This is a genomic window from Sphingomonas sp., from assembly GCF_030145815.1.
Lineage (GTDB): Bacteria > Pseudomonadota > Alphaproteobacteria > Sphingomonadales > Sphingomonadaceae > Sphingomonas.
This window is the reverse complement of sequence record NZ_JAIXHL010000005.1, coordinates 1-197790: the sequence shown is the minus strand read 5'-3', so window position 1 is coordinate 197790 and position 197790 is coordinate 1. Positions and strand designations below refer to the sequence as shown.

206 protein-coding genes, 2 pseudogenes and 1 riboswitch are annotated in these 197790 nt (G+C 66.1%); of the genes and pseudogenes, 96 read left to right on the top strand and 112 right to left on the bottom strand.

Annotated elements, in window-relative coordinates; genetic code table 11:
• Window positions 1-74: 74 nt before the first annotated feature.
• The 6 genes from KYX69_RS06565 to KYX69_RS06540 all read right to left on the bottom strand — a co-directional run bounded on the left by KYX69_RS06565 (window position 75) and on the right by KYX69_RS06540 (window position 7470).
• On the bottom strand, window positions 75-1283 hold the full coding sequence (locus tag KYX69_RS06565) for an ABC transporter permease (protein WP_300495208.1): 1209 nt from the start codon (window positions 1281-1283) through the stop codon (window positions 75-77).
• Window positions 1283-1993: an ABC transporter ATP-binding protein gene (locus tag KYX69_RS06560; RefSeq protein WP_300495206.1), complete on the bottom strand. Its 711-nt coding sequence runs from the start codon at window positions 1991-1993 to the stop codon at window positions 1283-1285. Before KYX69_RS06560 ends, KYX69_RS06565 begins: the two co-directional genes overlap by 1 nt.
• Entirely contained in the window at window positions 1986-3374 is a 1389-nt protein-coding gene (locus KYX69_RS06555) for an efflux RND transporter periplasmic adaptor subunit (RefSeq protein ID WP_300495203.1), read from the bottom strand. Before KYX69_RS06555 ends, KYX69_RS06560 begins: the two co-directional genes overlap by 8 nt.
• Window positions 3374-4864, bottom strand: a complete 1491-nt coding sequence (locus KYX69_RS06550; protein WP_300495201.1) for an efflux transporter outer membrane subunit — start codon at window positions 4862-4864, stop codon at window positions 3374-3376. Before KYX69_RS06550 ends, KYX69_RS06555 begins: the two co-directional genes overlap by 1 nt.
• A gap of 113 nt (window positions 4865-4977) precedes the next feature.
• Window positions 4978-5673, bottom strand: coding sequence for an NnrU family protein (locus KYX69_RS06545; protein ID WP_300495198.1), 696 nt, complete (start codon window positions 5671-5673; stop codon window positions 4978-4980).
• Between the two features lie 24 nt (window positions 5674-5697).
• Window positions 5698-7470: a peptide MFS transporter gene (locus KYX69_RS06540; protein WP_300495196.1), complete on the bottom strand. Its 1773-nt coding sequence runs from the start codon at window positions 7468-7470 to the stop codon at window positions 5698-5700.
• Between the two features lie 179 nt (window positions 7471-7649).
• Between KYX69_RS06540 and KYX69_RS06535 the strand changes: the two genes are divergently transcribed.
• From KYX69_RS06535 to KYX69_RS06520, 4 genes are all read left to right on the top strand, one after another.
• Window positions 7650-8231, top strand: a complete 582-nt coding sequence (locus KYX69_RS06535; protein ID WP_300495193.1) for a nitroreductase — start codon at window positions 7650-7652, stop codon at window positions 8229-8231.
• Between the two features lie 70 nt (window positions 8232-8301).
• Complete coding sequence (locus KYX69_RS06530; protein WP_300495190.1) at window positions 8302-8658, top strand: GntR family transcriptional regulator; 357 nt, start codon at window positions 8302-8304, stop codon at window positions 8656-8658.
• Between the two features lie 19 nt (window positions 8659-8677).
• On the top strand, window positions 8678-9703 hold the full coding sequence (locus tag KYX69_RS06525) for a hypothetical protein (protein ID WP_300495189.1): 1026 nt from the start codon (window positions 8678-8680) through the stop codon (window positions 9701-9703).
• Window positions 9700-10443: an ATP-binding cassette domain-containing protein gene (locus KYX69_RS06520; protein WP_300495188.1), complete on the top strand. Its 744-nt coding sequence runs from the start codon at window positions 9700-9702 to the stop codon at window positions 10441-10443. Before KYX69_RS06525 ends, KYX69_RS06520 begins: the two co-directional genes overlap by 4 nt.
• 11 nt (window positions 10444-10454) lie before the next feature.
• Here the strand turns inward: KYX69_RS06520 and KYX69_RS06515 are convergent, their stop codons facing one another.
• Together KYX69_RS06515 and KYX69_RS06510 are read right to left on the bottom strand one after the other, a co-directional pair.
• The gene (locus KYX69_RS06515) at window positions 10455-10928 is read right to left on the bottom strand and encodes an SMI1/KNR4 family protein (RefSeq protein WP_300495187.1); all 474 of its coding nucleotides are present in this window, start codon (window positions 10926-10928) and stop codon (window positions 10455-10457) included.
• Complete coding sequence (locus tag KYX69_RS06510; protein WP_300495186.1) at window positions 10897-12588, bottom strand: acyl-CoA dehydrogenase; 1692 nt, start codon at window positions 12586-12588, stop codon at window positions 10897-10899. The genes KYX69_RS06515 and KYX69_RS06510 overlap by 32 nt, the downstream gene beginning before the upstream one ends.
• 48 nt (window positions 12589-12636) lie before the next feature.
• Here KYX69_RS06510 and KYX69_RS06505 point away from each other — a divergent pair, with 48 nt between their 5' ends.
• Window positions 12637-13575: an L-threonylcarbamoyladenylate synthase gene (locus KYX69_RS06505; protein WP_300495184.1), complete on the top strand. Its 939-nt coding sequence runs from the start codon at window positions 12637-12639 to the stop codon at window positions 13573-13575.
• A gap of 143 nt (window positions 13576-13718) precedes the next feature.
• Here KYX69_RS06505 and msrA read toward each other — a convergent pair whose 3' ends face one another.
• A complete protein-coding gene (msrA, locus tag KYX69_RS06500; RefSeq protein WP_300495183.1) occupies window positions 13719-14264 on the bottom strand; it encodes a peptide-methionine (S)-S-oxide reductase MsrA in 546 nt (181 codons plus the stop codon).
• Window positions 14265-14335: 71 nt separating this feature from the next.
• On the opposite strand from msrA, the gene galE reads away from it, so the two are divergent.
• Both galE and KYX69_RS06490 read left to right on the top strand, forming a co-directional pair.
• Window positions 14336-15337, top strand: coding sequence for a UDP-glucose 4-epimerase GalE (galE, locus tag KYX69_RS06495; RefSeq protein WP_300495182.1), 1002 nt, complete (start codon window positions 14336-14338; stop codon window positions 15335-15337).
• Complete coding sequence (locus tag KYX69_RS06490; protein WP_300495180.1) at window positions 15334-15957, top strand: MarC family protein; 624 nt, start codon at window positions 15334-15336, stop codon at window positions 15955-15957. The genes galE and KYX69_RS06490 overlap by 4 nt, the downstream gene beginning before the upstream one ends.
• Here KYX69_RS06490 and KYX69_RS06485 read toward each other — a convergent pair.
• Window positions 15954-17750 (bottom strand): AcrB/AcrD/AcrF family protein, encoded by a 1797-nt coding sequence (locus tag KYX69_RS06485; protein ID WP_300495229.1) that lies wholly within the window; start codon window positions 17748-17750, stop codon window positions 15954-15956. The two genes, KYX69_RS06490 and KYX69_RS06485, sit on opposite strands and share 4 nt — an antisense overlap.
• A gap of 166 nt (window positions 17751-17916) precedes the next feature.
• Here KYX69_RS06485 and KYX69_RS06480 point away from each other — a divergent pair, with 166 nt between their 5' ends.
• Complete coding sequence (locus KYX69_RS06480; RefSeq protein WP_300495178.1) at window positions 17917-18345, top strand: GtrA family protein; 429 nt, start codon at window positions 17917-17919, stop codon at window positions 18343-18345.
• Window position 18346: 1 nt separating this feature from the next.
• Complete coding sequence (locus tag KYX69_RS06475; protein WP_300495176.1) at window positions 18347-19075, top strand: class I SAM-dependent methyltransferase; 729 nt, start codon at window positions 18347-18349, stop codon at window positions 19073-19075.
• Here the strand turns inward: KYX69_RS06475 and KYX69_RS06470 are convergent.
• From KYX69_RS06470 to KYX69_RS06460, 3 genes are read right to left on the bottom strand one after another with little or no spacing between them, the layout of a single operon-like run.
• Complete coding sequence (locus KYX69_RS06470; RefSeq protein ID WP_300495174.1) at window positions 19050-20150, bottom strand: tetratricopeptide repeat protein; 1101 nt, start codon at window positions 20148-20150, stop codon at window positions 19050-19052. The genes KYX69_RS06475 and KYX69_RS06470 overlap by 26 nt on opposite strands.
• A 30-nt stretch (window positions 20151-20180) precedes the next feature.
• Window positions 20181-21623, bottom strand: coding sequence for a D-alanyl-D-alanine carboxypeptidase/D-alanyl-D-alanine-endopeptidase (gene dacB / locus KYX69_RS06465; protein ID WP_300495172.1), 1443 nt, complete (start codon window positions 21621-21623; stop codon window positions 20181-20183).
• A complete protein-coding gene (locus tag KYX69_RS06460) occupies window positions 21620-22699 on the bottom strand; it encodes a glycosyltransferase family 2 protein (protein ID WP_300495170.1) in 1080 nt (359 codons plus the stop codon). The genes dacB and KYX69_RS06460 overlap by 4 nt, the downstream gene beginning before the upstream one ends.
• Before the next feature lie 132 nt (window positions 22700-22831).
• Between KYX69_RS06460 and KYX69_RS06455 the strand changes: the two genes are divergently transcribed.
• Together KYX69_RS06455 and KYX69_RS06450 are read left to right on the top strand one after the other, a co-directional pair.
• Complete coding sequence (locus KYX69_RS06455) at window positions 22832-24988, top strand: TonB-dependent hemoglobin/transferrin/lactoferrin family receptor (RefSeq protein ID WP_300495168.1); 2157 nt, start codon at window positions 22832-22834, stop codon at window positions 24986-24988.
• A gap of 24 nt (window positions 24989-25012) precedes the next feature.
• Entirely contained in the window at window positions 25013-25996 is a 984-nt protein-coding gene (locus KYX69_RS06450) for a DUF6607 family protein (protein ID WP_300495166.1), read from the top strand.
• Between the two features lie 87 nt (window positions 25997-26083).
• On the opposite strand, the gene KYX69_RS06445 is transcribed toward KYX69_RS06450, so the two are convergent.
• The 3 genes from KYX69_RS06445 to KYX69_RS06435 all read right to left on the bottom strand — a co-directional run bounded on the left by KYX69_RS06445 (window position 26084) and on the right by KYX69_RS06435 (window position 29067).
• Complete coding sequence (locus KYX69_RS06445) at window positions 26084-26506, bottom strand: DUF6334 family protein (protein ID WP_300495164.1); 423 nt, start codon at window positions 26504-26506, stop codon at window positions 26084-26086.
• A gap of 59 nt (window positions 26507-26565) precedes the next feature.
• Window positions 26566-28653, bottom strand: a complete 2088-nt coding sequence (locus tag KYX69_RS06440) for a bifunctional (p)ppGpp synthetase/guanosine-3',5'-bis(diphosphate) 3'-pyrophosphohydrolase (RefSeq protein ID WP_300495162.1) — start codon at window positions 28651-28653, stop codon at window positions 26566-26568.
• Window positions 28654-28764: 111 nt separating this feature from the next.
• Window positions 28765-29067 carry a hypothetical protein gene (locus KYX69_RS06435; protein WP_300495160.1) on the bottom strand — a complete coding sequence of 101 codons (303 nt, stop codon included), beginning with the start codon at window positions 29065-29067 and terminating at the stop codon, window positions 28765-28767.
• A gap of 145 nt (window positions 29068-29212) precedes the next feature.
• On the opposite strand from KYX69_RS06435, the gene KYX69_RS06430 reads away from it, so the two are divergent.
• A complete protein-coding gene (locus KYX69_RS06430; RefSeq protein WP_300495158.1) occupies window positions 29213-29707 on the top strand; it encodes a helix-turn-helix domain-containing protein in 495 nt (164 codons plus the stop codon).
• On the opposite strand, the gene KYX69_RS06425 is transcribed toward KYX69_RS06430, so the two are convergent.
• Together KYX69_RS06425 and KYX69_RS06420 are read right to left on the bottom strand one after the other, a co-directional pair.
• Window positions 29708-31483 (bottom strand): diguanylate cyclase, encoded by a 1776-nt coding sequence (locus KYX69_RS06425; protein ID WP_300495156.1) that lies wholly within the window; start codon window positions 31481-31483, stop codon window positions 29708-29710.
• 71 nt (window positions 31484-31554) lie between these two features.
• Window positions 31555-31971 carry a thioesterase family protein gene (locus tag KYX69_RS06420; protein ID WP_300495154.1) on the bottom strand — a complete coding sequence of 139 codons (417 nt, stop codon included), beginning with the start codon at window positions 31969-31971 and terminating at the stop codon, window positions 31555-31557.
• A gap of 167 nt (window positions 31972-32138) precedes the next feature.
• On the opposite strand from KYX69_RS06420, the gene KYX69_RS06415 reads away from it, so the two are divergent.
• Complete coding sequence (locus KYX69_RS06415; RefSeq protein WP_300495152.1) at window positions 32139-32723, top strand: porin family protein; 585 nt, start codon at window positions 32139-32141, stop codon at window positions 32721-32723.
• Window positions 32724-32779: 56 nt separating this feature from the next.
• Here KYX69_RS06415 and KYX69_RS06410 read toward each other — a convergent pair whose 3' ends face one another.
• Entirely contained in the window at window positions 32780-33985 is a 1206-nt protein-coding gene (locus tag KYX69_RS06410) for an LL-diaminopimelate aminotransferase (protein WP_300495228.1), read from the bottom strand.
• 232 nt (window positions 33986-34217) lie between these two features.
• Here KYX69_RS06410 and KYX69_RS06405 point away from each other — a divergent pair, with 232 nt between their 5' ends.
• From KYX69_RS06405 to clpS, 3 genes are all read left to right on the top strand, one after another.
• Window positions 34218-35933, top strand: coding sequence for a class I poly(R)-hydroxyalkanoic acid synthase (locus KYX69_RS06405; RefSeq protein ID WP_300495224.1), 1716 nt, complete (start codon window positions 34218-34220; stop codon window positions 35931-35933).
• Between the two features lie 54 nt (window positions 35934-35987).
• A complete protein-coding gene (locus KYX69_RS06400; protein ID WP_300495150.1) occupies window positions 35988-36758 on the top strand; it encodes a phasin family protein in 771 nt (256 codons plus the stop codon).
• 205 nt (window positions 36759-36963) lie between these two features.
• Complete coding sequence (clpS, locus tag KYX69_RS06395; RefSeq protein WP_300495222.1) at window positions 36964-37305, top strand: ATP-dependent Clp protease adapter ClpS; 342 nt, start codon at window positions 36964-36966, stop codon at window positions 37303-37305.
• A gap of 101 nt (window positions 37306-37406) precedes the next feature.
• On the opposite strand, the gene KYX69_RS06390 is transcribed toward clpS, so the two are convergent.
• A complete protein-coding gene (locus tag KYX69_RS06390; protein WP_300495148.1) occupies window positions 37407-38141 on the bottom strand; it encodes a Crp/Fnr family transcriptional regulator in 735 nt (244 codons plus the stop codon).
• Between the two features lie 123 nt (window positions 38142-38264).
• Here KYX69_RS06390 and murA point away from each other — a divergent pair, with 123 nt between their 5' ends.
• The gene (gene murA / locus KYX69_RS06385) at window positions 38265-39548 is read left to right on the top strand and encodes a UDP-N-acetylglucosamine 1-carboxyvinyltransferase (RefSeq protein ID WP_300495146.1); all 1284 of its coding nucleotides are present in this window, start codon (window positions 38265-38267) and stop codon (window positions 39546-39548) included.
• A gap of 47 nt (window positions 39549-39595) precedes the next feature.
• Window positions 39596-41329 (top strand): bifunctional metallophosphatase/5'-nucleotidase, encoded by a 1734-nt coding sequence (locus KYX69_RS06380; RefSeq protein WP_300495145.1) that lies wholly within the window; start codon window positions 39596-39598, stop codon window positions 41327-41329.
• A gap of 121 nt (window positions 41330-41450) precedes the next feature.
• Here KYX69_RS06380 and nusB read toward each other — a convergent pair whose 3' ends face one another.
• The 3 genes from nusB to hisG form a co-directional block, all read right to left on the bottom strand.
• Complete coding sequence (gene nusB / locus KYX69_RS06375) at window positions 41451-41912, bottom strand: transcription antitermination factor NusB (RefSeq protein ID WP_300495144.1); 462 nt, start codon at window positions 41910-41912, stop codon at window positions 41451-41453.
• Window positions 41913-42013: 101 nt separating this feature from the next.
• On the bottom strand, window positions 42014-43303 hold the full coding sequence (gene hisD, locus KYX69_RS06370) for a histidinol dehydrogenase (protein ID WP_300495141.1): 1290 nt from the start codon (window positions 43301-43303) through the stop codon (window positions 42014-42016).
• Window positions 43300-43974: an ATP phosphoribosyltransferase gene (hisG, locus tag KYX69_RS06365; protein ID WP_300495138.1), complete on the bottom strand. Its 675-nt coding sequence runs from the start codon at window positions 43972-43974 to the stop codon at window positions 43300-43302. The genes hisD and hisG overlap by 4 nt, the downstream gene beginning before the upstream one ends.
• Before the next feature lie 74 nt (window positions 43975-44048).
• Between hisG and KYX69_RS06360 the strand changes: the two genes are divergently transcribed.
• Together KYX69_RS06360 and KYX69_RS06355 are read left to right on the top strand one after the other, a co-directional pair.
• Window positions 44049-45098 carry a DUF2332 domain-containing protein gene (locus tag KYX69_RS06360; RefSeq protein ID WP_300495136.1) on the top strand — a complete coding sequence of 350 codons (1050 nt, stop codon included), beginning with the start codon at window positions 44049-44051 and terminating at the stop codon, window positions 45096-45098.
• A gap of 237 nt (window positions 45099-45335) precedes the next feature.
• Entirely contained in the window at window positions 45336-45653 is a 318-nt protein-coding gene (locus KYX69_RS06355) for a hypothetical protein (protein ID WP_300495133.1), read from the top strand.
• Between the two features lie 59 nt (window positions 45654-45712).
• On the opposite strand, the gene KYX69_RS06350 is transcribed toward KYX69_RS06355, so the two are convergent.
• On the bottom strand, window positions 45713-47020 hold the full coding sequence (locus KYX69_RS06350) for an isoprenylcysteine carboxylmethyltransferase family protein (RefSeq protein WP_300495131.1): 1308 nt from the start codon (window positions 47018-47020) through the stop codon (window positions 45713-45715).
• Window positions 47021-47144: 124 nt separating this feature from the next.
• Between KYX69_RS06350 and KYX69_RS06345 the strand changes: the two genes are divergently transcribed.
• Both KYX69_RS06345 and ppa read left to right on the top strand, forming a co-directional pair.
• On the top strand, window positions 47145-49049 hold the full coding sequence (locus KYX69_RS06345; protein WP_300495128.1) for a peptidase M61: 1905 nt from the start codon (window positions 47145-47147) through the stop codon (window positions 49047-49049).
• Window positions 49050-49090: 41 nt separating this feature from the next.
• Complete coding sequence (gene ppa / locus KYX69_RS06340; protein WP_300495125.1) at window positions 49091-49642, top strand: inorganic diphosphatase; 552 nt, start codon at window positions 49091-49093, stop codon at window positions 49640-49642.
• Between the two features lie 62 nt (window positions 49643-49704).
• Here ppa and KYX69_RS06335 read toward each other — a convergent pair whose 3' ends face one another.
• Window positions 49705-50433, bottom strand: coding sequence for an SDR family oxidoreductase (locus KYX69_RS06335; RefSeq protein WP_300495122.1), 729 nt, complete (start codon window positions 50431-50433; stop codon window positions 49705-49707).
• A gap of 151 nt (window positions 50434-50584) precedes the next feature.
• Between KYX69_RS06335 and KYX69_RS06330 the strand changes: the two genes are divergently transcribed.
• Entirely contained in the window at window positions 50585-51460 is an 876-nt protein-coding gene (locus tag KYX69_RS06330) for an AraC family transcriptional regulator (protein WP_300495121.1), read from the top strand.
• A gap of 6 nt (window positions 51461-51466) precedes the next feature.
• Here the strand turns inward: KYX69_RS06330 and KYX69_RS06325 are convergent, their stop codons facing one another.
• The 7 genes from KYX69_RS06325 to KYX69_RS06295 are packed head-to-tail and all read right to left on the bottom strand — an operon-like array spanning window position 51467 to window position 56138.
• On the bottom strand, window positions 51467-51817 hold the full coding sequence (locus KYX69_RS06325; RefSeq protein WP_300495118.1) for a TfoX/Sxy family protein: 351 nt from the start codon (window positions 51815-51817) through the stop codon (window positions 51467-51469).
• Complete coding sequence (locus tag KYX69_RS06320; protein ID WP_300495115.1) at window positions 51807-52286, bottom strand: GNAT family N-acetyltransferase; 480 nt, start codon at window positions 52284-52286, stop codon at window positions 51807-51809. The genes KYX69_RS06325 and KYX69_RS06320 overlap by 11 nt, the downstream gene beginning before the upstream one ends.
• Window positions 52283-53182, bottom strand: a complete 900-nt coding sequence (locus tag KYX69_RS06315) for a DMT family transporter (protein ID WP_300495112.1) — start codon at window positions 53180-53182, stop codon at window positions 52283-52285. The genes KYX69_RS06320 and KYX69_RS06315 overlap by 4 nt, the downstream gene beginning before the upstream one ends.
• Before the next feature lie 38 nt (window positions 53183-53220).
• On the bottom strand, window positions 53221-53601 hold the full coding sequence (locus KYX69_RS06310) for a type II toxin-antitoxin system VapC family toxin (protein ID WP_300495110.1): 381 nt from the start codon (window positions 53599-53601) through the stop codon (window positions 53221-53223).
• A complete protein-coding gene (locus KYX69_RS06305) occupies window positions 53598-53894 on the bottom strand; it encodes an AbrB/MazE/SpoVT family DNA-binding domain-containing protein (protein ID WP_300495109.1) in 297 nt (98 codons plus the stop codon). Before KYX69_RS06305 ends, KYX69_RS06310 begins: the two co-directional genes overlap by 4 nt.
• A gap of 36 nt (window positions 53895-53930) precedes the next feature.
• On the bottom strand, window positions 53931-55055 hold the full coding sequence (gene ispG / locus KYX69_RS06300; protein ID WP_300495107.1) for a flavodoxin-dependent (E)-4-hydroxy-3-methylbut-2-enyl-diphosphate synthase: 1125 nt from the start codon (window positions 55053-55055) through the stop codon (window positions 53931-53933).
• A 33-nt stretch (window positions 55056-55088) separates the two neighbouring features.
• A complete protein-coding gene (locus KYX69_RS06295) occupies window positions 55089-56138 on the bottom strand; it encodes a DUF3089 domain-containing protein (protein ID WP_300495105.1) in 1050 nt (349 codons plus the stop codon).
• Window positions 56139-56189: 51 nt separating this feature from the next.
• Between KYX69_RS06295 and KYX69_RS06290 the strand changes: the two genes are divergently transcribed.
• Genes KYX69_RS06290 through KYX69_RS06275 form a run of 4 tightly spaced genes read left to right on the top strand, consistent with a single transcriptional unit; the run spans window position 56190 to window position 60441 of the window.
• Window positions 56190-57386: an acyltransferase family protein gene (locus KYX69_RS06290; RefSeq protein WP_300495103.1), complete on the top strand. Its 1197-nt coding sequence runs from the start codon at window positions 56190-56192 to the stop codon at window positions 57384-57386.
• Window positions 57387-57417: 31 nt separating this feature from the next.
• Complete coding sequence (locus KYX69_RS06285) at window positions 57418-58575, top strand: acyltransferase family protein (RefSeq protein ID WP_300495101.1); 1158 nt, start codon at window positions 57418-57420, stop codon at window positions 58573-58575.
• A gap of 32 nt (window positions 58576-58607) precedes the next feature.
• Window positions 58608-59558, top strand: coding sequence for an isoaspartyl peptidase/L-asparaginase family protein (locus KYX69_RS06280; protein ID WP_300495220.1), 951 nt, complete (start codon window positions 58608-58610; stop codon window positions 59556-59558).
• A gap of 10 nt (window positions 59559-59568) precedes the next feature.
• Window positions 59569-60441, top strand: coding sequence for a S1/P1 nuclease (locus tag KYX69_RS06275; protein WP_300495099.1), 873 nt, complete (start codon window positions 59569-59571; stop codon window positions 60439-60441).
• Between the two features lie 124 nt (window positions 60442-60565).
• Here the strand turns inward: KYX69_RS06275 and KYX69_RS06270 are convergent, their stop codons facing one another.
• The 12 genes from KYX69_RS06270 to KYX69_RS06215 form a co-directional block, all read right to left on the bottom strand.
• Window positions 60566-60775 carry a PF20097 family protein gene (locus KYX69_RS06270; protein WP_300495096.1) on the bottom strand — a complete coding sequence of 70 codons (210 nt, stop codon included), beginning with the start codon at window positions 60773-60775 and terminating at the stop codon, window positions 60566-60568.
• Between the two features lie 107 nt (window positions 60776-60882).
• Complete coding sequence (locus tag KYX69_RS06265) at window positions 60883-61092, bottom strand: toxin-antitoxin system HicB family antitoxin (RefSeq protein ID WP_300495094.1); 210 nt, start codon at window positions 61090-61092, stop codon at window positions 60883-60885.
• Between the two features lie 16 nt (window positions 61093-61108).
• Complete coding sequence (locus KYX69_RS06260) at window positions 61109-62002, bottom strand: SPFH domain-containing protein (RefSeq protein WP_300495091.1); 894 nt, start codon at window positions 62000-62002, stop codon at window positions 61109-61111.
• Window positions 62003-62104: 102 nt separating this feature from the next.
• Entirely contained in the window at window positions 62105-62404 is a 300-nt protein-coding gene (locus tag KYX69_RS06255) for a hypothetical protein (protein WP_300495089.1), read from the bottom strand.
• 80 nt (window positions 62405-62484) lie between these two features.
• Window positions 62485-62883, bottom strand: coding sequence for a hypothetical protein (locus KYX69_RS06250; protein ID WP_300495086.1), 399 nt, complete (start codon window positions 62881-62883; stop codon window positions 62485-62487).
• A gap of 96 nt (window positions 62884-62979) precedes the next feature.
• Window positions 62980-63492: a peptidoglycan-associated lipoprotein Pal gene (pal, locus tag KYX69_RS06245; RefSeq protein ID WP_300495085.1), complete on the bottom strand. Its 513-nt coding sequence runs from the start codon at window positions 63490-63492 to the stop codon at window positions 62980-62982.
• 87 nt (window positions 63493-63579) lie between these two features.
• Window positions 63580-64953 carry a Tol-Pal system beta propeller repeat protein TolB gene (gene tolB, locus KYX69_RS06240; RefSeq protein ID WP_300495084.1) on the bottom strand — a complete coding sequence of 458 codons (1374 nt, stop codon included), beginning with the start codon at window positions 64951-64953 and terminating at the stop codon, window positions 63580-63582.
• On the bottom strand, window positions 64954-65769 hold the full coding sequence (locus KYX69_RS06235; RefSeq protein WP_300495081.1) for a cell envelope biogenesis protein TolA: 816 nt from the start codon (window positions 65767-65769) through the stop codon (window positions 64954-64956).
• Window positions 65769-66203 (bottom strand): protein TolR, encoded by a 435-nt coding sequence (gene tolR, locus KYX69_RS06230; protein WP_300495078.1) that lies wholly within the window; start codon window positions 66201-66203, stop codon window positions 65769-65771. Before tolR ends, KYX69_RS06235 begins: the two co-directional genes overlap by 1 nt.
• Window positions 66203-66916 carry a protein TolQ gene (gene tolQ / locus KYX69_RS06225; RefSeq protein ID WP_300495075.1) on the bottom strand — a complete coding sequence of 238 codons (714 nt, stop codon included), beginning with the start codon at window positions 66914-66916 and terminating at the stop codon, window positions 66203-66205. The genes tolR and tolQ overlap by 1 nt, the downstream gene beginning before the upstream one ends.
• A 7-nt stretch (window positions 66917-66923) precedes the next feature.
• Window positions 66924-67391 carry a tol-pal system-associated acyl-CoA thioesterase gene (gene ybgC, locus KYX69_RS06220; RefSeq protein WP_300495073.1) on the bottom strand — a complete coding sequence of 156 codons (468 nt, stop codon included), beginning with the start codon at window positions 67389-67391 and terminating at the stop codon, window positions 66924-66926.
• A 206-nt stretch (window positions 67392-67597) separates the two neighbouring features.
• On the bottom strand, window positions 67598-67999 hold the full coding sequence (locus KYX69_RS06215) for an EVE domain-containing protein (RefSeq protein WP_300495070.1): 402 nt from the start codon (window positions 67997-67999) through the stop codon (window positions 67598-67600).
• Between the two features lie 164 nt (window positions 68000-68163).
• Between KYX69_RS06215 and KYX69_RS06210 the strand changes: the two genes are divergently transcribed.
• Window positions 68164-68547: a hypothetical protein gene (locus KYX69_RS06210; protein WP_300495067.1), complete on the top strand. Its 384-nt coding sequence runs from the start codon at window positions 68164-68166 to the stop codon at window positions 68545-68547.
• An 81-nt stretch (window positions 68548-68628) separates the two neighbouring features.
• The gene (locus KYX69_RS06205; protein WP_300495065.1) at window positions 68629-68901 is read left to right on the top strand and encodes a DUF3297 family protein; all 273 of its coding nucleotides are present in this window, start codon (window positions 68629-68631) and stop codon (window positions 68899-68901) included.
• Window positions 68902-68933: 32 nt separating this feature from the next.
• Here KYX69_RS06205 and KYX69_RS06200 read toward each other — a convergent pair whose 3' ends face one another.
• From KYX69_RS06200 to KYX69_RS06190, 3 genes are all read right to left on the bottom strand, one after another.
• Window positions 68934-69680, bottom strand: coding sequence for an isocitrate lyase/phosphoenolpyruvate mutase family protein (locus KYX69_RS06200; protein WP_300495064.1), 747 nt, complete (start codon window positions 69678-69680; stop codon window positions 68934-68936).
• 75 nt (window positions 69681-69755) lie between these two features.
• Window positions 69756-70556, bottom strand: coding sequence for a LytTR family DNA-binding domain-containing protein (locus tag KYX69_RS06195; RefSeq protein WP_300495061.1), 801 nt, complete (start codon window positions 70554-70556; stop codon window positions 69756-69758).
• Between the two features lie 102 nt (window positions 70557-70658).
• Window positions 70659-71756, bottom strand: a complete 1098-nt coding sequence (locus KYX69_RS06190) for a sensor histidine kinase (protein ID WP_300495059.1) — start codon at window positions 71754-71756, stop codon at window positions 70659-70661.
• A gap of 116 nt (window positions 71757-71872) precedes the next feature.
• Here KYX69_RS06190 and KYX69_RS06185 point away from each other — a divergent pair, with 116 nt between their 5' ends.
• Window positions 71873-72298 carry an OsmC family protein gene (locus tag KYX69_RS06185; RefSeq protein ID WP_300495056.1) on the top strand — a complete coding sequence of 142 codons (426 nt, stop codon included), beginning with the start codon at window positions 71873-71875 and terminating at the stop codon, window positions 72296-72298.
• Window positions 72299-72438: 140 nt separating this feature from the next.
• Here the strand turns inward: KYX69_RS06185 and gpmA are convergent, their stop codons facing one another.
• The gene (gene gpmA / locus KYX69_RS06180) at window positions 72439-73125 is read right to left on the bottom strand and encodes a 2,3-diphosphoglycerate-dependent phosphoglycerate mutase (RefSeq protein ID WP_300495054.1); all 687 of its coding nucleotides are present in this window, start codon (window positions 73123-73125) and stop codon (window positions 72439-72441) included.
• A 113-nt stretch (window positions 73126-73238) separates the two neighbouring features.
• Between gpmA and KYX69_RS06175 the strand changes: the two genes are divergently transcribed.
• Complete coding sequence (locus KYX69_RS06175) at window positions 73239-73961, top strand: dienelactone hydrolase family protein (RefSeq protein WP_300495051.1); 723 nt, start codon at window positions 73239-73241, stop codon at window positions 73959-73961.
• Between the two features lie 282 nt (window positions 73962-74243).
• Here the strand turns inward: KYX69_RS06175 and KYX69_RS06170 are convergent, their stop codons facing one another.
• The 3 genes from KYX69_RS06170 to purB are packed head-to-tail and all read right to left on the bottom strand — an operon-like array spanning window position 74244 to window position 76675.
• Window positions 74244-74696: an SMI1/KNR4 family protein gene (locus KYX69_RS06170; protein ID WP_300495048.1), complete on the bottom strand. Its 453-nt coding sequence runs from the start codon at window positions 74694-74696 to the stop codon at window positions 74244-74246.
• A gap of 8 nt (window positions 74697-74704) precedes the next feature.
• Window positions 74705-75310 (bottom strand): hypothetical protein, encoded by a 606-nt coding sequence (locus tag KYX69_RS06165; protein ID WP_300495046.1) that lies wholly within the window; start codon window positions 75308-75310, stop codon window positions 74705-74707.
• A 51-nt stretch (window positions 75311-75361) separates the two neighbouring features.
• The gene (gene purB, locus KYX69_RS06160; RefSeq protein ID WP_300495044.1) at window positions 75362-76675 is read right to left on the bottom strand and encodes an adenylosuccinate lyase; all 1314 of its coding nucleotides are present in this window, start codon (window positions 76673-76675) and stop codon (window positions 75362-75364) included.
• Window positions 76676-76935: 260 nt separating this feature from the next.
• Here purB and KYX69_RS06155 point away from each other — a divergent pair, with 260 nt between their 5' ends.
• Window positions 76936-77472 (top strand): calcium-binding protein, encoded by a 537-nt coding sequence (locus KYX69_RS06155; RefSeq protein ID WP_300495041.1) that lies wholly within the window; start codon window positions 76936-76938, stop codon window positions 77470-77472.
• Window positions 77473-77555: 83 nt separating this feature from the next.
• Here KYX69_RS06155 and KYX69_RS06150 read toward each other — a convergent pair.
• A pseudogene (locus KYX69_RS06150) lies at window positions 77556-77843 on the bottom strand (RadC family protein); the annotation flags it as partial.
• A 316-nt stretch (window positions 77844-78159) separates the two neighbouring features.
• On the opposite strand from KYX69_RS06150, the gene KYX69_RS06145 reads away from it, so the two are divergent.
• The gene (locus tag KYX69_RS06145) at window positions 78160-78330 is read left to right on the top strand and encodes a hypothetical protein (protein ID WP_300495039.1); all 171 of its coding nucleotides are present in this window, start codon (window positions 78160-78162) and stop codon (window positions 78328-78330) included.
• A gap of 80 nt (window positions 78331-78410) precedes the next feature.
• Here the strand turns inward: KYX69_RS06145 and KYX69_RS06140 are convergent.
• A pseudogene (locus KYX69_RS06140) lies at window positions 78411-78836 on the bottom strand (hypothetical protein); the annotation flags it as partial.
• A gap of 342 nt (window positions 78837-79178) precedes the next feature.
• On the opposite strand from KYX69_RS06140, the gene KYX69_RS06135 reads away from it, so the two are divergent.
• From KYX69_RS06135 to KYX69_RS06110, 6 genes are all read left to right on the top strand, one after another.
• Window positions 79179-79496, top strand: a complete 318-nt coding sequence (locus KYX69_RS06135; RefSeq protein ID WP_300495037.1) for an AtpZ/AtpI family protein — start codon at window positions 79179-79181, stop codon at window positions 79494-79496.
• Window positions 79497-79559: 63 nt separating this feature from the next.
• The gene (locus KYX69_RS06130; RefSeq protein ID WP_300495217.1) at window positions 79560-80324 is read left to right on the top strand and encodes a F0F1 ATP synthase subunit A; all 765 of its coding nucleotides are present in this window, start codon (window positions 79560-79562) and stop codon (window positions 80322-80324) included.
• 42 nt (window positions 80325-80366) lie between these two features.
• Complete coding sequence (locus KYX69_RS06125; protein ID WP_066658331.1) at window positions 80367-80594, top strand: F0F1 ATP synthase subunit C; 228 nt, start codon at window positions 80367-80369, stop codon at window positions 80592-80594.
• 67 nt (window positions 80595-80661) lie between these two features.
• Window positions 80662-81153: an ATPase gene (locus KYX69_RS06120; RefSeq protein ID WP_300495031.1), complete on the top strand. Its 492-nt coding sequence runs from the start codon at window positions 80662-80664 to the stop codon at window positions 81151-81153.
• Entirely contained in the window at window positions 81146-81778 is a 633-nt protein-coding gene (locus KYX69_RS06115) for a F0F1 ATP synthase subunit B (protein ID WP_300495029.1), read from the top strand. The genes KYX69_RS06120 and KYX69_RS06115 overlap by 8 nt, the downstream gene beginning before the upstream one ends.
• 226 nt (window positions 81779-82004) lie before the next feature.
• Window positions 82005-82397, top strand: a complete 393-nt coding sequence (locus KYX69_RS06110) for a DUF202 domain-containing protein (protein ID WP_300495027.1) — start codon at window positions 82005-82007, stop codon at window positions 82395-82397.
• On the opposite strand, the gene KYX69_RS06105 is transcribed toward KYX69_RS06110, so the two are convergent.
• Window positions 82387-83706, bottom strand: a complete 1320-nt coding sequence (locus tag KYX69_RS06105; protein WP_300495025.1) for an amidohydrolase — start codon at window positions 83704-83706, stop codon at window positions 82387-82389. The genes KYX69_RS06110 and KYX69_RS06105 overlap by 11 nt on opposite strands.
• A 66-nt stretch (window positions 83707-83772) precedes the next feature.
• The gene (locus tag KYX69_RS06100; RefSeq protein ID WP_300495023.1) at window positions 83773-84945 is read right to left on the bottom strand and encodes a rhomboid family intramembrane serine protease; all 1173 of its coding nucleotides are present in this window, start codon (window positions 84943-84945) and stop codon (window positions 83773-83775) included.
• 95 nt (window positions 84946-85040) lie between these two features.
• Here KYX69_RS06100 and KYX69_RS06095 point away from each other — a divergent pair, with 95 nt between their 5' ends.
• Both KYX69_RS06095 and uvrC read left to right on the top strand, forming a co-directional pair.
• The gene (locus KYX69_RS06095; RefSeq protein WP_300495021.1) at window positions 85041-86528 is read left to right on the top strand and encodes a hypothetical protein; all 1488 of its coding nucleotides are present in this window, start codon (window positions 85041-85043) and stop codon (window positions 86526-86528) included.
• A gap of 28 nt (window positions 86529-86556) precedes the next feature.
• Window positions 86557-88476, top strand: coding sequence for an excinuclease ABC subunit UvrC (gene uvrC, locus KYX69_RS06090; RefSeq protein WP_300495215.1), 1920 nt, complete (start codon window positions 86557-86559; stop codon window positions 88474-88476).
• Between the two features lie 75 nt (window positions 88477-88551).
• On the opposite strand, the gene KYX69_RS06085 is transcribed toward uvrC, so the two are convergent.
• Window positions 88552-88827 carry a hypothetical protein gene (locus tag KYX69_RS06085; RefSeq protein WP_300495018.1) on the bottom strand — a complete coding sequence of 92 codons (276 nt, stop codon included), beginning with the start codon at window positions 88825-88827 and terminating at the stop codon, window positions 88552-88554.
• 364 nt (window positions 88828-89191) lie between these two features.
• Between KYX69_RS06085 and KYX69_RS06080 the strand changes: the two genes are divergently transcribed.
• A complete protein-coding gene (locus KYX69_RS06080) occupies window positions 89192-89506 on the top strand; it encodes a hypothetical protein (protein WP_300495015.1) in 315 nt (104 codons plus the stop codon).
• 28 nt (window positions 89507-89534) lie between these two features.
• On the opposite strand, the gene KYX69_RS06075 is transcribed toward KYX69_RS06080, so the two are convergent.
• Entirely contained in the window at window positions 89535-90764 is a 1230-nt protein-coding gene (locus KYX69_RS06075) for a DUF2254 domain-containing protein (RefSeq protein ID WP_300495012.1), read from the bottom strand.
• A gap of 213 nt (window positions 90765-90977) precedes the next feature.
• On the opposite strand from KYX69_RS06075, the gene KYX69_RS06070 reads away from it, so the two are divergent.
• From KYX69_RS06070 to KYX69_RS06040, 7 genes are all read left to right on the top strand, one after another.
• Window positions 90978-93776, top strand: a complete 2799-nt coding sequence (locus KYX69_RS06070) for a DUF3857 domain-containing protein (protein ID WP_300495010.1) — start codon at window positions 90978-90980, stop codon at window positions 93774-93776.
• Window positions 93777-94059: 283 nt separating this feature from the next.
• A complete protein-coding gene (locus tag KYX69_RS06065) occupies window positions 94060-95013 on the top strand; it encodes a polysaccharide deacetylase (protein ID WP_300495008.1) in 954 nt (317 codons plus the stop codon).
• A complete protein-coding gene (locus KYX69_RS06060; RefSeq protein WP_300495005.1) occupies window positions 95010-95930 on the top strand; it encodes a GNAT family N-acetyltransferase in 921 nt (306 codons plus the stop codon). The genes KYX69_RS06065 and KYX69_RS06060 overlap by 4 nt, the downstream gene beginning before the upstream one ends.
• A gap of 9 nt (window positions 95931-95939) precedes the next feature.
• Window positions 95940-96671, top strand: a complete 732-nt coding sequence (gene recO / locus KYX69_RS06055; RefSeq protein ID WP_300495003.1) for a DNA repair protein RecO — start codon at window positions 95940-95942, stop codon at window positions 96669-96671.
• Between the two features lie 49 nt (window positions 96672-96720).
• Window positions 96721-97767: a 3-isopropylmalate dehydrogenase gene (gene leuB / locus KYX69_RS06050; RefSeq protein WP_300495001.1), complete on the top strand. Its 1047-nt coding sequence runs from the start codon at window positions 96721-96723 to the stop codon at window positions 97765-97767.
• Window positions 97764-98867, top strand: a complete 1104-nt coding sequence (locus KYX69_RS06045) for a glycosyltransferase family 2 protein (RefSeq protein WP_300494998.1) — start codon at window positions 97764-97766, stop codon at window positions 98865-98867. The genes leuB and KYX69_RS06045 overlap by 4 nt, the downstream gene beginning before the upstream one ends.
• A 116-nt stretch (window positions 98868-98983) precedes the next feature.
• A complete protein-coding gene (locus tag KYX69_RS06040) occupies window positions 98984-99919 on the top strand; it encodes a TraB/GumN family protein (RefSeq protein ID WP_300494995.1) in 936 nt (311 codons plus the stop codon).
• On the opposite strand, the gene KYX69_RS06035 is transcribed toward KYX69_RS06040, so the two are convergent.
• Window positions 99916-101154: a glycosyltransferase family 39 protein gene (locus KYX69_RS06035; protein WP_300494992.1), complete on the bottom strand. Its 1239-nt coding sequence runs from the start codon at window positions 101152-101154 to the stop codon at window positions 99916-99918. The two genes, KYX69_RS06040 and KYX69_RS06035, sit on opposite strands and share 4 nt — an antisense overlap.
• An 82-nt stretch (window positions 101155-101236) precedes the next feature.
• On the opposite strand from KYX69_RS06035, the gene KYX69_RS06030 reads away from it, so the two are divergent.
• Genes KYX69_RS06030 through KYX69_RS06010 form a run of 5 tightly spaced genes read left to right on the top strand, consistent with a single transcriptional unit; the run spans window position 101237 to window position 105061 of the window.
• Window positions 101237-102445, top strand: a complete 1209-nt coding sequence (locus KYX69_RS06030; protein WP_300494989.1) for an aminotransferase class I/II-fold pyridoxal phosphate-dependent enzyme — start codon at window positions 101237-101239, stop codon at window positions 102443-102445.
• The gene (apaG, locus tag KYX69_RS06025) at window positions 102442-102840 is read left to right on the top strand and encodes a Co2+/Mg2+ efflux protein ApaG (protein ID WP_300494986.1); all 399 of its coding nucleotides are present in this window, start codon (window positions 102442-102444) and stop codon (window positions 102838-102840) included. Before KYX69_RS06030 ends, apaG begins: the two co-directional genes overlap by 4 nt.
• A 3-nt stretch (window positions 102841-102843) precedes the next feature.
• Window positions 102844-103638, top strand: coding sequence for a LysR family transcriptional regulator (locus KYX69_RS06020; protein WP_300494983.1), 795 nt, complete (start codon window positions 102844-102846; stop codon window positions 103636-103638).
• On the top strand, window positions 103635-104519 hold the full coding sequence (locus KYX69_RS06015; RefSeq protein WP_300494980.1) for a hypothetical protein: 885 nt from the start codon (window positions 103635-103637) through the stop codon (window positions 104517-104519). Before KYX69_RS06020 ends, KYX69_RS06015 begins: the two co-directional genes overlap by 4 nt.
• Window positions 104516-105061: a GNAT family protein gene (locus KYX69_RS06010; RefSeq protein WP_300494978.1), complete on the top strand. Its 546-nt coding sequence runs from the start codon at window positions 104516-104518 to the stop codon at window positions 105059-105061. Before KYX69_RS06015 ends, KYX69_RS06010 begins: the two co-directional genes overlap by 4 nt.
• Here KYX69_RS06010 and KYX69_RS06005 read toward each other — a convergent pair.
• Genes KYX69_RS06005 through parE form a run of 4 tightly spaced genes read right to left on the bottom strand, consistent with a single transcriptional unit; the run spans window position 105046 to window position 109545 of the window.
• A complete protein-coding gene (locus KYX69_RS06005) occupies window positions 105046-106350 on the bottom strand; it encodes a serine hydrolase (RefSeq protein ID WP_300494976.1) in 1305 nt (434 codons plus the stop codon). The genes KYX69_RS06010 and KYX69_RS06005 overlap by 16 nt on opposite strands.
• Window positions 106351-106361: 11 nt before the next feature.
• Window positions 106362-106955, bottom strand: a complete 594-nt coding sequence (locus KYX69_RS06000) for a hypothetical protein (protein WP_300494975.1) — start codon at window positions 106953-106955, stop codon at window positions 106362-106364.
• The gene (locus tag KYX69_RS05995) at window positions 106952-107524 is read right to left on the bottom strand and encodes a sigma-70 family RNA polymerase sigma factor (protein WP_300494973.1); all 573 of its coding nucleotides are present in this window, start codon (window positions 107522-107524) and stop codon (window positions 106952-106954) included. The genes KYX69_RS06000 and KYX69_RS05995 overlap by 4 nt, the downstream gene beginning before the upstream one ends.
• Window positions 107525-107562: 38 nt before the next feature.
• The gene (gene parE, locus KYX69_RS05990) at window positions 107563-109545 is read right to left on the bottom strand and encodes a DNA topoisomerase IV subunit B (RefSeq protein WP_300494970.1); all 1983 of its coding nucleotides are present in this window, start codon (window positions 109543-109545) and stop codon (window positions 107563-107565) included.
• Between the two features lie 145 nt (window positions 109546-109690).
• Between parE and KYX69_RS05985 the strand changes: the two genes are divergently transcribed.
• Entirely contained in the window at window positions 109691-110515 is an 825-nt protein-coding gene (locus tag KYX69_RS05985) for an outer membrane protein (protein ID WP_300494968.1), read from the top strand.
• A 63-nt stretch (window positions 110516-110578) separates the two neighbouring features.
• Here the strand turns inward: KYX69_RS05985 and KYX69_RS05980 are convergent, their stop codons facing one another.
• The 3 genes from KYX69_RS05980 to KYX69_RS05970 all read right to left on the bottom strand — a co-directional run bounded on the left by KYX69_RS05980 (window position 110579) and on the right by KYX69_RS05970 (window position 113201).
• Entirely contained in the window at window positions 110579-112129 is a 1551-nt protein-coding gene (locus KYX69_RS05980; RefSeq protein WP_300494967.1) for a methyl-accepting chemotaxis protein, read from the bottom strand.
• Entirely contained in the window at window positions 112126-112437 is a 312-nt protein-coding gene (locus KYX69_RS05975; RefSeq protein WP_300494964.1) for a hypothetical protein, read from the bottom strand. Before KYX69_RS05975 ends, KYX69_RS05980 begins: the two co-directional genes overlap by 4 nt.
• Before the next feature lie 83 nt (window positions 112438-112520).
• Window positions 112521-113201: a GcrA family cell cycle regulator gene (locus tag KYX69_RS05970; RefSeq protein ID WP_300494961.1), complete on the bottom strand. Its 681-nt coding sequence runs from the start codon at window positions 113199-113201 to the stop codon at window positions 112521-112523.
• A 63-nt stretch (window positions 113202-113264) separates the two neighbouring features.
• Here KYX69_RS05970 and KYX69_RS05965 point away from each other — a divergent pair, with 63 nt between their 5' ends.
• Window positions 113265-114110: an ABC transporter permease gene (locus tag KYX69_RS05965; RefSeq protein WP_300494959.1), complete on the top strand. Its 846-nt coding sequence runs from the start codon at window positions 113265-113267 to the stop codon at window positions 114108-114110.
• On the opposite strand, the gene KYX69_RS05960 is transcribed toward KYX69_RS05965, so the two are convergent.
• Window positions 114107-115972, bottom strand: coding sequence for an ATP-binding protein (locus KYX69_RS05960; protein WP_300494956.1), 1866 nt, complete (start codon window positions 115970-115972; stop codon window positions 114107-114109). The genes KYX69_RS05965 and KYX69_RS05960 overlap by 4 nt on opposite strands.
• A 273-nt stretch (window positions 115973-116245) precedes the next feature.
• Here KYX69_RS05960 and KYX69_RS05955 point away from each other — a divergent pair, with 273 nt between their 5' ends.
• The 6 genes from KYX69_RS05955 (at window position 116246) to queE (ending at window position 121305) form a co-directional block, all read left to right on the top strand.
• The gene (locus KYX69_RS05955; RefSeq protein WP_300494954.1) at window positions 116246-117442 is read left to right on the top strand and encodes an aspartate aminotransferase family protein; all 1197 of its coding nucleotides are present in this window, start codon (window positions 116246-116248) and stop codon (window positions 117440-117442) included.
• A 57-nt stretch (window positions 117443-117499) separates the two neighbouring features.
• Complete coding sequence (argF, locus tag KYX69_RS05950) at window positions 117500-118423, top strand: ornithine carbamoyltransferase (protein ID WP_300494952.1); 924 nt, start codon at window positions 117500-117502, stop codon at window positions 118421-118423.
• A gap of 155 nt (window positions 118424-118578) precedes the next feature.
• The gene (locus KYX69_RS05945; protein ID WP_300494949.1) at window positions 118579-119469 is read left to right on the top strand and encodes an Hsp33 family molecular chaperone HslO; all 891 of its coding nucleotides are present in this window, start codon (window positions 118579-118581) and stop codon (window positions 119467-119469) included.
• A gap of 50 nt (window positions 119470-119519) precedes the next feature.
• Window positions 119520-119921 (top strand): hypothetical protein, encoded by a 402-nt coding sequence (locus KYX69_RS05940; RefSeq protein ID WP_300494947.1) that lies wholly within the window; start codon window positions 119520-119522, stop codon window positions 119919-119921.
• Between the two features lie 54 nt (window positions 119922-119975).
• On the top strand, window positions 119976-120662 hold the full coding sequence (gene queC / locus KYX69_RS05935; protein WP_300494945.1) for a 7-cyano-7-deazaguanine synthase QueC: 687 nt from the start codon (window positions 119976-119978) through the stop codon (window positions 120660-120662).
• 10 nt (window positions 120663-120672) lie between these two features.
• Window positions 120673-121305 (top strand): 7-carboxy-7-deazaguanine synthase, encoded by a 633-nt coding sequence (gene queE / locus KYX69_RS05930; protein WP_300494942.1) that lies wholly within the window; start codon window positions 120673-120675, stop codon window positions 121303-121305.
• Between the two features lie 9 nt (window positions 121306-121314).
• Here the strand turns inward: queE and KYX69_RS05925 are convergent, their stop codons facing one another.
• The 3 genes from KYX69_RS05925 to lipB all read right to left on the bottom strand — a co-directional run bounded on the left by KYX69_RS05925 (window position 121315) and on the right by lipB (window position 123224).
• Window positions 121315-122001 (bottom strand): hypothetical protein, encoded by a 687-nt coding sequence (locus KYX69_RS05925; protein WP_300494940.1) that lies wholly within the window; start codon window positions 121999-122001, stop codon window positions 121315-121317.
• Between the two features lie 207 nt (window positions 122002-122208).
• A complete protein-coding gene (locus tag KYX69_RS05920) occupies window positions 122209-122463 on the bottom strand; it encodes a hypothetical protein (protein WP_300494937.1) in 255 nt (84 codons plus the stop codon).
• 101 nt (window positions 122464-122564) lie between these two features.
• Window positions 122565-123224 carry a lipoyl(octanoyl) transferase LipB gene (lipB, locus tag KYX69_RS05915; RefSeq protein WP_300494934.1) on the bottom strand — a complete coding sequence of 220 codons (660 nt, stop codon included), beginning with the start codon at window positions 123222-123224 and terminating at the stop codon, window positions 122565-122567.
• 92 nt (window positions 123225-123316) lie between these two features.
• On the opposite strand from lipB, the gene KYX69_RS05910 reads away from it, so the two are divergent.
• On the top strand, window positions 123317-124141 hold the full coding sequence (locus KYX69_RS05910; protein WP_300494932.1) for a hypothetical protein: 825 nt from the start codon (window positions 123317-123319) through the stop codon (window positions 124139-124141).
• Window positions 124138-124881 (top strand): hypothetical protein, encoded by a 744-nt coding sequence (locus tag KYX69_RS05905; protein ID WP_300494930.1) that lies wholly within the window; start codon window positions 124138-124140, stop codon window positions 124879-124881. Before KYX69_RS05910 ends, KYX69_RS05905 begins: the two co-directional genes overlap by 4 nt.
• Here the strand turns inward: KYX69_RS05905 and KYX69_RS05900 are convergent.
• From KYX69_RS05900 to KYX69_RS05890, 3 genes are read right to left on the bottom strand one after another with little or no spacing between them, the layout of a single operon-like run.
• Complete coding sequence (locus KYX69_RS05900) at window positions 124845-125444, bottom strand: GNAT family N-acetyltransferase (RefSeq protein WP_300494926.1); 600 nt, start codon at window positions 125442-125444, stop codon at window positions 124845-124847. The genes KYX69_RS05905 and KYX69_RS05900 overlap by 37 nt on opposite strands.
• 1 nt (window position 125445) lies before the next feature.
• Window positions 125446-126300: an oxygen-dependent coproporphyrinogen oxidase gene (gene hemF / locus KYX69_RS05895; RefSeq protein ID WP_300494923.1), complete on the bottom strand. Its 855-nt coding sequence runs from the start codon at window positions 126298-126300 to the stop codon at window positions 125446-125448.
• Window positions 126297-126746 (bottom strand): tRNA (cytidine(34)-2'-O)-methyltransferase, encoded by a 450-nt coding sequence (locus KYX69_RS05890; RefSeq protein WP_300494921.1) that lies wholly within the window; start codon window positions 126744-126746, stop codon window positions 126297-126299. Before KYX69_RS05890 ends, hemF begins: the two co-directional genes overlap by 4 nt.
• Window positions 126747-126939: 193 nt before the next feature.
• Here KYX69_RS05890 and petA point away from each other — a divergent pair, with 193 nt between their 5' ends.
• The 5 genes from petA to KYX69_RS05865 all read left to right on the top strand — a co-directional run bounded on the left by petA (window position 126940) and on the right by KYX69_RS05865 (window position 130868).
• Complete coding sequence (gene petA, locus KYX69_RS05885) at window positions 126940-127524, top strand: ubiquinol-cytochrome c reductase iron-sulfur subunit (protein ID WP_300494918.1); 585 nt, start codon at window positions 126940-126942, stop codon at window positions 127522-127524.
• Window positions 127525-127538: 14 nt separating this feature from the next.
• Window positions 127539-128825, top strand: coding sequence for a cytochrome b/b6 (locus tag KYX69_RS05880; RefSeq protein WP_066662950.1), 1287 nt, complete (start codon window positions 127539-127541; stop codon window positions 128823-128825).
• 14 nt (window positions 128826-128839) lie between these two features.
• Window positions 128840-129673, top strand: coding sequence for a cytochrome c1 (locus KYX69_RS05875; protein ID WP_300494914.1), 834 nt, complete (start codon window positions 128840-128842; stop codon window positions 129671-129673).
• 68 nt (window positions 129674-129741) lie between these two features.
• The gene (locus KYX69_RS05870; RefSeq protein ID WP_300494912.1) at window positions 129742-130281 is read left to right on the top strand and encodes an adenine phosphoribosyltransferase; all 540 of its coding nucleotides are present in this window, start codon (window positions 129742-129744) and stop codon (window positions 130279-130281) included.
• 68 nt (window positions 130282-130349) lie between these two features.
• Window positions 130350-130868, top strand: coding sequence for a hypothetical protein (locus tag KYX69_RS05865; RefSeq protein ID WP_300494909.1), 519 nt, complete (start codon window positions 130350-130352; stop codon window positions 130866-130868).
• On the opposite strand, the gene KYX69_RS05860 is transcribed toward KYX69_RS05865, so the two are convergent.
• From KYX69_RS05860 to KYX69_RS05840, 5 genes are all read right to left on the bottom strand, one after another.
• Window positions 130865-131317, bottom strand: a complete 453-nt coding sequence (locus KYX69_RS05860; protein ID WP_300494906.1) for a MaoC family dehydratase — start codon at window positions 131315-131317, stop codon at window positions 130865-130867. The genes KYX69_RS05865 and KYX69_RS05860 overlap by 4 nt on opposite strands.
• A 41-nt stretch (window positions 131318-131358) precedes the next feature.
• Entirely contained in the window at window positions 131359-132597 is a 1239-nt protein-coding gene (locus KYX69_RS05855; RefSeq protein ID WP_300494904.1) for an ectonucleotide pyrophosphatase/phosphodiesterase, read from the bottom strand.
• A gap of 38 nt (window positions 132598-132635) precedes the next feature.
• Window positions 132636-133928, bottom strand: coding sequence for a hypothetical protein (locus tag KYX69_RS05850; RefSeq protein ID WP_300494902.1), 1293 nt, complete (start codon window positions 133926-133928; stop codon window positions 132636-132638).
• A gap of 82 nt (window positions 133929-134010) precedes the next feature.
• Window positions 134011-134301, bottom strand: a complete 291-nt coding sequence (locus KYX69_RS05845) for a hypothetical protein (RefSeq protein WP_300494899.1) — start codon at window positions 134299-134301, stop codon at window positions 134011-134013.
• Window positions 134302-134347: 46 nt separating this feature from the next.
• The gene (locus KYX69_RS05840) at window positions 134348-136069 is read right to left on the bottom strand and encodes an OmpA family protein (RefSeq protein WP_300494896.1); all 1722 of its coding nucleotides are present in this window, start codon (window positions 136067-136069) and stop codon (window positions 134348-134350) included.
• Window positions 136070-136162: 93 nt separating this feature from the next.
• On the opposite strand from KYX69_RS05840, the gene KYX69_RS05835 reads away from it, so the two are divergent.
• Window positions 136163-137002: an oxygenase MpaB family protein gene (locus KYX69_RS05835; protein WP_300494893.1), complete on the top strand. Its 840-nt coding sequence runs from the start codon at window positions 136163-136165 to the stop codon at window positions 137000-137002.
• A 34-nt stretch (window positions 137003-137036) separates the two neighbouring features.
• Window positions 137037-137822, top strand: a complete 786-nt coding sequence (locus KYX69_RS05830) for a hypothetical protein (protein WP_300494891.1) — start codon at window positions 137037-137039, stop codon at window positions 137820-137822.
• A gap of 9 nt (window positions 137823-137831) precedes the next feature.
• Here KYX69_RS05830 and ychF read toward each other — a convergent pair whose 3' ends face one another.
• Both ychF and KYX69_RS05820 read right to left on the bottom strand, forming a co-directional pair.
• Complete coding sequence (ychF, locus tag KYX69_RS05825; protein ID WP_300494889.1) at window positions 137832-138932, bottom strand: redox-regulated ATPase YchF; 1101 nt, start codon at window positions 138930-138932, stop codon at window positions 137832-137834.
• 68 nt (window positions 138933-139000) lie between these two features.
• Window positions 139001-139600, bottom strand: a complete 600-nt coding sequence (locus KYX69_RS05820; protein WP_300494886.1) for a TIGR02466 family protein — start codon at window positions 139598-139600, stop codon at window positions 139001-139003.
• A gap of 110 nt (window positions 139601-139710) precedes the next feature.
• Here KYX69_RS05820 and KYX69_RS05815 point away from each other — a divergent pair, with 110 nt between their 5' ends.
• Both KYX69_RS05815 and KYX69_RS05810 read left to right on the top strand, forming a co-directional pair.
• Complete coding sequence (locus KYX69_RS05815) at window positions 139711-140250, top strand: hypothetical protein (RefSeq protein ID WP_300494884.1); 540 nt, start codon at window positions 139711-139713, stop codon at window positions 140248-140250.
• A gap of 161 nt (window positions 140251-140411) precedes the next feature.
• Window positions 140412-141428, top strand: coding sequence for a hypothetical protein (locus KYX69_RS05810; RefSeq protein ID WP_300494881.1), 1017 nt, complete (start codon window positions 140412-140414; stop codon window positions 141426-141428).
• 57 nt (window positions 141429-141485) lie between these two features.
• Here KYX69_RS05810 and pth read toward each other — a convergent pair whose 3' ends face one another.
• The 3 genes from pth to KYX69_RS05795 all read right to left on the bottom strand — a co-directional run bounded on the left by pth (window position 141486) and on the right by KYX69_RS05795 (window position 143948).
• On the bottom strand, window positions 141486-142058 hold the full coding sequence (pth, locus tag KYX69_RS05805; protein WP_300494878.1) for an aminoacyl-tRNA hydrolase: 573 nt from the start codon (window positions 142056-142058) through the stop codon (window positions 141486-141488).
• An 85-nt stretch (window positions 142059-142143) separates the two neighbouring features.
• Window positions 142144-142824, bottom strand: coding sequence for a 50S ribosomal protein L25/general stress protein Ctc (locus KYX69_RS05800; RefSeq protein WP_300494875.1), 681 nt, complete (start codon window positions 142822-142824; stop codon window positions 142144-142146).
• Between the two features lie 278 nt (window positions 142825-143102).
• Entirely contained in the window at window positions 143103-143948 is an 846-nt protein-coding gene (locus KYX69_RS05795; protein WP_300494871.1) for a TraB/GumN family protein, read from the bottom strand.
• An 81-nt stretch (window positions 143949-144029) separates the two neighbouring features.
• Between KYX69_RS05795 and KYX69_RS05790 the strand changes: the two genes are divergently transcribed.
• Entirely contained in the window at window positions 144030-144923 is an 894-nt protein-coding gene (locus KYX69_RS05790) for a glycine--tRNA ligase subunit alpha (RefSeq protein ID WP_300494869.1), read from the top strand.
• Window positions 144920-147400, top strand: a complete 2481-nt coding sequence (glyS, locus tag KYX69_RS05785; protein ID WP_300494867.1) for a glycine--tRNA ligase subunit beta — start codon at window positions 144920-144922, stop codon at window positions 147398-147400. The genes KYX69_RS05790 and glyS overlap by 4 nt, the downstream gene beginning before the upstream one ends.
• Before the next feature lie 17 nt (window positions 147401-147417).
• Here the strand turns inward: glyS and KYX69_RS05780 are convergent, their stop codons facing one another.
• Complete coding sequence (locus KYX69_RS05780) at window positions 147418-148200, bottom strand: TonB family protein (RefSeq protein WP_300494865.1); 783 nt, start codon at window positions 148198-148200, stop codon at window positions 147418-147420.
• A 162-nt stretch (window positions 148201-148362) separates the two neighbouring features.
• On the opposite strand from KYX69_RS05780, the gene ppdK reads away from it, so the two are divergent.
• Both ppdK and KYX69_RS05770 read left to right on the top strand, forming a co-directional pair.
• A complete protein-coding gene (ppdK, locus tag KYX69_RS05775; protein WP_300494863.1) occupies window positions 148363-151026 on the top strand; it encodes a pyruvate, phosphate dikinase in 2664 nt (887 codons plus the stop codon).
• A 5-nt stretch (window positions 151027-151031) separates the two neighbouring features.
• Window positions 151032-151574, top strand: a complete 543-nt coding sequence (locus KYX69_RS05770; RefSeq protein ID WP_300494861.1) for a hypothetical protein — start codon at window positions 151032-151034, stop codon at window positions 151572-151574.
• 8 nt (window positions 151575-151582) lie between these two features.
• On the opposite strand, the gene KYX69_RS05765 is transcribed toward KYX69_RS05770, so the two are convergent.
• The 8 genes from KYX69_RS05765 to KYX69_RS05730 all read right to left on the bottom strand — a co-directional run bounded on the left by KYX69_RS05765 (window position 151583) and on the right by KYX69_RS05730 (window position 159503).
• Window positions 151583-152260 carry a hypothetical protein gene (locus tag KYX69_RS05765; protein ID WP_300494858.1) on the bottom strand — a complete coding sequence of 226 codons (678 nt, stop codon included), beginning with the start codon at window positions 152258-152260 and terminating at the stop codon, window positions 151583-151585.
• 86 nt (window positions 152261-152346) lie between these two features.
• On the bottom strand, window positions 152347-153342 hold the full coding sequence (locus KYX69_RS05760) for a type II secretion system F family protein (protein WP_300494855.1): 996 nt from the start codon (window positions 153340-153342) through the stop codon (window positions 152347-152349).
• A gap of 7 nt (window positions 153343-153349) precedes the next feature.
• Entirely contained in the window at window positions 153350-154327 is a 978-nt protein-coding gene (locus KYX69_RS05755) for a type II secretion system F family protein (protein WP_300494853.1), read from the bottom strand.
• A 44-nt stretch (window positions 154328-154371) separates the two neighbouring features.
• Window positions 154372-155646 (bottom strand): pilus assembly protein CpaE, encoded by a 1275-nt coding sequence (locus KYX69_RS05750; RefSeq protein WP_300494850.1) that lies wholly within the window; start codon window positions 155644-155646, stop codon window positions 154372-154374.
• Window positions 155643-156281: a CpaD family pilus assembly lipoprotein gene (locus KYX69_RS05745; RefSeq protein WP_300494848.1), complete on the bottom strand. Its 639-nt coding sequence runs from the start codon at window positions 156279-156281 to the stop codon at window positions 155643-155645. Before KYX69_RS05745 ends, KYX69_RS05750 begins: the two co-directional genes overlap by 4 nt.
• A gap of 18 nt (window positions 156282-156299) precedes the next feature.
• Entirely contained in the window at window positions 156300-157937 is a 1638-nt protein-coding gene (locus KYX69_RS05740; RefSeq protein WP_300494846.1) for a type II and III secretion system protein family protein, read from the bottom strand.
• Between the two features lies 1 nt (window position 157938).
• Window positions 157939-158982 (bottom strand): Flp pilus assembly protein CpaB, encoded by a 1044-nt coding sequence (cpaB, locus tag KYX69_RS05735; RefSeq protein WP_300494843.1) that lies wholly within the window; start codon window positions 158980-158982, stop codon window positions 157939-157941.
• Window positions 158983-159032: 50 nt separating this feature from the next.
• The gene (locus KYX69_RS05730) at window positions 159033-159503 is read right to left on the bottom strand and encodes a prepilin peptidase (RefSeq protein ID WP_300494841.1); all 471 of its coding nucleotides are present in this window, start codon (window positions 159501-159503) and stop codon (window positions 159033-159035) included.
• A gap of 50 nt (window positions 159504-159553) precedes the next feature.
• On the opposite strand from KYX69_RS05730, the gene KYX69_RS05725 reads away from it, so the two are divergent.
• From KYX69_RS05725 to KYX69_RS05715, 3 genes are read left to right on the top strand one after another with little or no spacing between them, the layout of a single operon-like run.
• Window positions 159554-160498 (top strand): alpha/beta hydrolase, encoded by a 945-nt coding sequence (locus KYX69_RS05725; RefSeq protein ID WP_300494839.1) that lies wholly within the window; start codon window positions 159554-159556, stop codon window positions 160496-160498.
• A complete protein-coding gene (locus tag KYX69_RS05720; protein ID WP_300494837.1) occupies window positions 160495-161601 on the top strand; it encodes an FAD-binding oxidoreductase in 1107 nt (368 codons plus the stop codon). Before KYX69_RS05725 ends, KYX69_RS05720 begins: the two co-directional genes overlap by 4 nt.
• A gap of 60 nt (window positions 161602-161661) precedes the next feature.
• On the top strand, window positions 161662-161835 hold the full coding sequence (locus KYX69_RS05715; RefSeq protein ID WP_300494834.1) for a DUF1508 domain-containing protein: 174 nt from the start codon (window positions 161662-161664) through the stop codon (window positions 161833-161835).
• 409 nt (window positions 161836-162244) lie between these two features.
• Here KYX69_RS05715 and KYX69_RS05710 read toward each other — a convergent pair whose 3' ends face one another.
• The 4 genes from KYX69_RS05710 to ispH all read right to left on the bottom strand — a co-directional run bounded on the left by KYX69_RS05710 (window position 162245) and on the right by ispH (window position 165583).
• Window positions 162245-162724 carry a hypothetical protein gene (locus tag KYX69_RS05710; protein ID WP_300494832.1) on the bottom strand — a complete coding sequence of 160 codons (480 nt, stop codon included), beginning with the start codon at window positions 162722-162724 and terminating at the stop codon, window positions 162245-162247.
• 220 nt (window positions 162725-162944) lie between these two features.
• Entirely contained in the window at window positions 162945-163388 is a 444-nt protein-coding gene (gene rnhA, locus KYX69_RS05705; RefSeq protein WP_300494829.1) for a ribonuclease HI, read from the bottom strand.
• The gene (gene thrB / locus KYX69_RS05700) at window positions 163385-164338 is read right to left on the bottom strand and encodes a homoserine kinase (RefSeq protein ID WP_300494826.1); all 954 of its coding nucleotides are present in this window, start codon (window positions 164336-164338) and stop codon (window positions 163385-163387) included. The genes rnhA and thrB overlap by 4 nt, the downstream gene beginning before the upstream one ends.
• Window positions 164339-164629: 291 nt before the next feature.
• A complete protein-coding gene (gene ispH, locus KYX69_RS05695) occupies window positions 164630-165583 on the bottom strand; it encodes a 4-hydroxy-3-methylbut-2-enyl diphosphate reductase (RefSeq protein WP_300494823.1) in 954 nt (317 codons plus the stop codon).
• Window positions 165584-165733: 150 nt separating this feature from the next.
• Here ispH and KYX69_RS05690 point away from each other — a divergent pair, with 150 nt between their 5' ends.
• The 8 genes from KYX69_RS05690 (at window position 165734) to KYX69_RS05655 (ending at window position 172613) form a co-directional block, all read left to right on the top strand.
• Window positions 165734-166372: a hypothetical protein gene (locus KYX69_RS05690; protein WP_300494821.1), complete on the top strand. Its 639-nt coding sequence runs from the start codon at window positions 165734-165736 to the stop codon at window positions 166370-166372.
• A gap of 164 nt (window positions 166373-166536) precedes the next feature.
• A riboswitch (glycine riboswitch) is annotated at window positions 166537-166633 on the top strand.
• Between the two features lie 214 nt (window positions 166634-166847).
• A complete protein-coding gene (gene gcvT / locus KYX69_RS05685) occupies window positions 166848-167957 on the top strand; it encodes a glycine cleavage system aminomethyltransferase GcvT (protein WP_300495212.1) in 1110 nt (369 codons plus the stop codon).
• Window positions 167954-168325 (top strand): glycine cleavage system protein GcvH, encoded by a 372-nt coding sequence (gene gcvH, locus KYX69_RS05680; RefSeq protein ID WP_300494818.1) that lies wholly within the window; start codon window positions 167954-167956, stop codon window positions 168323-168325. Before gcvT ends, gcvH begins: the two co-directional genes overlap by 4 nt.
• 97 nt (window positions 168326-168422) lie before the next feature.
• On the top strand, window positions 168423-169781 hold the full coding sequence (gene gcvPA, locus KYX69_RS05675) for an aminomethyl-transferring glycine dehydrogenase subunit GcvPA (protein ID WP_300494815.1): 1359 nt from the start codon (window positions 168423-168425) through the stop codon (window positions 169779-169781).
• Window positions 169778-169942 carry a hypothetical protein gene (locus KYX69_RS05670; protein ID WP_300494813.1) on the top strand — a complete coding sequence of 55 codons (165 nt, stop codon included), beginning with the start codon at window positions 169778-169780 and terminating at the stop codon, window positions 169940-169942. The genes gcvPA and KYX69_RS05670 overlap by 4 nt, the downstream gene beginning before the upstream one ends.
• A gap of 4 nt (window positions 169943-169946) precedes the next feature.
• A complete protein-coding gene (gene gcvPB / locus KYX69_RS05665; RefSeq protein ID WP_300494810.1) occupies window positions 169947-171512 on the top strand; it encodes an aminomethyl-transferring glycine dehydrogenase subunit GcvPB in 1566 nt (521 codons plus the stop codon).
• 58 nt (window positions 171513-171570) lie between these two features.
• The gene (locus tag KYX69_RS05660; protein ID WP_300494807.1) at window positions 171571-171975 is read left to right on the top strand and encodes a hypothetical protein; all 405 of its coding nucleotides are present in this window, start codon (window positions 171571-171573) and stop codon (window positions 171973-171975) included.
• Entirely contained in the window at window positions 171972-172613 is a 642-nt protein-coding gene (locus KYX69_RS05655) for a DUF938 domain-containing protein (RefSeq protein ID WP_300494805.1), read from the top strand. The genes KYX69_RS05660 and KYX69_RS05655 overlap by 4 nt, the downstream gene beginning before the upstream one ends.
• Before the next feature lie 96 nt (window positions 172614-172709).
• Here KYX69_RS05655 and KYX69_RS05650 read toward each other — a convergent pair whose 3' ends face one another.
• Together KYX69_RS05650 and KYX69_RS05645 are read right to left on the bottom strand one after the other, a co-directional pair.
• The gene (locus KYX69_RS05650) at window positions 172710-173216 is read right to left on the bottom strand and encodes a hypothetical protein (RefSeq protein WP_300494802.1); all 507 of its coding nucleotides are present in this window, start codon (window positions 173214-173216) and stop codon (window positions 172710-172712) included.
• A gap of 103 nt (window positions 173217-173319) precedes the next feature.
• Complete coding sequence (locus KYX69_RS05645) at window positions 173320-174237, bottom strand: DMT family transporter (RefSeq protein ID WP_300494799.1); 918 nt, start codon at window positions 174235-174237, stop codon at window positions 173320-173322.
• A gap of 85 nt (window positions 174238-174322) precedes the next feature.
• On the opposite strand from KYX69_RS05645, the gene proS reads away from it, so the two are divergent.
• On the top strand, window positions 174323-175855 hold the full coding sequence (gene proS / locus KYX69_RS05640; protein ID WP_300494796.1) for a proline--tRNA ligase: 1533 nt from the start codon (window positions 174323-174325) through the stop codon (window positions 175853-175855).
• 42 nt (window positions 175856-175897) lie between these two features.
• Here proS and KYX69_RS05635 read toward each other — a convergent pair whose 3' ends face one another.
• Window positions 175898-176077, bottom strand: coding sequence for a hypothetical protein (locus tag KYX69_RS05635; RefSeq protein ID WP_300494793.1), 180 nt, complete (start codon window positions 176075-176077; stop codon window positions 175898-175900).
• Between the two features lie 62 nt (window positions 176078-176139).
• Entirely contained in the window at window positions 176140-177273 is a 1134-nt protein-coding gene (gene glpD, locus KYX69_RS05630; RefSeq protein WP_300494791.1) for a glycerol-3-phosphate dehydrogenase, read from the bottom strand.
• A gap of 83 nt (window positions 177274-177356) precedes the next feature.
• Here glpD and KYX69_RS05625 point away from each other — a divergent pair, with 83 nt between their 5' ends.
• Complete coding sequence (locus tag KYX69_RS05625) at window positions 177357-178376, top strand: hypothetical protein (RefSeq protein WP_300494788.1); 1020 nt, start codon at window positions 177357-177359, stop codon at window positions 178374-178376.
• Between the two features lie 2 nt (window positions 178377-178378).
• On the opposite strand, the gene KYX69_RS05620 is transcribed toward KYX69_RS05625, so the two are convergent.
• Window positions 178379-179083 (bottom strand): carbonic anhydrase, encoded by a 705-nt coding sequence (locus tag KYX69_RS05620; protein ID WP_300494785.1) that lies wholly within the window; start codon window positions 179081-179083, stop codon window positions 178379-178381.
• Between the two features lie 129 nt (window positions 179084-179212).
• Here KYX69_RS05620 and rnr point away from each other — a divergent pair, with 129 nt between their 5' ends.
• Window positions 179213-181528 carry a ribonuclease R gene (gene rnr / locus KYX69_RS05615; RefSeq protein WP_300494783.1) on the top strand — a complete coding sequence of 772 codons (2316 nt, stop codon included), beginning with the start codon at window positions 179213-179215 and terminating at the stop codon, window positions 181526-181528.
• Window positions 181528-181842: a hypothetical protein gene (locus KYX69_RS05610; protein WP_300494780.1), complete on the top strand. Its 315-nt coding sequence runs from the start codon at window positions 181528-181530 to the stop codon at window positions 181840-181842. The genes rnr and KYX69_RS05610 overlap by 1 nt, the downstream gene beginning before the upstream one ends.
• A gap of 152 nt (window positions 181843-181994) precedes the next feature.
• Here the strand turns inward: KYX69_RS05610 and KYX69_RS05605 are convergent, their stop codons facing one another.
• Window positions 181995-183161: a trans-acting enoyl reductase family protein gene (locus KYX69_RS05605; RefSeq protein WP_300494777.1), complete on the bottom strand. Its 1167-nt coding sequence runs from the start codon at window positions 183159-183161 to the stop codon at window positions 181995-181997.
• Window positions 183162-183220: 59 nt separating this feature from the next.
• On the bottom strand, window positions 183221-183895 hold the full coding sequence (locus KYX69_RS05600) for an HPP family protein (RefSeq protein ID WP_300494774.1): 675 nt from the start codon (window positions 183893-183895) through the stop codon (window positions 183221-183223).
• Between the two features lie 47 nt (window positions 183896-183942).
• Here KYX69_RS05600 and KYX69_RS05595 point away from each other — a divergent pair, with 47 nt between their 5' ends.
• Entirely contained in the window at window positions 183943-184326 is a 384-nt protein-coding gene (locus tag KYX69_RS05595; protein ID WP_300494771.1) for a hypothetical protein, read from the top strand.
• On the opposite strand, the gene KYX69_RS05590 is transcribed toward KYX69_RS05595, so the two are convergent.
• Window positions 184323-186122, bottom strand: a complete 1800-nt coding sequence (locus KYX69_RS05590; RefSeq protein ID WP_300494769.1) for an ABC transporter transmembrane domain-containing protein — start codon at window positions 186120-186122, stop codon at window positions 184323-184325. The two genes, KYX69_RS05595 and KYX69_RS05590, sit on opposite strands and share 4 nt — an antisense overlap.
• Window positions 186123-186271: 149 nt before the next feature.
• Between KYX69_RS05590 and KYX69_RS05585 the strand changes: the two genes are divergently transcribed.
• Window positions 186272-187501 (top strand): polyhydroxyalkanoate depolymerase, encoded by a 1230-nt coding sequence (locus KYX69_RS05585; protein WP_300494766.1) that lies wholly within the window; start codon window positions 186272-186274, stop codon window positions 187499-187501.
• Window positions 187502-187510: 9 nt separating this feature from the next.
• Here the strand turns inward: KYX69_RS05585 and KYX69_RS05580 are convergent, their stop codons facing one another.
• The 6 genes from KYX69_RS05580 to KYX69_RS05555 form a co-directional block, all read right to left on the bottom strand.
• Window positions 187511-188062, bottom strand: coding sequence for a demethoxyubiquinone hydroxylase family protein (locus KYX69_RS05580; RefSeq protein ID WP_300494763.1), 552 nt, complete (start codon window positions 188060-188062; stop codon window positions 187511-187513).
• Window positions 188055-188429, bottom strand: a complete 375-nt coding sequence (locus tag KYX69_RS05575) for a YkvA family protein (protein WP_300494760.1) — start codon at window positions 188427-188429, stop codon at window positions 188055-188057. The genes KYX69_RS05580 and KYX69_RS05575 overlap by 8 nt, the downstream gene beginning before the upstream one ends.
• A 124-nt stretch (window positions 188430-188553) precedes the next feature.
• The gene (locus KYX69_RS05570; protein ID WP_300494757.1) at window positions 188554-189729 is read right to left on the bottom strand and encodes an acetyl-CoA C-acyltransferase; all 1176 of its coding nucleotides are present in this window, start codon (window positions 189727-189729) and stop codon (window positions 188554-188556) included.
• A gap of 25 nt (window positions 189730-189754) precedes the next feature.
• Window positions 189755-190228 carry a MaoC family dehydratase gene (locus KYX69_RS05565; RefSeq protein ID WP_300494755.1) on the bottom strand — a complete coding sequence of 158 codons (474 nt, stop codon included), beginning with the start codon at window positions 190226-190228 and terminating at the stop codon, window positions 189755-189757.
• A 154-nt stretch (window positions 190229-190382) separates the two neighbouring features.
• Window positions 190383-191576 carry a mechanosensitive ion channel domain-containing protein gene (locus KYX69_RS05560; protein ID WP_300494752.1) on the bottom strand — a complete coding sequence of 398 codons (1194 nt, stop codon included), beginning with the start codon at window positions 191574-191576 and terminating at the stop codon, window positions 190383-190385.
• Window positions 191577-191585: 9 nt separating this feature from the next.
• Window positions 191586-192593 (bottom strand): DNA topoisomerase IB, encoded by a 1008-nt coding sequence (locus KYX69_RS05555; protein ID WP_300495210.1) that lies wholly within the window; start codon window positions 192591-192593, stop codon window positions 191586-191588.
• Between the two features lie 103 nt (window positions 192594-192696).
• Between KYX69_RS05555 and KYX69_RS05550 the strand changes: the two genes are divergently transcribed.
• Together KYX69_RS05550 and KYX69_RS05545 are read left to right on the top strand one after the other, a co-directional pair.
• Window positions 192697-193248, top strand: coding sequence for a type 1 glutamine amidotransferase domain-containing protein (locus KYX69_RS05550; RefSeq protein WP_300494749.1), 552 nt, complete (start codon window positions 192697-192699; stop codon window positions 193246-193248).
• Between the two features lie 82 nt (window positions 193249-193330).
• Window positions 193331-194263: a right-handed parallel beta-helix repeat-containing protein gene (locus tag KYX69_RS05545; protein WP_300494747.1), complete on the top strand. Its 933-nt coding sequence runs from the start codon at window positions 193331-193333 to the stop codon at window positions 194261-194263.
• Window positions 194264-194266: 3 nt separating this feature from the next.
• On the opposite strand, the gene KYX69_RS05540 is transcribed toward KYX69_RS05545, so the two are convergent.
• The 3 genes from KYX69_RS05540 to acnA are packed head-to-tail and all read right to left on the bottom strand — an operon-like array spanning window position 194267 to window position 197657.
• Window positions 194267-194626 (bottom strand): hypothetical protein, encoded by a 360-nt coding sequence (locus tag KYX69_RS05540; RefSeq protein WP_300494744.1) that lies wholly within the window; start codon window positions 194624-194626, stop codon window positions 194267-194269.
• On the bottom strand, window positions 194623-194982 hold the full coding sequence (locus tag KYX69_RS05535) for a hypothetical protein (RefSeq protein WP_300494741.1): 360 nt from the start codon (window positions 194980-194982) through the stop codon (window positions 194623-194625). The genes KYX69_RS05540 and KYX69_RS05535 overlap by 4 nt, the downstream gene beginning before the upstream one ends.
• A gap of 5 nt (window positions 194983-194987) precedes the next feature.
• Window positions 194988-197657 (bottom strand): aconitate hydratase AcnA, encoded by a 2670-nt coding sequence (gene acnA / locus KYX69_RS05530; protein ID WP_300494739.1) that lies wholly within the window; start codon window positions 197655-197657, stop codon window positions 194988-194990.
• Between the last annotated feature and the right edge of the window lie 133 nt (window positions 197658-197790).

Here is a 197790-nt window from a genome sequence, read left to right as displayed (position 1 = left end):
CGCTCCCCCACCCGGCCACCCACAAGGTATCTTCGATGGGTGGCCGGGTGGGGGAGCGGGCCGGTGCCGCGACGCTATTCATGCCGCAGCGCGTCGATCGGGTTCAGACTCGCCGCCCGCCGGGCCGGGAAGAAGCCGAAGATCACCCCGATCGCCGCCGCGATGGCAAAGGCGATGATGTTGATCTGAAGATCGAACGTCCACGGGACCTGCATCACCGGGGTCAGGATCGCGATCACGACCTGCGCCACCAACAGCCCGATGACGCCGCCCAGCATCGACAGCACGATCGCCTCGACCAGAAACTGCATCAGCACCTCGCGCGCGACCGCGCCGATCGCCAGGCGAATGCCGATCTCGCGCGTGCGTTCGGTCACGCTGACCAGCATGATGTTCATGATACCGATCCCGCCGACGATCAGGCTGATCGCCGCCACCGTCGCAACGATGCTCGTCAGCAGCTGGGTCGTCCCGGTCAGCGTCGCGCTGATTTGCGCGGTGTCGAAGATGTTGAAATTGTCCTGCTCGCCCGGCTCGATCCCGCGCCGCTCGCGCAGCAGGTCGCTCAGCGACGCTTGCACCGTGGCGGTGTCATAGGCGGAATCGACCCCGACCAGCATCAGCCGGATGTCGCGATTGCCGCTAAAACGGCGCTGCACCGTCTTGATCGGCATGAGGATCACATCGTCCTGATCGCCGCCAAACCCCGCCTGTCCGCGCGTCGACAGCGTGCCGATGACGTCGCACGACACGTCGTTGACGCGGATGCGCCGCCCGATCGCCTCGCCGCCGCGGAACAGGTTCTGCCGCACGGTATTGCCGATGATGCACACCGCCTTGCCCGCTGCCTCCTCCGCCGGAGAGAAGGTGCGCCCGCCGGTCAGCGGCCATGGCTGGACCTGGAAATAGGCATTGCCGGTGCCATTGATCGTGGTCGACCAGTTGGCGCCGTTATAGATCGCGGTGCCGGTGGCCTGCGCCTGTGGCGCGACCGCCGTCACTCCCGCGATCTGTTCGCGGATCGCCTCGACATCCTGCTCCTCGAAATCGGGCGGGCGTGGACCGCCGCCGCCGCGGCCGAAACCCTGGCCAGGGCGTACTTGCAGGATGTTGGTGCCAAGGCTGGCGATCTGCTTCTGCACGGCCGCTGTCGTCGCATTGCCGAGCGTGACCATCGCCACCACCGCCGCCACGCCGATGATGATGCCGAGCGTCGTCAGGAACGAGCGCAATTTGTGCCGCAGGATCGATCGGATCGCGAGGGTGAAGGTGGTGCCGAGCATCAGGCGTCAACTCCCGCCCGCGCACCGGACTCGATCCGCTCGACCAGCCCATCCTTGAAATGGACGATGGTGCGAGCAAAGGCGGCCATGTCCGGCTCGTGCGTCACCATCAGCACGGTGATTCCGCTTTCCTGATTGAGCTGGGTGAGCAGTTTCATGATCTCCACCGACCGCTCCGAATCGAGGTTGCCGGTCGGCTCGTCGGCGAGCAGTACCGCCGGGCTGGTGACGATCGCGCGGGCGATGGCGACGCGCTGCTGCTGGCCGCCCGAGAGCTCGGCGGGCGTGTGGTCCCACCACCGGTCAAGCCCGACCTTTTCCAGCGCCGCCATGCCCAGGCTGTGCCGCGTCTTCTTGTCCTCGCCGCGATAGAGCAGGGGCAGTTCGACATTCTCCAGCGCGCTGGTGCGGCTGAGCAGGTTGAAGCCCTGAAACACGAAGCCGAGATAGCGGCGCCGCAGCAATGCGCGCTGGTCGCGGTCGAGCGCCTCGACATGCACGCCCTTGAACAGGAATTGCCCGCGCGTCGGCACGTCGAGGCAACCCAGGATGTTCATCGTGGTCGACTTGCCCGATCCGGACGGTCCCATCACCGCGACGAAATCGCCCTGTTCGATGTCGAGATCGACGCCCTTCAGCGCCTGAAACGCGGTCGGCCCCTCGCCATAGGTTTTGGTGACGCCGCGCAGGCGGATGATCGGATCAGCCACCCGATGCCCCCGCCTTGCGCTGCCCGCCGCCCGAGCCGCCGCCGGAACGCTTGCTGCTGCTCCCCGAGCTTTCGCCAGCAAATTGGCCGGTGATCACCTCCATGCCCGGCTTCAGATCGCCCGACAGCACTTCGGTGACCTGGCCGTTGGTGTCGCCGGTGGTGACCTCGATCGCGCGCGGCTGGCCGTCCTCGCCCTTCACATACACCGTCTGCTTGGCGCCGCGGGAGATCGTCGCAGCCTTCTCATTGTCTCCGCCGCGGCGTCGACGACTGGGCACAAGGGCGCCCGAGATGCCGCCCTTCGCGGCCTCCTGCCCGCCCGCGCTGGGGGTAAAGCGCAGCGCGGCGTTGGGGACGAGCAGGACGTTGTTCTTCTGCAGCGTCACGATCTCCGCCGTCGCGGTCATGCCGGGACGCAGCTTCTGTTCGGGATTGGCGACCGACAGCGTCGCGCCATAGGACACGACCTGCGCCGTGGTGCTGGTGGTCGTGGTCGTGCTGGTCTGCGCCGACAGGTTCGATCCGACATCGACGCGCTGGATCACCGCCGGGAAGGTCTGGCCGGGGAAGGCGTCGACGGTGAAGCTGGCTTTCTGCCCCTGCTTGACCTGTCCGACATCGGCTTCGTCGATCGCGACCTCCAGCTCCATCGCGCTCAGATCTTCGGCGATCACGAACAGGGTGGGCGTATTGAACGATGCCGCGACCGTCTGGCCCGGCTCGACCTGGCGCGCCAGCACCACGCCGTTGACGGGCGAGCGGACGATCGCCTTGTTCCGCTGCGTCACGGCCGAGCGCAGCGCCGCCTGTTGCGAGGTGACCTGTGCCTGGCTGGCGCGCACCGTCGCGACCGCGCGCGCGACCGCCGCGCGGGCATTGTCGAGTTCAGTCTTGGCCGGAACGCGCCCGCCCGACAGGCGGCTGACTTCCTCGAACCGCGCGAGCTGGCTCTGCGCCTCGACCAATGTCGCCTGATTCTGTGCGACCGTCGCCTGTGCCGCGGCCACCGATGCGCGCGCCTGGGTGATCGAATCGTCGAGCCGTTCGGGGTCGATCAGCGCGAGCGGCTGGCCCGCCGTGACGCGGTCATTGACGTCGACCAGCACGCGCGTGATCAGGCCCGACAGTTCGGAACCGACCTGCACCTGATTGGTGGGGGTCAGCTTGCCCGTAGCCGACACGGTGACGGTCAGCGCGCCACGCTCTACGGCGCGCGTCGCATAGCCAGCCTCAGCGTCGCCGCCGAACAGCCGCGACAGGGCGAACACCGCGACGACCGCGATCACGCCAAGGACGATCCATTTCAGATAGCGCCGCCATGCGGGCACGGTCTTCGCACCCAGAAATTCGTCCAGCTTCGGAGTTGCAGCGTCGGCCATCAATCGGTTCCGGTTCCAGAAACAGGGGGAGGTGCGGTCACGGTGTCGGGGGTCGGCGCGGTCGCCGCATCCCAGCCGCCGCCGAGCGCCAGGTAGAGCTGGATCAGCGCATTCGCCTTGTCCGAGCGCGCCTGGTTGAGCCCGTTGCGCGCGGAAATTAGCGAGGCTTCGGCCTGGCTGAGCGTCAGGAAATCGGCAAGACCGGCGCGATAGGAACTGCGCGACAGGATCGCGCTGTTGTTCGCGGCATCCAGCGCTATCACGAATTCGCGTTCGCGGGCCTGCGCGGTCTGGAGCGCAACGACGGCGTTCTCGACCTCTTCGATCCCGACCAGCACGGTCTGCTTATAGGCGTAGAAGGCACCATCCGCCGCCGCCTGCGCCGAACGAACCTGCGCGCGGGTGCGGCCGGCGTCGAAGATCGTCTGCGCGATGCTGGCGAAGACGCGGCCGGTGATGACATCGAACAGGCTGGTGACGCTGCCTGCTCCTGCATCGATGCTGCCGCCGAGCGAGAGTTGCGGGTAGAGCTGCGCTTCCGACACGCCGATCTGCGCGACGGCGGCGGCGAGGTTGCGTTCTGCGAGCCGCACATCGGGCCGCTGGCGCAGCGTATCGGCGGGGATGCCGACCGTGATCCGCTCCGGCCCCTGCGGGATCGCGCGCACCGCCTCCATCTGTGCCTTGAGCGCGCCCGGAGCCTGTCCGGTCAGCACGCCGAGGCGCGAGACGGCGCTGTTATAGCTTGCCTCGATCGACGGGATCGACGCGGCGGTCTGTGCCCGGGTTGCGCGCGCCTGTTCCTGATCGAGCGAGGAGACGAGGCCCGCCTGCACGCGGAAGCCCGCAATTTCGAGGTTATCGTCCTGAATGGTCAGGCTCTCGCGCGCATTGGCGAGCTGTGCCTGCGCGGCGCGGGCGAGGATGTAATTGCGGGCGATCTCACCCTGGATCGACACCAATGTCGCGGCATAGCTGTAGCCAGATGCCTCGAGCTGCGCGCGGCTCGCCTCGACCCCGCGCCGCACGCCGCCGAACAGGTCGACCTGATAATTGACGTCGCCGCCGAGCGAGAAGCTGGTGCTGCCGCCCTGCGATACCGTCGTGACAGTGCCATCGGGCAGGGTGACCTGTGTGCTCGTCCCGCGGATCGGTTCGCTGCGCGACGCGCTGCCGCCTGCGCTGACCGAGGGGAGGAGCGATGCGCGCGACTGGACCAACGCCTCACGCGCCTGACGCAGCCGCGTCACCGCCTGCGCGACATCGAGACTCTGGCCCGCCGCCTGCTCGACCAGTCCGGTCAGCATCGGATCGTTGAACGCGGTCCACCAGCGTTGCAGGTCTGCCTGCGCCTGCTGGTCCGCCGCGACCGAGAAAGCGGGCGGAACGCCGAGTTGGGCAGCGGTGCTCGGCCGGTAATCGGGACCGGCGGCGCACCCGGCGAGCGGAAGCGCGGCGATGCCGAGCATCAGAAGGGGACGAACCATCATGCCCCGAAAATGGCTAGCGGGCCTCCGCACGTCCACCAAAAGAGTGTCGCAAATTGTAAGCATCGCGTTGGAACACGCGCGAAACGAATTGGTTGCGTGGGGAATCTAACCGATCAGCCGCCGACCCAGCGCCAGATACCGGCCGGCATATCCGCCAGCGGCAGATGCGCCCAGGTCGCGCCGAGCCACAGGAGCGTGCCCCCGACGGTGGCGATGGTGCCGGGCCATGCCGCAGCGCCCTGCGCACGGCCCTGTGCGATCGCGACGAACGGCCAGTAACTCGTCACCCCCTGCCAGCGCGGCCAGAAATCGGGCTGGAGCCGCCGTTTCTTTTCATCCTGTAACGCTGCGCCGCCCAGCGCGAGCAGGCCGATGCTGCTCGCCAGCACGATTTGCGCCGGCTGTGGAAAGACCAGGATGTGCGCCAGCGCCCATAGGCCGAAGCTCCACATCATCGGATGGCGGGTGATCGCGAACACCCCGCGCGGGCGTGGCACGGCCTTGGGTTTGCCGGTCGGGTCCGGAAGGGCGGGATTGCCGATCAGTGATCCGACGAAAAGGACCGAAGCGAGCAACATGATCGCGCTCGCTACGCCCCACAGGCCGTCACCGACCGCCCAGAGCGGGGTTGCGTCCGGCATCCGCCCATAAACATGCGCCATCCAGCCCAGCGTGGCGAACGCGACCAGCGAGTAAATCCCAAGAAAAAGCCGCTCGCCGACAGCGTCGACCAGCGGCTTTCGCAAGGGGTGGGAGAGGAGGAAATGGGTGCCCAGAAACGCCGCACAGGCCGCGATCAGTAACCCCATTTCCCCCTCCCGATGGTCAGACGATCAGCGCGTCTCGTCCTTGAGATGGATGCCCGGCGCCTGCGGCTCGGCGAGTTCCGCCTGACCGGCCAGATCGTCATCCTTCAGCGTGTCGAGATGCATCAGCTTCTTGATCAGCGGCGAGATGACAATGATCGCGATGCCGACGCCGATCGCGACCCAGCCGATTGTGCTATACACGTCGAGCACCGTGGATTTGCCCGCAGCTTCGCCGCTCGCGCTTTCCGATCCGGTCGCCGCAGCGATCAAGCCGGCCGCGAAGTTGCCGGTGGCCGATGCGAAGAACCAAGTGCCCATGATCAGGCTTGCCATGTGCGCAGGCGCCAGCCGGTTCATCGCGCTAAGGCCGACCGGCGACAGGCACAGTTCCCCGGTCGTGTGCAGCAGGTAAATCAGGAAAATGAAGACCAGCGGGATCATAGTCCCTTCGCTGCCGCCGCCCGCTACAAGGACGAGAAAGCCTGCACCGAGCTGGATCACCGCGAGGCCGAACTTTGCCGGTGTGGAGGGCTCGATGCCCTTGCGGCCGAGCGAAGTCCACAGCCACGCAAACAGGGGAGCCAGAAGCACGATGTAAATTGCATTGAGCGACTGGAACATCGATGCCGGGATGTTCCACCCCAGGACGGTGCGATCCACGTGCTCCTTGGTAAGCAGATTTAGCGACGAGCCCGCCTGTTCGAAGAGCGCCCAGAACAGGATCGAGCCGATGATCAGGAACATCGCTGCAAAAATGCGGTCGCGATCATGATTGGTGCGACCGATCGATTGCCAGATCACAACGATGAGAGAGAGCGCAAAGCCGGCCAGTGCGGTGTTTTGCGCCTGGCCGTCCGAAAGGCTTCCCAGGAACATTCCGAGGAACGCGACGATCGCGATTGCACCACCCAGGGTGAAAAGCGCCAGAGGGAGTTTCGGCGCAGCGGCATAGGAGCCATGTACGAACACGAAGGTCGCTACGCCGAGCACGTAGAGGATCAGAATGGTGCCGCCGATACCGAGCAGAGTGCCGACGACAGCCTGATTTTGGACCAGCCACCAGCAGGCCACAACCGCGACGAGGCCGAGGATGTACAGCAGCCACTCCAGTTTGATCCCGGCAACGGCACGCGACAATCTGGCTGGGTCCGGTGCCTCGCCCTTGCCGTTGAGCAGCGGCTTCCCGAGCACGAAGACGATCAGCCCGAGCAGCATGCCCACGCCCGCCGCGCCGAAGCCGTAGCTCCAGCCATAGGTTTCGCCGAGATAGCCGCACAGCAGCGCGCCGAGCGCCGCGCCAAGGTTAATCCCCATGTAGAAGATCGTGTAGGCGCCGTCGCGGCGTACGTCAGTGCGCGGATAGAGCTGGCCCACGATCACCGAGATGTTTGCCTTCAGGAAGCCCGAGCCGACGATGATGAAGGCGAGCGCGAGCCAAAAGATGTTGAGCGACGCCGGATCATTGCCGCCGTCACCCTCGAATCCCATCAGGAAGTGGCCGAACGTAAGCAGCACTGCGCCGTACAACACCGCCTTGCGCTGTCCGAGGTATCGATCGGCGAGATAGCCGCCGAGCACCGGGGTGATGTACACCAATGCGGTGTAGGCGCCGTAGATGACGCCGGATTCCGACTTCGAAAACAGCCAGTGCTGGGTCAGGTAGAAGATCAGCAGCGCGCGCATGCCGTAGTAGGAGAAGCGCTCCCACATTTCGGCGAAGAACAGGATGAACAGGCCGAGCGGGTGGCCCAAAAAGGTTCGCTCACCGCCCGGTGCGGCTGCTGGTGTGTGCGCCATCGGCACGAAACTCCCTGACATTTGCGGCCTCTGGGGGCCGGATCGCGCAAAGACTAGCGGCAAACACCCGCATGTGAAGCCTGATTGTCACACAGGTAACCAGACTTGTGCCCCACAGAGTTGCGAACCGTTCGCAAAAATGCTTGGCGCGCTCGGCTGGAGCGGCTAACGGGCGGGCCATGACCTTCAACGACACCAGCACCCCGCTGTCGCTGCTGCGCACCCGCCGTTCGGGCAAGGCGCGCGACCTGATCGCGCCCGGCCCGGATGCAGCGCAGCTGCGCGACATCCTCGCTATCGCAGCGCGCACGCCCGATCATGGCAAGCTCGCTCCGTGGCGCTTCGTGGTGGTGCCGACCGAGGCGCGCGATGCCTTTGCCGCGCGGCTGGTCAATGCCTATCGTGCCGAGCGACCGACCGCCTCGGCGCTCGAAATCCAGACAATGGAACAGTTCGCGCGGCAATCCCCGACGTTGGTGGTCGTCCTCTTTTCGCCCAAGGTCGGTAGCCATATCCCGCTATGGGAACAGGAACTGTCGGTCGGCGCGGCGACGATGAACCTGCTCCACGCCGCGCATGCGCATGGGTTCGCGGCGAATTGGCTGACCGGCTGGCCCACGTTCAGCGATGCGGTGCGCGACCTGTTCGGCGCGGAGCCCGAGCGGATCGCGGGATTTGTCTATATCGGTACCCAATCCAAGCCGCTGGAAGAACGCCCTCGTCCCGAACTCGATGCGATCGTGTCGAATTGGGTAGCTTGAGCGTCAGACGGTTTCAGTAGAAACCGCATTGGGGGTGGAACTTTAATCCCCCGTGCTGTATTAAGGCAGCATGACAGCACTCGAGCACGAAGACAGCCCGGTTTATCTGAAGCTGCGCGCCAGCATCGCGACCGCGATCCTGCGTGGCGAGTATCGGGCGGGGGACCAATTGCCATCGGTGCGCGCGCTTGCCGCCGAACATGGCGCCAACCCGCTGACGGTGGCGAAAGCGTATCAGAGCTTTCAGGACGACGGCTATGTCGAGGTGCGCCGCGGCGTCGGCATGTTCGTCCTGCCCGGCGCGGTCGAACGGCTGAAACTGGCCGAGCGTGAGCGTTTCCTGACCGGCTACTGGCCCAAGGTGCGCGACCATATCGCGCTGCTGGGCCTTAGCGCCCACGAACTGCTGGACCGCGAGATCGCCTGAACCTGCCGCGCGCCAGCTGATGCACCCGCTGCTGCGCTATGAATGGGCGGTATTGCGGGGCGAGGCCGCGTTGGCATTGCCCGGTTGGCAGGACTGGCTGATGCTGGCGGTGATGGTCGCGCTGGCACTGGCGCTGTTGATCGGCTCGGATGCTGCCATCACACTGCGCGACAGCCGCGTGGCAGTGGCGGTCGGCGCGCTTGCCGGATGGGCCAGCGTGCGCGCGGCCCAGCGGCGGCTCGACCATCTGGTCCGCGAATCGGTCATCGCGTCGGCCGCGCTCGATCCGGTCGGGCGGCGACATTATCGCGCCGCGGTCCTCACCAGTATTGCACTGCTGCTGGTCGCGATCGCTGCGTTCGCCGGTGGGGCGAGCATCCTCGTCATGGTTGCCGGAATGACGGCGGGGGCGCTCGCCGCAGCGCTGGCTCCGTTGCGCATCTTGCGACCGTTCGGGGCCGCACGGTCGTCGCACAGCGATGCCCGCCCCCTCACGGTGGCGGATGCGATCAGCGACGTTCAGCTACGTGCCAACCACCCGCGCTGGCGGATCATCGTGCCGCTGGTTGCCGCACTGGCGAGTGTCGCGCTCACCATGGCGCTGCCGATCAGCTGGAACCCCGCGCTGCGTCATGCCATTCCCGCAGCAACGACAGCACTGACGATGCTCGCGCTGAGCCGCGTCGATGCCGATATCGTGATGTTTCTGGCGCGGATGGGGCACGGGGCGTGGCACAGCGCCGGACTGCATCTGCGCGTGGCGGGGCTTTACGCCGTGATCCTGCTCCCGCTGATGCTGCTGGTTGCGCCGTCCGCCTTCTGGCCATGCGCTGCGGCGATCATCGTGGTCGCCCTGTTCACGCTGCTGCGCGTGTGGAGCTTTCGGGCCTATTCCAGGCGGTATGCCGACATGATCCTGCTGTTCGGCGCGGCCGGTGGCGCGGTGCTCGGCGCCAGCTTCCCGCCGCTGCTGATCCCCTATCTTGCGATAGCCGGGATCGCCCTGCTGCGCCGCGCCGCCCGCGCCACGTGGAGCATGGCATGACCGAGGCGCTGGGCACCACGAAGCTTTCGGTGATGCGGGATAGTGTGCAGGCCGTGCGCGATATCTCGCTCTCGATCGTATCGGGCAGTTGGTTCGGGCTGATCGGCGCCAATGGATCGGGCAAGACCAGCTATTTGCGCGCGGTCGCGGGGCGGTTGCCGGTGCAGGGCGGCGTCGTGCGGATCGACGGCGCGGACTGCACCGCCGACCGGGCGCGCCGGGCAGCGGCCATCGGCTACGCCCCCGATGCCGCGATGCTTCCGGGTGCCCTGACGGGCCGCGCGGTGCTGGGGATCGTCGCAGACGATTCGGACCGCGCGCTATCCGCCATCGGCGACATCGCTGCTGCGCTGGCGCTCGCCCCGCTGCTCGACCGCCGCATCGGCGCCTGTTCTGCCGGTCAGCGGCAGCGCATCGCCATCGCCTGTGCCTTCGCCGCCGGGCAAGGCATTGTGATCCTCGACGAGCCGTTCAACTGGCTCGATCCGGTCGCAGCCTATGACCTGCGCCACGCCCTTGCGGCGCGGGTGGCCGATGGCTTGACCTTGGTCACTGCACTCCACGACCTCGCGACGCTCAGCAGCGCATGTCACGCGGGCGCGCTGCTAACCGAGGGATGCGTCGCGCTTGAACTCGATGCCGCCGCCCTTGCCAGCGCACGCAGCGACCCCGCGGCATTTGAAGCGCGGACGATCGCGCATCTGCGCGGTCAGGCGGCAAAGGTCTCAGTATCGACCTGACGTCTGGTGGTTCAGCAGACCGAGATATTATCGGTCAGATATTTGTCGACGAATTCATCAAAGCTGTCGGCGACAAACTTCTCCCCCGCGCCCACGACGATGATGCGGCCGCGATTCGCATCCTCGGTGCATGCGATCGCCCAGGCCCAGCACCAGATGCTATAATCGGCGAATACCAGATATTGGGCGTGTACAGGCTCGCCCCAGTCAATCTCCTGAGGCACGGTCCGGATCCGTTCGATCGGCCACCAATTGCCCATCTCCGCGTCCCAGTTCTCCTCGGCGGGGGCGAGCGTACTGAGATACATGCGGAACGAGTCCGGCAGGGTGACGGCGCAGCGGCGCTCCAGTTCGGCCAACTGCGCAGCCGTTGCGGGTGCGACCGATATATCCTCCTGCTCGAACCAGCGCCGCAACCGCTCCAGCGGCGCGGCACCGATCGCGAACGCCGGGCTAGGCGGCGAAGGTGTCCGCTTGAACCACATACAGGACCTCCGCGCTCGCCATGGCCGCCGCCTTCAACCCCATCGCCTCGGGCACGATCTGCGTGACATAGAAGCGCGCCGCCGCTGCCTTCATGGCCAGGAACGCCGGGTCGCCTTCTGCCCCCGCCGCGATCCGGCCCTGCGCTTCCATCAGCCAGCCGCACACGGCGGTGGCGACCATGGTGAGGAACGGGTAGCTGCCCGCCAGCCGGTCATCCATCTCGCTCGCAAGCATATGCTGCGTCACTTCAGCGCAGGCGTCGATCAGCGCGATCAGCCCGGCATCCTGCGCGTCGGCCTTCATCCGCGCGAGCAGCGTCGTCAGCGTCGCGCCGCCATCCATGTTGAGCTTGCGCCCGACCAGATCGGCTGCCTGGATGCCGTTGGTTCCTTCATAGATCGGGGTGATGCGCGCGTCGCGGAAATGCTGGGCGGCACCGGTCTCTTCGATATAGCCCATGCCGCCATGCACCTGAATGCCGATGCTGGTGACTTCGCACCCGATATCGGTGCCATGTGCCTTGGCGAGCGGGGTGAGCAGGTCGAGCAGCGCGCGCGCCGCTGCGTCGCCGGCATTCGCGCGGTCGACCTGCGCCGCCGCCAGATAGACCAAGGCGCGCGCGGCCATCGTCTGCGCCTTCATTCGCATCAACATGCGGCGGACATCGGGGAATTCGACGATGGTGGCGGGCTTGCCTTCACGCACGCCCTGCACGCGGTCGCGGGCATAGGCGACGGCGCGCTGGGTCGCGCGCTCGGCGACCTGCACGCCCTGAAGCCCGACATTGAGCCGCGCATTGTTCATCATCGTGAACATCGCGCGCATGCCGCCCATTTCCGGGCCGATCAGCTCGCCGATGCAGTCGCCATTGTCGCCGAACGACAGAACACAGGTGGGGGAGGCGTGCAGGCCCATCTTGTGCTCGATCGACACCACGCGGACATCGTTGAAGTCGCCCGGCGTGCCATCGGCGTTGAGCCGATATTTCGGCACCAGGAACAGCGAAATACCCTTGGTCCCCGCCGGTGCCCCCGGCGTGCGCGCCAGCACCAGATGGACAATATTGTCGGCCAGATCATGGTCGCCAAAGCTGATATAGATCTTCGTCCCGCTGATCGACCATTTGCCGTCCGCACGCGGCTCGGCCTTGGTCTTGAGCGCGCCGACGTCCGATCCGGCCTGCGGCTCGGTCAGGTTCATCGTGCCGGTCCATTCGCCGGTCGCCAGCTTGGGCAGATACGCTGCCTGCTGCTCGGTCGTGCCGTGATGCATCAGCGACTCGATCGCGCCGACGGTCAGCGTCGGGCAGAGCGTAAAGCCCATATTCGCGCTGCCCAGCGTCTCCAGCACCGCGGTCGACAGCGCGAAGGGCAGGCCCTGTCCGCCAAACGCTTCCGGCGATCCGATCGTGCCCCAGCCGCCCTCGACATAGGCCTGATACGCCGCGCGATAGCCCTCGGGCATGGTCACGCCTTCGGGGCTCCATTGCGCGCCGACGGTATCGCCTGCGCGGTCGAGCGGTGCCCATTCGCCCGCGGCGAACGCACCCGCGCCCTCCAGCACCGCATCGAGAATGTCGGATTCGACGCCCAGATCGGCAATCTGCGCGACATGCTCCAGCACGAAACGCTGTTCGGCGATGGCGGGGGTGAAGCTCATGTCGTCCTCTCTCTTGCGGCGCTTTTGCCCGCGCTATAGCGATGGCAAATGACCGCGCCAAATCCCCGCATCTTACCCTACGGCGAGGCGGCCATTGCCGATGCCGCCGCGATCATTGCAGCGGGCGGATGCGTCGCGACTCCGACCGAGACGGTCTATGGCCTCGCCGCCGACGCCACCAATGCCGAAGCAGTGGCGGGCATCTATGCGGCCAAGGGGCGGCCGAGTTTCAACCCGCTGATCGTCCATGTCGCCGACCGCCGCGCGGCCGAAGCGATCGCGATGTTCGACCGCGACGCGCGCGCGCTTGCCGATGCCTTCTGGCCGGGTCCGCTGACTCTGGTGCTGCCGTTGCGCCCCGATGCGCCGATTGCGGGTCTGGTGACCGCCGGGCTGTCCACCGTCGCGATCCGGGTGCCACAGCATCGCGCGATGCAGGCTTTGTTGGCGGCGACCGGAAAGCCGCTCGCTGCGCCGTCCGCCAATGCCAGCGGAAGCATCAGCCCGACCCGCGCCGCCCATGTCGCGGCGTCGCTCGCAGGCCGCATCCCGCTGATCATCGACGATGGGGCAACCAGCGGCGGGATCGAATCGACCATCGTCGCGGTCGGTCCGCAACCGCGCCTGCTGCGCCCTGGTCCCGTATCGGCGGCGGAGATCGAGCGGGAGATCGGGCGCTGGCTGGGTGGGGAAGGGGACACGATCGAAGCGCCGGGCCAGCTCGCCAGCCATTACGCCCCGTGCAAGCCATTGCGGCTGAACGCGACCGAGGCGCAGGACGGTGAGTGGCTGATCGGCTTCGGCGCTGTCACCGGGGACGACACATTGTCCGCGACCGGCGACCTCACACAAGCCGCCGCGCGCCTGTTCGACGCCCTCCACCGCGCGGATGCGAGCGACCGGCCGGCGATTGCCGTGGCACCGGTGCCGGCGGACGGCATCGGCCTCGCCATCAACGACCGGCTGAAGCGGGCGGCAACGCGCTAGGCTCTCAATCCTCCCCGGCACGGGGAGGGGGACCATGCGCAGCATGGTGGAGGGGGCCCGAGGCAATCGAATCCGGTGCCTTGGCCCCCCTCCGTCAGCGCGACGCGCTGCCACCTCCCCGTTCCGGGGAGGATTTGCTCAGCTCACGCCCCCGCCTTCGCCTTCAACCGCTCGGCAAAGCTCTTGCGCAGCTTGTTGAGCTTGGGCGGGATCACGCCCAGGCAGTAGGGGTTTCGCTGGCCTTCGCCTTCCCAGTAATTCTGGTGATAATCTTCGGCCGGCCACCAGGTGTCGGCATGTTCGATGGTGGTGACGATCGGGGCGGGCCATTCGCTGGCGTTGCGCGCGATCCCGGCGCGCGCCGCCGCCTCCTGCTCGGGCGACTGCGGGAAGATCGCCGAGCGATATTGCGTTCCGACATCGCCGCCCTGACGGTTCAGCGTCGTCGGATCATGCGTCGCAAAGAAGATGTCGAGCAGGTCGTCATAGCGGATCTGGGCCGGATCGAACGTCACCTTCAGCGCCTCGGCATGGCCGGTATCGCCGCCGCACACCGCCTTGTAGGTCGGGTTATCGACATGCCCGCCGATATAGCCGCTTTCGACCGTCTCGACCCCGATCAGGTCCTTGAACACCGCTTCCACACACCAGAAGCACCCACCCGCGAGGATTGCGGTTTCGGTAGTCATGCGCTTCAACTCCTTGCTACGGACGGCAAGATAGGGTTGAGCGACACGGCTAACTAGGGGGATCGACGGGAATGCGCGACGGCACGGTGATGGTGACGGGCGGGGCGGGCTATATCGGCAGTCACGCAGTGCTCGCACTGCTCGATGCGGGCTGGCGCGTCGTCGTTCTGGACAACCTGGTCACGGGTTTCGACTGGGCGGTCGATCCGCGTGCAGCGCTAATCGTCGCCAATATCGCCGATGAGGACAAGGTCCGCGCCGCGCTCCGCGAGCATCAGGTGACCGCGATCATGCACTTCGCCGGGTCGGTGGTAGTGCCGGAATCGGTCAGCGACCCCCTCAAATATTACCGCAACAACACCGCCGCCAGCCGCAGCCTGATCGAAAGCGCGGTTGCGGAAGGCGTGAAGCACTTCATCTTCTCCTCCACCGCCGCAACCTACGGAATTCCTGAGGTTGTTCCGGTGCGCGAGGACGCGCCCAAGCAGCCGATCAACCCCTATGGCATGTCCAAGCTGATGACCGAGATCATGCTGAAGGACGTCGCCGCCGCCCACCCGATCAACTATTGCGCGCTGCGCTATTTCAACGTCGCCGGCGCCGATCCGCAGGGCCGCAGCGGCCAGAGCACGGCGGGCGCGACCCACCTCATCAAGGTCGCGGTCGAGGCGGCGACCGGCAAGCGTGACGGGGTCTCGGTGTTCGGGACCGACTTTGCGACGCCCGACGGCACCGGGGTGCGCGACTATATCCATGTCAGCGATCTGGCGGCGGCGCATGTCCATGCGCTCGAGTTGCTGATCGCCGATCCGGGCGCGAGCCACACGCTCAACGCCGGTTATGGCCGCGGCTATTCGGTGCTCGAAGTGCTCGACGCGGTCGATCGCGTCACCAATGTGACGATCGAGCGCCGGCTGGAAGGCCGCCGCGCAGGCGATCCCGACGAACTGGTGTCGGACAATCGCGCGATCCTCGCCGCGCTACCGTGGCGACCGCAATATGACGATCTGGAGCGCATCGTCCGTGATGCCCTCGCCTGGGAGCGCACACTGGCAGAGAGGCAAACGCAATGATCGAGCTGTTCCTGTCCGCCTTCGCGATGCTGTTCGTCGTCATCGACCCGCCTGGCTGCGCGCCGATCTATGCCGGGCTGACCAAGGGCGCGCGCCCGGGGCAGCAGCGCGCGATGGCGATGCGCGCGGTGATGATCGCGACCGCGATCCTGCTGGTGTTCGCGCTGGTCGGCGAAGCGCTGCTGCGAACGCTCGGCATCAGCCTCAGCGCGTTTCGCATCGCGGGCGGGATCATGCTGTTCATCATCGCGCTCGAAATGGTGTTCGAAAAGCGCCAGGAACGCCGCGAGGATCGCGCCGAAAAGGTCATGCAGACCCCGACGGTCGAGGACGTTTCGGTCTTTCCGATGGCGATGCCGATGATTGCCGGGCCGGGATCGATCGCGACGATCATGCTACTCGTCTCACGCGCCGAGGGGCCGGGCGAGACGGCGGCGGTGTTCGGTGCGCTGGCGCTGGTACTGGTCCTGACGCTCGTCGCGTTGCTCGCCGCCGGTCCGCTGATGCGGGTGCTGGGGGCGAAGATCGAATCCGTGATCACCCGGCTGCTCGGCGTGCTGCTTGCCGCGCTGGCGATCCAGTTCGTGATCGACGGCGTGAAGCAGAGTTTCGGGATCTAGCGCGGGTCGTACCGGATGCGCCACAGCCGATAGGGCGCCCCCTTCGGCAGCGGGACCGGCTCCAGCCAGTCGGGGACCGTGCCTTTTGCGAGCTGCCCGTAGAAGCCGTCCTTTTCCCGCGCGCGATAGACCGTGGTCTCGGCCATGTTGGGGCAGACCAGCAGATACTGCGCGCCATAGCGCCGTGCGATTCCACGGAACGCCTCGGGCTTGCCGGTAAAGGCGTGATGCACGTCCAGGATCGCGCGCTCATTACGGTGATACGGCCCGGCAATCCCCTTGTGCCGCGTCATCACGATCAGGCGCGGGCCCAGATCGACATGGGTGAAGAGCGTCGAGGGGGGCAGGGTGCGGTCGAGCATGCGCATTGCCGCCGAACTGGCGCAGCGATTGTTGGCGCGGTTCACGGTGCTGCGATATTTCGACGGCGGGTCGCTGACCGGCAGATATTTGACCACGAACCCGGCGAACAGGCCTGACACCAGCAGGAACGCCGCCACCGACCCCAGCACCCGCACCGCCATCCAGCGCTGCCGCAGGAACCACGGCACGATCGTCCAGGCGAGCCATGCCGCGCCCGGCACCGCCAGCAGCTGCGCCGCCGGACCCGCGCGGACCTGCCACAACAGCATCGCGCCGGCGAAGGCGGTGAACAGTCCGATCGCGACCCATGCGACCAGCTGATCGGCGGTCTTGGCGCGCCATGCCGCAAAGCCAGCGCCGACGATCCCGATCACCGGCAGCACCGCCATGGGGAAGGCCATGCCAAAGCTGTGCTTGTAGATCGGCCGCGCCTCGCGGACATTGTTGAGCCAGGTCTTGGCGAGTTCGTCCGACACGCCCTCGGGCCGCTGCAGGCATTGCGGGAAGAGTCCGGCGAAACCGCCGACGACGATCCCGCCTGCCGCCGCGGCGATTCCCAGCCGAACCAGACGGCTGGCGGGGTTGAGCAAGCTCAGCACCACCACCAGCGCACCAGCCGCGACCATCACCGACAGCCACACCGGGGTGAGTGCATCGCAGCGCATCGCGTAATTGGCGTTGGACGCGAACAGCACGAACCCGGCGCTGCTCCCGCCCGCGAGGGTCAGACCATAGGCCCGCATCCGCGGCATTTCGTCGCGGTCCCAGATCCAACGTAGCGTGACGATCGCCCCGGCCATCGCGCAAAAGGGCAGCAGCTCCAGCCCAATGGTCAGCGATCCGGCGCTGGCCAGGCCAACGGTGAGGCCGCCGCGCGTGCGCTGCGGATCGGCGATGCCCATCACGGCGAGCGCGAGGAAGGCAAGCTGCCAGCCATGATGGTCGATCCGCAGCGGCACATATTGCGCCATCGTCGCGGTGCAGCCCAGCAAGATCAGGATCGCGAGTGGCCAGGCGGCGGGCGCAATCAGGCGGCGAACCGCTGCGCCCATCGCCAACATGGTGACGGCAAGCGGAAACAGCGGCGCGATCCCCGCCGCCAGCCGCTCGGCCATCGCGGTGCCGACGAACGGCTGGAACAACAGGATCAGGCCTGCGATCGGCAGGTCGACCAGCCGCGACCAGTGGATGTCGAGGCCTTGCGGCGGGCTCAACCGATATTGGCGCAGGTCGTACCAATCCTGCCCGGCGAGCAGGCCACGCACCTGCATCATCCGCATATTGTCGTCGGTGTCGCTGAGCGACAGCGCGTTGATCGGGGCCCAGCGGTACCAGAGATACCAGAGGGCGATCGCCGCCCAGATGAGCAGCGTCCAGCGCACCCAGCGCGTCCGCAGTTCCCGTTCGAGGTCGAACCCCGCGAATCGCATCGAACTCAAAACCGCTTTCCCCGTTCAAAATGGCGCTCTAAGGCCCCACCCGTTCGCCCTGAGCTTGTCGAAGGGCAGTCCTTCTTCCTTCGCCTTAGCAGAAGCAAGAGCGGCACTTCGACAAGCTCAGTGCGAACGGAGATTTTTCGGGACCAGCAGACGCGTTGTGACGGCACTTATCCAGCGAATTGACGATTTGCGGCGGAGCGGGGTGCTCGGTCAGCTCGTGCGCTTCGGCGTTGCGGGGGGCATTTCCACGCTGATCTATTCGGCCGTCTATCTGCCGCTGACCTTCTGGGTCTTCGCGCGGAAGGATGCCGTGTACGCCGTTCCGTTCGCCTTTGCCGTCGCGGTCACGGCGGGCTATTTCCTGCACAGCCGCTGGAGTTTCAAAGGGCATGGCACCCGCGATCCCGGCCCGCGGCAGAAGGTGCAGTTCGTGGCGGTGCAGGGCTCGGGCGTTGCGCTGAATGCGGTCGTCACCTGGCTCGGCACGGCCGTGCTCGGCTATCCCGGCTGGGTGCCGCTGCTTCCCGCAGTTGGCCTCGCCACCATTTTTACCTTCATCCTCAACCGCTGGCTGGTATTCCGCTGATATGGACCGCATCGTTTACGACCGCATGGCCGAGCATGATTCCACCCATTGGTGGTATGTGGCGCGCCGCGACATCCTCGCCGATTACATCGCACGCTATGTTCAGCCGCCAAAAGATGCGCGGATCCTGGAGATCGGCTGCGGCACCGGCCACAACCTGCCGATGCTGGGCGCATTCGGGCAGGTCGACGCGATCGAGATCGATGAGGCTGCCCGCACTGTCGCCAGCGCGCGGCTGGGCAAGGAGGTCGGCACCGCGCCGCTGCCCGAGCTGAGCGGCGTTGCCGAGGGGCAATATGACCTGATCGCGGTGCTCGATGTGGTCGAGCATGTCGAGGATGACGTCGCGGCGCTCGCGGGAATGGCGAAGCGCCTCAAGCCCGGCGGGACGATCCTGATCACCGTCCCCGCGCATCAATGGATGTGGAGCGCGCACGACGTGGTGAACCACCACAAGCGCCGTTACTCCAAGGCCACGCTGACCGCGGCTCTGGACAAGGCTGGGCTCAAATGGCGCAAGCTGCGCTGGTTCAACTCGCTGCTGTTCCCCGCTGCAGTCGCCGCGCGTCTCGCGGGCAAGCTGACCGGCAAGGACGACAGCGACGATTCGCCGCCGCCCGGGCCGCTCAACTGGGCGTTCGAGAAGATTTTCGGGCTGGAACGCCATTTGCTCGGCCGCGTGCCGCTGCCGCCCGGCCTTTCGATCATCGTGCTGGCGCAGCCGAAGTAGCCGACAAACGCCACGCGACGCGGATGCTGGTCGCGAACACCGGAGCATAGCTGCGCAGTTCACTGCTCGCCGCCGCGTCGAAGGTGCGGAAACGCGTCTGTGACGCCATCGCGCCACCCATTGCCGCGCGTAGCCGGGTCCGCGCCTCCGCCTCGCGTCCCGCTCGGGTGGCGAGCAGGTCGCCGAGACTCCACTCGCCGACGATCCGATCGCGATTGTCGGGCGGCAGGAAGCGTGCCTTGATCGCCAGCGCCTCACGGTAGCGCGCTTCGGCCTCGATCGGCTTCCCGTCGGCGCGGTAATTGGCGGCGAGGCCGTTGAGCAGATTGGCGACATCGGGATGGTCGGCCCCTGACGCGGCAACGAACATCCGCATCGCCTCATTCAACAGGTCGCGACCTTGGGCGAGGAAGGCGCGCTTGCGCAGCGGGTCGAGCCCGCTGCTTGCGTCCTGATCGGTCGGCGCAACCACCGAACGCGTCGCGCCCGCGCGCCGCCGGAACATCGGCGGGATCACCGTGGCGGTGGCCATGCGGTAAAAATTATTGCCGCGATTGTTGAGCAGGATGGCGAGGTCGGCATCGCCCTGCGCGCGTGCGATCGTCACCGCCTCAGCGAACAGCGGATCGGCGTCGAACGCCTTGCCCTGTGCCGCGAGAACTTCGGCGAGCGTGTTGAGCGCCCAGGCCAGTTCCATCCCGCCCGCCGGGGCCAGCCCGCGCTGGATGTCGAGCGACCGTCGCGCGAGCGCCTCAGCCTCGCCCAATGCACCCCGCGCCATCGCCAGCGAGGCGAGTTGTCGCAGGCTGCGCGCGGTGTCGCCATGTTTCTCGCCGCGCTTTGCCAGCCGGATCTCGAAGGCGCGGCGATATAAGGGTTCGGCATCGGCAAGGCGCAACTGCATCGCCAGATTGTCCGCCAGCTTCTCCGCCGCGTCCGCCGTCGCCACAGTGCCAGCGCCGCGCCGCTGCGCCTGTTCGTAGCTGGATCGCCGCGCGCGTTCGGCGTCGGCGTAGCGTCCGGCGGCCTCAAGCGAAGCCGCATCCTGAACCAGCATCATTGCGGCGAGCAGCATGGCCTATCCCCCGGTCGGGGCGGCGTGGCCTCAGTTCGCCTCGGCGACCGCCACCAGCGCCGCGTCGATCATCGGTGTGCCCGACGCATCCCCCGGCACATCATTGGCATAGGCGGCGAAGCTGAGCAATTTACCGCTCTTGGCCAACATATAGCCGGCCAGCGCGTTGGTCGCATTGATCGATCCGGTCTTGGCGAAGATGCGGCCTTCGAGCGCGGTGCCCTTGAACCGCCGCGCCAGCGTGCCGTCGACACCGCCAACCGGCAACGTCTCGCGCCACGCCGTGCCCCACGGCTGGCGCGCGATCCAGTCGAGCAGGGTCACCATGCCGCGCGGGGCGATGCGGTTATAGGTCGACATGCCCGACCCGTCGGAAAAGTCGAACGCGGTGCGCGGCACTCCGGCGGCGGCGAACATCGTGGCGACGTGTTGCTGGCCGTCAGCGACCGATCCGGTGCCCTCGATCAGCCCGGTGCGGCGCAGCAGCAGTTCGGCGTGCAGATTCTGGCTGACCTTGTTGATCGTGCGCACATCGTCCGCCAGCGGGGGCGGGGTGAGCGCGGCGAGCCATGTAGGTTCCGGTGGGCGGGGCGGTGGGGCGGTGCGCTTGACCGGATCGTCGGTTGCGGAATCGAGCGCGCGGTAGCGCGACGTCACCGTCCCGCTGACCTTCACCCCGCGCTCGCGCAGCAATGCCGCGAGCCGCCACGCCGCGTAATGCGCCGGATCATCGATGGCGAAGCGGAGCGTGCGCGGCGGTGCGTCAGCGGCGATGGTGCCGGTGACGCGGATCGTGCGGTCGAAGGGCAGGCGGTCGAACGCGATGTCGGTCTTGCCGCCCGCTGCGACGGTCACGACGCGATTGTCGATCGTCGCATAGCCCAGATGATCGACCTTTGGCGCCGCGCCCGGTGTACCCGGCGTCAGCGTCGCGACCAGCTCATTGTCATCGAGGCTCAGGGCTGAATTGGCGGTGCCGGAGCGCGACGGGATATTGTTCCAGCTCATCCCCGAACTCCAGCGCTCGTCGGGGAACAGGGTTGCGTCGCCGGTGATGTTGCGCACGCGGCGGATGCCGGCGGCAATCGCGTTGGCGAGTTGGCTGAGGCAGTTGGTGACGCAATCCGCCGCGCTCGACAGCCGCGCGTCGCCGCGTCCGGTGAGGATCACATCCTTGCCCTCGACCCGCACCGCCGCGCCGCCGGTCGTGTCGGGCGCGGTCATCGCATCGGGCATAGCCCACCAGGCGGCAGCGGTGGTCACAATCTTGGTGTTGGATGCCGGGATGAAGCGCTCTTCGGGGCGGATCGACATGATCTCACGCCCATTGCCGTCGCTAACCACCAGACCGAACCGCGCGCCAACGGGTGCCTTGGCGAACTCCGCCACGACCCGATCGCGCAATGGCGGCGCATCCTGCGCCCGAACCGGCGCGGCGAGCGCAAGCGCGATGAGGGCGAACGCGGCCCTCACAGCAAGGTGGGCGGCTCGGGCTTGCGCTTGGGGGCCTTGGCCTGGACGGGTTCGTCCGCATCGGCGCGGGGCGGCGCGAACGGGGACACGGTGACCTCACCCGAATCACGGAAGCGATAGCCGAGCGAGGCATGGCCCTTAACCGGCCCCGCCACATCGGCGACGAGGTAGAGCGGGCGCCGCTTCGATTCGACATAGAGCCGGCCAAGATACTCGCCGATCATGCCCAGCACGAACATCTGCACCGCGCCGAGGAACACGACGACCAGCATGGTCGAGGTCCAGCCCTGCACCGCATTGCCGAACAGCCAGCCGACGACGATGTAGAGGAACAGCAGCACCGACAGGCCGGTCAGCGCAAGCCCGACATGGCTGGCGAAGCGTAGCGGCGCGGTCGAGAAGCCGGTGACGGCGTCGAGCGCGAAGCGGACCATCTTGGCCAGCGGATACTTCGTCTCGCCCGCGTGGCGCTCATGCCGGTCATAGACGAACGGCACCTGACGGAAGCCGACCCAGGCGACCATGCCACGAATGAAGCGCGCCTGTTCGGGCAGCGACAGGAAGGCGTCGAGTGCGCGGCGGCTCATCAGGCGGAAATCGCCGGTGTCGAGCGGGATCGGCGTGTCGGTGATCCGGTCGAGCATGCGGTAGAAGAGCGCGGCGGTCGCCTTTTTGAAGAACGTCTCGCCATCGCGCTTGCGGCGCACGGCATAGACCACGTCCGCGCCCTGTTCGCGCATCGTCGCGCGCATGTCGGTGAGCAGCTCGGGCGGGTCCTGCAAATCGGCATCGATCACCAGAATCTCGTCGCCCGCACACAGGTCGAGCCCTGCGGTCAGCGCGAGCTGGTGCCCGTGATTGCGTGACAGATTGACCGCGACGAGATGCGGGTCGGCGGCAGACAGCCGCTGCATGACGGACCAGCTGCCATCGCGCGATCCGTCATTGACCAGGACGATCTCATAATCGTCGCCAACCGCGGCACGCGCCGCCGCCGACACGCGGGCGTGCAGCAGCTCGAGACAGCCTTCCTCATTGTAGCACGGCACGACGACCGAGAGCTTTGGACGTTGCATGCCGCGGTCTTAGCGCGCCGCGCGGCCCTCGTCATGCGCGATTTATGCCGACGCGGTTGACACCCGAAACGACGCCGCCTAACCGACTCGCAAATGAGAATCACTCGCATTCGCATGTAAAAGGGGTTTGGTATGAAGTCGCAGCGTATCGTTCTTGGTTCTGGAGTCGCGCTCGCCGCGCTGCTCGCAACGCCCGCCTGGGCCAGCGATGCGGATGCCGATCCGAAGGATATAGTGACCATCACCGCCACCCGCACGCCGATCGCGACGCAGGATGCGCCGGCCACCGTCAGCGTGATCGACGAAGAACAGATCGCCGACGACCTGGTCACCGACATCAAGGAACTGGTGCGGTTCGAGCCGGGTGTCAGCGTCACGCGCCAGCCGACACGTTTCGGTGCGGCGCTCGGCACGACCGGCCGCGCGGGCAATGAAGGCTTCACCATCCGCGGACTTGGCGGCAACCGCGTGCTGATTCAGGTCGATGGCGTTCGCGTGCCCGACGGGTTCAGCTTCGGCGCGCAGGGTGTGGGTCGCGGCGACTATGTCGATCTGGGCCTGATCAAGTCGGTCGAGATTCTGCGCGGTGCATCCTCGGCGCTGTATGGTAGCGACGGTCTCGCCGGTGCGGTCAGCTTCATCACCAGCGATCCCAAAGATCTGCTGCGCGAGGGCCAGAATGTCGGCGGCCTGTTGCGCGCCGCCTATTCCTCGGCCGATGACGAGTTCAGCGAGACCGCGATCGTCGCGGGCCGGTCGGGCGACTGGTCGACGATGGCGGCCTATACCCGTCGCGACTTCCACGAATATGAGAATCAGGGGTTGGTCGGGGGTACCGGTGCGACACGGACGCAGGCCAATCCGCAGGATGGCCGCTCAAATGCGGCACTGGGGCGGCTGGTCTGGGAGCGCGGCGGGCACCGCATCCGCCTGACCGGCGAGTATCTCGACACGCACCTCTTCACCGATGTGCTAACCGGACACAGCGCGACCGTGGTCAACCTCGACGCGACCGACACCGGCCACCGCTGGCGCACTGCGCTCGACTGGACGCTGACCGGGGAGGGGCTGGTCGAGTCTGCGCGCCTCGCAGTGTATCTGCAGGATTCGGAGGACAGCCAGTTCACTTTCGAGGACCGCAACCCGGCGGTCGACCGCACCCGGCTCAACATCTTCAAGAACCGCGTCTATGGCACGGCCGGCGAGGCGAGGTTCAACTTCGGGTCGGCCGAGCTGCCCCTGCGGCTGATCGTCGGCGGCGATATCAGCCAGACCGAGCAACAGGGGCTGCGCGACGGCACCGTGCCGCCCGCAGGCGAGACCTTTCCGACCCGCGCTTTCCCCGACACCGATTACACATTGGTCGGCCTGTTCGCGGCGGGTGAGGTGACGCTCGGCCCGGTGACGTTCCATCCGGCGCTGCGCTTCGACCATTTCGAGCTGTCGCCGGACATGAGCCAGACCTTCCCCGGCATCACTGCGGTCGCCCAGTCGGGATCGCGCGTTTCGCCCAAGCTCGGCGCGGTCGTGAAGCTCGGCAACCGCGTCCGGCTGTTCGCCAACTATGCGCAGGGGTTCAAGGCGCCCGAACCGAGCCAGGTCAACGCCTTCTTCGGCAACCTTGCCTTCGGCTATATCGCCGCGCCTAGCCCCGACCTGCGCCCCGAAACCAGCGCGAGTTTCGAGGCGGGCGTGCGCTTCCTGGGCGACAATGTCCGGCTCGACGTCACTGCCTTCCACGCCGATTATGACGACTTCATTTCGCAGGAAGTGGTGGGCGGCAGCTTCACCCCCGCCGATCCGGCAATCTATCAGTTCATCAACATCGACAAGGCCGAGGTCGAAGGGATCGAGGCGAAGTTCGAGGCGTGGAGCGACACCGGCTTCACCGGGCGGCTGTCGATCGCCTACGCAACCGGCGACGAGATCGCGCCGAGCGGCACCCGCTCGCCCTTGCTGACCGTCGATCCGCTCAAGGTCGTGATCGGCGCGGGCTGGCGCGATCCGGGCGGACGCTTCGGTGGACAGCTCATCGCCACGCACAGCGCGAAGAAGGAAACCGACCGAGCGGGCGGCGGCTACACCCCGCCCGCGTTCACCACGCTCGACCTGACGGCATTCGCGAAGGTCACCGAGAGCATCACGCTGCGCGGCGGCGTCTTCAACCTGACCGACGAAACCTATGCCTGGTGGAGCGATGTGCGCGGCCTCTCGCCGACTTCCACCATCAAGGACGCCTACACCCAGCCGGGCCGCAACGGCAGCGTGTCGGTGAGCTTCCGCTTCTGAACAACGACATCAACGGAGGGTAAGATGAAACACTGGATTCGATTGAGCATCGCCGCCGCGCTCCTGACCGCAACCGCCGCCCCGGCACTGGCCGATGGCCCCGTGCGGGTGCGCACGCCCGACGAGGAGAAGGCATCGTTCGAAGCCGATCGCCGCGACATTCTGGCGATGGCGGGCAACTACAAGGTTCGCTTCGACATGCGCGAATCGACCCCCTGGCGCGAAAGCTATGTGCCGATCGAGGCGAAGATTTCGGGTGGGCATGAATCGGTGCGCGTGATCGAGGACACCGGCCGCGTGATCCGGCTCCAGCACCTGCTGGTCGTGAGCCATGAGGGCAAGGACCATGTCATCAAGCATTGGCGGCAGGACTGGGAGTATGAGCCCGAAAAGGTGCTGGTCTATTCCGGCCCCGACAGCTGGACCTGGGAGGAAGTGCCCGAACGCATGCGTGCGGGCCGCTGGTCGCAGACGGTGTATCAGGTCGATGACAGCCCGCGCTATGGCGGCTGGGGGCAGTGGACGACCGAAGCGGGGGTGCGGCGCTGGCGCTCCAACTGGACCTGGCGCCCGCTCGCCCGCCGCGATGCGGTGCGCGGCCCGGTCTATGACCGCTATCTCGGCATCAACCGCCACCAGAGCTTCCCCGGCGGCTGGGTCCATTGGCAGGACAATACCAAGATGGGCCAGTTCGACGGCAAGCTAGAGCCGGTGGTGCAGGAATATGTGCTCAACACCTACACCAAGTTCGACGGCTACAGCGTCAAGGCGGCGGACGAGTATTGGGCCGCGACCAAGGGCTATTGGGCCGCAGTGCGCGCCGAATGGGACCGCATCGCCGCCGCCAAGAATGGCATCCGCATCACCGAGGCGGCGGAATCCGGCACGGTGATCGCCAGCCGCCTGCTGGAGATCGCGGGCGACGTGCAGAGCGGCAAGACCAAGGAGGCCGACGCGATCAAGACCGCCAAGGCGCTGATGGATCAGGCAACCCGCGCCGCCAACTGACCCGACCCTCCGGCCCGCGCGAACGTGCCGGTTCCTGCCCGCCCCGGATCAGCCCCCGGGGCGGGCGTTTTCTTGGCCGGGGAGCGGTCAGCCGATTGCGCGGTGAGGTATGAGGTCGAGGCCAGTCAGTGACGAGGCCGCGGCGATGAACATGAACCGCGGCTGCAGTGCATCCGGAACTACGTCACCCAACGCGATCGTAAAGCTGTCCTTGTAACCTTGGGAATTGATGCCAAGCCAAGACCAACCCAATGGCTTGGAAACGGCGAAATCAAAGGAGGAAATCGGCGCCCATCCATCGCCTGAAGGCAGATCTGTGAGCGACAGGATGATCTGGTCTGTGTCTGGCTCCACCGTCACCATGATCGCTCTGCGGTCGAGGCAGATGGCCACGGCCTCCCACCGAGCAGAACCGTCGTCCATAATGTCCGCGTTTAAGCCCTGCACATTGGAGATAATGGCGTCCAGGACATCGTGCCAATCAAAGCGGAACGCCATGTGGTTCGCCATTCGATGATAACCCCCTCTTACGCTAACGCCTTCGACAACGAGGCCGATCTTCCGCGCCCCTAAACCCGCTCCGCCGAACTCACCGCGTCCGCCGCACGCAGCGCCGCGATCAGCTTCATCAGATGCGCGGCGTCGCGCACTTCGACGTCGATCATGTTGGTGTGGAAGGTCGTGTCGCGCGTGTCGAAGCGGATGTTGAGGATGTTCGCCTTGTGCTGACCCAGCAGCGTCGCGACCGCGCCGAGCGCGCCGGGTTCGTTCTTCAGCGTGACGGCAATGCGCGCCGTCCCGCCCTCGGCCTTGTCGCCCCAGCCGATATCGACCCAGTCCTGATCCTCGACCGCGTCGAGTTTGGCGCAACTGATCTGGTGAATCTCGATCGGCGCGTCGGGGTGGCGCACGCCGACGATGCGGTCGCCGGGGACCGGGTGGCAGCAGGCGGCGAGGGTGAAGGCGACGCCGGGGGTGAGGCCTTTGATCGAGATCGGCACGCGCTGGACGGGCATCAGCGCGGCCTCATCCTCGGTCGATCCGGGCATCAGCGCTTCCATCACCTGCGCATCGGTGACCTTTTGCCGCGCAATCGCCTCCATCAGCGCATCGGCGTCCTCCAGCTTGAGCCGGGTCAGCGCCGCGCCCAAAGCTTCCTCGCCGATCGGGACCGGTAGGCGGCCGACGATCTCGTCATAGAGCTTGCGCCCGAGCGCGATCGTCTCGTCGCGTTCCTTGTGGCGCAAATGGCGGCGGATCGCGGCACGTGCCTTGCCCGTGATCGCAAAGTTCAGCCAATTGTCCTGCGGCCGCTGCGCCTTGGAGCGCAGGATTGCGACCTGATCGCCCTGCGCGATTTCGGTGCGCAGCGGGACGACGCGGCCATTGATCTTCGCGCCCACCGCCTGATCGCCCAGAACGGTATGCACCGCATAGGCGAAGTCGATCGGGGTTGCGCCCTTGGGCAGCTGGATCAGCTCACCCTTGGGCGTGAAGGCGAAGATGCGATCCTGATACATCGCCATCTTGGTGTGTTCGAGCAGCTCCTCGGGGCTTTCGGCCTGTTCGAGGATGTCGACCAGGTCGCGGATCCAGCTGACTTGGGTGTCGGGGCGCACCGCATTCTGTTTGTAGGACCAGTGCGCGGCGAGGCCGTGTTCGGCCTGGCTGTGCATTTCGTGCGTGCGGATCTGGATTTCGACGCGGGTGTCGCCGGCATGGATGATGCTGGTGTGCAGCGAGCGATAGCCGTTGCGCTTGGGCGTCGAGATATAATCCTTGAACCGCCCCGGCACCATCGGCCAGCGCCGGTGGATGATGCCGAGCGCGCGATAGCATTCTTCTTCGGTGCCGACGATCGCGCGGAACGCCATGATGTCGGACAGCTGCTCGAAGCTGACATGCCGCTCCGACATCTTTTTCCAGATCGAATAGGGGTGTTTCTCGCGCCCCGAAATCTCCGCCTCGACCCCGCCGCGCGACAGCAGCAATTTGAGGCCCGATCCGATCTTGGCGATGCGGTCCTCACCCTCGACGGTCAGCGCCGCGAGCCGCTTGGTGATCGATTCATGCGCTTCCGGTTCGAGCTGCTGGAAGGCGAGCGTCTGCATCTCCTTCATGAACTCGTACATGCCGATCCGCTCGGCCAGCGGCGCATAGATGTCCATCGTCTCGCGCGCGATCCGCCGCCGCTTTTCCGGCTTCGGAATATGGTGCAGCGTGCGCATATTGTGCAGCCGGTCGGCGAGTTTGACCAGCAGCACGCGGATGTCGTCGGACATGGCGAGCAGGAATTTGCGGAGGTTCTCCGCTGCGCGCTCGCTCTCGGTCTGCGCTTCGATCTTGGACAGCTTGGTCACGCCATCGACCAGCCGCGCGACGCTCGGCCCGAATTTGGCGAGGATCTCTTCGGGTGTGGCGACCGTATCCTCGATCGTGTCGTGCAGGATCGCGGTCGCGATCGTTTCGTCGTCGAGGTGCAGGTCGGTCAGGATGCCCGCCACCTCGATCGGGTGGCTGAAATAGGGGTCGCCATTGGCGCGCTTCTGACTGCCATGCGCGTGCATCGAAAATACATAGGCGCGATTGAGGAGCGCCTCATTGGCTTCGGGGTCGTAGGACAGGACCCGGTCGACAAGTTCATATTGACGCAGCACCCGCCGAATGTGGGGGGTGATGCTGCTGCTTTGCAACAGGTTTCACGCAAAACGGGCACCGGCGCTGGCCGATGCCCGTTTGGTGTTGCGTTGAAGTGACGGCTGTGTGGCTTACTTGGCGCGCGCGTTACAGGCGGCGAGCGCCTCTGCGTCAAATGCGGTACCACCGACCGAGAAGGTGCTGAGAGCGCCGACGCGCTGCACGACCCGCTCGCACATCACCTTGTCGCTCATCGTCGACTTGGGCGCAGCGCAGGTGCCGTCCTTGCACTTCCAGACAGTCGTCTGGGTGATGAAGCTGGCCTTCTTCGGCGCCTCCGCCGGAGTGGCGGTGTAGTGGCCCGACTGGGCCAGAGCGGGGGTCGCGGCGCTGAGGCAGAGCGCGACAGCGGCGATCGGGGCGAAGCGGATCATGATACTCTCCCTGGGGTGCACTGCAACAAAGGTTGCGAATCGCTACCTACTCCGATAGGTATTCAGTTGCAATGAAAAACTGTTGCTGCACCGCAAGGAACTTATCGCGTTGTGCGGCGGTGAAATTAGGGTAGATTTGCCGGTTATGGGTCACACTGGACTGCGAGAACCCCTGCGACAGCTCGCCACCAATTGCAGCCTGCCGGCGGCGTTGGAGGCGATGGGTGAGCGCTGGTCCTTCCTGATATTGCGCGCCGCATTCAACGGCCTCTATCATTTCGAGGAGTTCCAGTCGGAGCTCGGCATCGCGCGCAACATTCTCGCCAACCGGCTCGCGCGGCTGGTCGATCATGGTATTTTGGCGCGACAGACCTGCGACGACGATCGCCGCAAGGTCGAATATCGCCTGACCGAAAAGGGTTTTGCGCTCCTCCCGACCATGGTTGCACTGCGGCAATGGGGCGAGCGGTGGGAGACGGGCATGCCCGCGACGCCGGTGCTGGTCGATGCGCGCGACCATCGCCGGATCGCGCCGGTGCAAGTGCGGAGCCATGACGGGCGCGTGCTGGGCAAGCACGATCTGCTCTGGTCCTTGCCCGAGGATGTCGTCGGTGAAAGCCCGGCGGAGGCCGCCGAGTAATCAGGCCGCCGCGAGTTCGCTGCGGTTGCGGCCGCGCGACTTGGCGCGATAGAGCGCGGCGTCGGCGATGCGGAACACTTCGTCCGACGACAGGTCGGGGCGGATCGGCGCGACCCCGGCGCTGACCGTAATCGTGAAGGTTGTGTCGCCGGCATGGATGCGCGCATCCTGCAGCGAGCGACGCACCCGCTCGCACGCGGCCATCGCGGCGGCGGTCGACAGGCCGGGGAACAGCACCGCGAATTCCTCCCCGCCCAGGCGCCCGATCACATCCTCGACCCGCACGCTCGCGCGCAGAACATCGGCGAAGTGCAGCAGCGCGGCGTCGCCCGCGTCATGGCCGTGGCCGTCATTGACCCGCTTGAAATGGTCGAGATCGAACAAGGCGAGCGCGCCCGGCCGGTCGGGCGTGTTGGCACGAAACTGGTCAATCCGATCCTGGAATGCGCGGCGGTTGAGCACGCCGGTCATCGGATCGGTATTTGCCTGGCGCAGAAGATCGGCTTCGCGCGCCTTGCGCTGGCTGACCTCGCGCACAACCGTGACGACGCTCAGCACCGCCTGGTCGGTGTCGCGGACGGCGCGGGCAGTCGTCTCGAACCAGCGGATGCCGCCGGTCGCGGTATGGCCGCGAAATTCGAACCGGTGCACCCGCTCGGGCTCGGCGATCACCTGGCGATAGGCTTCGCGTACCCGCTCGCGATCGACTTCATGGACCAGCTCCGCCGGGCTTTTGCCAATGATCGATTCCGGGGCGTGGCCGGTCACTTCCCGCATCGACGGCGAGGCGAACTGCACCGCGCCCCTGGGGTCGAGCGTCAGGACGACGTCGGACACATGTTCGGAAATAAGCCGGTAGCGTGCCTCGCTCAGCGCCACCGACGCGGCGAGGCGCTGATTCTGCGCGATCATTGTCGCGAACGGGACCGCGATCAGGAACAGTACGGCGAGGTAGAATTGGAAGAATTGCAGCTGGAACGCGTCGCTGCCGTCGATCAACTCCAGCGGTCCCATGCCCATGACGGTAAAGGCCGCCCCGATCAGCGCGATCAGGAACACGCCCAGCGTCGCTCCGGCCACGCGAAACGCCATGGTGGCAACGATCAGCGGCAGGATTGGCACGAACAGCAGCGGCAGGTGCGACTGGCTGAAGCACAGGCCGGTCACCCCGCTCACCAGCAGTGCCACGCCGACAAAACGGGGCAATGCGGCTGGGCCTATGAACCGGTCGCGATAGGTGGGCCATGCCAGCGCGAGCAAGACGATCGGGGTGCCGATGAGCGCGCCGAGGCCGTGGCCGATGGCCCAGCTCAGCCATACCGCCCACGGGTCAGCCCCCTGATAGAGCGGCAGGGTGATGGCCGGGATCACCCCGCTGGCGAGCGGCGCGACCACGCCTGCCGTCGCAACGAACACGGCGAGAGCCCGCAACGAGAGGAACATGCGCGCATCGACGCCGAGTCCGCGCAGCAGTGCCCAGGCGACCAGCGCTTCGACGATGTTCGCCACACCGAACACGGGTGCGAGCGGCGCATAGGGCGACACGGCAAGCGAGGCCGCGACCGACGCCGCAAAGCAACTCGCAATGTGCAGCGGACGCTCGGTCGCCGGGCGCGTCAACAGCGCCCCGACCAGCAGCGCGGTAGCGAGCCACAACAGTGCGACATGACCGCTCAGCCGGGTGAAGGCGATCGCACCGACTGCGCACAGGAAATAGGCCAGCGCGACTGCGGCAACGACCAGAAAATTGGATTGGAACAGGCGACCGCGGCGCATGGCGGGAGGTTAGTCCCGACCCGTTAACGGCGCGTTTCCCGCGGCTCCGGGCGAGCGCGTATCTCCCAAAATCAATCGCTTCCGAGCATGCGGTGGCGGATATCGAGCGAGATCGGCGCCGACCGTCCAGCCTCCAGATCGACATTGACGTGGACCAGCTCGATCACCGTGTGCAGCGCGCCGGTTTGCGCATGCACCAGCTCGATCAGGCTGGTCACGCTCGACGTGCCGATCCGCGCGGTGCGGGCAAAGGCGTCGAATTCGTCATCGTACCGGAACGGCGCCTTGTAATCGACCGTGGCGCGGGCGACGTGAAATTCCATATCGCGCCATTCGGGCAACTCGGCGAGCTTCAGCCAGCGCCAATATTCGCTGAGCGCGACATCGGCATATTCAAGGTAGCGGGAGTTAAACACGACCTTCTGCCCGTCAATTTCGGCATAGCGCACGCGCAGTCGGTGGGAAAAGGCAAAGCCGGGACGAGTCATGTCGTTGCACTGGCGCAACACTGTCCCGAATTCAATCACCCGTTCCCAGGTTCGCAAGAAATTCGGATGGACGGCGAAGTCACGCCGCAATATCGGCAGCGCGCCCGTCGAATCAAACACTTACGGCGGGTATTTCAGGCCGCTCCGGCCACCGATAAGGGGGAATTATGAAGAAGCTTCTGGTCGCTGCGGCGGCATTGTCGTGCCTGCCCGGCGTCGCGTTCGCGCAGGAAGAAGAGTCGGCCGGCAATCTGTTCGACGGCGCGCGCATCGAGGCACGTCTCGGCTACGAAACCCCGACCGTCAGCGGCGATGGCGACATCTACAAGATCGGCAGCGCGGTGTCCTATGGCGCCGAAATCGGTTTCGACCTCGCGGTCAGCAACAAGGTCACCGTCGGTCCGTTCGTGAACTATGAATTTTCGGGCGTCGAACTGTGCGACGGCCCCGATTGCCTCAAGGTCAAGGGCAACCTGGCTGCCGGCGGTCGCGTCGGCGTCGAACTGAGCCCGACCACTGCGCTCTACGGCAAGCTTGGCTATGCCTCGCTGACCATCGAAGCGACCAGCGGCGCGACCACCGCGTCCGACAGCAAGGGCGGCGTCTATGGCGCGCTTGGCGTCGAAATCGCGGTGTCGAAGAATGCGTATATCAATGTCGAAGGCGCTTACGCCGACTTCGGCGATTTCTATGGCACCGGCTTCAACCTGCAGCGCCGCCAGGCGTCGGTGGGCTTCGGCTTCCGCTTCTGATCCCTGCAGATCGGTAAAGGAAAGGGGCGCTCCGGCCGGGGCGCCCCTTTTTCGGTTCAGGCCGATTTCGCGCCGGTGTTGACGCCCATCGACTGGAGATACTTCTTCACGTTGCGCGCGGCCTGACGCAGCCGTTGCTCATTCTCGACCATCGCGATGCGCACGAACCCTTCGCCATTCTCGCCATAGCCGACGCCGGGTGCGACCGCGACCTTGGCATGGGTCAGCAGCTGCTTGGAAAATTCAAGGCTGCCGAGATGCGCCAGCGCGGGCGGGAGCGGGGCCCAGGCGAACATCGAGGCAGGCGGGGGCGGGATGTCCCATCCGGCACGCCCGAAGCTTTCGACCAGCACGTCGCGGCGCTTGTGATAGAGCTGGCGGTTCTTCTCGACGATATCCTGCGGGCCGTTGAGCGCGGCGCAGGCCGCCGCCTGGATCGGTGTGAAGGCGCCATAGTCGAGGTACGATTTCACCCGCGTCATTGCCGCGATCAGTTGCTTGTTGCCGACCGCAAAGCCCATGCGCCACCCGGCCATCGAATAGGTCTTGCTGAGCGAGGTGAATTCGATCGCGACGTCCTTCGCACCTGGCACCTGCAGGATCGAAACCGTCGGCTTGCCGTCGAAATACAGCTCCGAATAGGCAAGGTCGGACAGGATCCAGACCTTGTTCTCCTTCGCCCACGCTACCAGCCGCTCGTAGAAAGCGAGGTCGACCGTCTCCGCCGTCGGGTTGGACGGATAGTTGACCACCAGGATGCTGGGGCGCGGCACGGTAAAGGCGATCGCGCGCTCCAGGCTCTCGAAATAGGCCTCGTTCGGCGTCGTCGGCACCGCGCGGATCGTTGCGCCAGCCAAGATGAAGCCGAAGGTGTGGATCGGATAGCTTGGGTTCGGGGCGAGCACGACATCGCCCGGCGCGGTGATCGCGGTGGCGAGGCTGGCGAGCCCCTCCTTCGACCCCATCGTCACGACGACCTCGCTATCGGGATCGATATCGACGCCAAAACGGCGGCCATAATAGTTCGCCTGCGCGCGGCGCAGACCGGGAATGCCCTTGGACTGCGAATAGCCATGCGCGTCGGGCTTGCGCGCGACCTCGATCAGCTTTTCAATGACATGGTCGGGCGGCGGCAGGTCGGGATTGCCCATGCCCAGGTCGATAATGTCCTCTCCCGCCGCGCGCGCCGCTGCCCGCATCGCGTTGACTTCGGCGATGACATAGGGGGGCAGGCGCTTCATGCGGTAGAATTCTTCGGACATCGTCTTGGGTTCCGGCTCCTCGGGGTGGTGCGCTGCGCGCGATGCCTCGTTATACAGGGGGCGGGGCGGCAAGCCAGAGGAGAGGCGCGTGGCGACGGCAAAGAAAAAAACGACGACCGCAAAGACGAAGCCTGACACCGCCACCGCCGCAAAGCCCAGGGCGAAGCGCGCGGCAAAGCCGAAGCCCGATCCCAAGCCTGCCCCTGAGGCCGCAGCTGAAACCAAGCCTGCTCTGGAGGACCTCCAGCACTGGACCTGGGTGTTTGGGCGCGCGCAGCAGATGATGATGGAGCAGGGGCTGGATTTGGCCGGTCAGATGCCCGCGCACATGCCCGCGATGCCCCAGATGCCGACCGTGCCGCCAGTCGACCCCGCCGCAGCGATGCGCGCGGGCGCGGAGTTCTGGGCCGATACGATGACATTGTGGCAGCGCTTCCTCGATCCCGCCGCCGCACCCAAATTCGAGGAAACTCCCGAACAGGCGCGCGACAAGCGTTTCAAGGCGCCGCAATGGCGCGAGCAGCCGGTGTTCGACTTCATCCGCCAGAGCTACCTCACGCTATCGAACCACCTGCTCAAGGGCGTCGACCAGATCGAAGGTCTGGCCCCGAAGCAGAAGGAGCAACTGCGTTTCGCGACGCAGGGGTTCATCGACGCGATGAGCCCGAGCAACTTCCCCGCGACCAACCCGCTGGTGGTCGAGCGCACGATCGAGACCAAGGGCGAGAATCTGCTCAAGGGCCTCGCCCATATGCTCAATGACATGAGCAAGGGGCAGATGACCCAGACGGTCGAAGGCGCGTTCGCGGTGGGCGAGAATATCGCGACCACGCCGGGCCGCGTGGTCAAACGCACCCCGCTCTACGAACTGATCCAATATTCGCCGACGACCGAAACGGTGCTCGAAACGCCGCTGGTGATCTTTCCGCCCTGGATCAACCGCTTCTACATCCTCGATCTGACGCCGGAGAAGAGCTTCATCCGTTGGGCGGTGGAGCAGGGGCTGACCGTGTTCGTCGTGTCGTGGAAATCGGCCGATGCGACCATGGCTGATGTGGTCTGGGACGATTATGTCGAGCGCGGGCAGATCGACGCGATCGACACGATCCGCGACTTGCTGGGCGTCGAGAGCGTGCATACGATCGGCTATTGTGTCGCCGGCACGACGCTCGCCGCGACGCTGGCGGTGCTGGCCGCGCGCGGCGAGGCAGCGAAGGTCAAGAGCGCGACCTTTTTCACCGCGCAGGTCGATTTCAGCGAGGCGGGCGACCTCAACGTGTTCGTCGATGACGAGCAGCTTGCGTTGATCCAGTCGCTGACCAGCGACGGTTTCCTCGACGGACGCTATATGGCCGCGACGTTCAACCTGCTGCGCGGGCGCGACCTGATCTGGAACTATGTCACCAGCAATTACCTGCTGGGCGAGGATTACACGCCGTTCGACCTGCTCCATTGGAATTCGGACGTTACCAATCTGCCCGCGAAGTGGCATGTTAGCTATCTGTCCGACCTGTATCGCGACAATCTGTTGATCCAGCCGGGCGCGCTGGCGATCGGAGGGACGCCGATCGACCTGACCAAGGTGATGACGCCCGCTTATGTCCAGGCGGGGCGTGAGGACCATATCGCACCGCCGCGCAGCGTGTGGAAGCTGACCGAGCATCTGGCCGGGCCGATCCGCTTCGTCCTCGCCGGATCGGGGCATATTGCGGGCGTGGTCAACCCGCCGTTATCTGGCAAATATCAGTACTGGATCAACGCGGCGGGTGCAGCAAATCTGGACGATTTTGTTGCAGGCGCGGTCGAGACCAAGGGTAGCTGGTGGCCCGATTGGATCAAATGGATCGAGCAGCTGGATGCTGCACGGGTCTCGGCAGAAAAGGCGAGAATCCCTAGCGTCAACGAGGAACTTGGCGCCGCCCCGGGACGTTACGTTCGAACGCGTTAAATTTTTTGTGCACTGCACAATAAATCCCTTGAAACCCGCCGGGCGTCTGCGTATATGCTGCATTGCAATAATCGCAGCGAGGACGTCGATATGGCCAGCAAGGGTCCGCGTACCGGGGCGAAGAAGCCGGTAGCCAAGGCACCGGTCGCAAAGGCCGCAACCAAGGTCGCCGCGCCGGCGGTCGAGCCGAAGCCCGAACCCGTCGTGGAGCCGGTCGTCGAGGCCGTTGCCGCGCCGGTCGAACCGATCGCAGACGTGGCCGAACCGGTTATCGAAGAGATTGTCGAACCGGCCATCGAAACTGTCGCGGAAACCGTCGAGACGGTCGCCGCACCTGTAACCGAGATTATCGAAGAGACCGCCCCGCAGATGGCGGACACCGCAAGCAAGGGAATCTATACCATGGAAGCCATTGAAAAGAGCCAGGCGATGTTCGCCGAACTGAACGACAAGGCGAAGGCCGCTGTCGAAAAGAACACCAAGCTGGTCGGCGAAATGACCGAGCTGGCCAAGGGCAATGTCGAAGCGCTGGTCGAGAGCGGCAAGATCGCTGCCAAGGGCTTTGAGACCATGGGTCAGGACGCCGCCGAATATAGCCGCAAGCAGTTCGAGCAGGCGACCGCCACGATGAAGAGCCTGGCCGCGGTCAAGTCGCCGGCCGACTTCTTCAAGCTGCAGAGCAACTATGTCCGCAGCGCGTTCGATTCGATGGTCGCCGAAACCTCGAAGAACACCGAAGCGTTCATCAAGCTCGCCGGCGACGCCGCGCAGCCCGTCTCGAACCGCGTCGCGGTCGCGATGGAGAAGATCAAGACCGCGGCCTGATCAGGCGCCGGTCCGGATCGGACGAAAATTAGGGCGGTCGCCACGTGCGGCCGCCCTTTTTTCGGTTTGGGCCGGGTTGCGGCCGGTGCCGCAAGATTTGAGTGAAACTCAAATCCGTAAATCGGATGCTGCTCCCCCCTTGCCCTCGACTCACCGCTGCCATATTTTCGCAAGTCTCATGACAGCGCTGCGCACCACCAACTCGATGGCTCCGATCACGATGAGCGATTCCGATCGCGACGATGACGAAGGCACCGCCACCGGTGTCGTCACACGCACGCGCGCCAAGACCAAGAAACCCACGCCCTATCGCGTGCTGATGCTCAACGACGATTACACGCCGATGGAGTTCGTCGTGCTGGTGCTCCAGCGCTTCTTCAAAATGGACATGGAGGAGGCGACACGCGTGATGCTCGCAGTGCATCAGCGCGGCGTCGGGGTGTGCGGCGTATTCAGCTATGAGGTCGCGGAGACCAAGGTCGCGCAGGTGATGGATTTCGCGCGGCAGAACCAGCATCCGCTGCAGTGCACGCTGGAAAAGGCGTAGCTTCCCACCGTCGCCCCGGGCTCGACCCCCGGGCTGGGCTGTTTTTTGGCCCGTAGAAAGAAGGAGCCCGGTCCCGGGTCAAGCCCGGGACGACGATCCGCTCAGCGCGGTTCCGGCAGCCAGCTCAGATCCAGCCCTTCATATCGGTTCACATAATTCGCCGCGCGCGCGAGTGCCGCTTCGTCGATCAGCGTGACGCGACCCGATTCGCGGCCGATCATGCCTTCTTCCTCCAACTGGCGCAGCATGCGGTTGACATGGACCGAAGTGAGGCCGGTCGCGTCGCCGATCTCTTCCTGCGTCAGGCCCAGATTAAACGCCTTGTCGATCGTCTTGTCGGTGCCGCGCAGCCGGTTGCGCAACTCAAGCAGCAGCGCCGCGACGCGCGCCTTAGCCGAAGTGCGGCCGAGCGCGGCAAGCCGGTCGGTCAGCGCCACGCGCTCGATCTGGCACAGCACAAGGATCAGCGACGACAGGCGCGGATGCGCGACGCACAGCGCGCTGAACGCCTGGCGATCGAACGGGCACACCACGCAGTCGGACAGGGCGGACAAGGTTTCGGGCGCCTCGCGATAGACGATGCTGGAAATGCCCAGCACGTCACCGGGAAAGTGGAAGCGCAGGATCTGGCGGCTGCCATCGTCGAGCAGGACATAGCTCATCACCAGTCCCTTGCGCAGAATATACAGCTCATCCGCTGGCTCATTCTCGCGCAGCAGGATCGCGCCACGCCGGATATGGCGCTGACGTTCCTCCAGACGCTCGAGCGCGGCCCTCTCTCCCGGCACGAGCGTGACCAGCTCGTCCAGAATCTCCGCGAAACAACTCCCTGACACTCTGTCCCTTCCCCCAACTACCTCCTGCAAAGCAGCCCTGAAAAAACAGCGCATTAAAGTCGATCAAGCCGCGTAACGGTTGGCCGCACTTGCGCGCGCCCTTTCACGCGATAGAAGCCCCTGATGGACCGTATTCTCATCCGCGGCGGAAACCGCCTATCCGGTAATATTGCTATATCGGGCGCGAAGAACGCCGCGTTGACGCTCATGCCGTGCGCGCTGTTAACCGACGAGCCGCTGACGCTGCGCAATCTGCCGCGTCTCGCCGATGCCGACAGCTTCGGGCATCTGCTCAATGAGCTGGGCGCATCGACCGCGATCGAGGGGACGCGTCCCAATGATTTCGGTCGCGTGCTCACGGTGCGGGCGTCGCGCCTGACTTCGACCGTCGCGCCGTACGACATTGTGCGCAAGATGCGCGCGTCGATCCTGGTGCTCGGCCCGCTGCTCGGGCGTGAGGGTGTGGCGACGGTGTCGCTGCCCGGCGGCTGCGCGATCGGCAACCGGCCGATCGATCTGCACTTGAAGGCGCTCGAAGCGATGGGCGCGGAGATCGAGCTTGCGGCCGGCTATGTGAAGGCAACCGCGCCGGGCGGGCGCCTGCCCGGCGGCAGCTATCGCTTCCCGGTGGTGTCGGTTGGCGCGACCGAAAATGCGCTGATGGCCGCTGCCACCGCGCGCGGCACCACGGTGCTCGAAAATGCCGCGCGTGAGCCCGAGATCGTCGATCTGTGCAATCTGCTCGTCGCAATGGGTGCGTCGATCCACGGTATCGGCAGCGAGACGCTGACGATCGAGGGCCGCGACCGGCTACACGGTGCGACTTACAGCGTGATGCCCGACCGGATCGAGGCGGGCAGCTATGCCTGCGCCGCGGCGATTACCGGCGGCGACGTGGTGCTGGAAGGCGCCAAGGCCGACGATATGCGCGCGACGCTCGACGCACTGGTCGAGGCGGGGGTGACGATCGAGGAAAAGGCGAACGGCATCCGCGTCGCCGCCGATGGTCCGCTCAAACCGATCACTTTGTCGACCGCGCCCTATCCGGGCTTCGCCACCGACATGCAGGCACAGTTCATGGCGATGCTGTGCAAGGCGGACGGCGCCAGCGTGCTGACCGAGACGATCTTCGAAAACCGCTACATGCACGTGCCCGAACTGGCGCGCATGGGTGCAGACATCACCGTCAGCGGGCGCACCGCCGTGGTGCGCGGGGTGGATCGCATGGTTGGTGCGCCGGTGATGGCGACGGATCTGCGCGCATCGATGAGCCTGATCCTTGCCGGCCTGGTCGCCGAGGGCGAGACCCAGGTCAGCCGCATCTATCACCTCGATCGCGGTTATGAGCGGCTGGAGGAGAAACTGCAGGGCGTCGGCGCGGACATCGAACGCGTCGGTGACGGCTGACCCGCGCGCTGCTACCGGACCGGCGAACGACTCGCCGGGAGAATGACATGCGCCTGATCGTTGGATTGCTCGCCGGGCTTTCGCTTGCGGGTTGCGCGTCGCAGCGGGCGACGACGCCTGCCGCGCCAGTCAGCGTGCGGATCATCGCGTTCAACGATTTCCATGGCGCGCTCGAAACCCCGGCGCGGCCGATCGACGTGCAGGCGGCGGACGGCAAGACGGTCAAGGTGCCCGCCGGTGGTGCGGCGTATTTCGCTTCGGCGGTGAAGGCGCTGAAGGCGGGCAATCCCAACACTGTCGTCGTCGCGGCGGGCGACCTGACCAGTGCCAGCCCGCTCGTCTCCTCGCTGTTCCTCGACGAGCCGACCGTCAAGGCGCTGAGCATGGCGGGCCTTGAGTTCAATGCGGCGGGCAACCACGAATTTGATCGCGGGACGAAAGAGCTGCTGCGGCTGCAAAAGGGCGGCTGCGACAAGAATGCGGTCGCCGCGCCATGCCAGCTCGAACCGTTCAAGGGCGCGTCCTACACCTATCTCGCCGGAAACACGCTGGACGCGTCGGGTAACAGCCTGATGCCCGCGACCGGCCTCAAGACGTTCGGCAGCGGCAAGTCTAGGGTCACGATCGGCTTTATCGGCCTGACCACGCGGATGACCGGCACCTATGTCGATCCGGCGGGGATCGTCGGGTATCGCTTCGCTGATGAGGCGGAGACCGCCAACAAGCTGATCCCGCAGCTCAAGGCACAGGGTGCCGACGCGATCGTGCTGATGGTGCATGAGGGCGGCTACCCCGCCCGCTCGGACCAGCCCAACCAGTGCGACGGGCTGTCGGGGCCGATCCTCGACATCATGGAGCGGCTCGATCCCGGCGTCGACGTCATCGTCTCGGGCCACACCCACCGTGCCTATGTCTGCGATTATTCCGCGACGAACCCGGCCAAGCCGGTGCTGCTGACCAGCGCGGGCAATAATGGCGCGATGCTGACCGGCATCGACCTCACGTTCGACCCGGTCACGCGCAAAGTGTCGGCGCGGTCGGCGCGGCAGGTAATCGTGCAGGGCGACGGCACGGTCAGTGCGGGCGGGCCGGTCAAGGCGAACCCTGCATTCCCGACCTATCCCGCCGACCCGGCGGTTGCGGCGCACGTCGCGCGCTACGCCGCCGCCGCCGCCCCGCTCGCCCGTCGCCCGGTGGGCAAGGCGTCCGCGCCGATCCTGCGCGACGAGGATAGCGAGATCGTGGAATCGCCGCTCGGCCTGCTGATCGCCGATGCGCAATTGGCGGCCACGAAGAAGGACGGCGCACAGATCGCGCTGATGAACCCCGGTGGGGTGCGCGCGTCGATTACTCCGGCGGCGGACGGCACGGTGACGTTCGGCGACCTGTTCACCACCCAGCCGTTCGGCAACAACCTGCAGGTGCGCGAATATACGGGCGCGCAATTGCTGGCGGTGCTGGAGCAGCAATTCACCAATGCGGACGGGCCGAAGCTGCTGTTCCCGTCGGGCCTGACCTACAGCTATGACACGTCGCGACCAGAGGGGCAGCGGATCATCGCGCCACTGGTGCAAGGCAAGCCGCTCGACCCGGCGGGCAGCTATCGCGTGGCGATGAACGGGTTTCTTGCCGGGGGTGGCGATGCCTTCACCACGCTGAAGGTCGGGCGGATCGTCGCGGGTGGCATGCTCGACCTCGACGCGCTGGAGGCGTGGTTTGCCCGCGGGCAGATAGTGGAGCCACCCGCGCTGGGCCGGGTGAAGAATGTCGGGCCGAACTAGCCAAGTTCGTCACCCCCGCGAACGCGGGGGCCCATCTCCCGGACGCGCGGCAAACCGCACCGGCGTAGATGTGGATAGCGGAGGAGATGGGCCCCCGCTTTCGCGGGGGTGACGATAAGGGTTAAGCCCGCACCACCTTCGCAATTGCGTCGAGCAGGCCGTTGACGAACCCCTTCTCGCGCCGGTCGTAAAAGGCGTCGGTGACGTCGAGATACTCACTGATCGCCGCGCCGACCGGCACGTCCTTGCGCGCGAGCAGCTCATAGGTGCCGGCGCGCAGGATCTGGCGCATCGGACGGTCGAGCCGGTCGAAGCTCCAGTCGACCGCCAGCTTCGACGCGATCAGCGCGTCGATCTCGTCGCGCCGCGCGTCGACGCCCTTGACGATATCGTCGAAGAAATTCGGGTCGGCGTCGATATATTCCTCGTCCTCGATCGTCGCGCCCAGCCGGTGCTGGTGAAACTCGGTGAGCAGCTGGGGCAGGGGGGTCTTCTCCATCTCCTGCTGATAAAGCGCCTGCACGGCGGCAAGCCGCGCGGCGGCGCGGGCTTTGGAACGGGTCTTGGCAGATGGGCTAGGCATAAGTCTCTCTTAGTCCGTTCGCCCTGAGCTTGTCGAAGGGCAGTTCTTTTTTCGGCGTCGAAGGAAAGAACAGGCCTTCGACAAGCTCAGGCTGAACGATGTTACGGGTTCAATCTGAGCGCCACCGACGTGGCGTGCGCCGGCAGCCCTTCCGCCTCCGCCAGCGCCACCGCCGCCGGGCCGATCGCGGCCAACCCGGCCGCATCGAGCGCGAGGAAGCTGGTGCGCTTCATGAAATCGAGCACCGACAGACCGCTGGCAAACCGCGCACGGCGGCCGGTGGGCAGGACGTGGTTGGGGCCGGCGACATAATCCCCGATCGCTTCCGGCGTCATCCGTCCCAGGAACACCGAACCCGCATGACGCACCCGCGCAAACAGCGCGTCGGGATCGTCCACCGCCAGTTCCAGATGCTCGGGCGCGAGCTTGTTGACCAGCGGGATCGCCTCGTCGAGGTTCGCGGTCAGGATGATCGCGCCATTGGCGTCCCAGCTCTGCCGCGCGACCTTGCGCGTCGACAGTTCGCCGATCTGGCGGTCCACCGCCTCAGCCACCTTGCCCGCCAGCACCGCGTCGTCGGTCAGCAGGATCGACTGGCTGGTCGGATCATGTTCCGACTGGCTGAGCAGGTCGGCGGCGATCCATTCGGGGTCGTTCTTGCCGTCGGCGACGACGACGATCTCGCTCGGCCCCGCAACCATGTCGATGCCGACCACGCCGTAGAGCTGGCGCTTGGCCTCCGCGACCCAGGCATTGCCGGGGCCGGTGATGACGTCGACCGCGGCGATCCGCCCGGTGCCATAGGCGAGCGCGGCAATCGCCTGAGCTCCGCCGACGCGCCAGATTTCGTCCACCCCGGCGATGTGGGCGGCGGCGAGGACGAGCGGGTTGATCTCACCATCCGGGGTCGGCGTGACCATGACGAGGCGATCGACACCGGCGACCTTGGCCGGAATCGCGTTCATCAGCACCGAGCTGGGATAGGCCGCGCGCCCGCCGGGGACATAGACCCCCGCCGCCTCGACCGCGCCCCAGCGCGCGCCGGTGCGCACGCCAGCCGCGTCGGTGGTGTCGCTGTCCGCCGGCTTCTGCTTTTCGTGATAGGCGGTGATCCGTGCGGCGGCGAGTTCCAGCGCGGCGCGCAGATCGGGGGCGAGCGCCTCATAGGCGGCGATGCAGTCGCTCTTCTCGATCCGCCAACCGGTTTCGTTGAGGTCGTGGCGGTCGAACTTGCGGGTAAAGGCGTGCAGCGCCGCGTCGCCCTCGTCTCGGACGGATGCGACGATGGTGCGCACGTCGCGTGCGACATCGGCATCGGCCTCGCGCCGCGCATCGACCAGTTCGCGGAACGCCTGGGCAAAGCCCGGCTCGGACGTGGACAGGCGGATCATGCGGCAGCCTCGCTTTCCACTGCGCGCCGGAAGGCGTCGACCAGCGGCACGATCTCCGGCCGCGTCTTGAACGCGGCGCGGTTGGCGATCAGGCGGCTCGACACCTCCATGATCGTCTCGACCTCAACCAAGCCATTCTCCTTGAGCGTGCGGCCCGACGAGACCAGATCGACGATGCGCGGGGCGAGGTCGAGCAGCGGGGCCAGCTCCATCGCGCCGTTGAGCTTGATGCACTCGGCCTGCACGCCGCGCGCCTCGAAATGCTTGCGGGTCAGATGCGGATATTTGGTCGCGACGCGGACATGGCTCCACCCGCGCGGATCGTCGGTTGCGGCAAGCGCGGCCGGCTCGGCCACCGACAGGCGGCAATGCCCGATTCCCAGGTCCACCGGCGCATACAGCTCCGAATAGGCGAATTCGGCGAGCACGTCCGATCCGACGATGCCCAGTTGCGCCGCGCCATGCGCGACAAAGGTCGCGACGTCGAACGCGCGCACCCGGATCAGGTCGATATCGGGGCGATTGGTCTTGAAGCGCAACGCGCGGCTGCCTTCGTCCGAAAACGCCGCTTCGGGCACGATTCCGGCATGCGCCAGCAGTGGCAGCGCCTCTTCGAGGATGCGGCCCTTGGGTACGGCAAGGATGATCGGATCGGTGCTGGTGTCGGTCATGGGTTGCGCGCCTTTACTTGGGGGGGCGTTGCGGCGCAACAAGAGCACGGCTTTATCGGCGGAAAGGGCAGGGCATGGCCGACTGGATGGCGCTGGAGGATGTGCGGACGGCGTTCGCCAATCAGGTCGACTATTGCCGCGCGAACGATGCGGGCCTGACCGCCAGCGTGGTGCAGGCGATCCTCGACGGGATCGACGGGCCGGGGGCGTTCCGCGCAAGGCTGCGCGACTGGCCGGGCAAGCCGATGGCCGACGCACTCCCGCTGCGCGCGGCGGGCGGGCTGCATGCGCTGTATCTGACCGGTGCGGCGCCGTCGCTTGGTAGCCTTTACGCCGGGGAGGCGGTGGACGCCGGCCCGCTGGTCAACGCTGCGATCGACGCGAACGACGCGGCGCTGCTCCCCTGGCTCGACAGCCCGCCGCAGACCAATGAGGCGGCGCGGTCGAGCAACTATGCCGCCGCGATGCTGTGGCTGGCCGCGCGGGGCCTGCCCGCCCGGTTCGAGTGTATCGAAATCGGGTCGAGCGCGGGGATCAACCTGATGATGGACCGCTACCGCTACGACCTTGGCGGAATCGCGGTCGGGCCGGACGATGCGGCGATGCGGATCGCCCCAGAGTGGCGCGGCCCGCCACCGCCCGAGGGTTCGGTCGAGATCGTGTCGCTACGCGGCTGCGACGTCGCCCCGATCGACCTGACGGACCCCGCGGCATTGCTGCGCCTGCGCGCCTATGCCTGGCCCGAACATCGCGTGCGGGCAGAGCGGCTGGAAATCGCAGCGGCGGAAGCGGCCCGACGCGCGCCCGATCTGGTCGAGACTGACGCGGCGGCGTTCGTCGTCGAGGCGCTCGCCCGCCCACAGGCGGCGGGGACGACCCGCGTGCTGATGCACTCGATCGTCTGGCAATATCTCGGAGCCGAGCGACAGGCGGCGGTCACGTCTGCGATGGCGACGGCGGGGGCGAACGCGACACCCGAACGCCCGCTGGCCTGGATCGCGGTCGAGGCGAACCGGCAGACCTTCCGCCACGAACTGACGGTGCGGTACTGGCCGGGGGGCGGGGAACCGCAGCTGCTCGCGGCGGCCCATGCTCACGGCGCGTGGGTCGAGTGGATGGGCTAAACCCGAGCCCCAAACCCAACCGTCACCCCGGACTTGTTCCGGGGTCCACCGGGAGGCAAGCGCGAACCAAGAGGTGCTAGCGAAGCGCGGGAGGATGAGTGGACCCCGGCACAAGGCCGGGGTGACGAAGTTGGGTTACGCCACGAACCGACAAAAGCAGTCTGTCGGGGAACTACCCCATTGCGGTCGGTCACAGGCTATGATTTCAGGAGCCTGATCGTACCGGGGAGGATGTGCATGAGCAAAGTGAGCGGCATTATCCTAACCTACTCAGTAGCGGAACCAGTCATACATGGTCCCGATTTTCCTTCTTACCAAATCAACGACTGGCTGGGCGCGAAGGAGTTACAACCGCTGGTTTTGGTCGATGGAGCTGCGGCGGACTGGCATCCAGGCTGCTGCATCGCGATTGGCGGTTACAATCATTTCGATGAGGCGGGGTTCTCGACTTTTATCCGAAGTTTGCCTTGGGCCTATCCGGATGACGTCGTGCTGGTCATTCACCCCGATGACGGGGGCGCTCGGGTCATCCGGCCACTCCTGAATGATGACTAGCCGCTCCGAGTTGGACATTCCCGCCATCTGCCAAAAGCGGTCGCGTCCGGTATCACAACCTACCCCGCGGCCTCACCCTTCCCACTCTTCCCCATCACCCACGCAAAAAACCGCGGGATCGGCGCATTGCGCTCCATCCACTCGCTATACGCTCGGTAGTCAGGGTCTTCACCGAGGTGCTTTTCCTCGGTCTTCGCGCGGACATAATAGATCAGGCTGACCAGTCCGAGCAGAAGGCTAGCGCGCGCCGCGTCGGCCAGGCTCCCGGTGGTGACCAGCAGCGGGCAGGTCGCGATCCACCAGAACAGGTTCTTCGACAGATAGGCCGGGTGCCGCGTGAACGCGTACGGCCCATGCGTGATGATCCCGCGATGCGTCAGGTTCGAAAAGCGGAAGCCGAACGCCATCGTTGCCCAGGCATAGATGCCGGTCAGCGCCACCAGCACCGCGCCGACGATCCACAGCAGCACGTCATGCCCCGCCAGCCAATGCGTCCAGTCCGACGTGCCGGGATGATAGTCGAGCGGCCCGCCATTGCCCATCAGGATGAACGGCGGGTAGCAGATCAGCGCCACCGCCCACGCGCCCGCATAGGGGTTGGCGGTGCGGATATGGCTGTCGAGCGGGCGGAAGGTGAGGATGTAGCCCACGGTCGCAAACGCCACGTCGAGCATGAACATGCCCGTGATCAGCCAGTTGGCCAGCGCGATCGGGTTGGTCAGGATGCCGCTCGCGTCGGCACGCACGAACGCGCCGAATCCCGGCGGTACGATCGCGAGCATGAAGGCGAGGAAGAACGCCTTGACCGCCCAGCTGCGCAGATGATTGTGGATCGCGGCCTCATCCACCGGCTCTTTCGATCCGATCAGCCACGCGCCGAGCATGTACGCGCCGTCCTTGGGCTTCTCCAGATACCGGTCGATCCACAGCACATAGGGGATCGACAGGATGAACAATGCGGGCGCCGCCATCTGGAAACACCACATGGCGAACGCGAAATTGCCCTCCCAGTAGAAACGGCACACGGCATAGATGCCGGCGATCCCGCCCCAGGTCAGCCACAGCCCGGCCAGCTTGGTGATCGAAATGTCACGCGTTTCGCTGAACGGAAGCGGATCGCTCCACTTGACCCCGGTCGTCGGATTGCGATGCACCTTGTCGACAAACACCGCCCACAGCACCATCGGGATGCCACCGGCGGCGAGATTGACCAGCGCCGCGAAGGGACCGTCGAGGCCATAGGTGCGCGCGATGGTCAGCCAGATCGCCATGCCGACCAAGCCGGCAAGGCCGCACCCGGTGCTGACGGCGGATTTGGGCCGCGGATCGGCCTTGACGCTGCGGGCAAGGGCGGGGTCGTGATACATGGCGCATCGTCTAGCGTGAAAATGGTAAGCAAGCCGTGAAGCCTGTTTGCGCCAAGCCTTTACCTCCCCGCGTTGGACTGGTTAGGGTAACAAAATAACCCGGCCCCTCCCGAAAGGTTCGTTCATGCGTCGCGCCATCGCGCTCACCGCCCTGTTGCTCGCCACTTCCGCTGCCACCGCCCAGAACAGCACCCCTCAGCCGCTGCCGTTCGACAATCGTATCCCGGTCGCCAAGGACATTGCCTATCCCGGCACGATGACGGTCAAGGTCGATGCGACCGATGTGCAGCAGGCGATCTATCGCGTGAAGCAGGTGATCCCGGTTGCCGACGCCGGTTCCATGGTGCTCATGATGCCCGCCTGGCTTCCCGGCAAGCACGCCGCGCGCGGCGAGATCGAGAAGCTGGCGGGGCTGAAGATCAGCGCCAATGGCAAGCCGGTCGCCTGGACCCGCGACACGGTCGACGTCTGGGCCTTCCACCTCGACGTGCCGGCCGGCGCGAAGCAGCTGGATATCGAGTTCCAGTTCCTCGGCGCGACCGACAAGGATCAGGGCCGCGTGTCGATCGCATCGACCATGCTCAACCTGCAGTTCGAACAGGTCAGCCTCTATCCCGCCGGCTATTTCACGCGCCGTATCCCGGTATCGGCGACCGTGACCTATCCTCAGGGCTGGACCGCCGTGTCGGGCCTGCCCGCGACCAAGCAGGGCGAATCCTATATCTACGAAACCACCGACTATGAAACGCTGATCGACTCGCCGGTGTTCGCCGGGAAACATTATCGCGAGTTCAAGCTGTCGGATCGCGTCGACCTCAACGTCTTTGCCGACGAGCCGGAAGAGCTCGACGCCAAGCCCGAGCAGATCGAAGCGCATAAGAAGCTGGTCGAACAGTCGGTGAAGCTGTTCGGCGCGCAGCATTACGACCGCTACGAATTCCTGCTGTCGATCAGCGACGAGATGGGCGGCATCGGCCTGGAGCATCACCGCAGCTCCGAAAACGGCGTCGGCCCCGGCTATTTCACCAAGTGGAGCGAGGGGCCGGGCTCGCGCAACCTGCTCCCCCATGAATTCGTGCATAGCTGGAACGGCAAGTTCCGCCGCGGTGCCGACGCCTGGACCCCCGACTTCCGCACCCCGATGCGCGATTCGATGCTGTGGGTCTATGAAGGACAGACTCAATTCTGGGGCTATGTCCTTCAGGCGCGGTCGGGCATCGTGTCGAAACAGGATACGCTCGACATGCTGGCCAACATCGCCGCCAGCCTCGACAACCGCCCGGCGCGCGAATGGCGGCCGCTGGTCGATACCACCAACGATCCGATTATCTCCGCTCGCCGCCCCAAGGGCTGGGTCAGCTGGCAGCGGTCGGAGGATTATTACAATGAAGGCCTGCTGATCTGGCTCGAGGCCGACGCCAAGCTGCGCGAATTGTCGGGCGGCAAGAAGTCGATGGACGATTTCGCGCGCGCCTTTTTCGGGATGCGCGACGGCGACTGGGGCGTGCTGACCTATGACCTCGCCGAGGTCGTGGCGACGCTGAACACGATCCAGCCCTATGACTGGGCCGGGTTCCTCAAGGCGCGCGTCTATGATGTCGCGCCCAAGGCGCCGCTCGCGGGCTTTACGGCAAATGGCTACCGGCTGATCTACACCGACGAGCCCACCGCAGCGTTCAAGAACGCCGAGAAGCGTGCCAGCCGCGCCGACTTCAGCTATTCGCTGGGCCTTGCCGTGGGCAAGGGCGGGGCGATCGGCAGCGTCACCTGGGATTCGCCCGCGTTCAACGCTGGGCTCGACCTGGGCGATACGATCGTCGCTGTCGCCGGCCGGGAATATAGCGACGACCGGCTGAAGGCTGCGATCGTCGAGGCCAAGGCCAGCAAGGCCCCGATCAAGCTGATGATCAAAAGCGGCACGCGCTACCGCGAAACGACCATCGACTATACCGGCGGGCTGCGCTATCCGCGCCTCGAAAAAATCGGCACCGGAGAGGGTGGCCTGGATAGGTTGTTGCAGGCTCGCTGACGCGGGCAAGGCATCGGCCGACCAGATAACAAGGACTAACCATGCGTATCGACAAAATCCCTGTCGGCGACGACGCGCCGCACAGCCTCAACGTCATCATCGAAGTGCCGACCGGCGGTGAGCCGGTGAAGTATGAGTTCGACAAGGAATCGGGCGCGCTGTTCGTCGACCGCATCCTGCACACGCCGATGCGCTATCCCGCGAACTATGGCTTCGTGCCGCACACGCTGTCGCCCGATGGCGACCCGCTCGACGCGCTGGTGATCTCGCGCTCGCCCTTCATCCCGGGTTGCGTCGTGCGCGCGCGTCCGATCGGCGTGCTCAAGCTGGAAGACGAAGCCGGCGGCGACGAAAAGCTGATTTGCGTCCCCGTCGACACCACCTTTCCTTATTATTCGGACGTGGGTGAGCGGCAGGACCTGCCCTCGATCGTGCTTCAGCAGATCGAACATTTCTTCAAACACTATAAGGACCTGGAGTCCGAAAAGTGGGTCCGCATCGGCCAGTGGGGCGATGCCGAGGAAGCCAAGCGGATCGTGGTCGAGGCGATCGAAGCAGCGAAGCAGGCCAAGGCTGCGGCCGAAGCGGCCTAACCCGTTTCCCGTATCGAAGTGGGCAAGGCCCCGGATGCACATGCGTCCGGGGCCTTGTTCGTTCAGAATGCGCCGCCTGCCGGGCGGACGATGATCTCGCTCACATCGACGCCGTCGGGCTGGGCGATGGCATAGGCGATCGCACGAGCAATCGCGTCGGGCGTCAGCGACTTCTGCCGCCACTGCTTCAACCCATCCGCGATCTCGGGAACGGTGATGTCGTCGCCCAGCTCGGTCGCGACCACGCCGGGCGAGATGACCGTGGCGCGGATATCGTCATGCTCCATCCGCAGCCCTTCGGTGATCGCCCACACGGCGTGTTTGGTCGCGCAATAAACTGCACAGGTCGGCGCGACCATGTGCGCTGCGACCGACGCGACATTGATGACATGCCCGCCGCCCTGCGCGGTGAAGCGCGGCAGCACCGATGCGATGCCGTTGAGCACGCCATGCACGTTGACGTCGATCATCCGCTTCCACTCGTCGCGCTTCAGCGCATCGAGGCGGGAGAGCGGCATCACGCCGGCATTGTTGACCAGCACGTCGACCCGTCCGAAGCGCGCTTCCGCGGCTGCGACGAATGCTTCGAAACTGTCGCCATCGGCTACGTCGAGTTGCTGCCAGGCGACGTTATCGCCGAGTTCGTCGGCCAGCGCGGCGAGCCGGTCGGTACGGCGCGCGCCGATGAACAGGCGGGCTCCGGCAGCGGCGAGTTCGCGAACGGCAGCCTCGCCGATTCCGCTCGATGCGCCGGTGACGAGGATGGTCTTGTCGATGGTTCCGGTGGTCATGGGTCGGTTCCTTTCCGCTTGAGTTGGTGCAGCGGAAATGGCCTCGGAGCCGCCGAAAGCGGTAGAGCGATCGCCCGCAGAAATTGCATGATCCTCCAAATCAATCGTGCGCAGCTTGCGATGTTGCGGCCCGCGCGCGACAAGGATGCTCATGAAACGCATCGCAGAACTCGCGGCGGTCATCGCCCGACATACACAGGAACCCGGGATGTTCGGGTGCGCGGTGCCGCGTCTTGCGCTGATCCGCGGGCATGAGCCGACCCATCCGGTGCCGGCGGTCTATGAAGCATCGCTTTGCCTGATCGCCCAAGGATCGAAGCGGGTGTCGCTCGGTGAGCACAGCGTCGTCTATGACGCTGCGCATTATCTGGTGGTGTCGGTCGATTTGCCGCTGGTCGGCCATGTGCTTCAGGCCAGCTCGGACCAGCCCTATCTTTGCTGCAAGATCGACCTCGACATGGCCGCGCTCGCCGATCTGGTGATGGCTCAGGGCGGACCGGGCGCACCGGCGGGGCTTCCTGCGCTCGCGGTTTATCCCAGCGATCCGGGGCTGGTCGACGCCGCATGCCGACTCGTCGCGCTACTGGACACACCGGGCGATATCGCGATGCTCGCCCCGCTGATCGAACGCGAGATCCTCTACCGCCTGCTCGCTGGCCCGCACGGCCCGATGCTGCGGCACATCGCAGCGGGCGACAGCCATTTGCGGCAGGTCAGCCGCGCGATTCAGACGATCCGCAGCAGCTTCGACAAGCAATTGCGCATCCGCGACATCGCCGACGCGGCGGGCATGAGCGAATCCTCGCTCCATGCGCATTTCAAGGCGATGACCCGGATGACCCCGATCGAATATCAGAAACAGCTGCGCCTGCAGGAGGCGCGGCGCCTGATGCTGGCGGAGGGGGCGAGCGCGGGCAGCGCGGGTTTTGCGGTCGGTTATGACAGCCCGTCGCAGTTCAGCCGCGAATATCGCCGCCTGTTCGGTGCGCCGCCGCGGCGCGATATCGCGCAGATGCAGCGCGCGTGACCCGCGTCAGCCGCGCTTCTTCTTGACCGGCGCGCGGCGGCTCGCCTCGAGCGCCAGCCCCGCCCAGCGCTGCATCGCCTCAGCATCGTCATAGACGTCGTCCGGCGCGCGGCGATAGTTCATCGACACGGTCTCGCCATCCTTGCCGGTGAAGGTGAAGGGCGAACAGCCGGCCTCGTCCCATAGCGGCGCGCTCACCTTGTCGTTCTTGAAGTAGATCGACTCCTCATCGACCACCGCGAAGACGAGGCCGTCGCAATAGAGCACCGCCGCGCCCATCATCGGGCGGTGCGTGATCGTGCCGAGCGGCTCCAGCGCCTCTTTGGCCCAGTCGATCAGTCCCGCGTCAAACGCCATGGGCCAGCGCCGCCAGCGCCTCGTCCTGCATCCGCCACCGTTCCCAGCCATCGACATGCGCCGCGCCGATGGTCCGATAAAAGCCCTTGCCCAGCTCGTTCCAGTCGAGGACGTTCCACTCCAGCCGCGCCCCGCCGCGCTCGATGACCAGCGCCGCGAGCCGCGACAGCAGCGCCCGGCCCAGCCCCGCGCCGCGCGCATGCGGCTCGACGAACAGATCCTCCAGCCAGATGCCGGGCTTGCCCTCGAAGGTCGAAAAGGTCTGGAAGTACAGCGCAAACCCGGCGGGCTCGCCATCGACCTCGCCGATCAGCACCTCGGCTGCCGGGCGCGGCCCGAACAGATGGCGGTGCAGCGTCGCATCGTCGAAGCGCACTTCATGGGCCAGCTTCTCATAGTCGGCGAGCTTGCGGATGAAGTCGGCGACCAACTGGAAATCCGGCGCCTCGGCTTGACGGATCGTGATCAAATCTGTGCCTCCGTATCGGCGACGGGCGCATGGTCGCGCCGCCGCGCCGCGATGATGCAGCCCCCCACGATCAGTGCCGTCCCGGCCACGGTGAACAGCGAAACGCCTTCGTCGAACACCACCCATCCCCACAGCGTCGCCCACAGGAAGCCGGTATATTCGGTCGGTGCAAGATAATTGGCCTCGGCGCGGGCATAGGCCCAGCTCAGCAGGAACAGCGACATCGTCGCCAGCACCGCCGCCAAGACGATTGCCGGAACATGCTCCATTGACGGAACCGCGAGCAGCCACGGCGCGGCGAACATGAACACGATGAAGATGAACAGCGACTGGTAGAAGGCGACCTCGAGCGCCCCGGCGACGAGCGACTGTTGCCGCATCAGGATGATGTTCCAGGCATAGGCGACCGCGGACACGAGGATCGCAATCGCGCCCCAGAACGCCTCGCGCCCCAGTTGCGCCTGCGCCTGTCCGAACAGGATCAGCACGACGCCGGCAAAGGCCAGCGCGGTGGCGATGATCGTGACGCGCGTGATACGCTCCTTGAGCAGCCACGTGGCCAGGAACAGCGCGATGATTGGCGCAATGAAGGCCAGCGCGATCGCCTGCGCCATCGGCACCCGGCCCAGGCCCCAGAAGAACAGCAGCGTCATCACCGCCGACACCGCCGCGCGCAGCAGATGCAGCCGCATCGCGGCGCGACTGGGCCGCTTCGGGCGCGACAGCGCATAGGGCACCCCGCTCGCCACGATGCCCGCCATCATCCGCCACGTCAGCGCGTTATAGGCACCGAGCGCGAGCACCAGCCCCTTCATCACCGCGTCCATCGACGAGAAGATGGCGATGCCAAGCGACGCGACCGCAAAGGCGAAAAGGGGGGAGGCGGGGCGTGACATCGCAGCCGCCTAGCGTGCCGGTGCCGTTAAGGCGAGACTCAGCGGATCATGCGGATATCGATCTCGATTTCAGCCTGCGCCATCCTCTGGTCGGCGGTCAGGACGTGGCGACCGCGTGCAACGGCGAGCGACAGGCAGGCCCGGTCGCCCAACGACAGGCCGAGATGCTTCGTGGTGGACCTCAGCTTGGCGGCGAGCTGAGCTTGCTCCAGATCGAACGGCACGATGTCGATCTCGAACCGCGAGATTTGATACAGCGCCTGCTCTTCGGGAATGCCATAGTCGCGCAAGCGTTGCAGAAACTCGCTCACATTGACCGTAGAAATCAGAGTGTGTTGCGCGAACCTTGCGACCACACCTGAGCCCGGCTCCCCGAGCGCCAGGGCAATCAGCGCAGACGCATCAAGGACATAGCTCATGTCGACGGATGATAACGATCGAGCCATTCCTGCGTGCGGCGCTCTTCCTCCGCCGCTTCGCGCTCCCGCTCCACGACGAGCGTATCGACCATGCTGCCATCATACGGGCCGACCATGGATTTGAAGGCGGCCTGAACCTCCTTCACGACCTGCGCATAGGTTTTGAGGATGAACTGACCCCGCTCATCGCGCTCGATCACAATCGAATCGCCGTCCTTCACGCCAAGTGCGCGGCGCACCTCGGCAGGGACGACGATCTTGCCGCCCGCGATCATCTTGGCGTGATAGCTCATGTCCGATCCTTTCGGACCTGACACGTAGCACAGGACCTATTCGGCAGCTACTACCTGCGCTTCGCTCGCCGCCTCGATCTCCGCCGCCTTGGCCTCGACCAGCTTGACGATATGCTCCAGCATATCGGCATCCTCGACCGTGTGATCGGTCACGCCGGCCAGATAGACCATGTGCTTGCCATTGCCGCCGCCGGTCAGGCCGATATCGGTCTCGCGCGCTTCGCCGGGGCCGTTGACGACGCAGCCGAGCACGCTGAGCGACAGGGGTGTGCGGATATGCTGGAGCCGCTCCTCCAGCGTCTGCACCGTGCGGATGACGTCGAACCCCTGGCGCGCGCAGCTGGGGCAGCTGACTACGCGAACGCCGCGATTGCGGATGCCAAGCGCCTTCAGGATCTCGAACCCGACGCGCACTTCCTCTTCCGGCTCGGCCGACAGCGAGACGCGGATCGTGTCGCCGATCCCGAACCACAGCAAAGATCCGATGCCGATCGCGCTCTTCACCGTCCCGCCGACAAACCCGCCCGCCTCGGTGATGCCCAGATGCAGCGGGCAATCGACCGCTTCGGCGAGCTGCTGATAGGCGGCTGTGGCGAGGAACAGGTCGCTGGCCTTCACCGCAACCTTGAACTCGTGGAAATCGCGGTCCTGCAACAGCTTGATATGGTCGAGCGCGCTTTCGACCAGCGCCTCGGGGCAGGGTTCGCCATATTTCTCGAGCAGATCCTTTTCGAGCGAACCCGCGTTGACGCCGATGCGGATCGCGCAGCCATTGGCCTTGGCCGCGTTGACCACTTCGTTGACGCGATCGGCCGACCCGATGTTGCCGGGGTTGATGCGCAGGCACGCCGCACCCGCGTCGGCGGCTTCGAGCGCGCGCTTATAGTGGAAATGGATGTCGGCGACGATCGGCACCCGCGCGGCGCGCACGATCTGCTTCAGCGCGGCGGTGCTTTCGACATCGGGGCAGGAGACGCGGATGATGTCCGCACCGGCATCCTCGCAGCGGCGGATCTGGTTGAGCGTCGCGACCGGATCGGACGTCGGGGTGTTGGTCATCGTCTGCACGGTGACCGGGGCATCGCCGCCAACGGGGACGTTGCCGACCATGATCTGACGGCTGTGGCGGCGCGTGATATCGCGCCAGGGACGCACGGACATGGAAGTTCCTCTCGGGTTCGCCGCGCCTATAGCCTATCGCCGGGCAGCGAGAAAGGCGGCGACGCGGTCGATCGCATTTGCGCGCAGGTCCATCCAGAACAGCGGGATGTCGAGCGCGGCAAAGCTGCCATCCGGCCCGGCCAGTTCGGCATAGACCCCGCCCGGATCGGACACGCGCAGCACGCCATCGCGGTCGCATCGCGCGCTGACCAGCCCGGCATCGGGCGCGCGCAGCTTTTCGGGAAATTCGGCGCCGTTGCGCATCCACGCCCCGCGATGCTGAACGCGCGGTGCCAGCTCGGGCCCGGTGGTCCAGCTGATCGGATTGGAGCAGAGGATCGGCGGGTGCTTGTGCGGTCGCGCGCTGCCCTCGATCCGGCTGACCCAGCTGACGATACAGCCGGTGTCGGTGGCGCTGCTGCACGCCGCCATGCCGCGTCGCGCCGCCAGCCAGTCGCGCGTGACCGGGGTGCCGACCAGATAGGCGGCGACCATCCGCCCCGCGACCGGCTGGCCATCGATCACCCGCTCGATCAGCAACTGCGCGATCCGCGCGCCCTCGCCATGCCCGGCGAGGATGAAGGGCCGGTCGCCGACGCGGGTGCGGAAGGTGGCAAAGGCGCGCGCGACGTCGGAAAAGGCGAGCTCCCGCGCGGCGGGATCGTCTGCCGCCGGATTCGCCTGTCGATAGCGCGGGGCGTAGATCGCGCAGCATCCGTTGAACGCGCTGGCATGGTTGCGGATCGTCGTCTGCCCGACATCGCCGTTGAACCACACATCGCTCGGATCGGCATTCCACACCGGTTTGCGCAGCGGCACGGCCGAATGGATGAAGAAGACATCGACCGGAGCCTTCAGCTGCGGCGGCTCCGCCACGCCCTGCGGTGTCATATCGCCATCGTCGCGAATCCAAGGCAGCGATGCCCAGTTGGCGGGCCCCTCATAGTCGGGCGCGGATGGCACAGTGGCGGCATCGAAGCGCCCGGCGGGCGGCGTATCGGCGATAATCGCCCGCTGTGCGCTGGCGGGTGCGACCGCAGTGCTCAGCGCCAGCATCATGCCGAATAAACTCGTCCGCCGCATTGACGCTCCCGCTAACCAATTGGTGAGGCTCGATCCCCTATAGCGCCGCATGTGAGTGAAGCGAACCATGGACCGATGCGCGCCGGGCGACATTACGGCCTCGATTGGCTGCGCATTGCCGCGTTCGCGCTGCTGATCGTCTATCATATCGCGATGGTGTTCTCGCCCTGGCCGTGGGTGATCCATACCGATTACAATTTTTCGTGGTTGATCGCGCCGATGGCGTTGCTGACGCCGTGGCGGCTCCCCTTGCTGTTCGCGGTGTCGGGCTTTGCCTCATGGCATCTGTTCGCCAAGTCGCGCGATCCCCGCGCGTTTCTGCACGCGCGCAACCTGCGGCTGCTGGTGCCGCTCGCCTTTGGCATGGCGGTGCTGATCCCGGTCGAAATGTGGGTGCGCGTGGTCGAGGCGGGGTATCCGCACGGCTATCTGCGCTTCTGGACCAGTGATTACTGGCGCATCGGCGACTATTGGGGCCGCATCTTTCCGAGCTGGGAGCATCTGTGGTTCGTGGTCTATCTCTGGGCCTACACGGTCGTGCTCGCGCTGATCCTGTGGCGTGGTCGTCATCTGCTCGATCTGGTCACAGACCGCTTCGTGCCGTGGGTCGCGCAGGGATGGCGGCTGGTGTGGGTGCCCGCCGGGCTGCTGGTGATCGCACGGCTGGGCCTGCAGTTCGTCGTTGCGGACGAACAGGGGTTGCTGCGCGACTGGGCGGGTCATGCCAATTACTTCCCGTTGTTCCTGTTCGGCTTCGTGCTCGCCGGTTCGCCCGCGCTGTGGCCGGCATTGCGTCGGGTATGGCCCGGTGCGCTGGCGCTGGCCGCGATCAGCGGCGGCGCCGTTCTGTTGATCGAAGTGACCTATCCCGGCAATGCGGTGCCGCCACATTGGGTGATGGCGATCGCGCGGGCGGGGCAGGTGGCGATGGGCTGGGCGATGACATTGGTGCTGATCCAGCTCGCCGACCGCCTCTGGAACCGGGACCATCGCTGGCGCAAGACGATGGCAGAGGCGGTGTTCCCCTTCTACCTCGTCCATCAGCCCGCGATCGTGCTGATCGCCTGGCATACGCTGCCGCTGCACCTATCGGCGGGTGTCCAGTTCCTCGTCCTGTTCGCCGGGACCGCCGCAACCTGCACGTCATTCTATTTGCTCGGGCGAGAGATCGGCTGGTTGCGCCCGCTGATCGGCCTTGGCCCGCGGCAGCGCGCCGTGCCCGCCAAAATCTCACCGCAAGCCGCCTGACAAGCTGCCTTGCCCCCGCTATGGCGCGCGGGTGGAACGGCATTATGGCATGGACTGGCTGCGGATCGGGGCGTTCGGCCTGCTGATCTTCTACCATATCGGCATGGTCTTTGTGCCATGGGGCTATCATGTGAAGACCGCCGATCCCGCCGGATGGGTGACGGTCCCGATGCTGTTTACCAACCCGTGGCGGCTGACCCTGTTGTTCGTCGTGTCGGGCTATGCCAGCCGCGCCTTGTGGCTCAAGTCGCGCGGGGCGGGACGGTTCGTTGCGGATCGCACCTGGCGGCTGATCCTGCCGCTGTTGTTCGGCGTCGCGATCATCGTCCCCCCGCAGGCCTGGGTCGAGTTGCGCACGCAATGGCCCTATCCGTTCGACTACTGGACCTTCTGGACCCGGCACTATTGGTATTTCGGCGATTTCGGCCCGATCATCTTGCCGACCTGGAACCATCTGTGGTTCGTCGGCTATCTCTATCTCTACACGCTCGGCCTGGTGCTGATCGCCAGCCTGCCCGGCGGCGATGTGGCCCAGCGGATGTTCGACCGGCTATTCTCCGGCACCCGCGTCCTGTGGTTGCCCAGCGCCTGGCTGCTGATGACTCAGGTGGTGGTTTTTCAGCGCTGGAGCGACAGCCATGACGTGATCGGCGACGGTGTCGCGCACCTGGCTTACTTCCCCGCCTTTCTGTTCGGTTTCGCACTCGCCGGGTCAAAGCCCGTAATGGCCTGGATCGCGCGACTGTGGAAACCGGCATTGGCGATCGGACTGGCTGCTTACGCCGTCACCGCCGCGATCGACATTGCCTATACCGGCAAGACGCCGTGGCTGGCGGAGCGGACGATGCTCGCCGCCCGCTACATTCAGGCGTGGATGATGATCGCTGCGCTGATCGGGATTGCAGAGGTCTATCTCAACCGCGACCACCGGCTGCGCCCGATGCTGACCGAGGCGGTGTTTCCCTTCTATTTGATCCACCAGACGATCATCGTCGTCGCGATGTACTGGCTGCTCAAACTCTCATTGCCTGCCGCGGTCGAGTTCATTGTGCTCGTCCCGGTGACGATGCTGGGCTGTTGGGTCTTCTACCGTTATGGCCGCGAAGTGCCGTGGCTGCGGCCGTTGATCGGGTTGCGCTATACCCGCCGCGTCGCTGCGCCGCCCAAACTGACCCCGGAGGCCGTATGAACCGCCTTTCCCTGCTGATCGGAGCCCTGTTGATGTCCGCCCCTGCTGCCGCCCAATCAAAGCCCGACTGGACGCTCGTCATTCATGGCGGTGCTGGCGTGCTCGAACGCGACAAGATGACGCCGGAGCGGGAGGCGGCGGCGCGCAAGGGGCTGGACGCAGCGCTGGAGGCAGGGTCGAAGGTTCTCGCCAGCGGCGGCAGCGCGCTCGACGCGGTCGAGGCGGCGGTGAAGGTGCTGGAGGACGATCCCCACTTCAACGCCGGGCGGGGCGCCGTGTTCACCTATGAAGGGACCAACGAACTCGACGCCGCGATCATGGACGGCGCGGACCGCAAGGCAGGCGCGGTCGCAGGTGTCACGCGGACCAAGAACCCGATCACCCTCGCGCGCAAGGTGATGGAGGACAGCCCGCACGTCATGCTCGCGGGCAAGGGCGCAGACGTGTTCAGCGCCGAAAAGGGCCTGGAGCAGGTCGGCCCCGAATGGTTCGCGACCGATGAGCGCCGCCAGCAGCTCGACAAGATGAAGGCGCAGAAGACCAGCTGGTTCGACGTCGACATGAAATACGGCACGGTCGGCGCGGTGGCGCGGGACAAGGCGGGCAACGTCGCCGCCGCGACCTCGACCGGCGGTGTCACCGGCAAGCGCTGGGGCCGCGTCGGCGATTCGCCGCTGATCGGTGCCGGCACCTATGCCGACAACCGCGCCTGCGCCGTCTCGGCAACCGGGGCGGGCGAGTTCTTCATCCGCGAGGGCGTCGCCCATGAAATCTGCGCCCGCGTCCGCTTCAAGGGCGAAAGCCTCAAGGCCGCGGCCGACACCGTCATGGCCGAAACCCGCGCGCTCGGCGGCACTGGCGGCGTCATCGTCACCGGCCCAACTGGTGAGATGGCGTGGAGCTTCAACACCTCTGGCATGTATCGCGGCAAGGTTTCCGCTGGCGGTGCAAAGACCGTCGCGATCTATGGCGACGAACAGTAAGGACAGCGTCATGATTCGTCGTATCCTCGCGCTGGTCGCGCTCGCCGTCAGCTTCGCCGCCACCCCTGCGCTCGCCTATTGGGAGTTCGGGCATCAGACCGTGGCGACCATCGCCTACAAGAATGTGAAGCCCGAAACGCGTCGCGCGATCGATCGCCTGCTGCGCCAACAGGGCCTGCTCGAAACCCCGACCTGCCCGGCCAAGACGCTGGAGGAAGCGAGCGTGTGGGCCGATTGTATCAAGCCGCTCGGCGCGCGGTTCAGCTATGCCTACAACTGGCACTATCAGAATGTGAACATCTGCAAGCCGTTCACGCTCAAGGGCAATTGCCCTGATGGCAATTGCGTGTCCGCCCAGATCGAGCGCGGCGTGAAGCTGTTGCAGGACAAGGATGTCCCGGTCCGCGAAAAGGTGATGGCGCTCGCCTTCCTCACCCATTTCGTCGGCGACCTGCATCAGCCGCTGCACGCGGGTGACAAGGGCGATCTGGGCGGCAACCGCGCACGCACCGATTACGGCATCTATGGCCCAGAGCGGCTCAACCTGCACAGCATCACCGATGGCTGGCTGGCCGAGCGCGCGATCACCTCACCCCCGCCGGTGGTTCAGGTCTATTCGGCCGAGGAACGCGCCAAGGAAAGCGCCGGCACGGTCGAGGACTGGAGCCGCGAAAATTGGCAGGCGGCGCACATGGCCTATGAGGCCGCATTCGACGGCGATCCCTGCCGCGCCGATGTGCCCGCACGCGGAAAGCTCGACGATGCCGACATCGAAAAGCTGGTCCCGATGATGCAGGCCCAGATCAAGCGCGGCGGACTGCGCCTCGCCCGGCTGCTCGACGAAGCCTTCGGTCCGCCACCGCCGGTGCAGCCGAAGCGATAAAGCCAATATTTTTCCCCGGCGAAGGCCGGGGCCCAGTTGCGATCGGCATCGGCTGGCGGGATGATTTTCGCGGGTGTCGATACTGGGCCCCGGCCTTCGCCGGGGAACAGGTCGGTGCAGCACCTCACCCCTTCGCGTACTGCTCCAGAAACCCGCAGCGCTGACAGCGCCACGTGGTCATCTCGACATAAGATTTGGGCAGCTTCAGCCCGAACCAGCCCTTGACCGGCGCGCCGCGATACCAGCGGCCCAGACCCGGCATATTGCTGCGCTCATGCGGCACATAGCCTTCCGCCATCGAACCCTGGCACTTCGGGCAGCTGTTCGAACGCATTTCGCAGATCCTTTCTCAGAGCGCCACCAAGCCGATGACAAGCATCACCAGCGAAGCGGCGAGCAACCAGATCAAGTGACGACGCGGGGCGAACAGGACGATCAACATCAGCTTTCTCCTTCCTCCTTCGGCGGCCGCCCGCGCTTCGCGCGCACCGGATCGGCCAGCTTGACGCCGCGCTTGGCCAGCGCCTCGCGCAGCAGGCATTCGACCTGCGCGTTGACGCTGCGCAGGTCGGTCGCCGCGCTCCGCTCGATCGCCGCATAGAGCGCGGGGTCGAGGCGGAGCGGGAACGCTTTCTTGGGTGGGGCGGCCATGCGCCTTCCGCTCCCGTTACTGGTACAAGGACCCGGCGTTCACCACCGGCTGCGTGTCGCGTTCGGAGCAGAGCACGACCATCAGGTTCGACACCATCGCCGCGCGGCGCTCGTCATCCAACTCGACGACATTCTTCTCCGACAGCTGCTCGAGCGCCATTTCGACCATGCCGACCGCGCCCTCGACCAGCGTCTTGCGCGCGGCGACCACCGCCTCGGCCTGTTGCCGGCGCAGCATCGCCTGAGCGATCTCCTGCGCATAGGCGAGGTGAGTGAGGCGGCACTCGTCGATATGCACGCCCGCGGCCAGCACGCGCTCCTGCAGTTCGACGCGCAGTTCCTCGCTGACATGCTCGGCATTGCCGCGCAGCGTCATCTCCTCATGCGTAAAGTCGTCATAGGGGTAGCGCGACCCGATCGCGCGCACCGCGCTCTCGATCTGGATATGCACGAACTCGCGATAGTCATCGACGTCGAACAGCGCCTGCGCCGTGTCGGCGACGCGCCATACCACGTTCGACGCGATCTCGATCGGATTGCCGCGCAGGTCGTTCACCTTCAGCCGCTCCGAGGTGACATTGTGGATGCGCACCGACACCTTGGACTTGATCATCCACGGCCAGGTCCAGCGCAGGCCGGTGGTGCGATCGGTGCCCTTGTAATCGCCGAACAACAGGATCGCCGCCGCCTGATTGGGCTGCAGCAGGTAGAAACCCGGTGCGACGAAGGCGAGGATCAGCACGCCGAGCACGAGCGCAAATGGCGCCCACGCCGCCTCGCCGATCTGCGGCGCGGACGCGATGATCCCGATCAATGCGGCAAGCGCAACGAGCAGCATGGCATAGCCGCTGGCGGTGGATGCGGGCCGCTCTGCACTGGAGCGAAGCGCGCGCGAATCGAAGTCGGACATTTTTGCCTCCCTAAAAAGATGATATCATATTTATATCGAATCGCGTGGCGTGCAAGCGGAATCAGATGGCCCCCGTCAGTCGCACCGACGGGGGCCGTTTGGTCACTTCGCGCCGACCTCCCACGCCAGCCAGCAGATCGCGAGGAAGGGCAGGACGATCGCCGCCGCCACCAACAACTGCCGCGCGATGCCCAGCCGGAACTGCTCGGGATGGTCCGCCTCGACCCGGCGGATCGCAGCGGCATGGGTGGGATCGCCCTTCAGCATACCGCGGTCGATCGCGGGGCCGGATTTGATGAAGGTGATCAGCTCTTCGCGCTCGCTCGGTTCGAGCGCAGGATAGCGGGTGAGGAGCCCCGCGATATGATCGCGCAGGCTGGTGTCGGTCATGGTCTCGTTCATGCTGAATTCCCGTTGCGGCGCGCGCGCACGCGCGCCAGCCGCCACAGGGGCGGCGTGTTCAATCGATCAGGGTTCGGGGTTCAGGCGGAGAGTGGCGGCGCGCGGGCGCGATAGCGCGCAGCGGGTGGCGCAACCGGCGCTGACTCCGCACGCGGCGCGGCGCGGCCAACCTGCGGAGCAGGGTAGGGCGGCACTACTGCTGCATGGTGCAGCGGCAGTGGCGGATCGCCATCGGGGCGATCCTGAGCCTTCAGCGAGCGGTGCGTCGCCGTCTTGAGCAGCGACGCCGGATCACGAAACTGGGCATGGACCGGAACCGGCGCGGTGAGCACCGCGGCGCGTAGCCCGGCGCTGTCCAGCTGCGGCAGCGCCGGGGTCCCGGCGATCGCATTGAACGCCAGCAACAGCCCCGCCAGCCACAGCCACAGATGGCGCGGCGCGCGGGTCAGCGCGGGACTGGAGGAAGGCTCAGGCGTCATGTGTAGGGACGATATAGGGAGGACGGCGCGAATTGCCCGCGCAAACAAAACGGGGCGCGACCATCGCCGCGCCCCGTCTGTTCCAGGTCAAACCGGTCAGTTGATGACGATGGTCACCGCGCGACGGTTCTGCGCCCAGCTGGCTTCGTCCGAACCCAGCGCGATCGGGCGTTCCTTGCCATAGCTGATCGTGGTGATCCGCGCCGGCGACACGCCACGCGCGGCGAGGTAGTTCTTCGCCGCATTGGCGCGACGGTCGCCCAGCGCCAGATTATATTCGCGCGTGCCGCGCTCGTCGGCATGGCCCTCCAGCGTGATGCGCGTGTTCGGATATTGCGTCAGCCACTGCGCCTGGCTGTCCAGGATCTGCCGCGCGCGCGCATCGATGTCGTACTGGTCGAAATCGAAGTTGATCGTGTCGCTGACGACATTCTGCTTGAAATGTTCGGCGGTGCCGGGCTGCGCGCCGCCGCCGCCCGGTCCGGGCGCGGGGCCAGGATCGACCGGGCCACCCGGGCCCGGCGGCAGGGTTTCGGGCCGCTTTTTCTGGCAGCCGACAACGGCAACGGCCATCGTCGCAACGATCAGGGCGGTCTTGAGCTTCGCCATTGGCTTATTCTCCCTTTGGCTTTCGTGAATTTCGATACCCCTGCGTAACGGACAGGGTGCGGGTGAGTTCCCGCGACGTCAACCACTTTACGGCCGTAGCGGTCCCCATGACGGATCGGAACCGTCCAATTGGGTCGGAATCCGTCGCGACGTGCTGCCGGTCAAATCGACCGACCAGATGTCGGACTTGCCCGACGGCCCCTGTGCACCACGCGAAAACAGCAGCACGCGGCCATTGGGCGACCAGCTCGGCCCCTCATCGCCCCAGGCGTCGGTCAGCAGCTTTTCGCCCCCGCCCGACGGGTTCATCACGCCGATGCGAAAGCCCCCGCCCATGCGCGTGAACGCGATCAGGTCGCCGCGCGGGCTCCACGCCGGGGTTGCATAGCGCCCGCCGCCAAAGCTGATCCGCTGCTGGTTCGATCCGTCAGCATTCATCACATAGAGCTGCTGGCTGCCCGAACGGTCGCTCTCGAACACGATCTTGCTGCCGTCGGGGGAGTAGCTGCCGCCGGTGTCGATCCCCGGCGCGGTCGTCAGCCGCTGCGGCGTGCCCCCGGTCGCCGCGATGCGATAGACATCGGCATTGCCCGCGACCGACATGGTGAACAGGATCCAGCGGCCATCGGGCGAGAAGCGCGGCGCGAACGCCAGGCTGACATTGGTCACCAGCAGCCGCTGCGTGCCGTTCGACAGGTCATAGACATAGAGCGACGGCTTGTCGTTCTGATAGCTCATATAGGCGATGCGCCGCTCGTCCGGCGAGAAGCGCGGGGTCAGCACGATCGACTGGCCGTTGGTCAGGAAACGGTGGTTGGCGCCGTCCTGATCCATGATCGCCAGCCGCTTGATGCGACGGTTCTTCGGCCCGGTCTCGCTGACATAGATGACGCGGCTGTCGAAATACGGCCCCTCGCCCGTCAGGCGGGTGTAGATCGCGTCGGAGCATTTATGCGCCGCCCGCCGCCAGTCGGCCGGGCGAACCACGAAGCCCTCACGCGCCAGTTCGGTGCCCAGCGCCACGTCATAAAGGTAGCAGCCGACGGTCAGATTGCCGTCGCCATTCGCGCGCACGAATCCCTGCACCAGCGCCTGCGCAGTCGCGCCGCGCCAGTAACCGAAGTCCGGCGCGCTCACCTCGCTTACCGGAATCGCGCGGACCCCGGTCGGGCCGAGCGGCTTGAACAGGCCGGAGTTGCGCAGATTGTCGGTGATGATCTGCGCGACCTGCCGACCCAGCGCATCGGTGCTGCCCGCGGGCGTGCTCACCACCTGCTGCGTCGGCATTGGCGGGACGATGATGGTCAGGTCCTGCGCGCTCTCATCGGTCACGTCGATGGTCGGCAGTTCCTGGCTCTCGGCCGCGGGGGCGGTCGGCTGGGCCGCCGGCTGCTGCTGGGCCACGGCGGGGGCCGTGACGAACACCGCCGTGGTCGCGGCGAAAAGGATGCGCAACTTCATTCACAGTCTCCTGTCGAAGGACAGTCGGAAGGCTTTCCAGCCGTCATAATATTCCTCGGGCAAGCCCTTGAACGGCGCTGCAAGCCGGATCGCGGCCAGCGCACGCTCCTTGTGCAACTCCTGCTGCGGGCGGTTGCTTTCGGTTTCGCCGGTCTGATCGACGATCCGCGGTTGCCCGGCGAGCGAGCCATCCTTGTTCAACCGCACCTCGACGATGGTGGCGAGCAGATTGACGTCGGCTCCGGTCGGCGCGCGCCAATGCGGCTTCACCTGCCGCCGGATCAGGCCGAAGATCGATGAACGGACCTCGGGGCCCATCTGCGCGGCCTGCGGCGTCGTCGCCTTGCCCTTGCTCGCCTGATCGGTCAGTCCGTCGACGATGCCGGTCAGTCGGCCCGTTGGCGTCGCATTCCTACGCTCCGTCTTCGGCTGCGCCTTGGCCGGGGCGGGGTTCGACTTCTTCGCTTCCGCCTTGGGCTGCGGTTTGGGCGCAGGGGCGGGGGCAGCCTTGGGCGGCGTCGGGTCGGGCTTGGCGATCGGCTCGGGCTGCGTTTCCGGCACCGGCGGCGGCGAATCGGGTTCGGGCGGTGCAGGGACTTCGGCCAGCCGCTCGGCCGGCGCTTCCTTCTCGATCACCGGCGCTTCGCTGACCAGACCCGCTTCATCGGTCAGTGACACTTCGATCGGCACCGGCTTGATGTCGAGCGGATCGACCTTGGGCATGATCGCGAGCGACAGCAGGGCGAACAGCGCGGCATGGCCGATCACGGCCACCCCGATGCCGATGCCTTCCCTGCGGTCGATCGCCACCGCCATCAGTTCTTGCCTTCACCCGTGGTGACGAGCGACACCTTGTTCAGCCCGGCGCGGTTGAGCTCACCCATCACGCGCATGACCTTGCCGTAATCCAGCCGCGTGTCGGCGCGCAGGAACACCTGCGGCTTCTCTTCCCCGCGCGCGCTCGCAATCTCGGCGAGCAGCCCGGGCAGCTGGCCATCGGCGACCTCGCTATCGTCGAGGAACACGGTGCCGCGCTCGTCGATCGAAATCTGGATCGGCTTCTGGTCCTGCTCCAGCGGCTTGGCGCGGCTTTCGGGCAGGTTTACCGGCACGCCCGCGGTCAACAGGGGCGCAGTGACCATGAAGATGATCAGCAGCACCAGCATCACGTCGACCAGCGGCGTGACATTGATGTCCGCCATTGGCGCGCGCCGCCCCTTGCCGCGCGAGGAGGGGAGCTTCGCGCCCATCAGAGCAGCGGCTTGCCGCCCGCCGGCGCGCTGTCGAGCTGGCGGCTAAGGGTTGCGTGGAAGCCATCGGCAAAGCGGTTCAGCCGCGCCTCGACCTTTTCGATGCCATGGCTGAAGCGGTTATAGGCGATGACGGCGGGGATGGCCGCGAACAGGCCGATCGCGGTCGCGAACAGCGCCTCGGCAATGCCCGGCGCGACCACCGCGAGCGACGTGCTCTGCTGCCCCGCAATCGCGGTGAAGCTGCGCATGATGCCCAGCACCGTGCCGAGCAGCCCGACGAACGGCGCGGTCGCGCCGACCGTGGCGAGGATGTTGAGCCGGTCCGACAGCCGATCTACCTCCAGCGCGACCGCCGCGCCCATCGTCGTCGCCAGCCGCTCGCGCGTCCCGTCCTTGTCGAGTGCGCGCCCGCCGGTCGAACGCCGCCATTCGGTCACGCCCGCCGCGAACACCCGCGCAGTCGGATGATCCTCGTCCCCGTGCAGCTTGTAAAAGGCGTCGATATCGTCGGTCTTGCGATAATCGCCCTCGAACCGCTCGGCGGCCTTGCGCGCGGCGGCGATGCGCCCGCGCAGCGACAGGATGATCGCCCAGGTCCAGATGCTGGCAAGCACCAGGCCGACCATGATCGCCTTCACGTCCCATTCGGCCTGCAGGAACAGCCCGATATAGGACGCGCTGTCGAATTTCAGATTTGCGAACCAGTCCATGTGTCGCTCAGTTTCCCTTCCAGACCAGCGGCACGAACGCTTCGACCCACTCCGGCGGTTGCCGCCGCGCGCGCCCCGTCGGGGTCACGAACGCCGCTTCCACATCCGCCTGGGTCAGCAATTCCCCGTTCCGCATGACTCGTTGCTGAATATTCACCGCCGCCGCCCGCACGCGCAGGACCCTGCTGACAACAACCAGCGCATCGTCGAGCCGTGCAGGGGCAACATAGCGGATGCCGATGTCGCGCACGACGTAAACCCCTTCACCCGCCTCATGCGCCGCCCGCTGATCGATCCCGGCACAGCGCAGCATATCCGATCGCGCGCGTTCCATGAACCGCAGGTAATTGGCATGATACACCACCCCAGACAGGTCGGTGTCCTCAAAATAGACACGCACCGGGAAGAGATGCTCGACGCCGTCGAAACGGCCCGAGACGGGAGGCAGGTCAATCACGCTCACCCGTGCGCCCATAGCGGCGGGGGGAATCGAAGTTCAACTGTCACTGTCGGCCCGTTCCCCAAGCGCGATGAACGGAGGGGCGGGGCGGTGGTTCCGTACTAGGCCGTCACGCCCGCGAAAGCGGGGGCCATCTCCCGGACCATCCACTCACCGCACCGGCACAATATGCCGATCCTGTAGGAGATGGGCCCCCGCTTTCGCGGGGGTGACGGACCCGTTCAACGTCCCGCCATCTCCAGCACCACGTCCCATTCCCCGGGGCTCACCTTCCCCACCGACAGCCGCGAATATTTGACCAGCTCCATCGCGGCGAGCCGGGGCTCGGCCTTCACCATCTTCAGCGTCACCGGATTGGGCAGCGGTTCGACCGGTTTCATTTCGACCGACACCCAATGTTTCCCCTCGCCATCGGGCTTGGCCTCGCGGCTCACTTCCATGATGCCGACGATCTCCAGCCCGATATTGCTGTGGTAGAAAAACGCCCGGTCGCCGACCTTCATCGCGCGCAGGTTCCCCGCCGCGGTATGGTTGCGCACGCCGTCCCATTCGGTGCTGCCGTCGCGCACCAGATCGTCCCAGCTGAACACATCGGGTTCGGATTTCATCAGCCACAGATTCATTGGGTTCGGCACTCCTGGTTCGCCGCCTCCATCGCGTCCCTTGATCTAAACCGCAAGTGAACGCACGATTCCGCAGCCGTTCAGTTCGACTCGCACAAAAGGCTATTCAGACGGACCTCAGAGCGTTGAGACGTCGGAATGTGCAGATGCACGAGGAGGAAGACATGAAGACGATGATCACCAAGGCGGTGCTCGGTCTCACCCTCGGCGCCACCGCGCTCACCGCGGCCGCGCCGGCAGAGGCCCAGCGGTATCGCCATCGCGACCGTGACAACACTGGGACCGCCATCGCCGCCGGCATTGCCGGTGTCGTGATCGGCGCCGCAATCGCCAGCTCGAGCCGCGACCGCTATGATCGTTATGATCGCTACGACCGCGGCTATCACGGCTATGACCGGTATGACGGCTATTACCGCCAGCGCGGCTATTACCCGCCGCAAAGCCATTATTACCGCGATTACGAGCGCCGCAACTGGCGCGGCTGCACCGTCCGTCGCGTCTACGACCCCTATCTGGGTCGCCGCGTGAAGGTGCGCTACTGCCGCTAAGCGGCTGGATAACAAGGCGGCGCGAAGCTCCGGTTTCGCGCCGCTTTTGTTTGCGCGCATTTCGGGTTAGAGGCGCGCGCCATGAGCGACACTCCTCCCGACCGGCTCTCGGTCAACCCGAAGAGCCCCTATTTCGACCAGGCGCTGCTCCAGCGCGGCATCGGCATCCGTTTCAAGGGCGTCGAGCGCCGCGATGTCGAGGAATATTGCGTTTCGGAAAACTGGATCCGCGTCCAGGTCGGCAAGACCATGGACCGCAAGGGCAACCCGCTGACGATCAAGCTGTCCGGCCCGGTCGAGGCATGGTTCGAGAGCCCGGCTGTGGGTGAGGGCGAAGGCGAGGCCGAGGCGTAATCAAATCCTCCCCTTCCAGGGGAGGATTGACCCTAACCCAACACCGCCCGCGCCGCGTCCTCGACCGCACGCATCGCCGCGCGGAACGGGAACGGCCCGTGGCTGATCCGCGCTACCCCAGCCGCAGCCACCGCAGCGGCATCCGGCGCGCCCGGAAACGCCATGAAGTTCACCGGCAACGGCGATTCGCGGCACACCCGCGCCAACAGGTCGAGATCGGCCAGCCCCGGCACGAAGAACCCGCTCGCCCCCGCGGCCGCATAGGCATGCGCGCGGGCAATGGCGGCGTCGACCTTGGCCGCATCATGCGTTTCCGACGGCGCCTGCAGGAAGAGATCGGTGCGGGCGTTGATGAAGAAGTCCGGCCCGGTCGCGGCGCGAATCGCGGCGATGCGCGCGGCCTGTGCCTCAGGGGCATGCATCCCGGAGCCGCCGATTACCTGATCCTCGAAGTTACAGCCAATCGCCCCGGTCGCCGCGAGCAGCGTCACGTTCGACGCGAGCGCATCGGGCGCGACCGCATAGCCGCCCTCGAAATCGATCGACACCGGCAGGTCGACCGCCCCGACGATCCGCCGCGCATTGGCGATGGCGAGGTCGAGCGGGAGTGATTCGGCGTCGCTGAACCCGTTGGCGGCGGCAACCGACGCGCTGCCGGTCGCGATCGCCTTCACCCCTGCCGCCGCAACGGCCTTGGCGGACCCGGCATCCCACACATTGATCAGCACCAGCGGCGCGCCCGGCACATGCAGCGCGGCGAATTCAGCGAATCGGCTCATGGACATCCCCTCTCGTTCCGGCCTTGATAGGCCTGGAACGAAAGTGGAACAATCCCGATTATTGCGATCATATTGTTAGTGAACGAACCGCGCCACGACATCGCGGTAGCTGCGGCTGACCTTCACTTGCGACCCCGAATCGAGCACCAGGAAACACTCGCCATTGGTGTGCGGCTTGACCTGCTTGACCTGATCCAGGTTGACAATGGTCGAGCGATGGACGCGCTGGAACCGCCGCGGGTCGAGCCGCTTTTCCAGATCCTTCATCGTCTCGCGCAGCACCAGCGTGTTGTCCGCGGTCTTGATGCACATATAATCGCCAGCGGCCTCGACCACTTCGATCGTGTCGACATCGACGCGGAAAATCTGCCCGCGATCCTTGATGTTGATCAGCTTCTCGTAACGGCTGGACGAGACGTCGGCATCGCTCGATGCCAGCTCCTCGGCCGCTTCGGGTGCAACCTCGGCCAGCACTTCCTTGAGCTTTTCGACCTCTTCGACGCCGCGCTTTTCGGTCAGCCGCTGGCGCACGCGCTCCAGCGTGTCGGCCAGGCGCCCTTCGTCGACCGGCTTCATCAGATAATCCATCGCATTCGCCTCGAACGCGCGGATCGCATGATCGCTATAGGCGGTGACGAACACGAACAGCGGCGGTTCGACCTCCATCAGCCCCTGAACGACCGAAAAACCGTCAAATCCCGGCATCTGAATGTCGAGAAAGACCAGATCGGGCTTGTGCGTCTTGATCGACCGGATCGCTTCGCGGCCATTCTGGCATTTGTCGATGATCTCGACATCCTCATGCGCCTGCAGCCGCAGCTCAAGGCCCTGAATGGCCAGTGGTTCGTCATCGACCAGGATGGTGCGGATTGTCATATCTCTCTCTACTCAAAAACGCGTCGTTCCGATGCCCCCGGCCCGACGCCCCACAACCCCTGCCTTTGGTCCTTCAACAATATGGTTACGCTTCGGTTCCGATCAGGCCGCCTCGCGGGACTGATCCTCGACCTGAAACGGAATTTCGATCTCAACGCGAAACCCGCGGCCGGGGTCCGAATGCGTCGAAAAGCGATGCTCCGCGCCAAATGTCTGTGCCAGTCGTTCCCGGATATTGGTGAGCCCAACCCCGGTTGAAAGGCTTGGCCGGTTCTTGCCTTCGATCAATCCCGGTCCGCTGTCGGATACGGTGATCTGCACCCGTTCGCCGTTGAGCCGAGCGGATACGCGGATTTCGGCGCCTTCCTCCTGCGGGGTCACCGCATATTTGATCGCATTCTCGACCAAGGGCTGCAGCAGCAGTGAGGGCAGCCGCGCCTTGGCGGTGCGCGGGTCGATATCGAATTCCGGCTTCAACCGGGTGTCGAACCGCATCTTTTCGATCTCGAGATACAGTTTCAGCGTCTCGACCTCTTGCGCCAGCGTGACATGCGCGGTCGGTTCGTTGGCGAGCGTATAGCGCAGGAAATTGGCGAGCCGCGCCAGCATCGCGTTCGCCCGATCGGTCTGTTTGAGCAGCACCAGGGTCGAGATCGAATTGAGCGTATTGAACAGGAAATGCGGGTTGAGCTGATAGCGCAGCATCGCGAGCTGCGCCGTGCTCGCCTGGCTCTCCAGCACCTGCATCTTGTCGATCTGATCCTCGACGATCAGGTAGAAGTTGATCCCGAAATACAGCGCCGACCACCCCGCGAGCACGGTGAAATTGAGGAACAGGCTTCCTAGGATCAGCGGCAATTCGATCCCCGGATCGCCGCGCATCACCGACACGGTAAAGGCGTTGAGCACGGCATAGACCAGGGTCGCCGCCGCCAGCGTCGCGATCGACGCAAGGATACCGGTGATCCGCGGCAGCCGCCGATAATAGCCATAGAGCGCCGACAGCAGCAGCGTCAGGCAATATCCCACGATCGCCTCTATCGTGACGCGGATCAGATCCTCGAAGCTGAACGTCCGGTTCGAAAAGTTCGAAACCGCACGCAACAGCAGATAGCCGCCCCAGCCCGCGCCCTGCAGCATCCAGAAGGCGCGGCTTTTCTGTTCAAAGAACGGGCGGGAGAAGATCGTCGGGTTGGTCATTGCCTGGCGGCTTCTCTACATCGCGACCGGCCATGTGGGAAGAATGCTGCAACGACGCTGCAACGATATCGTTGCACCTCCGTTTGGATTTCGCGACCAACCAAGGAGATCGAGAGATGACCACCCGCACCGCGACCGCCCGCTATTCCGGCTTCGGCAAGGAAGGGAAGGGCGCGATCACCACCCAGTCCGGCGTGCTGACCGACCAGTTCTACGGCTTCAACACGCGGTTCGAGGAAGAGCCCGGCACCAATCCCGAAGAGCTGATCGCCGCCGCCCATGCTGGCTGCTTCACCATGGCATTGAGCTTCGCGCTCGCCCGCGCGGGGTTCAGCGAAGGGACGCTGGAGACCAAGGCGGCGGTCAAGCTGGAGCAGAAGGATGGCGGCTTCACCATCACCCGTTCCGACCTGACGCTCGAAGCGACCGTGCCCGGCATCGACGCGGACCAGTTCGCCGACCTCGCCGACGAGGCGAAGAAGAACTGCCCGGTATCGAAGCTGCTGAACGCCGAGGTCAGCCTGGCGCACAAGCTGAACTAAAAAATCCTCCCCGGAACGGGGAGGGGGACCGCGCCCGAAGGGCGTGGTGGAGGGGGCCCGAGGCAATCGTCTCGCTCAAAGGAGGGCCCCCTCCGTCATTGCTTCGCAATGCCACCGCCCCGTTCCGGGGAGGAATGGGCTTACCGCTCGTTCAAATAATACCGATCCGTCGCGGTCAGATCGTCGGCCAGCTCATATACGATCGGCTGCCCGGTCGGAATCTCCAGTGACGCGATGTCCGCGTCCGAAATCCCCGACAGATGCTTGACCAGCGCGCGCAGCGAATTGCCGTGCGCCGCGATCAACACCCGCTTGCCCGCGCGCAGGTCCGGTGCAATCCGCTCCTCCCAATAGGGCAGAACGCGCGCGATCGTGTCCTTCAGGCTCTCGGTCTGCGGGATCGGGATGCCCTTGTAGCGCGCATCCTTGGCCAGGTCCCACGGCGACCCTTCCTCGGGCAGCGGGGGCGGGATGTCGAAGCTGCGGCGCCAGATCTTGACCTGATCGTCGCCGTGCTTCGCCGCGGTCTCCGCCTTGTCGAGCCCGGTCAGCCCGCCATAATGCCGCTCATTCAGCTTCCAGCTCTTCTCGGTCGGCAGCCACAGCCGCCCCATCGCCTCCAGCGCCAGGTTCAGCGTCTTGATCGCCCGGCTCTGAAAGCTGGTGTAGGTCATGTCGAAGTCCAGACCCTTGTCGCGCATCAGCTCGCCCGCCGCCCAAGCCTCGCGCACGCCCTGTTCGGTCAGGTCGACGTCCCACCATCCGGTGAAGCGGTTTTCCAGATTCCAGGACGATTGGCCGTGGCGGATCAGGACGAGCGTGGGCATGGGACCTCCGTGAAGTTTCGCACGCCCCTTAACGCTCAGGCTGAGCTTGTCGAAGCCCTGTTCTTCTTCCTAGGTACAAAGCGACCTTTCATCCGGGCGAACGGCGGCGCGACATGATCCAGCGACAGACCATCCTCTATGGCGGTCCCGGCGGCCCGTTCGAAGGGGTAGCAGCGTTTGACACCGACTGGACCGATCTGCGTCCCGGCGTGCTGATCGTCCCCAATGTGCTGGGTGAAAAGGAACAGGATCGCGTCACCGCCGAGCGGATCGCGGCGCTCGGTTACGTCGCGTTGGTCGGCGACCTCTATGGGCAGGGCAAGCGCACTACCCGCGAATCGCCCGATCCGGCGGTGTATATGAACCCGCTCAACGCCGATCGCCCGCTGCTCCGCGACCGCCTGTTCGCCAGCCTCGCCGCGCTCCACGCATTGCCACAGGTGGACACCGCACGGACTGCCGCGATCGGCTTTTGCTTCGGCGGCAAGGCGGTGATCGATCTCGCCCGCGCGGGTGGCGATGTGCGCGGCGTAGTCGCCTTCCACGGCATCTTCGACCCGCCGGGCTATGATTACCCGACCCCGATCGCGCCAAAGCTGCTGATCTGCCACGGCTGGGACGACCCGCTCGCCCCGCCCGAGGCAGTGACGGGTCTTGCCGCCGAGCTGACCGCAGCCGAGGCGGATTGGCAGTTGCTCGGGTTTGGCGGGGCAGGGCACGCCTTCACCGATACCAGCCTCAAGACGTCGACCCGCCCCGGCTTCGGCTACGACGCCAACGCCGACCGCCGCAGCTGGGCCGCGATGACGGGGTTTCTGTCCGAGGTGTTTGCGTGATCGACAATCCTCCCCCGCAAGGGGGAGGTGTCAGCGTAGCTGACGGAGGGGGCGGAAGGGTATCGGCCTGAGCCGAGAGGACGCCGCCATCCTCCCCCTCCGTCGCCTTCGGCGCCACCTCCCCCTGGCGGGGGAGGATTGAACCTCAGTTCGACGCAGCGTGCCCCTTACGCCCGACCAGCCGCCGCAACACCCGTCGCAACATCACCAGCGCCGCCACCGCTGCCACCTCACCGAACGAGCCGAAGGAGGAACTCCCCCGATCGCGCGATCTGTACGGTGCTATTTCAGGCTCGCGATGAAAGCGGAAAAACTCGCCGAAAGTTCAATCACATTCTCCAGCGAGCCATCCTCTGTATCGTCGAAATCCATTCCTGGGTCCCAAAAATACACGCGACCCCGATAGGGCTCGGCGACGCCAAGGCAGATCTTGCCGCCGGTTCCCTCTCCGCCAATCTTGATAATCCCCGGCGGCAGGCGTCGAGGATGCAGGCTGCACATATAGTCGAGCGTCTCTGTCGAACGGCTGCTGTCATTCAGCCTGTAGAATAGGATAAGCCGTGCGCCCCCCTCCTCGCTGCTGATCTCGAACACGGGTTGACCGTCGAGGTAGCCGCCGTTGGTTTTCAGAAGGAAGGCGCGATAGTCTTCCGGCAAGGAAACGCTGCGTCGCGCCTCAAAAGCGGCAACATCGTCTTCGGTGACCGTCCAACTGGTCGGCTTCAGGTTCAGCATAGCCCCCTTCAGGCCGAAGGAGTCCGCGGTTTTGCCGTACGGGGTGCGCGCGGTTTGGCCGGAGCCTTTGCGGCGGGCTTGGCAGCGAGTTTCTTCGCCGCAGGCTTCGCCGCCGCCTGCTTCTTCGCCGCCGCAGCCTTGGGGGCAGGCTTTCTCGGTGCAGCCGGCTTCTTCGCCGGCGCTGGCGCAGCTTCCGCAGCAGGTGCCGCAGGCGCGTCCGGCGCCTTGGGTGCCTCAGGCGGCTTGTCGCCGGTCAGCCGGGCGGTGATCTTCTCCGCCGCGCGCGCCGCGATCAGCGTGGCGAGCGACGAGGCGGTCTTCGCCAGATCGTCCATGCCGGATGCCTTGGGCGCGTCGGCAGCCGCCGCAGGGGCCGGGGCAGGGGCGGGCGCAGCATCCGCCGCCTTCTTGCGGACATTCCCGGCCAGCGCGACCAGTCCCGCAGCAACGATGTCCGCGACCAGCGGATGCTTGGTCAGCTCCAGCAGCTTGGCGCCCTGCTCACGCAATTCCTTGGGCAGTTCGATCCCGGCGACGGTCTTGGGCAGCTTGGGTGCCTTTGCCGCCTTGTCCTTCTTGCCGCCGGCCTTCTTCGCCTTGTCTGCCTTGGCCATCGTCGCGCCTCCATGGTGTGTCAGTTGAGTGACACACCCGGAGGCGTGCCGTCAATCCGCGAATACCCGCTCGAAAATGGTATCGACCGACTTGAAATGATAGTCGAGGTCGAACTTCTCCTCGATCTGCTGCGGCGACAGCGCGGCGGTGACCTCTTCATCGGCCTTGAGCAGCTCGAGCAGCGACAGCTCCCCGTCGCTCTCCCACACCTTCATCGCGTTGCGCTGGACCAGCCGATAGCTGTCCTCGCGGCTCACCCCCGCCTGGGTCAGCGCCAGCAGCACGCGCTGCGAGTGAACCAGCCCGCCCATGCGATCCAGATTCTTCTGCATCCGCGCCGGGTACACCAGCAGCTTGTCGATCACCCCAGTCAACCGCGCCAGCGCGAAGTCGAGCGTGATCGTCGCGTCCGGCCCGATATAGCGTTCGACCGACGAGTGGCTGATGTCGCGCTCATGCCATAGCGCCACATTCTCCATCGCGGGGATGACGGCGGCGCGCACCATGCGGGCAAGGCCGGTGAGGTTCTCGGTGAGCACCGGGTTGCGCTTGTGCGGCATCGCCGAGCTGCCCTTCTGTCCCGGCGAGAAATACTCTTCCGCCTCCAGCACCTCGGTGCGCTGAAGATGCCGCACTTCGACCGCGAGCCGCTCGATCGAGCTGGCGATCACGCCCAACGTCGCGAAGAACATCGCATGGCGGTCGCGCGGGATCACCTGCGTCGACACCGGCTCGACCGCCAGGCCAAGCTTGTCGGCGACATGCTGCTCCACGCGTGGGTCGATATTGGCAAAGGTCCCCACCGCACCCGAAATCGCGCAGGTCGCAATGTCGGCGCGCGCCGCGATCAGGCGGGTCTTGCAGCGCTTGAACTCGGCATAGGCTTCGGCGAGCTTGAGGCCGAATGTCACCGGCTCGGCATGAATACCATGGCTGCGCCCGATCGTCGGGGTCAGCTTGTGCTCATAGGCGCGACGCTTGAGCACGGCGAGCAGCTGGTCGAGGTCGTCGAGCAGGATGTCCGCCGCGCGCGTCAGCTGCACCGCAAGGCAGGTGTCGAGCACGTCGCTCGACGTCATCCCCTGATGCATGAAGCGCGCTTCGTCGCCGACATTCTCCGCGACCCAGGTCAGGAACGCGATCACGTCATGCTTGGTCACCGCCTCGATCGCGTCGATCGCAGCGACGTCGATGGTCGGGTTGGTCGCCCACCAGTCCCACAGCGCCTTGGCCGCCGATTCGGGCACCACGCCCAGCTCGCCGAGCTTCTCGGTCGCGTGCGCCTCGATCTCGAACCAGATGCCGAAGCGCGTTTCGGGCGACCAGATCGCGGTCATGGCGGGGCGGGAATAGCGGGGGACCATGGGAAAGCCTTTCGTGAGACGCGGCGCCCCTAGCAAAGCCCCGGCGGCGCGGCAAACATGGCGAAACGCAAGTGTTCCACTCGGTTCATCGCAATATTCGCACATGTTCGGGATGAGTCGAGACGCATCGCAGGCTAGTCGTGCATTTTGAAATAATCTTGTGGAACGTGACAAATATGCAACGCGTTCTTCCGTCACATGAGCCGCAAATAATCACGCGGCGTCATCTGTTTTATTCGATGAAGTGACTGGAGAATGACATGTTGAAATCTATCCTTCTTGCCAGCGCGGTTGCCATCTCTGCGCCTGCTTTCGCTCAGGACATGCCGCAGCAGCAGACGCCGCCGCAGGAGCAGCCGGCTCCGCCCGAAACCACCGAACCGGTCCCGCAGGAGACTCCGGCGCCGGCGACTCAGCCTGAGGCCGAGGTGACGCCGGAAGCGGCGCCGACTCCGGCTCCGACCCCGACGCCGACGCCGACGCCCACCCCGGAACCGCAGGCCCAGGCACAGGCAAGCCAGTCCGCGCCGCAGCCCGCAACCGCGACTCAGATCGCGCAGATCGTCGATCAGGGCTTTCCGACCTATGACAAGGATGCAGATGGCAGCCTCAAGCCAGAGGAATTCAGTGCCTGGATGGTCGCGCTGCGCTCGGCGAGCGAGCCCGGCTTCACCGGGGAAGCCGCTGCGGAAAAGCAGTGGCTGACCAACGCCCACGCCACGGCCGACGCCGATAAATCGGGCGGCGTGACGGTTGCCGAGCTCAAGACCTTCCTCACCCCCGCAGGGGCGTCGTAACAAAGTCTCCCCGGACGGGCGTACCGCATCGCGCCCGTCCACCGGCCGCCGGAGCTCGCTCCGGCGGCCGTTTTCGTGCACGCTTACATCAACCCTTGCGCGCGCAGGCTGACATGCCCGCCGGTGCCGATGACGATATGGTCATGCACCGCAATCCCAAGTCTTTTGCCCGCTTCGACGATATTGCGGGTCAGTTCGATATCCGCCCGGCTCGGACTGGGATCTCCGCTCGGGTGATTGTGGACCAGGATGATTGCGGTCGACCCCAGGTCGATCGCGCGGCGGATCACTTCGCGGACATAGACCGGCGCCTCGTCCACCGATCCTTCCTGCATCAGTTCGTCGCGGATCAACATGTTGCGGCTGTTGACACGGCTCTACACCTGATGGATTTCAGGGATTTACAGTATTCTCAATAGCTTAAGCGGATTTACCTGAACTTGGAGGGTTTGGCGCAACATGCTGATTCGAGTTCGGGTGACAGAAACGGCAGCTTTTGGGTGGAGCCAGTGCTCGGCTGAATGGCTGAACGTCGGGGCAAGATCGCGGGCGCAAGCACCACTTTGCTGCGACAAATTTCAAACCGGCTCACCATGCACCAGCATCTAGCGGCTGATTGTTTCGGGGCCGGTTGACCTTTCGCTCATTTTTCAAATACCCCCCTCTCTCCACGAAAGGAGATACGTGATGTTTGATAGCGAAGATCGTGAGTACTTCGCGCGGCGCGCTTCAATTTGCAGGGAGAAGGAATCGCAGGCGACCGATCCAGCTATCAAAAAGGTGCACGGCGAAATGGCGTTAGAGTATGAACGTCGCGCGCGTGGGGAAGCGCCACAAACTATCGTTAATCGGCTCTAGCGAGTTCGCCTGCGTAGAAGGCGATCCTCGAATGGCCGTTTCGAGTCGATTTCCAGCCAGAGCAGCCATCGTCAGTTCAGCACAACCTGTTTTTGACTGTTGAGATGCAGGACCCGCACCCGCTCGATCACATGATGCGCCATGTCCGCGCGCAGATAATCGAGCAGCGCCTGCCAGTTGGACAGGATCGGTCGCGCCGCCACCTCGCTCTTCAACAGCCGTAACGCCGCAGCATGCGCGATCTTGATCGCGGCGGCGCTGGTCTCGCCCATTCCCGGCACGCGTTCGATCGCCGCTGAATCGGCGGTCAACAGCCCGGCAACCCCCCCGAACTGATGCAGCAACGCCTTGGCCAGCGGCTTGGTATCCCGCCGCGGAATCGCGAGCGTCAGCAGATATTCGACCAGTTCATGGTCCATCAGCCCGTCGGCATCGGCCAGCAACCGCGCCCGCAGCCGCGCGCGATGCCCGGTCCCATCCGTAATCGCCTCGCCGCCGTCCCCCATAAGAGGAGCCTAGCGGCAGAGGGGAGGGTGGGGAAGGGGCGCAAGGATCAATTCCTCCCCTGCGCAGCAGGGGAGGGGGACCGCCCGCGCAGCGGGTGGTGGAGGGGCGGCCGCGTAGACGGCCGAACACAGCTCGGCAAAATTCCGCCCTCTGCGGGGCGGCCCCTCCGTCAGCGCTACGCGCTGCCACCTCCCCCAGCGAGCTGGGGTAGGAATGGGTTGCAACAATGTTGCACCGCGGTTGACTCGGGATGCCCCCCTTTCTAAAGCGCGCGTGCCTTGGCGGGCTCGCCGCTCGGCCCATGCGTTTCGCCCTGGTATCTGACAGGTGGGAGAGACGAAATGACCGAGAACGAGCCCGGACTGGACCCCCTCAAGGAGGATGGCCGCATCACGTCGCTCAATGAGCGGCTGGCGCGGGCAAAATCCGAAGAGGCGGATCGGCGGGGCGAGGGGCAGCAGGCCGGCGATCGTGATTATCGCATGGGCAACCGCGTCCTCGCCGAGCTGATCGGAGGAATGGTCGGGGGGGCGCTGATCGGGTGGGTGCTCGATCGGTTCCTGGGAACCTCGCCATGGCTCCTGCTCACGCTGCTTGCCCTTGGCATTGTCAGTGCGTTCAGGAACATCATCAGGATTTCGAACCAGCGCTCGAAGTGACGTTCGGGCGCTTGCGTTACATGGGAAACGGGCGTGGCTGACGAAGCGGGCAAGATCGATCCGATGCACCAGTTCGAGGTGACGTCGATTGCCGACATGTTCACCATCGGCAATCAGACGATCGCCTTCACCAACAGCGCGCTGTGGATGGCGATCGCCGCCGTCGCGCTGTGGATTTTCATGCTGGGCGGCATGAAGCGCGAAGTGATTCCCGGTCGCTGGCAGATGGCGGTCGAAGGCTTCACCGGCTTCATCGACAATCTGCTGAAAGCGAATATCGGGCATGAGGGGCGCAAGTTCCTCCCCTATGTCTTCTCGCTGTTCATGTTCATCCTGTTCGCCAACGTCATCGGCCTGCTGCCGTTCGGCGCGATCCCGGGCGTGCATCCGTTCACCGCGACCAGCCACTTCACCGTGACCGGCGTGCTGGCGATTCTGTCCTTCTCGATCGTCCTCGTCGTCGGTTTCGCGAAGCACGGCCTGCGCTTCTTCTCGCTGTTCGTGCCCAAGGGGACGCCGATCCCCGTGCTGATCCTCGTGGCGCCGATCGAGTTCGTCTCGTTCATGGTCCGCCCGTTCAGCCTGGCGCTGCGACTGTTCGTCGCGATGACCGCGGGCCATATCCTGCTCAAGGTGCTGGCCGGCTTCATCATCAATTCGGCCAATGCCGGCGCGGGCTGGGGCTTGCTGGTCGGCGTGCCCAGCTTCGCGCTGATGCTCGGCGTCTCCGCGCTCGAGATTCTGGTCGCCGGCGTCCAGGCCTATGTGTTCGCGCTGCTCACGTCGCTGTACATCAACGACGCGGTGCATCTGCACGATCATCACTGAGTTTTTTCCCACCAAGACCTGATTTTCTAAGGAGTGATTTCAATGGAAGCAGAAGCATTCAAGCTGCTCGGCGCCGGTCTCGCGGCGATCGGTGCTGGCCTCGCGGCGCTGGGCGTGGGTAACGTCTTCGCGGCGTTCCTCCAGGGCGCACTGCGCAACCCGGGTGCGGCTGCCAGCCAGCAGGGCAACATGTTCATCGGCTTCGCGGCTGCCGAGCTTCTCGGCCTGCTCGCGTTCGTCGTGGCAGTCCTGCTGATCTTCGTCGCCTGAAGTCTCTCCCGCCCTGCGCGTTGGTGCGCGGGGCGGACTTGAGGACGGACCGCGAGAGGACGGACCAATGCCCCAGATCGAACAAGTCGCAGCGACCTATGCGTCGCAGATCTTCTGGCTGCTGCTGACCTTCGGGCTCACCTTCGTGATCGTCGGCCTGGGCATTCTGCCTAAGGTTTCCGGCACGATGGATGCGCGCGACAAGTCGGTTGCGGACGACCTTGCCGCTGCGGAAGCGGCACGCGCGGCGGCCGATCAGGCCGAAGAGACCTGGCGCGCTCAGGAAAATGCGGCGCGTGAAGCTGCCCGCAAGCGTCTGGCCGAGGCCCGCGCCGCCGGTCAGGCGGAAAGCGACGCCGCACTCGCGGCCGCCAATGCCGAGATCGAGGGCCGCGTCGCCGCAGCCGAAGCCCGCATCGCGGAGGCAAGCGCCGCCGCAGCGGGTGAAATCGAATCGGTCGCGACCGATGCCGCGCGTGACATCGTTGCGCGCCTGTCGGGCGTGACCGTCACCCCGGCCGAAGCGGCACAGGCAGTGAAGGCAGCACTCCATGGCTGAGGCAGCACAAGTGACCGCGAGCACGGCAACCGATCCGGTCGCGCAGAATCTGAGCGACGCGTCCAAGGGCGAAGGCATGGGCCTTCCGCATGCGGGCGGCACCGAGGCTGACGGAACCGTGCATCACGCGGCTCCGGCGGTGTTCGGCATCGACGCGACCATGTGGGTCGGTCTGGCGATGCTCGCGCTGATCCTCGTGGTGGTGTGGAAGAAGGTGCCGTCGGCAATCGGCGGCATGCTCGACAAGCAGATTGCGGCGATCCGCACGCGTCTCGACGAAGCCAACCAGCTTCGCGCCGAGGCCGAAGCGCTGCGCGACGAATATGCGCGCAAGCTCACCAATGTCGAGCAGGAGGCCGCCGCCATGGTCGCCCATGCCGATGAGGAGGCACAGGCGCTTCTGGTCAAGGCCAAGGCCGATGCGGAAGACCTGATCCGCCGCCGCACCAAGATGGCCGAGGACAAGATCGCCGCCGCCGAGCGCGTGGCACTCGACCAGGTCCGCGCCACGGCCGCCGAAGCTGCGACCAAGGCCGCCGGTGCGATCATCGCGCAAAAGCACGACGCCGGCGCCGACAAGGCACTGGTCGACCAGACGATCGCGGGCCTTTCGCGGCTCAACTGAGCGGCGAGTTCAAGGCACAAGAACAGGGGCGCCGGTCGCAAGACTGGCGCCCCTTTTCTTGTTCATCGTCACCCCGGCCCCCGTGCCGGGGTCCACGGTGCGGCAAGCGCGGCGCACGAGGCTCGCACGTCGCGGCTGCGTCGGAGTGGACCCCGAAACAAGTCCGGGGTGACGAGATTGGCTACCTCCACCCGAAGCCAATCGCCACCTCACGCGTTCCCTCGACATGACCGACGCTAGCCCGTCCCGCTCCGAACTCGCGGAAGACCGCACCGACCTCGCCGAAGACCGCACCCTGCTCGCCAACGAACGCACGTTCAGCGGTTGGGCGCGCACCGCGCTGGCGACGATCGGCATTGGCCTCGGCTTTCACGTCCTGTTCGGCGCGCTCGAACCGGCCTGGCTGCCAAAGGCGATCGCGACCGTGTTTATCGCGCTCGGTGTTGCGATCATCTGGATGGCCGAACGGCGCGCCTGCGCGATTCAGAGCCGACTGTCCGCGCATAACATCCGCACGTTGCGGTCGCTCAACCTCCGGCTGATCGCCTGGGTCTATACGCTTGGCGCACTCGCGCTCACCGTCGCGTTGTGGCTGGTCAACGCCGACGCTATTTCTTGAGCAGATCCAGCACCGCCACCGTCATCGCCGTCGTCCCCAGCGTCACCGATGGCTTGGCATCGACCTTGAAGAACGGCGAATGGTGCGCGGGCAGCGTCTTCTCGCCGCGCTTGGCCGCATCCAGCTCGGCCTGCGGCGTTCCGCCAACAACGAAATAGGCCCCCGGCACGCCCAGCTTTTGCTCGATGAAATAGGCGAAATCCTCCGCCCCCATGCTCTCGCGCGGTTCGGTCTTGAGGATGTCCGCACCGAACGCCTTGGTGAATGCCCCGCGCACCCGCGTCGTCAGCGCCGGATCGTTGAGCGTCACCGGGGTCGATTCAAACCCGACCCGAACCTGCGGCAATTTGTCCTCGGGTAGCCCGTTCATCCGCCCGACATTGGCCGCGATCCGCTTGATCCCGTCGAGCAGCTTCTTGCGCGTCTCCTCGTCATCCGATCGCACCGTCAGCTGCAGCTCGGCCTTGTCGCTGATGATGTTGTGCTTGAACCCCGAATGGAACGACCCAACCGTGACCACCCCGGGCTTGAGCGGCGCGATCTCGCGGCTGACCAAAGTCTGCAGCGCCATCACGATCTGCGACCCCATCACGATCGGGTCCTTGCCCATATGCGGTGCCGCGCCATGCGTGCCGATGCCAAAGATCGTGATGTCGACGCTGTCCGATGACGACGAGCTGATCCCCGGCTCCAGCCCGATCTTGCCGGTCGGAAAGCCCGATGTGACATGGAACGCCACCGCATAATCGGGCTTGGGGAAGCGGGTATAGAGCCCGTCCTCCATCATCTTGCGCGCCCCGCCGATCCGCTCCTCGGCCGGCTGCACGACGAACACCACCGTGCCCTTCCACCGGCTCTTCAGCTTAGCCAACTGCCGCGCGGTGCCGATCATCGACGTGATGTGCACGTCATGCCCGCACGCGTGCATCACCGGCTTCACCACGCCGTCGATATCCTCCTGCGTCACACTCGACGCATAGGGCAGGCCGCTATCCTCCTTCAGCGGCAACCCGTCCATATCGGCGCGCAGCAGGATGGTGGGCCCATCGCCATTCTTCATCACGCCCACCACGCCGGTCCCGCCAACCCCCTCGATCACCTCGATCCCGCCGACCGCACACAGCTCCTTCGCCATGATCGCAGCGGTGCGGCTCTCCTTGTAGGACAGCTCCGGGTTCTTGTGGAAATCGACGAACAGCGCCTCCAGATGCGCCGCATAATCCGCCTCCACCGCCGGCGCGAAATCCGGCTCGGCCAGCACGGGCGCGGCGATCAGCGACGAAGCAAGCAGGGCGGTGAGCAGGCGCATGGTGGTTCCCCCGAGGTCGTTTTGCGGGAGCGTAATCAGGCGCGCATGGGTTGGAAAGGGCTGTGCTTATCCCGAAGCAGGGAGCGACTGTGGCATTGGCTCCCTCGTCCCATCGTCCGTGGCGTTGGCGGCGCGTGGCAGGAACCACGGCCCGGCGAGCAGGCCGAACAGGAAGCCACCCAAATGCGCCTCCCACGCAAGACCGATCGCGACATCGCCGACCCAGGACATCACCGCCAGCAGCAGGAACAGGAACGCATTTTCCTTCACCAACGCCCAGCTGCTGCGCCGGATCGTCCGCGATCGGATTGCCAGCACCGGTCCGCCGTCGGCGCGGCTGCGCAGCAACAGTGCAACCAGGCCGTAGATCCCGCCCGACGCACCCACCATCGGCATGCTTCCCGTCGGATGAAGCGCTAGAAACAGCGCTGCCCCGGCCAGCGCGCTGAACATAAACAGCAGCAAAAAGCGCAGCCAGGCCAAAGGCGGCGGCCCAAGCCGTGCCGTCAGCACGCCGCCGATCGCCGCCAATACCGACAGGTTCATTACCAGATGCCACAGGCCGCCATGCGTGAACATGTGCAGGAAGATCGTTTCGAACCTGCCTTGTGCCAGGGCCTGAGCGGACAGGCCCCAATCGACAATTCCGTCCAATCCGCGCGTTGCGATCAGCCAAACCGCCGTGAACAGACTCGCCGCGCCGATCACGATGGCGGGAACATGATCAGTCTGGCGTAGCGGTGCGGTCTCGGGCGGCTGCAGCGCGAACGGGCGGTCGCCATCGAACCAGCTATCGCCCTGTTCCCCCATCTGCTCGAGCGCGGTGCGGATCGCTTCCAGCACGTCGCGCGGGGCGATCAGCGTCACTCGCTCACCGGGGATCAGTTCGACATACTGGTGCGGCCAGCGCTGCCACCAACCCTGTTCGGTGCGCCACCAGCGCCCGTCCGTGTCCGATCGATCGTAGAACGCCTGATCGTGAAGCGCCGCCTCGACCCATGCGGCTTCGGCCGGCGAAATGGTCATTGTGCTGGGCCGGGTCATGAATTGCGCCAGCCACCCGATCATCAGCGGCAGCGCGCTGTCTTTCGTCACCAGCGCCTGCCAGTCGTACAGCCACAATATCCCGATGATCACGGCAAGATTGGGGACCAGCTGATACAGGCTGTAGATTGGGATCAGATCGCGCCACCATCCGTGGCGCGACCGGATCGTCAGTTCGTTCATGGGCCCCGCCATGGACTCTGTGTGTCCAGCCACCGACCAGTTGGCAAGGGGCTGGAAGGTAGCAAAAGCCCTGATATGCTCACCGAGTCTTTCCGGGGAGGGATTGGATGAAGTCGGTGGCGTTCGGCCTTGTCGCAATGGGTCTCGCGGTGCCCGCGCTGGCACAGACCCCCGCACCCGCCACACAGGCGCGCGATTACGCCGCGCTGCTGCGGCAGGACGCGACCGCGTTTCGCGACGCCATTCTCGATTCGCATCCCGGCCCGATCGACCGCGAAAATCCCGGCTTCAACGCGCTGCTGGAACGCAGCTATCGGCTCGCCATCTCGCGCGCCAAGCCCGGCATCGGCTATCGCGACTATTATTGGGCGATGACCGAATTCGGCAATGCGTTCGATGACGGGCATCTCGGCGTGACGCCGATCGACCGCAGCTATCGCCACCCCTGGGACTATCGCTGGCCGGGCTTCGTCGTCGCGCTGCGCGACGGGGTGTGGCAGGTGGTGCAGAGCGAAGGGGAGGGCCGCCCCGCGGTCGGCGCGCGGCTGATCGGGTGCGATGGCAAGGGCGTGGAGGCGTTCGCCGCCGACCGGCTCGGTCCGCTCACCGGGCGCTGGTCGCTCACCGCGACGCGGGTGCGCAATGCGCCGCGCCTGTTCCTACGCTCCGACAATGTCTGGCGCGCGCCAGCCCGGCGCTGCACCTTCGCCGATGCGGGCAAGCGCTCCGCCTATCGCATCAACTGGACCCCGATCACCGCCGAACGCCGGGGCCAGCTGATCACGGAAGCTGTCGGCACCCGCTTCACCACCGGCATCGGCATGAGCAAATTGCCCGATGGCAGCGTGTGGATCGACATGGGCAGCTTCGAAAGCGACCCGCAGAGCGAGGATGGTATTCGCCTGACCGAGCTGGTCCGCGCGATCGAGGCGCAGTCGGCCGACCTCGCCGCCGCCCCGCGCCTCGTCTTCGACCTGCGCGGCAATAATGGCGGATCGTCCGAATGGATCGCCCGCAGCGCCCGCGCTTTGTGGGGCAAGCCGTGGTTCGACGCCAAGACCTGGAGCGAATCCGCCGCCGACTATCGCATTTCCGCTGGCAATCTCGCCAATTTTGCCGAGTTCGCGGCCAAGCTCGATCCCAAGGACAATCCCGAACTCTATCGCCTCGTCACCCTGCTGGTCGATGGGATGAAGGGCGCACAGGCCCGGGGCGAACCCTTCTGGCGCTTCACCGACCCCGCCGCGCCCCGCGCCGTGCGCCCGCCGCTCCCCGCCGGGCCGGACCCGGTCACGGCGCGCGTCTTCGTCCTCACCGATTTCGGCTGCGCCTCTGCCTGCCTCGACGCGGTCGATATCCTCACCGATCTCGGCGCGACGCATGTCGGGCAGGAGACCGACGCCGACACGCTCTACATGGAGATTCGCGGGTTCGAGCTGCCCGGCGGCGTCATGCGCGCGTGGCTGCCGACCAAAGTCTATCGCGGGCGTCAGCGCGGGTCGAACGTCCCCGCCACCCCGCGTTACCGCTGGACCGGCGCGCTGTCCGATACGCCCGGCATCCGTGCGTGGATCGCATCGCTTCCGGCTGGCTGAATCGGCGGCGAGTCCCTACATCACCCCGGTGACCGCCGACCCCAATTCCCCCAGCCGCTTCAACGAAGAAACCGCCACCTACGCCGTGCGCGGGTCGGAAACGCCCGACCTCGACGCCGGTGTCGCCGCGATCCGCAACGTGCTCGCCACGCTGCCCGTCCGCCCTGGCGTGTACCGGATGCAGGATGCGCGCGGCGACGTGCTCTATGTCGGCAAGGCCCGCGCGCTCAAGAACCGCGTCGCCAACTACACCCAGCCCGCCAAGCTCTCCAACCGCCTGCGCCGCATGATCGCGCAGACCCGGTCGATGACCGTGGTGACGACGAATAACGAGGCCGAGGCGCTTCTGCTCGAAGCCCAGCTGATCAAGCGCTTCCGCCCGCCCTACAACGTCCTGCTGCGCGACGATAAGTCGTTCCCCTACATCCTCCTGCGCAAGGACCACGACTTCCCCCGCGTCCAGATGCACCGCGGCGCCCGCCGCGCGCAGGGCGATTATTTCGGCCCGTTCGCCGGCGCCGGTCAGGTGCGCAAGACATTGAACGCGCTCCAGAAACTCTTCCTCCTGCGCAGCTGCACCGACAGCTTCTTCAACACCCGCGACCGTCCGTGCCTGCTCTACCAGATCCGCCGCTGCTCGGCCCCGTGCGTCGATCGCATCGACAAGGCGGGCTATGCCGAGCTCGTGTCCGATTCCCGCGACTTCCTGATGGGAAAATCGACCAAGGTTCAGACGAAGCTCGGCGAGCAGATGCAGGCCGCCGCCGAGAATCTCGACTTCGAACTCGCCGCGATCCTGCGCGACCGGCTGAAGGCGCTGACCTTCATCCAGGGCAGCCAGGCGATCAATGCCGAGGGGATCGGCGACGCCGACATCTTCGCCATGGCCGCCAAACAGGGCCAGATCGGCATTCAGGCCTTCTTCATCCGCGGCGGCCAGAATTGGGGCCACCGCGCCTTCTTCCCCGCGCACACCGCCGACGTGCCGGAGGATGAGGTGTTCACCCAATTCCTCATGCAATTCTATGAGGAGGTGCCCCCACCGCGCACCATCTTCGTCGATCGCAACCTCGACGATCTGAAGCTCCTGTCCGAAGCGCTCGCCGAACGCGCCGGGCGCAAGGTCGCGATCGGCATGCCGCAACGCGGCACCCGCCGCCGCCTGCTCGATCAGGCGAAGCGCAACGCGATCGAGGCGCTCGACCGCCGCATGGCCGAATCGACCACCCAGGCAAAGATCCTGCGCGACATTGCTGATCTATTTGGTCTTTCCGAACCGCCCGACCGCATCGAAGTCTATGACAACAGCCATATTCAGGGCGCCCATGCCGTCGGCGCGATGATCGTCGCTGGGCCAGAAGGCTTCCGCACCGGCCAGTATCGCAAGTTCAACATCAAGAGCGCCGCGACGAACGACGATTTCGCGATGATGCGCGAAGTCTTCACCCGCCGCTTCGCCCGCGCGCAGGAGGAAGACCCGGATCGCGACAAGGGCGTCTGGCCCGACCTCGTCCTGATCGACGGCGGCAAGGGCCAGCTCAGCGCCGCCCGCGCCGTGCTGGAGGAACTGGGGATCGAGGATGTCTGCATGGTCGGCGTCGCCAAGGGCCCGCACCACGGCCGCGAAGGCCGCGAAGTGTTTCACCTGATGGACGGCAGCGAACGCATGCTCCCGACCAACGCCCCCGCGCTGTTCCACATCCAGAAGCTCCGCGACGAAGTCCACCGCTTCGCCATCGGCGCACACCGCGCCAAGCGGGCCAAGGCCATCGGCGCCAGCCCGCTCGACGACGTCCCCGGCATCGGTCCGGCGCGCAAGAAAGCGCTGCTGATGCACTTCGGCACGGCAAAGGCGGTGCGCGGGGCGAGCCTGGAGGATCTACAGAAAGCGCCGGGTGTAAGCGCGGCGGTGGCGCAGCAGGTGTATGATTTTTATCATTCGCGGTGAGGGTTGGGATGTGAATGGATAAATGACCGCTGTCGGGACAGCGGGGTGGCGTCGGCTATTGGGTGGTTAGCGGACCTACGGCTCGCTTGCCCAAATCTCCGTCCCAATGGGGATGCCGGCCTTTGTCACGTCGCGCAGCAAGCAAACCCAGCGGTGTTCTTTCGGCGGCGGCGACTGAAACATGTGTTCGAGAGTGAGGGTAGCAGGATGCTCGATTCCCTCAGGTGTTCGAAGTGTGACCGGGAACTCGCGAGGGCCGGCATACTCGTCTTGCAGGGGGCCGGGCACAACGATCAGACCTCGCCCGGTAACGTCGAACACGTCTTCAACGACTAGGAAGGCTTTTGACATCCCGCCATCGTATCGCGGTTTGGGCATGACCGCTATTGGGTTGGCGCTGCGAGAGCCGGGGCGGCACAAACTGGGTGGAAATCTGTTATCCACGTAGCTTGCAAATCAAAGCTGCCGCGAAGTGCCAACCTAATTCTTTCGTGAGTTCGTGGTCTTGCTCCGCGATAGATGAATGCGGCCACGGGACTACGACCATCAGTGGCCGCTGAGCTAGGGTCGTCATCTCACTGAAGGGTGATTCTATGTTTGATACTTGAAACTGGTGGGTCGATCCCCGGATCGACTCAGCGAACATCGCAAGAACCTGCGTGTCCGTCGCTGGAACAACATCAGTCGCAATGGCAAACGACGATGCTGGCTGCCCATGGACATAGAGAACAACCATCGCTGCGCTTTCAGCGGCTGTGCACTTTATGCGAAGATGATTGAGCGGCCCTTGGAGAGGCTGATCGAATACAGGCCCAAAGTGATTGATCAGCGAGCTGCAGACGCCAAGCCAATGGTGGGACAACTCATCAAATCGACACGCCCCGACGCCAAGCAGTTCGCCGTCTATAGCGAATGGGGCTACCCAGAAGCGCTCAAATGTGCCGCGTTGTGTGCGGCCTTCGTAGGGCAAATCAAATGTCATCAAGCCATTGGTAAACCCTGCCACGAATGTCCGCTACGGGGTCGATAGCGGAAAGGCAGCTGTCCCAACCCACTCCCTAATCCATCCACTCCCCAAACGCCCGCACCACTGCCAGCCGTTCCTCCTCCGTCGTCAGCGCAACCCGCGCCCGCGCCTTGGCGTCCTCCGCCGCATGCCGCGCCGCCGCTGCCCAGTCGGGTGCAATCCCGCCCAGCGCCGCCAGCACCGACTGCAGCTTCACCGCCACCTCGACCATCGCCGCGCCGTCGCGTCCGATCGGGCGGAACGCATCGACCACCAGCTTCTCGATCTCCAGCGCCGGGAACACCACGCGCTCATCCGCCGGCTGCCCCGTCACCCGCGCCATCTGGTCGAACACCCGCAGCTGCGCGGCCAGCACCGCAATTGCCGTCCCCGGATCGTTGACCGCCGGCGACAGCGCCCGCGACGCAATCTCCGACAGCACGATCAGGCCAAAGCGCGGGTCATGGTCGTAGCTGCGGTCGCGCTGCACCGTGATCGCCTCGGCCACCCGCGCGCACACGTCGGCATCGCCGTCCACCACCCACGCCACCACGCGCCCCGGATCGACAAAGCTCCCCGGCAGCACCGCCAGATGCACCACGCCGCCGCACGCCGCCATCGCTTCGCCCAGCTCGGCGACGTCGATATTGGTGACATAGCCGATCCGCTCCCCACACTGCACCGGCGCCGCGCCCTTCGGCACCGGCGCCACCGCGAGTCCCGCGATGCGCGGGCGATGCTGCATCCGCTCCGCCGCCGCGATGGCTGCACGCTCGACCCGCGTGATCGTGTCATGCACCCGCCCGAGCAGCGCGATATGCTGGATCCAGCGCAGCAGCGTGACGACGATCACGACGATCAGCGCGATCGTCCCAGCGAACAGCAACACGCGCCCCTGCTGCCCGTAAAATCCCGTCGACAGCGCGATGATCCCGACAATCGCGAACAGGAACGCGCCCAGGAATGTCGACAGCGCGTTCTGCGACGTCGAATCCTCGACCAGCAACGCCACCGCGCGCGGCGTGACGTTCGACGTCGCCGCGCCATAGGCCGAAACCATCGCCGTCAGCGAAAAGGTGGTGACCGCCAGCATGCTCGACGCGATGATGCCCAGGATATTGTCGACCGCATCCGCCCCGATCTTCGCCCCCAGCGTATAGGGGACCAAAGGCGCCACCAGCGGTGCCAGCAACGCCAGCACCACCGCCGCCAGCGAAAACGCCGCCGCGCGAAACCACAGCCGCCGCGACACCACGCGCCACACCCACGCCCAGCGACTCATCGCGCGGACCGAACCGGATTCGTAACGATCATGGCCGTCCTAACCCGTCGCGGCGGGGGAGGTTCCGGGTAAAGGATGCGCAACTGCGACCCTGCGCCGGCTGCGATCCCTCACTTCAGCGCGGCAGCCGTGATCCTTCGACGATTTCTGGCAATCGCGCTTGCCCCCGGATCGCCAGCCGTTAGGTTTGCGTGGAAACACTGGGGGTTATCGATGTTCCATAAGTCAGCGTTCCTGGGCATCTTGCTCGCCAGCACCGCGCCCGCCTGGGCCGGTGACAAGCCGCTCTATGCCGCTGCGCCCGGCTGGGTGAAGCCGGCGCCGCCGATCGATATGGCGAAGCTGGCGGATGATGCACCGGTCTTCCTCGTCATCGATCACCAGCAGCGGCTCGCCGACGGTCAGGTGTGGCATTACCTCGAGACCGCGACGCGCATCGCCTCGGCCCAGATCCTCGCTCAGGCGGGAACGGTCCAGATGCCCTGGAACCCCGATCATGGCGATCTGATCGTCCACAGCGCCCAGATTTTGCGCGGCGGCGAGACGATCGACCTGCTCGCCGGCGGCAAGGAATTGTCGGTGCTGCGCCGCGAGCAGAAACTGGAGCAGCTGCAGCTCGACGGGATGCTCACCGCGACCATGCCGGTCGAAGGGTTGCGGGTGGGCGACGTGTTGCGGCTCCGCTATTCGACCACCCGCAAGGATCCCACGCTGGGCGGAGAGGTGCAGGGCAGCCTGCCGCTGTTCGCACAGCCGATGCAGGTGCGTTTCGGCCGCGCCCGGCTGGTCTGGCCGGAAGCGACCAAGGTCAACTGGCGCGCGTATCCCGACTGGGCAAAGTTCGGTCCCGTGGCGACTGCGGGCGGCGACCGCGAGCTGGAGATCGCACTGCCGATCGCCAAGCCGCCCGAAATTCCGCGCGACGCGCCGACGCGGTTTCAGCCGATCACCTTTCTCGACGCCACCACCTATGCCGACTGGGGCGCGGTCGCGAAGACCATGGCACCGCTCTATGCGACCAAGGGGCTGATCGCGCCCGACAGCGCGCTGGCAAAGGAAGTTGCGGCGATTGCGTCCGCCTCGACCGACCCCCGCGCGCGAACCGCCGCCGCGCTGCAACTGGTGCAGGACAAGGTCCGGTACCTGTTCAACGGCATGGCACAGGGCAATTACGTCCCGCAAACCCCCGCCGAAACCTGGTCGCTGCGCTATGGCGACTGCAAGGCCAAGACGCTGATCCTGCTCGCAATCCTGCATGAATTGGGGATCGAGGCAGAGGCGGTTCTGGTGCACAGCCGGATGGGCGATCTGGTCCCGAAGCGGCTGCCGATGCCGGCGGCGTTCGACCATGTCATCGTGCGTGCGCAGATTGGCGGTGAGAGCCTGTGGCTCGACGGCACGTCCGGCGGCGACCGGATCGACGATCTCGGCAACACCCCGCCGTTCCGCCATGCGCTGCCGCTGCGGGCAGAGGGGGCGGCGCTGATCACGCTTCCGCTGCGTCCCCGCGCGCGACCCGATGTCGATGCCGAACTGGATATTGACCAGACCGCCAGCATCCATCTGCCCGCACCGTTCACCCTGAAGGTAACGATGCGCGGACAGGTGGTGCAGATGGTCCGCGGCGCAGCAGCCGCGCTGGGCAAGGCCGAGACGGAGAAAATGATTGCGCGCATGGTCGGCGAATATGTGAACACCGGCACCTATACCCAGCGCAAGCTCAGCTTCGACGACGCGACCGGAACCATGGTGGTTACCGCATCCGGCGTGGCCTATCCGGACTGGGAGCGCGAAAGCGAGCGGTACAAGGCGGGGCTGGACAACGCCGTGGGGGCGATCGGGTTCGAGCCGGATCGCAGCCGTCCGGCATGGCGCGACCTGCCCGTCACGACCGGTGAAGCCATGCACGCGCGCATCCGCACGAGCTATCGTCTCCCGGCGGGCGGCGTGGGCTTTACCTTTGAAGGTGACGAGAAACTGCCGGAGAAGCTCGCGGGAAGGCTGGTCACGCGCCGCACGTCGCTGGCCGGGAACGTGGTGACGGTCGAGGATCGCACCATCGTCACCGGCGAAGAGGTCGCTCCCGCCGATATCGGTGCGGCCCGGCGCGAACTGGCCCAGGCCAAGACGCGGTTGCTGCGCGTTGCGGCTCCGGTGACCTATCCCCAGCGCTGGCAGGATGTGACAGCCGCGCGCAAATCGGGCGGCTTGAAGAAGATTCAGGCGGTGTATGATCAGGCGATCGTCGCCGACCCTTCCGAATCCGACGGCTATTTCAACCGCGCCTGGTATCACAACCGCGTTTTCGACAATGCCGCTGCGGTCCGTGACCTCGACAAGGCGATCACGCTGTCGCCGACGGTTCTGGCCTATCTTCGCCGTGCCAGCGCCCATCGGGCCATGGGACAGATCGACAAGGCCATTGCCGATGCCGATGCCGCGACCGAACTCGATCCGGGTTCGGGCGAAGCGATCCGCACCGCGATCGCGCTGCGCGGCGAGAAGGGTGAGCATGACAAGGCGCTGGAGATGGTCCAGCTCCACATCGACGCGGGCGGCAAGGACAAGCCGGGCTATCTGGCGATCAAGGCCGACCTGCTCGCGCAAAGCGGACAGGTGGATGAAGCGCTGGCGGTGTTGGACGCTGCGGTCGTGGCGCATCCCGGCAACGCGACGCTGCTGAACAACCGTTGCTGGCTCAAGGGCACGCAAAAGGTGGCGCTGGACACCGCACTGCGGGATTGCACCCGCGCAATCGAACTGATGGACAGCCCCGCTCCCGCGCTCGACAGCCGCGCGATGGTCTACTTCCGGCTCGGGCGCGCGGACGAGGCGTTGAGCGACCTCAACGCAGCACTGGATACTGAGCCGGAACTGACAGCCAGCCTCTTCATGCGCGGCGTGATCCGCAAGGCGCGGGGTGAGGCAGGTGCGGACTCCGACATCGTCGCGGCGCGGATGATGGACCCTCAGGTCGATACCCGGTTCGGCAAGTGGGGGATCAAGCCGTAATGCCTGTAGCCCCTCCTGCTTGCGGGAGGGGCTAAGGAGGGGTTCTTCTTCTCGAACCAACCCCGCATTCCTCCGGGGGGCTGTCCTACAAGCCCCCAACCCACTACACTCCCGCCATGCCCAGCACGCCGTCACCCCCGCACGCCTCCACAGAGCGGACGTGTCCGGCAACGCCCCTCACATACGGCAATCTTGTCCGGTTTGTCCTAATAGCGAACCCCGCCGTTCACCAACCCGGCCCACATTTTGCGATTTCTTCACCCACGTCCGCTAGGCCGCAGCCATGCCAACGCGCGTTTTCCTGACGGTCGATACCGAATTGATGTGGCGGCATCATGCCGCCGGGCTGCCGATTGGTGAGATCGCGGAGCGGTCGCTGGAGCCGGCCGGGGTCGGCATCGGCTATCAGCTGCGCCGCTTTGCGGAACATGGGCTCAAGGCGACCTTCTTCGTCGATCCGATGCCGGCGGTGGCTTATGGCCTCGATCCGATCCGCCGCGTGGTGGAGGCGATCCTGGCGGCGGGGCAGGAGGTTCAGCTGCACCTTCACCCCAATTGGGCCGCCGCGCGCGACGAGGATCGCAGCGCCGCCGCCTCGTTCGAACTGATCGACTTCACCTTCACCGAACAGCGCGACCTGATCGCCGCGGCGTCCGACCTGCTCGTCGCCGCCGGGGCGCCGCGCCCGATCGCCTTCCGCTCGGGCAGCTACAGCGCCAGCGACGATACGCTCGCTGCCCTGGCTGAGCTCGGCATCCGCTATGACAGCAGCCATAATGGTTCCGAACATCCCTGGCCCAGCGCCATCGGCCTCGCCCCGCGTCAGATCGCCCCGATCGAATATCGCGGCGTGATCGAAGTGCCGGTAACGCTGATCGAGGATGTCCGCGGTCATCTCCGCCACTTCCAGATTTGCGCACTGTCCACCGCGGAGATGCGCGACGCGCTCGACCATGCAGTGGCGGCGGGACACGCGGCCGTGACCATCGTCAGCCATGGCTTCGAACTCGCCAACCGTGCGGGAACCCGCCCCAATGCGGTACACGTCGCCCGCTTCGACGCGCTCTGTGCGATGCTGGCCGAGCGGCGCGGCGGGATGGAGACGGTGCATTTCGCCGACCTGTCGCATCTGCCGCTGGGTCAGGACGATCAGCCGCTCGGCCCCAGCCTGGTCCGCACCCGCATGCGTCAGGTGCAGCAGCTTTGGTCGAACCTGGTGTCGGAGCGCGCCGCATGACCGCGACCGCGCGACCGACCCCGCTCAATTTCCGCATCGGCGCGCGGACGTTGATGGCGGTGCAGCGCGACATGGTCCGCGTGCCGCTCAGCCTGGATGAAGCGCGCGAAGGCCGTCTGCCCGTGCTGCCCCCGCTGCCGCGCGACGCGCATGGCTATGTCGTAACCTCGCTGCCCGAGGATCGGCTGGAGGCGATGGTCTATGCCTCGGGCAGGATGATCGGCTTCGTTCGCCAGAAATATACGCGTTACTATGCCGATCTGACCGGCGGGTTCGATGCCTATATGGCGAGCCTGTCGGGCAATGCGCGACAGGGGGCCAAGCGCAAGGCAAAGAAGATCGCACAGGTTTCGGGCGGCGATCTCGACATTCGCGCCTATCGCACCCCGGCGGAGCTGGAGACGTTCCACGACATCGCCCGCCGCATCGCGCTGCGCACCTATCAGGAGAAATTGCTGGGGGAGGGGCTGCCCGCGACGCCGGAGTTTATCCGGGGGATGCTGACCGCCGCGGCGGCGGACCGCGTTCGCGCTTGGCTGCTGTTCATCGCCGGGGAGCCAGCGGCGTATCTCTACTGCCCCGCGCATGGTGACAATCTGGTCTATGAATATGTCGGCCACGATCCGGCGTTCAACGATTTGTCGCCCGGCGCGGTGTTGCAAGTGGAAGCGTTCAGGGACCTGTTCGACGAGGGCCGCTTCGCGCGGTTCGACTTCACCGAAGGCGATGGGCAGCATAAGCGCCAATATTCGACCGGCGGGGTGCCGTGCGTCGATCTGCTGCTGCTGCGCCCCAGCCTGACGAACCGCGTAACGACGGCGGCACTGGGCGGGTTCAACAAGACAGTGGCCGGCGGCAAGGCATTGGTGGACGCAGTCGGGCTGGAGAAGCTGTCCAAGAAGCTGCGCCGGGGATAAGGGCAGGGCATGCATCTGCGTGCTCCCGCCATCATCGTCGCGATCCGCCCGCATGGCGAAAGCGGGGCGATCGTCAGGGCGCTGACCGCCGAAGCGGGGTTGCTGGCCGGCTATGTCCGGGGTGGAAGGTCGCGGCAACACCGCCCGGTGCTCCAGCCGGGCAATGTGATCCTCGGCGACTGGCGCGCCCGGACCGAGGATCAGCTGCCGGCGCTGGTGGCCGAACTGGTCCACAGCCGCGCGCCCCTGTTCCGCGAACCTTTGTCCGCCGCCGCGATCGACTGGGCGACCGCGCTGACCGCCGCGGCCCTGCCCGAAGGCCAGCCCTATCCGCCGCTCCACTCGGCGTTGGAGGGGCTGCTCGACGCGATCGAAGCCGCCCCGGCGGCACGGGGCTGGGCGGTGGCGATGGTCCGCTACGAACTGTTGCTGCTGGCCCTGCTCGGGTTCGGCCTCGACCTCGACCAGTGCGCCGCCACCGGCGCGACCGAGGATCTGGCGTTCGTCAGCCCTAAAAGCGGCATGGCCGTCAGCGCCGCCGCCGCCACCGGCTATGAAGCAAGACTGTTTCGCTTGCCCCCCTTCCTCCGCCAGGGCGGGGCGGCGGAGTGGGACGATATCCGCGACGGCCTGCGCCTCACCGGCCATTTCCTCGACCGCGACCTGCTCCACGGCAAGGCGGCGGAGGTGCTGGCAGCTCGGGGGCGGTTGGTCGACCGCATCAACAGGGCGGTTGCGTGATGCGGCGCAGCACGGCAAGGGGCCTGCACCTTGAGCAGGTGGAGTTGTCATGCCGTTGATCGCAATCCTTCCCGGCGACGGGATCGGCCCCGAAGTTACCGCGCAGGCGCGCCGCGTCCTCGACGCCCTCGATCTCGGCCTGACGTTCGAGGAAGCGCCGGTCGGCGGTGCGGCCTATTTCAGCGACGGCCATCCGCTCCCGCCCGCGACGCTCGATCTGGCCAAGCGTGCCGATGCGATCCTGTTCGGCGCGGTCGGCGATCCGCGCTGCGACGCGCTGGAGCGGCATCTGCGCCCCGAACAGGCCATCCTGGGATTGCGCAAGGAACTCGGCCTGTTCGCCAATTTGCGTCCCGCCACGCTGTTCCCCGGCCTTGAGGATGCCTCCGCGCTGCGCCCCGAAGTCGCCGGCGCGATCGACATGGTGATCGTCCGTGAGCTCAACGGCGACGTCTATTTCGGCGAAAAGGGCATGCGCACCACCGCTGATGGCCGCCGCGAAGGCTATGACATCATGTCCTACAATGAGGACGAGGTCGCCCGCATCGCTAAGGTCGGGTTCGAAACCGCGCGCGCGCGGCGCGGCAAGCTGTGCTCGGTCGACAAGGCCAATGTTCTCGAAACCTCGCAGCTGTGGCGCGACGTCGTGATCGAGGTCGCGGCTGGCTATCCCGACATCGAGCTCAGCCACATGTATGTCGACAATGCCGCGATGCAGCTGGTGCGCAACCCCGGCCAGTTCGACGTGATCGTCACCGGCAATCTGTTCGGCGACATCCTGTCGGATCAGGCGAGCATGTGCGCCGGGTCGATCGGCATGCTCCCCTCCGCCGCACTCGATGGCAGCGGCAAGGGGCTGTACGAGCCGATCCACGGCAGCGCGCCCGACATTGCCGGGCAGGGCAAGGCCAATCCCTGCGCGACGATCCTGTCGGCGGCGATGCTGCTGCGCTATTCGCTTGGGCTGGCGGACGCGGCGGACCGGATCGAGGCGGCGGTGACGGCAGCGCTGACCGGCGGCGCGCGCACCGCGGATCTGGGCGGCACGCTGTCGACGCAGGCGATGGGCGACGCGGTGGTGCAGGCGCTGGCGTGAGCGACGCGGGCCTCGAACTGGCGGTCGTCGTCCCGACCTTCAATGAGGCACGCAACGTGCCGGTGATGGTCGCGGCGCTCGACACGGCGCTGGCCGGGCGGCGCTGGGAAGTGATCTTCGTCGACGACAACAGCCCCGATGGCACCGCCAACGTCGCCCGCACGATCGGCCGCAGCGATCCGCGCGTGCGGGTGGTGCAGCGGATCGGGCGGCGCGGCCTGTCATCGGCGACGATCGAGGGGATGTGCGCCACCGCCGCGCCGTTCGTTGCGGTGATCGACGGCGACATGCAGCATGACGAAACGCTGTTGCCCAAAATGCTCGACGCGCTGCTGGCCGATGAGGCCGTAGACGTCGCGATCGGATCGCGCTTCGTCGAGGGCGGCGGCACCGGCGAATGGGACCGCGACCGCGTCGCCAAGTCCGAACTGGCGACCCGCATCTCGCGCAAGGTGCTCAAGGCCGATCTCAGCGATCCGATGAGTGGGTTTTTCATGATCCGCAGCGACGTGGTGCGCGCGATCATCCCGCATCTGTCAGCGATCGGGTTCAAGATCCTGCTCGACATCCTGACCGCCAGCCCGCGCGCGCTCAAGTTTGTCGAGCTCCCCTATGTGTTCCGCACGCGCCAGATCGGGGAGAGCAAGCTCGACCATGTCGTCGCGATGGAGTTTCTGATCGCGCTGTACGACCGCATGTTCGGGCGGGTCGTGCCGGTGCGGTTCGTGATGTTCTCCGCCATCGGAGCGCTCGGCGCTGGGGTGCATTTCGCGGCTTTGTGGCTGTTCTTCCGCCTGTTCGAATACAGCTTCCTCACCGGCACGATCGTCGCGACGCTGATCGCGATGACGTTCAACTTCTTCCTCAACAATAGCCTCACCTATCGCGATGCGCGGTTGAAGGGTTGGAGGCCGTTGCTCGATGGCTGGATCGGCTTTTGCATTGTCTGCTCGGTCGGCGCAGTCGCGAATATCGGTGTCGCGGCGTTCCTGCACGATGTCCAGCAGGCGCAATGGGCGCCGTCTGCGCTGGCGGGGATCGCAGTGGCGGCGGTGTGGAACTTCGCGCTGTCGTCGCGTTTCGTGTGGGGGCGGTATTGATCCTTCTGCTCAAATCCTGCACAGCTGTGTGGAAATTCGCGTTGTCATCGCGCTTCGCGAGCGGATGCGATTGAAGCTGCCTTATTGGTGCTGCGATTTCCAGTGAAGCTGCGGGGATGATCCGTTCGTGCCCTTTGTTCCTCGCGCTCGCCATTGCGAGCGCCCCGTTGCCCGCCGCTGCGCAGGAGGCCGCTTCCGACGCGACCGAGGAGGTGGTGGTCACCGCCCGCACATCCGGCGCGCCGATGTGGACAGTGCGGACCGAGACCGGCGTCGTTCTGCTGGTCGGCGAAATCCGCAATGTGCCCAGGGCGACGCCCTGGTATCCCGACCGGCTTGAACGCGCCGCCGGTGGCGCGCAGCGGATCATCCTCGGCACCAAGGCGAAGGTGTCGCCGGGCGATATCCTGCGGCTGATCTTTGCGGGCGGGAAGCTCACCAAATTGCCCGATGGGCGGGTTGCGGCGGACTATCTCGACGCACCGCGACTGGCGCGGCTGCGCGCGATCGAAGCACGTTACGAGCAGGATTACAGCCGACGCAACTTCCTGATCACGTCGTTCGACCTGCTGTCGCGGCGGCTGGCGTTCAGCAAGGATACCGGCGATGACGCCACCGATGTCGTGCGCAAGGCGGCGCGGCGCGGCGACATCGCAACCCGCCCGGTCGGGGAGGTGCGCGGCGAGGATATGCTCGACAATCTCTTCGCCGCCGCGCCCGAGACGCATCTGCCGTGCCTCGACGCGGCGATGGCTGCGGCGGAGATCGGGCCGCAGATCGTAACGGCGCGGGGCAAGGCGTGGACCAGCTTCGATGTGCCGGGGTTGATGGCGAACCCGCTGGAGACGGCGCTGGGGCGGTGCTGGCCCTGGACCGACACGCAGCTCGGCGCCGAACTGCGCGGGCAATGGGTGGCTGCGCTCGACGAGGCGGTGAAACAGCCCGGCGTGACGCTGGCCGTCGTGCCGATCCGGGTGCTGGCGGAAGAGGGGGGCGTGCTCGACCAGCTCAAGGCGCGCGATCTGGACATCAGCGGTCCGCGCTGGCGCTAGGCCCAACCGGGCAGCCACATCCAGCGGGTGAACGCCCGCGTGCTCGTCAGATCCTGTGCGGCGATGATCGGGTAGAAATAGGCGAACAGCCCCACCGCGGGCACCAGCAGCCACTCGTCGCGCCGTTTGAGCCAGTCGCGCCAATGGTGCAGCGCGACGGCCAGCACGACGCACAAGATGATGCTGGGAAGATAGTAATAATAGAAGAATCCCAGCGACTTGGGGATCACCGCCCATACCCCGAGGGAAAAGGTCCACAGGATTGCGACGGCGAGCGGCACTCCGGCCTTTTGTTTCACCCCCGCCCACCAGCAGGCGGCGACCGCGACCAGCCCGCTCCACATGATCGCCGGATTGCCGATCAGCAACACGCCGCGCATCGCCCCCTGATCGGGCTCATAGAAATACCAGATCGGGCGCAGCATCAGCGGCCAGGTCCACCAGCTCGACTGATAGCCATGGGGGCTGAGCACCTGGGTCTGCAGCGCCAGCATCTCGAACTGGAACGGGATCAGCCGCGCCAGCGTCATCGGGTTGGTGGTGTAGAAAAAGGCGGGGGCGAACGTCGCGAAATAGGTGGCGATGCTGACCACGCCGAGCACGACCAGCGCGGGCAGCCAGTGCATCCCGCCGAACCGTTTGGCGTCACGGAGCCGCAGCCACAGGAACGCGATACCCGCCAGCGCGACGTAGGGGATCGCCGCCCATTTCACCCCGACCGCCGCGCCGAACAGCACCGCAGAGGCGAGCCAATAGCCCCATGCCCGCCGCGACTCGGCGCGCATCGCGGCGAGGAAGGCGACACCGGCCCAGACCAGAAACCCGCCCATGAATATGTCGAGCATCCCGATCCGCGCCTGCACGAACACCATCTGCCCCAGCATCGCGAAGATCGCGGCGAACAGCGCCGGGCGCGTGGCTCGGGTCAGCAACAGGGTGAAGGCATAGACCCCCGCAATCGTCGCGCTGCCGAACAGCGTCGAAAACAGCCGCCATCCCAGCGCATTGTCCCCAATCAGATGAATGCCCAATGCAATCAGCGACTTGCCCAGCATCGGATGCTCGGGATTGGTGATGTGCGAGAAGTCGAGCAGGATTCGCGCGGCGGGGACGTAATGCACCTCGTCGAACAGCAATATGCTGGGGCGCTCAACGCCGACGGTGAAGAGGCATTGGGCAACGACCGCGAGGAGCAGGCCGAGCAGGACGGGGCGCTGTTCGAGACGGTCGAGCATTGGGCGGGTCGATAGCTGAGCTTGAGGCGTGCGTCACCCGTTGCGCTTGCGCCCCTGCGCCATCCGCTTCTAGAGGGACATCATGAAGCGCCGCACCGGACAAGACCGCGAGATTACCCGCAACTGGAAGCCCGCAACGCTCGCGGTGCGCGGCGGAACCGCGCGCAGCGAATGGGGGGAGACGAGCGAAGCGCTCTTCCTCACCTCGGGCTATGCCTATGACTGTGCCGGGGACGCCGCCGCGCGCTTCGCCGGCGATCAGCAGGGCATGACCTATTCGCGGCTGCAGAACCCGACGGTCGAGATGCTCGAACAGCGCATCGCGTTGCTCGAAGGGGCCGAGGCGTGCCGCGCCACCGCGTCGGGCATGGCGGCGATGACGGCGGCTTTGCTGTGCCAGTTGTCGGCGGGCGACCATCTGGTCGGCGGGCGCGCCGCGTTCGGATCGTGCCGCTGGCTGACCGACACGCTGATGCCGCGCTTCGGGATCGAGACGACGGTGGTCGACGCGCGCGATCCGCAGCAATTCGTCGACGCAATCCGCCCGAATACCAAGGTGTTCTTCTTCGAAACCCCGGCCAATCCGACGATGGATATCGTCGACCTCAAAGCCGTGTGCGACATCGCCCGCGAACGCGGCATCACGACCGTGGTCGACAACGCCTTCGCCACCCCCGCTCTGCAACGTCCGATGGATTTTGGCGCGGATATCGTCGCGTATAGCGCGACCAAGATGATGGACGGGCAGGGCCGCGTCCTCGCCGGCGCGATCTGCGGGACCGAGGCGTTTATCACCAACACGCTGTTGCCCTTCCACCGCAACACCGGGCCGACGCTGAGCGCGTTCAACGCCTGGGTGGTGCTGAAAGGCTTAGAGACGCTCGACCTGCGCATCCGCCGCCAGAGCGAGAATGCGATGAAAGTCGCCCGCTTCCTCGAAGGGCGCGTTGCCGCAGTCAACTATCCCGGCCTGCCCAGCCACCCCCAGCACAATCTGGCGATGAGTCAGATGGCGGCGGTCGGCCCGATCTTCTCGTTCGAGGTCGATGGCGGCCGCACCCAGGCGCATGGCCTGCTCGACGCGCTCGGCCTCATCGACATTTCCAACAATATCGGCGATTCCCGGTCGCTGATGACGCATCCCGCCTCCACCACGCATAGCGGCGTCGCCGAAGACCAGCGGCTGCTGATGGGCGTGCGCGAAGGGATGCTGCGGCTCAATGTCGGCCTCGAAGACCCTGACGACCTGATCGCCGATCTCGATCAGGCCTTGAGGGCAGTCGGGCTGTGAAGGCGCTGTTCGGCCAGGAAGCGGTCACGCGCGACATCACGGTGCGCGTGTCGGTCAGCTACTTGCCCGAACAATCGGAGCCGGGCCGCGGCCGCTGGTTCTGGGCCTATCATATCCGCATCGAAAACGGGTCGCACCAGCCGGTGCAGCTGCTGTCGCGCCGCTGGACGATCACCGACGGACGCGGCGGCCAGCATATGGTCGAGGGAGAGGGCGTGGTCGGCGAACAGCCGATGATCGCGCCGGGCGCCAGCTATGATTATGTCTCCGGCTGTCCGCTCACCACGCCGACCGGCTGGATGGAAGGCAGCTATCTGATGGTTGGCGCCGACGGACACACGTTCGACGTCGCGATCCCCCGCTTTGCGCTGCGCGCACCGGCGGTGGCGGAGTAAGGCATGAAGCGTACACATCTTCCCCTCAACGGCCTGCGCGTGCTCGACGCGGCGGCGCGGCATCTGTCCTTCACCCGTGCGGCGGATGAGCTGGCGGTGACCCCGGCGGCGGTCGGGCAACAGATCCGCGCGCTGGAGGATACGCTGGGCGTCGTGCTGTTCCGCCGCACGACCAAGGGTCTGGAACTGACGCCGGAGGCAGAGGCCGGCCTTGCCGCACTGCGGGCCGGCTTCCTCCAGTTCGAGGAAGCGGTGCGCGCGATGCAGGCGGGGCAATCGTCCAAATCGCTGACCATCGCCGCGCCGCGCGACCTAACCGAAAAATGGCTGATGCCGCGCCTCGCCGAAATCGCGCGGGAGGATCCCGAACTGCGCTTCGTGCTGATCGCCGCGGACGAGGCGATCGACTTTACCGAAGCCAATCTCGACCTTGCCATCCGCTGGGGCGAAGGCCCGGGCGAGCATGAGGGCGAGGCGCTGGAGAGCGACGGCATGGTCACCGTCGCCAAGCCCGGCGGGCGCGGCGAGACCCCGATCGGCTGGCCCGGCTGCGTGGCTGAGGATGGCACCGCGCTGGTCAAGGTCGGCGACGCTGGCCTCGCGCTCGACGCCGCTGCAGAGGGGCTGGGCCGTGCAACCGTGCCCGAACTGCTCGCCCGCGCCGACATCGCCGCCGGCCGCGTCGCGGTGGTCGGCGACCCGAACCCCTCGCGCCTCGGCTATTGGCTGGTCGCACCGCTGCCGCAATGGCGGCAAAAGAAGGTGAAGGCGCTGGTCGAGGCGCTGGCGGAGGCGTGACGCGGGTTGCGGCCTGGCTCGCGGCGATCGCGACATTGATCGCCGTGCCGTCGGTTGCGAGCACCTACTTCACAGTCCGCAAGACCTGTCCGGTGGGTGGCCAGAAATTCAAGTTTCAGGAACTGGGCAGCATCTCGACCTGGGGGTCATTGCCCGACGGCATGCCTGTCGGATCGGGCGAATTTCCCATCCGACTCCCCCAATGCCCCGGCAACGGGCTCGTCATGTTTCGCGATTTCACCCGGCCCGAGATCGCCAAGCTGACGCCCTATGTTCAGGGTGAGGTCTATCGCGGGCAGCGCGCAGCGGGCGAAACTCCCTATTACCTCGCCTTTCACACAGCGCGGATGCTGGGTGACGCCGATGCTGAATGGTTGTTGTTGTCTGCGACCTGGGAGGCCAAAAACGCTGGCCCGGCCGCGGTATCGCGTGCCGCGCGCTACAATGCCGAGTTTGTCGATCTGGTCAAAGCGCGCGCGGCGCGTGCCACCGATTTCGAATCGATCGCGATGCGTGCCCGCGCGGCGAACGCATTGCGTGAGCTCGGTCGCTTTGACGAAGCTGAATCGTTGCGGGCAGCGATCGTGATCGCGCCGAACGCCGGTGACGGCACCGAGAATGCCGCCGAAAATCGCGAAGGCTGGGCGAAGTACCTGCGCAATCTCGCCGCGCCGATTGCGCGTCGCGATATGTCGCGTGTTCCGATCGATATGATGACGGAAGACTATGCCGTCTATCGTTGCCTTGAAAAGGAGCAGGCAGCGAAGCACGACCTGCCCGAGCCGCCTGCCCTGACCGAGTTCGAGGTTCGATACTGCGCGCGGCCTGAACTGGCGCAGGCGATCGAGCAGGCGCGGAAGCCATCGGCAGACGCGATGTGATCGCACCGCGCGAAACGATCGTTCTGGAAACGCCGCGCCTGATCCTGCGGCCGCGTCGCGTGGACGATGCCGACGCGCTGTTCCCCAGCTTCGCCGATCCCGATCTGATGCGCTACTGGTCCGGCCCGCCGCATGCCAGCGTTGACGAAACGCGCGCCGATTTCGAGCGGCACGCGGACGACTGGCGCGCCTGGGCGGTGACGGTGCGGGGCGACGATACCGCGATCGGCATGGTCGCGGCGGGGGAGAAGCGGCAGGGCAATGTCACCGAACTCGGTTACCTGTTCGCACGGACGCATTGGGGCGGCGGCTTCGCGCGCGAAGCGGTGAGTGCGGTGATTGGCCGCATCTTTGCCGAGGGGCAGCGCAAGGTGTTCGCCGACACCGACCCCGATAATGCCGCCTCACGCGGGCTGCTCGAACGGCTTGGCTTCAAGCTTGAAGGGCTTCTGCGCGCCGAGTGGGAAACCCATCTCGGTGTGCGCGACACGACGCTCTACGGCCTGCTTCGCGACGAGTGGCTGGCTCAATCCGCCACCTGACGCATCAGCCGCTGCATCAGCGTCATGAACGTTAGCGTTTCGACCCCGGCGTCCGGGCGCGTCCATCCGCCGGTGATCGCATACCATTGCCCCGCCCTGGTCCGGACCAGCCAGCTGCCATAGATCACGCCGGGCTCCGACCCGCCCTTGAAGCCGGCATAGGCGAAGCCGGTGTCGCCGGGCGTCTGCGGATTGACCGCCATGATCGCCAGCGCCTCGGCCCCGCCCCGGGTGCGCAGCCAGTCGAGCAGCGCCGCCTGGTCGCGTGGCGATGCGAACCATTCGACATCCAGCGCGAGCGGCTTCGCCCCGAACATCGCCGCGTCTGGCTTGCTCGCGGCAAGGCGCGCGGCATGGTCGCGGAGCAATTTGCGCCGACCGTCCGGTCCCGCAGCCCTCCACGCCGCGGCCAGATCGGCATTGGTCGGCGATTTCAGCTGGAACGCCTCGATCGTGGTCAGCACGGGCAGAGTCACGCCGGGATCGGACGCCCCGGCGCGCGCCACCATCGCATCAACGGCGTCGCGGCCCAGCGCGCGCAGCAGGGTATCGGTCGCCGTATTGTCGCTGATCGAGATCATCAGGGTCGCCAGGCTGTGCAGGGTGACCGGCGCGCCGCTCGGCCAGTTCTGCGTGATGCCGGAGGGAAGCGACCGCGTGTCGAGCTTCACCACATCGCTCCACTTGCGCGTGCCCGCCTGAACCTGGCGCGCGGCCTCGGCGAGCACCCATAGTTTGAAGGCGGAGCCCAGCGGCATCGCAGCCTCGCCGCGATACTCGGCGACCGGCGTCCGGCCGTCACCCAGCCGGTAGATGCCATAGGCAGCACTTCCGGGCAGCGCGCGGAAATCCGCTTCGATTTGAGCAAATCCGTCGCTGCGCGGCTCGACCTGACTGATCAGCAGGCCGGTGATGGGGTGCGGCGGGGCAGGGTCGACGACGATCTGGATCGTCGCCACCGATTTCTCGAACCCGACCCGCACTACGGCCTGATGGGGTGTGCGCGGGTTCACCTGTTCGATGCCGACGACCTTGCCATGTTGCGCGCGGAGTTGCGCGCCGAGCGCGTCGAACTGTGCTTTGGGAACCTGTGCCTTGAAGCTGGCATCGAACGCGCCCTCGAAATCGCCAGTGCCATTGATCAGCGCGGGCAGCGAATCGATCCGGCGGGTGAGCTCCGGCGCGGCCTGAACGGTCGTCGGTTGGGCGGGGGCGGGCGGGGCGGCGGTCTGCGCCTGCGCTGCAAATGGCATGGTCAACAGGGCGACGGCGAATATCAGAGTGCGCATCGGCGGTCCTTTCAGGCTTGCGATGGGTCGGTGTCGGCGGAGTCGGGGGCAAGTGCGGCGATCTGGTCATCGAGCGTGCGGGCGGCGTGGCGGTTGAGCCGCAGTACGCCATACAAGACGCCGCACACGATCGCCGCCGCCAGCGCCGCGACGATCAGCGCGGGTCCCCATCCGGTGTTGGTTGCGGTGACGCGGCTCACTGCACCCAGAAACAGGATCATGCCGGGCAGCATCGGGCCGATATACCAGCGTCCGACGCTGGCCAGCGCGTCGCGCTGTGCCGTCAGCAGCGCGCGCAAATGACTCAGAGCGTCCCGGTCCAGCGCCGCCGGATCATCGACCGGGCGACGCGTCCACAGGTTGCGCATCACCACCAGCAGCCCGGCGATTTGCACGAGGCAGGCAATGCGCACGCCCCAATCGGGGCTGGCCAGTCCCATCCAGCCAAAGACGCCGGCGGCCAGCGCGCCCGCGGCATATTCGGTCGCGTCGCGCCGCCACACCCGGCGGCGGAGCACGCGCGCGCGTTCGGTCAGCTCGGCAGGCGAGGGCGCGCGCGCATCGGTATGCTGGGCGGTCCACAGGGTGACGATGGGATCGCTCATCGCGGATCTCCCGATGCGAAATGACGGGCGAGCATGGTGCGGATGCGGTGCAGCTTGACCGCGACATGGTTGGCGGACAGGCCGGTAACCTCCCCGATCGCCGCCGCCTCCAGCCCTTCGAGGTGGAGCAGCATCACGCTGCGGTCTGGCTGGCGCAGCGCGGCGATCAGGGCGTGGATGCGCGCGAGCAGCTGTGCCGTTCCTGCTGCGCCCTCGGGATCCTCGGCGGCGGGCAGGTCGGCAATGTCTTCGAGCGCCACGCCCTTGGCGCCACGCGCGTCACGCGCCACATGGCTGGCCGCGACATTATGCGCGACCCGATAGACGAAGGTGGAGAGCGCGCTGCGTCCGGCAAAGCCCGACAGGCCGCGCCACAGCGCCAGGTGAATATCCTGTTCCAGGTCGCGCGCGCGGTCGGGGTTGCGTTCGACCGCATGGGCCAGCCGGGCGATGGCGGGGGCGTGCGCCGCGACCGCCTGCTGATACAGCCGCTCCTGCTCGGCGACCGGAGCGGCATCGGTATCGGCATCGATCGGGGCGGTCATCGCGTCCATGCCCCCTTTAGTCATCGGCGGCGCGACGATCTTACAGCGCCGCCGAAAATAAATCAGGCGTCGATCGCTTCCTCGTCCAGCCGCGCGGCGTTTTCCTGGATGAACGCGAAGCGATGCGCCGGGTTGGTGCCCATCAGCCGGTCGACCAGATCCTTGACCCCCGCGCGCTCCTCATATTCCTGCGGCAGCGTGATGCGGAGCATCGAGCGGGTGGCCGGGTCCATCGTCGTTTCGCGCAGCTGGCCGGGGTTCATTTCGCCAAGCCCCTTGAATCGCGACACTTCGACCTTGCGCCCCTTGAATGGCCCCGCCTCGATCTCCGCACGGTGGGCGTCGTCGCGGGCGTAGAGGCTCTTGGCGCCCGCAGTCAGGCGATAGAGCGGCGGCTGGGCGAGATAGAGGTGCCCGCGCCGGACGATATCGGGCATCTCCTGAAAGAAGAACGTCATCAGCAGCGTCGCGATATGCGCGCCGTCGACGTCCGCGTCGGTCATGATGACGATGCGTTCGTAGCGGAGGTTATCCGGCTGACAGTCCTTGCGCGTGCCACAGCCGAGCGCGAGGATCAGGTCGGCGATCTCGCTGTTGGCGCCGATCTTGGCGCTGGTCGCGGACGCGACGTTCAGGATCTTGCCGCGGATCGGCAGGATCGCCTGCGTCTTGCGGTCGCGCGCCTGTTTGGCGCTGCCGCCGGCCGAGTCCCCCTCGACGATGAACAGCTCGGTTCCGGCCGGGTCGTCTGCCGAACAGTCGGTCAGCTTGCCCGGAAGCCGCAGCTTGCGGCCCGAGGTCGCGGTCTTGCGCTTGACCTCGCGTTCCTGCTTGCGGCGCAGGCGGTCGTCCATCCGCTCCAGCACATAGTTCAGCAGCGCCTTGCCGCGCTCCATCTTGTCGGTGAGGAAGTGATCGAAATGGTCGCGGACCGCCTTTTCGACCATCCCGGTCGCTTCGGGTGAGGTCAGGCGATCCTTGGTCTGCGACTGGAATTGCGGGTCACGGATGAACACCGACAGCATCAGCTCCGACCCGACCATGATGTCGTCGGCGGTGATGTCCTTGGCCTTTTTCTGGCCGACCAGCTCGCCGAATGCACGGATGCCGCGCACCAGCGCCTGGCGCAGCCCCTGTTCATGGCTACCGCCGTCCGGCGTCGGGATGGTGTTGCAATACCAGCTGTACGACCCGTCACTCCACAGCGGCCAGGCGACCGCCCATTCGACGCTACCCTGCGCTTCGCCGGGAAAGTCCTGCCGTCCCGCGAAAAACTCCGCCGTCGCGCCCTCGCGCGTGCCGAGCTGTTCCTTGAGGTGGTCGGCGAGACCGCCGGGGAACTGGAACACGGCTTCGGCCGGGGTGTCGTCGGAGATCAGTTCGGGCGCGCATTTCCAGCGGATTTCGACGCCCGCGAACAGATATGCCTTGGACCGGGCGAGCTTGTAGAGCCGCGCCGGCTTGAACTGCATCTCCCCGAAAATCTCGGTGTCCGGCGTAAAGGCGACGCTGGTCCCGCGCCGGTTGGGGGTCGGGCCGACATGCTCGATCGGGCCGAGCGTCACGCCCTGATTGAAGCGCTGGCGATAGAGTTGGCGGTCGCGCGCGACCTCGACCACCATGTCGGTCGACAGCGCGTTGACTACGCTGCTGCCCACGCCGTGCAGGCCGCCCGAGGTCGCATAGGCCTTGCCCGAAAACTTGCCGCCCGCGTGGAGCGTGGAGAAGATCACCTCAAGCGCCGACTTGTCGGGGAATTTGGGGTGCGGATCGGTCGGTATGCCGCGGCCATTGTCGACGATGGTCAGCCGGTTGCCGACCTCCAGAGTCACCTCGATCCGGCTGGCATGGCCCGCGACCGCCTCGTCCATCGCATTGTCGAGGATCTCGGCAGCGAGATGGTGCAGCGCGCGCTCGTCGGTGCCGCCGATATACATGCCGGGGCGACGGCGGACGGGTTCCAGCCCCTCCAGCACCTCGATCGAGCTGGCGTCGTAGCTGTTGGTTGGGGAAGCGGAACCGGATTGAAAAAGATCGGACGACATTTGTTCTGGCTAATCCCCCGCGACGATCCCGGCAAGCACGGGTGTTGCTGCGGGGCAACATAGCCGGGAAAATTCGGAACGGGCTCGGAAAGAACCGCGCTGATCCACGTTAAGCCCCGGCAAGTTCAGTTGGAGTAACCTGTTTATGCGTATGCGTACCCTGATGGGGGCCGGTGTGGCCGCCCTGACCCTGATTGCCGCCCCGGCCATGGCCCAGGACGGCGAACCCGCATTCGACGGCGTCTATGTCGGTGGCTCATTCGGCTACACCGTTCAGAACAACGATGTCGGCGAGACGATCGAATTCGACGCGGGCCGCAATGGCAGCTTCGGTGACACGATCGCGACCTCGACCGGTGCCGACGCCTTCTCGCCCGGCTTCTGCAATGGCGCGGCGACGTCGAGCGCCAATGTCTCCTGTATCAACGACAAGGACGATATCGAATATTATGGCCGCATCGGCTTCGACAAGCAGATGGGCAAGTTTGTCCTGGGTGCCGTCGCCGAATTCGGCAAGAGCGAAGCACGCGACAGCGTGACCGCCTACAGCACCACCCCGGCTTTCTACACCATGACGCGCGAGCTCGACTGGAACGCGGCACTGCGCCTGCGCGCTGGTATGGTCGCGGGTGAGAGCACCTTGTTCTACGCCACCGGTGGCGGCGCCTATGCGAAGCTGAACAACAGCTTCAGCAGCAGCAACACCGCCAACAGCTTCGCCGTTATCGGCGACGACATGGCATGGGGCTGGCAGGCTGGTGGCGGTGTCGAGCAGAAGCTCGGCCGCAACTTCTCGATCGGCCTGGAATATCTCTACAGCCGCTATGACGATAGCGACTCGCGCGTTCAGGTCGGTAACGGCACCGCAGGTGCGACCAACCCGTTCGTCCTCGCGGGCGGCGCGGATTTCCGCCGCAGCTCGGACTTCGACTTCCATGCGCTGCGTGCGACGGCGGCGTTCCGCTTCTAAAGCGGCTTCCCGAGCGGGAGTCTGGGGCTGGCGGAGCGATCCGCCGGCCCCTTCTTTTTTGGACTATGCCGCGTCGAGCTGGGTCAGGAACCCGCGGGTAGACTCGTCCAACGCGCGTGCCGTGCGCGACAATGCGCCCGCCGCTGCAGCCACCCGATCCGACAGCTCTTCGGTTTCATTTGCCATCGCCGCAACGCCGCGCACCCGTTCGGCCATGAACGCCGCGCCGGTGGCGGTATCGCGCGCTGAGCGGTCTATTGCGGTCGCGGTCTCGCGTTGCGCGTCGACCGCTGCCCGGATCGCCTCTGCCGCAGTCGCCAGATCGCCGACCATCGCGGTGATTTCGGACAGCGCGTCCTGCGCAACCTCGGCCCCGCCGTGCATCGAATCGGCGAGGTGGCGGATTTCCCCTGTGGCGCGGGCAGCTTCGCCCGCAAGCTGCTTCACTTCATGCGCGACCACCGCAAAACCGCGCCCGGCCTCGCCCGCGCGCGATGCTTCGATCGTGGCGTTGAGCGCGAGCAAATTGGTGCGCGTCGCGATTTCGTGGATCGATTCGGCGAAGCTCGTGATCGTCTGCGACCGCTGGGTCAGCGCGACGACCGCGCCGCGCCCGCCGTCGGAAATGCTGCTGGCATCATCGCTGCGCTGCGCCTGCTGATCCGCGCTGGCGGCGATCGCGGTAATCGACCGCGACAACTCGTGCAGCCGGATCGCCAGCGTCTCTGCTGCACCCGAAGTCTGGCTGGCGCTGGCGGCGGTCTCACCCGATTCGCGACTAGCGCGGCGCGCGACGCCGTTGAGCGACGCGGCGAGCTGCTCGAGTTCGCTCGCGGCGGTGCCGACGGTAGCGATGATCCCGCTCATCGATTGCTGAAAGCTGTCGGCCAGACGGCGATGATCTTCGCGACGGGTGGCTTCGGCGTCGCGACGTTGTGCCTCAGCCTCGCGTGCAAGCCGTTCGCGCGCCGCGCGTTCCTCGCTCTCGCGGCGCGCCGCGTCGGCGGCCTTGCGCATCGCGGCCTCGGCCTCGACGCGACGCTCCTCCGCGGTGGCGGCGGCCTGCTCGCTTTGGGCACGCGCCTCGGCATTGCGGTTCAGCAGGGTGCGGATCGTTACCGTCAGATAGACCAGAACGGCGGCCTGCAGCACGACTGCAAGCGCATGGAACAGCACCCGGCCCAGATCACCCGCGCCGCTGAACACCCAGGCCGGCGCCGCAGATTGCAGGACGAGGTGATGGACCGCGATCAGTGCCGACGCGAACAGGATCGCGCGCACGTCGCACAGCACGGTCAGACCCGCGAGCGCGACGAAGAAATACATATGGCCGTCCATCTGCCAGCCATGGCCGCTCAGCGCATAGACGATCAGCGCCGGCTGGACCGCGGCGAGCGATGCCACCACCAGCCGTGCCTGCGCGTCGGCTCGACCCTGACGCACCATGACGGTCGGAAGAAGATTTGCGAGAATGCCGATCAGGGCGAGGGGGAGCAGTCGGTCGGTGCCGGCAATCAGGCTGATCAGCGTTACGGCAACCGTGTTGGCCCAGCTCGCGGCAACCAGCACGCGCACGCCGCGCCGACGCAGCAGATTGATGTCGTCGAGCATCATGCCGCCGTCTCCGCTCCGCACAAACCGCTCGGTGCCGCGATCAGGATCACTCCGTGCCGGGCCAGTGGCGTCAGACGGCTGCGCACGCCACGCACGACGATCATGTTGGACAGCGGTCCGCGCCCGGCCAGCGCCGCTCCGGCATCAAGTGCGGGAGCGACCAGCCTGGCTGCATCGCGCCCGTCGAGCGCGACCAGCATCATCGCCCCTTCGCGTGGAGGCCAGAAGGCGAGCGCCGCAACGCCGCCCAGTACGAGACTGGTTTGCAGAAGCGTCGCAATGGAGCGGGGTTGGGTTGGCGCATGCATGACATGCCTGCCCTAACCACCCGTGGTTAAACGACCGTTTACCCAGATCGCTCTTTATCTACGCGTGTTTAGCGCAAACCCGCTTAGCGAACGCGCGGGCCGCCATAGGGCAGCGGCGGCGGCGGACGGCGATCGCGGCGCGGCAGCTGCGCCTGATAGGCATGGCCGCAATGGTCGACGCAATAGGGGAAACCCGGGTTCACCTTTTCGCCGCAGAAATGGAAGTCCGGCTCACCCGGATGTCCCAGAGGCCATTTGCAGATGCGATCGTTGAGGTCGAGCAGCGTGGTCTTGCCCTCGATCTCCTTGCTCGGCTTGGCCGGGACCAGGCGGCGCGGCGGGGCCGGGGCGATCGGCGGGGCCTGCTCACCGGGGTTCTGGCGGATGAAGCCGCCGGGGCCGACCGAACGCAGCACCGGGCCTTCGCGCACTGCGGGTGCCGGCGCTTCGACCTCATCCTCGTCCTCATCCTCGATAACCGGGGCGGGGGCAGGGGTGGGGGCTGCGACTGGCGCAACGGCGCGCGGGGCGGGTGCCGCGGGCGCGGGCTTTGGCGCAGGCGGCGCGGCGGGTGCCGGGGCGGGCTTGGCCTCCGCCGCATTGGCCTTGACCGGCGAGGGGCGCGACGCCAGGCCCAGGCGGTGCGCCTTGCCGATCACGGCATTGCGGCTTACTCCGCCCAGCTCTTCAGCAATCTGCGTCGCGGTCAGGCCGCTGTCCCACATCTTGCGCAGCGTCTCGATCCGTTCGTCGGTCCAGCTCATTTGTCGTCCCTAAAGAATCAATCCCGTTGCCGGGTGTGGCGGCAGCGATTAACCGGCCTTTGCATGACCGACCAGTCCCCGACGCCCGAAAGCATGATCGCCGGCCCCGGCGTTCCGATCATCCGTAACGTGAATTGGGGCGGGCTGTGGACCCTCTATGTGAAGGAGGTACGCCGTTTCTTCAAGGTGCAGCTCCAGACGGTGTGGGCACCGGCGGTCACGACGTTGTTATTTCTGGTGGTTTTCACCGTCGCGTTGGGCGGCGGCGGGCGCACCGTAACGCTCAGCGGCGTTGCGATCCCGTTCGCAAACTTCATCGCGCCCGGCCTGATCGTGATGGGCATGCTCCAGAACGCGTTCGCCAATTCCAGCTTTTCGTTGCTGGTCGGCAAGATCCAAGGGACGATCGTCGATTATCTGATGCCGCCGCTTTCAACTGGTGAGTTACTCGCGGCGCTGTGCGGCGGCGCGGTCACGCGGGCGTTCTGTGTCGGCGCGGCGGTGTGGCTCGCAATGGCGCTGTGGCCGGGTGTCGACGTCACGCCCGCGCATGTCTGGGCGATCCTGTGGTTCGGCTTCCTTGGCTCGCTGTTCCTGGCGCTGATGGGGGTGATGACCTCGATCTGGGCGGAGAAGTTCGATCACGCTGCCGCAGTCACCAATTTCGTGGTCGCTCCGCTCGCGCTGTTGTCGGGCACCTTCTACTCGGTCGACCGCCTGTCGCCGCTGTTTCAGGCGATTAGCCACGCCAACCCGTTTTTCTACATCATCTCGGGCTTTCGCTACGGCTTCCTTGGTGTCGCGGATTCCCCAATCCTGGTGGGCAGCGCAGTCATCCTGGCGCTCGACGTCGTGCTGGCGCTGACCTGTTACGTGCTGCTGCGCTCGGGCTGGAAGATCAAAAGCTAAGCCAGCGCCCCGCTCAACTGAGTCGATTCAATCAGCGCCGGCACGGTAAACCGGAACACTGCACCATGGGGTTCGCGATGTTCGGCGACCAGTGTCCCGCCATGCGCCTCGACGATCCGTTTCGAGATATTGAGGCCGATGCCCAGGCCGCCTTCCCCCTTGGTCGATGAAAAGCGCTGGCCCATTTGCTCGGCGAACCCTTCGGGAAGGCCCGCGCCATTGTCGGCAACCGCGATCTCGACCAGATGCTCGCCGGCGGGGCGTGCCGTAATCGTGATCCGCGGCTCGCGCCCCGCTTCGTCGCACGCTTCGAACGAGTTGCGCAGCAGGTTGACCAGCACCTGTTGGATCTGGATGCGATCGACATAGACCGCCGGAATGTCGCGCGCGATGTCGACGGTGAGCCGACCGGCGACCCGGCGCGATCCGATCAGTACCAGATTGACGGCATCCTGCACCACCGCCTCCAGCGATTCGCGGCGCAGTTCGATCTCGCGATTGGCAAGGAATGCGCGCAAGCGGCTGATGATGCCCCCGGCACGTAGCAGCTGTGCGGTGATCTCGTTCAGAAAATCGCGGGCCTTGGCAATGTCCCCACCCTGCGCCAGCACATAGTCGGCGGTGGACGCGTAATTGGTCGCGGCGGTCAGCGGCTGGTTGATTTCATGCGCGATGTCGCCGGCGAGTTCGCCCATCGCGTTCTGCCGCGACAAATGCATCAATTGATAATGCAGACCATTGAGCTGGTCCTCCATCGCCATCCGCTCGCTCAGGTCGCGGACAAAGGCGACGCACACGCGCTCGCCCTCTTGCTCGGCGATGCCCAGGCGTAGTTCAGCCGGGAAGCGGACCCCGTTGGCGCGGGTTCCGGTGGTGAAATAGGATGTGGTCGCGCCCGTTTCCCCGCTTGCGATGTCGGGCAGGCTGATCCGTTCGTCGAACAGCGTCGGCAGCGATCGCCCACGCAGCTCGTCGGGGTTCAACCCCCACAGCAGCGGCGCGGACCGGCTGAACGTCCGGATCACAAGCGCGTCGCTAGTCACGATCAGCGCGTCCGGCGCGGTATCGAGGATCGAACCGAGGCGCGCCTCTCCGGCGGCCAGCGCGCGGTCCTGGCGGTCGGCGCGGTTGATCACATGCGCCACCAGCATGGCCATTGCCAGCAGGTTCGACATCGCCATCGCATAATGGAATTCCGCATCGGTCATGGCGACGGCGTTGCGAAATCCGACCAGCGCCAGCACCGGCAAGATCGCGCTGACGATGATGATCGGATGGATCCGCTGCAGGATTTTCCAGGGCGAGTTGGCAAAGCGATCCTGTGGCCCGCCCGGACTGGTGCTGAGCACGGTCGCGACCGCCAGCAGGAACACCGGGATGCCGGCCGTCGTCGACACGCCGACAAAGCGCGTATTTGCTTCCGTGTCGCTGACCGTGAAGGTCAATACCAGCAGCAATGCCGCCAGCGCGGCGCTTGCCAATGGTGCGGCCCAATCCCGCCAGCGTCCCGTCGATGCCTGAGCGCACAGCGCCAGGCTGAGCAGCAGCAGCACCGAGAGCGGTCCGAGTGGTGTCGCCCGGCGGCCATGCACCCACGACAGTCCACTCGATCCAACCAGGCTGTCCAGCGGTCCCGCGAGAATGCCGAGAATGTGATGCAGAACAAGCAGGGCGATGATCGCCATGACCCCGCGATACACGATCCGCGCCGGTCGCCGACGGCCCGCCATGAACAGCAGCGAACCGCCTGCCAGCGACAGGAATGTGGCAGCGGTCAAAGGATGAATTGCACTGCGTGTGTCGCCCAACCCACGCAGGATCGCGCTGTCGACGACCCATCCGATCAGCACCAGTCCCGCCATCGCTGCTGCAGCGACCGCAATCCAGCGCGCAAATCCGTGCGACCTGTTTCCAGGTGACGTCGTCGCTGGCGGATGTGCCAAAACCCTCTCCTAAACCCGAACCCCGGGAGCCCGAACCACCCGACACGCTAGAGGCGCGAATGGATAAAGTCATCCCGCGTTAAATACGGGTGCGTCGACCGCGATATTGACGTTGGCAGGGCCGCAATCGTAGGGTTCGCCGCCGGGCGGTCCGCAGTGGAACCGCCCTTTGCTTTTTGAAGGAGGCTGCCCGTGTCGATCACCCCGCTCATGCCCGTTTACCCACGGTGCGGTGTGCGTCCGGTGCGCGGCGAAGGCTGCTACCTGATCGGCGAGCGCGGCGAGCGCTATCTCGATTTCGCGGCGGGCATCGCGGTCAACGCGCTCGGTCACAGCCATCCGGACTTCATCAAGAAGGTGCAGGACCAGGTCGCGACGCTGATGCACGTGTCCAACCTCTACGGCTCGCCGCAGGGTGAGGCGCTCGCTGCACGCATCGTCGAAACCAGCTTCGCCGACACATTGTTCTTCACCAACTCGGGCGCCGAGGCGATCGAGTGCGCGATCAAGACCGCGCGCCGCTATCACTATGTCAACGGCAACCCGCAGCGGACCAAGATCATTACGTTCCACAACGCCTTTCACGGGCGGACAATGGGCGCGATCTCGGCGACCAATCAGGCCAAGATGCGCGACGGGTTCGAGCCTTTGCTGCCGGGCTTTGATTACGCCCCGTTCAACGACCTCGACGCGGCACTCGCCCTGATCGACGATCAGACCGCCGGCTTCATGGTCGAGACCGTGCAGGGTGAGGGCGGGATGACCGCGGGCAAGCCCGAATTCATCCAGGGCCTGCGCAAGGCGTGCGACGAGCATGGCCTGTTGCTGATCCTGGACGAAATCCAGTGTGGCTATGGTCGGACCGGCAAGATGTGGGCCTATGAGCATTACGGCATTACCCCCGACATCCTGACCTCGGCGAAGGGGATCGGAAACGGCTTCCCGCTCGGCGCGTGCCTCGCCACCGAAGAGGCGGCAAAGGGCATGGTGTTCGGCACGCATGGCTCGACCTATGGCGGCAACCCGCTGGCGATGGCGGCGGGCATGGCGGTGCTCGACGTGATGGAGGAGCCGGGCTTCCTCGACCATGTCACCGCGATGGGCGATCGGCTGCGCGCGGCGTTCGAGCAGATGATCCCCAATCACGACCATCTGTTCGACGAAATCCGCGGCAAGGGCTTGATGCTCGGCATCAAGTTGAAGGAGCCGGCGGTCGCACGCGATTTCGTGGCGCATCTGCGCGACCATCACGGGCTGCTGACCGTGGCAGCGGGCGAGAATGTGTTCCGCGTCCTGCCGCCGCTGATCATCGACGAAAGTCATGTCGCCGAAGCGGTCGAAAAGCTGAGCGCAGGTGCGCGCAGCTACACGATGCCGGAGGCGGCATAGCCAATTGCTCCCCCGGCGCGCTGGGGGAGGCAACCCTGGCCGTAGGGGGAAATATCAATGACCTACCGCAATTTCCTGTCGCTCAGTGACGCCGGCCCGGATGGGCTGGCAGCGATCCTGGCGGAAGCCATCGATCGCAAGGCGGCACGCGCCGGCCTGCCCAAAGGTGCGGTCGATTTCGACGCGCCGCTCGCGGGCCACACCCTCGCGATGGTGTTCGAGAAGAACTCGACCCGCACCCGCGTGAGCTTCGAAATGGCGATCCGCCAGCTCGGCGGTAGCGCGATTGTGCTCGACGCCGCGACCAGCCAGCTCGGGCGCGGCGAGACGGTTGCCGACACCGCGCGCGTCCTGTCGGGCTATTGCGACGCGATCATGGTGCGCACCGACGACCATGCCAAGCTGCTCGAAATGGCCGACTATGCCAGCGTGCCGGTGATCAACGGCCTGACCGACGACAGCCACCCGTGCCAGATCGTCGCAGACCTCCAGACGATCCTGGAAAGCGGCAAGGCGCTGCCCGGGCTCAAGGTCGCGTGGCTGGGCGATGGCAACAACGTCCTCGCCTCGATCGTCGAGGCGGCGGGGCTGATGCAGTTCGACGTCGTCGCCGCCTGTCCGCAAAGCTTCTCGCTCCCCGAGGCGGCGATGGCGCTGGGGAAGGGGCGCGCGATCTGCGTCAACGATCCGGCAGAAGCGGTGGCGGGGGCGGACATCATCGTCACCGACACCTGGATCTCGATGGGTCAGCTGCATGCCGAGGCAAAGCTCGCCGCGCTCACGCCCTATCAGGTTGATGCCGCGCTGATGGCCAAGGCCAAACCCGACGCGAAATTCCTCCACTGCCTCCCCGCGCATCGCGGCGAGGAGGTGACGCCCGAGGTGATCGACGGCCCGCAATCGCTGATCTGGCCCGAGGCGGAAAACCGCCTCCACGGGCAAAAGGCGGTGCTGCGCTGGTGCTTCGGGCAGATCGGGTGAGTTGACGGAACTTCGTCGCGACCCCACTTAGCCGTCACCCCGGCGAAAGCCGGGGCCCATCTCCTGCATTTTCAGCATGCCCGACAGCCGTGTTGCGCGTGGCTAGCGACACGAGATGGGTTCCCGCTTTCGCGGGAATGACGAAGGAAGATTTGATGACCACCGACCTCGACCGCACGCTCAACTTCACGATTCCCCAGCGCCATGCACGCGGGCGGATCGCGCGGCTCGGGCCGGTGCTGGGCGAGATTCTCGCCGCCCACGCCTATCCCGCGCCGATCGAGCGGCTGCTGGCGGAGGCGCTGACGCTGACCGCGTTGCTTGGCTCGACGCTCAAGGATGCCGGGGGCCAGCTGACGCTGCAGGCGCAGGCCCAGGGCGGCATCGTCAGCCTGATGGTGTGCGATTACAAGGCCGGCGAGCTGCGCGGTTATGTCCAATATGATGCCGACCGGCTGGCGGAGCTGGGCAGCAACCCGTCGCTCTACGCGCTGTTCAACCAGGGCTATCTGGCGATGACCTTCGACCAGGCGACCACCGGCGAGCGCTATCAGGGCATCGTCCCGCTCGACGGCGGATCGCTGGCCGAGGCGGCGGAGAACTACTTCGACCAGTCGGAGCAGATTCCGACTTTGGTGCGGCTCGGCGTTGGCCATGACGCGCAGGGCAATTGCATCGGCGGCGGCCTGTTCCTGCAGCATCTTCCCGAGGGTGAGGAAGGCGGCGAGCGGCTGCACGCGCGCGAAACCCACCCCGAATGGGAACATGTCGAAGCGCTTGGCGGCACGATCAGCACCGAAGAGCTGGCCGACGCGACCACGCCGCTCGAAACCCTGTTGTGGCGGTTGTTCAACGAGGATGAAGTGCGCGTTCAGTCCGGCGGCGATCTGGTGCGCGGCTGTCGCTGCGACCCCGACTATATCGGATCGGTCCTGGCGAAGTTCTCCGCCGAGGACCGCGTCGAAATGGCCGAAGACGGGTTCATCACCGTTGACTGCGCGTTTTGTGCGAAGAAATTCCCGATCGCGCTCGATAGCTTCGCCTGACTGATTTCGTCAGCGAATTGACAGGTGAAACGTGGTAAAGGAGCGATGAAATGAAGATGCTTCGCCCCCTGCTGATCGCCGCCGCCCTGCTGGCTCCTCTCGCTGCGGGCAGTGCCGCTGGCCGTCCCGACAACGGTCTCACCGCCCTCGCCGGGATTGAGCGGGGCGAGTGGACCTTGCGCGGCGCGGACGGATCGAGCCGCACGATGTGCATCACTGACCCCCAGGTTCTGCTTCAGCTCCAGCATCGCGGCGCGACGTGCTCTCGCTTCGTTGTCGAGGACGGGTCGCTGGGCGGGCGGGTCACCTATAGCTGCCCCGGGATCGGCAATGGCGCGACCCGCGTCGTGGTCGAGACCCCCCGGTTGGTGCGCATTGAGAGCCAGGGGATCAGCCGCGGTCTGCCGTTCTCGTTTGAATATGAAGGCCGGCGTACGGGCCCGTGCCGCTGACGTCCGTAGCGCGCTTTCTTGCCGCACCGCGGCAAAGGGGGTAGCGCAGCGCGGATGACCGACACCAGCTATGCCGTCGCCCTCGTCTCGGGCGGACTCGATTCCTATGTTTCCGCCGCATGCGCGCGCGCCGATGGCCACCGCTTGCTGGCGCTGTCGATCGACTACAACCAGCGCCACCATGTCGAACTGGCGGCCGCGCGCCGGATCGCAGCGGTTCTTGGGGCGGAGCGGCACATTGTCCTCCCGCTCGATCTGTCGCTGTTCGGTGGATCGGCGCTGACCGCCGATATCGATGTGCCCAAGGACGGAGTCGGCGACGACATCCCGGTCACCTATGTCCCGGCGCGTAATACCATCTTTCTCAGCCTCGCGCTCGGTTGGGCTGAGGCGATGGGCGCGCGTGACCTGTATCTCGGGGTCAACGCGCTCGATTATTCGGGCTATCCCGATTGTCGCCCGGAGTTCATTGAAGGGTTTGAGAAGCTGGCCGAACTCGCCACCAAGGCCGGGGTCGAGGGACATCCGTTCCGTATCCGCGCGCCATTGGTGTCGATGAGCAAGGCAGACATCGTGCGCAAGGGCACCGAACTCGGCCTCGATCTGGGGCTCAGCTGGTCCTGCTATGACCCCGCGCCGGGCGGCGTGCATTGCGGGCTGTGCGACAGCTGCCGTCTGCGCGCCAAGGGGTTCGAAGAAGCAGGCGTCCCCGATCCGACCCGCTACGCCGTTTCCGCTTGAGGCAGATGCGATGAGTTATGCGGTCAAGGAAATGTTCCTGACCCTGCAGGGTGAGGGGGTGAATGCCGGCGCATGCGCGGTGTTTGTCCGCTTCGCCGGGTGCAATCTCTGGTCGGGCCGCGAACAGGACCGCGCCACCGCGATCTGCAAATTCTGTGACACGCAGTTTGTGGGGACCGATGGACTTGGCGGGGGCAAATTCGCCGATGCCGATGCGTTGGGCGATGCGATTGCGGGCTTCTGGGGCGCGGGGCAGGAGCGCCGCTTCGTCGTGCTGACCGGGGGTGAGCCGATGCTTCAGGTCGATGACGCGCTGGTCGATGCGCTGCACGCGCGTGGCTTTCGTATCGCGATCGAGAGCAACGGGACGCTGCCCGTACATCCGGGCATCGACTGGATCTGCATCAGCCCCAAGGCGGGGAGCGCGGTCGTGCAGCGGCGCGGCGACGAGCTGAAGCTGGTCTGGCCGCAAGCCGGCACCGATGTCGCCGAGATCGAGCGCTGGGACTTCGACCATTTCCTGATCCAGCCGATGGACGATGCCCGTGCCGCCGCCAATGTGCAGGCGGCGGTGGACTTCGCCCTCGCCAATCCGCGCTGGCGCCTGACGCTTCAGGCGCATAAGACGCTCGGACTGCGCTGAACGCTGCGCTTAGCGCCGCTTGCGCTTCTTCGCCCCCGGCGCGCAACGGTCCGGGAAATAGCCGCCCTTGTCCCAGCAATCCTCGTTGCCGAATTGCGGATAGGTGATCTGCGCCTCGATCGGCATGCGCATCGGGAATTGCTGTTCGCCCCAGCGGCTGAGGCTGCTGCGGATCATCGGGATACTCTCGGCCGCCAGCTCGCCAAACTTGCCGCGCGGGGTAAACAGCGCGGCATTCGAAACGGCGTCCGCCGTCTGGCAGAAGGTCAGCTGCGCATGCACCGCCGAGTAGCTCGAATAGACGCGCGTGCCATATTGATCGAGCGCAGTCTGCCCGGCCTTGGGCGCCTTGTGGGTGCGCATGAAATACTTTGTGAGCACGGCGTAGGAATCGTTCAGCTCGACCTTATGGTCGCGCAGAATGGCGTTGTAGTTGGGCAGGGTCAGCAGGGTCGGCCCGAACTGGCACTGCAGCGCCGCGACGTTGAGCGCCGCGCGCAGATTCCACACCATCGCCGCACGCAGCTCGGCCGGGGTCGCGCCGGGCAGCGGCTGGGCTAGCATACCCGGCTCCGTCCCGGTGATCCGCGGCGCCGCGACGTCGGGGGACTTGAAATAGAATTGCGCAGAGGCCGGCGTCGCCGCCAACACCGCCACACCCAGGCCTGCCGAGAACATCAGACGCGAACCGAACATCAACCAACCCTCTCGAACCCTGATCCGCCGCTGGGTTACGGAGTTTTCGTGCCGCGCCCAAGTGGTTTTTGGCACAGCTTCGTTGCGGTTGTGCAAGGGGCCGCGCTCCACCGTGGGACAGCTGGCACGCCGCGCATGGATCTGCACGAAAAAGGGCCGCCCGGATTGCCGGACGGCCCGATTCATGCATTTGCCGCGCGCGGCAGATTACATGCCGTTACCCATGGTGTCGTTGGCCGCCATGGTGTCGCCAGCCATGCCGGTGTCGTTGCCGGTGGCGCCGTCGACCATGGTCATGTTGTCGCTGACGGTGCCGTCGATCATCCCGGCGTCGGTCGCGTTGACGTCCATGACCGTCGTGTTGTCGGCGGTGGTTTCAGTGGTGCCACCGCACGCCGACAGCAGCAGCGCAGCGCTGGCGATCATCGAACCGGCAACGGCCTTGGTGAAAACTGCACGCATAAATTTGGGCTCCCTAGATGATGGTGGGGGGCGGAACACCGCTTATTCCCCTGACCGAGATATACATTAAACGCTTCGCAACGCGCCCTCAAGCCCCGCCATCAGGCGCGCGCGCACGCCCCACCCACGGAATTGAGAAAGGCCGGAAATGCTAACGCAAGGGCGGCGTCGAAAGTTTCAGGCGAAATCGATTTTCCCAGCTGCGCCGCGCTCGTCACCGGAAATTCGGGCAGGCCGCACGGCACGATTCCGCCGAAATCCGACAGGTTGGGGTCAAGGTTCACGGCAAAGCCATGCATCGTCACCCAGCGCCGGACGCGCACGCCGATCGCGCCGATCTTCGCCTCGGTTCCGCCATCGCGGGTCCAGATGCCGATCCGCCCCTCCGCGCGAAACGCGTTGATGCCAAGTTCGGCGAGTGCCGCGATCACCCAGCCTTCGACCGCATGGACGTAGCAGCGCACATCCTTGTTGCGCCGCGACAGGTCCAGCATCGCATAACCGATCCGCTGTCCCGGGCCGTGATAGGTGTAGCGCCCGCCGCGCCCGGTGGCGAACACCGGGAAGCGCGGATCGATCAGCTCCGCCGGATCGGCGCTGGTGCCAGCGGTGTAGACCGGGGGATGCTCCAGTAGCCAGACCTGTTCGCGCGCTTCACCCGCCTGGATTGCGGCGACGCGCGCCTCCATGTCCGCGAGCGCTTCCGGATAGGGGACGCGCCCCTCGGACACGCGCCATTCGATACCTTCGACCAGTTCCATCGCCGCCAGATGCGACGCCCGACGCTCCAGCGCAAGCATGTGGCGTCACGCCGAAGGATCGGCTAACGCTGCGCATGAGGGGAGCAGTGCATATGGTCAGTATGGGTACCGTCTGGGATCGGACTGCGGAGTTTCTGAGCGACAATCTCGGCACATTGCTGCCGATCGCGCTGCTGGCAATCTTCGTTCCGACCACGATTTCGTCCAATCTCAGCGGGCTGCAACCCACCGCGACGCCGGGGACGGCCATGTTGCTCGGGTTGGGCGTGTTCGTCCTTGCTCTGGTCAGCTTCTGGGGACAGCTGGCGGTGACCGCGCTGGCGATCGACCCGGCGCTGGGGCGGCAGGCGAGCCAGGTCGCCACCCGGCGCTTCCCTGCGGCGCTGTTGCTGATGATCCTCCTCGTCGTGGTCATGCTCGCCTTGGCCATCCCGGTCGGCATCATGCTGGCGGTCGGCGGCCTCGATCTCGCCACGCTGCAGGGCAGCGCGATGCCGGATATTCCGCCCAGCGTCGCCATTTGGGTGTTTCTCTATTTCCTGGTCGTGCTGGTCCTCGCCTTCTGGGTCATGGCGCGGCTGGCGGTGGTCATCCCCGCAGTGGTCGGCGACCGGCTGGCGATCGGCGCAATCGCGCGATCGTGGCGGCTGACGCGTGGTGTCGCGCTCAAGATCGTAGGCGTGTTGATCCTCTACGCGATCGTCTCGATTGTCGCCAATCTTGCGGCCACCACTGCGTTCGGCGCGGTCATGTATCTGGTTGCCGGCAACGGGGAGGATGGCATTTCGCTCGCCTCGGTGTTGACCACCATCGTCGGCGGGGCGATCTCGACCGGCTTCACCGTGCTCGGCACGGCGTTTCTGGCGAAGCTCTACATCGCGCTGATCGCGCGGCATGAGGCGGCTGCGCGCGCATGACCTTCTCATTTCGCGGCGTTCTGGCGGATGCCGTGACGTTGTGGCGGACCGATCGCGACCTGATGTGGCCGATCGCAGGTGCGTTTCTATTCCTGCCGCTGCTGGGGCTGTTCCTGCTCGTCACCATGAGCGGGATACAGTTGCCTGAGGGCGGTGACCGCGAGCAGACGCGGGAGGTGATCAACACCTTCCTCCTGTCCAACCTGGGCTGGATGGGGCTGATCATCGCGCTGACCGAATTTGGCGGCTTGGCGCTGCTCAGCCTGTACCTGCGCCGGGGTGAAACGGTCGGGGCGGTGCTGCTGGCCAGCCTCCAGCGGTTGATCCCGTTCTTCCTGATCGGCATTGTCGTGAACACGCTGGTGCAGCTTGGAACCTATCTGCTGTTCGTCCCGGCGATTTATGTGTTTGGCCGCACCTGGATGATGGGCGTCGCCTTCGCCGCAGAGCCGACGCGCGGAGCGTGGCAGGCGATGGTGCGCGGGTTCCAGCTGAGTGAGAAAAATGGCTGGAAGATCGGCTTTTTCGCACTCGGCCTGGGGCTGTTTATCGTCGCGACCGCATTGTCGATCGGGATCGTTATCTTCGCGATCGCGGCGCCGCTGGTCGCGGGGTCACAGGCGGCGGCGTCGCTGGTGTTCGTCCCAATCGCACTGCTCGTGACGGTCAGCTGGGTGTTCTTCACCCTGGTGCGGATCGCGCTTTATCGCCGGCTAGGCGGGTCGATCAACGGGATGTGAGGCGCCGCGTCGCGGGGCAGGTGCCCGGTGATGCGCGGATCGGGAAAGGTCTCGATCGCGCGCAGGAACGGTACAAAGCCCGACGCGCGGTAGAATCCCAGAGCCTTGGGGTGGTCGAGGGTGCAGGTGTGGACCCACACCCGCGTCACGCCGGGCCGCCATGCCCGCATCAGCGCATGCGCCATCAGCCAGCGGCCATGCCCTGCGCCGGTCAGTTCGGGCACCAGCCCGACGAACGACAGCTCGCATGTTGCGGTCTCGCGATAATCGAGTTCGAGCATCCCGACCTCGATCCCCTGCCGATCGACGACCGCGAAAATCGCGATTCGCGGGTCATGGATGATCGCGCTCAGCCGCACATCGTCCATGATCAGGCGGGAGAACCACAGCCATGGCGAACCGACGCGCGCGAACAATTTCCGATACTTGTCCGGACTCGGCGCTTCCCAGCGCACCAGTTGCAGATGCGATTCGGGCATCGGGCGCGGCTTGGGCCGCTCGCGCATTTCCAGACTGGTGACGATCGTCGCCACCTCACCGGGCTTTACGGGAAGCAGGCCCATCTCAGCTCCAGGTGGCGAGCGGGGGGAGGCTCATCAGGATCGCGTCGATATTGCCGCCGGTCTTGAGGCCGAACAGCGTGCCGCGGTCATAGACGAGGTTGAACTCGGCATAGCGGCCGCGCCATTCCAGCTGCTGCGCCTTGTCGGCTTCGGTGAAGGGCGTTGCCATGCGGCGGCGGACGATTTTCGGATAGATTTCGAGGAAGGCGCGGCCGACATCCTGGGTGAAGGCGAAGTTCGCTTCCCAGGCCGAAATGTCCGCACTGTCGAGGTGATCGTAGAAGATGCCGCCGACGCCGCGGTGAACATTGCGGTGGGGAATGTAGAAATAGTCGTCGGCCCACGCCTTGAATCGGGGGTAATGCGCCGGGTCATGCGCGTCACATGCCGCCTGCAGATGTGCATGAAAGTCCACCGTGTCTTCATCATGGGGAATCGGCGGGTTCAAATCCGCGCCGCCGCCGAACCATCGCTTCGTCGTCACCAAAAAGCGCGTGTTCATGTGCACCGCAGGGACATGCGGATTGGCCATGTGCGCGACCAGGCTGATTCCGGAGGCAAAGAAGCGGGGGTCTTCCCCCGCGCCGTGGATCGACTTGGCGAAATCGCCCTCGAAGGTGCCGCCGACGGTCGAGACGTTGACCCCGACCTTTTCGAACACCTTCCCTTTCATCACCCCGCGCACGCCGCCACCGCCCGGCTCACCCGACGGATCGGCGCGGTCCCACGCGATGTATTCGAACGCCGCGTCCGACCCGGCCTCACGCTCGATCGCCTCGAACTCGGCGCAGATCGAATCGCGCAGTTCCTCGAACCACGCGCGGGCGCGCTGCTGCTGGGGGTCGAGTTCGATCATTGCGGATAGCCTTTGGTTTGCCGGAGCGCTTCGGACAGCGCGATGCCCGCCGAGACGGAGAGGTTCAAGGATCGCATCGCCGGCTTCATCGGAATGCGCACGCGCACGTCGGCGCGGTCATGGACAGGGTCGGGGACGCCCGCATCCTCCGATCCGAACAACAGGATGTCGTCGGGCTGATATGCGGCCTCATCGAAGCGTCCGGCGCCCTTGGTTGTGAACAGCACGATCCGGCTGGTGACGGTCGCCAAGAAGGCATCCCAGTCGCGATGCCGGGTGACGCGGACATGGTCGATATAGTCCATGCCGGCGCGCGCGACGCGCTTGTCGTCCCACGCGAATCCCATCGGTTCGATCAGGTCGATCTGCGTGTCGAAACACGCACCGATACGCAGGACCGCACCGACATTTCCGGCAATACAGGGCTGAAACAGGGCGATGCGCATGACGTCCCCGATAGTGCAGGGAATGTGCCTGTCACAAGCCGGTCAAAAAGGCGGTTGGCAAAGTCGCCCCGCGCCGTCTATCAGGCCCGCCAGCCACCGGGGGCAATCCGGGGGTGAAGCGTGGCGTTCGCGCGCCGCGCTGTCCGGGACAGGGGCGTGAAAACGCCGGAATTTGAAGTGCAAGGGCTGATGCATGGCAAGTGAGAACGGCGGCACGCCTCCGGGTGGGCCGATTGAGCCTTCCAACGGAGGTCCCGAGGATCCCCGTCGTCGCGACTATCTCGCAATTGGCGCGGTCGCGTTCGCGGGTGTCGGTGCAGGCGTGGTCGCGATCCCGCTCGTGGCTCAGATGAGCCCGTCGGCCGACGTGCTCGCGCTGTCGACCACCGAACTCGACATTTCGGCGATCCAGCCGGGCCAGTCGGTCAAGTCGACCTTCCGCAAGCAGCCGCTGTTCGTGCGTAACCTCACGCCGAAGGAAATCGAGGCGGCGAACGCGACCCCGGTCAGCGAGCTGCGCGATCCCCAGACGCTTGCCGAGCGCACCAAGGAAGGCAAGGCCAACTGGCTCGTCACCCTGGGCGTGTGCACCCATCTCGGCTGCGTGCCGCTGGGCGCTGGCGAGGGCGAGAACAAGGGTCCGTTCGGCGGCTATTTCTGCCCGTGCCACGGCTCGGCCTATGACACTGCCGGTCGCATCCGGTCCGGCCCGGCACCGACGAACCTCGTCGTTCCGGACTACGCATTCATTTCCGACACCGTCATTCGGGTCGGCTGAGGGGGCACCTAGAAATGAGCTTTCCCTGGGCAAAGCAGTATGAGCCGAAGAGCCCGCTGATGAAGTGGGTGGACGATCGTCTGCCGCTTCCGCGCTTCGTCTATGGTGCGATCGGTGGCGGGTATCCCGTCCCGCGCAACCTCAACTATTTCTGGAACTTCGGCGTCCTCGCCGGCATGTTCCTGGCCATCCAGATCGTCACCGGCATCGTGCTGGCGATGCATTATGCGGCGAATGCCGGCATCGCGTTCGACAGCGTTGAGCATATCATGCGCGACGTGAACGCCGGCTGGTTCATCCGCTACGCGCACGCCAATGGCGCGTCGCTGTTCCTGCTGGTGGTATATATCCATATCGCCCGCGGCCTGTGGTACGGGTCTTACAAAGCGCCGCGCGAGATGGTGTGGCTGCTCGGCGTGGTCATCTTCCTGCTGATGATGGCAACCGCGTTCATGGGCTATGTGCTTCCTTGGGGCCAGATGAGCTTCTGGGGCGCGCAGGTGATCACCGGCTTCTTCTCCGCGATCCCCGTGGTAGGTGAGCCGATCCGCGTGTGGCTGCTCGGCGGCTTTGCGCCGGATAACGCTGCGCTCAACCGCTTCTTCTCGCTCCACTATCTGCTGCCGTTCGTGATCGCCGGTGTGGTCGTCCTGCACATCTGGGCGCTGCACATTCCGGGTTCGAACAATCCGACCGGCGTCGAAGTCAAAGACGAGCAGGACACGGTCCCGTTCCACCCCTATTACACCGCCAAGGATGGCGTGGGCGTGGGCGTGGCGCTGCTGGTCTATTGCGCGCTGATCTTCTACGCGCCGAACCTGCTGGGCCACCCGGACAACTATATCCCGGCCAACCCGCTCTCGACCCCGGCGCACATCGTGCCCGAATGGTATTTCCTGCCCTTCTACGCCATTCTGAAGTCGTTCACCGTCGACTTCATCATGTCGGCGAAGCTGTGGGGCGTGCTGGCGATGTTCGGCTCGATCCTGCTGCTGTTCTTCCTGCCCTGGCTCGATTCGTCGCCGGTGCGTTCAGCCAACTATCGCCCGACCTACAAGTGGTTCCTGCTGGTGCTGCTGGTCGACGTGCTGGTGCTGGGCTATGTCGGTGGCGCCGCCCCGACCCCGGGCGTGATCCTGATCGGTCAGTTCGCCACGGCCTATTACTTCCTGCATTTCCTGGTGATCCTGCCGATCGTCTCGGCGATGGAGCGTCCGCGCCCGCTGCCGAACTCGATCACCGAGGCCGTGCTCGCCGGCAAGGGTGGCACCTCGCCGCTCCAGACCGCAGCTGCCGAATAAGAGGGGCATAGAAAATGGTTCGCATCGGCGGAATTTTGGTCGGGCTGGGCTTTGTCTTTGCCCTGTTTCTTGGGATCATCGACACCTTCTCGAACGGGTTGACCACGCCCAAGACGGTGGAGCAGGAATTCCACAAGCATGCCGAAGCGCCGGAAGGCGGCTTCACCTTCACCGGCATGTTCGGCACCTATGACAAGCGCCAGCTGCAGCGCGGCATGCAGGTGTACAAGGAGGTTTGCGCCGCCTGTCACTCGCTCCGTCTGGTGTCGTTCCGCGACCTCGCCGCGCTCGGCTATAGCGAAGGTCAGATCAAGACCATCGCCAAGGGCTTCCAGGTGCCGTCGATCAACCCGGAAACGGGTGAGCCGGCGACCCGCGACGGCATGCCCGCCGACCGCTTCCCGTCGCCCTATGCCAATGACGTCGCCGCGCGCGCCGCGAACAACAACGCGATCCCGCCGGATCTGTCGCTGATGGCCAAGGCGCGTCCCGACGGCAGCAACTATATCTACTCGCTGCTGACCGGCTATCAGGCCCAGCCTGCGGAGCTGCTGAAGAAGTATCCGGAGGCCAAGACGCCTGAGGGGCTGCACTACAACCCCTATTTCCACACGCTCAACATCGCGATGGCGCAGCCGCTGAAGGATGGTCAGGTGACCTATTCCGACGGCACCGCTGCCACGGCGAAGAACTATGCGGCCGACGTCGCGGCGTTCCTGACCTGGACTGCCGAGCCGAAAATGGAAGCGCGCAAGAGCGCCGGCCTCGCGGTGCTCGCCTTCCTCGTGATCTTCTGCTTCCTCGCTTATGGCGCGAAGAAGCAGATCTGGCGGAACGTGAAGGACTAAGGTCCGACCGACCGATATTCAGACGGCCCGGGAAGCGATTCCCGGGCCGTTTTCTTTGGAGCGATGCCGTGACCCCTGCCAATGACGATCTCGCCGCGCTGATCCGCACCATTCCCGACTTCCCCAAGCCGGGCATCATGTTCCGCGACATCACCACCCTGTTGCTCGACGCTGCCGGCTTTGCCCGCGCGGTGGAGCGGATTGTCGAGGCGGCGGACGGTCCGGTCGATCTGGTCGCGGGGATCGAGGCGCGCGGCTTCATCTTCGCCGCGCCCGTCGCGCTGGCGCTGGGGGCAGGGACGCTGCTCGTGCGCAAGGACGGCAAGCTGCCCGGCGCGACGGTGGCGGAGGATTATGCGCTGGAATATGGCACCGATCGCATCGCGATCCACGCCGATGCGGTGGTGCCCGGCGCGCGCGTGCTGCTCATTGACGACCTGATCGCGACGGGCGGGACCGCGCGCGCGGCGGTGCGGCTGCTGCGCAAGGTCGGCGCGGTGGTGACACAGGCCGCGTTCGTCATCGACCTGCCCGATCTGGGCGGTGCCGATGCGCTGCGTGCCGAGGGGATCCATGTGACCGCGCTGGTCGGCTTCCCTGGCCACTGACGGAACCCTAGCCGCTTCTCCCCCGTTCTCAACGCATTAGGGCGCCGCACGCGTCCGGGAGAAGCATCATGTTCAATTTGCGTATCGTGAAGCTGGGGCTTGCCGGTGCCGCCGCGCTCGGCGTTGCCGCCTGCACCGATGGCTATGGCTATAGCGGCGTGTCGGTCGGCTATGGCGGCGGAGGTGGCGGCTATTATGCCGGCGGCTATGGCGACCCCTATTGGGGCTGGCAGGGCGACTATTATTATCCGGGCACCGGCTATTATGTCTATGACCGCGACCGTCGACCGATCCGCTGGAGCGCCGCGCAGCGCCGCTATTGGGAGCAGCGCCGCCAGAATTGGCGCGGCGACCGGCGCGAGGTGCGCGAAAATTGGCGCGAGTTTGCGCAGGATCGCAGGCGTGATGACCGCGCCTATCGCCAGGATCGGCGGCAGGATCGCCGGGACTATCGGCAGGGCGAGGTCACCCGGCCCGAAGCGCGCGCGGAGCGACGCGAGGACCGCAGGGAATATCGCCGCGAATATCGGGACGACCGCCGCGATCTGCGCCGCGAAAACCGCCGCGACCGGCGTCGACCGAATTAGTTGATCGCTGGCCGCCGTGCGACGATCGCGTTGGCGATGAAGCTCAGCACCGGCTCGTCATGCTGGTTGAATACCAGCATGCGCGAGCGGGTGCGGCCCATTTCCGGCCGCCGCTCGGACTCGCGCTTTTCGAGCAACTCGGTTTCGCAGCGCAGCGTGTCGCCGGGAAAGACCGGCTTGATCCAGCGCAGTTCGTCGATCCCCGCTGCGCCGAGGCTGGCTGTGGGGCGCACCTTCATTTGCTCGACCAGCATTGCCATGGTCATGGCAGCGGTGTGCCAGCCACTCGCCGCGAGGCGGCCGAAATGGGTCTGGGCTGCGGCCTCATCGGACAGATGAAAAGGCTGGGGGTCGTATTTCTGCGCGAACTCGAGCACTTCCTCACGCGTCACCGCGTAAGAGCCGAAGCTCGCCTTGTCCCCGACGGTCAGGTCCTCGAAATAGATCATGGAATCAGTTTCGGACCGAAACTGGATTTTGGCAAGAGAGATCAGCGCTTCAGGGCCGGGGCAAGCATTGCGGCGTCGCCATCGACAGCCTGTGCCTGCGGCACGCCGGCAAGGCGGCGGAGCAGCGGTGCGACATGGATATTGTCGAACGGCGGCAGGGTGACGCCGCTGGCAAAGGCGGGACCGTGGGCGAGGAACAGCGCCGCCATCTCCGGGGCTGCGGGATCATAGCCGTGCGCGCCGCCCGGGCGCAGCGGCTCCCTCGCGGGGCGCGTGGTGATCGTCCAGCCGATTCTGGCAAGACACAGGAAGGAGGGCGTGCGCGGGTTGCGCCCATAGTGCAGGCGCGCGGGGACGTCCGCACGCCGCCAGCATTCCATGTTCGGATGCGGCTTTAGCAGCGCCGCCGCCAGTGCGGCCTCGCGCCCCGGCTGCGGCTCGATCGCAGCATAGGGGCCTTCCTCGACCGTGCGAAAGTCGCTCGCGGCGGCAATTGTGTCGAGCTGGATGCGGCGGCTTTCGTCCACCGCCGCCATGCCATGATCGGCGACGAAGACGAGATTGGCGGGCTGGCCCAATGCGGCAAGCTCGCTGGTCAGTCGGCCGATCAGCGCATCGACCTCCGCCACCGCAGCATTGGTTCCGGGGTCGTGGGGACCGTGATGGTGCCCCGCGGTGTCGACCGTGTCGAAATAGAGACCCAGTAGCTTCGGGCGCGTCGCGGCGGGTCTGCGGAGCCAGTCGATGATCGCGTCGACGCGCTGGCGGCCGCTCACGGCCATGCCGAATGCCTGCCAGTCATGCGGTCGGGTGCCGCCGATCTCGACGCCGGAGCCGGGCCAGAACATCACCGCCGTCTGCACCCCGGCCTTTTCCGCCGCAGTCCACAGCGGTTCAGCCTGATCCCACCAATAGGGCTGGTCCGACGCCAGCGTGAAACGCTCTCCGGGCCGTGCGGGGTCTTCGAAGCGGTTGCCGACGATGCCGTGGCGGTCGGGACGCTTGCCGGTGACGAGGGTGTAGAAATTGGGAAAGGTCTTGGTCGGGAAGGACGGGCGCATCGTCGCGCGCACGCCCTGTGCTGCAAGTTGCGACAGCACCGGGGTGACGCCGCGGTCGAGATAGTCCGGGCGGAAGCCGTCGATTCCGATCAGGATCGTCACCGGTGCGCGCTGCTCGACCGGGGGAGCGGGCGGGGCAGGCGCCATGACGGGCGGGGTGGTACAGGCGTAGAGCAGCCCGGCAATCGAGGCCGCCGCCAATGTCCTGAGCCAGTGCATGGCGGCGGCCTCTAACACCCTTCGGTGACGGAATGGAGTCAGTCGCCGAGCGTCAGCTTCGCGAACGCGGTACCGCTGACCGGGCTCTTCCCATAATAGGGATCGAGCGCGTCCGGCTTGGCATAGGTCGCGACCGATCCGCCCAATGCCAGTGTCACCGTGTCCGCCAGCGGAATACGGTAGGCGTAGCCACCCTCGAACCGCGCGACGCGGAACGGCTGGTCGTGCAGCGGGTGGCTGTGGTCGGGGAACAGCTCGTCATTGCGGACCAGCTCGGCGCGGCCGAACAGGCCGTGGCGCGCGTCCACGTCCCAATTCGCCTCCGCCACCCAGGCGCTGAGCGTGTCGCCGGGGATGCGGTTCTTGGCCGACCAGGCGAGCATCGCGGACAGGCCGCCGCGCGCATAATGCACGCTGGCGGTGGTGCGCGCCTCGTCGTTGCCGCCGTGCAGCGCTTCGGGGCTTTCGAGGCGGCCGTGGCTGACCTGCATCGTCCAGTTGGGGGAGGGCGTGAAGGTCGCGCGCAGGCTCCACGAATCGAGCTTTATGGGGTCGAACCCCCAGCGTTCCTCGTCCGGCTCGCGGCCCTTAAAGGCGGAGGCCTCCAGCTGGAACGCGCGGGTGCGCACGCCCGCTGTCACCACGCCATAAGTGATGTGCGTCGAATCGAACCAGTGATGCGCGATCGGCGACATCGTCTGATAGCGCGCCGAGCGGCGATGCATGAAAGCGGGCGGGCCGAGCGCGGGCTCACCCACCGGGCCGCCATAGAGGAAGGCGGTGGTGCCGTCGGCAACATCGACCTCGACCCGCGCGGCGAGTTCCATGAACAAATCGTGCGGATGCTGGCGGTCGACCAAGGCGCGGCCATTGGCGGTCTCGCCCGCCGCGAACAGGTTCGGATAGCCGCGCTTGCCCATTAGCGGGTCGAGGCTGAACATCCCGCGCAGCTCGATCCGCGCTGAGTCGCTCAGCGGGCGGCTGGCGGTGACCATGCCCATCGATTGGACAAAGGCCATGTCGTCGCCGCGCGGACCGCCCTGGCTGGTCACCGCGCCCCAGGCATAGCCATGCGCCATCAGCATCCAGTCGCCTGCGTTGGCGTGGAGGCCGCCATGCTGGCCGCCCTCGGCTGAGGGAAGCAGCGCGGTGCCGGACGCGATCTGGGCGCTGGGCTTGGGTGTGTTCGCCGCGCCATGGTCGCCGTGACGCTGGTGGTCGGACGGAGCCGGTGCAGGTGTGGGCGTGTGGTGGTCGTGCTCCTGCGCTGCCGCGGCAACGGGCAGCGCCGTCGCCGCCAGTAGGGCGGCGAGCGTCGTTCGGTAGGTCATGATGATAAACTCCGTGAATGATCGGGGAAGCGGGGGTCAGGCCCCGCAGTCGATCACCCGCGTGGAGGGGGCGGTTCGGGCGTCAGCAGCGCGCCCGCGATGCCCCCGCCGGGGCCGCAGCGCCATGGACCGCGATCGGGGCAGGGGGTGGCGTGACCGCAGCGACCTTCAGCGTCGATGGCGCGATACAGCCGACGCACATCGCCTCACCATACCCCTCGGGCCGAGGCTCCGCCGGCGCTTCGTGCTGTGCCATTGGCATCGTCATGGAATCGCGCGCCGCTATCGGCATATCATGGCACGTCGGCATCGCCACGCTGGCGGGAAGCGTGCCCAGCAACAGCGCGACGGCAAGGATCAGGCGTGCGATCATCCCGCGCGCTTAGCGGATCGACTGGCTTGCAGGAAGAGCGCGTGGATCAGCGCGCGGGGCCGATGACGATATCGACGCGCCGGTTGCGCCGTTCCGCCAGCCGATCATCGCGCGGTGGCACCAGCGGGCGCTCCTTGCCGAACCCCATGGTGACGATCGCGCCAGACGGAACGCCCAGGTCTTCAAGCGCTCGCTTGGCCGAGTCGGCGAGCCGGCTGGACAGCGCGATGGCATAGTCGCGCGTGCCGCCCATCTGATCGACATGCCCGCTGACGGTGATCGTGCCGCCGACCCTGCGCCATGTCGTCGCCGCCCGCTCCAGCGCCGGCATCGCGCTGGAGGTGATGGCGTAGCGGTCGATGTCGAAATAGATGGCGAAGCTGCGCGCGTCGTCCGGCCAGCTGGGCGGCGGGGCCTGGGCGGCGGTCCAGGCAGTATCGACCTGTTGCCGGAACAGCGCTTTGAACACGCCCGCTGCCTGCACCACATCGCTGCGGCTTTCATCGCCCAGGATGCGTTCGACTGCGCCGGTCGCGCCCTGTCGCACCTGTACCCATGCCGCCGAAATCTGCGCCTTGCCGTAGAGTCGCGCGAGCAGCGCGCGGGCTTCGATCACGTCGGGCGAGCCTGCGCCCGGACCCCAGGCCTGCTGGTCGAGAATGTTGGCAATATCGTCGAGCCGCGCGACATCGACCGTGCCGCTGCGCAGCTCCGCAACGCCGAGCACAAGTGCAGCGGTGGAATTGTCCGGAGCCAGTGCCACCGCCTGTCGGGCCAGCGTCATCGCCGCATCATACTCACCGCGATCCAGCATGATCCGGGCGAGTAGGGCCTTGCGATCCCCCTCCGCCGCGTCGAGCACCCCGCGCTGTCCCGTCGCGATGGCGCGCTTGAGGGTTTCAAAGGCGCTGGCGTCGACTCCGGCTGCCTCGAAGCCGGCGTCGCCGATTGCGGCAACCGCAGCGTCGATCTGCACAGCGGACAGGCGCAGCGGGCCGCGCCGCGCGCGATCGGCGGCCCCGATGCGGATCGCTTCGGCAAGGCTCGCTGCGGCGGCGTCGCGTTGACCCAGCTTGCGTTGCGCCCGGGCGCGCAGGGTCAGCGCGTCGGCGCGAAGCTGGCCAATGCCGCGCCCGGCGCGCGCTTCGCTCGCCAGCACTTCGTCGGCGAGCAGGATCGCCTCTGCGCTCCGGCCCAGCCCGAATGCGGTGCGCGCGATGCCGAGCTTCATCGCCGCAAGCCGGGCGTCGGTCGGCGCGAGCTGCGTCCGCAGCGCGGCATAGCCAGCATTCTGCATCGGTTCCGCTGCGGCGAACTCGCCCCATTTGCTGCGGCCCGCGCCAAGGTTGAACAGCGCGACGGCGTTGCGCGCGCGCTGGAGCGGCGTTGGCGCTGGCGCGACCCGCTGAGACGACTCCGCCGCCGCCTCGTCATCCTGAGGCGAGTCCGACGACGCGCCGGACATTGCTTGCCGGTCAGCCTGCAGCACCGCCGCCAGATCCGCTCTGCTACAGCGCGCATCGCAGGTCAGGGGAATGAACGCTTCGGCGTTCCAATAGCCCGTCGCATGAAGCGCGCGGGCAAATGCCAGCAAGGGCAAGGTCCGGCGATCGGCGGGCGCGGCGACGACGGCATCGAGCAAGGCGGCGGGATTTGCCGGTTCCGGCAACAGGTCCGCGACCAGGCCGATATCGTTGGTCCCGACCTGCGCCTGCACGGGGAGCGGGGTCAGGATCAGGCTCAGCGCGATGAACGGGCGCAAGTTCATGCCGCCATGATGCAGCCGCGCCAGGAGTGCGGGAAGCGACAATTTCGGACGGCCCCTTCAATCGGCGCGCCATCCGCCCTAGAACTGGCGCCGATGCCGCCTTCGCCCATCACCATCGGACTGCGCAAGCGCCTGATCGGCGTGGTCCGGGCGACGTTCAACGACCAGCAAAAGGGCGAAGCGCCGGTGGTGCGCAGCGACAACGCGCTGTTCCCGCGCGATAGCGTGACGTGGCGCGTCCACGGCGACGTGACGACCATGATGGTCGGCGGCGTTGCGTCGCTGCTGCTGCAGATGCTCCACCCGGCGGTGCTGGCGGGCGTGTGGGATCATAGCGCGTTTCGCAAGGACATGCTCGGCCGCCTGCGCCGCACCGCGCGCTTCATCGCCGAAACGACCTATGCCGATCGCAGCATTGCCGAAGCATCGATCGCCAAAGTGCGCGACGTGCATGAGCGGGTGGCGGGCACGCTGCCCGACGGCACGCCGTATCGCGCCGACGATCCTGAATTGCTCGCCTGGGTGCATGTGACGGAGATGTGGTGCTTCCTTGCCGCGTGGCAGCGCTATGGCGTGGCGGTCAGCCGTGCTGAGGAGGATGTCTATTATGCCGAGACGGCGCGCGTGGCAGCGGCGCTGGGCGCCGATCCGATCCCGCGCAGCCGGTTCGAGGCGGAGGGGCTGATCACCGCGATGCGACCCCAGCTGATGGTCGATCACCGCACCCGCGAAGTCGCCCGCTTCCTGCTGAACCAGCCCGCTCCGAGCCTGGCAATGGCTCCGGCACAGGCGGCGATCTTCGCCGCAGCGGTCGACCTGCTCCCCGACTGGGCGCGCGCGATGCACGGGTTGCAACGCCCGGTCGTCGCGCTGCCTTTGGTGCGTGGATCGACGCTGGCGATCGCCAAGACCTTTCGCTGGGCGTTTCACTAGCGGAACCAATTTTGGTGGCTTAGGTTCTCGCGCCATGACCCAGACCGCCTCCGCCCCGAACAGCCGCGTTCGCGCCATCGCCGCGCTCGTATTCGCGCTCGCGCAGATCCTTGCCCCGCTGCTGCCCGCAATCGGCATCGGCAATCCCGTCGGCGAACAATCGGCGGACACGCAGACGCTGATCACCCCGGCGGGCTGGGCGTTTGCGATCTGGGGGCCGCTCTATTTCGGCACCTTGGTCTATGTCGTCTATCAGCTGCTGCCGCGTCATCGCGACAGCGAACTGGTGCGCCGGATCGGCTGGCATTTCGCGCTCGCCGTACTCGGCAACGCGCTCTGGGTGACCTATACCCAGTTGTTCAGCCTTGGCTTCCCGTCGGTGCTGATCATCATGTTCACGCTGGTCAACCTGCTCGCGATCCTGCGCGTCTTTGCCAGCACCCCGGCGTTCAGCCTGGGCGAGCGCCTGGCAGTGGTGCTGCCGCTCAGCGCCTTGGCGGGCTGGCTGACCGCCGCGACGATCGTCAACATCGCCGCTGCGCTCAACTTCCACGGCATCGTGTTGCCCGGATCCGCGCCGTTGATCTCGGCCGCGATCCTGATCGTCGGCGGCGTCATCGTGGCGGGGGCCCTGCTCGGGACCGGCGGCAATCCGTGGTATCCGCTCCCGTTCCTGTGGGCGCTGTTCGCGATCCACCAAAAGGCGGGGCAGGTGCATGACGCAATTGCCACCGCGACGATTGTCGCGGGGCTGCTGGTGGTCGCAACGCTGGTCGTGATGCTGGCCAGCGCCGAGCGCCGGAAGCGGTATCTCGGCTGAGGCGCCCGATCAGACGTTGAAGCGGAACAGCATCACGTCGCCGTCCTGGACGACATATTCCTTGCCTTCCGACCGCAGCTTGCCGTTGTCGCGCGCGCCGGTTTCGCCGTTGAACCTGACGTAATCGTCGAACGCGATGGTTTCGGCGCGGATGAAGCCGCGTTCGAAATCGGTGTGGATCTCGCCAGCCGCCTGCGGGGCCTTGGCGCCGACATGGGTGGTCCAGGCGCGCGCTTCCTTCGGCCCCACAGTGAAGAAGGTCAACAGGTGCAGTAGCGAATAGCCCGCGCGGATCACGCGGGCGAGGCCGGTTTCGGTCAGCCCCAGCTCGGCGAGGAACTCGCCGCGCTCTTCGGCGGGCATGGTCGCGATCTCGGCCTCGATCGCGGCGGAGACGACGACAGCCTGCGCGCCCTCGGCCTTGGCCTTGTCGAACACCCGCGCCGAATAGTCGTTGCCGTCCGCGGCATGCTCTTCGTTGACGTTACAGACATAGAGGACCGGCTTGGCGGTGATCAGCTGGGCCTGCTTGAGCACGCGCTCTTCCTCGATGTCGTTCGGTTCGACCAACCGCGCAGGCTTGCCTTCGCGCAACAGGTCGAGCGCGCGGCCCAGCACCGCCGCAGCGATCTTGGCTTCCTTGTCGCCCTGCGCCGCCTTTTTCTGCAGGTTCGGCACGCGCTTTTCGAGGCTTTCGAGATCCGACAGCATCAGCTCGGTCTCGACCGTTTCGGCGTCGGCGATCGGATCGACCTTGTTGTCGACATGCTGGATATCGTCATTCTCGAAACAGCGCAGGACATGGACGATCGCGTCCACCTCGCGAATGTTGCCGAGGAACTGGTTGCCCAGCCCCTCGCCCTTGCTCGCGCCGCGCACCAGGCCGGCGATGTCGACGAACCCCAGCTGTGTCTCGATGATCTTCTGCGATCCGGCGATCTTCGCCAGCGCGTCCAGCCGGTCGTCCGGCACCGCGACGTTGCCGACATTCGGCTCGATCGTGCAGAAAGGATAATTGGCCGCCTGTGCCGCCGCAGTCTGCGTCAGCGCGTTGAACAGCGTCGATTTGCCGACATTGGGAAGGCCGACAATGCCGCAGCGAAAGCCCATGGGTCTCTTGGTCCTGTGATCCGGGAAAGGCGCGCAGATACGCCGGAGACAGGCAAAAGGCTAGGGGCTCAACGATAGTTGAAGCTGACGCTGATCCGCTCGCCCTTGCCGGTGTGTGGCGTTACCTCGTGGCGCAGCCAGCTTTCCCACAGGAAGATGCTGCCCGGCTCCGGCTGGGCATAGACGAACGTCTGCAGATCTTCGGGCGCGTCGGCGCGTCGGGGCGGGGCGGCCATCAGCATCGGCAGGCGCGGATCTTCCAGCTTGAGCGCGCCCGCGCCCGGGGGCACGTCGACATAGATGGTGCCGGAGACGACGCTGTGCGGGTGGATATGCCCCGAATGGGTGCCGCCGGGCTTGAGGATATTCACCCACAGGCTGTCGAGCTTGAGCTTGCGCGACAGGTCGAACGCGCAGGCATCGGCGAAACGCGCAACATGGCGATTGAGGTGGCGGACCAGGTCGCCAAAGCGCGGGTCGCGGTCGGGCAGGTCGTCGAGCGAGGCGTAGCTGGTATAGCCGCGATAGCCATGATCCTTCGACCAACGCTGCCCGGCACGGTCCTGCTCCGCCAGGTCGCGGCAGGCATCGGCCAGTTCGGCGAGCAACGCGGCGTCTTCGAGCTGCGTCTGCGAAAAGCGGGTAGCGAACAGCGTCTTGATCGTCATCCCGCCCGCACAGCATGGACGGGGGATCGGTGCAAGCGCCCCGCGCGGTTGACAGGGCGCGGCACGGCGTCAAAGTCGCGCCATCACGAACAGGGGAGGACATCAAGTCCATGAAGACACTCGCAATCCTGGCGCCGCTGGCGCTGATCGCGCTGGCCGGATGCGGCGACAATGGCGCGCAGGAAAAGGCCGCGGCCGAAGCCAAGTCCAAGGCCGAGGAGAAGCGCAAGGCGCGCGACCTTCAGGACAAGCTGGCGCTCAACGTGCGCTGCTATGCTGCGGTGAAGTGGCAGCAGCGCCTGCTCGACAGCCCGGTGCCCAGGAACATTGCCGGCGGGGCCGCGCCGTTCCTGACCTATTATCGCGGCATGATCGAAAAGACGCTGGGCGATCAGGTGATCCCCGCCGATCCGCCCAAGCCCGAACTGTCCAAGGCCAATCTCGACACCTATCTCGACTGGGCGGTGAAGGAGCAGATCGAGACCAATTTCACCAAGGGCGACCGCGCGCAGGCGCAGGCGCAAGTGACGACATGCCTGCAGAGCGGAGCGGAATTTGGTGGGGTCGGACCAATGGCCAAGCTCGATCCGGCGGCACGGTACCGAAAGATTCAGGAGCTGCGCGGCCTGCTCGGCCAGCTGGGCAACTGACCCGAGTTTGCGCCGATGCGGCGAATCCCGCATCGGCGCTCTTCCGTTTCGTGGCCAGCCACGCTACCGCAGCACATTGAGTGGCCGTGGCAACGCGGCCCGTTCATCCCGGGTAAAGGCGCCAACCGCCTTCCAGACGGCCACGTTACAGGAGTCGCAGTATGATTCGCCGTTCCATCCTGATTGCCAGCACCGCAGTTGTTCTGGTCGTAGCCGGCTGCAGCGGCGGCGATGACGGCGCCACGCCGACCCCGACGCCTACCCCCAGCTCGAGCGTGACGCCGACCCCGTCGCCGATCAGCTATTCGAGCCTGCCGATCGCCGCCAACACTGCGGGCGAGTTCTTCACGGTCAGCGCCGCGACCAGCTATACCGGCGATGCCACCGGTCCGGTCACGCTGGGTGCTGCAGGCACCGACGCCTTCTCGAACCGCGTCCGGCTGGCGCTGCAGGGCACGCTGACCTCGACCTCGACCACCGAGCTGGTGGTGCGCGAGAATGCTGAGGAATCGCGCTTTAAGGGTGAGGATCTGCTGACCCCGCCGCTGCCTGCGAACCCGGAATATGTCCTGCGCGACATCACCGCCCCGACCAATCCGGGCGGGTTCAGCCAGCTCGACCTGCTGAACAATACCGTGTCGGGTCAGGTCACGTCGGACACCGCGCTGGCGCTGACCCGGGTCAGCTATGCCGGCTGGTGGCGCGGTGACAGCACGGCGGGTGCGAAGCGCATCACCTATGGCGTCTATGGCTATCCGACGGTGCTGACCGACATGCCGACCACCGGCACCGCGACCTACACTGTGCGCATCGCCGGACGTTCGGTGATCGCCCCGGCCGCCGGGGCGAGCCCGGTCGACAAGCTGGGCGGCACCGCGACGCTGTCGATCAACTATGCCACCGGCCTGGTTACGCTGACGCTGAACCTTGAGCGGGTCACCACGGGTGGCAATGTCGCTTATGGCACCTTCACCGGCACCGGCGCGATTCCGGTGGGCAGCAACCAGTTCACCGGCAGCTTCGGCCCGGGCAGCACCGCTGGCGGCACCTTCCAGGGCCTGGCCTATGGTCCGCAGGCGGGCGAGATCGGCATCAGCTTCGCGATCAGCGGTGCGGTGGCGGCGGGCGACAGCCGCGCGGTCGGCGTGGTTGTCGGCAAGAAGAACGTCGCGTCGTAAGCCGCACGTCCCGAGTAATGAAAAAGGCCGGGGAAACCCGGCCTTTTTTGTGTCCGCTCAGCTCCGCTGCAATCGTAGCGCGATGTCGTTCATGAACCGCGCATCATCGCCCTTGGCCAGCCACTCGGCCTCTGCCGCGATCGCGCCGAGCAGGTCGGACAGATCCTCGATCTCCGCCTTGGCATAGTTGCCCAGGACATAGCCGGTCACGCGGTCCTTGTGCCCCGGATGGCCGATGCCGATGCGCACGCGGCGAAACTCGGCCCCGATATGCGCGATCGCGCTGCGGATGCCATTCTGGCCCGCCGCGCCGCCGCCGCGCTTCACCTTGACCTGAAACGGCGCGAGGTCGAGCTCGTCATGGAACACCGTGACCGCCTCCGGCTCCAGCTTGTAGAAGTCGAGCGCGGCGCGGATCGCGCGGCCGCTTTCGTTCATGTACGTCGCGGGCTTGAGCAACAGGATCTTGGCTCCGCCGATGCGCCCTTCCTGCAGCCAGCCCTGGAATTTCTTCGCCGGCGCGGAAAAGCCATGCACTTCGGCGATGGCGTCGGCCGCCATGAAGCCGACATTGTGCCGGTTCATCGCATAGTCGGGGCCGGGATTGCCGAGGCCAACCCAGAGCTGCATCGCATTACCTTTTCACAAACGAAGAGCGCCCCCGCACTTGGGGTGCGGAGGCGCTCGTAATCGATCGGCACTTGCCGCGAAAGGCTTACTCGCCGTCCTTGGCCTCGCCCTCGGCAGCGTCGCCGTCAGCGGCGGGCGCTTCCTCGGTCTCGCCAGCGGCTTCGGCTTCAGCAGCCTCGGCCTGCTCGGAGACCAAAGCCGCCGGAGCCGCGATCGTCGCGATGGTGAAGTCGCGGTCTTCGATCGCGCTCGCCACGCCCTTGGGCAGGGTCACGGCCGAGATGTGCAGCGATTCGCCCAGGTCCAGACCCTTCACCGAAACGGTGATCTCGCTGGGGATCTCGGCCGCGTCGCACACGACCTCGAGCTCGTGACGGACGACGTTCAGCACGCCGCCCTTCTTGAGGCCCGGCGACGCGTCTTCGTCGGCGAACACGACCGGCACCGACACGGTGACGGTGGCATGTTCGGAGATGCGCAGGAAATCGACATGAACCGGGCGTTCGGTGACCACGTCGAGCGACACGTCCTTCGGAAGCGTACGGATCGCCTTGCCGCCCAGACCTTCGATCATCACGACCGAGTTCATGAAGTGGCCGGTGTGCAGCGCCTTGTACAGCGCGCGCTCATCCAGATGGATGCTCGTAGGTTCCTGATTGTTGCCGTAGATCACGGCGGGGACGCGGCCTTCACGACGCAGCGCCCGGGAGGCTCCCTTGCCAACCCGGTCGCGCGTCTCGGCCGACAGCGTAAGCGTGTCGCTCATATGTCGTTCCAATGCGCTAAAGTGTTTCCAATTCCGCCCAGGCCTCCAGGGATGACCCTGACCGGAAGCGCGCGCCTATAGGCGAGGGGAGGGGGAAAGTCCATCCCATTCCTCCCCCAGCTCGCTGGGGGAGGTGGCAGCGCGCAGCGCTGACGGAGGGGCGGCCGCGCAGACGGCCGAAACGGCTCGGCAAAATTCCGCCCTCTGCGGGGCGGCCCCTCCACCACCGCCTGCGGCGGCGGTCCCCCTCCCCTGAGCAAGCTCAGGGGAGGAATGGCTCAATATACCACCCGCTCGACCTTCAGCCCCCGCTCGCCCAGCAGCGCCTGCACGCTGCCCTTGCCCGCCAGATGCCCCGCGCCAACCGCGACGAACACCGTCCCCGGCCGTTCCATCCGCGCCGCGACCCAGTCGGCGAAGCGCGCATTGCGGCGCGTGATCAGCGCCTCTGCCACCTCCGGCGACGCCAGCGCACCGCGGTTCATCTCCGCCCCGACGCTCTCGGCATCGCCCTTGGCCCAGGCGGCGACGAACTTGTCGAGCCGAGCCTTGGTCCCCGGCAGCGCCTTGACCGTCTCCTCCAGCATCGCGCTCTGTGCCGCGCCCGACAGGCCGTCGAACAGCATCAGCTGCCCGCGCGCCGATTCCAGCGCCTTGACCGGCTTGCCCGCGTCCTCCGCCGCCTCGGACAGCGTTGCCTCGACCCCGTCGCCGCTGTCATAGCCCGCCTTCTTCACCGCTAGCTGCGCCAGCGTCAGCGCCGCCAGCCACGGCTCTTGCTTGTCGATCGCGCCGGCCTGCATGCCCAGGTCGCGCGCCGCCGCATCCACCTCCGGCGCGAACGGCGGACCCCCGCGCGTGCCAAGCTGCGCGGTCAGCGCGGCGATCGCCTGCGGGTCGGGCTTGGCGATTTCCAGAACCACCTCGTCGCTCGCGTCGAACGCCTCGCGCACGCCCTCGTCGAACCAGTGCATCCGGGGCTTGAGGACATGGACGGTGCCGAACAGATAGATGGTGGTGTCGCCATCCTTGACCACCCACAAGGCAGGGTCCGCATCCTCGCCGAACAGCGAGCAACCGGAGAGCAACAGGGCGGCGAGGGGGACGATCAGACGCTTCAACATGATCGCCCCTCCAAAGCCGCCCGCGCTCCTCGCGTCAACCGCAGTTGACCGCTCTTCGCCCTTTCGCCAAAGCCCGGCACCATGACCACGCCGCTCAGCTTCCAGGGCATGATCCTCAAGCTCCATGACTATTGGAGCCAGCGGGGCTGCCTGATCCTGCAACCCTACGACATGCGCATGGGCGCGGGGACGTTCCACACCGCGACGACGCTGCGCGCGCTCGGGCCCGAGCCTTGGAATGCCGCGTTCGTTCAGCCGTGCCGCCGCCCGACCGATGGCCGCTATGGCGAGAACCCCAACCGGCTGCAGCATTATTACCAGTATCAGGTGATCCTGAAGCCCAGCCCGCCCGACCTGCAGGAACTCTATCTCGGCAGCCTGACCGCGATCGGCATCGATCCGCTCAAGCACGATATCCGCTTCGTCGAGGATGACTGGGAATCGCCGACGCTCGGCGCCTGGGGCCTGGGCTGGGAAGTGTGGTGCGACGGGATGGAGGTGACGCAGTTCACCTATTTCCAGCAGATGGGCGGCTTCGACTGCAAGCCGGTGGCGGGCGAGCTGACCTACGGCCTCGAACGCCTCGCCATGTATATCCAGAACAAGGACAGCGTGTACGACCTCGCGTTCAACGATGCCGGCGTCACTTATGGCGACGTGTTCCTCGAGAACGAACGCCAGATGTCGAAGTATAATTTCGAAGTCGCCGACACCGACACGCTGTTCGAAGGCTTCCGCAAGGCGATGGCCGAGTGCGAGAATTGCCTGACCAACAATGTCCCCATCGCCGCCTATGAACAGGCAATCGAGGCGAGCCATTTGTTCAACCTGCTCCAGGCGCGCGGCGTCATCTCGGTCGCCGAGCGCCAGGCCTATATCGGCCGCGTCCGCGATCTCGCGAAGGGCAGTTGCGAGGCGTATATCGAACATATGAAGCCCGACTGGAGCGCCAAATTTCCGGAGTGGTCGCTATGACGGACTTCCTCCTCGAACTCCGCTCCGAAGAAATCCCCGCACGGATGCAGGACAAGGCGCGCGAGGATTTGGCGCGCCTGTTTACCGCCGAACTCGACAAGGCCGGCCTGAAGGCCGCGGGCCTCGTCACCTACGCCACCCCGCGCCGCCTGACGCTGATCGCGCGCGATCTGCCCGAGCAGACTGCGGCGGTGAGCGAGGAGCTGAAAGGTCCGCCCGCTGACGCCCCCGACGCGGCGGTCGAGGGCTTCCTGCGCAAGGCCGGCCTGACCCGCGACGCGCTGGAGACGCGCGACGTCAAGGGCCGCGCGACGCTGTTCGCGGTGATCGACAAGCCGGGGCGGGCGACCGCCGACGTGCTGGCCGAAGCCATTCCCGCCACCGTCCGCGCCTTTCCCTGGCCCAAGTCGATGCGCTGGGGCGATGCCTCGCTGTCGACCGAAAGCCTGCGCTGGGTGCGGCCGTTGCAGGGCATCGTCGCGCTGTTGGGCGAGCAGATCGTGGAGTGCGAGGTCGCCGGGGTGAAGTCCGGGGCCGCGACGGTGGGGCATCGCTTCCACCATCCAGGCGTCATCACCATCGGTTCGGCGGCGGACTATGTCGAAAAGCTGCGCGCATGCCATGTCATCGTCGACCAGAATGAGCGCCGCGCGACCATCGCGGTCGGCGCGAAGCTGGCCGCGAACAAGGCCGGGCTTACTTTGGTCGAGGACGAAGGGCTGCTGATCGAGAATGCCGGCCTGACCGAATGGCCGGTGCCGTTACTTGGTCGGTTCGACGAGGCGTTTCTGGATGTGCCCCCCGAGGTGATCCAGCTCACCGCGCGGGTGAACCAGAAATATTTTGTCTGCACAAATGCCGATGGCAAGCTGGCGAATGCCTTCATCTGTACCGCGAACATCGACGCGGCGGACGGCGGCGAACGGATCGTCGCGGGCAACCAGAAGGTGCTTGCGGCGCGGCTCAGCGATGCGCGCTTTTTCTACGAAACCGATCTGAAGACGAAGCTGGAGGAGTTGCATCCCAAGCTCGAAAAGATCGTGTTCCACGAAAAGCTCGGCACCGTCGCGGACAAGGTCGACCGGGTTGCCAAGCTCGCGCGGTGGTTGGTGGAAGAGGGCATCATAAAGCCCTCTCCCCTTCAGGGGAGAGGGTTGGGAGAGGGGCCTGGCGTGGCAGCCCCTGCCGATCCCACCGCCCCTCTCCCGACCTCGCTCCGCTCGGCCACCCTCTCCCCTGAAGGGGAGAGGGCAAGATTGGCCAACCTCGCCGAACGCGCCGCGCGGCTCGCCAAGGCGGACCTCGTCACCGGCATGGTCGGCGAATTTCCCGAGCTACAGGGCCTGATGGGCGGCTACTACGCCGCCGCGCAGGGCGAAGACCCGGCCGTCGCCGCCGCGATCCGCGACCATTACAAGCCGGTCGGGCAGGGGGATGACGTGCCCACCGCGCCGGTCACGGTGGCGGTGTCGCTGGCGGATAAGCTGGATAGCGTGCTGTCACTGTATTCGGTTGTGGGTCCGCCCACGGGCTCCAAGGATCCGTTTGCGCAGCGCAGAAGCGCCCTTGGTGCGCTCGCACTGGCCCAGCAAAACAATGTGCGGTTCAAGCTCGCGAACGCTTTTGACACGTTGTTCGAAACTGCCATCGATCAACAGCTTGAGCGAGCTGCTCGCGCGGATGAGACACGTCTCGAAAACGAAGGCAAAGCGACTTTCTCCGACTTTCGAGCTACCCGTAAAAAGGAGGGCGTGTCGCCGCTTGAAATACTCGCCGATTATCTTGCGCCGAAGGACGGTGAAGACCCTAATAGTGAGAGAATAATTGCTAAGCTTCGTATGTCGGATCAGGCTCGCAAGTCTCTGCAGGTTGCTTTGAACTATGCGCTCGTTGCAGATAAGCAAGATGATATACTCGACTTCTTCGCCGACCGCCTCAAGGTCCAGCAACGCGAAGCCGGCGTCCGCCACGACCTGATCGACGCGGTGTTCGCACTCGGCGGTGAGGATGATCTCGTCCGCCTGCTCGCGCGTGTCCATGCACTGCAGGCGTTCATGGCGACCGAGGATGGGGCAAACCTGCTCGCCGGCTACAAGCGCGCGGCGAATATCCTGAAGAAGGAGGGGTATGTCGCCCCGGCGGAGGCCGGGGTCGGTGCGACAAGCGCGCCGCAAGAGCCTCTGGCGGCCCCGGCCTTCGCCGGGGCGACGCTGTCCTATCCGCCCGAGCCCGCCGAGGCGGCGCTGATCGCTGCGCTCGACGTGGCGGAGCCGAAGGCTGCGGCTGCGGTCGAGGCGGAGGACTTCGAGGGGGCGATGGCTGCGCTCGCGACGTTGCGCGCGCCGATCGACGCGTTCTTTACTGATGTGACGGTTAACGACAGCGATCCCGCCAAACGCGCCGCGCGTCTCGCCCTGCTGGCCCGCATGCGCGACGCGGTCCACCGGGTGGCGGATTTCGGGAAGATCGAGGGGTAGCCAAGCCCCTCGCCCGCTCACCCCGGCAGGCGCCAGGCGAAGCGGGCGACGATCACCGTTGGCGCGGCGCTGCCGTCTGCCAATCGGGCGGCGGGGAGCGATCCGCGTTCGCGCATTAGCGTGCAGGCGCGGGTGTCGAGATCGGAATTTCCTGCCGACGCGACGATCTTGCAATCGGTGATTCGCCCGGTGCGGTCGAGGTTCAGGCGGAACAGCGTGTCGCCCTCCGCCCCCTCGCGCAACGCGGCCATGGGGTAATCCGACACGCTGGCGTCCTTTTCGGGCGTGACGATCGCCGGGCGCCAGCTGATCTTTGCCTCGACCGCCGGGTCGGCACCCCAGCTGCGCAACAGATCGTCCTGACAGGTCGATGCCGCCGCCATTGCCTTGCCCATCCCCAGCCCAGCCATCGCGATGCGCTTGCCGCCGCGGCTGAAGCCGATGTCGCGGGCGATGGCCATCGCCTTCACCTGTTGCGGCGTCACATCGAAGCGGATCAGACGGCGGCCGTCGCTGGTCGTTCCGCTCTGATAGGATGATGCGACATCGGGGACGGTGTTCATGCTGACCGTGACCATGCCGGACACCGCGCTTCCGTCCTCGGGCATGATCAGCATGGCTTCGGCGAAAGGGGCATTGGGGATGAGGCGCAGGCCAAAGGTCACCTTGCCCTGTTCCGCGCGATAATCGCGAAAGACGAGGCAGCTATTGTCGGCAAAATCGACCACCCAGCCGCCAGCGGGCGGCAGGGGCGTCGGCATCTGGACCGTCGCGGCCGAAAGAAGCAAGCCAGTCAGCATGTTGCGCTCCCCCAAAGGCGGGACGCGTTGGCCCCGCAAGCACCGACCATATGACCAGTTTTGTGCGTGTGAAGCAAATCTGTCACGTGACAACGGGGGACAAGCCCTTTCCCCGTCTTCGCACCTGCGGTAGGCCGCGCCCAAGTCACGGAAGGGGTTCGAATGACTCGTTATGTGTACCGCTTTGGCGGGGATGTTTCCGACGGCGGCCAGGGCGACAAGAATCTGCTCGGCGGCAAGGGCGCGAACCTCGACGGGATGGCGTCGATCGGCCTTCCGGTGCCCCCCGGCTTCACCATCGCGACCCCGGTCTGCGCGCTCTATTACGAGAATGGCGAGAGCTTTCCCGACAGCCTGAAGGCCGAGGTCGCGACCGGCGTCGCGCATATCGAAAGCGTGACGGGCAAGATGTTCGGCGATGCGGCGGACCCGCTGCTCGTCTCGGTCCGCTCGGGCGCGCGCGTGTCGATGCCGGGGATGATGGATACGGTCCTCAACCTCGGCCTCAACGACGCCACCGTGGTCGGGCTGGCCGACACCAGCGGCGACGCGCGCTTCGCGTGGGACAGCTATCGCCGCTTCATCCAGATGTATTCCGACGTCGTGCTCGAACTCGACCATGGCCGGTTCGAAGAGGCGCTGGAGATTGCCAAGGAAGATCGCGGCTACAGCCTCGATACCGAAATGACCGCCGACGACTGGCGCAAGCTGGTCGAGGAGTACAAGGCGATCGTGGTCGAGCTGTGGGGCAAGCCGTTCCCGCAGGATGTGCACGACCAGCTCTGGGGCGCGATCGGCGCGGTGTTCGGATCGTGGCAGTCGGAGCGCGCGAAGGTCTATCGCCGCCTCAACGACATTCCCGGCGACTGGGGCACGGCGGTCAATGTTCAGGCGATGGTGTTCGGCAATATGGGCGACACCTCGGCCACCGGCGTTGCCTTCACCCGCGATCCCGCGACCGGCGAGAATGCCTATTATGGTGAGTTCCTGATCAACGCGCAGGGTGAGGACGTGGTGGCGGGCATCCGCACGCCGCAATATCTGACGCGGGCCGCGCGCGAAAAGGCAGGGGCCAAGCCGCTTTCGATGGAAGAGGCGATGCCCGAGGCCTATGCCGAGCTGGCGCGCGTGTTCGACCAGCTTGAGCGCCATTATCGCGACATGCAGGACATCGAGTTCACGGTCGAGCGCGGCAAGCTCTGGATGCTCCAGACCCGCTCGGGCAAGCGCACGGCCAAGGCCGCGCTCAAGATCGCGGTGGACATGGCCAATGAAGGGCTGATCACGCGTGAGGAGGCGATCCTGCGCGTCGATCCCTCGGCGCTCGACCAGCTGCTTCACCCGACGCTCGACCCCAATGCGCCGCGCGACGTGCTGACCAAGGGGCTGCCGGCCTCGCCCGGTGCGGCATCGGGCATCACCGTGTTCGACAGCGACACGGCCGAGAAGCGCGCTGCGGCGGGTGAGGCGGTGATCCTGGTCCGCGTCGAGACCAGCCCCGAAGACATTCACGGCATGCACGCCGCGAAGGGCATCCTGACCGCGCGCGGCGGCATGACCAGCCACGCGGCGGTAGTTGCGCGCGGCATGGGTCGCCCCTGCGTCTCGGGCGCGGGCACGCTGTCGATCAAGGCGTCGGAAGGCGTGATGCGCATCGGCACGCGCGAAGTGCGCGAGGGCGAGGTGCTGACGATCGACGGCTCGACCGGCGAGGTGATGCTCGGCGCCGTCCCGACGATCCAGCCCGAGCTGGCGGGGGATTTCGGCACGCTGATGGTGTGGGCGGATGAGGTGCGTCGCCTGAAGGTGCGCACCAACGCCGAAACCCCGCTCGACTGCCGCACCGCGCGCGAGTTCGGAGCGGAGGGGATCGGGCTGTGCCGCACCGAGCATATGTTCTTCGATGCCGCGCGGATCACCGCCGTGCGCCAGATGATCCTGGCGAGCGACGAGGCCGGCCGCCGCGCCGCGCTCGAGAAATTGCTGCCCGAACAGCGCAGCGACTTTATCGAGATTTTCGAGGTGATGGTCGGGCTGCCCTGCACCATCCGCCTGCTCGATCCGCCGCTGCACGAATTCCTGCCGCATGAGGAAAGCGAGTTCGAGGAGGTGGCCAAGGCCGCCGGGCTCGACGTCGAAACGCTGCGCCGCCGCGCTGCCGAGCTGCACGAGTTCAACCCGATGCTCGGCCATCGCGGCTGTCGCCTCGGCGTGACCTATCCCGAAATCTACGAGATGCAGGCACGCGCGATCTTCGAGGCGGCATGTGTCGTGGCGGAGAAGTCGGGCGCAGCGCCGGTGCCGGAAGTGATGATCCCGCTGGTCGGCACCAAGCGCGAGCTGGAGCTGATGAAGACTGTGGTCGACCGCGCCGCGCAGGCGGTGTTCGCCGAACGGGGGCGGACGATCGAGTATCTCGTCGGCACGATGATCGAACTGCCCCGCGCCGCCTTGCGTGCCGGCGAGATTGCCGAGGCAGGGGCGTTCTTCAGCTTCGGCACCAATGACCTTACGCAGACCACGCTGGGCGTCAGCCGCGACGATGCCGGGCGGTTCCTGACGACCTATGTCGAAAAGGGGATCTACGCACGCGATCCGTTCGTCAGCCTGGATGTCGAGGGCGTGGGAGAGCTGATCAGCATCGCCGCCGAACGCGGCCGCGCGACCCGGCCGGACATCAAGCTGGGCATCTGTGGCGAGCATGGCGGCGACCCGGCGTCGATCGCCTTCTGCGAGCAGACCGGCCTCGATTATGTCTCCGCCTCGCCCTATCGCGTGCCGATTGCGCGGCTGGCGGCGGCGCAGGCGGCGTTGCGGGCGCGGTGAGTGCAATGGCGCTGGCCGCGATCCTGATCGAGGCCGTCGCTGCCGCGCAGATGACACCCGTCGAGCGCCTGAATGCGGAACTGTTGGCCGCGCGCACTGCGACGAGCGTATTGGAGACCCGCTGTGCGGCGCTCGGCCTGGCCGATCCGCCGCGCGTACGGGCCGAGGTGCAGCGCGGGCGCGTCGTCGCCAGCGCCTCGCCCGTGCGCACGCGGCTCAAGGTCGGAAAAGGCGAGATGCTGGGCTATCGCCGTGTGCGGCTGATGTGCGGGACGCATGTCCTGTCCGAAGCGGTCAACTGGTATGTCGCCGGTCGGCTGACGCCGGAGATGAACGCCGCGCTCGATGGCAGCGATGTGCCGTTCGGGCGGGTGATCCTGCCCCTGTCGCCGCGCCGTGAAACCTACGCGACGTGGAAGGTCCGTCCCGGCCGGGTTCCGCCGGGCGGCGTGGTGTTGCGCCACCGTGCGATCGTCCTCGACGGCGAGGGGCGCCCCCTCGCCGCCGTGGTCGAGCATTACCAGCAGGTGTTGCTCGGCGGGAGTTGACCCGCAGTTCAGGCCTGGGGCGCGGTGTCCGCCCGGACATGCGGCGGCAGCCAGTCATTGCTCGGCTGCGCTTCGCTCACGCTTCCTGCTGGCTCGCCTTGATCATGCGTTCCCGGCGCAGCTGAATCCGCTCCGCCCGCAACTGCCGGCGCTGGGCTCTCTGCCGCTGGAAAGGTGGCCACGGGGGAAGCCGGGGCGACCTCCTCCTGCACGGGGGCAGGCGCTGGGGTGGGATCGACGGGCTGTGCCTCGACCGTGCCCATCGGCAACGGGGGCGGGGGCGGGCCTTCGGGGATCCAGCTGGTTTCGGGCTGGGCCGCAGGGGCAGGTTCAGGCGCTGGTTCGGGGGCAGGTGCGGGCGCGGGGGCAGGCTTTGCCTCTGCCGCTTCCTGCACGCGTTCGATCAGCGTCGGTGCGGCGGCTGCTGCGGCGGCGGTGGCGGCAACCGGTGCAGCCGAGGGTGCCGGCCGCGAGTCGCGCAATTCGCGCTCAAGGTCGCGGATCCGGATCTGCGCGTTCCACAATTCGGCTTCGTCGCGGTCGCGCGCGCTGGCGTAGTTGAGCTCGGCTTCCTCGAGCTGGCGTTTCCATTTCTTGCCGCCCGAACTGCTGGCCAAACCAAAGAGCCAGCCGGCGATCAGCGTGAAGCCGAGCGCCGCCCATTCCGTGGGCGTGGTGAACAACATGGTCGCGTCTCCCCATTTCGCGTTCGAAACAGGTTAACCAAAGCGGAAGCCGAGCGCCACCCGCGGAATCACGGGGGCGGGACGTGTTATCCGGTCATCAACGCGTCGTTGATCGAGCAGGCCGCCGGGCCGAGAATCACGACGAACAGTACCGGCAGGATGAACAGGATCAGCGGCACGGTCATGATCGCGGGCAGGCGCGCGGCCTTTTCCTCGGCGCGCATCATGCGTTCGTTGCGGAATTCGGCGGAGAGCACGCGCAGCGCCGAGGCGAGCGGGGTGCCGTATTTCTCGGTCTGGATCATCGTGGTGACGACCCCGCGCACCGAGTCGAGGTCGATGCGGGTGGCCAGATTTTCAAACGCCTGGCGGCGATCGGTAAGGAAGCCGAGCTCGATCGCGGTGAGCGAGAATTCCTCGCCCAGTTCGGGATAGGCCTTGCCCAATTCCTTGGCGACGCGACCGAATGCGGCGTCGACTGTGAGTCCCGCTTCGGCACAGATCACGAGCAGGTCGAGCGCGTCGGGAATCCCCTTGCGAATCGCGCTGGACCGCTTCTGGATCTTGTTCTTGAGGTAGATGTCCGGCGCCTTGTAGCTCAGGATCGCGCTGCCCGCGACGAGGCCATAGGCCTTGAGCGGGGTCCAGTCGGCGAACATCTCTGTGCCATAGACCAGGAACGCCATCGTCCCGCCGATCACGATCGGCAACACCAGCCGGCCGAAGATGACCGCGACGGCGTAATCTTTCGACCGAATGCCGGCCTGCATCAGCTTGATCTGCGCGGTCTTGACCTGCGAGTCCTGCAGCACCTTGAGCGAGGACAGGAAGTCGCGGATGCGATCGGTCGTCGCGTTCTTCTGAACCAGCTTCGCGCGGCGCTTGCTGGTCGATGCGGTAATGCCGGCCTTCAACTGTTCGCGACGTTCGTTGAGCGCCTTGACGCGCTTCGCCATCGGGTCGCGCACCGATACGGCGGCATAGATGGCGAGCAGCACGCTGAACGCGGCGATCCCGGCCAGGATCGTCGCGACGTAGAACACGTCGACGCCGAGCAGGGTGGGTGCGGTGGGGGTGGTCATCATCGTATCAGATCTCGAAATTGATCATCTTGGCCATGATGAAGGCCCCGATGCCCATCCAGATGATCCCGCCGCCACCCGCGATCATCAGCCGCTGGTCGATGAAGAAACCCTGCATATAGGTGTCGTTGATCGTCCAGATCATGCCGAACACGATGAAGGGCAGGGCGCCGATGATATAGGCCGACGCCTTGGATTCCGACGACATCGCCTTGATCTTCAGCTTCATCTGACTGCGTTTGCGCAGCACCTCGGCAAGGTTGGCGAGCGTTTCCGCAAGGTTGCCGCCGGTCTCGCGCTGGATCGCGATGGTGATGCAGAAAAACTGGAATTCGGGCGTGCCGAGCCGGTCGGCGGTTTCCTGAAGCGCCTGATCGAGCGTGCGCCCGATTTTCATCTTGTCGCTGATTGAGCGGAACTCTTCGCCGACCGGGCCTTCCACTTCGGACCCGACCACGCCCATTGTTTCAGTGATCGGGAGGCCCGAGCGCAGACCGCGCACGAGCAGTTCGATCGCATCGGGAAACTTGGCCGTGAACTTGCCGACGCGGCGCGAGATCAGGAAGCCGACGGCCATGTGCGGCAGGCCGGCGCCGACGACCACGCCGACCAGCAAGGCGAGCAGTGCCGGAAGCCCCTGGACCATCAGCGCCGCCGCGATCACGACGACGATGCCGAGCGATGCCATGCCATATTGGCCGACGGTCCAGCTCTTGCCGGTCATTGCCAACCGCTTGCCGAGCTCGGCCGGGTTGGGCAGGAACCGCGCCGCCGCATTGTCCATGCGACTGTTGCGGGTGGTGGAGATGCGGCGCAGCTGCGCCTCGACGGCGCCAGCGCCGACCACGCCGGCATGGCGGTCGCGCAGCGACGTCAGGCGCCGCGCGCTCGCATTTTTGGCCGACGGCCCCGAAAAGGCGAGGATGAGCAGCACGAGCACCATGAAGGTGCCGCCCGCCAGCATCATCATCGGGAGCAATTCCACCCTTTACGCCTCCGGAACGGGGTGTCGGCCGGGGCCGACGCCGGTTATGCCTTCGCCTTCTTGGCGAGCTTGATCGAACTGGTGAGCTTGCCGAGCAGCGAGCCGCCCTTGACCTTCGCCTTGTCGGTGCGGACTTCCTCACCCGCATCGGTGATCGCAATCACGCGGCTGGCGATGTCGGCGAGCGGGGCGAGCGCCTTGACGTTCTTGCCCGCCTCGGCGAGCGGCTTGCCGAGCTTGGCGGCCTGCACTGCGGTCTTGGTGTCGAGCGGGATCACATAATCGATCTTGCGCTCGATCGAGCCTTCGAAGTCCTTGCGGCTGATTTCGAGCGCACCGGTCGGGACCCGGTTGGCAACGATGATCAGCTGCGTATGCGGTGCGTTCGACTTGAACCAGCTGATGATGCGGATCGCATCGCGCGCGGCGGCCAGCGTCAGCTCGGTCACCAGCACCGCCACCTGGACGTCGGAGATGAGGTGCGGGTAATTGACCAGCATCGACCGCGGCAGATCGACCACGGTGCATTCGAACGCGCTGCGAATCTCTTCCTGCAACTGGAAGAAGGCCGCGCCGTCGGTCATCACCGGCGAGTTGATCGGGGCTTCGGCCGACAGGACCGACAGCTTGTCCGACGCCTTGACCATCGCGCGTTCGATGAACAGCCCGTCGATGCGGCTGGGATTTTCGATTGCGTCGGTCAGCCCGCGTCCGGGTTCGAGGTCGAGCGTCAGCGCGCCGGTCCCGAAATGGACGTCGAGGTCGAGCAAAGCGGTCGACCGCCCGCTCTTCTCGCTCATCAGCCAGGCGAGCGAGGTCGCCAGCGTCGATGCACCGACCCCGCCGCGCGTGCCGATCACCGCGACCGCGCAATGCGGACGGTCCGATCCGGCCTCGACATGCTTGGGCGCGTTCAGCATCGCCTGCGCGTGCACGAACGCTTCGCGCATGACGTCGGGATTGAGCGGCTTGAGCAGATAATCCTGGATGCCTGACGCGACCAGATCGCGGTATAGGCGCACGTCATTGACTTGGCCGGATGCGATCACGACCGTGCCCGGCTCGCACACTTCGGCGAGCGCGTTGATGTCGTTGAGGGGGTCACCGCTTTCCGACAGATCGACGAACAGGATGTTGGGGCTGGCCGAGACCGAGAGGGTCTGGACCGCGTTGCGCAGACCGCCCTTGTTGACCTTGTCGGGGTTCCAGCCCTGTTCGATCGCGATCGGGCGAATCGCCTCGGCGGTCGTCTCGTCGCACACGAACGCGACGAAGGGTTCGCGATGCGCGGCGCGCTGGGGGTTAAAGGGCGCGTTCACTGGCCGCCTCCGCCGGTACCTTCGGATTTGACGGCAGTACCGCCAGCGCCGCTCGGGGCCGCCTCGCGCAGCGCCTTGATCGATTTGGTGATCTGCGCCGGGTCGGCGGTGGGGGAGCCAGGCTCGCCGCGCACCAGATCCTCGGGACGTGCCACCATCGCGGCGAGGTTGCCGTTGATCGCGCAGCCATAGCCCGAGCTGGTTTTGCCCGCAAAATTGCCTTCGCCGGTGTCACGGCGGTCGGGGCAACCGGGGACGCTGGCCTTCATGCGGCTGACGATCACACGGACCATGCCCGGCTGAACTGCGCCAGTGGTGACCGGGGCGGGGCCGGAGAGCAGCACGCCATAGCGTGCGGCCTCGACCGCTACCTGCCGCGCGGCACCGGTTCCTGCGGGATCGTCGACATAGAGGCGGTCGCCATAGCCGAGCCGCAGCGAAGCGAGCCAGCCGGCGACCCGCGCCTGCTCGCCCGACGCCAGATAGCTGCCGTCGGTGGCCGCATCGAACACATAATCAGTGCGGGAGACGACCGGCTGGTTGGCCGATTCGAGACCCGGTGCGCTGCCTACGCCGCATGCGGACAACAGGCTGGCGGCAGCGGTCAGAAAGAGGATCGTGTTACGCTTCGACATGGTCGTTCCTCGCCGCGATCAGTTGAAACCGAAGCCCGGTGCGGGGGCCGCACCACGCTTGCGCTTATCCTTGGTGTCGCCCTTGGGCGCAGGCTGCTGCGCCGGGGTGGCGATCGGCTGCACCGGCTCGGGCTGCGGCTGTGGGCCGGGCTGGGCAGGCGTCGTCGCGCCCAGCGCGGGCTCGGCACCGACCGGCGGGGCCATTTGCGGGGTCGGGCGCTTGCCGTCCTTGTTCGATCCGCCAAGGCGACCGAGCAGCACGCGCTCGGCATCGTTGGGCGCCTTATAGCCGTCGGTGGGCAGCGCGATCTGATTCCCGTCGACCGGCTTCACCAGATAGGGGGTGATGACGATGACCAGTTCGGTCTCGTTGCGCTTGAACCCGTTCGAGCGGAACAGCGCGCCGAGCACCGGCAGATTGCCCAGACCCGGGGTCTGGTCGATCAGATTGTCGTGCGAATTCTGCATCAAGCCCGCGATCATCAGGCTCTGGCCGGAACCGAGCTCGACCGTCGTTTCCGCCCGGCGGGTGGTGAGCGCCGGAATCTGCACCCCGCCGATCGTCACCGAGCCTGCCGCCGAGAGCTGCGACACTTCGGGACGCACGCGCAGCGAGATGCGGCCATCGGCCAGCACCGTCGGGGTATAGGCGAGGCTGACGCCATATTGCTTGTACTCGACCGATACCGCGCCGAGACCCTGGCTCACGGGAATCGGAATCTCGCCACCGGCCAGGAACGATCCGGTCTCGCCCGACAGCGCGGTCAGGTTTGGATTGGCGAGCGTTGAGACCTGGCCATTGGTTTCGCCCAGATCGAGCGCGCCCAGAATGTCGAGGCCGAACAGCGTGCCGAGGCCGCCGATGGTGGTGCGCCCCGACCCGGGCGTGATCGCCGTGCCCGGCTTCTGGGTGATCGCGCCGGTGATCGGATCGATGGTGTAGCCGGTGACGGTGCCGCCCACGCCGAGTGGGAGATTCGGGTCGGTGGTCCAGGTCGTCGCGGGCTGACGCCCGCTGCCGATGCCAAACTTGAACCCGCCCGACCCGTCGAGCGTGGTGAAGTTGCTGCCGATATTCTTGGCGAAGCTGCGGCTGACTTCCGAAATGCGGACCTGCAGATTGACCTGCAGCGGGGTCGCGGTCTTGAGGCGCGAGAGGATCTTGGTCTCGTCGCCGACAAACGCCTGCGCCAGCCGTTCGGCTTCGGCGGCATCCTGCGGCGCGGCGACGGTGCCGGTGAGCAGCACGAAGCCGTTCATCGTCGTCGCGGTGATGTTCGAATCGGGCATCGCCGTTTCGAGCATGCCCTGAACGCTGTCGAAATTATTGCCGACGCGGACGGTCGATGAGTAGATCACCTTGCCCGACTTGGTGGTGGCGTAGACGGTCGTCTCACCGGCCTTTTTGCCGAACACCCAGAGCTGGGTGGGCGAGCGGACCTGGACGTCGGCGATCTCACTGTTCGCGACGAAGATGTCGGACATCGGCGCGCTGAGCGTCACCAGACGCCCGCGACCGGTGGCGATCTGCACCATCTCGCGCGGCGCGGCATGGACGGTCTGTGCCAGCACCGGTGCCGGCAGCGTCGCGGCCGGCATCGCCAGCACGGCGACCGCAGCGAGCGCTCCGCCCAGCTTGTTCCCCCTCACACGCATCTCAATTCTTCCCCCCAACCGGGACGACCGTGACCGAATTGCCCCGTGAAATCTTGACCACCGGTCCCTGACCGGCTGCTGCCCCACCCGGATAGGCGCCGCCTGCTGCGGGCGCGGGTGCGCCGGGCAGCGCATCGTCATCGCGCGCCTTGCCGGGCACCGTGCTGCGCTGGAAGCGCGATACATCGGCACCGGTCGAGAAAGTCGATCCACCCTCCGCCGGGCGCGATGCGAGCCGCGCGATCATTGCCTTTTCCGCCTTGGGATCATTCCCTTCGGGCATCGTGACCTCGCCCGAGGCGATCGCCTGCTCCAGCTCGCTGCTGTTGTCGGCGATCGAGCGCAGCGACAGCGACAACGTGCCCAGCGTTTGCGCGACCGCGATCTTTTCGGCGATGCGTGGCGTCGCCTCGACCGTCACAGTCGAATAGGTGGCGACGACGGTCTTACCCTGATCGTCCTGCTGCTTGTCGGTGCGCTGGTCGGTGGCGAGCACGCGCAGGTTGCGCAGCACCGTTTCCGATGCCTTGAGCGGCGGGCCATCGCCGCCACCCGCGACCGTCTGGGTCAGGATCAGGTCGACCCGGTCGCCCGGGAAAATGAAGCCGGCAACGGCTGCCTGTGCCGACACCGGCACGGTCACCGCGCGCATGCCCGGCGCGAGTGCAGCGGCGAGGAAGCCACGGTCGCCCGGCTTGACCACCGCGCCCTGCGTCAGCGGCTGACCGGCGGGAATCGCGAAGCGGACGACGGTGCCCTGAAGCTTGCCGAGGTCGGTGTCTTCCTTCTTGAAATAGGCGCCCTCGACCAGATCCTTGGGCCAGGCGACGAACTTGATCGAATCGGGGCCGAGGATCGTGCCGACCGGCAGCGCTTTGGTCGCGACCAGCACTTCGACCGCATCGACCGGCGCGGGCTGGCCTGGAACGGGTGCGGCGCCGGCGACCGGCGCGGGCGATCCCGTCATCAGGCTGCGCGCCATGAACGCGGTGATCGCAGCGACGATCAGCGCGCCGACCAGCAGAATGATCTTCCGTCCATCCATGACGTCTCAGGCCTTTTCAATGTCCGACCGGGTTGAACCGGCGTTAAGCATCACGCGAAGGGGTTAAAAATCGGTTCGCGAAGTGTGAGCAAAGCGGCGATGGCGATGGCGATCCCGTATGGAATCTCAGGCTGTTCGCTGCGGCGGCGGATCCATTTGTCGATCAGCATGACCAGGGTGAGCGCACCGCCGACCAGCGACATGATGACGATCAGGCTGATCAGCTTGTCGAATGGGAACCACAGGGCGAGCGCCGCGATCATCTTGACGTCGCCGCCACCCATCATGCCGAACTGGAATGCGGCGGCGAACAGCGCGAACACCCCCAGCGCGACGCCGAGCTGAATCGCCATGTCGGGCCAGGGGCTTAGCCCCATTGCGACCCACCACGGCAGCGCCAGCAGCGCGATCGCAGCGTTCTTCCAGTTCGAAATTTCACGGATGCGCGCATCCTCGATCCCGGCCGAAACCAGGATCAGGACCAGCAGGCCCAGCAGAATTACAGGCGCAAATTCCCCCATCTGAATCGAAGTTCTAGACGGGAGGGCTTTCCAAACCGTAACCAGCGCGCATGACCGTTTCCCCGATCGATCGCCGCGCAATCCCCGCCGGCGCCAGCGTCACCAACTGGACTGCCCCTGACGGATGGGTGCTACGCTGTTTCGCCTGGCCCGCCAGCGGCACGCCGCGCGGGTCGATCCTGTTCCAGGGCGGGCGCGGCGACGTGTTCGAGAAATATCTGGAAAGCTTCGCGCATTGGCAGGAGCGCGGCTGGACGATCACCTCGTTCGACTGGCGCGGGCAGGGCGGGTCGGGGCGGCTGACCGATGCCGGCAATTGCGGGCATATCGATGATTTCGCGCACTATATCGCCGATTTCCGCGACTTTGTTAGCGAATGGATGGCCGCAACGCCGCCGCCGCACATCATCATGGGCCATTCGATGGGCGGGCATCTCGTCCTGCGCGGGCTGGTCGAGGGGGTGGCGCGGCCCGATGCCGCCGTGCTGATCGCGCCGATGCTGGGGCTGAAGGGACCATTCGGTGCGGCGCTGGGCGAGCGGTTGGCGCGCTTTCTGGGCGGCGTCGGCAATTCCGCGCGCCCGGCGTGGAAGTCGAACGAGCGGCCCTACACCACCACCACGCGCGAATCGCTGCTGACTCACGACACCGATCGCTATCAGGACGAGATTTTCTGGCAGCAGGCCAATCCCGGCAACGTCACCGGCCCGCCCAGCTGGAAATGGGTGATCGAGGCATTCCGTTCGACGCGCGAGCTGCGCACCAATCCTGCGCTCAAGCGGATGGACGTGCCGGTGCTGGCCCTGATCGCCGAGCATGACGACCTGGTCGATGCCAAGGCCGCGCTGGCCCAGGTCGGCAAGCTGCCCGACGCGCGGGTGGTGCGTTTTGGCAAGGAAAGCGCGCATGAGATCCTGCGTGAAGCGGACAAGGTGCGCAATCGTGCGATCGGCGAGATCGACCTGTTTCTGGAAGCACGGGCGCGGCGCGGATGAAGCGTTATGATGTCGCGGTAATCGGCGCCGGGATCGCCGGGGCAGGCTTGGCTGCCGAGATCGCACCGCACGCCAGCGTCCTGATCCTCGAGGCGGAGGCGCAGCCGGGCTACCACGCGACCGGGCGCTCGGCGGCGTTCTGGTCGGAAACCTATGGCGGGCCGAACATCCAGCCGCTGGTGACCGCGTCGGGCGATTTTCTGCACCACCCGCCCGAGCGGATGGGCGGCCAGAGCTTCCTGTCGCCGCGCGGCGAATTGTTCATTGCGCGGCGTGCGGATCGCCATGTGCTCGACGGCTTCGTCGCCGAATTTGCCGAGGCGGGGGTGGTGCTCGACGATGTCGACCCGGCGCACTATTGCCCGGGCATCCTGCCCGAATGGACCGAGGCGCTGTATGATGTCAGCTGTTGCGACATCGACGTTGCCGCGCTGCACGGCGCCTATCTGGCGGCGGCGCGGCGCGACGGGGCGGTGCTGGTGTGCGACGCTGCCGTCACCGGGCTGTCGCGTGACGGTCATTGGCAGATCGAGACGCGCGCCGGGACGTTCGCGGCCGACGTCATCGTCAACGCCGCCGGGGCCTGGGCCGAGCCGGTCGGGCTGATGGCCGGTGCGCCGCCGACCGGGATCGCGCCGCTGCGTCGCACGATGGTGCAGCTGCGCGTCGATCCGCCCGCGCCGATGAGCCTGCCGCTGGTGCGCGACGCGCATGAGCGGTTTTACTTCAAGCCCGAATCCGGCGGGCGCATCTGGCTGTCGCCGCACGACGAGATCCCGACCGCCCCGTGCGACGCCGCACCGGAGGAGATCGATGTCGCGATCGCGATCGACAAGCTCGCCAGCGCGGTCGACTGGCGCGTCGAAGCGCTAGAGCGGCGCTGGGCGGGGCTGCGCACCTTCGCGCCCGACCGCAAGCCCGTCTATGGCTTCGACCCCGCCGTGCCGGGGCTGTTCTGGTGCGCGGGGCAGGGCGGTTTCGGCATCCAGACCGCGCCCGCCGCGTCGAAGCTGGCGGCGGCGATGCTGCTGCGCACCGCGCCTGACCCGATGGTCGCGCATCTCGACCCCGAACGCTATTCGATCCACCGGTTTCGTGGCTGAATCGCTGGACGGACGGCGCGGCTTTGCTATCGTTCGGACTTCGCAACGAAGGAGCGCATCATGGCCCACAAGTTCGTGATCGAGCAGAACAAGGCAGGCGAATATGTCGCCAAGTTCAAGTACAACAGCGAAGTGATGTTCTGGACCGAGGGCTATTCGAGCAAGGCCGGGGCGCAGAATGCGATCGATTCGATCAAGAAGAACGGCCCCGACGCGCCGGTCGAAGAGGGGTGAGGCGAGGCGGCGCGTTGCGTTTGCGGCGCGTCGTGTTGCGTGTGTTCATTTGGGCTCCGTCTGCTGTGGCGCGCGGACGTCTATAACCAAATAGGTTCGTGTAGGAAAGCGGGCAGCGGTTTCTGGCTGTTTTTCGCGGGTTTTCGCGTGGGCGGCGCGTTGGCGCGAAGCGTGGAACGGGCGAGTACAGGCTCGTGCGGAGCGTGCTGCCAAAAACGTAATGCGACGATGTCGACGATCTTCGCGTCATGGAGCAGCGGGCGGGTGTCGCTTTCGCGGAGGAAAATGTCGAACGCGTGCAACGGTGGGGACGTGCCGATCGGACAATTTTGGTGGTGAAGTGGATTTCGGCGCGAGGCCGGAATGATAGTGGAAGTTGGGTGGCGGCTGACTACGCCATAGACGACATTCAGCCAGCGTCGGCATCGAAGGGATTGCTGAGATTTTGCACCAATGTTTCGGCCCGCACGGACGAGCTACCCATGCGCTCTATGAATTTGGCGGCCAGCCACTCCTCATTGCTGCCGCCTTCCTCCGCTTGAATTACCAACCTTGCAAAGTCCTCAGCTGTGACGACGCCCTGTGAGGGTAGCAAGTCCGTGACGTGAGTCGCAGGCCCGCCGCAGCAGCCGCCCTTCACGCATATATCCCACAGCAAGAGGTCGAAAGCATTGGGCTGGACGATTTCAACGTCCCGCACTTCGCTGTCGCACCAGAACCGGATTGTGCAATGTCCAATATCGGCGAAGGTGCGATCAACCGCGCCGGGGCCAAATGAGTATCGGATGCCAATTCGAGCAAGGGGCGGCAGTGCGTATTGCACCTCGCCCGGTTCCAAGATGAATGTGACCGGTTCTTCGACGCGATTTTCAAATACAGATATCGGCATGCCGTTCGGATATCACACGGATGACGCCAAGCGGAGCGGGTAATGACCGCTTCCCACCCAGTTACAGACGCTTCTGTCTTTTTACTCCGTCATCCTGAAATTGTTTCAGGATCCACGTCCTCGCAAGCGGCGGAGCAGCGTGTGGAAGGGTGGATGCTGAAACAAGTTCAGCATGACGGGGTGGGGGCGGTGGCTACCACCCCAAACCCCGCCCTCCGCCCTAACTCCGCAGCGCCGCGTCGCTCGCCAGCTGGTCGGCGCGTTCGTTGTCGGGGTGGCCGGCGTGGCCCTTGACCCATTGCCATTCGATGCGGTGCGGCTTGGCGGCGTCGAGGAGTTCGATCCAGAGGTCGCTGTTCTTGACCGGTTTTTTGTCTGCGGTGCGCCAGCCGTTGCGCTGCCAGCCTTTGATCCACTTGGTCAGGCCGTCCATGACGTAGCGGCTGTCGGTCGACAGCTTGACGCGGCACGGCTTGTTGAGCGCCTTCAGCCCCTGGATCGCGGCCATCAGCTCCATGCGGTTGTTGGTGGTGTGCGCCTCACCGCCCGATAGCTCCTTCTCGGTCGTTCCGGCGCGCAGCAGCACGCCCCAGCCGCCGCGCCCGGGATTGCCCTTGCACGCGCCATCGGTGGCGATTTCGACGAGGGGGAGTTCGGTGGTCATGCGGGACGGCTCATGCTTTCGTAGTGACGGAGGCGGCGGACATAGGCGAGCGGGTCCTTGCGCGTCACCAGCGCGTCCGCCGGGGTGTTGATCCAGTCGAACGCCCGCGACAAAGCGAAGCGGATGCACGCCCCACTGGCGAGTAGCGGGAAGGCGGCGCGTTCGGCCTCGCTCAGCGGGAAGCGCGATGCATAGCCGCGCAGCAGGGCGTCGCCGATCTCTGCGTGATAGGTCGCGCCGGTCGCATCGAAGCTCCACGCGCTGTGCATCACGGCGAGGTCGTAGATGCGGAAATCGGTGCTGGCGAAATAGAAGTCGATCAGGCCGGTGACGGTGTCGCCGAGCATCAGCACATTGTCGGGGAACAGGTCGGCATGGATCGCGCAGCGATCGAAGCCCTCGCGCGGCCACGCCGCCAGCACGCGGTCGAGCGCGGCCCCGAGTTCGGCGTGCAGGCCCGGCGCGATCTGGTCGAGGCTGTCGCCGCAGCGGTCGAATAGCGGGCGCCAGCTGTCGACGCCCATCGAATTGGGGCGGTCCTGCGCGAAATCGGCGACGGCGGCATGCATGTCGGCCATCGCGCGCGCCGCCGCCTCGGCCTGAGCCGGGGTGGGGTGGGAGAGCGACACGCCCGACAGGAACTTGATCAGGCACGCCGGGCGGCCCTCCAGTGTCTGGATCGCCACGCCGTCGCGGTCGCGGATCGCGGGCGGCACCTTCAGCCCCTTGGCGTCGAGATGCGCGAGCAGGTCCATGAAATAGGGCAGGTCGTCCGCATCGACGCGCTTTTCATAGAGGGTGAGGATGAAGCGGCCTTTGGTCGTGTCGACCAGATAGTTGCTGTTCTCCACCCCCTCGGCAATGCCTTTGGCCGACACGAGGTTGCCGACGTCATAGCGGGCGAGGAAGGCGGCGAGCGCCTCTGCCGATACCTGTGTGTAGACTGCCACCATTCCTCCGTTCGCGCTGAGCCTGTCGAAGCGCCGAAGCACGCCCGGTAGGGGAAAGTACCGCCCTTCGACAAGCTCAGGGCCAACGGAGTTAGGTCGTATCGACATTTAATAATCCTCCCCCGCCAGGGGGAGGTGGCGCCGAAGGCGACGGAGGGGGAGGATGGCTGCGTCCTTGCCCCCTCAAACTGCGACCCTTCCTCCCCCTCCGTCACGCTACGCGTGCCACCTCCCCCTGGCGGGGGAGGATAGAGGACAACTGATCGCTGAATGTGGATTCGGGGCTGTGCCCTACGCCGCCTCAAGCCCCTTGGGCAGTTTGAAGGTGATCGTTTCCTGCGCGGTTTCGACCATGCGCTCGGTCACGTCGTAGCGCGTCGCGATGCGGTCGATCACTTCGCGCACCAGCACTTCCGGGGCGGAAGCGCCGGCGGTGATGCCCAGCGTACCGATCCCGGCCAGCCAGTCGAAATCCAGATCGTCGGCGCGCTGGATCAGTTTCGACGTCGTTCCCTCGCGCTCCGCCACTTCGGCGAGGCGCAGCGAGTTGGACGAGTTGGGCGCGCCGATTACCAGCACCAGGTCGCACGATCCGGCGATCGCGCGCACCGCCGCCTGACGGTTCGACGTGGCGTAGCAGATGTCGTCGGCCTTGGGCGCGACGATATCGGGGAAGCGCCGCTGCAGGATCGCCAGGATCGACGCGGTGTCGTCCACCGACAGCGTCGTCTGGGTCAGGAAGGCGAGGTTGCCCGGTTCGGCCGGCGCGACGCTCTCGGCGTCCGCCTCGGTCTCGATCAGCGTCATTGCGCCGTCGGGGACCTGGCCGAAGGTGCCGATCACTTCGGGATGCCCTTCATGGCCGATGAACAGGATGTGGCGGCCGGCCGCGACCAGCCGTTCGGCCTGACGATGCACCTTGGACACCAGCGGGCAGGTGGCGTCGAAATAGGACAGGCCGCGATTCTGCGCGGCGGCGGGGACCGATTTGGGGACGCCATGTGCCGAGAAGACGACATGGACGCCGTCGGGCACCTGATCGAGTTCGTCGACGAAGATCGCGCCCTTCGCCTTCAGCGTATCGACCACATATTTATTGTGGACGATTTCGTGGCGAACATAGACCGGCGCGCCATGCAGTTCGATCGCGCGTTCGACGATCTGGATCGCGCGGTCGACTCCGGCGCAAAAGCCGCGCGGCGCGGCGATGAGGAGTTCGAGGACGGGCTTTTGGGTGTCGGTCATCGCGGCTGCCTTACGCGATCCGGGGCGGCTGTGAAAGGCGCGGGATGGCCGTTGCGGGAAGGCAAAGCGCTGCCTATGGTGCCCGCCGCCGCGCCGGGCCTGCCAGAGATGGTGGGGGCGGGCATGTCTTGTTCGGGAAAGGTGCCCCAGTTGAACGTTCGCAAACTCGCGCTTGCCGCATCGATTCCACTGGCGCTCGCCGCCTGTTCCCGTGAGGGCGACATTGCCGAGGGCGGCATCACTGCGGTCCGCTCCGCCTGCCCGCGCGTCGGCGTGCCGGCCGGGACCGGCGACATCACCCTGTTCAACCCCGCCGACAGCACGGCGGCGAGCGCGATCGACGTGACTGCGACGCTGACCAACGTCACGTCGAACTGCGACGACAGCGGCGAGATGATCCGCAGCGATATCGCGTTCGAGGTGCAGGCCAGCCGCCGCTCGACCGACGGTGCGCGCGAAGTGACGCTGCCCTATTTCGTGACCGTCGTTCAGGGCGGCACGTCGGTCGTGTCGAAGCGCGTGGCGCAGGTGACGCTGCGATTCGAGCCGGGGCAGGCGCGGGCGCAGGCGAGCGGCACGGCGAATGCCTATGTCTCGCGCGCGGCCGCGACGCTGCCGGAGGATATTCGCCGCCAGATTTTGGCGAAGCGCAAGGCGGGCGACGAGACCGCGGCGCTCGATCCGCTGGCGCGCCCCGAAGTGCGGCAGGCCGTGCTGCGCGCGACGTTCGAGGCGCTGGTGGGCTTCCAGCTGACCGATGCGCAGCTGAAGTATAACGCGACGCGGTAATCTATCCGTCGCCCCGGCGAAGGCCGGGGCCGGCCTGTGGCGGAGGCGTCGCGTCGAACAGGACGGCCCCGGCCTGCGCCGGGGCGACGCTTGTGGACAACTTCGCGATTGACTCGGACTGTGCGGCGCAGCATTCCCATGGCGTCGGCATCGGGCAACCGGTGAAGGCACGCGCGGGAGAGTTTGCGGGTCTTGCGGCCCGGAACGCCGAAGGAGCAACCGCCCCGGAATCTCTCAGGCACCAGGGACCGCGCGGGCCACGACACTCTGGAAAGCGCTTGCTCCGTCAGGGGTGAGCCACCGAAGGGGTAAGTCCCGGACACGCGCCGGGATCAAAGCTCTCAGGTTCCCGTGACAGAGGGGGCGACGGATGAATGGCCGCGCGGTGCGGCGTTCCGTCGTCTATTCTGGAGCGCGTTCCGTGACCCACACCCCTGATTCCGTAGCGGGCGAGCCCGATTTCGTCGAAGAACTGATGCTGCTCCCGCTCGATGCGTGGCACCGCGCGCGCGGCGGGCGGATGGTGCCGTTCGCGGGCTATGAGATGCCCGTCCAGTATGAAGGCATCATGGCCGAGCATCTGTGGGTGCGCGAATCGGCCGGGCTGTTCGACGTGTCGCATATGGGGCAGCTTCTGCTGTCGGGCGAAGGGCTCGACGCCGAGCTGGAAAAGCTGATCCCCGCCGATGTCGCGGGCGTCGCGGTGGGGCAGCAGAAATATTCGCTGTTGCTGGCCGAGAATGGCGGGATTCTGGATGATCTGATGTTCAGCCGCTGGCCGGGTGGCATCTACATGGTCGTCAACGGCGCGTGCAAATGGGACGACATCGCCCATCTGCGCGAGCATCTGCCCGACGATATCGAGATCAACCATATGGACGAACATGCGCTGCTGGCGCTGCAGGGTCCGAAGGCGTTCGATGCGCTCAAGCGCCATGTGACGGGCGAATACCCGCTCGACGCGCTGGTGTTCATGAAGGGCGGCAAGTTCGAGATCGCGGGCGTGCCCGCCTATATCAGCCGTTCGGGCTATACCGGCGAGGACGGATTCGAAATATCGATCCCCGCGGATCAGGCGGCCAAGGTCGCCGACCTGCTGTGCGGCGAGCCCGAGGTGAAGCCGATCGGTTTGGGCGCGCGCGATTCGCTGCGGCTGGAGGCGGACCTGCCGCTCTACGGCCATGACCTCGACCCCGAGACGACGCCGATCATGGCGGCGCTGAACTTCGCGGTCGCGAGCAAGCGGCGGCGTGAGGAAGCGAACTTCCCCGGTGCGACACGCATCCTGCACGAGCGCGAGCATGGCCCGATCCAGCGCCGCGTCGGCCTGATCGTCGAGGGGCGTCAGCCGGTGCGCGAGGGCGCGCTGGTGCTGGACGAACAGGGCAACGAAGTCGGCCGCGTCACCAGCGGCGGCTTTGCCCCGACCGTCCAGAAGCCGATCGCGATGGCCTATGTGCCGACCGCGATGGCCGAAATCGGCACGCGCGTGACGCTGAGCCAGCGCGGCAAGATCCATCATGGCGAAGTGGTCGCCATGCCCTTCGTCCCCCACAATTATGTTCGTCAGGGAGCATCGAAATGAGCCGTTACTTCACCGAAGATCACGAATGGATCGAACTCGACGGCGAAATCGCGACCGTCGGCATCACCGACTATGCGCAGAGCCAGCTGGGCGACATCGTGTTCGTCGAGGTGCCTGAAGAGGGCAAGGAAGTGACCAAGGGCGACGACGCCGCCGTGGTCGAGAGCGTCAAGGCGGCGAGCGACGTCTATGCGCCAGTTTCCGGCACGGTGATCGAGGGGAACCCGGCACTGGAGGAGAGCCCTGCGCTGGTGAACGAGGATCCCGAGGGCGATGGCTGGTTCTTCAAGATGACGCTGAGCGACACGAGCGAGCTCGACGGGCTGATGAACGAGAGCGCCTACGCGGATTTCGTGAGAAAGCTCTAATCGCGCGTCGCCCCGGCGGAGGCCGGGGCCGCTCCGTGGCGGAGCATGCGCCCTACCGATAGCGGCCCCGGCCTCCGCCGGGGCGACGGGAATTTCAATGCGCTACCTTCCCCTTACCCCGTCCGACCGGCAGGCGATGCTCGCCGCGGTCAATGCCGCGACGATCGACGATCTGTTCGCCGACGTTCCCGAAAGCGCGCGCCTGTCCGGCCCGGTGCCGGGGCTGCCGATGCATGCCAGCGAGCTGGCGGTCGAGCGGCACATGTCGAAACTGGCGGCGAAAAACCTGTCGGCGGGCAGCGCGCCCTTCTTCCTCGGCTGTGGTGCGTATAAGCATCACGTCCCGGCGAGCGTCGATCACATCATCCAGCGCGGCGAGTTCCTGACCGCCTATACGCCGTACCAGCCCGAAATCGCGCAGGGCACGCTGCAGGTGATGTTCGAGTTCCAGACGCAGGTCGCGCGCCTGCTCGGCACCGATGTCGCCAATGCGTCGATGTATGACGGGTCGACCGCGTGCTGGGAAGCGATCGGCATGGCACGGCGCATCACCAAGCGCGCCAAGGCGATCCTGTCGGGCGGGCTGCATCCGCACTACGTCTCGGTCGCCAACACGATGGCGAAATATACTGGCGACACGCTGGTGACCGCAGTGCCCGAGCTGACCGCCGAGCCGGATACGGCCAAGCTGATCGACCTGATCGACGACGACACCTCGTGCGTCGTGGTGCAATATCCCGACATTCTCGGCCGCATTGCCGACCTGTCCGACCTCGCCGCCGCGTGTCAGGCGAAGAAGGCATTGCTGGTCGCGGTGGTGACCGAGCCGGTGGCGCTGGGCGCGATCAAGTCGCCGGGCGAGATGGGCGCGGACATCGTCGTCGGCGAAGGCCAGTCGATCGGCGTCGGGCTGCAGTTCGGCGGCCCCTATGTCGGCCTGTTCGGCTGCAAGGAAAAGTACGTCCGCCAGATGCCGGGCCGCCTGACCGGTGAGACGGTGGATGCCGAGGGCAAGCGCGGTTTCGTGCTGACGCTCTCGACGCGCGAGCAGCATATCCGGCGCGAGAAGGCGACGTCGAACATCTGCACCTCATCCGTGCTGTGCGCGCTGGCATGGTCGGTGCACATGACCTTGCTGGGCGAAAAGGGGCTGCGGCAGCTGGCGGCGCTCAACCATGCCGGGGCCAGCGCGGCGGCGGACCGGCTGGCGCAGGTGCCGGGGGTCGAGCTGGTGACGCCGACCTTCTTCAACGAATTCACGCTGAAGCTGTCGAAGGAAGCACGCCCGGTCGTGCGTGAACTCGCCGACAAGGGCATTCTCGCCGGCGTATCGCTGGGCCGTCTCTACCCGGGCGAGGGGGCGTTGGAGAACGGCCTCGTCGTCGCGGTCACCGAAACCACCACGGCGGAGGATGTCGAAACCCTTGCCGCCGCACTTGCGGAGGTGCTGGCATGAACATTCCATACTCCGTTCGCCCTGATGACCAAGTCGCCAAAGCCCCCGGCTTTGGCTGGAACGTCCGGGGGACGTTCCACTTGGTCATTGTCGAAGGGCAGTCCTTTTCCTCCGAAGTAGAAGGGCAGGGCTTCGACAAGCTCAGCCTGAGCGGGATTTAAGCAAATGGCACTGAATCAGAGCGGCTGGCGGCCGCAGATGAACGCGGTCGAGGGGGAGGCTGCGGCCACCTTCACCGGCAACCGCGCGCTGATGCTGGAAGAGGCGCTGATCTTCGAGATCGGTTCGCTCGACACGACCGGCGTCGATTTCGCCGAAGCGCCCAAGGCGGCGTCGCGGCTGGGCGGGTTGGAGCGGCATCGCGACATCGGCCTCCCGGGCCTGTCCGAGCCGGAGGCGGTGCGCCATTACACGCGCCTGTCGCGCCAGAATTACGGCATCGACCTAGGCTTCTTCCCGCTCGGTTCGTGCACGATGAAGCATAACCCGCGCCTCAATGAACGGATGGCGCGGCTTCCGGGCTTTGCCGACATTCACCCGCTGCAGCCGGTCGATACCGTGCAGGGCGCGCTGGAGGTGATCGATCAGCTCGCTCACTGGCTGGTCACGCTGACCGGCATGAAGGCCGTGGCGATGTCGCCCAAGGCGGGCGCGCATGGCGAGCTGTGCGGCATCCTGGCGATCAAGGCGGCGCTGGAAGCGCGCGGCGAGGATCGCCGCGTGGTGCTGGTCCCCGAAAGCGCGCACGGCACCAACCCGGCGACCGCAGCGTTCGCGGGCTTTTCGGTCGAGGATATTCCGGCGACCCCGGACGGGCGCGTCGATGTCGCGGCGCTGACCGCGCGGCTGGGGCCGGACGTGGCGGGGGTGATGATCACCAACCCCAATACCTGCGGCCTGTTCGAGCGCGACCTCAAGACGATCAGCGATGCGGTCCACGCCGCCGGCGGCTACGTCTATTGCGACGGCGCGAACTTCAACGCGATCGTGGGCAAGGTGCGCCCCGGCGACCTGGGCGTCGATGCGATGCACATCAACCTGCACAAGACCTTTTCCACCCCGCATGGCGGCGGTGGTCCGGGTTCGGGCCCGGTGGTGCTGTCGGAGGCGCTGGCGCCCTACGCACCGCTGCCGTTCGTCGAACGCCAGGGCGACCGCTTCGTGCTGGTCGAAGAGGAGACCGCGGGCGAGCATCACGGCTCCAGCTTTGGCCGCATGGTCTCGTTCCATGGCCAGATGGGCATGTTCACCCGCGCGCTCACCTATATCCTGTCGCACGGCGCGGATGGGCTGAAGCAGGTTGCCGAAGACAGCGTCCTCAACGCCAACTATGTCCTGCGCAGCCTGGAGGACGTGCTCGACGCGCCCTTCGCCAACAGCGGGCCGTGCATGCATGAAGCGATCTTCAGCGATCGTGGCCTCGCCGAAGGCTTCTCGACGCTCGACATCGCCAAGGGCCTGATCGACGAGGGCTTCCACCCGATGACGGTCTATTTCCCGCTGGTCGTCCACGGCGCCATGCTGGTCGAGCCGACCGAGACCGAGAGCAAGGCGGCGCTGGACCAGTTCATCGGCGCGTTCCGTTCGGTCGCGCAGCGGGCGAAGGCGGGCGATGCGGCGCTCAAGTCCGCGCCGCATTTCGCGCCGCGCCGCCGGCTCGACGAGACGCTGGCCGCGCGCAAGCCGGTGCTGGTGTGGAAGGAGCCGGCGCAGGCACAGGCCGCCGAGTAACTGCTTTCGACTGTTTCACCGGGTTGGATTTCGATCTAACCTGGCTCCCAGGCGGGCGGTGGCTTCGGTCGCCGCCCGTTTGGCATTTGGGGAGGCGATGATGCGCGGCGCACTGGCTCTGATCGTGGCGATGATGATGACGGCACCGGCGATGGCGGGGCAAGACCCGCGCATTCCGCAGGCCGAACAGGATGCGGACCGGATCGAAGCGCAGCGATCCTATGACGCCCAGCGGCAGCGCGATCAGGCGGAGGCGGATCGCGTCGCGCGCATCACGCTGGAGCGCAAGACCGACTACGAACTCTATCTGGCGCGGCAAAAGGCCGAGCATGAGGCCAAGATGGCCGCATGGCGCGCGGATGTGGCGCGGCGCGAGGCCGAGGCCGCACGGGTGCGCGCCGAGTGGGAGGCGCAGGTCGCCCGGTGCAAGGCGGGCGACCGCTCCGCCTGCGCGCCGAAATGAGCGACCCGACGCCGTGGATCGTCGCGGAAGACAGCGGCGCGGTGCGCAAGCATGCGCCCGCCACGCTGCGCAACCGGGAGGCGATCGCGGCGGAGCTGGCGGCGCTGTTGCCGGAGCGCGGCACGGTGCTGGAGGTCGCGAGCGGGAGCGGGGAGCATGCGGCGTTCTTTGCCGCGCGGTTCCCCGCGCTTACCTTCGTCCCCAGCGACCCCGATGCGGCGGCGCGGGCGTCGATCGCGTCATGGTGCGCAGGGCTTTCCAATGTCGCCCCGCCGCTGGCGATCGATGCGGCGGCGGGGGAGTGGCCGATCGCCGCCGCCGATGCGGTGCTGTGCATCAACATGGTGCATATCAGCCCTTGGGCGGCGACGGTCGGACTGTTCCGCGCGTGCGCCACGCTGTTGCCGCCGGGCGGGCCGCTGATCCTATACGGCCCCTATCGCGAGGCCGGGGTGGCAACGGCGAAGTCCAATCTGGCGTTCGATGAATCGCTCAAGGCGCGTGATCCGGCGTGGGGGCTGCGCGATGTGGCGGAGTTGGACCGGCTGGCGGCGGATTGGGGCTTCGCGCGTACCGGGCGGGTTGCGATGCCGGCGAATAATCTGATGCTGGTGTATCGCAGCGGTGGTGGTGCGTAGGGTGACGTTGCGGGTCGCGGCTGCCGGTTAGTTCGGGCTCGGTCCGTTTGCGACATTTCGACCTCCGACCCCATGCCAGCCATTCGACCCTTTCAACTATTGAGGCAAGGTTCCCTCAACCAAGCCCTTCTGCTCTCCGGTGACAGACGCCAGTTTCCCATCGCGAAAAGCAAAGTCGAGTGATGCGGCTTGGCCAGGCTCTGTCATCGTGATGATGAGTCTCACGGCGCGCTCGCACTTGTCGGGATTCTCAATTGAAATCGGTCCCGGCTGCTCGAGGAGGAGCGTGAAGGCGCGCGGCTTCAGCCGCTCCGTCAAAGCCATCACTGCGCCGCCGCCGCTAACCCTCTTCCGATCGGCGCCCCTTGGCGCCCAACTTGCATCGCCCCGCCAGAGTTCGATCGTGGCATCGGCTGTAACCAGTGCGTCCAGTTCGGCGTGGTCGCGCATCATCGCCGCGCGAAGGATCGCGACGGCGCGCTCTCCATAGAAACGATCCAAATCGGCGAACGAGGTGCGGCCAGAGGCGGAATAGCCAGGGCAAGGCTGCGCCAGCGCCAGCGCGGGCGCAAGGATGAGGGGAATTGCTAGAAGGAGCCGCATGTCGTCATGATAAGCAAGCCGTGCCGAAAGTGCTACGTAGAGGCACAACCAGTTTGCTCATTGCCGCATATTACCCGTTTGCAGTGGTTGTCGGCGACCACCCCTAATCCTCATCCAAATCCGCAACCGCCTCAACCGGCCCAGCGCGCCGCGCCAGTCCCAGCCGCTGCTCGCGCCAGGCGATGTAGAGGCCGCTGGCGACGATGATCGGGGCGCCGATCCAGGTCCATTGGCTGGGCAGCACGCCGAATAGCACATAGCCGTAGAGCGTCGCCCAGATCAGGCTGGAATAGTCCATCGGCACCACCGCCGAGACTGGGGCGAAGCGCAGTGCTGCGGTGAGCGCGAGCTGGCCCGCGCCACCGATCAGGCCGATGCCGATCAGGATCGCGAAGGTCTGCCACTCGTGCATCTGCGCGAAGAAGGGGTAGGCGATGGCGAGCGGCGGGACCGACAGGGTCGAGAACCAGAAGACGGTGGTCGCCGGGCGCTCGGTCTTGGCCATCTGGCGCAGCTGAATCGCGATCAGCGCGACGAAGAAGGCGGCGGTCAGCCCGACCAGCGCGCCCGCGAGCGGGATATGCCCGTCGCCGGGCTGCGCGACCAGCACGACGCCGACAAAGCCCGCGATCACCGCCGCCCAGCGCCGCCAGCCGGTCTTTTCGTGCAGCACCAATGCTCCAAGGATCGTGGCGAAGATCGGCGCGGTGAAGGAGAAGGTCGTCGCCTCGGCCAGCGGGAGCAGCAGCACCGCGCCGAAATTGAACACCATGCCCGTCAGCCCGATCACGGTGCGGTTCACGTGCAGCCCGAAGTGCCGCGTGCGGATCGACCGCATCCCCGGGCCGGCGGCGATCCAGGCGAGGATGAAGGGGATCGCGAACAGCTGACGAAACAGCATGATCTCTGCGAGGTTGGCGCCGCCGCGCTCCGCCAGCTTGATCAGCGCGCCCATGGTCGAGAGCATCAGGATGGCGAGCAGGCGCAGGCCAAGGCCGGTAAGGACGCGATCACGATGCACCCGCGAACGCCTAAGCGGCGGCGCGGCACGGGGCAAGCCGCGAAGGGGCGTGACGGGCCGGATTTCCCGCGCTAATCGCGCACCCATGATCAAACGCGCACTCAACGTCACCCGCGAAGCGGATTTCGCAGCCTGGTATCAGGCCGTCATCACCGAAGCCGATATGGCCGAGGAGAGCGGCGTGCGCGGGTGCATGGTCATCCGGCCATGGGGCTATGGCATCTGGGAGCGGATCCAGCGCCTGCTCGACGATCGCATCAAGGCGACGGGGCATGAGAATTGCTATTTCCCGCTGTTCATCCCCTTGAGCTATTTCGAGAAAGAGGCCGAGCATGTCGACGGCTTCGCCAAGGAGATGGCGGTCGTCACCCATCACCGGCTGATCCAGAAGGACGGTCGGCTGGTGCCCGATCCCGATGCGAAGCTGGAAGAGCCGTTGGTCGTGCGCCCGACATCGGAGACGGTGATCGGCGCGGCGATGGCGCGCTGGGTCCAGTCGTGGCGCGACCTGCCCGTGCTGATCAACCAATGGGCGAATGTCGTGCGCTGGGAAATGCGCACGCGCATGTTCCTGCGCACCGCCGAATTCCTGTGGCAGGAGGGGCATACTGCCCACGCCACGGTGGACGAAGCGCGCGAAGAGACGATGAAAATGCTCGAGGTCTATCGCGAATTCGCCGAGACCTGCCTCGCGATGCCGGTCGTTGCGGGCGAGAAGCCGGAGAATGAACGCTTCCCCGGCGCGGTCGCGACCTACAGCATCGAGGCGATGATGCAGGACGGCAAGGCGCTGCAGGCGGGCACGTCGCACTTCCTCGGCACCACCTTTTCGAGTGCGCAGGGCATCAAGTTCCAGAATGCCGAAGGGCAGCAGGAACTGGCGCAGACGACCAGCTGGGGCGTCTCCACGCGCATGATCGGCGGGGTCATCATGGTCCATGGCGACGATGACGGCCTGCGTGTGCCGCCGCGCATCGCGCCGTGGCAGATCGTGATCGTGCCGATGCTGCGCGACACAGACGAGGACGCCGCGCTGATCGATTATTGCAAGGGGTTGCAGGCGGAACTGGCCAAGCAGAGCGCGCTGGGCGAACCGGTGCGCGCGCTGCTCGACATCAAGGCGGTCAAGGCGGCGACCAAGCGCTGGGGCTGGGTCAAGAAGGGTGCGCCGGTGGTGATCGAGGTCGGCGGGCGCGACATGGCGGGCGGCAACGTGTCGGTGATCCGCCGCGACCGGCTGTATCGCGAGGACGGCAAGCTCGACAGCGCGGTGGTGGCGAAAGATGATTTCGTCGCGGGCGCGGCGGCGCTGCTGGAGGAAATCCAGGCCGGGCTGCACGCCGATGCGCGCGCGCGGCTGGATGCGAACATCGTGCGCGGGGTCGAGAGTTTCGACGCGCTCAAGGCGCATTTCGAAGGGTCGGGGAAATATCCGGGCTGGGTCGAGGTGCAGTGGTGCAAGCCCGAAGGCGGGGAGCTGGACGCGGTGGTCGAGCGGATCAAGGCGCTCAAGCTGACGTTCCGCAACGTGCCGCTCGATGCGGCTCCGGCGGACGGGACGTGCGTGTTCACCGGCAAGCCGGCGGTCGAGCGCATCCTGGTCGCGCGGGCCTACTAATCCCGAAAGGACTGCCCCCGCCGGAGCGGGGGCAGTGGAAGCTTATTCGGCGCCGGTGCCGGGTTCGGTGGTCTTCGGCATCTTGCCGTCTTCGATCCGCCCTTCGTTGCGCAGATCGCGGCCCTCCTGTGCGGCCTTCTTGCCCTCGGGCGAGTCGCGATGCTCGTTCAGCTCTTCCTTCACGAAGCCTGCGGCTTCCTTCAGCTTTCCTTCGACGCTCATACTGGCCTCCTTGAGTTCAGGTTGCCGGAGTTAAGCGCTTGAGATCGCGAAAAGGTCCGTCGTCAGGGAAGATGGCGGTCGCGGGTCACCGGGCGCGCATTGAAATGAAGTTCGGGGGCAAGTTGAGACAGCACATGTTCCGCCAGCGCGCGGGCGGTGGTGATCTTGCCGCCGAACAGCGACAGGATCGGCGCGGCGTGGCGATCGAGGTCGAGATGATAGTCGCGCGTCACCGTCCGCGCCTCGTCGGCGCCATTGTCGTACAGCGCGCGGATGCCGGACCAGTCGCCGGTCACGTCGGCGGGGGTGATCTGGCGACGGAAATAGCGGTTCGCGGCGGCGCAGAGATAGGCGATCTCGTCAGCGTCGATGCCCGCATCGCCGGGGTGCTGGACCGGAACATCGGTGGTGCCGATCATCGTCTCCCCCCGCCACGGCGCGGCGAAAACCACGCGGCGATCGGGCTGCTGCAGGATATAGGCATGGTCGCCCTCCCACAAAGCGGGGACGGTGATGTGGCTGCCCTTGATCAGCCGCAGGTCGCTGGTGGTCGCGACGCCGAGCTTGTCGAGCAGGTCGCGGACCCATGGCCCGGCGGCATTGACGATCGCGCGCGCCGCGATCCGGCGCCCGTCGGACAGCGTTACTGCCCAGCTTTCCGCGTCCCGCTGTGCACCCGTCACCGCGACCCCGGTGACGATCTCCGCCCCATTCGCCTCAGCATCTTGCGCATTGGCGCGGACCAAGGCCGCATCATCGACCTGCGCATCCCAGTAGAGAAATCCGCTGGTCCCGGCAGTCAGCGGCGCAAGGCGCGGATCGTCGCGGCGCAGCGCTTGTGAGCGCGGCAGCGACGAACCGAGGCCGAGCAGATCGTAGAGATACAGCCCGGCGCGGATCATCCAGCGCGGGCGGACGGCATGGGCGTGCGGCAGGACGAATGCCATCGGGCGGATCAGCTGCGGCGCGGTGGCCAGCATCCGCTCCCGCTCGACCAGCGCCTCGCGCACCAGCCGGAATTCATAGGTCTCCAGATAGCGCAGCCCGCCATGGATCAGCTTGCTCGACGCCGAGGAGGTATGTGCGGCGAGCGTGTCGCGCTCGACCAGCAGCACGCGCAGCCCCGACAACGCGGCCTCGCGCGCAATGGCGCTGCCGTTGATGCCGCCGCCGATGATGAGAAGGTCATAGGTCACGCGGCCAGCCTAATGGCTCGCGCGCGGCGGGGCGACCGGTTTCGACCGTTGACCCGCGCAGCCGGGCCATAGACGATGACAGCATGGGGTTTGGACTGTCGATCCTGCTGGCCATGGCCGCCGCACAGGCGCCCGATGACCTGCGCGCGCAGGAACAGGCGATCCGCGCGCGGATGGCCGACAACCCGGACTATGAATGTTTGAGCCTCGACCGGGTCAGCTGTGCGGTCGAACTGGCCGAAGTGCTGGAAAAGCAGGGGCGCGCGGGCGAGGGGATCGACGAAATCGCCAAAGCGATGGCGGCGCTGCAGGAAGAGGGCGCGATGGGCAATGAGGCGCGCGGGGTGCTGCGCTTTGGCGCCGATGCAATGGCCGCCATCCGCGAACGCCAATCGGGGCCGAGCGACGCGCTGGTGCGTCAACGCTGGGCGATTGCGATCGACCGTCAACGGCGGACGATTGCGGTGGACGGCGGCGGCGCGGAGATGATGACTGCGCGCGGCGAGGCAAGCTATCTCGACACGACCGCAGCCATGCTGCTGGCGCTGGGGCGCGGGGCGGAGGCGGTGGAACTGGCGCGGGCGAGCTATCGCACCGCGACGGCGTTCCGGTTCGAACGCGGCGCGGGCGATATGCAGGCGCAGGATATCGCGCGGTTCAAGGTGCAGCGCAGCCGGTCTATGGCGTTGGTCCGGGCGGCGTTTGTCGCGGCGCAGGAGCCATTTGCGCCCGAGCCGGAGTGGCGCGCAGCCGATGCAGGGCTGGAAGCGGGGGATTGGGCGGCCGCCGAAGCCGCGTATCGCGCGCTGCTGGCGCGGACCGGTGCGCCGCTGATCGCTACGGCTCAGCAGGTGCGCGCGATCCGTGGGCTTGCCCGCGCACTCGCCGCCCAGGGCGGGGCCAAGCTGGCCGAGGGCATTGCGATGCAGCGTGCGCTGCTCGACCGGCTCGTGGTGCAATGCTGGCGCGGCGACGCGATGCTCGTTGCACTGGGTGCCGAGCATCAGGCAGCACTGCGCGCCGCGGGGCAAGTTCAGGCGGCCGCACGGGTGGAAGGCCTTCTCGAACGGTATCGGTTGGGCGGGCCGCCGCCGCGCTTTTGACGCTATTCGACGTCGAAAAACTCGACGATCCCCGACGCCAAATGATATTCCGCCCCGACGATCTTGAGCTTGCCCGCGCGGCGCGGGGCGGCGAGGAGGCGCTGGCTGGGCGCGCGCAGGTCGTGGACCACCTGATGCACATTCTCGCGGATCGAATTTTCGATCAGGTCGCCGGGGACATTGTGCGCGGTGTGCACCGCCGGGACGATCGGTTCTACCATCTGGCCCAGGCTGCCGGGCAGCTTCGCGTCCTTGTCCACCACCTCGATCGCTGCCTTGACCGCACCGCACGCGGAGTGGCCGAGCACGACGATCAGCGGAACGCCGAGGTGCAGGACCGAATATTCGATGCTGCCCATCGCCTGCGCATTGGACGCCGTGCTGCCGGCGTTGCGCACGACGAACAGCTGGCCGACGCCGGTCTCGAAAATCTGCTCCGGCGCGGCGCGGCTGTCCGAACAGCAGACGATCGTCGCAAACGGGTGCTGGCCGGCGAGGAAGGCGCGGCGCTGGCCGTCGTTCAGGCCGTAGTTGAACGCGCGGCCCATAGTGAAGGCCTGATTGCCCTTCTTCAGCGTCGCCAGCGCCGCTTCGGGCGTGATCTCCGACGCGCCATGCCCGCCTTCGGACGCCACGAGCGGGCGGGTGGCGAGCGCGGCGCCACCAGCGGCGATGGCGGCGAAGAGGTGACGGCGGTTGAGGCGCATGGGCAGAACTCGCAGGGCGGAAGGAACTGATCCAATCATAGGCGCACGACGCCAACGCGGGGCGCGATTGCCGCGAATTTCCACCAGCGCATTTGGTTTTGCTGTGGCGAGGGGCTATGTTGTCGCCCAATGGCAAAACAGAAAAACGCAAAGTCGAAGCCCGTTCCGGGCCTGCCGACCCGCCAACAGATCATCGATTTCATCACCGCGTCGGACCAGCCCGCAGGAAAGCGCGAAATCGCGCGCGCCTTTGGCCTGTCCGCGCAGGAAAAGATCGCGCTCAAGGCGCTGCTCAAGGACATGAGCGACGAGGGGCTGATCGACGTCGCCCCCGGCCGCGCCTTCCACAAGATGGGCGGGGTGCCCAAGGTGACGGTGCTGCGCGTGGTCGAGGCCGACGGCGATATCGTCTGGGCGGTGCCCGAGCGCTGGGAGGCGGAGGGCATTCCGGTCCCACGGCTGCGCGTGCGCGAGAAGCGCGGGCCGGGCGGCGCGCTGGGCGTCGGCGACCGCATCCTTGCGCGCACCGAAGAGGCCGGAAAGGGCCTGATCGCCTACCCGATGAAAAAGCTCGCCAAGGGCGATTCGGCGGTGCTCGGCGTCGTCCATGAAGAGGGCGGGCGGCTCTATCTGCAGGGACTGGACAAGAAGGAGCGCACCAGCCCGGTCATCTCCGATCGCAACGGTGCGGAGCCGGGCGACCTGGTAATGGCCGAGGTGACGGGGAAGGGGCCGCGGCTGTTCGCCAAGGTCAGCGAAATTCTTGGCGACCCGTTCGCGCCGCGCAGCTTCTCGCTGATCGCGATCCACAAGCATGAAATCCCGCACATCTTCTCCGAGGAACTGCTCGCCGAGGCCGAACGCGTTGCGAAGCAGCCGCTGGGCGAGGGGCGGGAAGACCTGCGCGACCTGCCGATCGTTGCGATCGACCCCGCGGATGCGCGCGACCATGACGATGCGGTCTGGGCGATGCCGGACGACGATCCCGCGAACAAGGGCGGGTGGAAGGCGATCGTCGCGATTGCCGATGTGAGCTTCTATGTCCGCCCCGGATCCCTGCTCGACCGTGAGGCGCGCAAGCGCGGCAACAGCGTTTACTTCCCCGACCGCGTGGTGCCGATGCTGCCGGAGGTGCTGTCGGCGGATGTGTGTTCGCTCAAGGAAGGCGTCGAGCGCGCGGCGCTGGCGTGTCATATGCGAATCGGCGCAGATGGCGAGATCAGGGACTGGCGGTTCAGCCGCGCGGTGGTGAAGCTGGCGGCGAATATTGCGTATGAGGATGCGCAAGCGGCGATCGATGCGCAGGCGTCCGAGCGGGCGCCGGACGCGGCAAGCGTTGCGCAAGACGATAGCAGCCCCGGCCTGCGCCGGGGCGACGAACTGTTGCCGATCCTTCAGCCCCTGTGGGACTGCTGGGCCGCGCTCAACAAGGCGCGGGCGAAGCGTGAGCCGCTCGACCTCGACCTGCCCGAACGGCGGATCGTGCTCGATGAGAAGGGCCGCATCCTGTCGGTCGCGCCGCGCGAGCGGTTGGATGCGCACAAGCTGATCGAGGATTACATGATCGCCGCCAACGTCGCGGCGGCCAAGGCGCTGGAGAAGAAGAAGGCGCCGGTCATGTACCGCATCCACGAGCCGCCGAGCCGCGAGAAGCTGGTCGCGCTCAAGGAATATCTCAAGACGCTCGATGTCGAATTCGCGCTGGGGCAGGTGATCCGGCCGAAGACGTTCAACCATGTCATCGCGCGGACCAAGGAGGCGGATTTCCACGCCGAGGTGATGACGCAGGTGCTGCGCACGCAGACCCAGGCCTATTATGGGCCGCAAAATGCCGGGCATTTCGGGCTGGCACTGGGCAGTTACGCGCACTTCACCTCGCCGATCCGCCGCTATGCCGATCTGGTGGTCCACCGCGCGTTGACCGAGGCGTTCAAGCTCGGGCCGGGGGGCGAGCTGCCGGCGGACAAGGACATGGAGCGGACCGGCGAGCTGATCAGCAAGCTCGAGCGCCGCGCGATGGAGGCGGAGCGCGACACGATCGACCGCTATGTCGCCGCCTATCTGGCCAGCCATGTCGGCGAGGTGCTGGATGCGCGGATTACTGGCGTGCAGTCGTTCGGGTTCTTTGCGACGGTCGATGGGATCGGCGGCGATGGCCTTGTCCCCGCGCGCGATCTGGGCCGCGAATATTTCCGTTATGACGAGGCCGGGCAGCGGCTGGTGGGCGAAGATACTGGCGCTGAGTTCGCGCTGGGGCAGCGGTTGCAGCTCAAGCTGGTCGAGGCGAACCCGGTGTCGGGCGCGCTGCGCTTCGAACTGCCCGACGGCAAGGGCAGCGGATCAGGCCCGCGTCCGGATGGCGAGCGGCGCAAGTCCGGCCCGCCGCGTCCGCTCAAGCGACGCGGGCGTCCCGCGAATATCAGGCATCAGGGGCGCAAGCGCTGATGGCGGTCGTTGAATCGGTTCCGATCACGAAGTTCGCGCGCGGCCGTCGCCGCATTCTCGATCATTTCTGTGCCGAGCACGCGATCACGCCGCTCAGCACGATCCTCTACACCCCACCCGCCGATCTGAAGCCGGTGTTCGACAAGCTGATCGCGCAACGCGTGATCCGGCGGGAAGGGCAGGGCTATTACTGGCTCGACCTGCGCGTGCACGATGCGGTGATCGCGCATCACCGCCGCAAGCGCGCCCCGGTGCTGATCGTCGCGGCGGTCGTGCTGGCGCTGGCGGTGATGACGTTTTTCTACGTGGGTTGAGCATCTTATCCTCCCCCGCCAGGGGGAGGTGGCAGGCATAGCCTGACGGAGGGGGAGGACGGCTGCGTCCCTGAACCTCTTGCCGTCGTGCTTCCTCCCCCTCCGTCACGCTGCGCGTGCCACCTCCCCCTTGCGGGGGAGGATTGAGAGCGTCACTTCACCACGAACTTCAGCCCCGCATTGGCCTCCAGCCGCGCCTTCAGCGGCTGCGCCATCAGCGCGCCCGGTGTCCACACCCCGCCGTCGCCCGCGACATCGCGGATCAGGCACAGCGCTGCCTCGGCGATCATCCTGCTGGTCGAGCCATAGCCGGGATCGCGGTCGCCGGTGACGATGCAGGTCAGCGACTCGCCGGTCGGCATCTCCGCGATGAAGTCGATTTCGTAGAACCCCGCCTCGCGCTCTTCCTTGGACGGGCCTTCGCCGGGCGCGGGGCCCTTGTCGGCGTTCATCGGGTTCAGCTTGGCAATCGCCTCCGCCGCTGCCTTGCCAATGTCGCCCAGCCCGGGCGCGACCATCATCTCGTCATAGCGGAAGTCGGTGCCATAGGGGTGGCCGGCGAGGAAGTTGGTGCGGTGGACATTCTTGGTGTTGATCACCGCCATCACGAACGGCGCGACCCAGCCGCCCACGGCTTCGTCATATTCGGGCATCATCCCCTTGGGCTGGTCCGGCCCGGTAAAACCGGGGGTGAGCGCAAAGGGATCGAGCAGGATCTTGAACACTGCCGGGTTCTTCGCCGCGGCTGCCGCCGTCGCCTTGCCGCTGGCGAAGGTGCCGCCAGAGAAGGTGCCCTGCATTTTGCGCACGCGGCCCTTCACGCGCGGGGCGGGGCGGCCCCATTTGGCGATCGCCGCCTGCTCCGCGGTCCATACGCCCAGGTCGAACGGGATCGAATCGAACCCGCACGACAGCACGATGCGCGCGCCGCTGGCCTTTGCTGCATCCTGATGCCGCGCAATGACGTCGTGCATCCAGTTGGGCTCGCCGCACAGATCGACATAGCCGGTGCCGGTCTCGACACACGCCGCGACCAGATCATTGCCGTAAAGTTGATACGGCCCGACCGTGGTCAGCACGACACTCGCCCGCGCGGTGAGCGCGAGCAGCGCGGCGGGGTCGTCGGCATTGGCGGTCAGCAGCGGCGTATCGGCGGGCGCACCGATCTCGTCGCGGACCTGTTCGAGCTTGGTCAGCGATCGGCCGGCCATTGCCCATTTGAGCGAACCATCATTGTAACGCTGCGCCAGATATTCGGCGACGAGGCGCCCGGTGAAGCCGGTTGCGCCATAGACGATCAGATCGAACTCGCGGGTCATGCCATCCTCTCAAGCTTTTGCCCGAGCGTACCCGACTTTCCAAAAATTGAAAGGCCGGGTCAGCGCCCGCGCCGCGCCTGGGCGTGCGTTTCCGCCAGCGACAGCAGCACGTCCAGATCCTCGCGGCTGATGTCGAAACTGTCGGGCAGATCGGCGAGCGCGCGGTCGATGTCGTCGAGGTGCAGCCCGCTCGCGACCGGGGCCGCCGCCACGGGAACCGCCCGGTGCGGATAGCTGTGCGTCGACAGCCGGTGAAACACCATCGCCAGCATCACCAGCGCGACCGAATTGAGCGCAACCGGGGCCAGCGCGAAGGAATAGCCCGCCGCATGCACGCTCTCCCCGCCGATCACTGCGGTCAGCGCGGCGGCACCACCCGGCGGATGGAGGCAGCGGCAGAGCGACATCGCCAGGATCGCCAGTCCGACGGCAAGCCCCGCAGCGATCATCGGATCGGGGACGTGCCGATAGACGGCGATCCCGACCAGTGCCGAAATCGTGTTGCCGCCGACGACCGGCCACGGCTGGGCCAGCGGGCTGGCGGGCACCGCAAAAATCAGCACCGCCGACGCCCCCATCGGCGCGACGATCAGCGGCAAGTCCGCCGCCGTCAGCCCCAGACCCGCGCCGATCGCCATGGTCAGCGCGATGCAGATCGTCGCGCCGATACAGGCAATGATCCGGTCGAGCGGCCGCGCACCGGCGAGAATCGGCTTGAACAGGCGAAAGCGCATGCCGCGCTCTACCGCTCGACCACCGCGCGTGCGAGCAGGGGAATCCTGTGTGGCACAAAGGTCCAGCTATCGGCGGCCTTGAAACCCGCCACGCGCTTCCCGACTATGGGCGCTTCAATGGAGACCCGCACATCATGCCGCTCAACGGCGCATCCGACCTTGGCCAGTTCCGCGTCCAGCGCCATTTCGCGGAGCATCGCGCGATCTCGCCCGGCACCGCGATCGAATATGCGCCCGGCCCGGTCGAGCGCGCGGCATTCGACCGGTTGCGCGCGAGCGGCGTGATCCGCGAGGCGCATCCGGCGCATTACTGGTTCGACCTCGACCGCATGGGACGCGAGCGCGAGCCGGTACGCAACCCCAAGCTCAAGGTCGCGCTCGCGCTGGCCGCCGTCCTTGCCGTCGCGGCCTGGTATTTCTCGCGTTACTAAACGCTCTCGCTGAACTGCAAACTGGCGAGACGCGCATAGAGGCCGCCCTTCGCGACCAGTTCGGCATGGGTGCCGGTTTCGACGATGCGCCCCTCATCCATCACGATGATGCGCTGCGCCGCGCGCACTGTGGCGAGGCGATGGGCGATGACGAGCGTGGTGCGTCCCTGCATCAGATGGTCGAGCGCATCCTGCACCAGCCGCTCGCTCTCCGCGTCGAGCGCGCTAGTCGCCTCGTCGAGCAACAGGATCGGCGCGTCGCGCAGCAATGCCCGGGCGATGGCGATGCGCTGACGCTGCCCGCCGGACAGGCGCGCGCCGTCTTCGCCGAGGAAGGTGTCGAGCCCTTGGGGGAGTTCGCGCAGGAATTCGGCGGCGTTGGCGGCTTCGGCGGCCTGCCAGATCTGCTCCTCGGTCGCGTCCCAGCGGCCATAGCGCAGATTGTCGCGGGCGCTGGCGGCAAAGATCACCGTCTCCTGCGGCACCATGGCCATGCGCGCGCGCACCTGCGCCGGATCGGCGTTGGGCAGCGGCACGCCATCGACGCGCACTTCGCCCGCTTCGGGGTCATAGAAGCGCTGGACCAGCTGGAACAGCGTCGACTTGCCCGCGCCCGACGGCCCGACCACCGCCACGGTCTCGCCCGGCGCAACCGACAGGGTGAAGTCGTTCAGCGCCGAAACCTCGGGGCGGGTGGGGTAGCGGAACGTGACATGATCGAAATCGATCGCGCCCTGCGCTGGTTCGGGCAAGGCCACCGGATTGGCGGGCGCGGCAATCTCCGGCTCCTCCGATAGCAGTTCGGCAAGCCGCGCGGCGGCGCCCGATGCGCGGAGCAGGTCGCCATAGACTTCGGTCAGCGCGCCGAACGCACCGGTGACCAGGCCCGCGGTGATCACGAAGGCGGTGATCGAGCCGCCCGAAATACGTCCCTGCGCGACGCCATAGACCGCGTCCCACATGATCAACGTGATTGCGGTGAACAGCGCGAAGATGACGAGCGCGGTCATCAGCGCACGGGTGGCGAACCGCTTGCGGGCGGTGGAGAAGCCGCGATCGACCGCGTCCTGGAAGCGTGCGCTTTCGCGAACCTCCTGTCCGAATGCCTGCACGATCCGCATGGCGCCCAGCGTTTCCGACGCGATCGACCCGATATCGGCGACGCGATCCTGGCTGGTCCGCGAAAAGCGCCGCACGCGCCCGCCCAGCCACATGATCGGCAGCACGATCACCGGAATGCCGACCAGCAGATAGGCCGCGATCTTGGGCGCGAGCACGAACAGGTACAGCGTACCCCCGACCGCGATCAGCAGGTTGCGCAGCGCGACCGACACGGTGGTCCCGACAATCTGTTCGACCACGGCGGTGTCGGCGGTCAGGCGGCTGGCGATTTCCGACGGGCGGTTCTCTTCGAACCAGCGCGGGGGCAGGCGCAGCAGGTTGCGGTGCACCGCCGCGCGCATGTCCGCCACGGTCCGCTCGCCTAGCCACGACACGAAGTAGAAGCGCATGGCGGTGGCAAAGGCGAGGACCACCACGACCAGCAGCAACCCCTGGAAATAGCCGCCGATCTGCGTCGGATCGGAGTCCGCACCGAACCCCTTGTCGACCACTTCCTTGAACGTGCGCGGGATCCACAATGTGGCGCCGGCGGCCAGCAGCAACGCCGTGATCGCCAGCGTCAGCTGTAGCGGGTAGCGGCGCGTATAGCCCCACACGATCGTCAGGCTCGACAGCTTGCGCTGCGGCTGAGCGGGGGGTGCGGCGGGGGCGGGGGGCGGTGTCGGCTCGGCCATGTCGCCGCCTAGCGTGAAGCGGAAGGCAAGGGAACAGGGTTCGCGGATCGAAAATCGGGTACGCCGCGTTTGCACTGCAGCATGAGCCCGCTATAAACGGAATGAGACCGTTGTCATTGCCCCGTGCGGGGCGGGGATGTTGATTGCCGATGTTGTACAATGCCTATGAACTTCAGCGCTCGATGCTGGCCGGCGCGAGCGCGCTGGCGAATTTCAGCGCGGGCCTGCTCAACAACCCGGCCAACCCCTTTGCCTATTTCGGCGGCGGGCCGATCCTCGCCTCCGCGCTCGAAGTGTTCGCCCATGCCTCGGCACCGCGCGGCAAGCCCGAATTCGGGCTGGATTTCACCGAAATCCACGGCAAGCAGGTCGCGGTGCATGAAGAGATCGTGCTGCGCAAGCCGTTCGGTCAGCTCAAGCGTTTCGTGCGCGAAGGCGTTGAGGGCGGCCCCAAGCTGCTGATCGTCGCGCCGATGAGCGGCCATTTCGCGACGCTGCTGCGCGGCACGGTTCAGCGGATGCTGCCCGTTGCCGATGTCTACATCACCGACTGGCGCGACGCGCGTCAGGTGCCGCTCGCCGACGGGCGCTTCGACCTCGACGACTATGTCGATTACGTCATCGAATTTCTCGCCACCATCGGCGCGGAGGGTGATGCCCGCCCGCACGTACTCGCGGTGTGCCAGCCCTCGGTCCCGGTCTATGCCGCGGTCGCGCTGATGAACGCCGACAAGCATCCCAACACGCCGCGCACGCTGACCATGATGGGCGGGCCCATCGACACGCGTGAGGCACCGACCGCAGTCAACACGCTGGCGACCGAACGGCCGCACAGCTGGTTCAAGCAGAATGTGATCGCGACCGTCCCTGCAACCTATCCGGGCGCCGGGCGCACCGTCTATCCGGGCTTTCTCCAACTCGCCGGGTTCATGACCATGAACCTGGGTAACCACATGAATTCCCACTGGGAAATGTTCAAGCATCTGGTCAAGGGCGATGACGAGAGCGCCGATGCGACGATGCGCTTCTATGACGAATATCGCTCGGTCTGCGACATGACGTCGGAATTCTACCTGCAGACGATCGATGTCGTGTTCCAGTCGCACGCTTTGCCCAAGGGCGAGATGATGCACCGCGGCCGTCGCGTCGATCCGGCGGCGATCACCGACACCGCGATCCTCGCGATCGAGGGTGAGAAGGACGACATCTCAGGCCTGGGCCAGACCGGGGCGGCGCTGACCATCGCGACCAACCTGCCCGCCAAGATGAAGAAATATTACATGGCCGAGGACGTCGGCCATTACGGCATCTTCAACGGCAGCAAATGGCGCAACCGCATCGCCCCGGTGCTGGAAGAGTGGATCGCTACGCATAGCTGAGCGGGTTGGCTAGAGCCGCATCCCGAGCCAGATGACCGCCCTTGTCGCGCTGGCGATGGCGCGGTCGATGATCCGTTCGAGCAGCTTTGGCGCGCCCAGCCGGGCGGCGGAGCAGTCGTGATGCTCTTGTTCCTCGGCGATGATTGCGCGGATCGTTGCACATGCGGCGGCATCCTGGCCGTCCAGTGTTGCGAGCTGGAGCGTCAAATGGTGCAGCACCACGCGCTCGATCGCTACTGTGGTTGCGGCGATAGCGCCGCGACCCATTAGGCCGGTCACGGTCCCGGCTGTGACACCTGCAAGGGCGCAAAGGTGGTAGCTGCGGCAACGAGCACGCCCACGCGCGGCGAGTTCGGCTGCGAATAGCGCGCGGTGTCGGCGCTCATGAGCAAGGAAATCGGTCAGTTCAGCGACCATCTCAGGTGCGCGCCAACGCGCAATCCAGCGTTGAGTTGCGTAGACCGCGATCGCACCCTGCTCACCCGCATGATTGACCTTCATGATCCGGTCGCCGAGGGTTTCGGAACCGTGCAGCGTGGCCGTAAGGCCCGGCTCAGTCATATCCGAGCATCAAGAATTCATAGACCACGAACGCGATCAGCGCCCATAGTGCGATCACGATGGCGACGCCCCAGCGGCTGACCGGGCGCTCCGCCGCGCGCTCTGCCGTCGCGCGATGCTCCGCCATGACGTCGACAGGCACCAGCTTCTCGAACAGCCACACCCCCGCCGGGATCAGGATCGCGTCATCGACCAGCCCCAGCACCGGGATGAAGTCGGGGATCAGGTCGATCGGCGACAGCGCATAGGCGGCGACCAGCAGGCCGATCAGCTTGGCAAACACCGGCGTGCGCGGATCGCGCACCGCGAGCCACACGGCATGCGCCTCAACCCGGATGCGGTGCGTGAAGGACTGTCGGTTTGCCATCCGCCTGCGATGTGCCACCACCCGCGCGGCGTCAAGCGCGGCCAAGTTTTGCGTTGCATCCAACCCACAGGAAAAAAGCCGGCGGATCGCTCCGCCGGCTTTTCGATTTCAGTCGGGGGAGGCGTCAGAGAACCTCGAACAGCCCCGCCGCGCCCATGCCGCCGCCGACGCACATCGTCACGACGACGTACTTCGCGCCGCGACGCTTGCCTTCGATTAGCGCGTGGCCGGTGCAGCGTGCGCCGGTCATGCCATAGGGGTGGCCGATCGAGATCGAGCCGCCATTCACATTGAGCAGCTCGTCCGGAATGCCGAGCTTGTCGCGGCAATACAGCACCTGCACCGCGAACGCCTCATTCAGCTCCCACAGGCCGATATCGTCCATTTTCAGGTTGAAGCGGTCGAGCAGGGCGGGGATCGCATAGACCGGGCCGATGCCCATCTCGTCGGGCTTGGTGCCCGCGACCGCCATGCCGACATAGCGGCCGAGCGGGGTCAGGCCGCGCTTTTCGGCGACCTTTTCCTCCATCAGCACGCTGGCCGACGACCCGTCCGACAGCTGCGACGCATTGCCCGCGGTGACGGTGCCGTTCGGGACGACCGGCTGGAGCGACTGCAAACCTTCCAGCGTGGTCTCGGGGCGGTTGCCCTCGTCCTTGGTCAGCGTCACTTCCTTCTGGGTGACTTCCTTGGTCTCCTTGTTGACGATGTTCATCGTCGCGGTGACGGGGATGATCTCGTCGTCGAACTTGCCGGCAGCCTGGGCAGCGGCGGTGCGCTGCTGCGACTTGAAGCCATATTCGTCCTGCGCCTCGCGGCTGACGCCATAGCGCGCGGCGACCACTTCGGCGGTCTGCAGCATCGGCATGTATACGTCATTGTGCATCGCCAGCAGTTCGGGATCCATCGCGACGCGCATCTGGGGCGTCTGGACCAGGCTGATGCTTTCCACGCCCCCGCCGACGGTGATGTCCATGTTGTCGACCACGATCTGTTTCGCGGCGGTGGCGATCGCCATCAGGCCGCTGGCGCACTGGCGGTCGACCGACATGCCCGACACGCTGGTGGGCAGGCCCGCACGCAGCAGCGCCTGACGCGCGATATTGCCGGCCTGATGCCCCTGCTGCAGCGCGGCGCCCAGGATCACGTCCTGCACCTCGGCGCCGTCGATGCCGGCGCGCGCGACCGCAGCCTCGATCGACTTGGCCGCCAGCGTCTGGGACGGAAGCGCGTTGAACGCCCCGCGATAGGCGCGGCCGATCGGGGTGCGGGCAGTGGAAACGATGACGGCAGAACGCATGCGGACGGTCCCTTCGGTTTATTGTCTATACAAAAAGCTGGCTGATCCATTCGGCGATCAAAGCGGGCTTGTCGTGCCCCTCGATCTCGATGGTGAATTCGACAGTTTGCTGCCACTGGCCGGGGCGCTTCTCGACCAGATCGAGTGTCTTGAAGCGACCCCGCACCCTGCTGCCGGAGCGTACCGGGGTCAGGAAGCGGACTTTGTTGCCGCCATAATTGACGCCCATTTTCAGCCCCTCGATCCGGGGCTGCGGCGTCTTCTGGCTGAGCAGCGGCATGAGCGACAGGGTGAGAAAGCCATGCGCGATGGTGCCGCCAAACGGCGTCATCGCGGCCTTGGCAGGGTCGACATGGATGAACTGGTGATCGCCGGTCGCATCTGCGAACTTGTCGATCATCTCCTGCGACACCGTGACCCACTCGGACACGCGCTCATCGCCCGCCTGCGCGGCAAGCTGCTGGATCGTGACGCTGTCCTGCGTGTCGGTATCGGCCATGACAAATCCCTGCGGCAAGCTGGCTCCCGCATCTAGGGGCAAGCGTGGCGTGGGGCAAGTGGGGCCTACTGGAAATGCGAAATCCCCGGCTTCCGTAAGGGAAGCCGAGGAGATCAAGCCAAACCCAATCTTCTAAAAAATGGATGGGGGCGAATCAGCGTTCGCCCGCCTCCTTGTCCACGCGCCGAACCGGCTGCACCTCGGGGTAGGGCATGATCAGCTTTCCGCTCGGATCGGCAGTATAGGTGGTCTGGGTCGGGTAGGGGATCGAAATGCCTTCCGCCGCAAACCGGCGCAGGATGCCGATGATGACCTTGTCGCGAACCTTGTGCGCCGTCGGCCAGTCGTCGCCCGGAATGTCGAACCACAGGTTAAAATCGACCGAGCTCGCGCCCAGCGCTTCGTAGCTCGCCCGCGCGACGGTGCCGCCGGCTTCCTCTACGATGCCGGTCAGCATGTCGGGAAGCGCCTCCAGCACCTCCGTCGGCGTCTCGTACGCGACCCCGACAGGCAGCTTGATGCGGATATGGTCGCGGTTGGAGATGTTCTGGATCTCCTTGTCGAGCAATTGCTTGTTCGAGATGATCCGCACTTCGCCGTCGAACGAGCGCACGCGAGTGGATTTCAGGCCGATTTCCTCGACCACGCCGACGGTCTGGTCGTACATGACCTTGTCACCACGCCGGAACGGCTTGTCGAAGATGATCGCGAGCGCCGCGAACAGATCGGCGAAAATGCCCTGCGCCGCCAGACCGATCGCGATGCCGCCGACGCCGAGACCCGCGACGAGGCCGGTGACGTTGACGCCGAGATTGTCGAGCACCACCACCAGCGCAATTGCGAACAGCGCGACGGTGACCAGCAACCGGATCAGGCCCAGCGCCGACAGCAAAGCCTCGCCATGGTAATTCTCGGACTCGGTCTTCTTCTCGATCGCGCCGAGGATGATCTCCCGCGCCCAGATTGCGCCCTGAAACACCACCGCCACCGTGAACAGGAAGGCGATGGTCTGCTCCAGCATCGCTGGCGGCGCGGCATAGTTGGAGACCAGCCGGACTGAGAGCATCACGATGAAAAAGCTGCCGGTACGCGACACCGCGCGCCCGATAATGGTGCCCCATCCCATCGGTCCGTCAGACCGCTCACACAGTTTCGCCCCCCAGCTGCGCAGCCAATAGAGCAACAGAACCACTCCGACCGCGATGCCGGTCGCGATCAAAATTTGCAGCCAGTGTGACTGCACCCACAGGCTGGCATCCGTAAAAAAGGCGCGGGTCTGCATTTCCAGCACTTCACTGCTGTTCGATGCGGCCTGCTCGGCCGCGGCGGCGGTGTTGCTAACGGTCATTGAATTCCTTCAGGCGGCCTTGGCAGTGATCCCACCGGTCTCGAGAAAGGCGATCAGTCCCCGCTCGGCGCGGGACAGGTAGCGCGTGGTGCGCGGGAGCGCGAGGGTCTCGCGAAACGCGGCCTGCGCGTCGCGATCCTTGGCGAGTTCGATCAGATCGGGGTGCACATAGGATTTGCGCGCGATACTTGGCGTATTGCCCAGCGCGGCGGTGACGGGCTCCAACAGGGTCTTTAGCCCGACATGGCCGGGCGCGGTCGCCAGCGTCTCGAACGCGATCACGCTGGCGCCCCAGGTGCGGAAATGCTTGGCGGTAAAATCCTCGCCCATTGCATCGCGGATATAGGCGTTGACGTCGCTCGACGTCACCGGATGCGCCTCGCCCGCATCGTCGAGCCAGCCGAACAGATGCTGACCCGGCAGATCCTGGCACTTCTTGACGAAGCCGATCAGGCTCCCGTCGGTGATCCGCAACACGCGGATGCGGCCCGATTTGGCGCGATATTGCAGCTTGAGGCTCCGCCCCTCCAGCTTGGCGTGGCGGCGGCGCAGCGTCGTCGCACCGAAACTTTTGTTCGCCTTGGCATAGCCCTCATTCCCGACGCGGACATGACCGAGGTCGAGCAGGCGCACCACGGCGGCGACCGCGCGGTCGCGGCTCAGCGCGCGCTTGCGCAAATCCGTCTCGATCTTCGCGCGCAGTCGGGACAGACGGTGGCCGAAACTGGCGCAGCGGTCGTATTTCGCCGCCTCCTGCGCGGCGCGGAAATCGGGGTGGTAGCGATATTGCTTGCGCCCGCGCGCATCGATCCCGGTTGCCTGCAAATGCCCGTCGGCATGGGGGCAGTACCAGGCGTCGGTATAGGCCGGGGGCAGAGCGATCGCGTTCAGGCGGTCGATCTCGTCGCGATCGGTGATGCGGTTGCCGTCCGCATCCCAATAGCCCCAGCCGCCACGCACCGCCTTTCGCGTGATGCCGGGTTGCCGATCGTCGCAATAGCGCAGCGCGCCGCTCATCCTGCCCTCGTCATATCGGCTCAATGCGCATCCCGTCGCATCGTTCCGGAACCGCCCGGTTGCTGACCGGTTGAGGGGCCAACCCCCAATGAGGAGAATGAAGATGGCCGAGCTTTCGAATGCACGCGTGCTGATGATTGCGACCGACGGATTTGAAACATCCGAACTGATGAAGCCGCGTCAGGCGCTGATCGACGCGGGCGTTCAGGTGACGCTGGCGTCGCTCAAGCTGGACCCGATCACCGGCGAAAGCGGCGGTGAGAAGGGTGAGAGCATCACCCCCGACACGCTGGTCAGCGATGTCGACAGCGAGGCGTTCGACGCGCTGGTGCTGCCCGGCGGCGTCCACAATCCCGACACGCTGCGCATGGACGACACGACCATCGGCCTGATCCAGGAGTTCTTCGACGACGGAAAAACCGTCGCCGCGATCTGCCACGCCCCATGGCTGCTGATCGAGGCGGATATCGTCGACGGCAAGCGCGCGACCAGCTGGCCCAGCCTGCGCACCGATCTGGAAAATGCCGGCGCGACGGTGGTGGATGAACAGGTGGTCGTGGACGATAACCTGATCACCAGCCGCAACCCCGACGACATCCCCGCCTTCATCGACGCGATCAAGGCGGCGTTGACCAAGGAGATGGCGGACGCCTGATCCTTCAAAGCCCCTCCCCGGCGCGGGAGGGGCTTTTTAACATTCCGAGCGCATACCCCCGGCAAACCGCCGGAGCCTGATCATGCGCCTGTTTACGCTCGCCGCCGCCCTGCTCGCCACCACCGCCCCCGCGCTACCGCAGGGGCAGGACGCGCCCTTCAAGATCGAAGAAACCGGCCAGTCCTTCAACAGCCTGCAGGAAGCGGTCACTGCAATCGGTGAGCGTCGCGGCACGATCCGCATCGCGCCCGGCCGCTATGGCGAGTGCGCGGTGCAGGAGGCAGGCGACATCACCTATGTCGCTCAGGTACCGGGCAAAGCGGTGTTCGACCGCGCAATCTGTGAGGGCAAGGCGACATTGGTCCTGCGCGGCCGCGCCGCCAAGGTCGACGGCATCGTGTTCATGCGCACGCTCGTCGAGGACGGCAATGGCGCCGGGATTCGGCTCGAAACCGGCAATCTCTTCGTCACCAACGCCATGTTCATCGACGGCCAGTGCGGCATCCTCACCGCCAGCGATCCGCGTGGATCGATCACCATCGAGCGCTCGACCTTTGCTGGCCTGGGCAAGGACCCGACGGGTAACGGTGCGCACGCGATCTATGTCGGCAATTATGGCAGCCTGCGCGTGTTCGAATCGCGCTTCGAACGCGGCACCGGCGGTCACTATGTGAAGGTCCGCGCGCCGCGTGTCGAAATCCTCAACTCCAGCTTCGACGACAGCCTTGGGCGCAACACCAATTACGCGATCGACCTGTCCAACGGCGCGTCGGGCCGGATCGCGGGCAACGCGTTCGAACAGGGACCGGCCAAGGACAATTACGGCACGATCATCGCCGTTGCCCCGGAAGGCGCCAAGCACAGCTCTGCGGGATTGGTGATCGAGGGGAACAAGGCGTGGCTGTCGCCGGGGTTCAAGGAAAGCACCACCTTTGTCGGCAACTGGTCGCGCGATGCGGTGACGGTGCGCAACAACGACCTCGCCGATCGTATTGCGGTGATCGCGCGGCGTTAGGGGTTAGCTCTTGCAAACGATCCGGAATGCGGGGTCTTTCGCCGGATTGGGGATCTTCTGGCGCGGGCGCTTGCCCACCGGGAACAGGCGTTCGCGCACGACGCGGCCGCGCGCCAGCAGGCGCTGACCGCGCAGTTCGGTAATCCCGGCGGCACAGTCCATCGCCGCGGTGCCGATGATGGTTCCCTCGACCCCGAGCGAGGTCGTGCGCGTGCGGAATACGCGCCACTTGCCCTCGCGCTTGATGCTCGCAGTGTCGATCGCGAACGCGACGTTCGCCGCGCCCGGGACCTGCTTCCACGTCTGCGCGGCGGCCGGGAGGGACAGGGCGATCAGGCCAAGCGTAAGGGTGGCACGGATCATTTGAGCGGCTTTCCGTCGCAGACGAAATCGATCAGCTTACGCATGAACGGATGGTCGGGGTCCGCCGGTTCGCGATTTTCAGGTGGGACCTCGGTCGCCTTGCCCGACTTCACGTCGGTGAGGCGGATGATCATCGCCTGGCGCTTCACGCACGACACCGACAGGTCGATATAGATGTCGCTGGTCGCCGGTGTCTCGGCGGTGTCGAGCAGGCGGATGACCTTCTCTCCGCCCTCGTCCTTGACGCTGGTCGGATCGACGAACACCGGCCCTTGGCCTTTTGCCTGAAACCGGATCCATGGCGCCCCCGGATCGCGGTCGAGGCAAAGCCCGGCCGCGAACAACGGGAGCGCCATGCAGATCATGCCGCCAGCTTCCGCAGCACGTATTGCAGGATGCCGCCGTTGAGGAAATATTCCAGCTCGTTGACGGTATCGATGCGGCACCGGGTCAGGAACGTCTCGGTGCTGCCATCGGCGCGGGTCAGCTTGACCTCGACATCCTGACGCGGGCGCAGGGCCGACACGCCGGTGATGGTGAAGGTCTCGTCGCCCTTGAGGCCCAGCGTCTCGCGAGTCACACCTTCGGCGAACTGGAGCGGAAGGACGCCCATGCCGACCAGGTTCGAGCGGTGGATGCGCTCGAAGCTTTCGACGATAACCGCCCGAACTCCAAGGAGATTCGTGCCCTTCGCCGCCCAGTCACGCGACGATCCGGTGCCATATTCCTTGCCGCCGATGACGACCAGGGGGGTGCCGTCGGCTTTGTTGCGCATGGCGGCGTCGTAGATCGGCATGACTTCGCCGTGATAGTGGGTCATGCCGCCTTCGACGCCGTCAAGCATCTGATTTTTAATGCGGATATTGGCGAAGGTGCCGCGCATCATGACTTCGTGATGGCCGCGGCGGGCGCCGTAGCTGTTGAAGTCGGCCTTGCTAACCTGATGTTCTTGCAGCCATTTTCCGGCGGGGCTGTCCGCCTTGATCGAACCGGCGGGGGAGATGTGGTCGGTGGTGATCGAATCGCCGAAGATCGCCAGCGGCTTGGCCTCGATGATGTCGGTCACCGGCTTCGGGTCCATCGTAAGCCCCTCAAAATACGGGGGATTTGCGACATAGGTCGACCCGGCGCGCCAGCTGTAGGTGTCGGATCCGGTGACGTCGATGGCCTGCCAGCGCGCGTCGCCGGTAAAAACGGTCGAATATCTTGAAACGAACATGTCGCGGGTGAGCGCGCCGTCCATCACCGACTGGACTTCCGCAGTCGTGGGCCAGATGTCCTTCAAGTAGACGGGGCCGTCCGTCCCCTCGCCGATCGGCGTGGAAATGAAGTCCTGAACCACCGTGCCCTTGAGCGCATAGGCGACGACCAAAGGCGGCGAGGCGAGGAAGTTGGCGCGGACGTCGGGCGACACGCGGCCTTCGAAGTTGCGGTTGCCCGACAGGACCGACGCGGCGACGATGTCGTTGCCGTTGATCGCGGCCGAAATCGGCTCGGCCAGGGGGCCCGAATTGCCGATGCAGGTGGTGCAGCCATAGCCGACCAGGTTGAAGCCGACCTGGTTGAGGTAGGACTGCAGCCCGGCCTTCTCCAGATAGTCGGTCACGACCTGCGACCCGGGGGCGAGCGAGGTCTTGACCCACGGCTTGGGCTTCAGGCCCTTTTCGACCGCCTTCTTGGCGACGAGGCCCGCGGCGATCAGCACGCTGGGGTTCGAGGTGTTGGTGCAGCTGGTGATCGCGGCGATGACGACGTCGCCGTCGCCGATGTCGTGATCCTTGCCCGCGACCGGCACGCGGACCGGATCGTCCTTGCCATACACCTTGGTCAGGTCGGCATTGAACACGTCATCGACACTGCCCAGCAGCACCTTGTCCTGCGGACGCTTCGGCCCGGCGAGCGAGGGTTGGACGCTGCCCAGGTCGAGTTCGAGCACGTCGGTGAACACCGGCTCTGCATTCGGGTCGAGCCAGAAGCCCTGCGCCTTGGCATAAGCCTCGACCAGCGCGACATTCTCTTCGCTGCGGCCGGTCAGGCGCATGTAATCGAGCGTCTTGTCGTCGATGCCGAAGAAGCCGCAGGTCGCGCCATATTCGGGCGCCATGTTGGCGAGCGTCGCGCGGTCGGCCAGCGACAGCGAGGCGAGGCCCGGGCCGAAATATTCGACGAAGCGGCCAACCACGCCGCGCGCGCGCAGCATCTGGGTGCAGGTCAGCACGAGGTCGGTCGCAGTGATGCCCTCAGCCAGTTCACCGGTGAACTTGAAGCCGACGACTTCGGGGATCAGCATCGACACCGGCTGGCCGAGCATCGCGGCCTCCGCCTCGATCCCGCCGACGCCCCAGCCGAGCACGCCCAGGCCGTTGATCATCGTGGTGTGGCTGTCGGTGCCGACACAGGTGTCGGGGTAGGCGACCAGCTCGCCATCGGGGGTGGTCGAGGACCACACCGCCTGCGCGATATTTTCAAGGTTCACCTGGTGACAAATGCCGGTGCCGGGAGGGACGACCTTGAAATTGTCGAGGCTCTTGCTGCCCCACTTCAGGAAGTCATAGCGCTCCATGTTGCGCTGATATTCCAGCTCGACGTTATCCTCGAACGCCTGGGGCGTGCCGAATTCGTCGACCATGACCGAATGGTCGATGACGAGGTGAACGGGCACCTGCGGATTGATCTTCGACGCATCGGCGCCGAGCGCATTCATCGCGTCGCGCATTGCGGCGAGGTCGACCACACAGGGAACGCCGGTGAAATCCTGCATCAGCACGCGCGCGGGGCGATACTGGATCTCGCGCTCCGGCGCGCGCGGGTTGTTCTGCCAGTCGACGATTGCCTGCGCATCATCGGTGCTGACGGTCACGCCGTCTTCGAAGCGGAGCATATTCTCCAGCAGCACCTTCATGCTGAACGGCAGACGGCTGACATCGCCCAGCTTCTCGGCCGCCTTGGCAAAGCTGTAATAGGTGTAGCTCTTGCCACCCACGGTAAGCGTGTCGCGCGTCCCGAGGCTGTCCTGACCGATGGCTGTCATGTGCGGGTCCCTTTCCCTGTCCAGTTGACGCCGGGCGTCACGGGGAGGCGGCAAGATGCCGCGCGAGCGCGCCGGTGTGCGAATGCGAAGATTCGCGTGGCCGATAGCAGGGAGGGGGCGTGGGGGGAAGGGG

Excerpts from the sequence above, each read along its gene's own strand:
- KYX69_RS06565 (WP_300495208.1), bottom strand. The coding sequence starts at position 1,283 with ATGCTCGGCACCACCTTCACCCTCGCGATCCGATCGATCCTGCGGCAC.
- KYX69_RS06555 (WP_300495203.1), bottom strand. The coding sequence starts at position 3,374 with ATGGCCGACGCTGCAACTCCGAAGCTGGACGAATTTCTGGGTGCGAAG.
- KYX69_RS06550 (WP_300495201.1), bottom strand. The coding sequence starts at position 4,864 with ATGATGGTTCGTCCCCTTCTGATGCTCGGCATCGCCGCGCTTCCGCTC.
- KYX69_RS06545 (WP_300495198.1), bottom strand. The coding sequence starts at position 5,673 with ATGGGGTTACTGATCGCGGCCTGTGCGGCGTTTCTGGGCACCCATTTC.
- KYX69_RS06540 (WP_300495196.1), bottom strand. The coding sequence starts at position 7,470 with ATGGCGCACACACCAGCAGCCGCACCGGGCGGTGAGCGAACCTTTTTG.
- KYX69_RS06535 (WP_300495193.1), top strand. The coding sequence starts at position 7,650 with ATGACCTTCAACGACACCAGCACCCCGCTGTCGCTGCTGCGCACCCGC.
- KYX69_RS06530 (WP_300495190.1), top strand. The coding sequence starts at position 8,302 with ATGACAGCACTCGAGCACGAAGACAGCCCGGTTTATCTGAAGCTGCGC.
- KYX69_RS06525 (WP_300495189.1), top strand. The coding sequence starts at position 8,678 with ATGCACCCGCTGCTGCGCTATGAATGGGCGGTATTGCGGGGCGAGGCC.
- KYX69_RS06520 (WP_300495188.1), top strand. The coding sequence starts at position 9,700 with ATGACCGAGGCGCTGGGCACCACGAAGCTTTCGGTGATGCGGGATAGT.
- KYX69_RS06515 (WP_300495187.1), bottom strand. The coding sequence starts at position 10,928 with ATGTGGTTCAAGCGGACACCTTCGCCGCCTAGCCCGGCGTTCGCGATC.
- KYX69_RS06510 (WP_300495186.1), bottom strand. The coding sequence starts at position 12,588 with ATGAGCTTCACCCCCGCCATCGCCGAACAGCGTTTCGTGCTGGAGCAT.
- KYX69_RS06505 (WP_300495184.1), top strand. The coding sequence starts at position 12,637 with ATGACCGCGCCAAATCCCCGCATCTTACCCTACGGCGAGGCGGCCATT.
- msrA (WP_300495183.1), bottom strand. The coding sequence starts at position 14,264 with ATGACTACCGAAACCGCAATCCTCGCGGGTGGGTGCTTCTGGTGTGTG.
- galE (WP_300495182.1), top strand. The coding sequence starts at position 14,336 with ATGCGCGACGGCACGGTGATGGTGACGGGCGGGGCGGGCTATATCGGC.
- KYX69_RS06490 (WP_300495180.1), top strand. The coding sequence starts at position 15,334 with ATGATCGAGCTGTTCCTGTCCGCCTTCGCGATGCTGTTCGTCGTCATC.
- KYX69_RS06485 (WP_300495229.1), bottom strand. The coding sequence starts at position 17,750 with ATGCGATTCGCGGGGTTCGACCTCGAACGGGAACTGCGGACGCGCTGG.
- KYX69_RS06475 (WP_300495176.1), top strand. The coding sequence starts at position 18,347 with ATGGACCGCATCGTTTACGACCGCATGGCCGAGCATGATTCCACCCAT.
- KYX69_RS06470 (WP_300495174.1), bottom strand. The coding sequence starts at position 20,150 with ATGCTGCTCGCCGCAATGATGCTGGTTCAGGATGCGGCTTCGCTTGAG.
- KYX69_RS06460 (WP_300495170.1), bottom strand. The coding sequence starts at position 22,699 with ATGCAACGTCCAAAGCTCTCGGTCGTCGTGCCGTGCTACAATGAGGAA.
- KYX69_RS06455 (WP_300495168.1), top strand. The coding sequence starts at position 22,832 with ATGAAGTCGCAGCGTATCGTTCTTGGTTCTGGAGTCGCGCTCGCCGCG.
- KYX69_RS06450 (WP_300495166.1), top strand. The coding sequence starts at position 25,013 with ATGAAACACTGGATTCGATTGAGCATCGCCGCCGCGCTCCTGACCGCA.
- KYX69_RS06445 (WP_300495164.1), bottom strand. The coding sequence starts at position 26,506 with ATGGCGAACCACATGGCGTTCCGCTTTGATTGGCACGATGTCCTGGAC.
- KYX69_RS06435 (WP_300495160.1), bottom strand. The coding sequence starts at position 29,067 with ATGATCCGCTTCGCCCCGATCGCCGCTGTCGCGCTCTGCCTCAGCGCC.
- KYX69_RS06430 (WP_300495158.1), top strand. The coding sequence starts at position 29,213 with ATGGGTCACACTGGACTGCGAGAACCCCTGCGACAGCTCGCCACCAAT.
- KYX69_RS06425 (WP_300495156.1), bottom strand. The coding sequence starts at position 31,483 with ATGCGCCGCGGTCGCCTGTTCCAATCCAATTTTCTGGTCGTTGCCGCA.
- KYX69_RS06420 (WP_300495154.1), bottom strand. The coding sequence starts at position 31,971 with ATGACTCGTCCCGGCTTTGCCTTTTCCCACCGACTGCGCGTGCGCTAT.
- KYX69_RS06415 (WP_300495152.1), top strand. The coding sequence starts at position 32,139 with ATGAAGAAGCTTCTGGTCGCTGCGGCGGCATTGTCGTGCCTGCCCGGC.
- KYX69_RS06410 (WP_300495228.1), bottom strand. The coding sequence starts at position 33,985 with ATGTCCGAAGAATTCTACCGCATGAAGCGCCTGCCCCCCTATGTCATC.
- KYX69_RS06400 (WP_300495150.1), top strand. The coding sequence starts at position 35,988 with ATGCTGCATTGCAATAATCGCAGCGAGGACGTCGATATGGCCAGCAAG.
- clpS (WP_300495222.1), top strand. The coding sequence starts at position 36,964 with ATGGCTCCGATCACGATGAGCGATTCCGATCGCGACGATGACGAAGGC.
- murA (WP_300495146.1), top strand. The coding sequence starts at position 38,265 with ATGGACCGTATTCTCATCCGCGGCGGAAACCGCCTATCCGGTAATATT.
- KYX69_RS06380 (WP_300495145.1), top strand. The coding sequence starts at position 39,596 with ATGCGCCTGATCGTTGGATTGCTCGCCGGGCTTTCGCTTGCGGGTTGC.
- nusB (WP_300495144.1), bottom strand. The coding sequence starts at position 41,912 with ATGCCTAGCCCATCTGCCAAGACCCGTTCCAAAGCCCGCGCCGCCGCG.
- hisD (WP_300495141.1), bottom strand. The coding sequence starts at position 43,303 with ATGATCCGCCTGTCCACGTCCGAGCCGGGCTTTGCCCAGGCGTTCCGC.
- hisG (WP_300495138.1), bottom strand. The coding sequence starts at position 43,974 with ATGACCGACACCAGCACCGATCCGATCATCCTTGCCGTACCCAAGGGC.
- KYX69_RS06360 (WP_300495136.1), top strand. The coding sequence starts at position 44,049 with ATGGCCGACTGGATGGCGCTGGAGGATGTGCGGACGGCGTTCGCCAAT.
- KYX69_RS06355 (WP_300495133.1), top strand. The coding sequence starts at position 45,336 with ATGAGCAAAGTGAGCGGCATTATCCTAACCTACTCAGTAGCGGAACCA.
- KYX69_RS06350 (WP_300495131.1), bottom strand. The coding sequence starts at position 47,020 with ATGTATCACGACCCCGCCCTTGCCCGCAGCGTCAAGGCCGATCCGCGG.
- KYX69_RS06345 (WP_300495128.1), top strand. The coding sequence starts at position 47,145 with ATGCGTCGCGCCATCGCGCTCACCGCCCTGTTGCTCGCCACTTCCGCT.
- ppa (WP_300495125.1), top strand. The coding sequence starts at position 49,091 with ATGCGTATCGACAAAATCCCTGTCGGCGACGACGCGCCGCACAGCCTC.
- KYX69_RS06335 (WP_300495122.1), bottom strand. The coding sequence starts at position 50,433 with ATGACCACCGGAACCATCGACAAGACCATCCTCGTCACCGGCGCATCG.
- KYX69_RS06330 (WP_300495121.1), top strand. The coding sequence starts at position 50,585 with ATGAAACGCATCGCAGAACTCGCGGCGGTCATCGCCCGACATACACAG.
- KYX69_RS06325 (WP_300495118.1), bottom strand. The coding sequence starts at position 51,817 with ATGGCGTTTGACGCGGGACTGATCGACTGGGCCAAAGAGGCGCTGGAG.
- KYX69_RS06315 (WP_300495112.1), bottom strand. The coding sequence starts at position 53,182 with ATGTCACGCCCCGCCTCCCCCCTTTTCGCCTTTGCGGTCGCGTCGCTT.
- KYX69_RS06310 (WP_300495110.1), bottom strand. The coding sequence starts at position 53,601 with ATGAGCTATGTCCTTGATGCGTCTGCGCTGATTGCCCTGGCGCTCGGG.
- KYX69_RS06305 (WP_300495109.1), bottom strand. The coding sequence starts at position 53,894 with ATGAGCTATCACGCCAAGATGATCGCGGGCGGCAAGATCGTCGTCCCT.
- ispG (WP_300495107.1), bottom strand. The coding sequence starts at position 55,055 with ATGTCCGTGCGTCCCTGGCGCGATATCACGCGCCGCCACAGCCGTCAG.
- KYX69_RS06295 (WP_300495105.1), bottom strand. The coding sequence starts at position 56,138 with ATGCGGCGGACGAGTTTATTCGGCATGATGCTGGCGCTGAGCACTGCG.
- KYX69_RS06280 (WP_300495220.1), top strand. The coding sequence starts at position 58,608 with ATGTCCGCCCCTGCTGCCGCCCAATCAAAGCCCGACTGGACGCTCGTC.
- KYX69_RS06275 (WP_300495099.1), top strand. The coding sequence starts at position 59,569 with ATGATTCGTCGTATCCTCGCGCTGGTCGCGCTCGCCGTCAGCTTCGCC.
- KYX69_RS06270 (WP_300495096.1), bottom strand. The coding sequence starts at position 60,775 with ATGCGTTCGAACAGCTGCCCGAAGTGCCAGGGTTCGATGGCGGAAGGC.
- KYX69_RS06265 (WP_300495094.1), bottom strand. The coding sequence starts at position 61,092 with ATGGCCGCCCCACCCAAGAAAGCGTTCCCGCTCCGCCTCGACCCCGCG.
- KYX69_RS06260 (WP_300495091.1), bottom strand. The coding sequence starts at position 62,002 with ATGTCCGACTTCGATTCGCGCGCGCTTCGCTCCAGTGCAGAGCGGCCC.
- KYX69_RS06255 (WP_300495089.1), bottom strand. The coding sequence starts at position 62,404 with ATGAACGAGACCATGACCGACACCAGCCTGCGCGATCATATCGCGGGG.
- KYX69_RS06250 (WP_300495086.1), bottom strand. The coding sequence starts at position 62,883 with ATGACGCCTGAGCCTTCCTCCAGTCCCGCGCTGACCCGCGCGCCGCGC.
- pal (WP_300495085.1), bottom strand. The coding sequence starts at position 63,492 with ATGGCGAAGCTCAAGACCGCCCTGATCGTTGCGACGATGGCCGTTGCC.
- tolB (WP_300495084.1), bottom strand. The coding sequence starts at position 64,953 with ATGAAGTTGCGCATCCTTTTCGCCGCGACCACGGCGGTGTTCGTCACG.
- KYX69_RS06235 (WP_300495081.1), bottom strand. The coding sequence starts at position 65,769 with ATGGCGGTGGCGATCGACCGCAGGGAAGGCATCGGCATCGGGGTGGCC.
- tolR (WP_300495078.1), bottom strand. The coding sequence starts at position 66,203 with ATGGGCGCGAAGCTCCCCTCCTCGCGCGGCAAGGGGCGGCGCGCGCCA.
- tolQ (WP_300495075.1), bottom strand. The coding sequence starts at position 66,916 with ATGGACTGGTTCGCAAATCTGAAATTCGACAGCGCGTCCTATATCGGG.
- ybgC (WP_300495073.1), bottom strand. The coding sequence starts at position 67,391 with ATGGGCGCACGGGTGAGCGTGATTGACCTGCCTCCCGTCTCGGGCCGT.
- KYX69_RS06215 (WP_300495070.1), bottom strand. The coding sequence starts at position 67,999 with ATGAATCTGTGGCTGATGAAATCCGAACCCGATGTGTTCAGCTGGGAC.
- KYX69_RS06210 (WP_300495067.1), top strand. The coding sequence starts at position 68,164 with ATGAAGACGATGATCACCAAGGCGGTGCTCGGTCTCACCCTCGGCGCC.
- KYX69_RS06205 (WP_300495065.1), top strand. The coding sequence starts at position 68,629 with ATGAGCGACACTCCTCCCGACCGGCTCTCGGTCAACCCGAAGAGCCCC.
- KYX69_RS06200 (WP_300495064.1), bottom strand. The coding sequence starts at position 69,680 with ATGAGCCGATTCGCTGAATTCGCCGCGCTGCATGTGCCGGGCGCGCCG.
- KYX69_RS06195 (WP_300495061.1), bottom strand. The coding sequence starts at position 70,556 with ATGACAATCCGCACCATCCTGGTCGATGACGAACCACTGGCCATTCAG.
- KYX69_RS06190 (WP_300495059.1), bottom strand. The coding sequence starts at position 71,756 with ATGACCAACCCGACGATCTTCTCCCGCCCGTTCTTTGAACAGAAAAGC.
- KYX69_RS06185 (WP_300495056.1), top strand. The coding sequence starts at position 71,873 with ATGACCACCCGCACCGCGACCGCCCGCTATTCCGGCTTCGGCAAGGAA.
- gpmA (WP_300495054.1), bottom strand. The coding sequence starts at position 73,125 with ATGCCCACGCTCGTCCTGATCCGCCACGGCCAATCGTCCTGGAATCTG.
- KYX69_RS06175 (WP_300495051.1), top strand. The coding sequence starts at position 73,239 with ATGATCCAGCGACAGACCATCCTCTATGGCGGTCCCGGCGGCCCGTTC.
- KYX69_RS06170 (WP_300495048.1), bottom strand. The coding sequence starts at position 74,696 with ATGCTGAACCTGAAGCCGACCAGTTGGACGGTCACCGAAGACGATGTT.
- KYX69_RS06165 (WP_300495046.1), bottom strand. The coding sequence starts at position 75,310 with ATGGCCAAGGCAGACAAGGCGAAGAAGGCCGGCGGCAAGAAGGACAAG.
- purB (WP_300495044.1), bottom strand. The coding sequence starts at position 76,675 with ATGGTCCCCCGCTATTCCCGCCCCGCCATGACCGCGATCTGGTCGCCC.
- KYX69_RS06155 (WP_300495041.1), top strand. The coding sequence starts at position 76,936 with ATGTTGAAATCTATCCTTCTTGCCAGCGCGGTTGCCATCTCTGCGCCT.
- KYX69_RS06145 (WP_300495039.1), top strand. The coding sequence starts at position 78,160 with ATGTTTGATAGCGAAGATCGTGAGTACTTCGCGCGGCGCGCTTCAATT.
- KYX69_RS06135 (WP_300495037.1), top strand. The coding sequence starts at position 79,179 with ATGACCGAGAACGAGCCCGGACTGGACCCCCTCAAGGAGGATGGCCGC.
- KYX69_RS06130 (WP_300495217.1), top strand. The coding sequence starts at position 79,560 with ATGCACCAGTTCGAGGTGACGTCGATTGCCGACATGTTCACCATCGGC.
- KYX69_RS06125 (WP_066658331.1), top strand. The coding sequence starts at position 80,367 with ATGGAAGCAGAAGCATTCAAGCTGCTCGGCGCCGGTCTCGCGGCGATC.
- KYX69_RS06120 (WP_300495031.1), top strand. The coding sequence starts at position 80,662 with ATGCCCCAGATCGAACAAGTCGCAGCGACCTATGCGTCGCAGATCTTC.
- KYX69_RS06115 (WP_300495029.1), top strand. The coding sequence starts at position 81,146 with ATGGCTGAGGCAGCACAAGTGACCGCGAGCACGGCAACCGATCCGGTC.
- KYX69_RS06110 (WP_300495027.1), top strand. The coding sequence starts at position 82,005 with ATGACCGACGCTAGCCCGTCCCGCTCCGAACTCGCGGAAGACCGCACC.
- KYX69_RS06105 (WP_300495025.1), bottom strand. The coding sequence starts at position 83,706 with ATGCGCCTGCTCACCGCCCTGCTTGCTTCGTCGCTGATCGCCGCGCCC.
- KYX69_RS06100 (WP_300495023.1), bottom strand. The coding sequence starts at position 84,945 with ATGGCGGGGCCCATGAACGAACTGACGATCCGGTCGCGCCACGGATGG.
- KYX69_RS06095 (WP_300495021.1), top strand. The coding sequence starts at position 85,041 with ATGAAGTCGGTGGCGTTCGGCCTTGTCGCAATGGGTCTCGCGGTGCCC.
- KYX69_RS06085 (WP_300495018.1), bottom strand. The coding sequence starts at position 88,827 with ATGTCAAAAGCCTTCCTAGTCGTTGAAGACGTGTTCGACGTTACCGGG.
- KYX69_RS06080 (WP_300495015.1), top strand. The coding sequence starts at position 89,192 with ATGGACATAGAGAACAACCATCGCTGCGCTTTCAGCGGCTGTGCACTT.
- KYX69_RS06075 (WP_300495012.1), bottom strand. The coding sequence starts at position 90,764 with ATGAGTCGCTGGGCGTGGGTGTGGCGCGTGGTGTCGCGGCGGCTGTGG.
- KYX69_RS06070 (WP_300495010.1), top strand. The coding sequence starts at position 90,978 with ATGTTCCATAAGTCAGCGTTCCTGGGCATCTTGCTCGCCAGCACCGCG.
- KYX69_RS06065 (WP_300495008.1), top strand. The coding sequence starts at position 94,060 with ATGCCAACGCGCGTTTTCCTGACGGTCGATACCGAATTGATGTGGCGG.
- KYX69_RS06060 (WP_300495005.1), top strand. The coding sequence starts at position 95,010 with ATGACCGCGACCGCGCGACCGACCCCGCTCAATTTCCGCATCGGCGCG.
- recO (WP_300495003.1), top strand. The coding sequence starts at position 95,940 with ATGCATCTGCGTGCTCCCGCCATCATCGTCGCGATCCGCCCGCATGGC.
- leuB (WP_300495001.1), top strand. The coding sequence starts at position 96,721 with ATGCCGTTGATCGCAATCCTTCCCGGCGACGGGATCGGCCCCGAAGTT.
- KYX69_RS06040 (WP_300494995.1), top strand. The coding sequence starts at position 98,984 with ATGATCCGTTCGTGCCCTTTGTTCCTCGCGCTCGCCATTGCGAGCGCC.
- KYX69_RS06035 (WP_300494992.1), bottom strand. The coding sequence starts at position 101,154 with ATGCTCGACCGTCTCGAACAGCGCCCCGTCCTGCTCGGCCTGCTCCTC.
- KYX69_RS06030 (WP_300494989.1), top strand. The coding sequence starts at position 101,237 with ATGAAGCGCCGCACCGGACAAGACCGCGAGATTACCCGCAACTGGAAG.
- KYX69_RS06020 (WP_300494983.1), top strand. The coding sequence starts at position 102,844 with ATGAAGCGTACACATCTTCCCCTCAACGGCCTGCGCGTGCTCGACGCG.
- KYX69_RS06005 (WP_300494976.1), bottom strand. The coding sequence starts at position 106,350 with ATGCGCACTCTGATATTCGCCGTCGCCCTGTTGACCATGCCATTTGCA.
- KYX69_RS06000 (WP_300494975.1), bottom strand. The coding sequence starts at position 106,955 with ATGAGCGATCCCATCGTCACCCTGTGGACCGCCCAGCATACCGATGCG.
- KYX69_RS05995 (WP_300494973.1), bottom strand. The coding sequence starts at position 107,524 with ATGACTAAAGGGGGCATGGACGCGATGACCGCCCCGATCGATGCCGAT.
- parE (WP_300494970.1), bottom strand. The coding sequence starts at position 109,545 with ATGTCGTCCGATCTTTTTCAATCCGGTTCCGCTTCCCCAACCAACAGC.
- KYX69_RS05985 (WP_300494968.1), top strand. The coding sequence starts at position 109,691 with ATGCGTATGCGTACCCTGATGGGGGCCGGTGTGGCCGCCCTGACCCTG.
- KYX69_RS05980 (WP_300494967.1), bottom strand. The coding sequence starts at position 112,129 with ATGATGCTCGACGACATCAATCTGCTGCGTCGGCGCGGCGTGCGCGTG.
- KYX69_RS05975 (WP_300494964.1), bottom strand. The coding sequence starts at position 112,437 with ATGCATGCGCCAACCCAACCCCGCTCCATTGCGACGCTTCTGCAAACC.
- KYX69_RS05970 (WP_300494961.1), bottom strand. The coding sequence starts at position 113,201 with ATGAGCTGGACCGACGAACGGATCGAGACGCTGCGCAAGATGTGGGAC.
- KYX69_RS05965 (WP_300494959.1), top strand. The coding sequence starts at position 113,265 with ATGACCGACCAGTCCCCGACGCCCGAAAGCATGATCGCCGGCCCCGGC.
- KYX69_RS05960 (WP_300494956.1), bottom strand. The coding sequence starts at position 115,972 with ATGGCGGGACTGGTGCTGATCGGATGGGTCGTCGACAGCGCGATCCTG.
- argF (WP_300494952.1), top strand. The coding sequence starts at position 117,500 with ATGACCTACCGCAATTTCCTGTCGCTCAGTGACGCCGGCCCGGATGGG.
- KYX69_RS05945 (WP_300494949.1), top strand. The coding sequence starts at position 118,579 with ATGACCACCGACCTCGACCGCACGCTCAACTTCACGATTCCCCAGCGC.
- KYX69_RS05940 (WP_300494947.1), top strand. The coding sequence starts at position 119,520 with ATGAAGATGCTTCGCCCCCTGCTGATCGCCGCCGCCCTGCTGGCTCCT.
- queC (WP_300494945.1), top strand. The coding sequence starts at position 119,976 with ATGACCGACACCAGCTATGCCGTCGCCCTCGTCTCGGGCGGACTCGAT.
- queE (WP_300494942.1), top strand. The coding sequence starts at position 120,673 with ATGAGTTATGCGGTCAAGGAAATGTTCCTGACCCTGCAGGGTGAGGGG.
- KYX69_RS05925 (WP_300494940.1), bottom strand. The coding sequence starts at position 122,001 with ATGTTCGGTTCGCGTCTGATGTTCTCGGCAGGCCTGGGTGTGGCGGTG.
- KYX69_RS05920 (WP_300494937.1), bottom strand. The coding sequence starts at position 122,463 with ATGCGTGCAGTTTTCACCAAGGCCGTTGCCGGTTCGATGATCGCCAGC.
- lipB (WP_300494934.1), bottom strand. The coding sequence starts at position 123,224 with ATGGAACTGGTCGAAGGTATCGAATGGCGCGTGTCCGAGGGGCGCGTC.
- KYX69_RS05910 (WP_300494932.1), top strand. The coding sequence starts at position 123,317 with ATGGTCAGTATGGGTACCGTCTGGGATCGGACTGCGGAGTTTCTGAGC.
- KYX69_RS05905 (WP_300494930.1), top strand. The coding sequence starts at position 124,138 with ATGACCTTCTCATTTCGCGGCGTTCTGGCGGATGCCGTGACGTTGTGG.
- KYX69_RS05900 (WP_300494926.1), bottom strand. The coding sequence starts at position 125,444 with ATGGGCCTGCTTCCCGTAAAGCCCGGTGAGGTGGCGACGATCGTCACC.
- hemF (WP_300494923.1), bottom strand. The coding sequence starts at position 126,300 with ATGATCGAACTCGACCCCCAGCAGCAGCGCGCCCGCGCGTGGTTCGAG.
- KYX69_RS05890 (WP_300494921.1), bottom strand. The coding sequence starts at position 126,746 with ATGCGCATCGCCCTGTTTCAGCCCTGTATTGCCGGAAATGTCGGTGCG.
- petA (WP_300494918.1), top strand. The coding sequence starts at position 126,940 with ATGGCAAGTGAGAACGGCGGCACGCCTCCGGGTGGGCCGATTGAGCCT.
- KYX69_RS05880 (WP_066662950.1), top strand. The coding sequence starts at position 127,539 with ATGAGCTTTCCCTGGGCAAAGCAGTATGAGCCGAAGAGCCCGCTGATG.
- KYX69_RS05875 (WP_300494914.1), top strand. The coding sequence starts at position 128,840 with ATGGTTCGCATCGGCGGAATTTTGGTCGGGCTGGGCTTTGTCTTTGCC.
- KYX69_RS05865 (WP_300494909.1), top strand. The coding sequence starts at position 130,350 with ATGTTCAATTTGCGTATCGTGAAGCTGGGGCTTGCCGGTGCCGCCGCG.
- KYX69_RS05860 (WP_300494906.1), bottom strand. The coding sequence starts at position 131,317 with ATGATCTATTTCGAGGACCTGACCGTCGGGGACAAGGCGAGCTTCGGC.
- KYX69_RS05855 (WP_300494904.1), bottom strand. The coding sequence starts at position 132,597 with ATGCACTGGCTCAGGACATTGGCGGCGGCCTCGATTGCCGGGCTGCTC.
- KYX69_RS05850 (WP_300494902.1), bottom strand. The coding sequence starts at position 133,928 with ATGACCTACCGAACGACGCTCGCCGCCCTACTGGCGGCGACGGCGCTG.
- KYX69_RS05845 (WP_300494899.1), bottom strand. The coding sequence starts at position 134,301 with ATGATCGCACGCCTGATCCTTGCCGTCGCGCTGTTGCTGGGCACGCTT.
- KYX69_RS05840 (WP_300494896.1), bottom strand. The coding sequence starts at position 136,069 with ATGAACTTGCGCCCGTTCATCGCGCTGAGCCTGATCCTGACCCCGCTC.
- KYX69_RS05835 (WP_300494893.1), top strand. The coding sequence starts at position 136,163 with ATGCCGCCTTCGCCCATCACCATCGGACTGCGCAAGCGCCTGATCGGC.
- KYX69_RS05830 (WP_300494891.1), top strand. The coding sequence starts at position 137,037 with ATGACCCAGACCGCCTCCGCCCCGAACAGCCGCGTTCGCGCCATCGCC.
- ychF (WP_300494889.1), bottom strand. The coding sequence starts at position 138,932 with ATGGGCTTTCGCTGCGGCATTGTCGGCCTTCCCAATGTCGGCAAATCG.
- KYX69_RS05820 (WP_300494886.1), bottom strand. The coding sequence starts at position 139,600 with ATGACGATCAAGACGCTGTTCGCTACCCGCTTTTCGCAGACGCAGCTC.
- KYX69_RS05815 (WP_300494884.1), top strand. The coding sequence starts at position 139,711 with ATGAAGACACTCGCAATCCTGGCGCCGCTGGCGCTGATCGCGCTGGCC.
- KYX69_RS05810 (WP_300494881.1), top strand. The coding sequence starts at position 140,412 with ATGATTCGCCGTTCCATCCTGATTGCCAGCACCGCAGTTGTTCTGGTC.
- pth (WP_300494878.1), bottom strand. The coding sequence starts at position 142,058 with ATGCAGCTCTGGGTTGGCCTCGGCAATCCCGGCCCCGACTATGCGATG.
- KYX69_RS05800 (WP_300494875.1), bottom strand. The coding sequence starts at position 142,824 with ATGAGCGACACGCTTACGCTGTCGGCCGAGACGCGCGACCGGGTTGGC.
- KYX69_RS05795 (WP_300494871.1), bottom strand. The coding sequence starts at position 143,948 with ATGTTGAAGCGTCTGATCGTCCCCCTCGCCGCCCTGTTGCTCTCCGGT.
- KYX69_RS05790 (WP_300494869.1), top strand. The coding sequence starts at position 144,030 with ATGACCACGCCGCTCAGCTTCCAGGGCATGATCCTCAAGCTCCATGAC.
- glyS (WP_300494867.1), top strand. The coding sequence starts at position 144,920 with ATGACGGACTTCCTCCTCGAACTCCGCTCCGAAGAAATCCCCGCACGG.
- KYX69_RS05780 (WP_300494865.1), bottom strand. The coding sequence starts at position 148,200 with ATGCTGACTGGCTTGCTTCTTTCGGCCGCGACGGTCCAGATGCCGACG.
- ppdK (WP_300494863.1), top strand. The coding sequence starts at position 148,363 with ATGACTCGTTATGTGTACCGCTTTGGCGGGGATGTTTCCGACGGCGGC.
- KYX69_RS05770 (WP_300494861.1), top strand. The coding sequence starts at position 151,032 with ATGGCGCTGGCCGCGATCCTGATCGAGGCCGTCGCTGCCGCGCAGATG.
- KYX69_RS05765 (WP_300494858.1), bottom strand. The coding sequence starts at position 152,260 with ATGTTGTTCACCACGCCCACGGAATGGGCGGCGCTCGGCTTCACGCTG.
- KYX69_RS05760 (WP_300494855.1), bottom strand. The coding sequence starts at position 153,342 with ATGACCACCCCCACCGCACCCACCCTGCTCGGCGTCGACGTGTTCTAC.
- KYX69_RS05745 (WP_300494848.1), bottom strand. The coding sequence starts at position 156,281 with ATGTCGAAGCGTAACACGATCCTCTTTCTGACCGCTGCCGCCAGCCTG.
- KYX69_RS05740 (WP_300494846.1), bottom strand. The coding sequence starts at position 157,937 with ATGCGTGTGAGGGGGAACAAGCTGGGCGGAGCGCTCGCTGCGGTCGCC.
- cpaB (WP_300494843.1), bottom strand. The coding sequence starts at position 158,982 with ATGGATGGACGGAAGATCATTCTGCTGGTCGGCGCGCTGATCGTCGCT.
- KYX69_RS05730 (WP_300494841.1), bottom strand. The coding sequence starts at position 159,503 with ATGGGGGAATTTGCGCCTGTAATTCTGCTGGGCCTGCTGGTCCTGATC.
- KYX69_RS05725 (WP_300494839.1), top strand. The coding sequence starts at position 159,554 with ATGACCGTTTCCCCGATCGATCGCCGCGCAATCCCCGCCGGCGCCAGC.
- KYX69_RS05720 (WP_300494837.1), top strand. The coding sequence starts at position 160,495 with ATGAAGCGTTATGATGTCGCGGTAATCGGCGCCGGGATCGCCGGGGCA.
- KYX69_RS05715 (WP_300494834.1), top strand. The coding sequence starts at position 161,662 with ATGGCCCACAAGTTCGTGATCGAGCAGAACAAGGCAGGCGAATATGTC.
- KYX69_RS05710 (WP_300494832.1), bottom strand. The coding sequence starts at position 162,724 with ATGCCGATATCTGTATTTGAAAATCGCGTCGAAGAACCGGTCACATTC.
- rnhA (WP_300494829.1), bottom strand. The coding sequence starts at position 163,388 with ATGACCACCGAACTCCCCCTCGTCGAAATCGCCACCGATGGCGCGTGC.
- ispH (WP_300494823.1), bottom strand. The coding sequence starts at position 165,583 with ATGACCGACACCCAAAAGCCCGTCCTCGAACTCCTCATCGCCGCGCCG.
- gcvT (WP_300495212.1), top strand. The coding sequence starts at position 166,848 with ATGCTGCTCCCGCTCGATGCGTGGCACCGCGCGCGCGGCGGGCGGATG.
- gcvH (WP_300494818.1), top strand. The coding sequence starts at position 167,954 with ATGAGCCGTTACTTCACCGAAGATCACGAATGGATCGAACTCGACGGC.
- gcvPA (WP_300494815.1), top strand. The coding sequence starts at position 168,423 with ATGCGCTACCTTCCCCTTACCCCGTCCGACCGGCAGGCGATGCTCGCC.
- KYX69_RS05670 (WP_300494813.1), top strand. The coding sequence starts at position 169,778 with ATGAACATTCCATACTCCGTTCGCCCTGATGACCAAGTCGCCAAAGCC.
- gcvPB (WP_300494810.1), top strand. The coding sequence starts at position 169,947 with ATGGCACTGAATCAGAGCGGCTGGCGGCCGCAGATGAACGCGGTCGAG.
- KYX69_RS05655 (WP_300494805.1), top strand. The coding sequence starts at position 171,972 with ATGAGCGACCCGACGCCGTGGATCGTCGCGGAAGACAGCGGCGCGGTG.
- KYX69_RS05650 (WP_300494802.1), bottom strand. The coding sequence starts at position 173,216 with ATGCGGCTCCTTCTAGCAATTCCCCTCATCCTTGCGCCCGCGCTGGCG.
- proS (WP_300494796.1), top strand. The coding sequence starts at position 174,323 with ATGATCAAACGCGCACTCAACGTCACCCGCGAAGCGGATTTCGCAGCC.
- KYX69_RS05635 (WP_300494793.1), bottom strand. The coding sequence starts at position 176,077 with ATGAGCGTCGAAGGAAAGCTGAAGGAAGCCGCAGGCTTCGTGAAGGAA.
- KYX69_RS05625 (WP_300494788.1), top strand. The coding sequence starts at position 177,357 with ATGGGGTTTGGACTGTCGATCCTGCTGGCCATGGCCGCCGCACAGGCG.
- KYX69_RS05620 (WP_300494785.1), bottom strand. The coding sequence starts at position 179,083 with ATGCGCCTCAACCGCCGTCACCTCTTCGCCGCCATCGCCGCTGGTGGC.
- rnr (WP_300494783.1), top strand. The coding sequence starts at position 179,213 with ATGGCAAAACAGAAAAACGCAAAGTCGAAGCCCGTTCCGGGCCTGCCG.
- KYX69_RS05610 (WP_300494780.1), top strand. The coding sequence starts at position 181,528 with ATGGCGGTCGTTGAATCGGTTCCGATCACGAAGTTCGCGCGCGGCCGT.
- KYX69_RS05605 (WP_300494777.1), bottom strand. The coding sequence starts at position 183,161 with ATGACCCGCGAGTTCGATCTGATCGTCTATGGCGCAACCGGCTTCACC.
- KYX69_RS05600 (WP_300494774.1), bottom strand. The coding sequence starts at position 183,895 with ATGCGCTTTCGCCTGTTCAAGCCGATTCTCGCCGGTGCGCGGCCGCTC.
- KYX69_RS05590 (WP_300494769.1), bottom strand. The coding sequence starts at position 186,122 with ATGGCCGAGCCGACACCGCCCCCCGCCCCCGCCGCACCCCCCGCTCAG.
- KYX69_RS05585 (WP_300494766.1), top strand. The coding sequence starts at position 186,272 with ATGTTGTACAATGCCTATGAACTTCAGCGCTCGATGCTGGCCGGCGCG.
- KYX69_RS05580 (WP_300494763.1), bottom strand. The coding sequence starts at position 188,062 with ATGACTGAGCCGGGCCTTACGGCCACGCTGCACGGTTCCGAAACCCTC.
- KYX69_RS05575 (WP_300494760.1), bottom strand. The coding sequence starts at position 188,429 with ATGGCAAACCGACAGTCCTTCACGCACCGCATCCGGGTTGAGGCGCAT.
- KYX69_RS05570 (WP_300494757.1), bottom strand. The coding sequence starts at position 189,729 with ATGCGTTCTGCCGTCATCGTTTCCACTGCCCGCACCCCGATCGGCCGC.
- KYX69_RS05565 (WP_300494755.1), bottom strand. The coding sequence starts at position 190,228 with ATGGCCGATACCGACACGCAGGACAGCGTCACGATCCAGCAGCTTGCC.
- KYX69_RS05560 (WP_300494752.1), bottom strand. The coding sequence starts at position 191,576 with ATGACCGTTAGCAACACCGCCGCCGCGGCCGAGCAGGCCGCATCGAAC.
- KYX69_RS05555 (WP_300495210.1), bottom strand. The coding sequence starts at position 192,593 with ATGAGCGGCGCGCTGCGCTATTGCGACGATCGGCAACCCGGCATCACG.
- KYX69_RS05550 (WP_300494749.1), top strand. The coding sequence starts at position 192,697 with ATGGCCGAGCTTTCGAATGCACGCGTGCTGATGATTGCGACCGACGGA.
- KYX69_RS05545 (WP_300494747.1), top strand. The coding sequence starts at position 193,331 with ATGCGCCTGTTTACGCTCGCCGCCGCCCTGCTCGCCACCACCGCCCCC.
- KYX69_RS05540 (WP_300494744.1), bottom strand. The coding sequence starts at position 194,626 with ATGATCCGTGCCACCCTTACGCTTGGCCTGATCGCCCTGTCCCTCCCG.
- KYX69_RS05535 (WP_300494741.1), bottom strand. The coding sequence starts at position 194,982 with ATGGCGCTCCCGTTGTTCGCGGCCGGGCTTTGCCTCGACCGCGATCCG.
- acnA (WP_300494739.1), bottom strand. The coding sequence starts at position 197,657 with ATGACAGCCATCGGTCAGGACAGCCTCGGGACGCGCGACACGCTTACC.